The 180492-nt window shown below is 70.8% G+C and carries 150 protein-coding genes, 3 tRNA genes, 1 other RNA gene, 3 pseudogenes and 1 riboswitch (1 of these 158 running past the window's edge); of the genes and pseudogenes, 83 read left to right on the top strand and 74 right to left on the bottom strand.

Features of this window, described 5'->3' with window-relative positions:
• From ACLQ2S_RS15270 to ACLQ2S_RS15295, 6 genes are all read left to right on the top strand, one after another.
• On the top strand, window positions 1-69 hold the 3' end of the coding sequence (locus ACLQ2S_RS15270) for a TatD family hydrolase (RefSeq protein ID WP_425701889.1). The gene continues 783 nt to the left of window position 1, outside the view; 69 of the gene's 852 nt are visible here — the last part of the coding sequence; the start codon falls outside the window, past its left edge; it ends in the stop codon at window positions 67-69.
• Entirely contained in the window at window positions 69-1277 is a 1209-nt protein-coding gene (gene eboE / locus ACLQ2S_RS15275) for a metabolite traffic protein EboE (protein WP_155220676.1), read from the top strand. Before ACLQ2S_RS15270 ends, eboE begins: the two co-directional genes overlap by 1 nt.
• Before the next feature lie 58 nt (window positions 1278-1335).
• Complete coding sequence (locus ACLQ2S_RS15280; protein WP_425701890.1) at window positions 1336-2724, top strand: alkaline phosphatase family protein; 1389 nt, start codon at window positions 1336-1338, stop codon at window positions 2722-2724.
• Window positions 2721-3788, top strand: coding sequence for a polyprenyl synthetase family protein (locus tag ACLQ2S_RS15285; RefSeq protein WP_309223618.1), 1068 nt, complete (start codon window positions 2721-2723; stop codon window positions 3786-3788). Before ACLQ2S_RS15280 ends, ACLQ2S_RS15285 begins: the two co-directional genes overlap by 4 nt.
• Window positions 3789-4079: 291 nt before the next feature.
• On the top strand, window positions 4080-5798 hold the full coding sequence (locus ACLQ2S_RS15290; RefSeq protein ID WP_425701891.1) for a ThuA domain-containing protein: 1719 nt from the start codon (window positions 4080-4082) through the stop codon (window positions 5796-5798).
• Between the two features lie 247 nt (window positions 5799-6045).
• Window positions 6046-7053 (top strand): sugar phosphate isomerase/epimerase family protein, encoded by a 1008-nt coding sequence (locus tag ACLQ2S_RS15295; RefSeq protein WP_155220670.1) that lies wholly within the window; start codon window positions 6046-6048, stop codon window positions 7051-7053.
• Between the two features lie 114 nt (window positions 7054-7167).
• On the opposite strand, the gene ACLQ2S_RS15300 is transcribed toward ACLQ2S_RS15295, so the two are convergent.
• Both ACLQ2S_RS15300 and ACLQ2S_RS15305 read right to left on the bottom strand, forming a co-directional pair.
• Window positions 7168-8346, bottom strand: a complete 1179-nt coding sequence (locus ACLQ2S_RS15300; RefSeq protein ID WP_155220668.1) for an ROK family transcriptional regulator — start codon at window positions 8344-8346, stop codon at window positions 7168-7170.
• Between the two features lie 158 nt (window positions 8347-8504).
• Window positions 8505-8900, bottom strand: a complete 396-nt coding sequence (locus ACLQ2S_RS15305) for a hypothetical protein (protein WP_155220666.1) — start codon at window positions 8898-8900, stop codon at window positions 8505-8507.
• Window positions 8901-9179: 279 nt separating this feature from the next.
• Here ACLQ2S_RS15305 and ACLQ2S_RS15310 point away from each other — a divergent pair.
• The 5 genes from ACLQ2S_RS15310 (at window position 9180) to ACLQ2S_RS15330 (ending at window position 12682) form a co-directional block, all read left to right on the top strand.
• Window positions 9180-9252: transfer RNA gene (locus tag ACLQ2S_RS15310), tRNA-Asn, on the top strand.
• 156 nt (window positions 9253-9408) lie between these two features.
• Complete coding sequence (locus ACLQ2S_RS15315; protein WP_155220664.1) at window positions 9409-10359, top strand: hypothetical protein; 951 nt, start codon at window positions 9409-9411, stop codon at window positions 10357-10359.
• A complete protein-coding gene (locus ACLQ2S_RS15320) occupies window positions 10356-12053 on the top strand; it encodes a M16 family metallopeptidase (RefSeq protein ID WP_425701892.1) in 1698 nt (565 codons plus the stop codon). Before ACLQ2S_RS15315 ends, ACLQ2S_RS15320 begins: the two co-directional genes overlap by 4 nt.
• 35 nt (window positions 12054-12088) lie before the next feature.
• Window positions 12089-12162: transfer RNA gene (locus tag ACLQ2S_RS15325), tRNA-Ile, on the top strand.
• Between the two features lie 37 nt (window positions 12163-12199).
• Window positions 12200-12682 (top strand): hypothetical protein, encoded by a 483-nt coding sequence (locus ACLQ2S_RS15330; protein ID WP_425701893.1) that lies wholly within the window; start codon window positions 12200-12202, stop codon window positions 12680-12682.
• A 9-nt stretch (window positions 12683-12691) separates the two neighbouring features.
• Here ACLQ2S_RS15330 and ACLQ2S_RS15335 read toward each other — a convergent pair.
• From ACLQ2S_RS15335 to ACLQ2S_RS15345, 3 genes and pseudogenes are all read right to left on the bottom strand, one after another.
• A pseudogene (locus tag ACLQ2S_RS15335) lies at window positions 12692-13768 on the bottom strand (recombinase family protein); the annotation flags it as partial.
• A 966-nt stretch (window positions 13769-14734) separates the two neighbouring features.
• Entirely contained in the window at window positions 14735-15679 is a 945-nt protein-coding gene (locus ACLQ2S_RS15340; RefSeq protein ID WP_425701894.1) for a replication-relaxation family protein, read from the bottom strand.
• Window positions 15680-16117: 438 nt separating this feature from the next.
• A complete protein-coding gene (locus ACLQ2S_RS15345) occupies window positions 16118-16915 on the bottom strand; it encodes a DUF2637 domain-containing protein (RefSeq protein ID WP_425701895.1) in 798 nt (265 codons plus the stop codon).
• A 1036-nt stretch (window positions 16916-17951) separates the two neighbouring features.
• Here ACLQ2S_RS15345 and ACLQ2S_RS15350 point away from each other — a divergent pair.
• Window positions 17952-19529, top strand: a complete 1578-nt coding sequence (locus ACLQ2S_RS15350) for a hypothetical protein (protein ID WP_425701896.1) — start codon at window positions 17952-17954, stop codon at window positions 19527-19529.
• Window positions 19530-19531: 2 nt separating this feature from the next.
• On the opposite strand, the gene ACLQ2S_RS15355 is transcribed toward ACLQ2S_RS15350, so the two are convergent.
• Together ACLQ2S_RS15355 and ACLQ2S_RS15360 are read right to left on the bottom strand one after the other, a co-directional pair.
• A complete protein-coding gene (locus tag ACLQ2S_RS15355) occupies window positions 19532-20011 on the bottom strand; it encodes a GNAT family N-acetyltransferase (RefSeq protein WP_425701897.1) in 480 nt (159 codons plus the stop codon).
• Window positions 20008-23118 carry an orotidine 5'-phosphate decarboxylase / HUMPS family protein gene (locus tag ACLQ2S_RS15360; RefSeq protein WP_425701898.1) on the bottom strand — a complete coding sequence of 1037 codons (3111 nt, stop codon included), beginning with the start codon at window positions 23116-23118 and terminating at the stop codon, window positions 20008-20010. The genes ACLQ2S_RS15355 and ACLQ2S_RS15360 overlap by 4 nt, the downstream gene beginning before the upstream one ends.
• A gap of 224 nt (window positions 23119-23342) precedes the next feature.
• Here ACLQ2S_RS15360 and ACLQ2S_RS15365 point away from each other — a divergent pair, with 224 nt between their 5' ends.
• The 9 genes from ACLQ2S_RS15365 to ACLQ2S_RS15405 all read left to right on the top strand — a co-directional run bounded on the left by ACLQ2S_RS15365 (window position 23343) and on the right by ACLQ2S_RS15405 (window position 30865).
• A complete protein-coding gene (locus ACLQ2S_RS15365; RefSeq protein WP_425701899.1) occupies window positions 23343-23747 on the top strand; it encodes a hypothetical protein in 405 nt (134 codons plus the stop codon).
• Window positions 23748-23939: 192 nt separating this feature from the next.
• Entirely contained in the window at window positions 23940-24965 is a 1026-nt protein-coding gene (locus tag ACLQ2S_RS15370; protein WP_425701900.1) for an acetamidase/formamidase family protein, read from the top strand.
• Between the two features lie 4 nt (window positions 24966-24969).
• A complete protein-coding gene (locus tag ACLQ2S_RS15375; RefSeq protein WP_425701960.1) occupies window positions 24970-25815 on the top strand; it encodes an SAM-dependent methyltransferase in 846 nt (281 codons plus the stop codon).
• A complete protein-coding gene (locus tag ACLQ2S_RS15380; protein ID WP_425701901.1) occupies window positions 25812-26495 on the top strand; it encodes a GOLPH3/VPS74 family protein in 684 nt (227 codons plus the stop codon). Before ACLQ2S_RS15375 ends, ACLQ2S_RS15380 begins: the two co-directional genes overlap by 4 nt.
• A gap of 17 nt (window positions 26496-26512) precedes the next feature.
• Window positions 26513-27451, top strand: coding sequence for a class I SAM-dependent methyltransferase (locus tag ACLQ2S_RS15385; protein ID WP_425701902.1), 939 nt, complete (start codon window positions 26513-26515; stop codon window positions 27449-27451).
• A 47-nt stretch (window positions 27452-27498) separates the two neighbouring features.
• On the top strand, window positions 27499-28389 hold the full coding sequence (locus tag ACLQ2S_RS15390) for a hypothetical protein (protein WP_425701903.1): 891 nt from the start codon (window positions 27499-27501) through the stop codon (window positions 28387-28389).
• A complete protein-coding gene (locus tag ACLQ2S_RS15395; protein ID WP_425701904.1) occupies window positions 28386-28958 on the top strand; it encodes a hypothetical protein in 573 nt (190 codons plus the stop codon). The genes ACLQ2S_RS15390 and ACLQ2S_RS15395 overlap by 4 nt, the downstream gene beginning before the upstream one ends.
• Entirely contained in the window at window positions 28955-30175 is a 1221-nt protein-coding gene (locus ACLQ2S_RS15400; RefSeq protein ID WP_425701905.1) for an NUDIX domain-containing protein, read from the top strand. The genes ACLQ2S_RS15395 and ACLQ2S_RS15400 overlap by 4 nt, the downstream gene beginning before the upstream one ends.
• Window positions 30176-30184: 9 nt before the next feature.
• Entirely contained in the window at window positions 30185-30865 is a 681-nt protein-coding gene (locus ACLQ2S_RS15405; protein WP_425701906.1) for an AAA family ATPase, read from the top strand.
• 39 nt (window positions 30866-30904) lie between these two features.
• Here the strand turns inward: ACLQ2S_RS15405 and ACLQ2S_RS15410 are convergent, their stop codons facing one another.
• From ACLQ2S_RS15410 to ACLQ2S_RS15425, 4 genes are all read right to left on the bottom strand, one after another.
• A complete protein-coding gene (locus ACLQ2S_RS15410) occupies window positions 30905-34120 on the bottom strand; it encodes a type I restriction endonuclease subunit R (protein WP_425701907.1) in 3216 nt (1071 codons plus the stop codon).
• Between the two features lie 28 nt (window positions 34121-34148).
• Window positions 34149-35366 (bottom strand): restriction endonuclease subunit S, encoded by a 1218-nt coding sequence (locus tag ACLQ2S_RS15415; protein WP_425701908.1) that lies wholly within the window; start codon window positions 35364-35366, stop codon window positions 34149-34151.
• Window position 35367: 1 nt separating this feature from the next.
• Window positions 35368-36936: an N-6 DNA methylase gene (locus ACLQ2S_RS15420; RefSeq protein WP_425701909.1), complete on the bottom strand. Its 1569-nt coding sequence runs from the start codon at window positions 36934-36936 to the stop codon at window positions 35368-35370.
• A 65-nt stretch (window positions 36937-37001) separates the two neighbouring features.
• A complete protein-coding gene (locus ACLQ2S_RS15425; protein ID WP_425701910.1) occupies window positions 37002-38822 on the bottom strand; it encodes an SAM-dependent DNA methyltransferase in 1821 nt (606 codons plus the stop codon).
• A 364-nt stretch (window positions 38823-39186) separates the two neighbouring features.
• Between ACLQ2S_RS15425 and ACLQ2S_RS15430 the strand changes: the two genes are divergently transcribed.
• The 6 genes from ACLQ2S_RS15430 to ACLQ2S_RS15455 all read left to right on the top strand — a co-directional run bounded on the left by ACLQ2S_RS15430 (window position 39187) and on the right by ACLQ2S_RS15455 (window position 49742).
• Window positions 39187-41595, top strand: coding sequence for an AAA family ATPase (locus ACLQ2S_RS15430; RefSeq protein ID WP_425701911.1), 2409 nt, complete (start codon window positions 39187-39189; stop codon window positions 41593-41595).
• Window positions 41592-41966 (top strand): hypothetical protein, encoded by a 375-nt coding sequence (locus ACLQ2S_RS15435; protein WP_425701912.1) that lies wholly within the window; start codon window positions 41592-41594, stop codon window positions 41964-41966. The genes ACLQ2S_RS15430 and ACLQ2S_RS15435 overlap by 4 nt, the downstream gene beginning before the upstream one ends.
• Before the next feature lie 14 nt (window positions 41967-41980).
• Window positions 41981-42460, top strand: a complete 480-nt coding sequence (locus ACLQ2S_RS15440; RefSeq protein WP_425701913.1) for a hypothetical protein — start codon at window positions 41981-41983, stop codon at window positions 42458-42460.
• A gap of 339 nt (window positions 42461-42799) precedes the next feature.
• Window positions 42800-46858: an AAA domain-containing protein gene (locus ACLQ2S_RS15445; protein WP_425701914.1), complete on the top strand. Its 4059-nt coding sequence runs from the start codon at window positions 42800-42802 to the stop codon at window positions 46856-46858.
• Window positions 46855-47691: a hypothetical protein gene (locus tag ACLQ2S_RS15450; protein WP_425701915.1), complete on the top strand. Its 837-nt coding sequence runs from the start codon at window positions 46855-46857 to the stop codon at window positions 47689-47691. The genes ACLQ2S_RS15445 and ACLQ2S_RS15450 overlap by 4 nt, the downstream gene beginning before the upstream one ends.
• 224 nt (window positions 47692-47915) lie before the next feature.
• Complete coding sequence (locus tag ACLQ2S_RS15455; protein WP_425701916.1) at window positions 47916-49742, top strand: hypothetical protein; 1827 nt, start codon at window positions 47916-47918, stop codon at window positions 49740-49742.
• A 98-nt stretch (window positions 49743-49840) separates the two neighbouring features.
• On the opposite strand, the gene ACLQ2S_RS15460 is transcribed toward ACLQ2S_RS15455, so the two are convergent.
• Together ACLQ2S_RS15460 and ACLQ2S_RS15465 are read right to left on the bottom strand one after the other, a co-directional pair.
• Window positions 49841-50599 carry a hypothetical protein gene (locus tag ACLQ2S_RS15460; RefSeq protein WP_230462772.1) on the bottom strand — a complete coding sequence of 253 codons (759 nt, stop codon included), beginning with the start codon at window positions 50597-50599 and terminating at the stop codon, window positions 49841-49843.
• A gap of 170 nt (window positions 50600-50769) precedes the next feature.
• Window positions 50770-51144, bottom strand: a complete 375-nt coding sequence (locus ACLQ2S_RS15465; RefSeq protein WP_425701917.1) for a hypothetical protein — start codon at window positions 51142-51144, stop codon at window positions 50770-50772.
• 210 nt (window positions 51145-51354) lie between these two features.
• On the opposite strand from ACLQ2S_RS15465, the gene ACLQ2S_RS15470 reads away from it, so the two are divergent.
• On the top strand, window positions 51355-51639 hold the full coding sequence (locus tag ACLQ2S_RS15470; protein WP_155220575.1) for a type II toxin-antitoxin system Phd/YefM family antitoxin: 285 nt from the start codon (window positions 51355-51357) through the stop codon (window positions 51637-51639).
• On the top strand, window positions 51636-51923 hold the full coding sequence (locus ACLQ2S_RS15475) for a type II toxin-antitoxin system RelE family toxin (protein ID WP_405430241.1): 288 nt from the start codon (window positions 51636-51638) through the stop codon (window positions 51921-51923). The genes ACLQ2S_RS15470 and ACLQ2S_RS15475 overlap by 4 nt, the downstream gene beginning before the upstream one ends.
• A 157-nt stretch (window positions 51924-52080) precedes the next feature.
• On the opposite strand, the gene ACLQ2S_RS15480 is transcribed toward ACLQ2S_RS15475, so the two are convergent.
• The 5 genes from ACLQ2S_RS15480 to ACLQ2S_RS15500 all read right to left on the bottom strand — a co-directional run bounded on the left by ACLQ2S_RS15480 (window position 52081) and on the right by ACLQ2S_RS15500 (window position 56609).
• Window positions 52081-52554, bottom strand: a complete 474-nt coding sequence (locus tag ACLQ2S_RS15480) for a hypothetical protein (RefSeq protein WP_155220573.1) — start codon at window positions 52552-52554, stop codon at window positions 52081-52083.
• Between the two features lie 485 nt (window positions 52555-53039).
• Complete coding sequence (locus ACLQ2S_RS15485; protein WP_309223613.1) at window positions 53040-53450, bottom strand: type II toxin-antitoxin system VapC family toxin; 411 nt, start codon at window positions 53448-53450, stop codon at window positions 53040-53042.
• The gene (locus tag ACLQ2S_RS15490) at window positions 53447-53725 is read right to left on the bottom strand and encodes a type II toxin-antitoxin system Phd/YefM family antitoxin (RefSeq protein WP_155220571.1); all 279 of its coding nucleotides are present in this window, start codon (window positions 53723-53725) and stop codon (window positions 53447-53449) included. Before ACLQ2S_RS15490 ends, ACLQ2S_RS15485 begins: the two co-directional genes overlap by 4 nt.
• Before the next feature lie 503 nt (window positions 53726-54228).
• Window positions 54229-54933, bottom strand: coding sequence for a Crp/Fnr family transcriptional regulator (locus ACLQ2S_RS15495; protein ID WP_155220569.1), 705 nt, complete (start codon window positions 54931-54933; stop codon window positions 54229-54231).
• 593 nt (window positions 54934-55526) lie between these two features.
• A complete protein-coding gene (locus tag ACLQ2S_RS15500; protein WP_196222587.1) occupies window positions 55527-56609 on the bottom strand; it encodes a hypothetical protein in 1083 nt (360 codons plus the stop codon).
• Window positions 56610-57220: 611 nt separating this feature from the next.
• Here ACLQ2S_RS15500 and ACLQ2S_RS15505 point away from each other — a divergent pair.
• The 7 genes from ACLQ2S_RS15505 to ACLQ2S_RS15535 all read left to right on the top strand — a co-directional run bounded on the left by ACLQ2S_RS15505 (window position 57221) and on the right by ACLQ2S_RS15535 (window position 64666).
• A complete protein-coding gene (locus tag ACLQ2S_RS15505) occupies window positions 57221-58132 on the top strand; it encodes a hypothetical protein (protein WP_155220568.1) in 912 nt (303 codons plus the stop codon).
• A 223-nt stretch (window positions 58133-58355) separates the two neighbouring features.
• Window positions 58356-59108 carry a vWA domain-containing protein gene (locus ACLQ2S_RS15510; protein WP_425701918.1) on the top strand — a complete coding sequence of 251 codons (753 nt, stop codon included), beginning with the start codon at window positions 58356-58358 and terminating at the stop codon, window positions 59106-59108.
• Window positions 59108-59887: a protein phosphatase 2C domain-containing protein gene (locus tag ACLQ2S_RS15515; RefSeq protein ID WP_155220564.1), complete on the top strand. Its 780-nt coding sequence runs from the start codon at window positions 59108-59110 to the stop codon at window positions 59885-59887. Before ACLQ2S_RS15510 ends, ACLQ2S_RS15515 begins: the two co-directional genes overlap by 1 nt.
• Window positions 59884-60930 (top strand): protein kinase, encoded by a 1047-nt coding sequence (locus ACLQ2S_RS15520; RefSeq protein WP_155220562.1) that lies wholly within the window; start codon window positions 59884-59886, stop codon window positions 60928-60930. Before ACLQ2S_RS15515 ends, ACLQ2S_RS15520 begins: the two co-directional genes overlap by 4 nt.
• The gene (locus tag ACLQ2S_RS15525) at window positions 60927-61577 is read left to right on the top strand and encodes a 4Fe-4S single cluster domain-containing protein (RefSeq protein WP_309223612.1); all 651 of its coding nucleotides are present in this window, start codon (window positions 60927-60929) and stop codon (window positions 61575-61577) included. The genes ACLQ2S_RS15520 and ACLQ2S_RS15525 overlap by 4 nt, the downstream gene beginning before the upstream one ends.
• Window positions 61578-62798, top strand: a complete 1221-nt coding sequence (locus ACLQ2S_RS15530) for a hypothetical protein (RefSeq protein WP_155220560.1) — start codon at window positions 61578-61580, stop codon at window positions 62796-62798.
• Window positions 62795-64666, top strand: coding sequence for an AAA family ATPase (locus ACLQ2S_RS15535; RefSeq protein WP_155220558.1), 1872 nt, complete (start codon window positions 62795-62797; stop codon window positions 64664-64666). The genes ACLQ2S_RS15530 and ACLQ2S_RS15535 overlap by 4 nt, the downstream gene beginning before the upstream one ends.
• 2 nt (window positions 64667-64668) lie before the next feature.
• Here the strand turns inward: ACLQ2S_RS15535 and ACLQ2S_RS15540 are convergent, their stop codons facing one another.
• The 7 genes from ACLQ2S_RS15540 to grpE are packed head-to-tail and all read right to left on the bottom strand — an operon-like array spanning window position 64669 to window position 75159.
• A complete protein-coding gene (locus ACLQ2S_RS15540) occupies window positions 64669-64911 on the bottom strand; it encodes a hypothetical protein (RefSeq protein ID WP_155220556.1) in 243 nt (80 codons plus the stop codon).
• On the bottom strand, window positions 64904-66463 hold the full coding sequence (locus ACLQ2S_RS15545; protein WP_425701919.1) for a TRAFAC clade GTPase domain-containing protein: 1560 nt from the start codon (window positions 66461-66463) through the stop codon (window positions 64904-64906). The genes ACLQ2S_RS15540 and ACLQ2S_RS15545 overlap by 8 nt, the downstream gene beginning before the upstream one ends.
• Before the next feature lie 2 nt (window positions 66464-66465).
• Window positions 66466-68847: a GTPase-associated protein 1-related protein gene (locus ACLQ2S_RS15550; protein WP_155220552.1), complete on the bottom strand. Its 2382-nt coding sequence runs from the start codon at window positions 68845-68847 to the stop codon at window positions 66466-66468.
• A complete protein-coding gene (locus ACLQ2S_RS15555; RefSeq protein ID WP_230462770.1) occupies window positions 68844-70037 on the bottom strand; it encodes a hypothetical protein in 1194 nt (397 codons plus the stop codon). Before ACLQ2S_RS15555 ends, ACLQ2S_RS15550 begins: the two co-directional genes overlap by 4 nt.
• 1 nt (window position 70038) lies before the next feature.
• Window positions 70039-72699 carry a hypothetical protein gene (locus ACLQ2S_RS15560; protein WP_155220550.1) on the bottom strand — a complete coding sequence of 887 codons (2661 nt, stop codon included), beginning with the start codon at window positions 72697-72699 and terminating at the stop codon, window positions 70039-70041.
• 5 nt (window positions 72700-72704) lie between these two features.
• Window positions 72705-74372: an Hsp70 family protein gene (locus ACLQ2S_RS15565; RefSeq protein WP_425701920.1), complete on the bottom strand. Its 1668-nt coding sequence runs from the start codon at window positions 74370-74372 to the stop codon at window positions 72705-72707.
• A 31-nt stretch (window positions 74373-74403) separates the two neighbouring features.
• The gene (grpE, locus tag ACLQ2S_RS15570) at window positions 74404-75159 is read right to left on the bottom strand and encodes a nucleotide exchange factor GrpE (RefSeq protein ID WP_155220546.1); all 756 of its coding nucleotides are present in this window, start codon (window positions 75157-75159) and stop codon (window positions 74404-74406) included.
• Between the two features lie 131 nt (window positions 75160-75290).
• Here grpE and ACLQ2S_RS15575 point away from each other — a divergent pair, with 131 nt between their 5' ends.
• The 3 genes from ACLQ2S_RS15575 to ACLQ2S_RS15585 are packed head-to-tail and all read left to right on the top strand — an operon-like array spanning window position 75291 to window position 80079.
• Window positions 75291-76826 (top strand): vWA domain-containing protein, encoded by a 1536-nt coding sequence (locus tag ACLQ2S_RS15575; RefSeq protein ID WP_155220544.1) that lies wholly within the window; start codon window positions 75291-75293, stop codon window positions 76824-76826.
• Complete coding sequence (locus ACLQ2S_RS15580; RefSeq protein WP_425701921.1) at window positions 76823-78118, top strand: hypothetical protein; 1296 nt, start codon at window positions 76823-76825, stop codon at window positions 78116-78118. Before ACLQ2S_RS15575 ends, ACLQ2S_RS15580 begins: the two co-directional genes overlap by 4 nt.
• Window positions 78115-80079 carry a caspase family protein gene (locus ACLQ2S_RS15585; protein ID WP_155220540.1) on the top strand — a complete coding sequence of 655 codons (1965 nt, stop codon included), beginning with the start codon at window positions 78115-78117 and terminating at the stop codon, window positions 80077-80079. The genes ACLQ2S_RS15580 and ACLQ2S_RS15585 overlap by 4 nt, the downstream gene beginning before the upstream one ends.
• A 10-nt stretch (window positions 80080-80089) precedes the next feature.
• On the opposite strand, the gene ACLQ2S_RS15590 is transcribed toward ACLQ2S_RS15585, so the two are convergent.
• The 5 genes from ACLQ2S_RS15590 to ACLQ2S_RS15610 all read right to left on the bottom strand — a co-directional run bounded on the left by ACLQ2S_RS15590 (window position 80090) and on the right by ACLQ2S_RS15610 (window position 87873).
• Entirely contained in the window at window positions 80090-82150 is a 2061-nt protein-coding gene (locus tag ACLQ2S_RS15590; RefSeq protein ID WP_155220538.1) for a hypothetical protein, read from the bottom strand.
• 41 nt (window positions 82151-82191) lie between these two features.
• A complete protein-coding gene (locus tag ACLQ2S_RS15595; RefSeq protein WP_230462784.1) occupies window positions 82192-84921 on the bottom strand; it encodes a CHAT domain-containing protein in 2730 nt (909 codons plus the stop codon).
• A 98-nt stretch (window positions 84922-85019) separates the two neighbouring features.
• On the bottom strand, window positions 85020-86165 hold the full coding sequence (locus tag ACLQ2S_RS15600) for an RNA polymerase sigma factor (protein WP_425701922.1): 1146 nt from the start codon (window positions 86163-86165) through the stop codon (window positions 85020-85022).
• A 6-nt stretch (window positions 86166-86171) separates the two neighbouring features.
• Window positions 86172-86579, bottom strand: coding sequence for a YciI family protein (locus ACLQ2S_RS15605; RefSeq protein ID WP_425701923.1), 408 nt, complete (start codon window positions 86577-86579; stop codon window positions 86172-86174).
• Window positions 86580-86781: 202 nt separating this feature from the next.
• Window positions 86782-87873, bottom strand: coding sequence for a hypothetical protein (locus ACLQ2S_RS15610; RefSeq protein WP_155220532.1), 1092 nt, complete (start codon window positions 87871-87873; stop codon window positions 86782-86784).
• A 142-nt stretch (window positions 87874-88015) separates the two neighbouring features.
• Here ACLQ2S_RS15610 and ACLQ2S_RS15615 point away from each other — a divergent pair, with 142 nt between their 5' ends.
• Entirely contained in the window at window positions 88016-88429 is a 414-nt protein-coding gene (locus tag ACLQ2S_RS15615; RefSeq protein ID WP_196222586.1) for an acyl-CoA thioester hydrolase/BAAT C-terminal domain-containing protein, read from the top strand.
• Between the two features lie 38 nt (window positions 88430-88467).
• Here ACLQ2S_RS15615 and ACLQ2S_RS15620 read toward each other — a convergent pair whose 3' ends face one another.
• The 4 genes from ACLQ2S_RS15620 to ACLQ2S_RS15635 form a co-directional block, all read right to left on the bottom strand.
• Window positions 88468-90606 (bottom strand): DUF4153 domain-containing protein, encoded by a 2139-nt coding sequence (locus ACLQ2S_RS15620; protein ID WP_425701924.1) that lies wholly within the window; start codon window positions 90604-90606, stop codon window positions 88468-88470.
• 77 nt (window positions 90607-90683) lie between these two features.
• Window positions 90684-91373, bottom strand: coding sequence for a dihydrofolate reductase family protein (locus ACLQ2S_RS15625; RefSeq protein ID WP_155220528.1), 690 nt, complete (start codon window positions 91371-91373; stop codon window positions 90684-90686).
• Window positions 91374-91474: 101 nt separating this feature from the next.
• Entirely contained in the window at window positions 91475-92725 is a 1251-nt protein-coding gene (locus ACLQ2S_RS15630) for an RNA polymerase sigma factor (RefSeq protein ID WP_155220526.1), read from the bottom strand.
• Entirely contained in the window at window positions 92722-93090 is a 369-nt protein-coding gene (locus tag ACLQ2S_RS15635; protein ID WP_196222585.1) for a YciI family protein, read from the bottom strand. Before ACLQ2S_RS15635 ends, ACLQ2S_RS15630 begins: the two co-directional genes overlap by 4 nt.
• Window positions 93091-93364: 274 nt before the next feature.
• Between ACLQ2S_RS15635 and ACLQ2S_RS15640 the strand changes: the two genes are divergently transcribed.
• The 6 genes from ACLQ2S_RS15640 to ACLQ2S_RS15665 all read left to right on the top strand — a co-directional run bounded on the left by ACLQ2S_RS15640 (window position 93365) and on the right by ACLQ2S_RS15665 (window position 97820).
• Window positions 93365-93634 (top strand): hypothetical protein, encoded by a 270-nt coding sequence (locus ACLQ2S_RS15640; protein ID WP_155220522.1) that lies wholly within the window; start codon window positions 93365-93367, stop codon window positions 93632-93634.
• Window positions 93634-94671, top strand: coding sequence for a hypothetical protein (locus tag ACLQ2S_RS15645; RefSeq protein WP_155220520.1), 1038 nt, complete (start codon window positions 93634-93636; stop codon window positions 94669-94671). Before ACLQ2S_RS15640 ends, ACLQ2S_RS15645 begins: the two co-directional genes overlap by 1 nt.
• A 185-nt stretch (window positions 94672-94856) precedes the next feature.
• Complete coding sequence (locus ACLQ2S_RS15650) at window positions 94857-95216, top strand: GntR family transcriptional regulator (protein ID WP_155220652.1); 360 nt, start codon at window positions 94857-94859, stop codon at window positions 95214-95216.
• Window positions 95213-96136 (top strand): ABC transporter ATP-binding protein, encoded by a 924-nt coding sequence (locus tag ACLQ2S_RS15655; protein WP_425701925.1) that lies wholly within the window; start codon window positions 95213-95215, stop codon window positions 96134-96136. Before ACLQ2S_RS15650 ends, ACLQ2S_RS15655 begins: the two co-directional genes overlap by 4 nt.
• Window positions 96133-96828 carry a hypothetical protein gene (locus ACLQ2S_RS15660; RefSeq protein ID WP_155220518.1) on the top strand — a complete coding sequence of 232 codons (696 nt, stop codon included), beginning with the start codon at window positions 96133-96135 and terminating at the stop codon, window positions 96826-96828. Before ACLQ2S_RS15655 ends, ACLQ2S_RS15660 begins: the two co-directional genes overlap by 4 nt.
• 62 nt (window positions 96829-96890) lie before the next feature.
• On the top strand, window positions 96891-97820 hold the full coding sequence (locus ACLQ2S_RS15665) for an LLM class F420-dependent oxidoreductase (protein ID WP_155220516.1): 930 nt from the start codon (window positions 96891-96893) through the stop codon (window positions 97818-97820).
• A gap of 15 nt (window positions 97821-97835) precedes the next feature.
• On the opposite strand, the gene ACLQ2S_RS15670 is transcribed toward ACLQ2S_RS15665, so the two are convergent.
• A complete protein-coding gene (locus ACLQ2S_RS15670; RefSeq protein ID WP_155220514.1) occupies window positions 97836-98252 on the bottom strand; it encodes a hypothetical protein in 417 nt (138 codons plus the stop codon).
• Window positions 98253-98310: 58 nt separating this feature from the next.
• On the opposite strand from ACLQ2S_RS15670, the gene ACLQ2S_RS15675 reads away from it, so the two are divergent.
• A complete protein-coding gene (locus ACLQ2S_RS15675; RefSeq protein WP_425701926.1) occupies window positions 98311-99546 on the top strand; it encodes a D-arabinono-1,4-lactone oxidase in 1236 nt (411 codons plus the stop codon).
• A gap of 89 nt (window positions 99547-99635) precedes the next feature.
• Window positions 99636-100190 (top strand): Uma2 family endonuclease, encoded by a 555-nt coding sequence (locus tag ACLQ2S_RS15680; RefSeq protein WP_425701927.1) that lies wholly within the window; start codon window positions 99636-99638, stop codon window positions 100188-100190.
• Between the two features lie 15 nt (window positions 100191-100205).
• On the opposite strand, the gene ACLQ2S_RS15685 is transcribed toward ACLQ2S_RS15680, so the two are convergent.
• Window positions 100206-101345 carry a site-2 protease family protein gene (locus ACLQ2S_RS15685; RefSeq protein WP_155220509.1) on the bottom strand — a complete coding sequence of 380 codons (1140 nt, stop codon included), beginning with the start codon at window positions 101343-101345 and terminating at the stop codon, window positions 100206-100208.
• Window positions 101346-101424: 79 nt separating this feature from the next.
• On the opposite strand from ACLQ2S_RS15685, the pseudogene ACLQ2S_RS15690 reads away from it, so the two are divergent.
• Window positions 101425-103491: pseudogene (locus tag ACLQ2S_RS15690) on the top strand (prolyl oligopeptidase family serine peptidase); the annotation flags it as partial.
• Between the two features lie 38 nt (window positions 103492-103529).
• Here the strand turns inward: ACLQ2S_RS15690 and ACLQ2S_RS15695 are convergent.
• Both ACLQ2S_RS15695 and ACLQ2S_RS15700 read right to left on the bottom strand, forming a co-directional pair.
• The gene (locus tag ACLQ2S_RS15695) at window positions 103530-104441 is read right to left on the bottom strand and encodes a L,D-transpeptidase family protein (protein WP_425701928.1); all 912 of its coding nucleotides are present in this window, start codon (window positions 104439-104441) and stop codon (window positions 103530-103532) included.
• 148 nt (window positions 104442-104589) lie between these two features.
• Window positions 104590-106035: an alpha-amylase gene (locus tag ACLQ2S_RS15700; protein ID WP_425701929.1), complete on the bottom strand. Its 1446-nt coding sequence runs from the start codon at window positions 106033-106035 to the stop codon at window positions 104590-104592.
• 261 nt (window positions 106036-106296) lie between these two features.
• Here ACLQ2S_RS15700 and ACLQ2S_RS15705 point away from each other — a divergent pair, with 261 nt between their 5' ends.
• The 4 genes from ACLQ2S_RS15705 to ACLQ2S_RS15720 are packed head-to-tail and all read left to right on the top strand — an operon-like array spanning window position 106297 to window position 111163.
• The gene (locus tag ACLQ2S_RS15705; RefSeq protein ID WP_425701930.1) at window positions 106297-108093 is read left to right on the top strand and encodes a hypothetical protein; all 1797 of its coding nucleotides are present in this window, start codon (window positions 106297-106299) and stop codon (window positions 108091-108093) included.
• Window positions 108094-108095: 2 nt separating this feature from the next.
• A complete protein-coding gene (locus ACLQ2S_RS15710; RefSeq protein ID WP_155220644.1) occupies window positions 108096-109556 on the top strand; it encodes an NADH-quinone oxidoreductase subunit NuoF family protein in 1461 nt (486 codons plus the stop codon).
• A gap of 45 nt (window positions 109557-109601) precedes the next feature.
• Window positions 109602-110183, top strand: a complete 582-nt coding sequence (locus ACLQ2S_RS15715; protein ID WP_425701931.1) for a TlpA family protein disulfide reductase — start codon at window positions 109602-109604, stop codon at window positions 110181-110183.
• A complete protein-coding gene (locus tag ACLQ2S_RS15720) occupies window positions 110183-111163 on the top strand; it encodes a cytochrome c biogenesis CcdA family protein (RefSeq protein ID WP_425701932.1) in 981 nt (326 codons plus the stop codon). Before ACLQ2S_RS15715 ends, ACLQ2S_RS15720 begins: the two co-directional genes overlap by 1 nt.
• Here the strand turns inward: ACLQ2S_RS15720 and serS are convergent.
• From serS to ACLQ2S_RS15745, 5 genes are all read right to left on the bottom strand, one after another.
• A complete protein-coding gene (serS, locus tag ACLQ2S_RS15725; RefSeq protein ID WP_155220501.1) occupies window positions 111101-112381 on the bottom strand; it encodes a serine--tRNA ligase in 1281 nt (426 codons plus the stop codon). The genes ACLQ2S_RS15720 and serS overlap by 63 nt on opposite strands.
• A 137-nt stretch (window positions 112382-112518) precedes the next feature.
• Window positions 112519-113595 (bottom strand): MerR family transcriptional regulator, encoded by a 1077-nt coding sequence (locus ACLQ2S_RS15730; protein ID WP_309223605.1) that lies wholly within the window; start codon window positions 113593-113595, stop codon window positions 112519-112521.
• 33 nt (window positions 113596-113628) lie between these two features.
• Window positions 113629-114819 carry a saccharopine dehydrogenase family protein gene (locus ACLQ2S_RS15735; RefSeq protein WP_425701933.1) on the bottom strand — a complete coding sequence of 397 codons (1191 nt, stop codon included), beginning with the start codon at window positions 114817-114819 and terminating at the stop codon, window positions 113629-113631.
• Between the two features lie 91 nt (window positions 114820-114910).
• The gene (locus ACLQ2S_RS15740; protein WP_309223604.1) at window positions 114911-116065 is read right to left on the bottom strand and encodes an alcohol dehydrogenase catalytic domain-containing protein; all 1155 of its coding nucleotides are present in this window, start codon (window positions 116063-116065) and stop codon (window positions 114911-114913) included.
• Window positions 116062-116553, bottom strand: coding sequence for a hypothetical protein (locus ACLQ2S_RS15745; RefSeq protein ID WP_375335359.1), 492 nt, complete (start codon window positions 116551-116553; stop codon window positions 116062-116064). The genes ACLQ2S_RS15740 and ACLQ2S_RS15745 overlap by 4 nt, the downstream gene beginning before the upstream one ends.
• A 247-nt stretch (window positions 116554-116800) precedes the next feature.
• On the opposite strand from ACLQ2S_RS15745, the gene ACLQ2S_RS15750 reads away from it, so the two are divergent.
• Entirely contained in the window at window positions 116801-119584 is a 2784-nt protein-coding gene (locus ACLQ2S_RS15750; protein WP_425701934.1) for a LuxR C-terminal-related transcriptional regulator, read from the top strand.
• 40 nt (window positions 119585-119624) lie between these two features.
• Here the strand turns inward: ACLQ2S_RS15750 and ACLQ2S_RS15755 are convergent, their stop codons facing one another.
• The 3 genes from ACLQ2S_RS15755 to ACLQ2S_RS15765 form a co-directional block, all read right to left on the bottom strand.
• On the bottom strand, window positions 119625-120170 hold the full coding sequence (locus tag ACLQ2S_RS15755; protein WP_155220636.1) for a DsbA family protein: 546 nt from the start codon (window positions 120168-120170) through the stop codon (window positions 119625-119627).
• A 77-nt stretch (window positions 120171-120247) separates the two neighbouring features.
• A complete protein-coding gene (locus tag ACLQ2S_RS15760; RefSeq protein WP_155220495.1) occupies window positions 120248-120937 on the bottom strand; it encodes a BON domain-containing protein in 690 nt (229 codons plus the stop codon).
• A 253-nt stretch (window positions 120938-121190) separates the two neighbouring features.
• Window positions 121191-121604 (bottom strand): hypothetical protein, encoded by a 414-nt coding sequence (locus tag ACLQ2S_RS15765; RefSeq protein WP_155220493.1) that lies wholly within the window; start codon window positions 121602-121604, stop codon window positions 121191-121193.
• 508 nt (window positions 121605-122112) lie between these two features.
• On the opposite strand from ACLQ2S_RS15765, the gene ACLQ2S_RS15770 reads away from it, so the two are divergent.
• Entirely contained in the window at window positions 122113-122478 is a 366-nt protein-coding gene (locus ACLQ2S_RS15770; RefSeq protein ID WP_099850669.1) for an STAS domain-containing protein, read from the top strand.
• 102 nt (window positions 122479-122580) lie between these two features.
• Here ACLQ2S_RS15770 and ACLQ2S_RS15775 read toward each other — a convergent pair whose 3' ends face one another.
• The 4 genes from ACLQ2S_RS15775 to ACLQ2S_RS15790 all read right to left on the bottom strand — a co-directional run bounded on the left by ACLQ2S_RS15775 (window position 122581) and on the right by ACLQ2S_RS15790 (window position 128107).
• Window positions 122581-123684 (bottom strand): coiled-coil domain-containing protein, encoded by a 1104-nt coding sequence (locus tag ACLQ2S_RS15775; protein WP_155220491.1) that lies wholly within the window; start codon window positions 123682-123684, stop codon window positions 122581-122583.
• Window positions 123685-123690: 6 nt separating this feature from the next.
• Window positions 123691-123822: riboswitch (cyclic di-AMP (ydaO/yuaA leader) on the bottom strand.
• 150 nt (window positions 123823-123972) lie between these two features.
• Window positions 123973-124890, bottom strand: a complete 918-nt coding sequence (locus ACLQ2S_RS15780) for a cation diffusion facilitator family transporter (RefSeq protein WP_425701935.1) — start codon at window positions 124888-124890, stop codon at window positions 123973-123975.
• Between the two features lie 90 nt (window positions 124891-124980).
• On the bottom strand, window positions 124981-127095 hold the full coding sequence (locus ACLQ2S_RS15785) for a HelD family protein (protein ID WP_425701936.1): 2115 nt from the start codon (window positions 127093-127095) through the stop codon (window positions 124981-124983).
• Window positions 127096-127183: 88 nt separating this feature from the next.
• A complete protein-coding gene (locus ACLQ2S_RS15790; protein ID WP_155220487.1) occupies window positions 127184-128107 on the bottom strand; it encodes an alpha/beta fold hydrolase in 924 nt (307 codons plus the stop codon).
• A gap of 149 nt (window positions 128108-128256) precedes the next feature.
• On the opposite strand from ACLQ2S_RS15790, the gene ACLQ2S_RS15795 reads away from it, so the two are divergent.
• Window positions 128257-128898, top strand: coding sequence for a carbonic anhydrase (locus ACLQ2S_RS15795; RefSeq protein ID WP_155220486.1), 642 nt, complete (start codon window positions 128257-128259; stop codon window positions 128896-128898).
• A 91-nt stretch (window positions 128899-128989) separates the two neighbouring features.
• Here the strand turns inward: ACLQ2S_RS15795 and ACLQ2S_RS15800 are convergent, their stop codons facing one another.
• On the bottom strand, window positions 128990-129319 hold the full coding sequence (locus ACLQ2S_RS15800; protein WP_309223601.1) for a hypothetical protein: 330 nt from the start codon (window positions 129317-129319) through the stop codon (window positions 128990-128992).
• Between the two features lie 302 nt (window positions 129320-129621).
• Between ACLQ2S_RS15800 and ACLQ2S_RS15805 the strand changes: the two genes are divergently transcribed.
• Window positions 129622-130113, top strand: a complete 492-nt coding sequence (locus tag ACLQ2S_RS15805) for a DUF3145 domain-containing protein (RefSeq protein ID WP_309223600.1) — start codon at window positions 129622-129624, stop codon at window positions 130111-130113.
• Between the two features lie 48 nt (window positions 130114-130161).
• Window positions 130162-131892: a glycoside hydrolase family 3 protein gene (locus ACLQ2S_RS15810; RefSeq protein WP_155220484.1), complete on the top strand. Its 1731-nt coding sequence runs from the start codon at window positions 130162-130164 to the stop codon at window positions 131890-131892.
• A gap of 82 nt (window positions 131893-131974) precedes the next feature.
• Here ACLQ2S_RS15810 and fabF read toward each other — a convergent pair whose 3' ends face one another.
• The 5 genes and pseudogenes from fabF to ACLQ2S_RS15835 form a co-directional block, all read right to left on the bottom strand.
• Window positions 131975-133201 (bottom strand): beta-ketoacyl-ACP synthase II, encoded by a 1227-nt coding sequence (gene fabF / locus ACLQ2S_RS15815; RefSeq protein WP_155220481.1) that lies wholly within the window; start codon window positions 133199-133201, stop codon window positions 131975-131977.
• Between the two features lie 2 nt (window positions 133202-133203).
• Window positions 133204-133443 carry an acyl carrier protein gene (locus tag ACLQ2S_RS15820; RefSeq protein WP_053653162.1) on the bottom strand — a complete coding sequence of 80 codons (240 nt, stop codon included), beginning with the start codon at window positions 133441-133443 and terminating at the stop codon, window positions 133204-133206.
• An 83-nt stretch (window positions 133444-133526) separates the two neighbouring features.
• The gene (locus ACLQ2S_RS15825; protein ID WP_155220479.1) at window positions 133527-134471 is read right to left on the bottom strand and encodes a beta-ketoacyl-ACP synthase III; all 945 of its coding nucleotides are present in this window, start codon (window positions 134469-134471) and stop codon (window positions 133527-133529) included.
• Between the two features lie 35 nt (window positions 134472-134506).
• Window positions 134507-135445: pseudogene (locus ACLQ2S_RS15830) on the bottom strand (ACP S-malonyltransferase); the annotation flags it as partial.
• Window positions 135446-135523: 78 nt separating this feature from the next.
• On the bottom strand, window positions 135524-136822 hold the full coding sequence (locus tag ACLQ2S_RS15835) for a PucR family transcriptional regulator (RefSeq protein ID WP_309223615.1): 1299 nt from the start codon (window positions 136820-136822) through the stop codon (window positions 135524-135526).
• A 115-nt stretch (window positions 136823-136937) separates the two neighbouring features.
• On the opposite strand from ACLQ2S_RS15835, the gene ACLQ2S_RS15840 reads away from it, so the two are divergent.
• The gene (locus ACLQ2S_RS15840; RefSeq protein WP_155220625.1) at window positions 136938-137306 is read left to right on the top strand and encodes a hypothetical protein; all 369 of its coding nucleotides are present in this window, start codon (window positions 136938-136940) and stop codon (window positions 137304-137306) included.
• Window positions 137307-137359: 53 nt separating this feature from the next.
• Here the strand turns inward: ACLQ2S_RS15840 and ACLQ2S_RS15845 are convergent, their stop codons facing one another.
• Window positions 137360-138007, bottom strand: a complete 648-nt coding sequence (locus ACLQ2S_RS15845) for a hypothetical protein (RefSeq protein WP_155220477.1) — start codon at window positions 138005-138007, stop codon at window positions 137360-137362.
• A gap of 270 nt (window positions 138008-138277) precedes the next feature.
• On the opposite strand from ACLQ2S_RS15845, the gene ACLQ2S_RS15850 reads away from it, so the two are divergent.
• Window positions 138278-138838, top strand: a complete 561-nt coding sequence (locus ACLQ2S_RS15850) for a copper resistance CopC family protein (protein ID WP_309223598.1) — start codon at window positions 138278-138280, stop codon at window positions 138836-138838.
• A gap of 55 nt (window positions 138839-138893) precedes the next feature.
• Here ACLQ2S_RS15850 and gltX read toward each other — a convergent pair whose 3' ends face one another.
• From gltX to ACLQ2S_RS15865, 3 genes are all read right to left on the bottom strand, one after another.
• Window positions 138894-140303, bottom strand: coding sequence for a glutamate--tRNA ligase (gltX, locus tag ACLQ2S_RS15855; protein ID WP_425701937.1), 1410 nt, complete (start codon window positions 140301-140303; stop codon window positions 138894-138896).
• 96 nt (window positions 140304-140399) lie between these two features.
• Entirely contained in the window at window positions 140400-141671 is a 1272-nt protein-coding gene (locus ACLQ2S_RS15860) for an MFS transporter (protein ID WP_309223596.1), read from the bottom strand.
• Window positions 141668-143017: a GH1 family beta-glucosidase gene (locus ACLQ2S_RS15865; protein WP_425701938.1), complete on the bottom strand. Its 1350-nt coding sequence runs from the start codon at window positions 143015-143017 to the stop codon at window positions 141668-141670. Before ACLQ2S_RS15865 ends, ACLQ2S_RS15860 begins: the two co-directional genes overlap by 4 nt.
• A gap of 235 nt (window positions 143018-143252) precedes the next feature.
• On the opposite strand from ACLQ2S_RS15865, the gene ACLQ2S_RS15870 reads away from it, so the two are divergent.
• Window positions 143253-143699 carry an SRPBCC family protein gene (locus ACLQ2S_RS15870; RefSeq protein ID WP_093401307.1) on the top strand — a complete coding sequence of 149 codons (447 nt, stop codon included), beginning with the start codon at window positions 143253-143255 and terminating at the stop codon, window positions 143697-143699.
• A gap of 92 nt (window positions 143700-143791) precedes the next feature.
• Here the strand turns inward: ACLQ2S_RS15870 and ACLQ2S_RS15875 are convergent, their stop codons facing one another.
• The 3 genes from ACLQ2S_RS15875 to aceE all read right to left on the bottom strand — a co-directional run bounded on the left by ACLQ2S_RS15875 (window position 143792) and on the right by aceE (window position 149047).
• Window positions 143792-144730 (bottom strand): hypothetical protein, encoded by a 939-nt coding sequence (locus ACLQ2S_RS15875; RefSeq protein WP_425701939.1) that lies wholly within the window; start codon window positions 144728-144730, stop codon window positions 143792-143794.
• The gene (locus ACLQ2S_RS15880; RefSeq protein WP_155220471.1) at window positions 144727-146016 is read right to left on the bottom strand and encodes a choice-of-anchor B family protein; all 1290 of its coding nucleotides are present in this window, start codon (window positions 146014-146016) and stop codon (window positions 144727-144729) included. Before ACLQ2S_RS15880 ends, ACLQ2S_RS15875 begins: the two co-directional genes overlap by 4 nt.
• Before the next feature lie 286 nt (window positions 146017-146302).
• Window positions 146303-149047, bottom strand: coding sequence for a pyruvate dehydrogenase (acetyl-transferring), homodimeric type (gene aceE / locus ACLQ2S_RS15885; RefSeq protein WP_425701940.1), 2745 nt, complete (start codon window positions 149045-149047; stop codon window positions 146303-146305).
• A 198-nt stretch (window positions 149048-149245) separates the two neighbouring features.
• Here aceE and ACLQ2S_RS15890 point away from each other — a divergent pair, with 198 nt between their 5' ends.
• The 6 genes from ACLQ2S_RS15890 to ACLQ2S_RS15915 all read left to right on the top strand — a co-directional run bounded on the left by ACLQ2S_RS15890 (window position 149246) and on the right by ACLQ2S_RS15915 (window position 154853).
• Window positions 149246-149650, top strand: a complete 405-nt coding sequence (locus ACLQ2S_RS15890) for a YjbQ family protein (RefSeq protein ID WP_309223594.1) — start codon at window positions 149246-149248, stop codon at window positions 149648-149650.
• Window positions 149651-149773: 123 nt separating this feature from the next.
• Window positions 149774-152680 (top strand): transketolase C-terminal domain-containing protein, encoded by a 2907-nt coding sequence (locus ACLQ2S_RS15895; protein ID WP_425701961.1) that lies wholly within the window; start codon window positions 149774-149776, stop codon window positions 152678-152680.
• Window positions 152681-152789: 109 nt separating this feature from the next.
• Window positions 152790-153227, top strand: a complete 438-nt coding sequence (locus tag ACLQ2S_RS15900) for a DUF3052 domain-containing protein (RefSeq protein ID WP_309223592.1) — start codon at window positions 152790-152792, stop codon at window positions 153225-153227.
• 52 nt (window positions 153228-153279) lie between these two features.
• A complete protein-coding gene (locus ACLQ2S_RS15905) occupies window positions 153280-153744 on the top strand; it encodes a peroxiredoxin (protein WP_425701941.1) in 465 nt (154 codons plus the stop codon).
• Window positions 153745-153830: 86 nt separating this feature from the next.
• Window positions 153831-153902: transfer RNA gene (locus tag ACLQ2S_RS15910), tRNA-Val, on the top strand.
• Window positions 153903-154055: 153 nt separating this feature from the next.
• Window positions 154056-154853 carry an alpha/beta fold hydrolase gene (locus ACLQ2S_RS15915; protein WP_309223591.1) on the top strand — a complete coding sequence of 266 codons (798 nt, stop codon included), beginning with the start codon at window positions 154056-154058 and terminating at the stop codon, window positions 154851-154853.
• A gap of 112 nt (window positions 154854-154965) precedes the next feature.
• Here ACLQ2S_RS15915 and ACLQ2S_RS15920 read toward each other — a convergent pair whose 3' ends face one another.
• Window positions 154966-155934, bottom strand: coding sequence for an aminoglycoside phosphotransferase family protein (locus ACLQ2S_RS15920; RefSeq protein WP_425701942.1), 969 nt, complete (start codon window positions 155932-155934; stop codon window positions 154966-154968).
• 107 nt (window positions 155935-156041) lie between these two features.
• On the opposite strand from ACLQ2S_RS15920, the gene ACLQ2S_RS15925 reads away from it, so the two are divergent.
• Window positions 156042-157187 (top strand): polysaccharide pyruvyl transferase family protein, encoded by a 1146-nt coding sequence (locus ACLQ2S_RS15925; RefSeq protein ID WP_425701943.1) that lies wholly within the window; start codon window positions 156042-156044, stop codon window positions 157185-157187.
• Between the two features lie 19 nt (window positions 157188-157206).
• On the opposite strand, the gene ACLQ2S_RS15930 is transcribed toward ACLQ2S_RS15925, so the two are convergent.
• Together ACLQ2S_RS15930 and ACLQ2S_RS15935 are read right to left on the bottom strand one after the other, a co-directional pair.
• Window positions 157207-157413, bottom strand: a complete 207-nt coding sequence (locus tag ACLQ2S_RS15930; RefSeq protein WP_425701944.1) for a hypothetical protein — start codon at window positions 157411-157413, stop codon at window positions 157207-157209.
• A gap of 55 nt (window positions 157414-157468) precedes the next feature.
• The gene (locus ACLQ2S_RS15935; protein WP_155220457.1) at window positions 157469-158338 is read right to left on the bottom strand and encodes a carbohydrate kinase family protein; all 870 of its coding nucleotides are present in this window, start codon (window positions 158336-158338) and stop codon (window positions 157469-157471) included.
• An 82-nt stretch (window positions 158339-158420) separates the two neighbouring features.
• Between ACLQ2S_RS15935 and ACLQ2S_RS15940 the strand changes: the two genes are divergently transcribed.
• Together ACLQ2S_RS15940 and ACLQ2S_RS15945 are read left to right on the top strand one after the other, a co-directional pair.
• Entirely contained in the window at window positions 158421-161696 is a 3276-nt protein-coding gene (locus tag ACLQ2S_RS15940; RefSeq protein ID WP_425701945.1) for an SNF2-related protein, read from the top strand.
• Window positions 161693-162790: an SWIM zinc finger family protein gene (locus ACLQ2S_RS15945; RefSeq protein ID WP_425701946.1), complete on the top strand. Its 1098-nt coding sequence runs from the start codon at window positions 161693-161695 to the stop codon at window positions 162788-162790. Before ACLQ2S_RS15940 ends, ACLQ2S_RS15945 begins: the two co-directional genes overlap by 4 nt.
• Before the next feature lie 2 nt (window positions 162791-162792).
• Here ACLQ2S_RS15945 and ACLQ2S_RS15950 read toward each other — a convergent pair whose 3' ends face one another.
• Window positions 162793-163050 (bottom strand): DUF3040 domain-containing protein, encoded by a 258-nt coding sequence (locus ACLQ2S_RS15950; protein WP_155220455.1) that lies wholly within the window; start codon window positions 163048-163050, stop codon window positions 162793-162795.
• A 591-nt stretch (window positions 163051-163641) separates the two neighbouring features.
• On the opposite strand from ACLQ2S_RS15950, the gene ACLQ2S_RS15955 reads away from it, so the two are divergent.
• Genes ACLQ2S_RS15955 through ACLQ2S_RS15965 form a run of 3 tightly spaced genes read left to right on the top strand, consistent with a single transcriptional unit; the run spans window position 163642 to window position 166314 of the window.
• On the top strand, window positions 163642-164967 hold the full coding sequence (locus tag ACLQ2S_RS15955; RefSeq protein WP_425701947.1) for a ferredoxin reductase family protein: 1326 nt from the start codon (window positions 163642-163644) through the stop codon (window positions 164965-164967).
• 13 nt (window positions 164968-164980) lie between these two features.
• A complete protein-coding gene (locus ACLQ2S_RS15960) occupies window positions 164981-165544 on the top strand; it encodes an FMN-binding protein (protein WP_155220453.1) in 564 nt (187 codons plus the stop codon).
• Window positions 165545-165591: 47 nt separating this feature from the next.
• Window positions 165592-166314, top strand: coding sequence for an FAD:protein FMN transferase (locus tag ACLQ2S_RS15965; RefSeq protein WP_155220607.1), 723 nt, complete (start codon window positions 165592-165594; stop codon window positions 166312-166314).
• A 371-nt stretch (window positions 166315-166685) separates the two neighbouring features.
• Here ACLQ2S_RS15965 and ACLQ2S_RS15970 read toward each other — a convergent pair whose 3' ends face one another.
• Window positions 166686-167357 (bottom strand): bifunctional DNA primase/polymerase, encoded by a 672-nt coding sequence (locus ACLQ2S_RS15970; RefSeq protein ID WP_155220451.1) that lies wholly within the window; start codon window positions 167355-167357, stop codon window positions 166686-166688.
• A gap of 252 nt (window positions 167358-167609) precedes the next feature.
• On the opposite strand from ACLQ2S_RS15970, the gene ACLQ2S_RS15975 reads away from it, so the two are divergent.
• The 5 genes from ACLQ2S_RS15975 to ACLQ2S_RS15995 all read left to right on the top strand — a co-directional run bounded on the left by ACLQ2S_RS15975 (window position 167610) and on the right by ACLQ2S_RS15995 (window position 172479).
• On the top strand, window positions 167610-168839 hold the full coding sequence (locus tag ACLQ2S_RS15975) for a helix-turn-helix domain-containing protein (protein ID WP_425701948.1): 1230 nt from the start codon (window positions 167610-167612) through the stop codon (window positions 168837-168839).
• A gap of 13 nt (window positions 168840-168852) precedes the next feature.
• Window positions 168853-169425 (top strand): flavoprotein, encoded by a 573-nt coding sequence (locus ACLQ2S_RS15980; protein ID WP_155220446.1) that lies wholly within the window; start codon window positions 168853-168855, stop codon window positions 169423-169425.
• A 212-nt stretch (window positions 169426-169637) separates the two neighbouring features.
• Window positions 169638-170540 (top strand): Nif3-like dinuclear metal center hexameric protein, encoded by a 903-nt coding sequence (locus tag ACLQ2S_RS15985; RefSeq protein ID WP_425701949.1) that lies wholly within the window; start codon window positions 169638-169640, stop codon window positions 170538-170540.
• Complete coding sequence (locus ACLQ2S_RS15990; protein WP_309223586.1) at window positions 170530-171267, top strand: zinc ribbon domain-containing protein; 738 nt, start codon at window positions 170530-170532, stop codon at window positions 171265-171267. The genes ACLQ2S_RS15985 and ACLQ2S_RS15990 overlap by 11 nt, the downstream gene beginning before the upstream one ends.
• Before the next feature lie 3 nt (window positions 171268-171270).
• Complete coding sequence (locus ACLQ2S_RS15995; protein WP_309223585.1) at window positions 171271-172479, top strand: bifunctional RNase H/acid phosphatase; 1209 nt, start codon at window positions 171271-171273, stop codon at window positions 172477-172479.
• A gap of 9 nt (window positions 172480-172488) precedes the next feature.
• Here the strand turns inward: ACLQ2S_RS15995 and ACLQ2S_RS16000 are convergent, their stop codons facing one another.
• On the bottom strand, window positions 172489-173250 hold the full coding sequence (locus ACLQ2S_RS16000) for a sulfite exporter TauE/SafE family protein (protein ID WP_155220442.1): 762 nt from the start codon (window positions 173248-173250) through the stop codon (window positions 172489-172491).
• A gap of 10 nt (window positions 173251-173260) precedes the next feature.
• A complete protein-coding gene (locus ACLQ2S_RS16005; protein ID WP_155220603.1) occupies window positions 173261-173809 on the bottom strand; it encodes a DUF664 domain-containing protein in 549 nt (182 codons plus the stop codon).
• A gap of 224 nt (window positions 173810-174033) precedes the next feature.
• On the opposite strand from ACLQ2S_RS16005, the gene rnpB reads away from it, so the two are divergent.
• Window positions 174034-174445: RNase P RNA component class A (gene rnpB, locus ACLQ2S_RS16010), an RNA gene on the top strand.
• A 111-nt stretch (window positions 174446-174556) separates the two neighbouring features.
• Here rnpB and ACLQ2S_RS16015 read toward each other — a convergent pair.
• On the bottom strand, window positions 174557-175030 hold the full coding sequence (locus tag ACLQ2S_RS16015; protein ID WP_230462924.1) for a hypothetical protein: 474 nt from the start codon (window positions 175028-175030) through the stop codon (window positions 174557-174559).
• Window positions 175031-175203: 173 nt separating this feature from the next.
• Between ACLQ2S_RS16015 and ACLQ2S_RS16020 the strand changes: the two genes are divergently transcribed.
• Entirely contained in the window at window positions 175204-175542 is a 339-nt protein-coding gene (locus tag ACLQ2S_RS16020) for an Imm51 family immunity protein (protein WP_425701950.1), read from the top strand.
• Window positions 175543-175561: 19 nt separating this feature from the next.
• Here the strand turns inward: ACLQ2S_RS16020 and ACLQ2S_RS16025 are convergent, their stop codons facing one another.
• The 3 genes from ACLQ2S_RS16025 to ACLQ2S_RS16035 form a co-directional block, all read right to left on the bottom strand.
• Window positions 175562-175915, bottom strand: coding sequence for a hypothetical protein (locus ACLQ2S_RS16025; RefSeq protein ID WP_155221917.1), 354 nt, complete (start codon window positions 175913-175915; stop codon window positions 175562-175564).
• Window positions 175916-175996: 81 nt separating this feature from the next.
• Window positions 175997-176803, bottom strand: coding sequence for a nucleotidyltransferase domain-containing protein (locus ACLQ2S_RS16030; protein WP_425701951.1), 807 nt, complete (start codon window positions 176801-176803; stop codon window positions 175997-175999).
• Window positions 176784-177293, bottom strand: coding sequence for an NUDIX hydrolase (locus tag ACLQ2S_RS16035; RefSeq protein WP_155221916.1), 510 nt, complete (start codon window positions 177291-177293; stop codon window positions 176784-176786). Before ACLQ2S_RS16035 ends, ACLQ2S_RS16030 begins: the two co-directional genes overlap by 20 nt.
• Before the next feature lie 164 nt (window positions 177294-177457).
• On the opposite strand from ACLQ2S_RS16035, the gene ACLQ2S_RS16040 reads away from it, so the two are divergent.
• From ACLQ2S_RS16040 to ACLQ2S_RS16050, 3 genes are all read left to right on the top strand, one after another.
• Entirely contained in the window at window positions 177458-177658 is a 201-nt protein-coding gene (locus ACLQ2S_RS16040) for a hypothetical protein (protein ID WP_155221915.1), read from the top strand.
• 78 nt (window positions 177659-177736) lie between these two features.
• Window positions 177737-178885, top strand: a complete 1149-nt coding sequence (locus ACLQ2S_RS16045) for a histone H1-like repetitive region-containing protein (protein WP_425701952.1) — start codon at window positions 177737-177739, stop codon at window positions 178883-178885.
• Between the two features lie 80 nt (window positions 178886-178965).
• Window positions 178966-180399, top strand: coding sequence for an RNB domain-containing ribonuclease (locus ACLQ2S_RS16050; protein WP_425701953.1), 1434 nt, complete (start codon window positions 178966-178968; stop codon window positions 180397-180399).
• Window positions 180400-180492: the final 93 nt, after the last annotated feature.

Below are 180492 nucleotides of genomic sequence, written 5' to 3' on the forward strand. Positions count from 1 at the left end.
GACCTGACCGACGACGACCTCGCCGAGCAGACCTTCGCCGGCAACTCGATCCTGCGCGGCGGCAGCTGATGCGCCTGCGGCACGCCGGGGGGAGCACCGTCCACCTGGGGTACTGCACGAACGTGCACCCCGCCGAGGACCTCGCCGGCATCGTCGCCCAACTGGACACCTACGCGGTGCCGGTCCGCGAGACGCTCGGCGTCGACCGACTCGGGCTGGGTCTGTGGTTGGCCGCCCCGGTCGCCGCCGCGTTGGCCGCCGACCCGTCCGCCCGTCGCCGGTTGCGCGCCGAGCTGACCGTACGCGGACTGGAGGTGGTCACCCTCAACGGCTTCCCGTACGCGGCCTTCCAGGCGCCCGTGGTCAAGCAGGCGGTGTACCACCCGGACTGGACCACCGACGACCGTCTCCGTTACACCCTCGACCTGGCCGGGGTCCTGGCCGACCTGCTGCCCGACGACGCGGTCCGTGGCTCGGTCTCCACCCTGCCGCTGGCCTGGCGCGCGCCCTGGGACAGCGCTCGGGCCGACGCCGCCCGACGCCGCCTCGACCAGCTCGCGACCGGGCTCGCCACCGTCGAGCGGGACACCGGACGGCCGGTGCGGGTCGGCTTCGAACCGGAACCCGGGTGCGTGGTGGAGAGCACCCCGCAGGCGGTCGCCGCGTTGTCCGGGATGGACACCGAGCGGCTGGGGATCTGCCTGGACCTGGCCCACCTCGCCTGCGCCTGGGAAGAACCGGCCGTGGCCCTGGACCGGCTGGCCGCCGCCGGGCTACCGGTGGTCAAGGTGCAGGTGTCCGCCGCGCTGGAGGCCGCCGACCCGGCAGGTGACGCCGCCGCGCTGCGTCGCTGGGTCGAGCCGCGTTTCCTGCACCAGACCCGGGCCGCCGGGTGCGCCGCACCGAGTGCCGGGCCGGAGGTGACCGACCCGGCGGACCCGGGCTGGGCGGCCGACGACCTCGACGCCGCCCTCGACGCCGCACTCCCCGGACCGTGGCGGGTGCACTACCACGTGCCGCTGCACGCCCCGCCCGAACCACCGCTGCGCTCGACCGTGCCGGTGTTGCGCACCGCGTTGGCCGCGCTCTTCGCCGGTGCCGACGCCGGCTGCGACCACCTCGACGTCGAGACGTACACCTGGGGGGTGCTGCCGGTGGCGCGACGCCCGCGCACCGACGCGGAGCTGGCTGCCGGGATCGCCGCCGAGCTGGCCTTCGCCCGCGACGAACTGGTCGCCCTCGGGCTGACCCCGACCGTGCCGGCGGCGACCCGGTGAGCGCGAGGAGCGAGTCGGCCCGACGAGCCCCGCAGCCGTGGACCAGGGGAGTGTGAACATGAAGCGACAGCTGGTGGTGCTCGACGTGGTGGGGCTGACCCCCCGGTTGCTGACACACATGCCCCGGCTGCGCGCGGTCGCCGAGGCCGGGTTCCGCGCCGAGCTGGGCACCGTGCTGCCGGCGGTGACCTGCTCGGTGCAGTCGACCTTCCTCACCGGCGCGTTGCCGGCCGAGCACGGCATCGTCGGCAACGGGTGGTACTTCCGGGACCTCGGCGAGGTGCTGCTCTGGCGGCAGCACAACGCGTTGGTCGGCGGGGAGAAGCTCTGGCAGGCGGCCCGGCGGGTGCGGCCGGACTACACGGTGGCCAACGTCTGCTGGTGGTACGCGATGGGCGCGGACGTCGACTGGACCGTCACCCCGCGACCGGTCTACCACGCCGACGGGCGCAAGGAGCCGGACTGCTACACCGACCCGCCGGAGCTGCACGACGCGCTCACCGACCGGCTCGGCACCTTTCCCCTCTTCACCTACTGGGGGCCGGGTGCGGGTCTGCCGTCGTCGCGTTGGATCTGCCGGGCGGCCGAGCAGATCCTCGCCGAGTTCTCACCCGATCTGACCCTGGTCTACGTCCCGCACCTGGACTACGACCTGCAACGTTTCGGCCCGTCCGCATCCCGCTCCGCCGCGGCGGCGGCGGAGTTGGACGGCGTGCTCGCGCCGCTGCTGGACGCCGCGCAGGCCCGCGACGCGACGGTGGTGGTGCTCTCCGAGTACGGCATCACCGAGGTGTCCCGGCCGGTGGACGTCAACCGGATGCTGCGCGCCGAGGGGCTGCTGCGGGTGTACACCCAGGCGGGCATGGAGTATCTCGACCCGTGGACCTCCCGGGCCTTCGCCGTCGCCGACCACCAGGTCGCCCACGTGTACGTGCGTGACCCGGCCGACGTGTCGGCGGTGGCGAAGCTCTGCGCCGGGCTGCCCGGGGTGGCCGAGGTGCTCGACGCCGACGGCCAGGCGGCGCACGGGCTGAACCACCCGCGCGCCGGTGAGCTGGTGCTGGTGGCCGAGCCGGACGCCTGGTTCACCTACTACTACTGGCTCGACGACGCGCGGGCGCCGGACTTCGCCCGGCTGGTGGAGATCCACCGCAAGCCCGGGTACGACCCGGCGGAGCTGTTCTTCGACCCGGCCGCGCCGGGGGCGGCGAAGCGCCGTGCCGCGATGGCGCTGGCCCGCAAGAAACTCGGGATGCGGTATCTGATGAACGTGGTCGGGCTGGATGCCGGCGCGCGGGCGGTCCGCGGTTCACACGGGCGGTTGCCCACCGATCCGGCCGACGGGCCGGTGCTGCTCTGCTCCGACGGGTCGGTGGCCCGGGACCGGATAGCGGCCACGGAGGTGAAGGGGCTGCTGCTGGAGCTGGCCGGGATGGAGGGGCGGTGACGGTAGCCGAGGCGGCTGTCGACTCCGCCGGTTTACGGGCCCGCTTCGACGCCGAGCTGTCCGCGTTCCTCGACCGGCAGGACCCGGACTGGCCGGACGGCGCACCTCGGGGTGTCTTCACCACGCTGCACCGGTTCGTGTTGGCCGGGGGCAAGCGCCTGCGACCGCTCTTCTGCTACTGGGGCTGGCGGGGTGCGGGCGGCCCGGACGGTACCCCGATCGTGACCGCCGCCGCCGCGTTGGAGCTGTTCCACGCCTTCGCGCTGATCCACGACGACATCCTGGACGGCAGCGACCGGCGTCGGGGAGAGCCCTCGGTGCACCGGATCTTCGCCGATCTGCACACGCAGTCGTCCTGGCGGGGTGACCCCGAGGCGTACGGGCGCAACACCGCCCTGCTCTGTGGTGACCTCTGCGCCGCCTGGTCGGACCAGATGTTCCACGAGTGCGGGTTGAGCCCCGAGCAGGTGCACCAGGGGTACGCCGTGTTCGCGCTGATGCGTACCGAGGTGATCGCGGGGGAGTACCTCGACCTGGTGTCGGGGGTGGGCGACGGCTCGGTGGCCAGTGCCCTCACGGTGATCCGGATGAAGGCCGCCCGCTACACGGTCACCCGACCGTTACAGATCGGCGCGGCGTTGGCGGGCGCGTCGGCCGAGCTGCTGGACGCGCTGGCCGAGTTCGGTGATCCGCTCGGGGACGCCTTCCAGCTCCGTGACGACGTGCTGGGGGTCTTCGGTGACCCGGCGGTCACCGGCAAGTCCGTGCTGGACGATCTGCGCGAGGGCAAGCCGACGGTGATGATGGCGTTGGCCCGCGACGCCGCCGACCGGGCGCAGAGCGCTCGGCTGCGCGAGCTGTTCGGCAACCCCGACCTGGACGCCGAGGGCGCGGCCGAGCTACGCGAGATCATCGAGAGTACCGGAGCGCGCCGGAAGATCGAGCAGATGATCCAGGTCCGTGCCGAGGCCGGGCTGGCGGCGCTGGAACACGCCGAGGTGACTCCGGAGAGCCGGTCCGCCCTGATCGAGCTGGCCGCCCAGGCCGTCGACCGGGAGCACTGACGGCCGCCGCCCGGGGGCGTTGGACTGTCGGTGCCCTGTCGTACGGGCTTTTGATCGAACTGACGAAAGTCCACATCCGACCGGCGAAAGATATAGACACATCAACGTATGACGTTTAATGTCTGTGCCAAGTCCTACTTGTTTCGTCGAACCGGTGGCACGGCATCCCCCTCGGCGTTCCCGTCAGGAAGGGACAGCACTCCCGCCCTAGCTGCAAGGAAGGGCACCTTATTAACGCCTAGCGTTGTACAAGGGGCCCCTCCTAACACGACGATCGTTTGGGAGAGCGAGATGCGCAGACTTCTCCGTTCCGTCCTCGGCGTGGCCACCGCCGCCTTCGCCGTCCTCGCCTGCACCACCCCGGCCACCCCCGCCAGCGCCGCCGACACCCCGTACGACGTGCTGGTCTTCTCCAAGACGGCCGGTTTCCGGCACGACTCCATCGCGGTGGGCACCCAGACCATCCGTGACCTGGGCGCGGCGAACAGCTTCACGGTTACCGCCACCGAGGACGCCGCCGCCTTCACCACCGGCAACCTCTCGCAGTACGAGGCAGTGGTCTTCCTCAACACCACCGGAGACGTGCTCAACTCCAGCCAGCAGGCTGCCTTCGAGTCGTACATCGGCTCCGGCGGCGGCTACGTCGGCGTGCACGCCGCCGCCGACACCGAGTACGGCTGGTCCTTCTACGGCAACCTGGTCGGGGCGTACTTCCGCTCCCATCCGGCCGTCCAGCAGGCCACCGTCCGGATGGAGGACCGGGCCCACGCGGCCACCGCCCACCTGCCGCAGAACTGGGTACGCACCGACGAGTGGTACGACTTCCAGAGCAACCCCCGCGCCAGCGCACGGGTGCTGGCGAACCTCAACGAGTCGACGTACTCCGGCGGGGCGATGGGTGGCGACCATCCGATCGCCTGGTGCAAGACGTACAACGGCGGTCGGTCCTTCTACACCGGCGCTGGGCACACCCAGGCGTCGTACGCCGACCCGGCCTTCCGGGCGCACCTGCTCGGCGGCATCCGGTACGCGGCCGGTCGCACCAACGCCGACTGCCGACCGGAGACCGGCTACACCACCCTCTACAACGGATCCACCAACGGCTGGTCCCAGGCCGGGCCGGGCAGCTTCACCAACTCCGACGCCACCCTGACCTCGGTCGGTGGCATGGGACTGTTCTGGTACAGCGCCAAGCAGTTCACCAACTACTCGCTCAAACTGGACTGGCGGCTGGCCGGGGACGACAACTCCGGCGTCTTCGTCGGCTTCCCACCGTCGAACGACCCGAACTCCGCCATGAACAACGGCTACGAGGTGCAGATCGACCCCACCGACGCCGCCGACCGGACCACCGGCGCGATCTACGGCTTCCAGGCCGCGAACCTCGCCGCCCGGGACGCCGCGCTGAACCCGGCGGGGGAGTGGAACACCTACGAGCTGCTGGTGGAGGGGGAGCGTCTCCAGGTCTTCCTGAACGGGGTGAAGATCAACGACTTCACGAACACCGACCCGGTCCGGTCGCTCGCCGGGCACATCGGCATCCAGAATCACGGCACCGGCGACGACGTGTCGTTCCGCAACATCCGGATCAAGGAGTTGGGTGGCACGAACCCGCCGCCGACCGGCGACCGGACCGGGCGGATCACCGGCCTGGGCGGCAAGTGCCTGGACGTGCGTAACGGCTCGTCGGCGGATGGCACGCAGATCCAGATCTGGTCCTGCCACGGCGGCGCGGCGCAGACCTGGACAGTGACGCCGAACTCGACGATCCGGGCGCTGGGCAAGTGCCTGGACGTCAACGGTGCCGGCTCGGCCGATGGCACGAAGATCCAGTTGTGGACCTGTCACGGTGGTGCTGCGCAGGTGTGGTCGGCGCAGTCGAACGGCACGTTGCGTAACCCGAACTCGGGCAAGTGCCTCGACGTGTCGAACAACAGCTCCGCCGACGGGCAGATCGTGCACCTGTGGACCTGCCACACCAACGCCAACCAGCGCTGGGTCCTGCCGTAGCCGACCAGCGGGACCGCCCCGGTGCGACGGTCACCCGTCGCACCGGGGCTCTTTCCTACCGCCGGTCGCCCGCCTAAAGTGAAAGACGGCGACCGCGAGGTGGCCGGTGAGTCGACGGGAGGCGCAACCCGTTGACCCCAGGCGCTACCGCGCCCACCGGCACATCGTCGGGCTGCCCACATCCGGTCATCCCTCGCCCCGGTCCCGCAGGTAACGGAATCCCCCACACGACAGGGGAAAAGGACACATGGCGCGACCGATCACGCTGTTCACCGGCCAATGGGCCGACCTTCCGTTCGACGAGGTGTGCCGGCTCGCCGCCGAGTGGGGCTACGACGGTCTGGAGATCGCCTGTTGGGGCGACCACTTCGAGGTCGACAAGGCCCTGGCCGACGAGTCGTACGTCGAACGCAAGCGGGAGACGCTCGCCAAGCACAACCTGAAGGTCTTCACCATCTCCAACCACCTGGTCGGTCAGGCGGTCTGCGACCACCCGATCGACGAGCGGCACCAGGGCATCCTGCCCGCCCGGATCTGGGGCGACGGCGAGCCGGAAGGGGTACGCCAGCGGGCCGCCGAGGAGATCAAGGACACCGCCCGCGCGGCGGCGAAGCTCGGCGTCGACACCGTCGTCGGTTTCACCGGCTCGTCGATCTGGCACACCCTGGCGATGTTCCCGCCGGTGCCGCCCGAGATGATCGAGCGCGGCTACCAGGACTTCGCCGATCGGTGGAACCCGATCCTCGACGTCTTCGACGAGGTCGGGGTGCGCTTCGCCCACGAGGTGCACCCCAGCGAGATCGCCTACGACTACTGGACGACGAAGCGCACCCTGGAGGCGATCGGGCACCGGCCCGCGTTCGGGCTGAACTGGGACCCGTCGCACTTCGTCTGGCAGGAACTCGACCCGGTGAACTTCATCTTCGACTTCGCCGACCGGATCTACCACGTCGACTGCAAGGACGCCAAGGTCCGTACCGGCGACGGTCGTCGTGGCCGACTGGCCTCCCACCTGCCCTGGGCGGACCTGCGCCGGGGCTGGGACTTCGTCTCGACCGGCCACGGCGACGTGCCCTGGGAGGACTGCTTCCGGGCGCTGAACGCCATCGGCTACTCCGGGCCGATCTCCGTCGAGTGGGAGGACGCCGGGATGGACCGCCTGGTCGGGGCCCCCGAGGCGCTCCAGTTCGTCCGTCGGCTCGCCTTCGACGCACCGTCCGCCGCCTTCGACGCGGCGTTCAGCAGCAAGGACTGAACGCACGGCCTGCCGGGGGTCGGCCGCCAGCCGACCCCCGGCAGCCTGTCACCTCACCCGGCCCCTGCCGCAGCTGCGCCTCGACCGCCGGAATCCGGCCCGCGAACCGCCCGGTCAGCCGGCGGTGAAGACGTGTTCGCTGGCCAGGCGGGCCGCGCCCACCAGAGCGGCCCGGTCCGCCAGATCGGACAGGACGATCGGCATGGTGCCGGTGGCCAGCGGCGCCGACCGCCGGTAGACCACGCCCCGGATCTCCGAGAGCAGGATGTGCCCCAGCCCCTCGGGTGCCCCGCCGATCACCACGATCCCCGGGTTGAAGAAGCTGACCAGGCCGACCAGCACCCGACCGAGGCGGCGGGCGGCCTCCCGGACCAGCACCTGGGTGGCCGGGTCACCCACGGCGGCGGCCGACACCACGTCCGCGACGGTCAGGCTGCCCGCCTCGGCCAGCCGTGCGGCCAGCACGGGGGAGCGGCCCGACCGGGCGACCGCCAGCGCCGCCCGGACCAACCCGGCGTCCCCGCAGTACGCCTCCAGACAGCCGGTCTCCCCGCAGACACAGGGCGGCCCGTCCTCGCCCAGCGGCAGGTGCGCGATGTCACCGGCGCTGCTGGTCGCGCCCCGGTAGAGCGATCCGCCGAGCACCAGCCCGCAGCCGATCGACGTGCCGAGCTTCAGATAGAGGAAGTCCTCGACGGTACGACCGATGCCGGCGTGCCGCTCACCCAGAGCGAGCACGTTCGCGTCGTTGTCGACCAACACCGGACAGCCCAGTTCGGCGGCGAACGCGTCCCGGACCGGGAAACGCTGCCACCGGGGCAGCACGGCCGGTGCGGTCGAGGTGCCGCCGTCGACCGGCCCGGGAAGGGCGACCCCGACCCCGGTGAGCTCGGTGACGCCCAGCTCGGCGCGAAGCTTGCCGACCAGTTCCACGGCACGGCCGATCATCGGCTCCGGTCCGTCGCGTACGTCGGCGGCCTCGGTCATCTCGGCCAGCACGTTCAACTCGCCATCGGTGATCGCGACCGTGAACCGGTCGGGGGCCACCACCACACCCGCGAAACGCACCCCGGCGGAGAGGCGGAGCAACGACGAACGCCGCCCGCCTCGGGAGGCCGCCGGGCCGGCGGTCTCGACCAGCCCTCGGGCGACGAGACGGTTCAGTTCGGTGGTCAGGGCCGTCCGGGACAGACCCAGCAGATCGCCCAGTTCGACCCGGGAACGGGCACCCTCGTCCCGCAGCAGCCGCACCAGCCTTGCCTGCTGCGGATTCTCCGGCCGAACCAGGGCCATCGCCATCACCTCCGTGCGGAGTCTTCCACGGCGGTGTTTCAGACCGGTGGCCGGCCGAAGCCGGAGCTGTCAACACCTGCTGACGGTGCCCGCCCGCCCACCGGCGGACGCACGGACGGGCCCGGCCATCAGTGCGTGGCCGGGCCCGTCCGGGTTGCTCAGACCGTGCTGCCGTTGGCTCCGGAGCCGGACGGCTTGGTGCGGGGGGTGGCCGACGTCGAAGCGGAACTCGACGAACCGGAACCCGACTTGCTGCCAGCGGTGGCCGGCGTGCCGGCGAACGTGTCGTCGGCGGGGGTGAGCTTCTCCTTGCCATTGCCATTGCCGTTGGCGTGCAGCTTCTCGCCCAGCTTGGAGTTGCCGAGCTTGTCCTTGCCCTCGTGGTAGAGACGGTTCGCCTGGGCCTGCGCGACCCCGGCCGCCTCCTGGACGGTCGGGTGATCGAGCACCTTGCGGCCCCGGACCACCAACTCCTCGTACTTCTCCCGGCCGGCACGGGCGCCCAGGACGAACCCTGCAGCCAGCCCGCCAAGGAACATGATCTTTCCGCGCATGGCGGCTCCTCTCGTACCTGACGCGCCGTCGGTCCCGCTCCCCGAAGCCCGGGGCGGCGGGACTGACCGATTCGCGCCTGCGTCCTGTCGTCGGCAGCTAACTACCCATCCTGCTCTCCGCTCATACCTCCTTGTGCCAGGATGACGATTTGTCCGGTCAACCGCCCGCAAAGCGCCCGATGGACGACCCACGAACCCCCTGGACCAACACCCCCCGGAGTCCTGTACTCTTGTGCCCGGCGCGCGGTGCGGAGCGATCCGCTCCGGGCGTTGTTGCAGTCCCCCGTAGCTCAATTGGCAGAGCAGCCGGCTGTTAACCGGCAGGTTTTTGGTTCGAGTCCAAACGGGGGAGCTTCCTCACCACGACGCCCACCGGCACGACCGGTGGGCGTCAGCCGTTTGTCCCCTCGAACGTGCCGACCAGCCCGCACCCGGCAGCCGCGCGCACGCCGCGGACGGGCGGAAATCGGGGCCACCGGGCAAGTGATGATCACTTATGATCCTCGCCATGCCCGCACCCCCCGCGCCGCCGGTCCTCGACGCTGCGGCCGCGTACCCTCAGGTGGCCGCCGCCCGTGGCGCGCTGGCCGCCGGTGACTGGCCGGCGTTGCGCACCCTCGTCGAGGACCAGGACGCCCACGGTCGCACGACCCTCGTCAGCGAGATCGGCGGCGCACCCCACGCCGAGGCGTTCCTGCCCAAGGCGTTCGCCGAGCAACCGGACGACCCGGTGGCCGCCGCCATGCTGGGAGCACACCTGATCATCGCCGGATGGCGGATCCGGACGGGCAGCCGGGCGCAGGACGTCAGCCGGGAGCAGTTCGTCCAGTTCTTCGACCACCTGCGCCGGGCCGAGCAGATCCTCATCGAGGCCACCGCCCGCCACCCGCAGGACGCGGCGGCCTGGACCCAGCGCGTCACCAGCGCCCGCGGCCTGGAACTCGGCCAGTCCGAGGCCCGCCGCCGCTACGATCGGCTCGCCGCCGGGCACCCGCACCACCTGCCGGCGCAGAGCTCCCTGTTGCAGCAGCTCTGCCCGAAGTGGAGCGGCAGCTGGGAGAAGGCGTACGCCTTCGCGTGGGAATGCGCCGACGCGGCACCCGCCGGCGCGCCCAACGCCGTCCTCATCGTCGAAGCGCACCTGGAACAGGCATTCGACCACGACAGCCTGGCCGCCGGGCGGGCATTCCTGCGCACCCCGCAGGTGCGCAGCGCGATCCACGACGCGGCGCAGCGCTCCGTGTGGCACCGCGAGTTCCGCCACGACTGGGGCTGGGTCGAGGTCCGCAGCACCTTCGCCCTCGCCTTCTGCCTCATGCACGAGTGGACGTCGGCGGCACAACAGTTCGCCGCCCTCGGCGACCTCGGCGCCGAGTCGATGTTCGGCTACTTCGGCGACCCGGCGGAGGAGTTCCAGCGGTTCCGCAAGAAGGCGTACGCGAAGGGCGGCCGGCCGTGATCCAACACCTGGAAACCGACGGGGTGCCGACCCTGCTCGCACCCACCGGCGGCCCGATGCGCGCCGGGCTGACCTTCCGGGTCGGCACCGCCGACGAGACGTTGGCCCGCCACGGCATCACCCACCTGCTCGAACACCTCGTCCTCGCCCCGTTGGGCAGCGCCGACTACCACTTCAACGGCGCTACCGGGCCCACCTTCACCACCTTCCACATGCAAGGCTCGGCGCCGGACATCGCCACCTTCCTCACCTCCGTCTGCGCCAACCTCACCGACCTGCCGACCGGCCGGTTGGAGGTGGAGAAGGACATCCTGCGCACCGAGTGGAGCAGCCGGGGAAGCGCCGCCATCGACGACATCCCGTTGTGGCGTCACGGCGCCCGTGACCACGGCCTCAGCAGCTACCCGGAGTGGGGGCTCGCCAGGCTCACCGCCGAGGACCTGCGCCAGTGGGCCGCCCGCTGGTTCACCCGGGAGAACGCGGTGCTCTGGATCGCCGGTGACCGGGTGCCCGAAGGACTGCGGCTGGAGTTGCCCACCGGCACCCGCCAGCCCGTACCCACCGCCTCGTCGGCACTGCCGACCACCCCGGCGTACTTCGTGCACGGCTCCCGTGCGGTGATCCTCGACGCGGTGGTGCGACGACGGACCGCCGCGGGCATCTTCGCCGAGGTGCTGGAACGCGAACTGTTCCGGGCGTTGCGGCAGGACGCCGGCCTCTCGTACACCATCAGCAGCGGGTACGAACCGCGCGGCGACGGGCAGGCACACCTGAGGGCCCTCGCCGACGCGCTGGCCGAGAAGCAGGACGCCGTACTCGGCGGCTTCATCGACGTGCTGGCCAAACTACGGGTGGGCCGGATCGAGCAGAGCGACCTCGACGCCGCGGTGGCCAAGCGGATCGACATCTACTCCACCGCCGAGGCCGACGCCGCCCGGCTGCCCGCGTACGCCCTCAACCTGCTCACCGGCGAACCGAACCACACCATCGACGAGCATCTCGCGCTGCTGAAGGCGGTCACCCTCGCCGACCTGCACGAGGTCGCCCACGAGACGTACGCCTCGGCACTGCTGATGGTGCCGGAGGGGACCCGCGCCGACTGGGCCGGCTTCACGGCCGCGCCGACCTCGTCCCAGTCGTCCGTGTCGGGCACCACCTACCACGCCCGTGACGACAACAGCCGCCTGCTCGTCGGCACCGAAGGCGTCAGCCTCGTCCGTCCCAACAGCATCCTCACCGTCACCTACGCCGACTGTGCGGCGATGCTCGCCTGGCCGGACGGCGCGAGACAGCTCATCGGCCACGACGCGCTCGTGCTGCACATCGAACCGACCCTGTTCGACCTCCGCCCGGCGGCGACGAACGTCATCGACAGTGGGGTACCGGCCGACCGGCAGATCATGCTGCCGCCCCGCAGCCCGGAGGAGATCCCGCAGCCGGGTGCCGTACGCCAGGCCCACGAGCATCTGAACCGGCCGAAGCGGCCCGGGTGGGAGACCCTGCTGATCACGATCAGCGGCCTCGCCGCGCTGGTGGTGGGCGGGTTCACCCTGCTGCTCACCATCGGCCTGTTGATCGAGCCCACCGCCGAGGAGGACGTCGCCGTACTGTGGGGTGCGGTCGTGGTCGGATGGCTGCTCACTGTTATTCTCGCGTTGCCCGTCGTGCTGCTCACGCGAGGGCGACGCCGGTAAGGAGAGGCCGTCGGGATAAGATCCGGCCCGGTGCCGGGGCGGTAGCTCAGCCGGTTAGAGCAGGGGACTCATAATCCCTCGGTCGCGGGTTCGAGTCCCGCCCGCCCCACCGACCGCACCATTGTGCGAACCGGTGGTTGTTCATCGTGAGTGCCCCCGTCCGGGTTGGGCGGGGGCATCGTCGTGCCGGTGGGGATCTTGAAGACGGGTACGACGCCTTGGTCGGTGATCTGGACTTCGGCGATGAGAGTCTCGATGGCGGCCTTGCGTTCGCTGGTCGTGCCGCTGGCCATGATCGTGGTGAGGTGCTCGCGGATCCGGGTGATGGTGGCGGGCGGCGGGGGCGCGGGTGGGGCGGCGAGGTCGACTTCGAGTTCGGCGTGGCGCGTGTGGAGGTGAGCCAGACGCTGGCGGAGTTCGCGGATGCGAGGCCCGGCGGTGGCGTCGTCCATGGTGCCGTTTTCGAAGGCGGTGTGGTAGCGGCTGATGGCTGCCTCGGTGGTGGTGATCTGATGGGCGGTCGCGCCGAGTTCGACGCGTCGGTCGTCGCTGGTGGTGTCGCGTTGGGCGTGAGCGCGTTCGATCATGGCGGCCAGGACGGGTTCGGCGGTGGCGTAGAAGTCGTGTAGGGCTTGAAGGACGAGTTGGTCGAGGTCGTCGGCGGGGAGTCTGGGCGCGGTGCAGGTGGCGTGTTTGCCGTATCGGGTACGGGTGAAGCAGGTGTAGTAGCGGTAGCGGCGGGTGCGGCCGTTGGCGGAGGTGCCGATGTAGCGCTGTCCGCAGTGGGGACAGGTGAGTAGGCCGGTGAGGTAGTAGTCGGAGTCGGACATGGCGCGTTGGGTTTGGGTGTCTCCTCGGGCGTTGGCGATGTCTTGGGCGCGTTGGAAGGTGGCCCGGTCGATGAGGGGGTCGTGGGCGTCGGGGACGTAGACGTCGCGGTAGGCGATGTCGCCGACGTAGGCGGGGTTGTCGAGGATCCGGTTGATGGTGTGTCCGGACCACTTCTTTCCGGTGCGGTTGGGGACGCCGCGTTGGTTGAGGACGGTGGCGATGGCGCGGGTGCCGTGCCGGTCGCGGGTGTAGAGACGGAAGATGTCGCGGAGGATGGGTGCTTCGTCGGGGTGGGGGACGAGGCGGTGGTCGGGGTCGAGTTGGTAGCCGTAGGGGCGGGTGCCGCCGGCCCATTTGCCTTTGCTGGCTTTCGCGGTCATTCCACTCTTCACTCGGTCGATGATGATGTTGCGTTCGAATTCTGCGAAGACGGCGAGGAGTTGGAGCATCATGCGACCGAAGGGTCCGCCGGTGTCGACGGGTTCGGTGGCGGATGAGAATCGGACGTTTGATGCTTCGAGGATGGTGATGAGGTCGAGGAGGTCGGCGACGCTTCGGCTGAATCGGTCGAGTCGGTAGACGAGCAGGACGTCGTAGAGGCCGGCTTTCGCGGCGTGGAGTGCTTTCTTGAGTCCGGGGCGTTCGGTGGTGGCGCCGGAGGCGTCGTCTTCGTATTCGGCGACGATGGTCCAGCCGGGCTGAGAGGCGACGTACTTTTCGAGGGCGGCGCGTTGGGCGTCGAGGGAGAAGGGTTGGTGTTCGTCGTCGGTGGAGCGGCGGATGTAGACGCAGACTCGACGAGGGCCGGTCGGCTGCTCGGCGGTGAGGGTGTGGGCGCGTCGGCCGCGTCGTCTCGGTGGGGTGAGGGGTGACGTGGCAGGCATTGTGGCAGGTTGTCCTTCGAATTCAGAGGGGGCTGGAGTGCTGGCGGCCCGGGGCGAGCCGCCAGCGGCTGTCCGGGCTGGCTGGTCTACGGGGTGAGGTGGGGGTGGTCGTCGAGGAAGTGGTTGAGTAGGACGGCGAGGGCTTCGGCGGCGTTGTCGATTTCGTCGATGGTCATGGGTACGATGTCGATCCGCGCGATAACCATCGGGATCGGCTGCTCCATTTTGCTAGCGCGGTTGGGTATTGCACCACCGTTTGTTGTGGTGGTACCGGGATGCGTTTCGTCAGGATAGCTCCGGACGGCGTTTTCGTGGTGGGGCGTGTTCGCCACTGTCCTCCGAAAAGCATGCGAGTCGTCTGGTGTCGGAGTCCTTCACTCATGGGGTGTCCTTTCCGTGCGAAATCAACAAGCATCAGCGTTTACGGGCTGGGATGACTTGACCTTTCGGTAATGGTGAGGGTCGATTGTGTCCGTGCCGTCGGCCGGGTGGTTGGGCGGCCGACCATGTGCTCCCTTCCGAGGAAAGGTCTGCCGTGCCTCGCGAACGACTCAGCCGCCTGGCTGTCATCCCTGACGACGTGACCGATCCGCTGCTGTGGCGGTTGGCCTTCGACGTTGTGGCCGCTCATCAGCCGGGCTCGCGGGGCGACTGCCGGAACTTGCAGTGCGTCGGGCAGAGGGGCGTGTGCGCTGCCGCCCGCAACGCCCGCCGGGCGATGAGCCTCGCTCGGGCGAGCCGGCCGGCGCCTCCTCGACCGGGATCAGTGGTGAGGGGTTGTGCTCCCGTGCCCGCCCGACAGCGGGGTTCCTCCTTCAGTTGGTTCACCCGGCCGACGTCGATGCCGCTGCGGTTGACGGAGCCGCTGGTAGCCGCCTGACAGATGCGGTGGATACAAGCTGCCCACCGGTGGGGCGTCCGCGCTGTTCGGCGGCGAGTGAGCCACACACCCCGCTTTCTGGGCCGTCAGGGTTCCTGTCCGTACGGGCTGGTCGGCTTGGGGGTTGGGTATTGGGTGTCGTGGTGGGTGTCGGTGTAGGGCAGGTCGACCAGCCGCATCCGGCCGACGGTGCCGACGCCTGCGAGTTGCCAGACCGGTTCGGCGGGGCTGGCGTCGAGGGTGGTGCGCAGTTCGGCGGTGGTGGTGGCGATGACCGTCTCCAGGTCGGGGACGTCGGCGAGGCGGTGGTGCAGGTTCGTCTCGCGGCGGGCGGAGGGTAGGTGGAACAGCACGGGCCACGCCCAGGTGCTCATCCCATACAGCCGCTCGTACTTGACGATCTTCTCGGTGAGGACGTCGAGGCGTTCGCGGCCGGTGTCGTACTCGAGGAAGAAGGGCACGGACCGTCCGTGCTCGGTCCACACCCCGGCCCCGTCGGGGCGGGGAAGTCCTTTCGGTCCGTGGACCATCATCTGCGGGTTGCCGCCCTTGCGGTAGAACACGCCGGGCTCGTGGAAGGCGGAGGCGGGTTGCCAGCGGTCCAGGACCGTGTGCGGGTGGGTGCGGGCGTGGGCGGCGAGGTCGATGAAGATCTGGTTGCCGCCGAGCAGGTGCGGCAGGTCCCGGCGTGAGGTGAGGGACTGTTTGCGGCGGCGGGCCTGGTCCCGGCGTGGTGGTCCGAGTCCGCGTTGGGCGTGGACGTGGTCGTAGCCGAGCTGGTCCAGGACGTAGTGGTACGGGTAGGAGCCGCCGTCTGGTCGGTTGGGTCGGAACCGGTCCACCGCCCCGAGATTGGTGAGGCGCAGGAGCCGGCGTTGGGTGAAGTCCAGGGACGGGAACAGGGCAGCGGCGACCTGATCGGTGGTCAGGACGCCGTGGTCGTAGAGCCAGCCGAGGAGGCGGTCGTCGCGGCCGGTGATGCTGGCCTGCAACCGCAGCAGCGGATCCGGAACTGGTAGGCGTTTACGCATACGCGCCCCCAGGGGGGAGATCCCCAGGATGAGGGTCTGTCTGGAGCAGGACCGCAGCAGTGGAAGCGGGGCTGAACTGGGCTGTGAGGCGGGGTGGGGGGTCGGTTCGGGGGTCGGTGTCAAGACCGACGGTCACACGGCGACCGACACCGACAGCCACACGGCCGGTAACACCGGACCCATGGCCGTGGTGGTGCGAGAAGAAGTGCGACGTGGACCGGCGATCGTGTTGCTGGCCGAGATAGTGAACGCTGAGCTGGGTGAACACGTGCATGCTCCTTGACCGGAAAGTGTTGGATGGTGCACCTCGGTCGTACCGGAGAGACGGACGGCGGGTGCACGCTCGTCGGATCGGGCCAGGTTCTGTCAGACATGGACTTCCTGACAGAACCGCCGACCGAGCCGTGAAGGGCACCGACTGACAGAACTCGCGTTCTGTCACGCGACATCTGCTGGGGACAGATCCGGCGAGAGCTGTCGGGGCGGGCTGGTCTCGGCACGCAGGACACGCACGAGCGCCGAGGCGGTGGCGTTGGACAGTTGGTGCCCGTCAGCGCGTAGCTGTCGCGCGAGGGCCTTACGGGACAACGGTGTCCCTTGGGCCGCGAGGGCACGGGCGGCGGTCCGGGCGACCGGGACCAACGCCGCGATCTCCGGCCCACCGTCCCGGACCCCCGCGTGGCTGTTGCGACTGTCCGGGACCGTCGACTGCCCGTCCAGGGCGGTGGCGGTGACCGCTGGGGTGGAGTCCGGGACCGCGGCCGTGTCGGCGTGGACCGGCGCAGCCGGTCCGGGGACCGTCTCGGTGGCGTCCGGGACCGTGGCACGGGTGCCGGAAACTGGCCCGGACCCGACCCGCCCGGGCCGGCTGTCCGGGGCGGGCGGGGCTGTCCGGTGGAGCGGGGCAGGATCGGCACGGCCGAGAGCGATCTTCACCATCGCCAGGAAGCCGAGCGCCGGCAACGCGGCAGCGATCCTGCCGATCACCGACGGCTCCGCCCCGACCACCTGGGCCGCCAGGGACAGGAACACCGCCACCGTCAACACCGTCGCCGGAAACGCGACGCTCTTGCCCAGCCGTCGGTTACGGCGCAGCTCCAGGCCCGCCGCGATCGACGTCAGCTCCAACACGACCGCGTCCGCCCAAGCCAGCCAGCCCGGCTGGCCGTGCGCGGCGGCGACGTCATGGACGTGACGGAAGGACGCCGCGCCCGCCGCACCACCGATCAACAGCATGATCAGTACCTGGACGCGATCCTCGAGCCGCTCCCGCCTCGACCGCACCTCGACGGACCGGGCATCCGGTTGATGCTCAGGTCTCGCCTACGGCCCACCACCCGTGGACAGACAGCCCGCGCACGGCCCCAGCCAAAACGGCCAGGCCAGCGCGGACCGAAACCGCAGGCCCGACGGACACCGCCCCCAGCCTCGCCACATTGATGTTGAATGAAGTCACTTTGTTTGCTCCATGAATGGTCGTAGGGTTTCGATGTACGGCGAATGAAGGCCGCCCGGGACGACCGCCTGCGATCACGCTTCCGGGCAGGCGTGTTCCTGCCGGATGACGCCCGGCCGGGCGGACCTCATTCGCGCGCAGAGGTCGTGCGATCACTATGGACGATTCAACGAACAAGCCGGACCCCGCAGCGGGGCAGGCGAAGAGGGCAGAATGCGTCGCGTAGCCCGCACGACAGGCCACGCTCAGCAACGAACACAGGACAGGGGCCAGCAGAGCCACAAAGGGGCAGAACTCACCAACAGCGCCCATGTGGAGCGCCAGAGGCGAAGCGGCGGCTCAGCTCGCCGGCAGCCGAACCTTCATGTGGGTCCTCCTATCACTCCACGCCCCCGACAACGTCGACCCGAACGACAGCAGGCACCCCAACTCCGGGAATGCCTGCCTCTCCGTGGCCCACCGCGCCAAGCGGCGGTACGAGAACGCACAACCAGTACGCCCCGGCAACACCCACCGAGTCAACCTCGAATTCAACGGGCAACCCGCGCGCCCTGCGCGGTCAGTCCGGATGAGTCCAGGAAGGTCGCCTCCAATGACCGGCAGTACCTCTGCGTCCACCCGGCCACCGCGAAATATTCTGCTGTTCCGCTCATTCCTTGGGACGTTCTTCTCATCATTCAGGCGATGAGGGCGGAGGTGGTCAGCGAGTAGGTCCGTCTGCACATGGTCACGGCACTGCCGCCCGTCTCCATGCAGTGGTGAGTGTCGTTCCTTGCGGATCAGGTCGTAGCCGTCGAAGGTCGAGAGCATGCAGAGATGGATCCGCTGAAGGAACATCAACTGCTGGTGTTGCGGCGGATCGGCGACGGGGACGACCTCAGCGGCCCCGACGGGGTCGATCAGCGTCACACGGCTCGGGCATTGCAGACCCGTCGCCTCGTCGACATCAGCCGTCGAGGCGGCGTATGGCGGGTTCAGATCACCGACGCCGGCCGCTTCTACCTCGACAACGGCATCCACCCCGACCACCCCGACCGCATCTCGGGCGACACCACGGCACCCCGTCAGCGTGTCCGGACCCCCGCCTCTGCCAAGCAAGGTAAGCCGGCCCCGGCCCTCTCGGGAGCCGGTGACGCCACCAAGGTGGTCGGCTCGACGCCGTCTCCAGCCGCCGCGACGGTCGAGCAGGCCCGACAACTCGTCGAACGCCTCCAAGCCGAGGGCGGAACCGTGCGGGTGGAGAGTCCCGATACTGAGGAACGCGCCCGGTATCGGCGGGTCATCCACGCCGCCAAGCAGCACGGCCTCGTACCCGCCGGATTCCACCTCAAGCACACTGGCCGCGCCGCCGGGGATTTGATCATCCGCCTGTCCAGCGACAACGACCCCGACGAGACGGACTGGAATCGGATCCGACTCAACACCCGTCGCGTCACCACCGATCCTGACCTCGTGTTCGCCGCCCTGGAGAAGAACCCGGCCGGGCTGGAGGTCACCGAGGCATCCGTCCCCAGGGCGCTGGACCTGCTCCGTGGCCTCGCCGCCGAGGCCAGACGACGGGGCCACCGAGTCGGAGTGAACACCAAGACCAAGAACCCCTCCGTCTACCTGCAGGTCGACAAGACCCGCCGAAGGGTCAGGCTGATCGAGGAGTACGACGAAGTCCCCCACGTCCCCACCGCCGAGGAGACCCGTCAGCTACGCCGCAACCGGTGGCTGGTGATCCCCAAGACCGACCGGGTCGCCTCCGGCCGCCTGCGGTTGGAGATCGCCCGCGCCGGCTGGGACAAGAAAGACACCTGGACCGACGACAAGCGCACCACGCTGGAGAAACGCCTCCCTCGGATCATCCGGGACGTCGAGGCCGGCATCGCCGCTGACGAGGAAGCCAAACTGGCCGCCCAGCGAGCCCACGACGAATACGTCGCCGAGATGGAGCGGCAGGAGGCCGAAAAGCGTCGCCGCTGGCAGACCGCCCTCGACGAGGCCCGCCCCCAGGCCACCGAACTCCTGCGCAAGAAGGCATTCCGGCGCGCCTACGACTCCTGGACCTCCGCCAACGAGATCCGCGCCTTCTGCGACGCCCTCCAACAAACCGCGCCCGACGAACCGGCAAACTCGGAAAACCGCGCCCGATGGATCAACTGGGCACGAGCCGCCGCCGACCGCCTCGACCCCACCCGAGGAGACCGCGCCCTCGCCGACATCGACTTCGACATCGAACCCAAGCCCGACGACCTACGCCCCTTCATCGGCGACTGGAGCCCACACCAGCCCCACCGCGAATACCGCTCCGAACGCGACCAACAGGCCATCGACAACGCCCGACACCAAGCCGACACCTGGCACCACGGCATGCGCGGCGGGGCCACCTGGTGGCGCAAACGGCGCTGACGTCAGCGTTCAATTCGCCGTTCGTACACCGCGCGGTGTTTCCCAGGCCCCTTGTAGTCGTGGATCACCGATACTCCGTGCTCGACGGCGTCGCCGGGAACGTTGGTGAAGCCCAGGGCGAGCCACGCCCGGTGCGCGGCCTGGTTGTCGGGTTCCGAGGTAAGGAAGAGGCGCTGGCATTGCCAGAGGGAGCCCTGGCGGTGGACGTCTTCGATCAGCGCTCGTGTGATCCCCGCGCGGCGGTGGTTCGGGTGGGTCATCACGTCCTGGAGGTAGATCTCGGACGGGTCGATCTGGCTTCGGAAGGCGATCACGCTGCCGACGACCTGCCCGTCAACGATGGCAATCGGGCAGGTGTTCGCGAACAGCGTGGCGTACAGCCAGTAGTCCGATGAGCCCCGCAGCCTGATGTACGGCTCTCCGAGCGCCAACAGTTTCTTGAGGTCGGAAATCCGGTCGACCGTAAGCGGGGTGATGATCATCGGTGTTGCCCTTCGGTAAGCTTGATCGATGCGGTGAGGTCACGTGCGGCGGTGGTCGGGTCCAGGGAGTCGGTGACTCCGCGGCCGATGACGAGGATGTCCCATGAGTGTCGTCGGCTGGCTTCGACGTCGGTGGGTTCGAAGCCGCCGGATACCGCGATCGGTAGCTTTGTCCACGACCTGATGAGTTGTGCTTGGTCGAGGGGGTGAAAGCCGGCCACGCCCAGGTCGATGTTCGTGGTGATGGCGAAGCCGTCGATGCCCGTGCGTTCCATGTCCTGGACCCAGCCTTGGGTCAGCCGCCCCTCGGGCACGTCGATGACGACGGGGACCGCGAGGCGTTTGCTCGCTTCGACGGCTGCCGACACACTGGCGATGCTGGCGGGTCCGATGAGGAGTACGACGTCGGCTCCGGCCTCGGCGGCGAGAACGACCTGGTCGCGCCCCCAGTCTGCGGACATCATCTCGGCCACGACCCACGTGCCAGGAGCTTGTTGCTTAATGGCGCTGATGGCCTGGATACCGACGCTCTTGATGAGGGGGTCGCCGATCTCGATGAACTGCACGCCGGCAGTGGCGGCGGCCTGCGCGACGCGGATGGCGTAGTCGACGTCGCGGACATCGAGTGCGACTTGGAGTGCGCGTCCGTCTCGGAGTCGGCGGAAGGCTTCCTTGCTGATGCCTACCGTCGTGTTCGTGCCCGCGCCCTGTCCGTCAAGCAGGCTGGCTTCGGCACGAACGAGCCAGTCGGTCGAGGCGACGCCCTCGCTGACCAAGGCGGTTTGAACGTTCGCGGGTAGCCGTAGGGCGCCGGTGCGGATCTCTCGGAGCAGCCCGAACAGGGCACCGCGAGCGGAGTCGTCGTCTTGAACCGGTCGTCTGCCGGATTTGAGCAGGAGCCGCTGAGCGGCGACTCGGACGTTCCGAGGGCCGCTTCGCCACGCCTCCTGCTTCCTGATCACCAGGTCGGCGGCCGAGTGGTCGTGCCCGGCACGAGCGGCGAGCCCTTGGAGGAGGCGCTCGCGGACGTGCCAGTTCCGGTCTTCGAGGAGAGTGGCGAGCAGGTGCTCCGTGCCGGGCGCGGTGGAGCGGCCGGCGGCGTCGGCGACGGCGGCGCGGACCTTGTAGTCGCGGTCCGTGACCAACGCTTCCAGGATCGTGGTCATCGTTTGTGGTGGGATGGCGCGGCCGGCTTGGATCCCTTCGGCGACGGCTGCGCGGGCTCGCCAGTCGGGGTGGGCGAGGAGCGCCTCCAGCTCTTGTGACCGACCGTCGTCGGTGGCGATGAAGACGTAGAAGTGTCGGGCGAGGAACACCGCGTCTTCTACCGTGTCGAGTTGCGCGAGTCGGACGAAGTCGTGGATGGCCGCGATGGGTAGCTGCGTCTCGACGCACGCCACGATGTCGTCCCAGACCGCCGGGCCGAAGCGGCGCAGTACCCGCAGCATCCATCGCGGGTACTCCGCGCCGAGGGCGGTGGTGGCTGCGCTGGCGTGCAAGAGGGCTCTGGCGAGTGGCAGGCCGTTGTCGTGTAGGCACCGGGAGGCGCACACGCGCAGCACTTCTGCCGTGGCGAAGGTCGGGGTGTCGCCGGTGAGCTCGAGCATCAACGGCAGCGTTTCGGTGATGCTGACCGACGGTGACTGGGCGACGGCGGCCAGCAGCTCCGGCGACGTGGCATCCAAGCCCTGAAGGGCGAATTCCAGGACGCCTCGCAGGTCGGCTGATGTGCTGGTGCGAGCGGCTAGGTCGTTGAGGAGCTCGATGGTGGTGGTCGAGCGGCCGTGGGCCTCGATGAGCTGGGCGAGCCACCGCGCGAAAAGGTACTCACGAATGACGTCGTGATGGAACGCCAGAGCACCGGTCGGTCCGGGTCGTACGAGCCCCGCGACCGAGGACGCGGTGAGGTGATCGTCATCGCCTGGGCCGTCATCGAGCGCCGGGAGTAGGGGGTGGGGCCAGGCCGCGGCGAGTTGCCGGCGCGCGAGAGCCGTCAGGTCTGCGGTCGTGCGTTCGACATCAAGTCCCGCCGCTTTCAAGATCGAGGCGACGCAGAATTCCACGAGCCGGTAGGCATCGGTGTGCCCGAGTGGCTCGGTCGACTTGGCGGCACGGATGAGGCTCATGTACAGCGGCAGGCGGACCAAGTTGCGAATCTTCGCCGGCAGCACGTCGAACGAAGGCTCGCTCTCGGACCGCTGGGCGTTCCATACCTGCCGGGCGCTGCCAGCGTCCCATCGCTCCAGCCGCAGCGATCCGCCGACGCCGTGGTCCTGACCTGGCATGACTGCCGCCGCCAGAACGGGGTAGGGCGCGAGCTCGATCTCCGGCGGCGTGCGCAGTACGAGGAGGAATCTCAGGTTCCCTGACAGCACCTGCCGCAGCGCGCCGTCGAGTTGGCGGCAGACCTTCTCCACCACGGCGCGGGACTGCGGACTATCGATGACGACGAACAGCGGCCTGGACAGGCTCTGGCTCTCACCTTCCAAGGTCAGTAAGGGATCCTCCCCGGCCGGCAGGGAGCCGTAGCGGAGGATCTCGCGCGCCAGGTCGATGTCCTCAGTCCATGAGTCCGCCGTCAGCAGCTGTACATCGACTCCGGAAGCCTGCGCCGCCAGATGGCGGGTGAAGCTGGTCTTGCCACCGCCAGGCGGGCCGGTGAGCAGGTAGACGCGGGCGGTCGAGGCGAGAAAGTCCGCGACCAGACGCTGGACGTCAGCCGGCGGCACGTAGACGAGGTCGTCGGGCTGCTGGCCACCGAGCGCCGCGAGAATGGCGGTGGTCCGTTCACTGGAACGGGCACCGAGGTCCTGTCTTGTCTGCTGAGAGCCATCGGCGGGAGCCCGCGATTGGCTTGGCACGGGAGCGGCTGACGCCTTGAGGACCTGGGTGAATCGCTGCTTGACCTCGGTCGGCGATCGCGCGAGGTCGACGTCGAGCATCTGCTGGGTCTCGTAGCGCATCCGGCTCGTGGCACCACGCTTCTCCCAGTTGGAGACGGCCGCTGGATTGACCCCCAGGTGTTCGGCGAAACCGCGCACGCTCATACGTAGCGCCAGGCGAAATGCCTTGGCCTCGCGGCCGGTCCACCGCCGTACCGTCTCCACTGGTATCCCCCAGGGCCGTGCACTCAGCGTCATTGTCGCAGTCGGCAGCGTAGTAGACGACGGCCGGCGCAGACGAGCTGAAACTAGGACAACACTAGGACGTTCACGCATCGTCAGGGCCGGATCGGACCCGCAGGCTGGTTGCACAGACAACCACGGCGGTGGATCGGCGATTCGGACCCACGCCACCGCTGTGACCAGCCCTCGCATTACGGGCAGCGCTGATGGTGGAGGTGCATGTGGCCATTGACGTGCGCAGCAACAACGTGCACGACCGTGCTCGACGTGCCGGCCCCGACTCCGGAGGTGAACGGACGACGCGGCTCGGCCTGCCCACCTCGGCGACGTACACCCTCGATGGTCTGCTGTGCTGCCGCAGTTGCGGCATCTCCCTGCAGCCCGTCCTGATGCTCGGTCGGCGTGCCTACCGTGGGCCCTGCGGTTGCCGGTTGACGGCCGTGGACGCCGCGAACATCGAGCAGCTTGTTCTGAAGGCGGTGGCCGGGCCGGCACCGGGCCTGGTGGCGGACGCCTCGCCTGAGGAACTCAGGCGAATCTTTCGCCGCTTGTTCGTCGCCGTCCGGGTCGGTGGCTGCGCGCAGGACCTGTCCATCACCTGGCGCCCCTGACGGCGAACCAGTAGCTCTCCACGCGCTGGTCCATCAATCCACAGCAGGCAACCAGAGGAACTCCGATCAACGCCGGAGTCGATGACGGAAGGAACGGAACGGCATGAGCACCAGGCAGACAGCGCCTCCGCCGGGAATTGACGTGGCGCGGGTCCCTTCGCGGTCCGGGCTGATGAAGGGACGGGAGGCAGCATGACCAACGTCGTCACCTACCGGCCGGCCCCCGGAGAGTTGCGCTACACCTTCGGTGGTCACCCGGCGGTACTGGAGATCGAGCCGGGCAGCCTGCTGGTCACCAGCACCGAGGACTGCTATGGCGGTGCCGTACGCACGGTGGATGATCTGCCGTCGCAGGTGTGTCAGGCGTTCAACCCGGTCACCGGCCCCTTCCACGTGGTCGGCGCGGAACCGGGGGACACTCTCGCGCTGCATTTCGCGGCCATCACCCCGGCCCGCGACTGGGGCGTGTCCGCCACCTTCCCGCATTTCGGGGCGCTGACCGGCACCCGGAGCACGGCCATGCTGCACCCGCCGTTGGAGGAGCGGGTGTGGCGCTACACCATCGACACCGCCGCCGACACCGTGACCTTCCACGCCCGCCGCTCCGACCACAGCATCGTCATGCCACTCGAACCGACGCTCGGCACCGTCGGCGTGGCCCCGGCCGGCGGCGAGGCCCGCTCCACCCTGGTGCCCGACGCGCACGGCGGGAACCTCGACACTCCGGAGATCCACCTCGGCACCACCGTCTACCTCGGCGTCAACGTCCCCGGCGCGCTCTTCGCCCTCGGCGACGGCCACGCCCGTCAGGGGCAGGGGGAGGCGTGTGGTGTTGCGGTGGAGACCGCCATGAACGTCAGCGTCGTCGTCGACCTGATCAAGGGCGTGCCGACCCCGTGGCCGCGTATCGAGACCGACTATCGGATCATCTCGATCGGCGCGGCCCGTCCGCTGGAGGATGCCTACCGCATCAGCCAGCACGACCTGGTGGCCTGGACCGCGCAGCTGACCGGCCTGGAGATCCTCGACGCCTACCAGGTCGTCTCGCAGGCCGGTCGAGCCGCGCCCGGCAACGTCTGCGACCCGCTGTACACCATGCACGCCGCCCTCAACAAAGCCGTCCTGGCCGGCGCGAACCCGTACGACGGAGTGCATCAGCGGTTACGTCGCATCGCCGAGGCCCAGATCAAGCAACCAGGAAAAGCGCATGGGAACTGAGGCGATGAGCTGGGCGCCCGCCGAGCTAGACCTGACTCGTCCGAATGCCGCCCGCATGTACGACTACTTCCTCGGCGGCAGCCACAACTTCGCTGCTGACCGCCGGGCTGCGGACGCCGTCCTCGCCGTCGCGCCGCATGTCGCCGACGCGGCCCGCGCCAACCGTGCGTTTCTCCGCCGTGCCGTCCGTTACGCGCTCCAGCAGGGCATTCACCAGTTCCTCGACCTCGGATCGGGGATTCCGACCGTAGGCAACGTGCACGACATCGCCCACCGCATCAACGCCGATGCTCGGGTGCTGTACGTCGATGTCGAGCCGGTAGCCGTCGCGTACGCCAGGGCGCTGCTCGGTGACCACCCGTTCGTTGACGTCATTCAGGCCGATATCTGTTTCCCGGACTTCATCCTCCAAAGTCCCGCCACACAGCGGCTGATCGACCTCACCCGCCCCGTGGCCGTCCTGTTCGTATCGGTCCTGCACTTCATCCCGGGGGACGTCGAAGCCATCGTGAAACCATTCCGCGCCGCGATGAGCCCTGGCAGCGCCCTCGTCATCTCCCACGCGACCTCCGGCACGATCACCGCCGAGACCGAGGAGGTGCAGCGGCTGTACCAGCGCACACCCACCCCACTTCAACTGCGTGCCGCTGCCGAGATCGAGGCACTGTTCGGCGACTTCACCATGCTGCCCGCCAACCGATCTGCCGTACCCGCCACCGGCACAGCACTCTTCCCTGTCGCCCAGTGGCGCCCTGATGCTGACGACCAGGTGGCAGGAAGTCCCGCGTCAGCCAGCCCTTTCCTCGCCGGCTTCCTCGGGGGCGTCGGCATCAAAGGAGCCGGCCGATGACAGTTCCTCGAACGCCGCTGCCCCTGCGCGACGAACTGTTCCTGATCGGCCACGACGACGACAACGGTCAGCCGTACATCGACCGGCAGGCGCTGGCGCTCGGCCTAGCCGGCGCGGTCCTGATCGACCTCTTCCTGGCCGGGCGGATCGTCCTTACCTCGGCGAAGGATGACTCCCACCCGGCTGTCGAGCAGTGGTTACACCTCCGCAGCTACCAGCCGGTAGGCGATCTGATCGCCGACAGCGCCATCGGCTACATCCGTCACGGTCATGCGAACCCACCGGTGAGGGAGTTCCTCCTCGGCTTCGCTGACGACCTGTACGAGCGCGCCCGAGCGGGCCTCGTCGCCGCCGGGATCCTGCGGCAGACCACCCGCCGACGCCTGGGCGGCCTCGTACATACCGACACCTACCTCCTGACGGACAGCAGATGGTCGATCGTGGCCCGGACCCGCCTGCGATACGTGGCGGAGGGCCGTGAGCAGCCCGACAGCCACACCGGCGCCCTCGCCGGTCTAGTCGCCGCCCTGGGCCTGACCACCTACCTCCACCTCGACGAGGACGTCGATGCCCTGACGGCGTACCTCGCTGCCATCGCCCGCGAGCACCACCAATCGGTACAGGCAATCACCGCTGCCGTCGATACCGCCGTCGGTGACCTCACCACCACCTACCGCTAGCCCGTAGGAGATCCCGGATGTCCACACCGCTCCGCAAGGCCGTACCAGACGAACAGACCCGCTCGAACCTTCAAGAGGAAGACTCGCCCGTGTCGAGAGCTGCCACGTTTCCTGATAGCCCCACAGCCGGGAGGAAGCGCGAGCCAAAGGGCAACGATCTTGATTCGCGCTACGACGAGGTCGGCTACGGCGACATGATCCGAGCGCTCAACACGGTGCACTATGCGGGCGAGACGACCTTCTACGGCAAGGCTTCGCTCCGTCCATGCGAGGAAACACTGTTCTCCCGGTACGGACACGGAAGTCGGATCCTCGACGTCGGCTGCGGAGCGGGCAGGGTAACGCGAGCCGTCACCACCTTGGGCGGCAACATCACAGGCGTCGACGTCAACGGGGCGACCCTGAACGCGGCACGCGCATCGACCCCGCTGGCGACGTACGTCCATGCCAGCATGGCGGATCTCCCGTTCCCAGACGGCAACTTCGACCAGGTGTGGTGCCTCAGGTTCTCGTTCAACGCCCTGCCAACCGTCGCCGAGCGGCAGGCGGCTCTCCGCGAGTTCTGGCGCGTGTGCGCACCTGGCGGGACCGTCATCGTCGAGGCGTTCAACTGGTACTTCCCCGGACGGTTCGGCCTGCTGCGGTTGGCCAACCGGCTGGACGCGGCAGCACGACACCTGAAGTGGCTCGGCCAAGGGCGGCACGGCTCGTTGCCGCTGCCGCCGCGCGACATCATCTACCTGGCCAACAAGGCCACCGGCGCGGCACCCGGCTACGCGCACCTCACCACCGTGGAGGAACTGCGCCACCTGACACGCGACGCCGGGCTCGCCAAGCACATGCGGGTGACCGACGAGGCGGGACTCATGGACGGAAGCCTGTCGCCGGTCCGTAACCGTCACCGCGGTTACTCGTCCTGGCTGCTGCTGAGCAAGCCCACAGGGTGTGCGCCATGAGGGTTCTGGAGTTCGGTGACCGGCGCCTTCACCTCGACGCGACAGCGGTGCGCCAACCGCACCTACAGCGATTCATCGACCGGATCAGCATTGATGGCGTACCGACGCCCGTTCGGTATCAGATGCGCATCGTCGAGGGAGAGCAGGCGGAACTACTGGTCGATGAGCAGACAGGCAGGGTGTCGCTCGTTGTCCCCAGCATGACGACGGTGTCCCCAACGGTCCTGGAGATTGCGATCTTGCAGGCTGGGGCGCGGTGCCTGGCCCTGCTGGGCACTGCCGACCGGCGTGTGCTGCTGCACGGCAGCGCCGTGACCGGCACCGACGATGGTCGGGCTGTCGCGGTCCTCGACGGCGGACTCGGGCAGGGCAAGACATCGCTGGCGTTGGGCCTGGCAAAGGCCGGCTGCGCCCTGCTCGTCGATGAGTTCACCTTCGTCACCTGTGACCGCGAGAAGATCGTCGTCGCCCCGGCACCACGGTTGCCCTGGCACGTACGCGGCGACATGGCCCCCTATCTGGCACCCGAACACCCCGACCGCCGTCTCCTCTTCCCAGACCAACTGGCACCCGTCGGTACGGCCAAGACCGCAGTAAGCCTGGCGCTCATCGTCGTGCCGGACAGCGGGATCCCCGCCGGCAAGCTGGAACAGATCGACCCCGCCCAGGCCGGCATCCTGCTGACCAGCGCGGTCACCGATCACGTCGCGAAACTGATCGACCCCAGCCTCGATCACGTCAGTATTTTCAGCGATCCGCACCAGGTCCGGTTCGCCTCCGGACACCCGCTACTGAACCGCCGAACACAACTGTGCACGCCGCCTCGCACTGTGCTCGACAGGTTGTCCCGGGTACCGACCTTCCGGGTCGGCATCGGGTCGCCTGCCGATATCGCCTTCAGCGTCGAGGCGGTCAAACACGCCGTGGAGGCGCTGTGACAGCCCTGACCGCGCGGCGCGGGCTGATTCTGCTGGCCGGCACCAGCGAGAGCGGCAAGTCGACCGCCGGCATCCACCTGACGCAGCGCGGCGCACAACGGATCAAGATCCGTACGATCCTGCTGGCATTGACCTCCGGCACAGAGGTGCGGCACGAGGGAGTCTCCACCCGTGAAGGCTTCGACACGGACGAGTTCCTTTCGGCTCTCCACGAGCACGCCCGCACCGGGGCGGCCGACATGGCCGTGGTGGAGAGCTTCATCGACGCCGAACTCGCTAACGCCACCAAGGCATCCTGGCCCGGTCCCGCCGCCATCGTCTTCATCACAGCAGCCGAGCCTGTACGCGTGAATCGCCTGGCCGTGGCCATCAACATCGACCAAACTGCGGCCCACGCTCTCGTCAAGGCCAAAGATGCTCGGAAGCGAGTGAACGAGCAACTGCCCCGCTGGCAGCAGATTGCCGATCATTGGATCGACAATCGCCACGACCTCGCCCACTTCACGGCGACGCTCGACGACGTCTACGCCGCGACCTGCCCTTCCATCACGAGGACGGAACACTCATGACACGGCTGTACTCCTCCGCTGGCGCGATCGTCGTCTCCGCGGACCTGCACCGTCCGCGAATGCTGCTGTTGGAGCAGATCCGAACCACTGGCGAACGTCAGGTGGTCGCCCCGAAAGGGCGCATCGAGCCGGGCGAGTCGCCGCTGATCGCCGCCGCCCGGGAAGTATCAGAAGAGGCCGGGCTGCACGACATGCGCTACGTCGCCTACCTCGGACAGGAGGCATACCGCTTCACCGACCAGGACGGCACGCCAGCGCGGAAGACCGTCGACTGGTTCCTGTTCGCGGCCATCGACACGACCGCCACCGCCCGGCAGAGCGAAGGGTTCGTCGCCGCCCAATGGCACGACCTGCCCGACGCGCTGACCGCCGCGAGCCACGCCAGCTTCCACGAGTACGTCCGACGGGCCGACGAGATCATCGCCTGGCGCCGCAGCGGCCCGCTCGACTACAGCGACGCCCTCAGCCAAGCGGTGTGGGGCTTCAGCCGCCAGGCCAACGCCCTGCTCGCCAGGCATCCCGGTGCCGGTGCCGCCCTATGCGGCTCCGGCGCACGCGGAGACTTCATCGAAGGCTGGAGCGACCTCGACCTCATCGCCTGGGGACTCGAACCCGCATCCCCGGCCGCCCTCGCCCTGCGCCAACTCGCCGACGAGGTCAGCGACCAAACCGGCATCCGCATCTCACTGCACCTCGCCCGCTCCGACGACGCCAATGCCGACGGGATCAAGCGGCTGCATGCCATGAAGCTGCGCGCCGTCCTGCGTCGAACCCACATCGACCTTCCGATCGTGGCCGGCACCAGCGCGCCGTCGCTGCCGGAACCGCCTCACGTTGCCGACCTGGCTGCCGATATCGGTCATCTGCTCGACTTTGCTCACCAGCGTCAAGCGGCGACACCCGCCACCGCCATCGACCGCACTGATCACGCTCGCCGTAGCTTGGCGGTGCTGTCCAGTGCTGCCCGTCAAACCATTCTCACCCTCGACGCCCAGGCATTGCTCCGCTTGCCCGACGTCGTGGCCACCCTCGACCAGCACTGGCCCGGCACCGAGGCGGCACGGATACTCAACGACTACGACACATACCGCCGTACCGGTGCGGCCGACCTCATTCGAGCCGAGCAGCTCGCCAGTCAGGTGCCCTCAGCGTTGGAGGAACTACACCAGCTCGCAGCCGCCCCTCATGGTCGACGCACCACGATCCAGGCCACCTGAGCAGCGACCATGATCGTCTTCATCGATGGCCCCGACGGCAGCGGCAAGTCCACTCTCATCGACAACCTCGCCCCGGCCCTGGTCGCACACGGGCGTACCGTCACGCACGCACCGCCGCTGTGGACCTACCTGAACGAGCTGTCCGCACCGGAGGACTTCGCTCCCTGGGCACGGACAACACCAGGTATCCAGATCGCCCACGCGCTACTCGAAGCCAAGACACGCCGCATTGAGTGGTTGATCACGACAGCCGGAACCCGCCGCGCTCACGACGTCGTGCTCGTCGACCGTGGCCCCAAGACGGTCATCTGCTCCGCGCTGGCCCACCACAAGACCGGCATACCCTCGCCGGACGACCCTCGGCTGCGACCTCCGTCCAACGGCCAGCACCGAGCGCGAGTCGAACAGCACATACGCCACCTCGTAGCCGTCGAAGCGTGCATGTCGATGGAGCTCCGGCTGCCAGAGCAGTCAGCAGACCTGGATCTGGTCCTCGGTCGGCTGGCGAAGCGTGAGGAGCTGACGTCTACCTACGTCCGCTACCTGACGGCGTTAGTAGCCGAAATGGCGGCCTTCTCCTGCACAGTCCTACCACTGCTACCACTCGACGCCGCGGCGGGCATCGCGGCCAACACCGAGGCGGGCCTCACGCCCGTGCTTGGCCGCTTGGCGGCACCGTCGGATGCATAGCTTGGATATCCAAAGCAGACGCACGTAGCGCCGATTCCGTCACCGCTGGGCTGCCTGTCCTCCCGGGGCCCACTCGTTTGCGAAGGTTTCCATCTGGCGGATGACCAGGTCGACGGCGGCCCGCTCGTGGTCGGGCGGGTAGTCGTAGCGTGCGAGCAGGCGGCGTATGTGGCTGCGGAGCTTGGCGCGTACCGGTTCGCGGGAGAACCAGTCCACCGTGATCGAGGTCTGGATTGACTTGACCAGTTCTCGGGCGATCTCCGCCAGGGTGCCGACGCCCATGAGTTCGGTGGCCGCGCCGTTCTGCGCGACGGCGTCGTAGAAGGCCAACTCGGCGTGGTTGAGCGGAGGGTCGAACTGCTGGCCGCGCCGGGCGTCCGCAGACACCTCCTTCGCCAGCTCGACCAGCTCGACGATCAGCTGCGCGCTGGTCAGCTGCTGGCGCATGTAGCGGTTCATCAGGTCTTCGAGCTGGGCGGAGAAGCGTTCCTGCCGAACCACGTTGTGCTTGGTGACCTCACGCATCTTCCGCTCGATCAGCCGGCGGAGCGCTGAGGCGGCGAGGTGTGGGGTGTCCGAGTTCTGCAGGCGCTGCAAGGCGACTCCGTTGAGCTCGGTGATGTCGAGCTTGCCGAGGCCGGCTTCCTCGTAGATGTCGGTGATGTCGGCGGCGTCGACCACTTCGGCGGCGAGTTGGGAGAGGTAGCGCTCAACTTGTGCCGTGTTGGGCAGTCCCTTGGCCTCCCGGTCGGCGGCTTCCTCCTTGACGATCCAGACCCGGACGTCGCGGAAGAAGTGGATGTCGCGGCGCAGGCGTTGGATGTCGCCGGAACGGTTGACGAAGTCGCGGCTGGTGGCGCAGAGCGTGTAGAACCGTTCCAGCCGGCCCGCCGAGTCGCGGAAGCGTTGGTGCAGCGGCTTCGTGCCGGGATCGACGGCGTTGCCGGGGGTGCGCGGGTCGCGCAGGAAGTTGGCGGCCTTCCGTACCGCCCGAAGCCAGCGAGTCGGGTTCTTCTGGTCGTCGAGGATCGCCCGCCACTTTACCGGGGCCAGCATGGTCTCGATGACGGAGATCTCGTTGTGTACCTCGCTGATCGCCCGGTCGATCTCCCTGCCGAGGGTCTGGTCTTCCTGGTCGCTGGGGGTGTACTCGGTGAGCGCCTTGCGCAGGTTTTCGGTCAGCGGGGCGTAGCCAACCAGCAGCCCGTCCTGCTTCTCTCGGAAACGTCGGTTGACCCGGGCGAGCGCCTGCATGAGGTTGGCGCCCTTCATCGGCCGGTCCATGTAGATGGTGTGGATCGGCGGCGCGTCGTAGCCGGTGAGCAGCATCGAGTGCACGATGAGCAGCTCCAGCTCGTCGTTCGGGTCCTTGGCACGGGCCTGGACGGTCCGCTGCTGCGACGGACGCAGGTGATGCGGCCGCAGTTCCTTCTCGTCGCTCGGCACCCCATGGAAGACGACCTTCATCTTGCCCTTGTCGATGGCCGGGTCCGCCCAGTCGGGCCGCAGCACCTTGATGGCGTCGAAGACGCGGACGCAGATTTCCCGGGTCGCACAGACGAGCATCGCCTTGCCCGGCCCGCCGAGTTGCGGCCGCATCAGCTCGCGCCGCTTCTCCCAGTGGTCGACCAGATCCTTGGCTAGGGTTGCGACCCGGTCGGGGGCGCCGTAGATGGTGTTCATGGTGGCGGCGTACGCCTCGGCCTTACGCCGCTCCGCGTCGTCCAGGCTGGCGGTAAGCGTCTCCACCTGCTCATCGATGCTGTCCGGGTCGATGTCGGGCGGCAGCGACACCGGGATGATCCGCGGCTCGTGGTAGACCCGCACGGTCGCCTCGTCGTCGACGGCGCGCTTGAGGTCGTACACGTCGATGTAGTTACCGAAGACGGCGCGGGTGTTCACTTCGGCGGTGGCGATCGGGGTGCCGGTGAAAGCGATGAACGTGGCATGCGGCAGCGCGTCGCGCAGGTGTCGGGCGTAGCCGTCCAGGCTGTCGTAGTGGCTGCGGTGCGCCTCGTCGACGATCACCAGGATGTTGCGGCGCTCGGAAAGCAGCGGATGCGACCTTCCGGCCACCCGTTCCTCTTTCGTACGCCCGAACTTCTGCAAGGTCGTGAAGATGATGCCGCCGGCGTTCCGGTTCGACAGCTTGTCGCGTAGCTCGGCGCGGGTTTCGGCCTGTTCCGGCTCCTGACCGAGCAGCATCTGGCTGTCCTGGAATGTGCCGTAGAGCTGATCGTCGAGGTCGGTGCGGTCGGTGAGCACGACGATGGTTGGGTTCTTCAGGGCGGGGTGGCGGGCGGTCAGCGCCGCCGTGCACACCATCTCCTCGGACTTGCCGGAGCCCTGGGTGTGCCAGACGACGCCCGCCTTTCCGTCGCTCTGCGACGCCCGCACGATGCACTCGACGGCCCGGATGACCGCGAAGTACTGGTGTGCCTTGGCGATCCGCTTGCTTCGAGACGTGAAGTTGACGAACCCGTCGGTGAGCTCCAGGAAGCGCCGTTGGTTGAACAGACCAAAGAGGGCGACGATCAGCGCCTCCGGACCGTCGTAGTCAGTCGCGGTGGCGTCGACGGGCTTGCCCTCGTCGTCGATGTTCCAGGGGGCGAAGTGTTCGTAGGGGGTGAACGGGGTGCCGTACTTCGCGGTGATCCCGTCGGAGATCAGGCACAGCACGGCGTGCCGGAAGGCGAGCGGGAACTCCGCGAGGTACGTCTGGAGCTGGGCATGCGCGCCGGTGAGGGTGGCGTTCTCGTCGGCAGCGTTCTTCAGCTCGATGATGGCGACCGGCAAGCCGTTGAGGTAAAGCACGATGTCGAGCCGGCGCCGGAAGTCACCGTCGACGATCGTGACCTGGTTGATCGCCCGGTAGACGTTGCGGCCGGGGTCGTGCAGGTCGGCCAGGCGCACGGTGGGGTTGTGCTCAGCGCCGTACGCGTCGGTGTAGACGATCGAGCGGATTCCGTGGACCAGCCGCTTGTGCGCCTCCCGGTTTTCGGCGAACGCCTCCCGGGAGGCCACGTCGGTGGCGACCCGCACCGCGTCGGCGACCGCCGTGGGCGGCAGATCGGGGTTGAGCCGCTCGACCGCAGCCCGCAGGTCCTCGACAAGCACCAGATCGGCCCAGTCCCGCCGCTGCCCCGAGCCTGGCGCGAAGTCCTTCCCGGGCCCGGGCTCCCACCCAAGCTCGCCGAGCTGCTCCAGCGCGAGCGCCTCCCAGCTCGCCTCGTTCATCCGCCCGTTCAACCCCATCCCAACCCCTCCCGCAGACCTTTTTGGCCTAAACCTCTTCCTCGGCAACCTTCTGGGCGTCCTTGACCCGTAACCGCCCCGACATCAACTCCGGCAGCAATGTGTCTCGCAGGCGTTCAAGCACCCGCGATTCCTCCATCAAGGACTTCAAATGACGGAAAGCGACCGCCGCCTCGGCTCCAAAGGCTGATAGTTGACCGAAATCCGGCCGACGTACGAAGAAGTGTGCCGCGTCGGCAGCGCTCACTCGTTGACGTCCAGAGGAACCCACCATCTTTCGGATCGCGTGCTCCCGGAATCGTTCATGTCGCGCAAGAAAGTACGAAAATTCAGGAGGGATGCCCTTCCTGGAGCGCATCACAATGAACTCAGTTGACCCGGTCCCGATCTCATCATCATCCAGGAAGTCTACGTATCCTGTCTTGCCATTCTCCAAGCATGGGGTAATGCGGGCTAGCAGTGTGTCGCCATTCTGGAACCGGCTACCGCCCTTCGGGGGGCGATGGGCCCAGGTTCGGATGGAGGATTGGCGCGTAGGTAGCGCCGCCATGTCGACGTAAACCGCATTGTCCTGAGCAGATCGCGGTGTCCGAGGGTTGAACTCAACCAGCTCGGTGACGGCACAGTCGCCTTCTTCTGCCGTGCCCAGAGCGGCGAACTTAGCCTGGAGAATGTCCTCATAGGTTGCGGCGATGCGGTCGTTGACCGCAATCTTGTCATCCAATGCCCCCACGACCTCCGCGATGGCTCGCTGCTCCTCGATGGGAGGATTGGGCACCACAATGTTTCGCAGCGTTTCAAGCGAGTTCGCCAGACTCGGTACGCCCACAGTGACTGCGTTCGAGAGCAGCGCGTGCTGTCCCTCCGGCGACCGAAACCAGTAGTAGTAGAACTCGGGTAAGGCGCGGGACGGTTCAAGCCTCGCCTTCATCTGGCTCCCAGAGATCACGTATCTCGGGAAGCGTGGCTTTCGGGGAATCATGGATACTTGTCCTATTGTTCCCTTGCGAGTGAAGATCAGGTCGCCGGACTTCGCGTTGGCGGACCTGACATCATCGGCTGTGGACTCGTCAATGAAGACGAAGTCTTCGTCTAGGAAGACCCCGGAAGCGAGGTTCACGCCTCGAATGAACGGGACCCCGTTTAGCCGGTAGTCGGCCGTCGTGACCTTCGAGCCGAAGGGGCCGATGGTGAACGACCATCGATCCTGTGAAGCTAATGCCTGAAACTTGAGTCTCGGCCACATGCTAGGAGAGCCTTTCCAACTGCTCGCGAACTGCCTCACTGAGGCGAGAGGACTCGTCGAAGTGGGCGTATAGCTCTTTGGTGAGGCGTTCGATGCGGTCGGCGAGTGGCTCGGCGTCCGGGTCTTCCTCGGCTTCGGCGGCACCGACGTAGCGGCCGGGAGTCAGCAGGTGTTCGTGGGCCGCTACCTCTTCCAGCCTCGCGGAGTAGCAGAAGCCGGGCACGTTCTCGTACGCCTGGCCTTTGGTTTTGGCGGACTTGGTGCCGCGCCAGGCGTGGTAGGTGTCGGCGATCTTGGCAATGTCGTCGTCGGTGAGGATGCGTTCAGTGCGGTCGACCATGGTGCCGAGGGCGCGGGCGTCGATGAAGAGAATCTCGCCGCGTCGGTCGCTTAGCGCCTTCGCGCCCTGCGGGGTCTTGTCCTTGGTCAGGAACCATAGGCAGGCGGGGATAGCGGTGTTGCGGAACAGGTTCGGCGGGAGGGCGACCATGCACGCCACCACGTCCGCCTCGACCATCGCGCGGCGGATTTCACCCTCGCCGGATTGCTTCGAGGACATTGAGCCGTTGGCGAGGACGACCCCGGCACTGCCGCGATCACCCAGCTTGAACAGGATGTGCTGGAGCCAGGCGTAGTTGGCGTTGCCTTGCGGCGGCACCCCGTAGCGCCAGCGCGGGTCGGTCTCACGGCGCGCCCAGTCGCTCATGTTGAACGGCGGGTTGGCCATGATGAAGTCGGCCCGCATGTCCGGGTGCTTGTCGTCGGCGAACGTGTCGGCCCACCGATCGCCGATGCCGATGGGGTCCATGCCGTGGATGGCAAGATTCATCTTGGCCAGCCGCCAGGTGCGCTCGTTAGCCTCCTGACCGTAGACGGCGATATCGTCGGTGTGGTCGCGTCCGGCGTGCGCCTCGATAAACTCTTTTGACTTCACGAACATGCCGCCGGACCCGCAGCATGGGTCGTAGACGCGGCCTTGGTAAGGCTCCAAGACCTCGACCAGGACACGTACAACGCTGGGTGGCGTGTGGAACTCGCCGGCCCGTTTGCCCTCAGCACGGGCGAACCTCTCCAGGAAGTACTCGTAGACCTCGCCGAGCACGTCCTGCGCCTTCCGGTCGCCGTGGCCGGTGAAGCGAGCGTCGCTGATCAGGTCGACGAGTTCCTTCAACCGCTTCTGGTCGACGTTGTCCCGGTTGAAGATCTTCGGGAGGACGCCGCTCAGCGCAGGGTTCTCTCGCATGATCGCGTCCATGGCGTCATCGAGTAGCTCTCCGACGCCGCGGGGCGCGTTCTCCACCAGGTAGTCCCAACGGGCGGTTTCGGGAACCCAGAAGACGTTGGCGCTGGTGTACTCGTCGCGATCGTCGAGGAACTGGGCGCGGCGGTTTTCCGGGATATCGGAGAGACTGTCTCCGATTTGGGCGCGGCGCTCGGCGAACGCGTCCGAGACGTACTTGAGGAAGACCAGACCGAGGACGAACTCCTTGTACTGGGCGGCGTCCATGGAGCCGCGCAGTTTGTCGGCGGCCTTCCACAGGATGTCCTGGATTTGCTTGGTGCTGGACACGCCGAACAGCTCGGCCTGTTCGTTGGCGCGTTTACGTGGGGGCACTGTGTGTTCCGTTCTCTCGTTCAGGAGTTCGTACCGTACAAAGTCGTGAGGGTGCCGTCGGCGAAGCCGGTCACGATGAGCTCGCGCAACCTCGCCAGGAGGTCGGCTTGCCGATGCAGTAGATGCTCGCGTTCCTCCAGGCGGCGAAGCGCCTCGTCCAGGAGTGCCGCCTCGTCGCGACTCAGGTCGGGAATTGTGGCGTCCTTCAGTCTCGGGCCCCGCACTGCACCAGGGCTGCGTGCCATGTTGCGGGCGGTGCCCAGGAGTGCCGCCAGCACTCGGGGAGTGAGCGGGTCGCCGGGGGAAATGCGAAGGCCGCTGGCCGGAAACTCGATCACCGAGAAGCCCTCGTCGTCGAGGAAGACCCCGAACCGGGGAATGCTGGTGACCACGACGTCACCAGGTTCGGTGAGGGCGACTTGCGGGTACTGCGCCGCGAGGGTGAGCCGGTCCATCCAGCGCTTGGACGACCGCGCGAGAACCTCTGCCGCGCCGATGACCCGATGGTGACCCTGCGGTCCGACATGTTCGGGGTTCAGGCGGTGCCCGGTGAGGATGCGGACCCGGCGAGCCGTTCGTAGCGCCCCGCAAGAAAGCTCCTTCGGCCTGATTCCATCCCGCTGTACCGCTCCGGTGTTCAGGAAGCCGTGCTCCTTGGCGTATCGGATGGCCTGCTGCTCAGCGTCGGTTAGGCGGCGCTCGACCTCGCCGACGAGCGCGGGGCGGTCGGCGGCAAGGCGGGCACGCAGGGTGACTGACGCTGGACCGGGCGGCCGGAGCGCGGCAGCCCGACGCAGGTCGAGGCTCTCCAGCGGGACGATTCGGCCGGTACGCGGGTCGTGGCCGTCGCTGCGGTGACCCTCGGCACGCCAGAGGAGGATGTCCTCGGCCGCGGACTCGACAGTGGATTGGTCAAGCGCGTGACCGCTGAGGTCGGCGAGTAGCACGCGGCCCTTGGTAGTGGGAATCGGGTCCCGGGTCAGCAGCCACAGGGCGGTGGGATGGCCTGGCCTGGCCGGGTAGACGCCGCCGGGCAGTTGCACAATTGCCTCGACGATGCCGCTACTCAGCAGCGCGGATCGGCGCAACGCCGCTGGCCCGTCCCGTAATTGGTCGACGAGACTGCTGGCGGGACCGACGACGATGGCCGTGCGACCCCGACCGAGTAGATCGGCGATCGCTTCGACCCGGTTGAGGTCGGCGAGGGCGTCTCGGCTCTCCGCCGGTTGATAGGGGAGCCGGGTGACGATGAGGTCCGGTTCGCCGAATTCCTCGTTCAGCTCATCGGCGCTTACGTCGAACTGGAACTCGGGCAGCTCGGCGAGGAGTAATTGCCGGCGCACCAGGCGGGCGAGTTCCTCGTCGGCGACGAACGCGTTGACTCGCAGATTGTCGCGGTCCTGGTCGCTTATCAGCGCTGTCAGTAGGTCGCCTGCGCCCGCGTTGCCGTCGGCGATGGTGACGGTACGGTGGGTCCGCAGCCGGGTCGGCACGTCGGCTACCCGACGGATCAGGGCCACCGTCTCCGTGGTGAGTGCATCCGCTGTCAGCTCGGGCCAGCCGAGGCGGTTGGCGGAGCTGAGCAGGAACTGACAGCTGTGCCAGGGGTCGAAGGCTCCCTCGATCAGTTGCTCGACCAGTTGGGCGAGCCCGGTCGGTTCAGGGGCGTCGGCCAGCTCGTGCAGCAGAAACTCGTCTTCGGGATCGAGGCGCCGCGCCAGGGGCAGTGGATCTGCTGGCAGCGCCTTGCCGGTGAGGTGGCGGAGGCAGAGCGCAGCGCCGAGGACGACGATCGTACGTCGGCCGCCGTGCCGCCGGGCGTACGCCGCCAGCGTGTGCATGGACCGCTCGGCGCGCAGGGTATCTGGGCCGGCATGGCCGAGTCCGGTCCGGAGTAGCCAAGCCACGACAGCGTCTGCAGGAAAGAGAGGTTGGCCGTGGTTGCCCGGCACGGGTGCAGGGAAGTCCGAGTGCCGCCGGCGCCAAGTGGTGACCGCAGGCTTTCTGACCCGCGCGAGCTGCGCGATCTCGCGCTGCGACATCAACTCCGCCTCCATGGCTCACCTCCTCGCTCTGGCGGTCACGGTACGAGTCCTGAAGTTCAAAGACGAACACAGATCTGTTATCCCGGGATAACAGTGTGTAGGGCAGTGTAAGCGACCAATCTGCGGTTCCCTCGATGCGCCAACGACATCAGGGGGTCTGATGAACGACACGCTCACGCTCTACCAGGAGCTCGTTGACCGCCTTCAGCGGTCCCAGGTGCCCGGCCCGGTCAGCGACCTGGTTCTTGCCGCCTTCCACGGCGAGCAGGTTCTCGATGACGTACTGCGAGGTGAGGCCCTTCCGCCTCCCCCCGAGCCGGGTGAGACGGGCGGTGCAACACCGCAGGCATTCCTGGAAGAGGTCCGGGTTACCGGCTTCCGCGGGATCGGCCAGCAGGTCACGGTCGGGCGGCTGCCCAAGACCGGGCTGACCGTGTTCGTGGGCCGCAACGGCTCCGGGAAGTCCAGCCTCGCCGAGGCCGTCGAGTACGCGCTGACCGAGGATTCCCTGCGCTGGGCGCAGCGCCCGCCGGCCTTCCGCGAGGGCTGGCGGAACCTGCACCACGACGGCGCATCGGAGATCCGCCTCAGCCTTCGGCTCGACTCCGGCCAGCAGGTGACGACCCACCGCACCTGGCCGGCTGGGGCCACCGATCTGACCTCCGCGACGGTCACCACGACCACGGGCGGCGCCGCGATGCCGCCCGGACAGGTGCCGCAGTGGATCGGTCAGGCCGCCAGGTACCGGCCGTTCCTGTCTGCTCGCGACCTCGAACGGGTCATTACCGCGAAGCCGGCCGAACTGTACGACGCGATCGCGCCGATCCTCGGCCTGGGCCCGCTGCGCGACACCGACGCCCGGCTGCAGCAGCGGCGCAAGGTCTACGACGACCGGGCCAAGGCGCTCAAGGCGGCCTTCACCGAGCTGCGCGAACAGCTCGGCAAGATCGACGACGATCGTGCCCGCGACGCCTTGAGCGCGCTCAGCGCCCGTCCGCTCCGCGCAAACCTGCCCCTGCTGGCCGACCTCGCCTGCGGCGACACCGCCACGTCGGAGGAACCTGCAGCGGCAGCCGCCCGGCGGCTCGCCGAGCAGGACCTGCCCGACCTCGGTGGGGCGCTGGTTGCCCTCGCCGAGTCTGCGGCGGCAATGCGTGAGGCGACCGCGACCGACAGCGGCGCCGCGGATCGGAGCGCTCGGCTGCTGCGGGCCGCGCTCGACGTGCACCACGATCGCGGGAACGGCCCTTGCCCGGTGTGTCGCGTCGGGACCCTGGACCAGGACTGGCGTACGCAGACCGAGGAGGAACTCGCCAGGATGGCCGCGGTCGCTGCGGCGGCACGCGCGGCCCAGCAGGCTCACGCGCACGCCCGGCGTACGGTCGACGGGCTACTCGGTGACATCCGCCGGCTGCTGGAACCGGCCGCCGCCGCGCTGGCACCCCACATCCCCGGGGAGAGCACGGCGATGCGCGAAGCTCTCGCCAGCCTCAGCCCCGATCGGGCCGCTTGGGACAGTGTCGTCGCGGCGCACGCCACCCTCATGAAGGCGGCAGCCGGCTGGCTCGCCCAGCGTCACGACGCCTGGCGCGAGCCCGGCGCCGCGATCCGCCGGTGGGTCGACGCCGCGGCCGTGGTCCGCGCCGAGGCGCCGGCCCTGGCTCTGCTCACCAAGGCTCGTGCGGCTCTCGACACGGCCGAGAAGGCGATCCGGGCCGACCGGCTGGGCAGCTTCGCCGCCCAGTCGGACCGGATCTGGCAGAAGCTGCGGCAGGAGAGCAACGTCGAGCTGCACCGGCTGCAGATGGAAGGAGCGAACAACACCCGCCGGGTCCTGTTCCCCGTGGCCGCCGACGGCGTCGAGACCAACGCGCTCGCGGTGATGAGCCAGGGTGAGCTGCACGCCCTCGGCCTCGCGGTCTTCCTGCCCCGGGCCTGCGCCGAAACCAGCCCGTACCGGTTCGTGATCATCGACGACCCGGTACAGAGCATGGACCCCACCAAGATCGACGGCTTGGCCGAGGTGTTGCGGGAGATCGCCCTGACCCGGCAGGTCATCGTGTTCACTCACGACGACCGGCTGCCGGAAGCGATTCGCCGCCTCGACATCGAGGCCGACGTCCGGGAGGTCACTCGCCGCGAGGGCTCGATCGTCGAGGTCCGGAAGGTCTGTGACCCGGCGGACCGCTACCTCGACGATGCCCGCGCCCTGGTCGCTGCGGAGATCTCGGACGAGGCGAAGTACCTGATGGTCGCCGGGTTCTGCCGGTCCGCGATCGAGTCGGTGAGCATGGATCGCTACCGAGCCGCTGAGCACCGGCGCGGCACGCCCTACCCGCAGATCCAGGAAGGGCTCAGCCGTGCCCATACCGTTAAGGACCGGCTCAGCCTCGGGCTCTTCGGCCGCCTCGTACCCCGCCCGGAGCTCTTCGCCCGTCTCGACCGTGACTACGGTTCGCAGGCCACCCGGACGGTTAAAGCGGTGGCGCAGGCGGTCCACGGACACCGGAGCATGCCGGTCCGGACGATGGTCACCAACACCGCCGGGCTCGTGGGGCGGTTGCGATGACCACGTCGCTGTACCTCGCCACCGCCGACCTGATGCTCGGCAGCGTCATCCGAGGCGCCCGCGGAGCCTGGCCCCGTGCGTGCGCGTGGCTGCTTCGCCACGAACTGGAAGCAGCGATGGACCGGTACTGGGCCCGGGTTTGCCCGGAGATCGGACGAACCAGGGTGCAGCGACCGAAGTTGCTGCTGCTCGCCCACTACGCCGGCCCCGACCTCGGGCGCCGGGCCAGCTACCTGTGGTGGGCGCTGTCCCGCGCCGGTCACCACCACCACTACGAACTCGGCGTCACCGCAGCCGAGCTGACCCGGCTCCGCGCCGAACTCCTCGACATCGTCGCGCTCCTTGACCACTCGGAGGCACCCACATGCTGAAGCGAGATCAGGCCATGCTGATCCTCGGCGTTGAGGCGCTGGCCATCGTCGGCGTCGTCTACTACCTCGTCACGCTCGACCTCATCAGCCTCGCCTGGTCGGCGTCGATCGCGATCGCCATCCCGGCCTGGCTGCTCGCCATGAAGGCGCCGACGACATGCGGCGTGACCACCCAGAACGGCGGCCGGTGCGGACGGAGGGTCAACGGAGTGATCTTCGGCTGCGGCCGATCGAACCACACCTGGGCCAAGTTCTTCGCCCGCTTCGGCTGGCGTCGTCAGCCTGACCCGCGCATTCGGCGGAGCCGGTCCATCCAGGCTTCAGAGGGCACCGAGATGGTGACGGTGAAGATCGCCGAGGACTGGAAGAGCACCGTGGCGTTCTGGCTCGCTCTCACCGCAACGACGTGCGCCCTGGTCAGTGCCACCGTCGATGCCACCAACTTTCTTCGCGCACAGGAGCCGCCGAAGCCGCCGGCCGCCGTCTCCCGCTGACCCTGACTTCCCCCATCGATGCATCGAAGACCAAGTTCCGGCGAGGATCGCCTGCTACGGCCTCTCCCGCACCACGCAGCACCTGTTCGAGTTGGCCTTCAGCTGCGCCAAGCCGCGCCCCGGCACTGCAACATCTCGACCTGCTCGATGTGCCGACAAGGCGCGGCGGCACGTCAGGCAAGGCAGTGGAGGTTACTGAGTGGGGTCGTTCCGATGACGTCGGTGTCGGAAATCTGATGCATAGATGAACGTGTCATGCGCCCTATCCTGGAGGGCTTTGCCTCGGGCCGACGGCCCGGCGGATCAGCACTGGTGTACGTCGACTGACTTGGAGACGAGATGCTGTTGACCCAACCGGATGTGCTCCACCTCGTCCAACAGGCCGCCGGCCGGTGGGCAGACCAACTGATCGACTTCGGTCCGCGCAACACGCTGCTCTACTTCAAGGAGCGACAGACCACCACCCTCGATCTCGCTGACGCCGCTCCCGGCGTGGTCGCCAACCTGCTCCAAGGACAAAAGGTTCGCCTACGGACGCTGTTCCCGGACCAGGACCGGCACAACACCGCCTGCAACACTGCCCGCAGCCTCCGCCGGAAGCTGGTCGAGCTGGAGGAGGAGCAGGGCATCCAGGCAGGTTGGGTGAGCCGCGGCCTGCTCTGCATGGTCGGCCAGTACACCCGGGGGTCCGTGCCGATGCAACCGCTGCGGGCACCGCTGATCCTGCAGCAGCTTGCGCTGGACAGCAGGACGGCGACGGAGAACGACTTCACGCTGGAGCTGTCGGAGTCACCCGAGATCAATCCCGTCCTTCTGTACGCGCTGGAGCGGCAGTACGGCGTGGAGGCGGATATCAGCGCCCTCGGCGAAAAGCTGAGTGCGATGCTGTCCGAAATCGCTGACCCGGACCAGCAGTTGAGTGCTGCATACGAGCTGATCGCCCAGGCAGTCGCTCCCAGCGGCCTGTCTCTCCGGCTCGAGCCCGCGGTGGTTGCCGGCGTCTTCAGCTTCGACAAGCTGCCGATGGTCGAGGACCTGCGCAACTCGGCCGAGCTGCTGGCATCACATCCTGTGATCGGCGCGATGGCAGGCGACCGCGACGCTCGGCAACAGCTGCGGACTGAGCAAGCTCAGGGGTCCAGCTCCAGTGCCGATCGGATCGATCCGGCCAAGGAGTTCCTGGTCCACGACGCGGACTCGTCTCAGCAGTCGGCGATCGACGCGGTGCTGTCCGGCCGGCATGTGGTCATCGAGGGTCCACCCGGCACGGGGAAGAGTCAGACGATCGCGAACATCATCGCGTACATGGCCGCGATGGGCCGCAGCGTGCTGTTCGTCTCGGAAAAGCGGGCTGCCATCGAAGCGGTGATGAACCGCCTTGGCGACGTCGGGCTCGACAACCTGGTGTTCGACCTGCACGACCGCAAGATCAGCAAGCGGCAGGTCGCCCAGCGCATCGCCAATGTCCTCACTCAAGCCGGCGCCGAACCACCCGTCGACACCGGCGAACTGCACCGCCGCCTACACAGCCGCCGGGAGGCGGCGAAACGGCACCCGGCCGAGCTGCACGAGGTACGGCAGCCCTGGGGCGTGAGCGCCTTTCAGGTCATCGAGCAGCTCCTCGCGCTTCCGGCTCTCGATGTCAGCGGCTATAACCTGCGCGCGTCCGAGCTGCGGAACCTCGACCGATCGAGGCTTGAGTCCGCACGGGAGGACCTTCGGACCTTCGTGGATCGTGGCGGCCTGAGGATCTGGCGCGGAGAGTCGCCGTGGGCTAAGGCCGCCATCCGCACCCCAGACGATGTCGGCAAGGTGCTGGTGCATCTCGACGAGCTCGCGGCCGGCGCCCTGCAGGGCGCACAGCGCCAGATCCGGGACCTGGTCGACCGGGCCGGGCTCGACGTGCCGGACGACCTCGCTGCGTGGAAGGGTCTGTTCGACCTGCTCAGCGAGGTCGACCGCACCATCGCCAGCTACGGAGAGCAGGTCTTCGGCCCGGATCTGGACGACTTCGTCTACGCGACAGCACCAGGGCGGTCCCGGCCGCGCCGGTCGGAGCCGCTCGGGATCTTTCGCCGGTTCCAACTGCGCCGCGAGCTGCGACGGACCTGTCCGGCCCCTCCCAAGAGCCGATCCGAGATGTATCAGGGCTTGGTCGCCGCGGCGGACCAGCGTGAGCGGTGGCGGAAGCTCAGCCGTCAGGACAGCGCACCCACTGCTCTGGCGGGCGCCGACCTGTGCATGTCGTCCTTCACAGAGGTGCGTAACCACCTCGCTGCGGTGGCGGCATGTGCCCGGATCGACGGCCTTGAGCGTGGGCCGACCACCACCGCGGCCAACACGCTTGCCGAATTGAACGCCGACCGCGAGACGTTGTTCCTGATGCCCGACCTGAACAAACAGCAGCAGCTGTTCCGCTCGTTGGGGCTGAGCCACATGCTCGATGACTTGGCCACCCGGCAGGTCTCGAGCGACGAGGCAGCCGGCACCCTGTTGCGCTCCTGGTTGCAGGTGGTCCTCGACGAGATGCGTATGCGGGTCCCGTACCTCGGTCAGTTCGTCGGGCAGCAGCATGCCGCGGTGGTCCAGGACTTCCGCGCCGCGGACAGCCGGCACATCGAGATGGCCGCCCGGCACGTACGCCGCAACGTGGCAGTGAACCTCCGGAAAGCCCGAGACGCCTATCCCGACCAGAACGGCCTCGTTCGGCGGGAGGCAGCCAAGAAGAGCCGGCACCTCTCTCTTCGGAAGCTGCTCAGCAGCGCACCGGAGGTGCTCCTCGCCGCGTTCCCGTGCTGGGCCATGTCACCACTCGTGGTCAGCCGCATCCTGCCGCCCGAGCGGTCGTTCGACGTGGTGATCTTTGACGAGGCAAGCCAGATCGAGCCGCACGACGCGGTCGCCTCGATCATGCGTGGCGCCCAACTCGTCGTGGCCGGTGACCCGAAGCAGCTCCCACCCACGCCGTTCTTCCGGCGCCTCGTTCAGCAGAACCCGGCTGGCGAAGACGATGATCTCGGCGACGAGAGCCTTGAGGACTACGAGTCCGTTCTTGACGTCCTCGGCGGCCTGATCTCGGACCGGTACCGCCTGACCTGGCACTACCGCAGTCGAGACGAGCGCCTGATCGCGTTCTCGAACGTCGAGATCTACAACCGGTCCCTCGTCACGTTCCCTGGTGTGCAGGTCGACAGCCCGCTGCGCTTGGAGACGGTGGACGGCCGTGTGGCCCCCGGTCAGAGCGGCTCATCAACCGAGGAGGTCGACCGGGCGGTCGAGCTGATCCTCGAGCACGCCGAGCAGCGACCGAACGAGAGCCTCGGCGTCATCACCATGGGGCAGAAGCACGCCCTGCGGATTGAAGCCACTCTGCGCAGCCGACGACGCGAGCACGAGCATCTCGACGACTTCTTCTCCCAGGACCAGGCCGCGAGCCAGCGGTTCTTCATCAAGAGCCTGGAGAACGTCCAGGGCGACGAGCGGGACGCCATCATCCTGAGCATCGGCTACGCCAAAACCCGAGACGGTCGACTTCCGCTGCGCTTCGGACCGCTCAACCAGGAGGGCGGTGAGCGGCGCCTCAACGTCGCGGTCACCCGAGCGCGGAGTCGGATGACCGTTGTGAGCGCCTTCTCCCACCACGACATGGACCCGAACCAGACCGCGGCGACACGGAACCGCGGACCCGAACTGCTCCGCCGCTACCTGGAGTTCGTCGACCTCGGCGGCGACCTCGGCGCACGACAGCACACCGGGGTCGAGCTCAACGGCCTTGAACGCAGCGTCCTGAAGGCCCTCCAGCAGCAGGGCATCAACGCCGTGCCGCAGTGGGGCGTTTCCGGCTACCGCATCGACCTGGCCCTCGCCCATCCGGATCAGCCCGGCCGCATGGTCCTCGCCGTGGAGACCGACGGTCACTCATACCACCAGGCACACAGCGCCCGGGACCGGGACCGGCTGCGCCAGCAGCACCTAGAGCGCCTCGGGTGGGAGTTCCACCGCATCTGGTCGACCGACTGGTACGTGGATCCGGCAGGCCAGACAGCCCGGCTCGTCGCCCGCTGGAAGCAGGCGGTCGACCGCGCCAACCACGCCGCGAGAAGTCGCCCCGTACCGGCGGCACGCCGGCCCGCTCAGCCACCGTCGCCGCCGGCGACCCACCGTGGCCCGCGCCCCGACGTGCCGATCGGCCTGCGGATCACCGACTACACGCGGGAACAGCTGGTACAGATCTGCACCTGGCTGGTGAGCGACCAGCTCCAGCGTGATCGGGATGAGCGCCTCCAAGAGGCCATGAGCGAACTTGGCTTCCGCAAGCGGGGCTCAATCATCCTCCAGCGCCTGACCGAAGCACTCGACATCGCGCAGCAGCGCGCCGACCGGGAGGTGTCCCGATGATTTCCCTCGACCCACTCACTCTGGAACGCGTCGCTCGCCTGATCTGCGACGTCGATGGCCCCTACGAGCGGACCGGTACGCAGATCGAGCGATTCCTGCACCGAGTCCGGTGGCCCGGCGATCCGCAGTACGACGGCTCTCCGCGGATCCCCTGGCTGACAGAAGTACTCAATTTCCATGCCGACGATGCCGCCGCACTCGACCGGCTGCTCTGTCGCATCGGTGATCCGCTGGAGTACGACGGCGGCGTCGAGGCCGCCGAACCGATCGCGCAAGAGCTGAACCGCATCCTGGCTCCCGAGCAGCTCACCATCACCTACGTCGGCGGGCGCCCCGTGCTCGGTCAGCTCAGCCAGACCAGTGACGTTCCCCTCTACGGGCCGCCGCCGGACCTCCACGAGCGGGTGCGACGACTATCCAGCAACAGCAAGGCGGTCGACATCCTGATGGCGCGCGCCGACGAAGCGTCGATCTGCCAGAACAACGGCGCCTACGCGCTGGCGATCATCGGCATCGGCAGCTTCGTCGAAGGTCTGCTGCACATCGTGGTGACTGACCGCGACGAGACTGTGCGACGGAACGGCCTGGTCGGCCGGGGTGGCCGACGGATTCCCGCCGAACGAGCAGGCCTTCACCTGCTCCTTGAGTACGCGCACCGACAGAAGTGGGTCCAGACCGACGCCAAGGACTTCATGGAGAAGGTCCGGGACTACCGCAACTTCGTCCACCCCCGCCACCAGATCGACTACGGGCTCGTGCCCGACCTGGACACGGTGCGGATGTGCTGGGCGCCTGTACACGCGCTTCTCAACGACCTGGAATCCGCACCATGATCAACAGCTCATCTCGGTGACCAGCAAGCAAGCAGATTGACCTCTCCTTGTCCAGATGCCGACCTCGACACCGCCGCTGCTACTCCAGCCTCCGTACCAAGACCAGGTGCTGGAGTAGCAGGCGGGGGTCAGCGGGGCCGCATCCAGCGAGTGCGGCGACGCGTTCGGCGGAGCCCTCTCGCCTGTAACCCCTCGGGACGGCGCAAATGCTCGGTTTCAGGTCTGTGTTCGCGACCCACCGCGAACGGGACCATCTGCAGCGACTGGTGCGGGAACAACTCGACCGTTGGATCGCGGACCCCAAGGGTTGGGATCCGTCTGCGCTTCATGAGAATCGGTGGGCGACCATCGGTGACAACGTCAGGGCCCTCCTACTGCAGCACGAGGGGCAGGATGGATCGACGTCAACACGCGTACGGATCGTCGAAACGAAGCCGGACGGGCAGTGGATCACCCAGCTGACCGTACACTCGCCCAATGCGAGAGAACGGGCGGCATGGGCCTGGATCGACATCGAATCACCCGACCCCGACAGTGAGGACCCACGCAGCCGCCCCCGACTCGCGGGCACCCCCCGCTTCCTGGCCCCCATGCTCGAAATCATCGATGCCTGGGACGGTGCCGCACGCCTGACGACGCGGCCAGTCGTCATCCGCGGCGACGAAGTCGACGAGGTCCACCGAGCCCTCATCGACACCGAGCGACGAGGTGTCCTCTTCGTCGCCGGCAACGACGACTCGCTGCCTTCAGTCCCATGGACCAACCGGATCGCCGACCTGACCCGGTTCACCATCGGCATGGCCTCGTGCTACGTGCTGGACGGGGCAGCCACACAGATGCTCAACGACCGGCTCGGCCAGGTGCACGCCGTACTGCCGGGCCGACTTCGTACCTTTCGTCCCCAGGTACAGCTGGACTCCGCCGTCGACGGGTTGCGGCACCGGGTGCTGAGCGCCGAGCGGATCGCCGACGACAACGAACAGCCCCGGCTCGCGCGGGTCCTCGCCTCCAATGCCCAACTGCAGGCTCTCGAACAGCCGCTGCCCGCATCGGTGGCGCGGGTGCACCGGATGCTGGAACGTATCGCCGACGACATGTTGGTGCACCGGCTCGGCGACGTCACCTCGAAGCGACCATCGCTCGTTCCGTCGCAACCCCAGGCAGCAGCCGTCGAGACCCGACAGAGTGACGGCCAGCAAGATGGTGCCGGCGCGCAGCAAGGCATGTTGCTGGACTACCTGAAGATCAAGGTAGGAATCGATCACCTGACCGTCGACCGGATAGACGAGATCGTGCGTCTGATCGAAGTCGGCCGGTCATCGCAGGAGGCGCAGAAAGACATCGCATCCCGATTCGCGCAGCTCCAGGCCGAACTCGATGAGATACAGAAGGCGTATCACGACGTCAAACGGCAGCTGGACGATGAGCAGATCGAGAACCGGGACGCGGTTGAACGCCTGACCCGCTCCGCGGAGACGGAACGGACGCTGCGCCACCGGCTCGCCTCTCTCGGGCAAGCAGAGGTGGCCTGGACGGCACAGCCGTCGGAAGCTGACGTCTCCCGCCCGGACAGCTTCGGTGAGATGCTCCGTTGGCTGCCAAGGCTCCAGTACGTCGTGTTCACGGGTGATCCTGACTGCGCTGAGGAACTTGACAACAACGATCCCCTGGGCAACTGGGCTTCGAAGACCTGGGACGCGTTGTTGGTACTCCAGGACTATGCAGCGGCGAAGGCAGACGGACGTTGGGCTAGGGACGTCCATGGCTTCCTGGAGAACACTCCGGATGGCTGTCACGGGTGGCCGACGCGACGCCATGCCCGTGACGAGAGCGAGGAGGTCCGAACCAACCCGGCGTACTGGAAAAAGCGGGTGCTACCCGTTCCGGCTTCCGTCATCGCGGCGGGCGAGATCTTCATGGGTGCGCATTTCAAGATCGCTCAGTTCGCGATGATCAGCCCCCGCATGCACTACTACGACGATACGGCGCAGAGCGGACGGATCTATGTCGGCTACATCGGCCGGCACCTACCAACCGGACAGACGAACTGACGGCCACCGAGGGCGATGGCTGAGCCACAGCATCGAGGGCTGCGGTACCTACGGCTGGCTGAGGTCGTGCACCAGTCAGCCGGTGGCGCGGTAGAGCTTCACCCCGCCGCCGCTGGCGTCCGGTGGGCTGGCGACCGCGGCGTGTTCGTTGACGAGCCGGCGACGGCTCCGAGGGCGAAATCCGGACGGCGCCAGATCTCGCGTCGATCATCGAGATTCACGGCGACGGTGTCGGCGCCGACCTGGGCGACGACCACGGGGCCGGACGCGCCGATGACGACCGGGTGCTTCCGCGTCAACTCGTGCTGATCTTCGTCACTGGGCTCGATCTCGATACGTTGAGCTTCACGCCCGGTGCCGGCGTCAACGGCGAGGATTTCGATAACCGGGCGCGGCGGTGTCGTGCCCTTACCGGGCGCAGTGGCGGCGAAGGCTGTCACCACACGGCGCTGCGCACCGGTTCCGGCCAGGACCGGCGGTTGGGCGGGGTTACCACCGACGAACGGGTTCAGCGTCGACGGCGACAGCGCAGGCTCGTGTGCCGGTCGCAGCGTGCCGGCGACCATGCCGGAGGTGATGTCAACGCGCTCCAGCCGGTCCACCGACGAGATCCAGACGCGCTTCCCGTCGAGTAGCACGGGTAGCGGCTCGACGCGTTGCCCACCCAGATTGATCTTCGACAGTGACGCGCTGTCCGGTAGCGGGATGGGGTCGGACACGTCGAATGTGCGCGGTGGGTCAAAGGTGGGCCGCTCGCTCGGTGCGCTGGCTGTCGCTTGGGCTGGTGGCTGTTGCGCCTCCGGTGCGGTTCCGCAGCCGATGGTGGCGGCAAGTACGCCGAGGCCTACGCCGAACACGCCCAGATTGCTTTGCGCACCGCGTCACGTCTCCCCGTCGCCGTTGGGTACAGCCGGGGAGTGTAGCGAGTTTGGTCCACTCTTCGTGTGCCGACCGTCGCAGCCCGGAGCTGAGCTGTATGTCGTGGAGCGAGATAGGGCAACGGAACTCGGGAGGCCGCCATAGGTCATCAGCGCCATAAAGAGGAATTCTGCTGGCGGTACGTCCTCAGGCTTCTCCGCCACAAGGCGTCGGACATGACGCGGACATCAGCCCATCGCCACCATCGCCTGAGGAAGTCGATCGCGTCGAGACCAATCGCTTTCGCGATGTCCGTCAGGTCCGCGCCCGCCCGCAACGCGGTGTGGATCATTGAGGGTTGCCAGCGAGTCCACCAGGACACCACCGCAGCGGACAACGCCAGCTCCGTCAGGACGTCATCGAGGCCGGTTCCCGGCGTTCGAGCGACGGCCTGGTCATGAAGATCGAGAAGGAGTTGGAACGGGTTGATCTCTGCGGCATCGGCGAACCACACCGGCGGTTCGGTCGGTCGGGCCCGGTTCATCGGGCACCGCCCGATCCGCGTGAGCTGGGCAAACTCAGCGGTAGTGGGTCACCGACGATCGTGGCGGTGTGGTTCGCATGGTGGTACCTCCGGCCCACGCAACTTTCTGACCTGCCGTTTCGTGGCGACGTGTGTTCACCATGCGAACCATCGGCGTGGTGTCTGGAGGAACGGTGGACGCCCCAGCGGATTTTGGTCATACTTGTGACCATGACGACGCTGCCGTTGGGGGAAGTGAAGACTCGGCTCTCTGAGCTGGTGGGGCGGGTGCACGACCACCACGAACGGGTGACCGTGACCGTGCATGGTCGGCCGTCCGCGGTGCTGGTGTCGGTGGAGGACTTGGAGCGTCTGGAGGAAACCGTCGCGGTTCTCGGGGATGCGGACACCCTGCGGCGGCTGGCCGACTCCGACGCGGAACTGGCCCGAGGTGAAGAGGTGTCCGCCGGCCAGCTTGCGGAGACCATTCGCGCCCGTCGCGCCTCGGCCGCGTGAGCCCCCGGCTGCCGGAAGATCCGTATACGTTGCGCACCACGCCGACCGTCCGTCGAGCGCTCGCCGAACGGTTGCCGGAGGCCGTCGCGGTGGCCGCGTACGAGTTCATGACTGGGCCGTTGGTGCGAGAGCCCTACCGGGTCGGGAAGCGTTTGTTGCCACCGTTGTCTGATCGGTTCAGCGCCCGGCGAGGCACCTACCGGATCATCTACCGCATCGACGACGACAATCGCACCGTGACCGTTGTGGACATTGATCATCGAAGGGATGTGTACCGCTCCTGACGCCCCTGGCAATTTGTCGACCCTTGCCATGCGTTCGTCACTGATGGTCATGGAGCTAATGCTTGACGGTTACCTCTCATGGGCCCGTCCCAAGACCTGTCGCCCGCTGAGGCCCGCCGTCGTCCGTAAACGCTGCCGGACCCTGTCTCGGCGATGCCTACATGTACTCTGCCGCCACTCCCTCTGCTTCCGCCACGAACTCGTCCAGCTCGGCCGGGGTCAGCTTCTGCTCTTGCAGCAGCTTTCCGAGGACGAAGATCTCGGCGGCGATCATGGTTTCGGCAGGAATGTTGTCGACTAACTCAGGTTCGCCGAGGGCGGCGCGGATGAGACCCTCCATTTCGAGGGCCGGCAGGGTGTCTCCGTCCTGGTGCTGCGAACGGGTTGTGGACACCCATGCAGCAACATCGGTGGGAGTGGCATCCGGTTCGAAGTGCCGGTTGACAGCAAGGGTGAACGCCGCTCCGATTACCTGGAGGCCGCCGACCCAACCGCCACGACCGATCTCTGCGACGAGGGCATCGGCAGCATCCCAGTCAGCTCGGGCCAGCGCCCGGATAAGCTCGCTGAGCGCTTGAATCTTCACTTCCTCAACCTCGCTATCATCTTGCTGGCCGCGATCATGAACCATCTTGCCCCCATGCCTGCCAGCAGGCTGACCACCACGGCGACCTCGGGACGCTCTCCGAACCTCAACGCCACGGCGACCATGTGACTCCACGACGACCAGGCATCAATCCCGGCCAAGCGCCACCGTGCTCACGTCTCGGGCGAGCAGGGTCGGCGTCATCGGACCACCCCAGTCCGAGCCGCGGCATGGCCATGGAGATCGAGAAGGAGTCGGAACGGGTTGATCTCCTCCGCATCGGCGATCCGCACCGGCGGGTCGGATGGGCGGGCCGGGTTCATCGGGCACCGCCCGATGCCCGTGAGCTGGGCAAACTCAGTGGTAGCGGGTCACCGGCGATCGTGGCGATGTGGTTCGCATGGTGGTACCTCCGGCCCGCTCGAAACGGATACCCAAACGGAGGGTGCAAGATCGCAGGCCACGGCCGGTGTCGTGGCGGCGTTGCCGTACGGCGGCGGGACTCTGCGGCAGGGTGGTGGATTCGTGGGTCAGTTCTGGCCGGGGCTTGCTACGGGTAGTCCTGCTTCCTTGGCGCATTCGAGCAGCCGCCGGTCGTAGGTGACGAAGGCGGTGAGTGCCGCGCCGGACTCGTTGGTCAGCACCTGGGCGGTGGCCAGGTGGATGGCGTCAAGGCTGCGGAGTGTCGGATCGGCGAACGCGGCTGCGGTCGCCCGGATCGTGCTGTCGATCTCCAGTCGGAACAGCCGTCCGACAGCAGCCGGCACTCCGATCAAAGCTTGCGGAGCTGATCGGCGCAGCGCTCTGGGTACTTCCACCTCGACGAGAGCAGAGGAGACCAGCGGCACGTCGTCGTGCTTGTGGAGCCAGGAGACAAGGTCGGCGCTGCACATCTCCTGCCGAACCAGCTTGACGACGGCAGCTGAATCGAGATAGATCACCAGCGCTCCTCGTCACGCATCGCAGCGAGGGAGGCGGCGGCGTCCGCACTCTCGTCACCGAGCTTCGGTGGAAGTGGAACAGAGCCGCCGCCGGTGGGGGCGACGGCTCGCCCTGCCGCTACCAACTTGGCCAACACCGACCTATCGTTGCCTACCGGAACAAGTCGGGCAATCGGGTGTCCACGATCGGTGATCTCGACGGTCTCGCCGCCACTCACCCGAGCCAGCACCTGGCTCGTGTTCTGGTTCAGCTCCCGGACACCGATGCGTTCCATGGGCACAAGTGTAGAACTAAATGTTCTACGGTTCTAGCTCCTGACGTAAACCGGGGCTGCCTGTCCGGCGACCAGAGAGGTCCACGAGGTCTAGACCATGGCGCTGGCCGGCGGCTCGGTGGGTGGTGTCGGAATCATCGCGCACGACCCGAGGTTCGTGAGCCGGGCAAGCTCAGGGTTAGCGGATCGCCTGCGATCGTGGCGGCGCGTTCGCATGGTGGTACCTCCGACCCACCACCCGCCCATCGTGTGGGCTGGATCGGCGAGATCTCCGCGAAGAGCGGACGCTGTTCAGGAAGGTGCTGGTCGCGCTAGCCGTGGCCGTGGCACTGGCGACGATCTACGTGGCTGGCATCGCGGTGCCAACGGCCGGGCCGACGATCGTCGACACACTGTGGCTGTGCTTGTGCGGCGCGGGCGCTGTGCTCGGCCCTACCGCTGCCTATGTCGGCGTCGTACACCTCAAGCGGAGAACAGACGTGATGATCGAGGTGAACGGCGGCTCAACGGCGGTCGGCGTGGGCGGCGAGGGCGCGAAGTCCCGCCAGGTCGAGCACCGTGATCCGGCGGTAGCCGGTGCGGATCAGTCGCTCCGCGCGCAGCGTACGCAAGGCTCGCTGGGTCGTGTCCGTTGCCGCACCGACCAGGGTGGCCAGTTCCGTGTGGCTCAGTGCCACACCGATGACTATCTCGTCGTCGGCGATTCGGCCACAGCTGGCGGCGATCTCGGCGAGCACCCGGGCCAGCCGGACGTGCACTGGATAGGTGAATTCGGCCCGCCGCTCGTTCGCGCTCCGTAACCGTTCGCCGACCACGGCGGTGACCTGGGCGGCGACTGCGGAGCGGCGGTCGAGCAGGCGCAGGAAGTCGACCTGTCGAATCACAGTCGACACCACATCACCGCAGGCTGCCACGGTTGCCGACCGCGCCTGGCCGGTGATCGCGGCAAACTCTCCCACGAGGTCACCCGGTAGGCGGATCGCCAGCAGCCGGTCCGAGCCGTCCACAGTAGCGGTCACCTTGGCGAAACCACGCCGGAGCACCTCGACGTGGGTGTCACGCGCGCCCTCGACGAAAAGCCGCCGGCCGGAGGACACCGTGCGGGTGACCCCGAGCGCGAGCAACTCCTGGCGGTCGGCCGGCGCGATCCGGCCCAGGAATGATCCCTTCGCCCAGGGCGCGTCACCATCCAGCGGTACGGCAGACATGCGGTGCCCTCCTCGACGCGGGACCGGGCGAGATCCCGTCCTTCCCCGGAATACCGGCCACGGGACCGGGGTGCAATACCCCTGGACCGGATGAGCATCCTGACGAGGGGAGGCGACGTGGAGTCTCATTGGGCGAGGGCGTACCGCTGACATCCGTACCCGGTCGCCGACCGACTCGATGCCTCGGCCGCCCACCGGCCAGCGGGGGAGTGGCCGTGCCGATGGCCCGTCCGTCAGGATGATGACAGTGAACCTGTCGGGCGTGCGGTGCGGATCGGAGGCGACATGGCTAGCCGGGACCAGTCGGTCACGGCCATGACCAGCGATGGCGATCCGCCGGCCGTGCCACGCGTGGCACGGCCGGACGGGCCAGGATGTGCGTCACGCGCACGCCGTGCGCCTGTCGGCGGCCACCGTCCGCTGGTGGAGGAGCGGTGACCGACCCAGAACCGCAGCCGGCGGAACTCTCCCCGGTGCAGCAGGCCCGAATCCGGCGGTTGCTCGAACGGGAGTTCACCGAGGCATGGCGTGCGGCCGTGGCAGCCGGAGCGGAGCCGGCTGTGCTGGCGGACACCATCGAGCGGGTGCGGGGGTTACCGCGGGCCGTCGGAGATGATGTGGAGCACGTCGTCGACGATCCGCCGGACGGTGGCGTCGTTGGCGAGCAGGGCTGAGACCCGCTCGTCGGTGGCTGCCGTTTCGCCGGGCACACGATCGATCTCCTCACTGCCGATGTCGGAGCCGAAGACCATTCGGAGTACCTCAACCACCGTCTCGCGCGGGTCGCCCCCGTCGCGCAGACCATGGTTGATCGCTTCGACAGCGGCGGATGCGAGGTCGGCGAGCCTCGCCTCGTCCCGTTCCTGCGGTCCCACCGGCACCAACGGCTGGGGGTCGGTGACCCCGTCACCGGGAACGGCGAGGACGGGAGCGTGTTTGCGGCCGAGTGGCCGTTCCACGTAGTCGGCGTACCACCGGGGCCGTCGTCGCATGGCTGTCAGGACCCTCTCGATCTCCCTCGTGAGGGTGCCACCGTCGCCGCCGGTCGGGTCGCCCGTCACTGCCTCGCGTCGCTGCGCCCACCTGTCCAGCGGCCACAGCTCGGTACCGGCGGTGGTCGGGACGCCGACCCAGGTGAGGATCTGAACCGCCAGGTCGGTGAGCCACGGGTCGTTGTCGAGCTCGCGGGCCAGCCAGGCGGGGACCCGGGGCCGTTGCAACGCGCCCCGACCACCGCGCCGACGGCGGTGACCGTCGACGGTTGCGGCAGTGAGTCGAGTCGAGAGCCAGCGTTCGACATCGATGATCGGTACCCGGGCGTTGGCCAGGAGATCGGTCACCACCGCCTCCACGTCGTCGTGGTGCCGGTCGAGGCAGTCGTCGGCAAGCATTCGAACGGAGGTGGCGCAGGCCCAGTGACCACGTCGTCGTTCCATCGGGCGGGTCACCCTGGTGAAGACGATTGGCCATGCGATCGCGTACGCGGCGCCGGTGAGCCGGGCGCGGACCTCGGGCGTCGCCGATGCCATCGTGGTGGCGAGTTCACCGCGGTGGGCGAGCCCGCGCAGTTCGCCCTGAGCCGGATCGGGGCGGGAATGCGTCTCCCGGTCGAGTGTCGCGTAATTGACAGATCTGGCCGGAAAGGGCTGGCGGATCGAATCATCCGCGTTTGTCATGACGCCCCCTTCCCCATACGGAATGAGCCCTGCCTGACCCTGCGATTGCATCCGAAGGATCGCCCCTGGATGGCCACTAACAATGTCTCCATTGACTCGGCCAGGCGAGCCCCTGCCCGCCGAAGAAGCGGTTCGTGGTCGATCGATGACGGAACGTCGGCCGAGGAGGCCGTTACGGTGAGTGCGGTAGCGGTTTCGCCGAAGTGCCGCGACCCACCTGTCTGCGCGGCCACGTCCGTCAGGGCACCCGAGGTCCGGTCCTGACCCGGCCGATCGGCGGCTCCGCACGCCGGTCTGTGTGTGCTATGACGATTGATTGTTCGTACCCACATGGCGACGAATGGATCCCCGTTTCCTGATTGCGACGAGACTGGTCCATCCTTGTGCTTGCGGGTGCTCGCCGCTGGCCAGGCAATGGCCAATTTTCTGGCCAGATAAAGGTCGCGCGTGGGCGACGACGGGACCAGGGCGGGACAGGGGTCGATAGCCTCCGCACCGTTCTGACGGACCACTACGAAAGGAGGAGGGCCCTGCCTGCTGCGATCGAGGATTACCCCTCGTATGAGGCTGGACTCCGTCAGGAGTTACTGGAACTCCGTCGGGGCGCGGGCGTGCAGAGCAGCCCGTTACGTCGGCGACTCGGCCCGCTACTGGCCGACCTGTGTGGGGTGTCGTGGACGGAGCCAGAGGCGACCACCCGCGCGAAGGTGCGGGCCGCCCTGCTCGCCCGCACCGCCGACATGCCCCGTGAGCTACGTCGGGCAGTCGAGCTGGCGTACGCCCTCGATCCCGATCACTCCTACCTCCGGCTGGACCGCCGCATCGAGCAACTCGCCACGGAACTCTCGGTACAGCACCGCACCGCCCGTCGTCGGATCGACGAGGCGGTCGCCCGGCTGGTCCGCACCATCGCGCTCAGGACTTCCGTCGAGGCATCCGAGTCCGGTCCTGCCTGGCACGTGCAGGCGATGAGCGCACTGCTGCGGCTCGACACGCCGACCCCCGAGCTGTACGAGACGCGGGACATCACGGCGATCCGGGCGATCGACCAGATCACCGTGCAGTTCAGCCTGCCGCGTCGGCCCGGCGACGACGCCCCGGATCACGACGTGCGCGCCGACGTGCTGTTCGGCGCGCGCATCACCGAACTGACCCGGCACAACGCCGGACAGGTCTTCCGCCTCACCCTCGCCCTTCCCCGGACCCTCGCACCGGGGGAGCGGCACCAGATCTGCGTGCACTACCGGGTGCCACCGGGGCAGGCGGTCCGGGAGCACTACGTGTTCCAGCCACTTACGCCGTGCGCGCGCTGCACCGTCCGGCTGCGCTTTCCGTTGGACCGGGGCCCGGTGATCGCGTGGCGGCTCGACGGTGTGCCACCTCGCGCGGTTGACGACCGGGCACCGGGGCCCGACCGGCTGGAACCCGACTCGGTGGGCGAGGTGACTTCGGACTTCGACGGGTTGCAGCAGGGCCATGCGTACGGCATCGCCTGGGCCTTCCCTGACGCCCCGGACGGCTGAGCCCGCATGACGGACGCCGCGCCGGTGGAGACCTTGCGCCGGACGGTCCGTCAGATAGGGACGTGGCGAGTTTTTCCGACCGGCTTCCGGCCGCCGCCTCCCGGTCCGGGCACGCGGCCCGACGGCCTTCGCTGTCCGGGGCGGGACGGACACCCCGGTCCGATGGCGTCGTCGGCCTGACCTCCGCCACGGGCGACCGCTGGCCGGCCAGGGCGATCCGGCCGTGAACCCCTTCGCGCTGTTCCAGGACGAGTCGGAGGAGCCGGACGCGATTCCGTTCGTGACCGACACGCACCGGCGGCGTTTCGTGGCGCTCCTGATCGACACCTCGTGGTCGATGGCGGCCACCCAGAGCAACGGCATGCGCGCGATCGACGTGCTCAACCAGGAGTTGACCCGGTGGCTGCCGACGGTGCGTGCGGAGGGCCGTGGGGCGCTGCGGGACGTCGAGTTCGTGGTCGTCACGTTCGGCGCGGACGGGGTACGGGTGGTCTCCGGTGACGGAACGGCCTCCGCCGCCGACGGTGCCGCTTTCGTACCCGCATCCCGGCTCGACCTGCCGACCCTGACGGCGGGTGGCGCGACCCCGATGGTCGCGGCGGTGGAACTGGCACTCGATCTCGTGGAGCAGCGTCGTCAGCACGTGCAGACGGTGCATGCCCAGCAGACCGGCGGGCCCCGGCTGATCCTGGTCAGCGACGGCACGCCCACCGACGACGAGGGCAATCCCACGGACGACTGGCGGCCGCTCGCCCGCCGGTTGGAGCAGTGGCGATCGACGCGCCGGCTGCAGATGTTCGCATTCGGTGTGCCCGGGGTCGACGACGAGGTGATGCGCGCCCTGGCCACGCCGAGCGGCTACTTTGCCCTCGCCGACCTCGACCTGCGAAAGCTGCTCGACCTGATTCTGGTGGCGACCTCCGACCATGTCGACTTCGACCAGGTACGCAGTCAGGTCTACGGGGACGACCTCTGATGGCGGCGCGGTGGTCGGTGCTGGGTGGCAGCGTGGCGGGCGGGGCGCACGCCCGCGCCGGGCTCAGCGGCCAGGACGCCTACGCGACGCGGGAACTCGACGGGACTCTGCTACTGGTCACCGCCGACGGAGCCGGCAGCCGGCGGTACGCCGCGACCGGTGCGAACCTGGTGGTCACCCTCGCCCTGGAGGTGTTCGGCGCACTCGCCGCTGATCAGCGCCCGGCCACCACCGCCGCCTGGGCCCGGCTGCTCGACGTCGCTCGGCACCGAGTGATCCGCCGGTTCCGCCGCGCGGCGTGGGCGCTGGCGCGGGCCGTCGGGGACCTCGCCCCCGAGGACCTGGCGACGACGCTGACCGTCGTCGTGGCCCGTCCGCCGTGGGTGGCCGTGCTCGCGGTGGGAGACGGTGTCGTCGTGGTCCGAGCGGCTGACGGCAACCTCGATCTGCTGGTCGCCCCCACCGGCGGTGCGGATCAGTCGCTCGGCACGGCCACGCTGCTGCCGGTCGCCCGCGTCCGAGGTCACGCCCGGCGGCGGGTGGCCCGGCTGCCCGACCTCACCGGAATCGCGGTGTTCACCGACGGCCTGGACAGCCTCCTCGTCGAGTACGACGGTGCCCGGCCCCGTCAGCCCGGCGCCGAGGCGTTCGCCCAACTGTTCGCGCTCGTCGAAGGTGCCGAGCCCGACCCGATGGCGGTGACCCGGATACTCGCCGGCCGACGGGTCGGTGCGCTCACCGACGACGACAAGACTCTCCTGCTGGCGGTGCCCCGATGAGTATGCACATATGGCTCGTCGACCGGGACGGGCGTCGGGTGACCGATCGGCTGGACACGCCGATCGGCTCGGTCGGCTCCCAGGGGCGGGTCTTCCGGCTCCGGGGCCGGCCCGACACGGTGGTCAAGGTGCTGCACCGGGTGGACCGGGCGGAGTTGGCCACCCGGATCCGGGCGCTGCTCGCCGAGCCGACCGACTGGACCGGGCAGGCTGGCCATCCGGTCGTGGCCTGGCCGTACGCAGCGGTGCGTCGGCGGGACGACGACCGACTGGTCGGATACGCCGCCCCGTGGCTCGGACCACCGTTGTTCGCTCCGCTGCCGCTGCTGTTCAACCCGGTGGCCCGGGCTCAAATGCTGCCCGGCATCACCTGGGTCTGGTGGCTCACGGTGGCGGAGGAGTTGGCGCGGGTGGTCGAGGCGGTGCACCAGCGTGGACACGTCGTCGGTGATCTCGCCCCGGTCAACGTCTTCGTCACCGCCACCGGCGGGGTCTGCCTCATCGACGTCGACGGCTGGCAGCTGCACGACCCGACCACCGGGGTGGACCTACCGTGCCCGTTCTCCCGTCCCGAGTACACCGCCCCGGAGGTCCTCGGCCCGGCGCCGGGACGGCGGGACCACTCCAGCGACGCGTGGGCGCTGGCCGTGCTCGTCGCCCAACTCGTCTGTCTCGGCTTCCATCCCTACGGGGGAGTGCCGCCCGACGCGACCGGGCCGGTGGAGGAGGTCGACAACGTCCACCTGCGCCGCTGTCGGCTACTCGGCGCCGACCTCCGCGCTCCGGCCGCCGCCGTACCGGCGGACCTGCTGCCCGACGTGCTGCGACGCCGGCTGAGCGAGGCCCTCGACGCCGGCTTCGACGCGCCGGCGGCCCGACCAGGGCCGCGCTCCTGGGCAGCCGCCCTGGCGTACGCCCGCGACCGGCTGGTCGGGTGCCCCATCGCACCCACCCACGTGTACCCGCGCGAGCGACGCCACTGCCCGTGGTGCGCGATGGTCGCCGCCGGGGCACCCGACCCCTTTCCCGGAGGCCGACGGTGACCACGACGCTTGAGATCAGCCGGGTCGTCGAGCGGACCGCTGTGCTCGGCCCGGGCCTGCGCGCGGTGATCTGGGTACGGGGTTGCCCACTGCGCTGCCCCGGATGTGTGGCACCGGAGGACCTGCCGTTCACCGGTGGAACCACCCGTACCGTCGACGACCTCGCCGAATGGCTCGGCGGCCTGCCGCCCGAGATCACCGGGGTCACCTTCTCCGGCGGTGAACCGATGTCTCAGGCGGCCGGACTCAGCGCACTGGTCACCCGCGTACGGGCCGACCGGGACTGGTCGGTGATGGCATACAGCGGGTGGACCATGGAACACCTGCGTCGGCGGGGTGAGCCCGACCACCTCCGCCTGCTGGATCAGCTCGACATCCTGGTGGACGGTCCGTACGTCGCCGCCCGTCATGCCGACCTGCGTTGGCGCGGCTCGGCGAACCAACGCCTGCACTTTCTCACCGACCGGCACGCGCCGCCGCCGGAGGACGGTTCCGCCGGCATCGAGCTGCGGCTCACCGACGACGGGGTGCAGTGGATCGGAGTCCCGCCGGTGCCCGGCTTCCGCACCGGCTTCGAGACCGCCATGCGGACCCGGGGGATCACGATTGCCCCGTCCGCCACCAGCTCCGACGAGAAAGGTCGATGAATGTCTGGCAGCCCCAAGTACACGACAGTCGACTTCGACGCGGCCCGGCGGGCCGAACTGGCGGCCGCTCGGCGACGACGTCAGGAGGAACGCCGTCGACGTCAGGAGGAACAGCGCCAGCAGCGCTTCGACGCCGCCGTACGGGCGGCCGAGACGCGCCGGGACGCGTTGACCGAACGACTCCGCCAGCTCACCGACAGCTCGCGGGGACTGTCCCAGCATGCCCAGGTCACCGCAGAGAGCGGTCGGGTGGCTGGGCTGGGCCGTCCCAGCGACGGGGCCGAACTGAGCCGGCTCGGCCGGGAGTTGCGCAGCGCCGAACGGCGGGTGGACAAGCTCACCGCCGAGGTGTCCCGGGAACTGACCCGCGTGGAGCACGGCCGGGCGGTGGAGCTGGCCGTCGCGCCAGTGCGGAGCCTGACCGACGCGGAGCAGCTCGACCCGGTGGGGCACCGGAACATCGGTGCCCTGCTGGGCGAGGCGCGGCGGCTGGCGGGTGATCCGCGCGGCTTCGCCGACCTGCATCGCCGGCTCGGTGAGGCGGTCGGGGCGCACGTCGAGACGGTCCGTGACCGTCAGGCATCCCTGATGCGTCTGGCCACCGAGTCCGACGAACTGGCGGCCCAGCTCTCGACCGTCCTGGCCGACGCGGCGGCGGCCGGGGTCACGGTCGACGGGGCGGCCGAACTGCGTGCTGCGGTCGCCGGACTGCGGAGAACCGCCACCGGCAACACCGACTACTGGGAGCGGCAGGTCGCCGGTCTGCGGGAGCGGATCAAGCAGGTGGCTGTCGCGACCGATGCCCGACTCGATCAGCTGGACCGGATGGCGCTCATCGTGGAGGCGGCCAGCGCCGCACTGCCTGCCGCCGGACTCCGAGTCGTGCCGGACAGCCTGACGGAGCGGGCCGATGCGGTGGTCTTCCTCGCCGAACGGGCGGACGGCTCGGCCGTCGAACTCACCGTGCACGCCGGGGACGGCAGCGGAAACCGGCTGGAGTACCGCACCGACGGCTCCGACACGGTTGTCGAACGCACGGTCGACGGCCAGAGTTCCCGCTGCGACCTGACCGAGGAACTGCTCGAACGCTTCCACACCGAACTCGCCGGCCAGGGTGTGGAGGCGGACGGACTGCACTGGGAAGGCAAGCCCGCCATCCCCCGTCCGCCGGCCCGGCAGGCACTGACCCGTCCGGCCCAGGACGACCGGAGTCGGTCGTGACCACCGGACCGGCGAGCCGTCCCAGTGCGCCGCCGGCAGCGGCCTGGTTGGAACGGGTCACCGCCGAGATCGCCCGCGGTCGGCACGTCGTCATCCACGGCAACGTCCGTGACCTGGTCCGCTGGGACCGCTCCTTCCACCCGCTGCGGACGGCGGTCGCCGGCCTGCTGTCGATCTTCGGATACCAGTTGACCGGCTACTACGACCCGGTGGACGGGTTGAGCTTCGTCAGCCCGACCGACCAGCACGAGTTCCATCGGCTCGCCGGGGGCGACCCCGGTGGGTCCTCGGGTGGATCGTCCGCCGCGACGGACCGGACCGGAGCGACCCGGGGTCGGTTCGCCGCCGCGCTACGCGACGCGCCTCCGCCAGCACTCACCAACCCGTACGACGCGATGGCCGCCGTCCGGCGGGTGCTGCGGCAGCCCACCGTCTCGTCGGCGTTCCTCGTCGACCAGGCCGACCTGCTGCTGTCGCCTCCCGACCGGGGCGGCGACGCCGAACGGCGTCTGCTGGGTACCGTGGCCAGGGCGATGACCGAGGCGGCCCAGAGTGGTCCCCTCCGCAACCTGCTGCTGTTGGTCGCCGACGACCTGGCGGCGCTGCCCGCGTGGCTCTACCGGGATCGTCCATACGTGCAGGTCGTCGAGGCGGCTCTGCCCACCTTCGACGAGCGGCACGTCTACCTCCATCAGCAGGCCCGCCACTTCCACGAGGCGGCGGCTGCCCGCAAGGCACCCGAGGACCTGCGGGTGCTGGCCAACCTCAGCGAGGGCATGGCGATCTCCGAGCTGGACGGCCTGTGGCGGATGAGCAACCTGCAGAAGATCCCGCTGGACGAGCCACGGCTGCTGATGAAGCGCACGCTGTTCGGCCCACGGCAGGACCCCTGGCGCCGCGTCCGCGACCGACTCGACCGATTCGATAGCGCCGTCGGTGAACGCGTCATCGGTCAACCTGTCGCCGTCGACCGGGTCCGCCGGGCACTGACCTCGGCCACCGTCGGCATCGACTTCGTGGCCGACCCGCACAACGCCGAGTCTCGGCCCAAGGGGATCTTCTTCTTCGTCGGGCCGACCGGTGTCGGAAAGACGGAGCTGGCCCGAGCGCTCAGCGAGTTCGTCTTCGACGACGAGACCGCGCTGGCCCGCTTCGACATGTCCACCTTCGCGGAGGCGCACTCCGCGGAGCGGCTCACCGGTGCCCCACCCGGGTACGTCGGACACGAGCGGGGCGGCGAGTTGACGAACCGGGTGAGTCAACGGCCGTTCAGCGTGCTGCTCTTCGACGAGATAGAGAAGGCCCACGCATCGGTGTTCGACAAGTTCCTCCAGGTCCTCGACGACGGGCGGCTCACCGACGCGCTGGGCAACACGGCGTACTTCTCCGAGACCGTGATCATCTTCACCTCGAACCTGGGTGCCGCCGAGACGTACGGCTGGCTCGACGGCGGCGAACTGCCCGACTACGACAAGGTCACCGCGCACTTCGAACGGGCCGTCCGAGAACACTTCACCGCCACTCTCGGCCGTCCCGAGCTGCTCGGTCGGCTCGGCGGCGGCATCACCGTCTTCGACATCCTGCGACCCGAGTTCGTCGATCGGATCGTCCGCAAGCTGCTGGGGCAGCTGGTCGCCAGCGCCGCCCGGCAGGGGGTGCGGCTCACCGTCGACGAGCGGGCGGTGGTGACCCGGGTGCAGGAGCTGATGCGCCGGCCCGAGGCGTTGCGACTGGGCGTACGCAGCATCCGCGACGCCCTGGACCGGTTGGTGCGGGAACCGCTGGTCGAGCACGTCTTCGCCCACCCTGTCCAGGCAGCCGTGCATCTGTCGGTCAGTCGGCACGGCGCGGTCATCCGCGCCGACTGACCTCAACCGCTCCGGCCGGACGTCGACGGCGTCTCCGGCGCGGGCGGCACCGGCTCGGCTGGGCCGCGCAGCGGCGTCAGGAAGTACGCGACGACCTGCCCGGCCTGCTGCCATGCGCCCCGGGCGAAGCCTGCCACGTGGGGCTCGGCCGGAGCGGCGACCAGGGCGGCCAGCAGCGCGCCGAGGATCACCAGACGAGCCGCACGGTGGCTGGGTGGCAGCTGTGCATTTCCCTGCTCAGTCAAGTTCGCTCCATTCCCTGCCGAGGATCCAGTTCGCCGGGCCGAAACCGCCGTCCGGACCGCTGTCCCGCCCGGAGACGAGGTAGAAGCGCACCTCGCGGAAGTCGCGTTCGGCGGACAGCACGAGGTTGCTGAGCCCGTTGTCCCGCAACCACGCCCGCACCCCGGCAGAATTCTTCGGACCGGCGGACATCTTTTTGAGCAGGTCCGCCTTGGACACCACCAGGGCGAGTCGTTTGCGGTCCGTGCGTACGCCGTACTCCTGCAATCTCTGCGCGGTCGCGTTGTAGGCGTCCTCCGGGTCGTGGCTCGCCGGGTTCGCCGCGGCGAAGATCTCGGGCGCACCACTCGCGAACTCCTCGCGTACCCGGCGCACCGAGAACGGATCGAGAACGTAGATCAGGGAACGTGCGTGATCCAGGTAGGCGAGCCGGGCGTTCTGTTCCCGGTCGACCAGGTTCTCGCCGGCCGCGTCGAAGAGATGCACCAGTGCCACCCGGGGACCACGGGCCAACCGGAGGGTGATGGCCACGGGTTGCCCGGACGCCTCGGTCTTGGCCGGCGACGCACCCTCGCGCATGAGGCGCGAGTACGTCTCGTGCCGCTGCCGGCTGTGCTCGTCGGCCAGGGACACCTCGACTCCCGCCTGCTTCGCGGCGAGTTCCAGCCCGGCCAGCGCCGACATGATGAGCTGCGTCTTGCCCGCCGACGCGGCACCGAACACCGGCAGCCGCACGTCGGTGACCACGCCGGCACCGGGCAGCAGCGGCTCCCCGCAACTCGGGCAGCACGCCTGCAACCGGCGGCTGAACGCGGCGCGCAGGACGGTGGTGGGCAGCAGGACGCCGCAGCCGCATCGTCGCCAGAGCACGCCGAGTCGCCCGGGGCGCAGATCCCGGTGCAGGTCCGTGTCGGCCAACCGGTGGCTCAGCGGATGCGGTCCCTGGCAGCGGTACGCCGGGACGGCGGCGAGCTGGTGGCAGTTGCGGCAGCTGGCGCGGGCGCCCAGCGCGAACTGCCAGCCCGCGTCCATTCCGCGCAGCAGCAGGACCACCAGGATGCCGACGAGCCAGACAACGATCGACACTCCGGCGGTGACCAGCCCGGCGCCCAGCACTCCGGCCACCACGCCCAACGTCGCTCCGACCTGCACGGCGAGAACCGGCAGGTAGAACGGCCACCAGAACCGCACCCGGTGCGCCCGGGCCCACTGACGGGGCCGGGCCCAGAGCTGACGCGTGATCAGCCAGACGCGCCGCGCGAGCGCTTGCGCGTCGAGCAGCACCTGGGCGGCGAAGTACTGTGGCCAGGCCCGGTCCCATCGGACAAAGGCCGGTGCCACCCGGCCCGCCAGGGCGCCGCCGTGCACGTCGTCGGGTGTGCGTACCCGCACCCAGGTGGGACGGCCGACCAGAACGACAGCGGCGACCCCGAGCACCAGCACGATGCCCGCGGCCAGGCCGGTGATCGCGGTGAGGTTGGCCAACGGCAGGGCGACCAGGAACAGCAGGCTGACGCTGACGGTGAAGTGAAGGACGCGTCCGATGAGTCGCATGGTCACCGCCCCCGGAAGGGGTGGGCGAGGCGGTACACGCGACGTCGTTTGCCGCACTTGTCGGAGTACCTCTGCCAACCCTTGCGCCATGCCGGGTCGAGCTTCGCGAAGTGCAGACCGGCGCGTTCGAGCGCGCTGTCCGAGGCCCGGACCAACCAGTGCACGAGAGCCTGCTCGAGGCGCTTGACCTGCCGATCTTCCGGTGTACGCGAACTGGCCGTCAGGTAGTAGGTGAGCACGGCCGGTGCCTCACCCTCCTCGCTCGTCAAGGCGTGCACGAGTCGGTCGACGAAGGGAGCGGCCAGGGCCGAATGCCGGTCGAGCACCCGGTCGAGGTTGGCGAAGGCCACCACCCGGCTCAGCGCCACGACGACCGCGTCCTTCCGCATCTCGACCAGCCGTACGGGACAGTCGCGTAGCCGGCGGAGCAGCTCCGCCTTGCGACGGTCGTTGGGGCCACGGGCCAACTCGTCGATGATGTCGGTCAGCCTGGCGTCCTCGGCCAGTGCGGCGGCCACCCGGTCGCTGGGCGTCATCAGGTCACGGGCGACCAACTGGTGACACAGGTCGAACAGCCGCTGCTCCGCCGGGCCACGCGTCACCTCGTCGGCGACCGCCCGAAAGACCCGGCTGGGTAGGCGCGTGCCGTGTGGTGCCCAGTCGAGCAGCAGCTCCAGCTCCGCAGTCGTGGGCGAGGACTGGCTCCACAGTGCGCCTGCCAGCCAGGCGAAGCCACGCGGGTCGTCCCGGCTGTCGTTGAGGTACCGGCGGATGACCGGTTCACGCTCGTCACCGTGCCGTACCGCTGAGCCCAGCACCGCCTCAGCGAGCGGGGAGGACAGCGTCTTGACCGACGGCAACAGGCGTCGCCACCAGCCGTCGCCCACCTCCGCCCGCTCCTTCGCACCGCGTTGGGCGCGATCATCCAGCACGGTCAGGAGCTGACGTTCCAGCTGGTCGACGCAGGCCAGACCGGCGAGGCGGAAACGTCGGGGGTGGTCCGCCAGATACTCGACGAAGGTCTCGGCAGCCGGCGCGATGTCCGGCCATCGCAGATCCACGTCGAACCGGGTCGCCAGCCGCAGCAACGCCTCGAACCCTTCCGGCGACACGCCCGAGGTGAGCGCTTCGGTGAGCAGCTGGCGAACCTGGTCGTCGTGTTCAGGGTGCCACTCACCGGACGGCAGCGGGGGTAACCGACGGTCGGTCACCAGACCCCGTACGCGAGCCTCCTCCACCTCGCTGATGACGAGCGCGAGACGGACGTCGGCCGCCTTACCCGGCACCAGGCCGTCGCAGCCGACCTCGTCGAGCCGCACCAGCACCCGCTGCTCCCAACGTTCGGGCGTTTCGGCGAAGAGGTCGGCCACGTCGGCGCCGTACGCCTGGCGCATCCCTTCCGACCCGGTGCGTAGCCAGTCCACGATGGCCTCGGCGTGCTGCGGTTCCGGGAGGCGGTGCAGGATCGCGGCCAGTCCGAGCGCGGCAGCCTCCTCCTCGGCCAGCCCGGACGCGGTGGCGACGCCCAACGCGTCGACCACGTCTCGTGGATTCTCGGTGAGGAAGAGGTCGACCCACCGCCGGGCGGCCGTGTTCGGCTCGACCGGGGTGTGCCGGTGGTGGCGCAGGTCGAAAACGGCGTACCCGAGGGCGTTGTCGATCCGGCCGGCCTGACCCGCGAACTCCGGCAGGACCGCGAGGACGGGCAGCGCCGACCGCGCCGGGTCGGTTGAAAAAATCTTGAAGCCGAGCTCCAGCGCCCGCTCACGGGGCAGCAGGAGAGTACCGGCGACCAGCCATGCCACGATCGAGTCCATGTCGTCGCCGACAAAGAGGACCCGTGCTCGCCCGGGGCGGCCGGCCTCGGCGAGCGCCGAGACCAGCGCCAGCAACGTATCCCGGCCGTGCGGCTGGTCGAGGACGAAGGTCTGCGCGCGGAGCGGGGAGTAGCCGGTGCCCGTCCCTTCGCCGAGCCGTATCGGTTCGGATCGGGTGGTGGGTGCCGCCTCGGTCGACCAGAACCCGGCCCGGAACAGCTGCGCCGGTCGCAGGTCGCCGTAGGTGGCCGGATCGGTGGTGACGATGGCGTGGGTGAGCTGGTTGCCCTCCCGGGTGCCGTTCGCCTCTCGGCCGAGGTAGAGCCCGGCGGCGGTGACGAGAAGCCCGTCGGAGCTGATGTGCGCGAACGAGGGGGGGTACTGGTCGACCGGTCGCCGGTCGGCCATCCATCGTGACGGCGGCTCGTAGAGCAGGTGATTGCGGACCAGACCCTCCGCTGCCGCCGCGGATTCCGTCGACCGCGCCTGGAACTGGAGGCCGGCATTGCCCTTGAGCCCCTGACCCGGTCGGCAGTCGGTGTAGATGAGCGTCTCGAAGTGGCTCATCGTGCCGCCTGGCGACGTGGCACCACGTTGAACTCGCTCAGCAGCCAGAGCAGCGGCTCGTCCACCCGGAACGGTCGAACTCCGCGGACGTCCACCCGGTTGTTGTCGTAGTCCGGTTCGGAACCGAGGGCGGAGACGGCGAAGTAGCGGAACTTCCGGTAGTGGTGGGTGAGGTGGGTGTCGATGTCGTCCGCGCCCCAATCGTGCAGCAGTGCTCGGACGTGTTCATGGGTTTCCCGGCCGGCCTGCTCGTCGTAGTACGGCCCCGGCTCCGGACGACGGACCAGGGCATGGTCGGCGCCGAGCACTTCGAAGAACGCGTCGATCTTCGCGAAGGCGACGGCCACCGGAATGGGGATGTTCTTGCGGCCACCGAGACGGTGACTGATCCGCAGGTTCTCGGTCACCCGGTTGACCACGTCGATGGTGTTGGCGTGCTTGTCGATCGCGGACTCCGGCACCCGGATCTGATCCCGCGCCTGCGGGATCATGAAGGGGTCGAGCAGCAGGATGAGCGCGTCGGCCGCGCCGAGATAGCCGAGATTGTCGACGGTCTCCTGGTCGAGCAGATCCTCACCGGCGGTGTCGAAGAAGGACAGGAAAGTGGTGTCGTAGCCGGTGATCCGGCGGTTCTGGCGCCACGCGAACACGATCGGCTCGCGTCGTCCGTTCACCGCCTGGTTGGTCCGCTGGTACAGGCCGCCCTCGGGAAACAGTTCGCCCGCCGGGTCGAGGAAGTCGATGCCACCCCCGGTCTCCTGCTGGAACTGCCGGTCACCGGCGAGCCGCACATCGGCGTTGAACCGCTGGCCCATGCCCCGGCGGAGCTGATGCGCCAACACCTTGAGGTACACGCTCTTGCCGGTGTGCCGGGCGCCGGCCATGGCGATCAGTGGACTGCGCCCCTCACCGAACGCCGCCGGCAACCTGGTGTGGCAGTTCGGGCAGACCTTGACCGCGGACTCGGTCTCGCAGTGGGGGCAGGGCGCGGAGTGCACCGGCCGTAGGGCGCGTCGCGGCCCGGCGAACGACGGCAGCACGAGTTGCTTGTCCTGGAACTCCCGGTCCCGGGCCTCGTCCCACTGGGGCTTGCAGGGCTCCTTTCCCGGCGACCGCCGTCCCGTGCACCGGAACCACGGTCTGCGGGGGTCGATCTTCCCGTAGCAGTACGGGCAGGAGTGGGTCGTCATGTCAGGGCACCTTCATCTCGTCGATCGGGTCGGCAACCCGCGCTCCGGCCGGTCGGATCACGAAACAGCGCAGCCAGTACGGCTTGTCGATGCCGGTGGGCAGGGTGAACGACAGCTGCCACGGCGCGTCCGGGCGCAGCGAGAGCCCGGTGACCCGGCGCACCACGCGGCCCCGTTCCGGTCGAGCCGGCATCGCCAGCCCCGGCGCGGCCACCAGGAGCAGTTCCACACCGTCACACGGCTGGTCGACCTCGACGGTCAGCAACCGTTTGCGACTGAACAGGCCACCCTCCCGTCGGATGCGGTAGCCGAACGCGACGGGCAGCCCGTCCACCGACACCGTCTCCGCGACGGAGTAGGTCTCCCCGCCGGCACCACGTTCCACGGTCCGCACCGACACCCGACCTCCGACCGCGTCCACGCGCAGCCGGCAACCGGATTCGGTGAACTGTCCCCGGGTCACCCGCCGTACGGTCGGCGCGCCGCGCGGTGGCGTGAACGTGACTTCGGCCAGGTTGACCGCGGGCGGCCACACCCAGGCCACGTCCACCTCGTCGCCGGTGCGGCGGGCGACGAGCTGCCGGACCGGCTCGGTCACCCCCAGCAGGAGCGGTTCACCCACCACCGCCATGTCCGTGGACCGTTCGATGGTGAACGGGACGTACACGAATCGGCCGCTGGGCACGGTCACCTCGAGGAGGGTCTCCCCGTCCTGCACGATGCGGTCGCTGATCAGCGTCTCGCCGTAACCTTCCATCTCGTCCAGGCGGATCCGGCTGCCCGTGGCCCACGTCGGCCGCAACTCCGACCGGCGGATCGACACCGTGCCAGTGGCCGGGGTGAGCCAGGCCAGGTGTGCCGTCGCGGTGTTCGCGTCATGGGCGGTGACGTGTGCCCGCAGCCGTTCCACGTACGGCGGTGGCGCGTCGCGCAGGGCTGCGTGGGCCACCACCAGCGGCGCGTGCACCTCGGCACCGTGCTCGTCCCGGTAGATCGCGACGATGCCGTAGTAGCGGTCGGTGCTTCCGTCCCCGGTGTCGTCGGAGAACCCGGTGCGGCTGGCCTTCACCGGATCCCCGTCCGCTTCGGTCACCGGGGGGCGGGCCAGCGTGCGGCGCACCCGGATGTCCACCACGGCGTGGTGCGCCCGCCAGGAGCAGGAGAGCTCGGTCGGCCGGACCGACATCCGCACGGCGGACACCGGGGGCACGATGCGGGTCTCGACCGTGGCGGGACGCGACCAGTCCCCGCCGTAGCTGGCGAAGACGCCGTAGTGCAGCGGTCGAGCCGGTGGCGCGGCCGGGTCGGTCGCCTCCGTCGCCGTACCCTCGACGACAGTTTCGCCGTCGGTGGCCGACCGGGGCGGCCGGTCGGATCGGAGCACCCGGTAGCTCACCTCGGTGCTCTGCCCCGCCGGCGGCGTCCAGGTGAGCCGGACACCGGTCTCCGCCGGCCGCACCGTCACCTCACGCGGGGGCGGCGGTGGAAGCGCGACGAGGCGTCCGGCGAGATCCTCGTCGTCCGCCGCGATCCGGAGGGCGGCACGAAGATGCCGGGCCGCCTCCTCCTCGCGCTCCGCGTGGACCGCCTCGTCGGCGGCCTGCCGCAGCGACTCGGCCTCGGCGAGCAGAGTCTCGATCTGGCCACGCAACTCGTCCCGCTCCGGCGCGTCGGCGGGGAGCAGCGCGAGGGCCTGCCGGGCGGCGTGCAGTTGCCCGTCGGCGACCAGATCACGAATCCGGTCCGCCGGGTCGCTCTCCCGGTCGGTGTCCAGTGGCAGGTTCGCCACCACGGACCGGGCGTCGGACTGGTCCAGCCCGGCGTCGGTGGCGATCCGGACCAGCATTCCGTCGGCGAGACCTCTGGTCCGCCCCGATCGCAGCCGCTCGACAAGCTGGAACAGCGCGACCGTGCCCAGGTCCACGCCCGCGTCGGTGGCACGTTGCAGCAGGCCGAGGGCCTCTTTGCGATGCCGCACGGCGGTCGAGTCCGCGAGGCGGTGCGCCTCCTCCGCCTGGGCCCGTACGGTGGCCGCGTCGAGCGGCACCGCGTCCGGGCCGAACAGCCGGAACGGGGCGCTGTCGGGGTGGACCACCTGGACGAGGGTGGGTACGCCGAGCAGGTCCTGAAGCCGGAGCAGCGACCGGTAGCCGGTGCGTTCCATGCCCGGCTCGGACGGCAGTTCCAGGGGATCGGCCACGGTCAGGCCGGCCCGCCGGACCGCGTCGTCGATCTGGTCGGCGTTCAGCCCCGGCCAGTGTCCGGCGATCTCCTTGAGCTGAGCCTGGCTGATCCGCCCGAGCGCACCGTACGCCTGCGCCAGGTCCCGGGCGAGCCGCTCGGACTCCGCACGGGCACCCCGGCCGTGCTCCTCGATCCGCTGCCGCCACCACGACGGATCGAACATGTCCTCGCCGTGCTCGGCGCGTAGCTGCTCGTCCCGGTTGAACAGCCGCGCGCAGACCCGGGCAGCGGAGTCGACGCCGCTCGACCGCTGGTTCCACAGCCGACGAACCGCCGTCAGATGTTCCCGTAGCTGGGCTGCGGACATCTCCGGCGTGACCGCGTAGTGCCGGGCGAGATCGGTGGCCGACAGGCCGTCCGGCCGGTCGCGCAGCGGACCGATCACGTCGCGAAGGTACGCGCGCTGATCGAATGCCATGATCGTCAGCCCCGGACCGTGATCCCGGCGACAACCTCCCGGGCCTGCTCGACCTCCTCCTCGCTGAGCACGCTGACCCGCACCTCGATGACGAGGTCCTTGCCGCTGCTCGGCTCGACGGCGCGCAGGGTGAGCTCACCGCCGTCGCTGACGTCCATGGTGATGTGGATCGGTGACTGTCGGGGCAGCGGCGGCAGACCGGTGATCAGCCCGTTGCCCTTGTCCACCGGCTTGTTGGCCGACAGCTCCGGGCTCTCCGCGGCCCCGGCCTGCTCGTAGATCTCGATCTCGACGGAGGTCTGTCCCTCCACCACGGTCTGTGCGGTGAACTCACGGTGGATCGCCAACGCCTCGTTCGCATGCACCAGGTGCTCCACGAACAACCGCGGCGGTTGGGTCTCCCAGTCCGGAAACGAGGTGTCCCGCAGCTTCACCCCGAAGGACTTCGGCAGGACGGTGACGATCCGCTTGTTCGCGCTGGCCTGCAACGCCTCCTCGTCCAGCCCGATGGCCAGGGCGATGGCCTCGGCCTGCTCCTGCCGTTGCTCCTGGGTGGGGCCCGCACCCTCGCCGTCCCAGGCCCAGAGGGCACGGTTCAGCGCGTAGCGGGCGGCGCCCTTGGCCACCGCCATGTCGGGATCGTGCAGCCGTGGCGTCCACCCCCACCTCTCGGTCAACCGCCGTGCCACCGCCGGCATCTTGCTGGAACCGCCGACCAGCAGCACCTCGTCGATGGCGGCGGCCGAGTCGTCCGTCCCCAGCCTCTGGCCGAGCGTGTGCAGGGTGCGTCCGGTGTATTCGATGGTCCGGTCGAGCAGGTCCGCGGTGATCTCCTCGAACGTCTCTCGGGTGACCTCCACCGATGCGGCCGCGCCCGCGTACCGCATCGGCACCTTGCGCGAGTTCACCACCGAAAGCTGCTGCTTGACCTCCTCGGCGGTCAGCGCGAGATCCTGCATGAACTCATCGTCGAGCGTCGGATCCTCGGCCGGTTCGGCGCGGGCCACGAATTCGTCGACCAGGTACTGGACGAGCCGGGCGTCCCAGTCGGCACCACCGAGCTTCTGATCGCCGTCGGTGCAGAGCACCTCGACGGTGTCCGGGTCGATCCGGATGACCGTGGTGTCGAAGGTGCCGCCGCCGAGGTCGTAGACGAGCACCGTTCGGCTGGCTTCACCGCCCACCTCGTACTGAAGGGCGGCGGCGACCGGCTCCGGCACCACCTCGACCACGTCCAACCCGGCGATCCGGCCGGCCTTGCGGGTGGCGTCCCGTTCCAACAGGCCGAAGTACGCCGGCACGGTGATCACCACTTTGCTGACCGGGCGTTGGGTGTAGTACTCGGCGTCCTGCGCCAGCTGCTTGAGGATCAGCGCAGAGATCGACTCAGGGGTGTACGGCGTCCCGTCGAACTCCCACTGCGCCTCCTTGCCCATGCTCCGCTTGACCCGCTCCACGACCCGGGACGGGTACAGCCGGGACACGTTCTTGGCCGCCTTGCCGACCACCACCTCACCGGTGTCCTGCTCGAAGTAGACGACCGACGGGGTGATCTCGTCGTTGGTGATGACGTTGCGGACGACAGCGGGCCGTCCGGCCTCGTCGATGTACGACACGACCGAGTACGTGGTACCCAGGTCGATGCCGAAGAAGGTCAGGTTCTCGTCGGACATCGTGCTCCTGTCCCGCCGATCTGGTCGGCTGTCACGGGGTGGGTGTGGGTTGCGGGCCGGTCTCCGGCGGTGATGCGGGTTCGACCGCGGTGGGCTCCGGGTCGGCCGTCCAGCGGTGGACCCGGACTGCGGCGGGCACGACGGTGCGTCCCGCCTCGACGTCGTGGTAGCCGTCCAGGACGACGTCGGCGACGGTGCCGTCCTGGCCCGGGTCGTCCGCGATCACGGTCCCGGTGGCGCGCTGGCGCGACGGGTCGAAGGTCGCCCCGACCGTGGGGGACAGCACGGTGATGCCGCCTCTCTCCAGGGTCAGTTCGAGGTTGGCGGCGTAACTGCGCAACATGTCCGCGGCAGCCGCGACGTCGAAGGTCGGGGGTAGCCCGGCGGCGGTGCGAAGCAGATCGTGGCGCAGCCGTTGCAGGTCGGTCAGGAGGGGGCGCAGCAGCAGCCGCCGCTCACCGGCCCGCAACCGTTGGTTGTCCTCGTGTAGACGGTCGATGACCTGTTCACGGGCCTTCGCCCGATCCTGGCTCCGGGCGAGCTCGACGCGCAGGGCCGCGAGTTCCCCGCCGAGCCGGTCCGCCACGTCGGCCAGCTCGTCGCCGAGTCGTTCGACCAGGCCGGTCAGCCCGTCGTCGTGCCGCTCCACCGAGTCCGGCGGGCCGTCGACCGCCGTCTCCTCCGATCGCGTCGGGTCGCCCGTCGTCTGTTCCGGCGGCGCCTCGGTCGCTCGACCTGCCGGGTCGGCAGGGGTCCCCTCCTCGGGACTGTCCGCTACGTCGTGCACCGTCGCTCCCTCCCCTGATCCCATCCGGCCGCCGCACTGGGCGTCTCGGTCTTCCCCTGACGGACGGCTCCGGTGCGCGGTCAGCCGTCCGTCAGGGACATACGACGGTCGACAGGGGGAGGACGATCAGCATGGATCGGCGTACGGTGGCGGCCGTTGCGGCGGCCCTCACGGCGGTGGTGGCGGCGTGCCTGCCGGGCCTGCCCGCGGCGGGGGCGTCGGCGGACAGGGACGAGGTGTACGCGGCGCTCGGTGTCAACCAGGTGGCAGCCGACTATGTGGTGCTGGTCGACGTGTCCGGGTCGATGCGTAACGGCGGGCGGTACGAGCAGGTGAAGCGGGGACTGCGGACGTTCCTGGCCGCCCTCGCCCCGGATGACCGGGTCGCTCTGGTCACCTTCGCCGACTCGACCCGGGTGGTCCACGACGGTCCTGCCGGTCGCGCTCCGGACCAGTTGGTGGCGAAGCTACCGCGCACCGCGACCGGACGGTACACCGACATCGGTGCGGCCATCGAGACCAGCCTGCGGCTGCTGCGCGCCGACCGGGCGGCACCGATCGCCACCGTTCTGCTGCTCACCGACGGGCGGCACGACCCACCTGCCGGCAGCGCCTATCCATTCGAGCAGGGCTACTCCTGGAACCAGTTGGTCCGGACCGCCCGGTCGTTGCGGAAGACCTCGCTGAACGCGTACGCGGTGCCGCTCTCCGGATCGACGGGAGCGCCGCTGCTCGCCCGCGTCTACCCCGATGCCCGGGTTCTCAAGCGCACGTCCATCGATCGGCTCGGCAGCCAGTTGGAACAGCCGAAGAGCGCGGCTCGGGCAGCGAAGGCGCGCGGTCTCCTCGGCGACGACGTGTCCCGAGGAGTGCGGGTGAGTTGGCCTGCCGAGTTCGGGGGGATCGGGGCCGGCCGGAGTCAGGTGGAGGTCCGGCTCACCTCGACCACGACGACGATCCCACTGGTCGTCGACCGCCTTGTCGTCCGCAGCGATCGGCCGCAGGTACGGACGTCGGTCCCGTCCGGTGCGGTGGAACTGCCCGCCGGAGGCACCGTGACTGTTCCGATCACGGTCGAGTGGGATGCCGGCCCACGGCGGACGGCGCCGCTGGCCCGGGTCACCGAGGACGTGACGTTCACTCTTGAGGGAGAAGTCGGCTCCCCGTGGGCCGGGGTGCTGACCGGTGAACTGGGGTTGGACTTCGTGCCCCGCCTGGAGGACGCGTCGACCCCGGGCACCCTGTCCGCCCAGCGCGGCAGCATCGGCTGGTGGTTGCTGGGGGCGGCTCTGGTGGCTGCGCTGGTCGCCGCCGGGTGGTGGGCGCGGAAGCGGCGGCTGTACCCGCCGCCCACCGGTACGGTGCGCCTGTGCGATGCCGGGGGCGACGAACACGACCTGGTGCTGACCGGCCGGCGGACCGCGATCACCGCGGACTCGACCGGGCTACCCGGCTACGGCGAGGTGACCGCGCGCCGGGCATCGCTGCGCGCGTCGGAGGTTCGTCTGGTCATCGGCTATTCCCGGGACGGCACGGTGGCCGCCCGCGAGGTCGGTGAGTGCGAACTAGGGAAGTCCGTTGAACTGGGTGGCGTCACCTTCACGTGGCGCACCGCGACCCCTGGGCGGGCCGGCCTGGTCGGGGGCTTCTCCAGGTCGTCGCGATGACGGATCCGGTCGGGGCGGGGGTGCGGCCGCTGAACGACGCCGATCTGCTCGCTCACGGTGAACTCGTCGCGGCCAGCGGCCGGTGTCCGGGGGAGGACGGCCCGACCGAGCCGATCCACGTACGCTGCGGGCGGCCCCTGTTCTATCCGGTGCCCGCCCGGGACCTCCCGGTGCACCTGCGTCGCCGCGCCGCCGCCACCGGAAGTCGATATGTCGGTGCGCTGTTCGCCTTCGACCTGGACACCCTGCCCCGGCGGAAGCGGTACGCAGCCGCCCGGTTCGTGGTGACCCTCGCCGACTCGGCGGCGTTGGCGATCCGGCTCGACGGTGACGGCGGCGCCCTGGGGCTGAGCTGGTCGCCGGGGTCCGTCGAGGCGAGCTCCACGACGGCGCTACACGCCGTTGCGGCATCCCGGTCCCGGCCGGGTTGGCTGGGCCGGCTGGCCAGCCGATCGGGCGCGGCCCGCGCCCACGTCTTCGGCATCCAGCGCAACGAGTTCGGCTGGGTGTACGAGGATCCGCGGGGCACGTCGCTGGTGCCTCGGGCGCACGGCACGCACGCGCTGCTGGAGCTGCCGTCCCGCGCGACCAGGGTGGCCGGCACCCTGGATGTGCGGGTACGCGTGGCGGGCGGCCACGATCGGTACAGCGCGGGACTGCGTGAGTCGGTGCGGTTCGACGAACCACTCGGACCTGGCGTGGCGGTGGACGGCGCGGCGGTGCGACTCTGCATGGCCGTCGACGTCGCCGGCTACAGCAGGCGGGGCACCGTCGGCACCGAGCGGATCCAGCGCGACCTGGTCGACCTGCTGTCCCGGGTACGGCGTGGGGCAGGCATCCCGGACTCCGCCGTCGAACCGCAGCCGCAGGGTGATGGACAGTTCACCGTGCTGCCGGCCGGGATCGACGAGTCCTCGGTGATTCCTCGGCTGGTCGGCGGGCTGGGCCGGCAACTGCGCGCGCTCAACGCCGGCCGGTCGGCGGCGGAACGACTTCGGCTGCGGCTGGCGCTGCATCGAGGGCTGGTCAAGCCGGCGGCGAACGGCTGGGTGGGGCCGTCGGCGATCGCGGTGCACCGGATCCTCGACAGCACGCCGCTGCGGGAGGCGCTGGCCGCGCATCCGGCTGCGCACTTCGTCCTCGGCCTTCCCGATGTGCTGTTCCAGGACGTCATCCGGGACGCCGCCGAGCCGCCGCTGCCGGCGGACTTCACCTCCGTCACCGTCGAGTTGCCCGCGAAGGACTTCCTTGAGCACGCCTGGCTGCACATCGGCCCCGAGGAGACGGCATGAGCACCTTGTACGCCCTGCTGGTCGGCATCGACAAGTATCGAGCATCGGCGGTGCCCGACCTGGCCGGGTGCCGGACCGACGTGGTCGAGGCGCGGGCTTTCCTGGAGAGCCGCCTGGCGCCTGGGGTCACCCTCGCGCCGCTGTCGCTGCACGACGGTCAGGCGACCCGAGCGGCGGTGGCGGAGGCATTCCGATCACACCTCGGGCAGGCCGGTCCGGCGGACACCGCGTTGTTCTGGTTCAGCGGCCACGGCTCCGAGGCACCCGCCCCGGACTGGTGGCACGTGGAACCGACTGGCATGCTGCAAACGCTGGTCTGCGTGGACAGCCGGGCCGGTGGGGTGCCTGACCTGCTCGACAAGGAACTGTCCGTCCTGCTCGACGAGGTGGCCCGGCGAGCCGGACACGTGGCGGTGGTCCTTGACTGCTGCCACTCGGCGAGCGGCACGCGGGACCTGCCGGGCACCGGTGCCCGGATGGTGGCTCCGCTGGCCGCCGCACCAGCGCGGGAGTTGCTCCTGCCGGAGCTGGTGACCGCGCTGCCTGGAGCACCGCCGGCCCCGGAGCATGTCGCGCTGGCCGCCTGCCGCTCCGACGAGCTGGCCCAGGAAATGGACCTGGGTGGCCGGCGGCGGGGGCTCTTCAGCTGGGCGTTGCTGCGGGCCCTGGCTCGGCTCGGGCCGGCGGCGACCTACCGGGACCTGCTGATCGCCGCGCAGACCGAGGTGGAGCAGACCATTGTCGGCCAGGTCCCGCAGTTGACTCCGGCTGCCCGGGGCGTCGCCGACCGCCCCTTCCTCGGCGGGTGTCTGGCACCACCCGCCGCCGGCCTGGTGCTGCGGTATGCCCAGCACGGCTGGGAGGTCAACGTCGGCAGCTGCCACGGCCTGGTCGGCGATGCCCCGCCGGGCGAGGTCCGGATGGCGGCGGTGGGTGAGCCGTCGGTACGGGAGGTCGAAGTGATCCAGGTGCTGCCAGAGCGGAGTCTGGTCACACCGCTCGGCTGGCAGCCCGCACTGGACCGCCAGTACCGACTGGTGCTCAGCCGGGTACCGCTGCCGCCCACCACCGTCGCGGTGGGGGAGCAGGACGAGGACCGCGCGACCGTGGAGACGGTGCTCGCCGCGCTACGGACCGCCGGTCCGCGAGGGGCGCCCTCGCCGCACCTGCGCCCGATCGATCCGGCGCCCGGCGGCTCGGTGCCGGAGCTGCGGCTGCACGTTCCGCGTCGCGGGGTGGCCGTCGTGTTGGATCGGCACGGCACCCGGCTGACCGGGGAGCTGACCGACGTCGACCGGGACGGGGCGCGGCAGACGGTCCAGGTCCTGGAGCACATCGCCCGGTGGCGCCAGATCCGCGAGCTGAACAATCCGGTCACCGACCTGGCCGGCGCGGTGACGGTGGAGGTGGTGGCGGCGTGGCCGGGGGAGGACCGCACGCCGTTGGACCGGCCGCCGCTGGACACCGACGCCGATGGCGTGGTGCGGCTGCGCTACGAACGGGCAGCGGGCGGGTGGACACCCCCGACCGTCTTCGTCCGGCTGCACAACCGGGCAAACCGGAGGCTCTTCTGCGTTCTGCTGGATCTGACCGATCGGTTCCGGGTGCACGCCGAGCTGTTTCCGGGGGACTTCGTCGCTCCGGGAGGACGGACCGCCGCCCTGCGGGGACGCCGGATCGTCGCCGCCCTGCCGTCTGGCGCGGTTGTCGCGCCGGGGGCTCGGGCCCGGGACTGGCTCAAACTGGTGGTGGCCGAGGAACAGTTCAGCCCCGAACCCTTCGAGATGCCGGCGCTGGGCACGCCGCGAGGGTTGGACCGCGGGCCGTTGGCGGTGCGCGGATTCCTCAGCCGCATCGGACGTGCCGTGCAGAACCGTGACCTGGTGGCCTCCGCTGAGGACGGCGCGTACGACTGGACGGCGGTCACCATCCCGCTGGAGGTCGAGGTGCCACCGGACTGAGCGGACGGGCTCAGATACCCCGCAGCACCATCGCGGTCCGGTAGGCCGGGTCGGCGAGGTCCGCGGCGGTGAGTGCGGGGGGCAGCTGGGCGGGGGCGATCCGGGCGGGATCCTGGAGCCGGCGGCCCACGGCCCGGACAGCAGCGGCCGGACGCAGTCCACCCCGGACCAACTCGGTGTGCAGCAGGGTCAGCATCAGGGTGGCCACGGTGCGGGGCACCGGCCGAACCCAGTCCACCACCGCGGTGAACCCGACAGTGAGCAGGGCGTCGGCGAGCAGCCCGGATCCCGCCCCGCCGGGCGGCAGCACGGCCAACCCACCCTCGGACCGGGCGTGACCGCCCCGGACCGCGATCATCGCCGGGGTCAGCTCGGCCGGCCCGGCGAGCGCGAGCGACCCGTCGGTGTCGATGGCGCAGTCCAGGTGCAACATCGACGCGTCGAGGTGGGCGAGGACCTCGTCCGGAGTGCCGGTGCCGTCGGTCCCCGAGCCGTCGCCGCCGAGGACGACCGAGCGCGGGTAGAGGCGACGAAGTCGATCCAACTCGGCCGTGACGCGTCCGCCGCGTGGATCCGCGACGATCACCGGTGCCTCGGTGACCCGCATCGGCACCCGCGTGGCAAGTTCGGCCGCCTGCCGGGCCGTGCCGACGTAGGAGACCACCACCGCGTCGCCGGCCGCCAACGGGTCGGTGCCTACCACCACTACCCGGTCCGGCAGATCACGGCCGGTGGGTACGCGGTCGAAGCAACCGGTCTCGGTGCGCAGCAGCAGCGTGTCGTCCGCTCGCGGCCAGGCCAGGGCGGCGACCCGCACGGCGCGCAGCGCCTCCGCCACCGGGGCGAAGCGGGCGTGCACCGTGTCGCGTACCGCTTCGCCGAGAAGCTCTGCCAACTCCACGGCGATCGGATCGACTCCGGACGGCTCGGCCGGTAGGGCGTCGGCGGCGGCGAGCAGGAGTGCGGTGGCAGATCGGAGGTCGTCGCCGCCGTTCCCCCAGCCGTCGTCGGTGTCGTTCGTACCGCGCAGGTACAACGCCACGGCCAGGGCGACCCGGTCGGCCGCAGTGGCCGCCGCGCCTGCGGCGTGTACGGCCGCGGTGGCCAGCCCCACCAGGTCGTCCACCAGCCCGGGCGGCGTCGGGGTGTCGGGGCGCAGCAGGGCCGCGAGGGCGAGGTACGGGTCGCCGTCGTCGGCGACCCGTTCCCGCAGGGCCCGGCGCAGCGCCGCCGGATCGGGTGCCACCGCCGGTCGTGGGGTGGCGGGGAGGACGGCGTCCTCCGCCGGATCGGGCACGGTCACGACGACGACGGGACGGTCCAACGGGTCGACCGTGGCGGGGGGCGAGAAGTCGAAGAGCGGGGGCATCGAGAACTCGGCGAGGAGACCGCCGGTGCGCTGCTGCATCTGTTGCAGCTTGGTCATGAGTTGGATGATGGGGGTGAGGTCGAACGCGGTCGTCGCGCCCTGGTTGCTGCGGGACAGCAGGTCGCGTACGGCTTCGGCCAGCTCCAGCATGACCTTGCTGACCTCGCGCGTTTCGGCGCCCATCTGGTCGGCGGCGATCACCTGCCGGAAGCAGTCCACCGCCCGTTCGGCCTCGGCCACCCCGTCCGGGTCGGGTGCGGCACCCGACAGCAGTCGTCCGACGCCGTGGCCGTCCAGGCCGCGGACCAACCTGTGCAGGTAGAGCTGGCCGAGGGAGAACCGGGCGATGGTCGTGAGGACCGGCGGCAGCCCCACCGCCGCGACGGCCTCCTCGAGCCGGGCGATGGCCGTCTGCCGGTCGGTGTCCGGGCCACCGTGGACGGTGTGTCGGGTGTTCAGCAGCCAGCCCAGGTGAGCGGCGACCTGAGCGCGTAGCGGATCGACGGCCTCGAAAAGGTCGTACGCCTCGGTCAGGCAGTCGATCGCCTCGGTGAGCGCCGGCAACGCGGTCGCCTGCCCGGGGCCGATCCGCCAGTAGCGGTCGGCCAGGATCTGGGAGAGCTCCGTCAGGGGCCGGAGCCGGGCGGGGCCGGTCGATCGGGTCAGCTGCGCTCGCAGCTGTGCCTCCCTGTCCGTGTTCACGACAGCCTCCTTCTGCTCGCCGCGCGCTGCTGCGCAGCTGATCAGTGTCCAAAGTGGACGAAACCGGCCCAGGCGGCGACGTGCGACAGCTCGTCGTGGGCCAGGTGCCGACGCAGCGGTGCCGGCATGCCGTCCGGGATGGACCGCTCCGGGTCGAGCATCCAGCTCTGCGCCCGCCGCAGCGCCTCCCAGGCGGGCAGCCCCTCGGTGATCAGGTGGTGATGGAACATGTACATCAGGGCCGAGGTGGCCCGGTCGGGGATGGCCCACTGGGTGGAGAGCACCGACCGGACGCCGCCGGCCAGGAATGCGGTGCCCAGGCTGTACGCCTCGTCGTAGCCGTTGATCGCCAGGCCCGTCCGGCAGGCGGCGAGCACTATCAGTCCGATGGCCCGCTCCGGGCAGCGCGCCGTCAGCTCGACCAGTTCGTCAGCGGCGAGCCGCCCGCCGTCGGCCAGCAGGAGGTAGGAGGTGGCCACCGCCGGGTCGGTGTTGATGACGCCGTGACACGCGAGGTGCAGCACCGCGCCGGCCCCAGGGCTGTCGCTGGTCAACCAGGCCCGTACCTCCTCGACACTGCCGGTGCCGGACCGGCTCGGCGAGCCGTCGGCCCGGCGGCCGACGTACCGGCCGCCGGGATAGAACGACCGGTGGATCGCGTACGCCTCAAGCCGGGCGGCCGTGAGGTCAGGTGCCTCACCGCCCGGGTCCGGATCCCCGACCACGAGGCCGACCGGGGTCGGCGCGACCGGGGGAAGGGCAGCCGAGTGGCACAACATCCGGGCCGAGGCGGTCTGTGAGATCGCCACCAGCCGCACCGCGTACGTGCCGTCGGACCGGCGGGCCGCCTGCCACGGGATCCGGGCGAGTTCCCCCATCGGCACCAGCACCAGCCGTGGCAGTCGCCCCGAATCCGCCCGGGGCAGGTTGGGCAGGTAGCGCTGCACCAGGGGGCCGATCGCCGCCCGCCACGCCCAGTCGCACACCGTGTCGAGGCTGCCGGCGAAATCCGCCCCGTCATCGAGTGCGACCAGGTCGCGGTGTGGGTCCGCGAGGACGGTGTCGCGCCGGACCAGGGCCGTCAGGTAGCGCTCCACGTCCACGTCGTCGAGAAGGTGCAGATTGGGCAGCGCCATGTAGGCGGGTGGTCCCTGCACCGGTGCGATGACCGCGTACCCGGGGACCGGCGTCGCCCCCGGCATCAGATAGACCAGCGCGTCCGCGTCGAGGGTGTGCAACGCGGCCCTGATCTCGCCGAGCGTCGGTGCGTCGAGCAGGCTGCCCGCGTTGCTCTGCTCGGTCAGCACCGTCAGCACCTCGCGCCGCAGGCCGATCGGGACCTCCGGGGCTTCGTCGGACCCGGTGACCGCCCGCCACCGGGCCGCCAGTTCGGGGTGGCCCGCCGCCTCCAGGCGGCTGGGGATGTGCCGGTTCTCGGTCGCGGCGTAGAGGGTCAGTCCCCGGCCGGAGTCGAGCGCTCGGATGGCGTTTGCCGGGTCGTGGAACATCAGGCACCGCCGCGCCACGTCGATGGCGTCCTGGACGGCCCGACGCGCGGCGGCGGACGCCGCTTTCAGGTCGGTCTGCAGCAGCACCCGCCAGACATGCTCGCGGAGACCCTCCAGGGCGACGGTGTGCGAATTCTCCGCGCCGACGTGCCGCCGCACCTGGCTGAGCAGCTCGTTGATGACCGACCACAAGGCATGGCCCGGTCCACCCGCCAGTTTCTTCGCCCGTTTCAGCACCTCCTCCGCCTCGACGGTGTCCGCGATGGAGCCGGTCACTTCTCCGCGATGGACCAGTCCCAGAGCCAACCCGACCAGATGTGAGGGGAGCCGCGAGTCATCGGGTGGCGCCACGGTCACCGACATCCGGAGATGTTCGACGGCCTCCTCGACGCGAGCCAGGTCGTCGCGCTCCTCGCCGAGTGCGAGCAGCGCGCCGCCGATTCCCGAGTGGAACATCGCGCGCTCTCCCGGGGCGAGGTCGGGTCGCTGCACCAGGGCGCGCATCGCGGCGAGCTGTTCGGGTGTCACGCGGGTCACCGGACCGTCCTGACCCGCACTCCGGATCGACGCCAGCGGTGCCATCAGCGTGTCGATCTCCATCACGGACGTCCGGATCAGATCTCCGGACGGCAACCGCTGCACCGTCTCGCGGAGCGCCTCAAGGGCGGCTGCCGGGTCGTCGCCGCGGTGGTTGGCCATCATGAGGTCCACCAGCTTGGCGAAGGCGTCGGCGATGGGCGCGGCCGCCGCATCGTCGGCCAGCGCGTCACGCAGCTGGTGAGCCTGCCCGGGCAGCCGGTCCAGAGCGGCCTCGTCGCCGTCATACGTCGCCCGCAGCGCGCCGAGCATCGTCCGCATGGCGTTCCACAGCCGCGCCGCCGGTTCGTCGTCACCCGCCGTAGGCGCTACGGCGAGGAAGGACTCGACCTTGGCGAGGGTGGCGAACGGGTCCGACATCTCGCCCTTCATCCCGGCGTGCAGCAGCGCCGTCACCCGGGCCGCCGCCCGCATCTGCGGCCACTCCGGGGTGTCTGGTGGCGACCCCTCGGCGATCTCCAGCAGGTCGTCGAGCTGGCGCAGTCGGTGAGGTTCCGTCGTCGGATCAGCCCGCACCAGCGCGCCGAGCAGATCGGCCGCGAGGACGCCCCGGACGGGCAGGTCGATCGGTAGGCGGTGCAGGTCCTCGATCGCCGCGTCCAGGTCGCCCCGACCGAACGCCGCCCGGCTGATCGCCACGCATCGCCCGGTGATGTCGGCCGCCATCTCCACCCGAGCCCTCCCGCATACTCCGTCCCCATACCAACCTGACGGACGGGAGCAGCTTCGCGGCCGAACACCTCAAGGGGAGAAAGCCCGAGACGTCAGCGGCTTAGCTGCGCGTTGAGTCGGGCGGCCTGGCGGGTGAGGTGGTCGCGTTCGGGGAGGCTGGGTGCGGATCTGGCGGCCTTGGCGTAGAGCTGGGCCGCAGTCGCCAGGGCACCGTCACGTTCGTGCAGGTGGGCGGCGACCGCGTCGTATCGGGGCAGGGCGGGGTCGAGTCCCGCCAGGATGGCCAGACCGGCTCGCGGGCCGTCGGCCTCGCCGACCGCCACGGCCCGGTTGAGGCGGGCCACCGGGCTGTCGGTGAGGCGGACCAGCTCGTCGTACCACCCGACGATCTGCACCCAGTCGGTCTCCTCGGCGGTGCGGGCGTCGGCGTGCAGTGCGGCGATGGCGGCCTGCGCCTGGTATTCGCCCAGGCGGTCGCGGGCCAGGGCGCTCTGGAGCAGGTGTACGCCTTCGGCGATGAGGCGGGTGTCCCACCGGCTGCGGTCCTGCTGGGCCAGCGGCACGAGTCGGCCGTCGGCGTCGGTGCGGGCCGCCCGCCGGGCGTGGTGGAGGAGCATGAGCGCGAGCAGCCCCGCCACCTCCTCGTGCCGGATCCTCGCCGCCAGTTGACGGGTGAGCCGGATCGCCTCGGCGGCGAGGTCGACGTCGCCGGAGTAGCCCTCGTTGAAGACCAGGTAGAGCACGCGCAGCACGGTGGCGACGTCACCCGGCTGGTCGAACCGAACCCCGGAGACGGTCCGTTTGGCCCGGCTGATCCGCTGCGCCATGGTCGGCTCCGGCACCAGGTACGCCTGGGCGATCTGCCGGGTGGTCAGGCCGCCCACCGCGCGTAGCGTCAGCGCGACCGCCGAGGCCGAGGTCAGCGACGGATGCGCGCACAGGAAGTACAACGCGAGGGTGTCGTCGACCTCCCCGCCCGGCCCGGGTGCGGGCTCGACCTGCGCCAGCGCCTCGCGTCGACGTCGGGAGGTGTCGGCGCGGGCGGCGTCGAGGAACTTGCGCCAGGCGACGGCCACCAGCCAGCCCTTGGGGTCGCGCGGTGGGTCGGTCGGCCACACCCGTACCGCTTCGACCAACGCGTCCTGCACGGCATCCTCGGCCGTCGCGAAGTCGACCCCGCGACGGACGAGGATGCCGATCACGGCGGGTGTGAGGGTCCGCAGTACGGCCTCTTCCACCGAGGGTCACTCCTCGATGGTCGGCGGCTCGGTGAGGAACGGCCGGACCTCGAGCCACTCGTGCAGCGGCTTCCCGCCGACGCCCGGTGCCGCGGACAGCTCGGCGGCCAACTCCAGCGCCCGGTCGTAGCTGTCGACGTCGATTACCATCCAGCCGGCGATCAGGTCCTTGGTCTCCGCGAACGGGCCGTCGGTGACCGGCGGTCGGCCCTCGCCGTCGTAGCGGACGAACGTTCCCTCCGGGGAGAGTGCCTGGGCGTCGACGAACTCGCCGGTGCCTTGCAGCCGTTCGGCGAAGTCCTGCATGTATTGCACGTGAGCCGAGATCTCCTCGGGCGTCCACTTCTCCATCGGCACGTCGGTCAGCGGGGTCGGGCCGCCACGGTAGTGCTTGAGCAGTAGGTACTTGGCCATCGGTGCTCCTTGTCGGGTACGGCCATTGTGGCCGGGTGTACAGCGGGGACGGAGCACGATCCCGCTTCTCGACATGCCGCCGGAAAAAATCTTGGCGGTTTCTCGGATGGCCTTTCCGCCCGGCTCCCGTCGGTACCCGCGTCGACCGGGACGGCGCGCGGTTGGTCCCCGCCCAGACATGCTGGGCGGGGACCCCGCGCTCTCAGACGCTCGACGAGAAGGTCGAGCTGTACTGGCTGTCCAGCAGGCGACCGTTGTTGGCGAAGCAGGTGACCGGCAGCACCGCAGTGGTGGCGACCTGCGCCCACAGTTCCTGGATGGTGCAGTACGAGGGGCTGTCACCGATCGCGGTCACGTGCGCGGTGGTGTGCCTCTCGTGCAGCAGCGGGAACCTGACGACGGAGGTGCCGGGGCCGGTGGGAGCGTAGCCGTTGGGTCCGATGCCGAGCGGGTACGAGTAGTTCGTCGGGCCGGCGAACGGTGGGGTGGCGAGGTATCCGAAGTACCTCGGCGGGCCGAACGAGGCGTAGACCGAGCGCTCCCGGTGGAACGACACGGTGAAGTCGCTGTCCATCGGCGCGCCGCTGAACGGATCGTGGCAGGCGACGTAGACCAACACCTCCGGGCCGGACGCGCCCCAGCGGAGGATCTTGCATCGGCGCGGTTCTGCGTTCGGCTGCTGGGCGGTCACCTGCACGTTCCCGGAGAGTATGCCGGACGGTTCGCCGACACCCGAGAAGCGCACGGCGTAGATGCCCACCCCGACGTGGGAGGCGCTGACGGGCGCTCCGGCCGAGTTGTACGCCTGGGCGAGGAGGTTGGACGTCACCTGCGCTGAGGCGTACGCGCCGACGCCCGCCGGCAGGACACCGGAACTGAACGTCCACAACACGGTGAACGGGGTGTCGGCCGGTCTGCCGCCGGGCCGGAAGCACTGCACGTCGACGATCTGGTCGGGACCCGAGCCATACCAGCGTACGAGTTCGCAGAAGCGGCCGTCCCGCGCCACGGCGGTGACGTGCGCGTTGCCTCGGCCCCCCAGGCCGATGTTCGGAAAGCGCACCTGGAACCGGCCGAGTGCCACCTTGCCGCCGGTGGCCGTCAGCCCCGGTGTCCAGCTTCCGTACTGGTAGGCGGCGGGCAGTGGCGTCCAGGGCAGCGCGGTCGGATCGTCGACGTACGCGAACCCGAAGCGGTCGGCGGTTGCGGCTGTGGCCGGGGTGACCGGACTCAACAGCGCCGCGGCCAGGATGGCGGCCACGGCGGCGCAGAGATGGCGCAGGCGGAGAGGCATCGTCGACTCCAATCGGCATGAATCGATGCGTGCTGCCACTCTGCCGGGTAATGACCAAGGTCACAGTCGGATTGCCTACAGTCCGGGGTTAATCGATTACTCGTGGTCCGGGGATGGCGGGGCGGCGCGGCTGCGCCTGGATGTGGCACCGGCCGTCGCGCTCGCAGACCAGCCGGTCCGTACGGCGGGCGAGGTCTCCTTCACCGAGCTGACGCCGACCGCCGACGGCGTACGCGGGATGCTCGTGCTCCCGCCGCCGGAGGTGCCTCGACGGAGCGGGGTGCTGTGGGTCGGCGGCTCGGAGGGCGGCGTCGGCGGGCTGTACGACGCGCCTACCTTCGCCGCCGAACTGCTGCTGGCCCTCGGTGGTCCGCCGCACCGTGCGCTGTTCTACCCGGATGCCGGGCACGGCGTCGGCACCTTTCCGTATCTGCCCTCGAAGACGGTGCACCAGGGACGCACCGGCGAGCAGACACACGGCGGCACCCGGGCGGGCGACGCCGCCGCCCGCCGGGACGGGTGGTCCGAGGTGCTCACCTTCCTCGCCGCGCGCTGACCGCTGGCCGCCGACCCGGGCGGGCCGGCCTTCAGCGGTCAGCGCGGGGTGCGGGTTTTCGGCAGGTCGAACTGGTCGGCGCGGCGGCAGTCGCGCTGATTGCCGATCGCGTCGGGCCCCAGCCGGTCGAGCACCTCTCGGGCCCGCTGGCGCCCCAGGTTCCAGGCGTGCCACGGGTCCGGCTCCGCCAGATCGTCGGCGATCCAGCTGAGCGTGCAGCGGCGAACCGGGTCGGGCAGCGTGGACAGGGCGGGGGTGGCGTCCGCGGACAGCGCCCGCAGATACCACGCGTCGATCCGGCCGGTCTGCTCGTACCGGGCGATGTTGCGGCGGGCCGCGTAGTCCTCCGGGTTCAGCGCCGCCAGGCTCAACAGCATCACCACCGCGAGGGCGGCGGTCAGACGCGGTATCCACCCGCCGCGCCAGCGTACGCCGGCCACCAGGACCATCAGGAACACGGCGCCGAGCAGCAGCTCGAACGCCATCACGAAGATCCGCTCGCCGGTGAAGCTGTAGACCTTCTGGTAGGTGTACATCCGCGACAGGGCCGAGATGACGATGACCACGCTCAGCGCGCTGAGCAGGCCCAGCAGGATCCTCAACAGCAGCCGGTCCAGCGGCCGGTCCCGGCGCGCCCACCTGGTGACGCCGCCGAGCACCGCCAGGGCCAGCACGGTCACCACGACCAGTTGCCAGAACCCGCTGCGGGCGTACTCGGCGTAGCTGAGTCCGGTGGTGTCCAGCACGTGCCGTTGACCGCCGAAGAGCACGGTGAACTGCACGGCGACGAAGCCGCCGAACAGCGTGGTCAGGGTGGCGATCGGCGGAGCCCACTCGATCAGCCCGATACTGCGGGAGGTCTCCCGGTCCACCGAGGACAGGTTCGGCGGTGCGGCGAGCGTGTAGACGGCGGCCACGGCGATCAGGGCACCGACGGCGGCCAGGAACAGCCACCGGAACACCCCGCTCACGCTGATCTCCGGGATGAGGGCGCCGAGCACCCGGGAGAAGGCGGCGTCGGCGGAGGAGAGCAGCGCCCCGAACACGATCAGGAACGCCACGGTGACGACGACCGACCCGACGACCCGCCGGGTGGCCCCGGAGTCGTCGGAGACCCGGACGTGTGCGCGTACCCACGGCACGCCGCGAACCGCCGCGATCGGGGCGGCGACCAGGCTGAACAGGATCGACCGGATGCGCCGCCCACCGATGATCGCCAATGCCGTACAGGCCAGCGCGCCCAACACGCAGAACGTGACCAGCCACCAGGCGTTGCGGAAGCCGAGGACCGCCAGCAGCGCCAGGGCGGCGACGGCCCAACCGGTCCGCAGCCACCGCTCGGGCTGCGGCAGCTCGGCGATGTGGTGTCGTACCGCGACCGCGACGCCGACGGTGAGGACGAGGTAGCCGAGGAGCCAGCCGAGGCCGGTCCGGCCCAACGGGACGAACGTGGCCACGCCGAGCGCACCCGCCACGACGGCCAGCGGGGTGGTCAGCCGCCGGGCCGGTGGCGGTCCCGGCCACACCCGGTCGAAGAACGACGGCTGCGGCGGCACCGGCCGGAACGAGTACGGACCGGACGGTTGGTAGCCGAACGCCGCCGCTGGTGGAACCCGTGGCCCGGCCGGAGCCGCCGGAGCCGCCGGAGCCGCCGGAGCCACCTGAGCCGCCGGAGCCACCTGAGCCGCCGGAGCCGCCTGAGCCGCCGGAGCCGCCCGGTCACCCGTCGCCGGTGCGTCCGCCGGGGCTGGGCCGTCTGCCGTCGCCGGGTCGGCGACTGTCGCGGCGGGCGGTGACGGCGGCTGGCCGTCGTCGGCCGTCTCCTCGACCGGGCGTACGACCTGGGTGGTGGGCCCGGTGGCGGCGAGCGCCGCCGGCCGCGCTGCCGTGCGCTGCGCCGGTGCTGCGGGGCTGGCCGGGTTCGCGCCCTCCGGCACCAGGGGCAGAAAGATGGCGTAGCCCTGGGTGCCGGGTGGCACGGTGACCGGAATCGCCCAGGCGGGCTGGTCGGTCGGTCCCGGCCAGACGATGGGGGTCAGCCCGTCGGTGGCTGGCATGACCAGGAGACGGGGTGCCGTCGCGGCCGACGGCGCGGTGCTCTCGCCCCCGGCCGCGACAGGACGTTCGCCTGGTCCCCCGGTGCCGGGGGAGCCGTCGACGGGTGGCGGCTCGGTCACCGCGCCCTCCTAGGTTCGGTATGTCTGCGTCACTCTAGGACCGGTGACGCGGCCACGGTGCCCCCGCCGTATCCGTCCTACGGGGTGTCGCCACCCCTGCCCCGGTCGTCGAGGACCAGCGGGGCCCGACCGCGCACCGTGTACCGGACGTGGGTGACGTGCGGGCGGGGCACCACCCGGTCGGGGGTGAGCTCGATCGCCTCGAAGTCGTCGAGACCCAGGTCGTCGAAGACACGGAGCCCGGCGCCGAGGATGACCGGCGCGATGTGCAGGTCCAACTCGTCGAGCATCCCCGCCCGCAGCACCTGCCGGACCAGACTGCCGCCGCCGGCCACCGCGACGTTGCGGTCACCGGCCGCGGCGCGGGCCTGCTCCATCGCGCTGGCCAGCCCGTCGGTGACGTAGGTGAAGCTGGTGCCGCCCTTACGGTGCAGCGTCGGGCGCGGCCGGTGCGTGACCACGAAGACCGGAGCACGGAACGGTGGCTCGTCGCCCCACGGCACCTCACCGCCGTCGGCCATCCGGCGACCCATCACGTACGCGCCGGCCGAGGCGAACGACTCGGCGATGATCTCGGAGCTGGCGTCGTGTCGGCCGCCGACGAATCCCTGCCGCTCGCGCCACGCCATCGCTTCGGTGGCCCACCGGGTCACCCGGTAGAACCCGTGGCTCTCCGCCGACCGCACCCAGTCGCCGTTGCCGTCGTGCCGTGGCCCGGCGTAGTAGCCGTCGAGCGACACCGACAGTTGGGCGGTCACCTTCGTCATATCCGTTCCTCCCGGATCTGGCGGCGCCCACCGTGGGCGCCGACCCACAGGTGGATCGGTGCCGGGTCGACCGCTTCTACCGGTCCGGCAGGTGACCTGGGTCACACGGGAGCGGATCCTGACTCGCTCAAGGCGGCGGCCCGACGCAGCAGGTACCGCCGCTCGGGTTCGCTGCCGGCGTGCTGCGCCGCCGCCCGCCACTCCGTCGCGGCGGCCCGGTCGTCGGCGAGTTCCAGCAGGTGGGCGCGGACGGCGTGCAGCCGGTGGTGCCCGGCCAGCAGCCCCGACTCCACCTCGGACAGCAGGGCCAGCCCGGCGGCGGGTCCGTGGACCATGCCCACCGCCACCGCCCGGTTCAGCGTGACCACCGGGTTGGGGGCGAGGCGTTCCAGCAGCTCGTACAGGGCGAGCACCTGGGGCCAGTCGGTGTCCTCGGTGGTCGGTGCCTCGGCGTGCACCGCGGCGATGGCGGCCTGGATCCGGTACGGCCCCGGTGGCGAGGCGGTCAGGCTCTGCTCGACCAGCGCGCGACCCTCGTCGATCAGCGTTCGGTCCCACCGGTCGCGGTCCTGCTCGGCCAGGGGCACCAGGTCACCGTTCGGGCCGACCCGGGCCGCCGCCCGGGCCTCGGTGAGCAGCATCAACGCGAGCAGACCGGCCGTCTCCCCGTCGCCGGGAACTCGCTCGTGCAGTCGGCGGGTCAGCCGCAGCGCCTGCCCGGTCAGTTCGGCGCGCCGCAACCGGGGGCCGCTGCTGGCGCTGTATCCCTCGTTGAACATCAGGTACAGCACCTGGCGTACGACGGCCAGCCGCGTCGCGAACTGTGCTTCCGCCGGTGGCTCGAACCGGGCACCCGCCTGCCGGAGTCGCACCTTGGCGCGGGAGATCCGCTGGCCCATGGTCCGCTCCGACACCAGGAAGGCGGCGGCGACCTCGGCGGTGGTGAGCCCACCCACCGCGCGCAGGGTCAGCGCCAACTGTGCCGGCGCGGACAACGCCGGATGGCAGCAGAGCAGGAACAACTCCAGCAGGTCGTCGCGGGGGGCCGTGACGTCGGGCGGTGGGGTGACCAGCGCGTCGCGCGGCGTGAGTTCCAGTGCCGTGCGCTCGCGGCGGGTACGGGCGGCCTCGGCGCGGACCAGGTCGACGTACCGGCGGGCGGCCACGGTGTGCAGCCAGCCCCCGGGTTGTTCGGGTACGCCGTCGACCGGCCACCTCTCCACGGCCGCGACCAGCGCCTCCTGCACGGCGTCCTCGGCCCGGCCGAAGTCGCCGTACCGGCGGGCGAGCGTGGCCAGCACCTGCGGCGCGAGTCGGCGCAGCAGGTCGGTGGTGGCCGCGTCGAGGTTCAGCGGTCCGCTCCGTCGCCGGTCATCAGCGGCCAGATCTCGATCCCGCCGCCGACGGCCCCGAACCGGATGCCCGGATACGCGCGGGCGATCTCCAACGCGCGCTGCTCGTCGTCGACGTCGACCACGAAGTACGAGCCCACGTACTCCTTGGCCTCCAGGTAGGGCCCGTCCGTGACGACCGGGGTGTCGGCGACGATCCGCACCGAGCGGGGCCGCGACACCAGGCCCTGGACGTCGACCAGCTCACCGGAGGCGCGCAGCGTCTCGTTGAAGGCGTCGACCTGACCGATCAGGGCGGTCAGCTCGTCGTCCGGGAGGCTGTTCCAGATCTCCTCGTTGCCGTAGATCAACATCAGGTACTTCACGCACGCCTCCATAAAGGTCAATATGTCTGGAAATGGACAAGACGGCAGGGTCTTCCCTGACGCACTGTTGTAGCAGGTAGAGAGGCTGCGGATGGCGGGCCACATCCGATCCTCCGGCCGAGCATGGGCCGCGAGTCCCACCGGCCGCCGGTAAGGATCCCCCGCCGGGGCGCGTCGTCGCGCCGTCCGGCTCCGGCCCGCCGTCGTGGACCAGCCGCACCGACGGTGTTGCACCGCTGGGTCGCGACGACGACCAAGCCAGGAAGGAGCCGCCATGGCCGCTCCCACTGTCAACGTCTCGATGAACCCCACCACCTACTCGCCCGGCGAGCAGATGCTGCTCACCGTCAACTACGGCGACCCGGACAACCAGCGGCTGACCCTGACGATCACCGTGGCCGACGCCCAGGGCAACCGCAGCGCTCCGGTCTCGGTGACCGCGGTGATCGACCCGCTCACCCTCACCGTCACCGACGATTCGGGGCGCACCTGGTCCCGGGTCTCCGACAGCGGCTCGGTTGCTGTCTACCGGGCGGTGGCGTGATGCCGAGGGTGACCGTCACCGTGCGGGACGCCACCAGCAAGACCGCCACCGCGAGCGTCGCGTACACCGTGCTCCCGCCGGTGCTCGGCGGTTACTACCTCTCCGGCGGCGCGGACCCGACCGCCGACATGGCCGGTGGCAACTTCCGGTCACTGACCCAGTACCGCAGCTTCGCCGACGCGCACATCTTCCCCGGCTACCAGCGGCAGTGGCTGGTCACCCTCGGCCGGTCCGGGGTGCAGATCAACATGGTGCTCGAACTGAAGCACTACGGCGCGTCCGACACCGGGCCGCAGACCTTCACCGTCGACGGGGTGAAGTACACCGTGCCGGCACCGGCGATGACCATCCAGCAGCGTCCGGGCGCGGTCTGGCCCAAGGCGTACGGGTACGGCCAGGTCCTCGCCGGGCAGTGCGACGGGTTGTTCGCGCGGGCGTTGTCGCAGTACCGGACGATGGGCTTCGGCGTGAACATCCAACTCGCCTCCGAACTGGACACCGACCACGAGTTCGGCACCACCGAGGCGGGCAAGGCGTACACCTGGGCCGAGTCGGACGCTCGGGCGGTGCAGGCGATGACGTACATCGTCAACTGGTTCCGGGCCAAGGGGCTGCCGCAGGGCACCACCTTCTCGGTCGGGCTCGGCGGTTTCGACCGGGCCTGCTTCCGGCGTACCCACCCCGAGGCGCTGATGTCGCGGCTGGACTACCTCCAGTGGAACGTCTACGCGACCAGTGCCGGCCACACCGCGCTGGAGCGCTTCCGGCGTACCAAGGACTGGGCGGTGGCAGACCTCGGCCCGGTCGCGCTGTCCCGCCCGGTGTTGATCGCCGAGTGGGGCGTACGGGTCGTCGAGATCCCCGACCAGGCCGCCTGGATCGCCACCGTGCCGGCGGCCATCGCCCGGCTCAACGCCGAGCGTGGTCCCTTCATCGCCCGGACGAACTACTTCAACTCCGGCTGGGGCACCCTCAGCCCGAAGGCCGCCGGGCTGGCCGCCCTGCGCGCCGCGTACGCCCGGCCGCCGTACGGCTGATCCCGGTCGGTCTGAGTCGGCCCGCCGGGGTACCGGCGGGCCGACCCGTGCGCGGACCGGCCGTCCGCGCGCCTCGTCCGCTGATCGGGCCGGAAGCGCCCGTCTTGACATCGACACCCCACTGGTTACATGGTTAGTTACATGAGTAATGAACCAGCTAACCATGATCGGGATTGGTGGACGTGATGGAGGACGGCCGACCGATCTTTCTCCAGATCGCGGAGCTGCTGGAGAACTCGATCCTGGACGGGACCCTCGCAGAGGAGGGCCAGGTGCCCTCGACCAACGAGCTGGCCGCCTTCCACCGGATCAACCCCGCGACCGCCGCCAAGGGGGTCAACAAGCTGGTCGACGACGGAACTCTCTACAAGAAGCGAGGAATCGGCATGTTCGTCACCCCCGGTGCCCGAGCCAAGCTCCGCGGCCGGCGCCGCGACGAGTTCGCCCGACAGTACGTCCGGCCGCTGCTGACCGAGGCCCGCAAGCTCGGCATCGGACCGACCGAACTCAAGAACATGATCGACACCTGGGAGGAGGACCAGTGAGCGCGGTGGTCACCGTCACCGACCTGACCAAGCGGTACCGGACGGTCACCGCCCTGGACCGGGTCAGCTTCTCGCTCACCGAGAACCGCATCTACGGCCTGCTGGGACGCAACGGGGCGGGCAAGACCACCCTGATGCAACTGCTCACCGCGCAGAACTTCGCCACCAGCGGGGAGATCTCCGTCTTCGGGCAGCACCCCTACGAGAACGAACGGGTGCTGTCGCGCATCTCCTTCATCAAGGAGAGCCAGACCTACCCGTCCGGCCTGCGGGTGATGCACGTCCTCCGCGCGGCCGGTCTGGTCTACCCGGGCTGGGACGAGGAGTACGCCCAGCGGCTGGCCGACGTGTTCCAGCTGCCGCGCGAGCGTCACGTCACGAAGCTCTCCCGGGGCATGCTCTCCGCGCTCGGCATCGTCGTCGGGCTCGCCTCACGGGCCCCGCTGACCTTCTTCGACGAGCCCTACCTGGGGCTGGACGCGGTGTCCCGGCAGCTCTTCTACGACCACCTGCTGGCCGACTACACCGAACACCCGCGCACCATCGTGCTGTCGACCCACCTCATCGACGAGGTCAGCGACCTGATCGAGCACGTGCTGCTGATCGACCGGGGTCGGCTCCTGCTCGACGTCGACGCGGAGGCCCTACGTGGGCAGGTGGTGACCGTCTCCGGCCCGGTCGCCGGGGTGGACGAGTTCGTCCGTACCGGCACCGAACTACACCGGGTGCTCCTCGGCGGGACCGCGCGGGCCACCGTACGCGGTGACTTCGGCGCGGCGGCGCGGGACCGCGCCCGCTCCCTGGGCCTCGACCTCGAAGCCTCCTCGCTCCAGGACATCGTCGTCCGCCTGACCACCTCGACCAACGGGCACGCGGCCGGTGCCGGCAGTGCCACGGCCAACAAGGAGGCCACCCGATGAACCGCGCCCTGACCGTCGCCCGGTTGCAGTTCGTCGCCTGGCGCGTCGTGCTCGGCTGGCCCTGGGGAATCCTCGCGCTCAGCTTCCTGATCAACCTGGCCCTGTTCACCGCCATGGGAGAGAACGACGACTTCGAACCCACCACGGGCGGGCTGCTCAGCATCTACATCGTGATGTTCATCGCCAGCATCAGCGCGATCACCCAGGACTTCCCGTTCGCCATCGGGCTGGGACTCTCACGCCGCAGCTTCTACCTCGGCAACGTGCTCCAGTTCGCGGCGCAGGCGGTCGTCTACGCGGCGGTGCTCTACCTGCTGGCCATCGTCGAGGAGGCCACCGACGGCTGGGGCGTCAACCTGCGCTTCTTCGGCCTGCCCTTCCTTCTCGTGGAGAACCCGGTACTGCGGTTCCTCGGGTTCGCCATCCCGTTCCTGCTGCTCGGCTTCATCGGCATCGCGATCGCGCTGGTCTTCAAGCGTTGGCGGGTCAACGGCCTGCTGACGCTGGGCACCGTCGCGCTGGGCGGCATCGGCGGCCTCGCCGTACTCGCCACCTGGCGGGGCTGGTGGTCGGCGATCGGCGGATGGTTCGTCGACCAGCCCAACTGGGCGCTGCTGGTGGGTTGGCCCGCACTGGTGACCGTGGTGCTCGCCGCCGTCAGCTACCTGGTCATCCGGCGGGCGACGCCCTGAGCGTCGAGACCGCGCGACGGCAGTGGAGGGCAGTCCGCCCGGAGAGTTCCTATGCTCGACGCATGGAACTGCGGATCTTCACCGAACCCCAGCAGGGTGCCAGCTACGACGACCTGCTGGCCGTGGCCCGACGCGCCGAGGAGACCGGCTTCGGCGCCTTCTTCCGCTCGGACCACTATCTCAAGATGGGGTCGGTCAGCGGCGAGCCCGGCCCCACCGATGCCTGGACCACCCTGGCCGGTCTGGCCCGGGACACCCGTAGCATCCGGCTCGGCACGCTGATGAGCGCCGCCACGTTCCGGCTGCCCGGCCCGCTCGCCATCACCGTCGCCCAGGTCGACCAGATGAGCGGCGGACGGGTCGAACTCGGCATCGGCACCGGCTGGTACGACGCCGAGCACCAGGCGTACGGGATCCCGTTCCCGCCGCTGCGGGAGCGGTTCGACCGGCTGGACGAGCAGCTGGCGGTGATCACCGGTCTGTGGCGTACCCCGGCGGGCGAGACGTTCGACTTCACCGGCCGGCACTACCAGGTCAGCGACTCACCCGCGCTGCCGAAGCCGGTGCAGCGCCCGCACCCGCCGATCCTGCTCGGCGGCAAGGGCGCGAAGCGTACGCCGCAGCTCGCCGCCCGCTACGCCGACGAGTTCAACCTGCCGTTCGTCTCGATCGACGAGACGGTCGCCCAGTTCGAGCGGGTCCGCAACGCCTGCGCCGACATCGGTCGCGACCCGGCCGAGCTGACCTGGTCCAACGCGCTGGTGCTCTGCTGCGGCCGGGACGAGGCCGAGGTGCGGCGGCGGGCCGCCGCCATCGGCCGGGAACCGGACGAGCTGCGCGTCAACGGGTTGGCCGGTACCCCCGACGAGGTGGTCGACCGGATCGGACAGTTCGCGGCGGTCGGCAGTCAGCGCATCTACCTCCAGGTGCTCGACCTGGCCGACCTGGACCACCTCGACCTGGTCGCCGCCGAGGTGATGCGGCAGCTCTGACCACCTCGCCACGCCTCAGACCCGGTGCTCCTCACGCAGCACCGTGTCCAGTCGGCCGTCGCGATCACGGTCGAGGTAGGTGACGTCGGGCAGCCCGTCACCGTCGAGGTCGAACTGCACCACGTCGGCCACGCCGTCGCCGTCGAAGTCGGTGACCACCTGGACCGAACCGTCCATGTGCCGGGCCACGATCGACCGGGCGCCGCCCTCGACCCGGGGCGGCGGCCCGGGGGTGGGGGGCGGCGTCGGCACCGGCTCCGGAGTGGGGGCGGGCTGCGGATCCGGCTGGCTCGCCGACGGCCCGGCCTCGGCCCAGGTGACCGAGGAGCCGACCGGACCGGTGGCGGGTTCCACCCCGCTGCCGGCCGGGTCGATCTCCTCCTCGGAGGGGTACACGTCGCCGCGAGGGGCGGGATCACGGTAGCTGCTCATCGGCGTAGGGTTCCCCGACGAAGCCGGCGGTAACCGCCGGCGGGGAGAGGGGGACGAAGTGTCGACGCAGCGCAACTGGGCCGGCAACGTCGCGTACGCAGCACGGGCACACCACCGGCCGTCATCGGTCGACGAGCTGCGGGAGCTGGTCATCGGCAGCGACCGGATCCGGGCGGTGGGCAGCGGGCACTCGTTCAACCGAATCGGCGACACCACCGGGGACCTGGTCACGCTGGCCGGGCTGCCGGCCACGGTGCGGCTCGACGAGGCGCGGCGGGTGGTGCAGGTACCGGCCGCGATGCGCTACGGCGACCTGGCCACCTGGTTGCACGAGCGGGGGTACGCGCTGGCCAACCTCGCCTCGCTGCCGCACATCTCGGTGGCCGGCGCGGTCGCCACCGGCACCCACGGCTCCGGGGTGGCCGTCGGCAACCTGGCCACCGCCGTCGCCGGCCTGGAACTGGTCACCGCCGCCGGTGAGCTGATCACCGTGGACCGCACCGCCACCGAGTACGCCGGCATGGTGGTCTCCCTCGGCGCGTTGGGCATCGTCACCCGGGTCACCCTGGACGTGGTGCCCACCTTCGAGGTACGCCAGTACGTCCACCTGGACCTGCCGCGCGAGGCGCTGGACGCGGCGCTCAGCTCGGCGTACAGCGTCAGTGTCTTCACCGACTGGCGCTCCACCCGCGGCACCCAGGTCTGGCGCAAGCAGCTCGCGGACCAGCCCGCGCCCCCGGCGGACTGGCTCGGCACCACGGCGGCCGACCGCCCCTGGCATCCGGTGCCCGGCATGCCGGTGGTCAACTGCACCGAGCAGCTCGGCGTGCCCGGCCCCTGGCACGAGCGGCTGCCGCACTTCCGGCTCGGCTTCACCCCGAGCAACGGCGACGAACTCCAGTCCGAGTACCACCTGCCCCGGGCGGCGGCCGGTGCCGCGCTCGCCGCGTTGGACGAGGTGGCGCACCTGATCGCCCCGGTCCTGCTGACCAGCGAGTTGCGTACCGTCGCCGCCGACCAGCTGTGGCTCAGCCCGCAGTACGACCGGGACAGCCTCGCGGTGCACTTCACCTGGATCGCCGACACGAGTGCGGTACTCCCGGTCGTCGCCGAGGTCGAGCGGGCCCTGGCCCCCTTCGCGCCCCGCCCGCACTGGGGCAAGGTCTTCACCATGCCGACCGAGACCATCGCCGCCACCTACCCCCGCTGGGCCGACTTCGCCGCGCTGGTGACCCGGCTCGACCCCGGGGGCAAGTTCCGCACCGAGGAGTTCGACCGCCTGTTTCCCCGCTGAGGAGACCCTGTTCTCCGCCGGGGACGACCCGGCGGACCGACGCGGCGCGGCCCGGTCGACGGGCCCGGACACCGCACTAGGATGGGCCCATGAGCGCTGAGGCCGTCGGCATGCACATGCCCGCCGTCGTGACGCTCGACGACGTGGCGGCGATGAACGCCGCCGACGTGAACGGTCATCGGTACGAGACCAGCCCCGAGGGGGTCCTGTCGGTCATGCCGCCACCGGACTCGGAGCACGCGACGATCGCGAGCCGCATCTTCGCCTGGTTGATCATGGCGGGTTGGCCGGCGGAACAGGTGCTCCAGGCCGTTGGCGTACGCATTCCCGGCCCGGAGGGGCACGGCGGCAGGATTCCGGACCTCAGCGTCTGGCGCAAACCTCCCCGGCGCGGCGTGTGGTCGGCGGTCGCGGACGTCGTACTCGTGATCGAGATCGTGTCACCCGGTTCCGAGGCGATGGACTCGGTGACGAAGGTCCGCGAGTACGCCTCGGCGGGCATCCCCCGGTACTGGGTGGTGGACCGGGACGGCGCGCAGACGGTCACGTTGCACGAACTCGGCGGCGAAGGGCGCTACGTCGAGCAGGCGCGGATGCCGTTGGCGTGGTTGTTGCAGACCGCGCCGGTCGACCACCTCGACTGAGGCGGGGTCGACGGGTCAGCGACCGGCGCCGAGCTGGTCACGCATACTGCTGCGCTGCACGGCACGGCTGATGTCGCTGGGGGAGACGATGCCGATCAGGCGGCCCTCGGTGACCACCAGTGCGCGGCCGTCGGCACATTCGCTGAGTCTCGGCAGCAGGTCGGTCAGCGGCTCGTCGGGGGAGGCGAGGACCAGGTCGTCGGCGCGGCAGGCCACCGCCGCCAACGTGGTGCTGCCCCGCTCGTCGGCCGGCACGCCGCGTACCCGGTCGAGGGTGACCAGCCCGACGGGGCGGCCGTCCTCGGTCAATGGCAGCGCCGTGTGCCGGTACGCGAAAAGGTAGTTGTTCACGAAGTCGGCGACCGTCAGCTCACCGGAGGCGGTCTGCGGCTGCGGGGTCATCACGTCGCCGACCCGGACACCGCGCAGCGCGTCGCCCACCCGGGCCTGCCGCTCCTCCATGGTGGCCGCGCCGATCAGGAACCAGCCGATCAGCGCCAACCACAGCCCGCCGACGCCGGTACCGCTGAGGAACCGCCACAGCCCGAACCCGATCAGCGCCAGGCCGAGCACCCAGCCGGCGCGGGCCGCCACCACCGTGGCGCGGGTCCGGTCGCCGGTGGCCTTCCACACCGCCGCCCGCAGCAGCCGCCCACCGTCCAACGGTGCGGCGGGCAGGATGTTGAACACGGCCAACAGCAGGTTGATGCCGGCGAGCCAGGCCATCACGCCCAGCACCAGGCCCTCGACCCCGGCGAGGGCGAGCAGCATCGCGATCGCGCCGAAGAAGACGCCGATGATCAGACTGACCAGTGGCCCGACCCCGGAGATGCGCAGCTCGGCACCGGGGGAGCGGGCCTCGCCGCGCAGCTCGGCGACCCCGCCGAAAAGCCACAGGGTGATGCCCTGCACGCCGAGTCCGTTGCGCTTGGCCACCACCGCGTGCGACACCTCGTGGGCGAGCAGGCCGAGGAAGAAGACCACCGCCGCGGTCAGCCCGGCCAGCAGGTACGCCAGCACGGACCGGTCCGGGTACGACTGCGGGAACAGGTTGGCCGACAGCCCCCACCAGATCAGCGCGAAGATGACCAGGACACTCCAGTTGACCCCGACCGGTACGCCCACGATCCGACCGAGCCGGAAATTCGCCCTCATGTTCCGGTGATACCCCGGCAGCCCCTTCCCATGCCAGGGCCGAACGTCACCCCGACCGCAAGCGTGAGCGTCAGTCGCGATGTCGACAGCCACCGGGCCGGGTGCGGCGTCGAGGTTCGGCGATAGTTCGAAGGTGGCGACCTCGACCGATGACAGCGATGACCCGTACCTCTGGCTGGAGGACCTGGACGGCCCGGAGGCCGTGACCTGGGTCCGCGAGCGCAACGCCGAGACCGTCGCGGCGTTGACCGGCAGTCCGACGTTCGTCGCCCGCCAGACCGAGATCAGGCAGGTGCTCGACGCGGACGACCGCATCCCGTACCCGGGATGGCGCGGCGACGGCTTCTACTACGACTTCTGGCGCGACGCCGCCCATCCGCGCGGGCTGTGGCGACGCACGACCCTCGACCAGTACCGCCGACCCGAGCCGGAGTGGGACGTCCTGCTCGACCTGGACGCGCTGGCCCGCGCCGAGGGCGAGAACTGGGTCTGGGCGGGCGTGGCGACGTTGCCGCCTGAACACCGGCACTGCCTGGTCAGCCTGTCCCGGGGCGGTGCCGACGCGGTGGTGGTACGCGAGTACGACCTGGTCGACCGGTGCTTCGTCGACGGCGGCTTCACCGTCGCCGAGGCCAAGACCGACGTCTGCTGGATCGACGTCGACCACATCTGGATCGGCACCGACCTCGGCCCGGGTTCGCTGACCGACGCCGGTTATCCGCGCGTGGTGCTGCGCTGGCGGCGCGGCACCCCGTTGACCGACGCCGAAGTCGCCTTCGAGGCGTCCACGCTGGACGTCGGCGCGTACGGGTGGCGCGACTCGACGCCGGGCTTCGAGCGCGACTTCGTCGGCCGCAGCATCGACTTCTACCGCTCGGAGAACTTCCTGTTGACCGGGGCGGGACAGCGGGTCCGCATCCCGGTGCCCGAGGACGCGGAGTGGGGGGTACGCCGGGAGTGGTTGCTGATCCAGCCGCGTACGCCCTGGCCGGTCGGTGAGCTGACCCATCCGGCGGGGGCGCTGTTGGCGATCCGGTTCGACGACTTCCTCGCCGGCTCCCGCGACTTCGACGTGCTGTTCCGCCCCGACGAGCACACCTCGCTCGGTGGCTCCGCCTGGACCCGCAACCACCTGATCCTGACCACCCTCACCGACGTCCGTAGCCGACTGGAGGTGCTCACCCCGACCGGGCGCGGCTGGCGGCGGGAGCCCCTGCCGGGGGTGCCGGCGGACGAGGAGGGCTGCCTCGTGGAGACCGACCCCGACCGGGACGACTCCTACCTGGTCGCCTCGGAGGGCTTCCTCCAGCCGGCCACGCTGCGCCTCGGTGCGGTCGGCGGCAGTGTGGAGACGCTCAAGCGGGCGCCCGCGTTCTTCGACCCGGACCGCCTCGCGGTACGTCAGTTCTTCGCCACCTCCGCCGACGGCACCCGGGTGCCGTACTTCGTGGTCGGGGATCCGGCCGCGCCTGCCGGACCGACGCTGCTGCACGGGTACGGCGGTTTCGAGGTCTCCCTGACGCCCGGCTACGACGGGATCGTCGGCCGGGGTTGGCTGGCCCGTGGCGGCACCTACGTGGTGGCGAACATCAGGGGCGGCGGCGAGTACGGCCCGCGCTGGCACCGGGCCGCGTTGCGCGAGCACCGACCGAGGGCGTACGCGGACTTCGCGGCCGTGGCGACCGACCTGGTGACCCGGGGCATCACCACCCCGGCGATGCTGGGCATCGAGGGCGGCAGCAACGGCGGCCTGCTGATGGGTGCGATGCTGACCCGCTACCCGTCGCTCGTCGGGGCGGTCGTGGTGAACGTCCCGTTGCTGGACATGCGGCGCTACCACCGGCTCTTGGCCGGTGCCTCCTGGATGGCCGAGTACGGCGACCCGGACGTGCCGGAGGACTGGGCCTACCTGCGGAAGTACTCGCCGTACCACAACGTGCGAGCAGACGTGCGGTACCCGCCGGTCCTGTTCGTCACCTCCACGCGTGACGACCGGGTGCATCCCGGGCACGCCCGGAAGATGGCCGCCCGGCTGCGCGAGTACGGCCACGACGTGGCGTACTACGAGAACGTCGAGGGTGGGCACGGGGCGGCGGCCAACAACGAGCAGCGGGCCTTCATCGAGGCGATGTCGCTGGAGTTCCTCTGGCGGAAGTTGGCCCCGTCGGGGAGTTCCGTGCCCGCTCAGGCGGTCGGCGGCGGGGCGGGTAGCTCGTCGACGACCACCACCGGGGTGCCGGGGCCGACCTTCTCCAACAGCAGGCGCTGGCCGCTGGCGGTCAGCCGGATGCATCCGTTGGTGGTCTGCTGGCCCAGCTCACCGTCGTGATACCAGGTGTGGATGCCGATGTGGGCGCCGCGCAGCCCGGCGGGCACCGAATCCGGGTCGTCGGGGATCGAGCCGAGGGCGTAGATGTCGACCCCGCCGTAGACCGACTCCGGCGGTGGGGTGCGGCCCAGGACGAAGGTGCGGCCGAGCGGGGTTTCCTGACCCCGTTGCCCCAGGCTGACCTGCCAGGAGCGCTGGGCGGTGCCGTCGCGGTACCAGGTGAGCCGGAAGGGTTTGCGCTCCACCACGATCTGGTCGCGCAGCGCGACGGTGCGGAAGTCGCCGGGGGGTAGCCAGGCCAGTTTGCGGTTGGCCGAGGGGAGCAGCACCGCCGTCCAGCCGGACTCGCGGCGGGCGATCGGCACGGTGAGGTCCACCTCGCTGATCGTCGGCATCAGGAACGCCAGTGGTCGACCACCGGGTGCGTCGTACGCGGCCAGCCTGCGGGTCGGCTGTAGGCCCTGGGTCAGCGGTGTGGTGTCGAGGGTGTCCGGGTCGTCGGGGAAACCGGCGGGGGCCGGGTCGTAGTCGATCACCGGGAGCCCGTCCGGTGCCGGCGCGGCGGGCAGCACCCGCTCGGCGACCGCCGACGGCGACGCCGGAGTGGTCGGCACCACCCCGCCCGTGGACCCGACGACCGGCGCAGGTGCGGTAGCCGGAGTCAACGCCCACCCGGTGTACGCCGCGCCACTCATCAGCACCGCCACGCCCACCCCGACGGCGACCCTCCGCCGCCCCCGCGACCCCAGAACCCCCCAAAACCCCACCCACCCACCCTACCCCCCAACCCCTCCCCAACCCCCCCAAAAACCCCACCCCCTCCGCGTTGATCAAGAAGTTTTGGTCACGTTCGGGCCTGTATTCCGACGCAAACTTCTTGATCAACACGGCGGGGGTGGGGGTGGGGGTGGGGGGTTAGGGGAGGCGGGCGTTTTGGTGGATGGCTATGGCGTCGTGGGCGGGGATGTTGGCGGAGAACCAGCCGTTGGCGTCGACGGTGATGACCGGGCCGGAGCAGGTGCCGTTGGTGAAGGTGCCGTGGATGACGTCGCAGTAGCGGCCAGCCGGGAGACCGGTGTAGTAGGAGCGGCCGTTGATCGCCGAGCCCTCGTGGTTGATGGTGATGTAACCGCGGCCCGTACGGCTGAAGGCGATGTGGTTGTTGCCGTTGTCGTACCAGTTGCTGACCCCGGCGCCCTCGGTGGCGTTGCGGAAGCCGACCATGTTCGCGATCACCTGCCAGCGGTGCTCGCACTCCCAGCCGGAGTAGCAGACCGTGTTGTGCGTCTTGTTGTTGCCGTCCGAGGGTGGTCCGGCGTCCCGGTTGTTGAAGGTGTAGCTCGACATCACCGTCGGGGAGCCGTACGGCCAGGCCAGCATGAACGCGTTCGCCAGTGCGTAGATGCCCCGGTCCCGGTAGGTGAGCACCCCGCCGTCGTCGCGCTGGGTGTCGTGGTTGTCAACGAAGACCGAGGCGACGCCGCTGGGCAGGTGGCCCCAGCCCTCACCGAAGTTGCGCAGGTACGCGAGCCGCTCGGAGCGGAACACCCGGGCCAGGTCCTTGCCGTAGCGGAACTCGTGCACGTCGCCGTTGCCGGTGTACTCGTTCGGCGTGATCGGCTCGCCCGCGCCGTAGATGACCTCCTGCACGATGTACGCCGGTCGGCTGAGTCGGCTGAGGATGTTGCCGATGTCGGCCGCCGGCATGTGCTTGCTGGCGTCCAACCGGAACCCGTCCACGCCGAGCGACAGCAGGTCGTTGAGGTATGCGGCCAGCCGGGAGCGGACGTAGTCCGACTCCGTCTTCAGGTCGGAGAGGTTGACCAGCTCGCAGTTCTGCACCTCGTACCGGTCGTGGTAGTTGACGATGTCGTTGTTGCCGTTGCGACCGCAGTAGTGGAAGTCCTGCGCCTGGTAGATGCCGGGGTAGACGTGGTGCTGGTAGGACGAGCCGGCCCAGCCGACGCCGCCGTTGTCCTGGCCGGACATGTGGTTGATGACCGCGTCGACGATCACTTTCACGCCGGCCGCGTGGCAGGCGTCGACCATGGACTTGAACTGTGCGCGGGTGCCCTTGCGGGACTCGATCCGGTAGCTGACCGGCTGGTAGGCCACCCACCACTGGTTGCCGCGTACGTGCTCCTGTGGTGGTGACACCTGGACGAAGCCGTAGCCCTTCGGGCCGAGCGTGCTGCCGCACTCGCTGGCGACCGAGGGCCAGTTCCACTCGAAGAGGTTGGCGATGACCTTCTTGCCGCCGGTCGGGGCGGCGACCGCCGGGGGTGCGGTCACCACGCCGGGGGCGAGGAGGCCGGCGATCACGGCGAGGGCGATCGCCGGGCGGAGTCGACGTTTGCGCATCGGGGGCTCCAAGGGGGACGGGGGACGGGGGACGGGGGAGATGGCACGGGTTGCCCAGATCTTGCAATCAAGGCTGAAAAATTGCGGAAAGATTACAAGCGGGTTTCAACGCCTGTCAATGAGTGGCGCTGGCGGCGGCGGAACGCGCGTTACACGCGCCAGCGGGCGGGGCGGTTCGACAACTCGTCGAGATTTTTTTCGTGAACACTGATCCGACCGGGGCCGCGCTGCGTACTGGAGTGGGGAACAGGTCGGCCGGCGGTGCGCCGCCGCGAGACGATCGAGGAGCAGATGGCCCGGGCTACGCAGAACGAGAAGGCGGCTGCCGTCCGTACCAGCAGCAGCAGTCGAGGGATCCGCGTCTGGTCCCGCAGCCAGATCCTGGCGCTCTCCGCGTCCGGGCTGGCCGCGTTGTGGGCGTTGACGATGCTCACCGGCGCGGGCCAGACGATGTACGCGATGGGCTTCTTCTTCACCGAGTTCTTCGCCGGCGTGATCGCGTTGGTCGCGCTGAGCCTCACGGTGATGATGGGCCTGCTCGCCACCGACCGGCTGGTGCTGCTCATCCGGCACCGGGTGCTGTTACAGTCCGCGCACCGGGCCACCGGCATCCTCGGCGTGGCGGGGCTGCTCTTCCACGTCATCACGAAGATCGCCAGCGGTCGGGCGGGAGTGACCGACGCCGCCGTGCCGTTCGTCGGTGGTCGGGGCCTCTACGTCGGACTCGGCACCATCGCCGCGCTGCTCATGGTGGGTGTGCTCTGGACCGGCGTCATCCGCGCCCGCTTCGCCGACGTCGGCCCGAAGTGGGTGTGGCGCGCGCTGCACTCCATGGCGTACGTCTCCTGGCCGTTCGCCATCTTCCACGGTCTTCTCGCCGGCCGCCCGCCCGCCACCTGGGTGAGCCTGAGCTACTTCGCCTGCGTGGTGCTGGTGGTGCTCGCCCTGATGGTCCGCCTCTCGGTCACCCTGCAACGGCGCAGCCGCGAGCAGCAGCAGGCCGCCGTCCTGAACGAGGTGATGAGCGGCAGCAAGTCCACCGAGGAGACCCGGGGCAAGACGCTGCTCGGCACCATCACCGGCCGACGTGGCGACGCCGACGACGGTCGCGAGAAGCGCGTCCGTCGGGACACCAGTTGGGCCGACAGCACCTCCGGCACCTGGGCCAGCCCCACCATCCGGCGCAACGATCCGGAGCGGTTCGCCGTGCCGATGGTCCCCGAGCCGGGCACCCTGCGTGAGCGGGACCTTCGCGACGAGGAGTTCGAGCCGGTCGTCCGGCGTGCCTCGCGCCGCGAGGAGGAGGAACTGGAGCGGGTCGTGCGCCGCGAGACCGAGGCGTTGGAGCCGGTCGTACGCCGTCGACGCGACGCGGAGCCGACCAGCCGGCGCTCCCGTCGGGACGAGGACATCGAGAGCACCGGGCGGCGTTCGCGGGTCGAGGACGACCTGGAGCCGGTGGGCCGCCGGTCACGGCGCGACGAGGAACCGACCCGCCGCCGGTCGCGGCGCGAGGAGGAGCGCGAGCCGGTGGACCGCCGCGCGTCCCGCCGCGACGAGGACCTGATGGAGTACGAGGCACCGGTGCGTCGCCGCCGTGACGACGACGAGGAGGAGTACGGCCGTTCCCGCCGGTCCCGGACCGAGGTCGGTAGCCGGTACTCGGCCCCGCCGCGCGTCCAGGACGAGCCGGAGGAGCCCTGGGACAGCCCGCGTCGGTGGGAGTCCACCGCCCCCATCTCGGCCGACCCCATCTCCGGCGCGCCCATCTCCGGTTCGCTCATCTCCGGTTCGCCGATCTCGGCCGCGCCGCGCAGCGGCGGTGGACGGCACAGCGCCGAGGACGACCTGCCGGAGGCGGAGACCGACTACTGGCGTCCGCCGGCCCGGTACACCCCGGAGGACGTCGTGGACGACGACGACACCCCCACCCTGGTCGACCTCGCCTCCCGGCGGGCCCGCCGCGCCTCGTCGGGGGAGAGCCGCCGTCGCCGCCGAGCCGATCCGGATTCGGTGGACGGCGCGTACTGGGCCGGGCTGCGAGGTGAGGCCAAGTGAGCATGCGGACCACCGTCCCCCCGGTGGCCGCCGTCGGTGAGCCCCGGCTCACTGCGGGGTTCGCCGAGTTCGGTCGCCTCGACCTGCGCGCCCACGAGATGGTGCACGGCCCGATCAGCCCGATGGAACCGTCCAACCTGCTGCGTCTGGCCGAGGGGATCCAACTCAAGGGCAAGGGCGGAGCCGGTTTCCCGTTCGCCAGGAAGCTGCGGGCGGTGCTGGAATCCTGCGAACGCCAGGACCTGCCGCCCGTGGTGGTGGTCAACGCCACCGAGGGGGAACCGGCCAGCTGGAAGGACAAGGTCCTGCTCACCCGGGCGCCGCACCTGATCCTCGACGGTGCCGCGCTGGCCGCGTTCGCACTGGACGCCGAGGAGATCGTGCTCTGCGTGGCCGACGACCTGGTGGGCCGGGACTCCCTGATGGAGGCTCTGGACGAGCGCCGGATGCCCGCGCCGACCAGCGTCGTGACGGTGCCGCACCGCTTCATCAGCGGTGAGGGTGGCGCGTTGGTGAACGGGATCAACGGGCTGCCGCACATCCCGCCCGGCACCAAGAAGCGTTCCAGCGACTCGGGTGTCGGCGGGCTGCCGACCCTGCTGTCGAACGCCGAGACGTACTCCCAGATGGCGATCGCCGCCCGCCTCGGCCCGTACGAGTACGCCGCGCTCGGCACCGACGACGAACCCGGCACGGTGCTGCTCAGCGTCACCGGCGCGGCGAAGCGGCACGCGGTGGTGGAGTGCGCGGCCGGCACCCCGTTGGCCGAGATCCTCGAACTGTGCGAGGTGCCGGACGGCCCCGGCATCCTGATGGGCGGCTACCACGGCAAGTGGATCACCCGGGAGGCGGCGGAGAAGGCCGAGGTCTCCCGCAAGGGACTCGCCGCGGTCGGTGGCACGCTCGGCGCGGGCATCATCGTCCCGCTCGCCAACGACACCTGCCCGCTCGGTGAGGCGGCGCAGGTGGTGCGCTACCTGGCCGGTGAGTCCGCCGGGCAGTGCGGCCCGTGCAAGCGGGGACTGCCCGACCTGGCCCGCGCCGTCGACCTGGCGGTCTCCGGCAGTGCGCCGGTGGAGGTCGTGCGCGCCGCCGCCGGAGACGTCAAGGGTCGTGGCGCGTGCAGCCACCCCGACGGTACGTCCCGGTTCGCGCTCTCGGCGATGGAGGTCTTCGCCGAGGACCTGAAGAAGCACACCACCGGCGAGGGCTGCGGTCGACGGGTCAAGGGCATGATGGGCCTGCCCGGTGCCCCCGACCCGGACCCGCAGAAGCTGGTCCTGGACTGGTCCCGCTGCGACGGGCACGGTCTCTGCGCCCACGTGGTGCCGGACTTCATCCGGCTCGACCAGAACGGATACCCCGCCTTCCCGCCCACCCCGGTGCCGACCTGGTTGCGGGAGGGCGCGGTGAAGGCGGTCAAGGTCTGCCCGGAGCTGGCGCTGCGGCTGACCAAGGCCTGAGCGCGTGGGTGAAGGGCGCGGGCGAGCGGACCGAAGGAGACGCCGATGGGGTCGGTCACATCGTTGGTACGGCGAACCGGCACGGTCACTGCCGCCCTGCTCGCCGTGGTGCTGGCCACCGCCGGATGCGGCGGACCGGACGTAGCGGCGGCCCCACCGGCCGACAGCGCGGCGTCCGCCCCGGCTGACCCGGCGTCCTCGCCGGCCGGGCCCGCTGCTCCGGTGCCGGAGACTCTGCGGTTCACCGGCACGACCCTGACCGGCGCGGCCTTCGACGCGGCCACCCTGGCCGGACGCCCGGTGGTGCTCTGGTTCTGGGCGCCCTGGTGCGCCAGCTGCGCCAGTCAGGCGTGGACGATCGCCGAGATCGAGCCGGGCTTCCGGACGACCGTGCCGATCATCGGCGTGGCGGGGCTCGGCGAACGCAAGGCGATGACCGACTTCGTCACCGAGTTCGAACTGGGCCCGATGCCGCAGATCGAGGACCGGGCGGGGGTGCTCTGGCGGCGCTTCGGGGTCGTCGAGCAGAGCACCTTCGTGATCATCGACCGGGACGGACGGGTGATCCACAAGGGTTGGCTGGACGGCGAGGACCTCACCCGCCGGGTGACCGCGCTGGCGGCCTGATGGAAGCGCCGCTGCTGCTCGCCCTGACGGCGGGCATGCTCGGCGCGGTCAACCCGTGCGGCTTCGCGATGCTGCCCGCGTACCTGTCGCTGCTGGTCGCCGGCACCACCGACACCCGGGGAGCCGTCGGTCGGGCGCTGACCGCCGCGGGCGCGCTCACTCTCGGGTACGTCCTGGTGTTCGGTGCCTTCGGGTTGGCGCTGGCCCCCGTCGCCGGCTGGCTGCGGCCCCGGCTGCCCTGGTTCACCGTGGGCCTGGGCGTGCTGCTGGTGCTGCTCGGGTGCTGGCTGCTCGCCGGTCGGCGACTGCCGACGCCCCGCCCGCTGGCCCGGGCACCCCGGTTGACCCGTTCGCTGCCGTCCATGGTGCTGTTCGGGATGGCCTACGCGACGGCCTCGCTGGGCTGCGCCATCGCGCCGTTCCTGGCGACCGTGGTGACCAGCCTCCAGGCTGGCTCGACGGCACGCGGGCTGGTGCTGTTCGGCGCGTACGCCCTCGGGATGGGGCTGGTGGTGGCGGTGGCCGCGCTCGGCGTGGCGCTGCTGCGCGGCGAGGTGGTGGCCCGGCTGCGCGGGGCCGGCGCCTGGGCTCCCCGGCTCAGCGGACTGGTGCTGCTGCTCGCCGGTGGCTACGTCGCCTGGTACGGCTGGTACGAGGTGCGGCTGGCCGCCGGCAACCGTGAGGCCCTGACCGACCCGCTGGTGACCACCGCCGCCAGCCTCCAGCGCTGGCTGGCCGACACCATCACGGCCGCCGGCCCCACCACCCTCACCACCCTGCTCGCCGCCCTCCTCCTCACCGCCCTGCTGAGAAGGAAGGGCACCTTGTTAACGCCTGCGGTAGAGAAAGGGCCCCTTATTAACACCGAACCGGCGCGCACCGAGCGTGCGCGCCGGCCGGGAACGCCAGCGGTCCGGTCAGCGGGGGGTGAGACGGTCGGTGCCCAGCCGGTCGCGGAGGACCTCCGGCACCAGGACTGAGCCGTCCGGCTGCTGGAACTGCTCCAGGATGGCCGGGTAGAGGCGGCTGGTGGCCAGCGCGGAACCGTTGAGCGTGTGCACGAAACGGGTCTGCTTGCCGCCCGGCTCGCGGTAGCGGACAGCCGCCCGGCGGGCCTGGTAGTCACCGCCCCAGGAGACCGACGAGACCTCCTTGTACTTGCCGGTGCTGGGCATCCACACCTCGATGTCGAGGGTCTTGCGCATCGACGCGCTGGAGTCACCGGCGGCGAGCAGGCTGCGCTGGTAGTGCAGGCCCAACGCCTCGACCAGGCTCTCCGCGTGGGTGACCATCTGCTCCAGCGCGGCGTCGGCCTGCTCGGGCAGGGTGAACTGGAAGATCTCCACCTTGTTGAACTGGTGGCCCCGGACGGTGCCCCGCTCGTCAGAGTGCGAACCGGCCGCCTCGCGCCGATAGCACGGGGTGTACGCGAACACCTTCAACGGCAGCTTCGAGGTCTCCAGGATCTCGTCCTGGTACGCCCCGAGGATCGCCGTCTCCGCCGTCGGCAGCAGGAACTGGCCACGCGGCGCGGACTGCTTGTCCAGGTGGTAGACGTCGTCGTAGAACTTGGGGAACTGACCGGCGGCGAAACCGGCGCTGTCCAGCAGCAGGTGCGGGGGGAGGAGGAACTCGTAACCGGCCTCGATGTTCCGCTCGACCAGCCAGTTGATCAGCGCCCACTCCAGCCGGGCACCCAGCCCGGTGTACATCCAGAAGCCGGAGCCGCCCAGCTTGACGCCGCGTTCGTGGTCGACCAGACCCAGCATCCGGCTCAGCTCGACGTGGTCGCGGACCTTCTCGATGGCCGGTGGCGCACCGAAGGTCTTCACCACCCGGTTGGCCTCCTTGCCGCCGGCCACCACGTCGTCGGCGGGCAGATTGGGCAGCTCACTCATGGTGCTACGCAGCCGCGCCTGCACCTCGTCGAGTTCCGCCTCCAACTCGGCGACCTGCCGACGACCGGCTTCCGAGGTCACCTGCGGCTCGACACCGGCCCGCTTCGCCTGCGCGTACGCCCGAGCCTCGGCCTTGCGGCGCTGACGTTCCCCGTCGATCTCACTGATCAGCCGGCGACGCTCCCGGTCGAGCTGCTGGATCTCCTCCAGCGCCCGGTCGACCTCGGCGGCGTCCAGCCGCTTCGCCAGCGCGGCCGCCACCGCGTCGCGATCCTTCCGGATCAACTCCATGTCGAGCATGCTGCTCCGTACGCCTCCGTCCGGGCTCAGGTGGACCTCCAGATGCTACCGTCGCGCCCGAATCGCCCCGCCTCCCGCACCCGACCCACCCCACCGACCGGCGGTCGCACCGCCCTCGGCCCGCGCCGCCACCCCGGTCAGAGCCGGATCGGCATCAGGATGGAGAAGGCGGCCGGATCGTCTGGCCGGCGGATGGCCAGCGGGGTGACCGGGCCGTCCAGCTCCAACACCAGGCGTGGCCGAGCGGCCGCGTGCAGCGCGTCGAGCAGATACCCGCCGTTGACGCCGATCCGCAGCTCGGCGTCGCTCCGGTCGTCGGCCAGTTCGTCCGGGCCGAGCAGGCGTGGCGCGTCCGGGCCGCCCAGCCCCAACACGGTCACCGGCAGGTGGCTGCCCGCGTGTTCCCGGGTCACCGTCGGCGCGCCCGAACGCAGCGCGGCGACCAGCCGAGGCGCGTCGACGGGCACCCGGCGAGCCGGTCCGCCGACGGCCGGCGGCAGCAGGGGGCGATAGTCGGGGAAGTCGTACGCCAAGGTCGTCGCCCGCAACCGGCCGCCGGTGACGTCGGCGACCACCTGCCGTCCGACCAGGGTCAGCCGCACCTCACCGGCAGCGTCGGACAACCGGCGCAACCGGTCCACGGCAGCCACCGGCAGCAGTGCCCGTACCGCCGGTCCGCATACCGCCGCACCGGCCGTCGCCACCGCCAACCGGTGTCGGTCGGTCGCCACCAGCCGTAGTCCGTCGTCGGTCACGTCGAGCAGGACGCCGGCCAGCCCCGGCAACGTCGGGTCGGTGCCGACGGCGAAGCGGACGGCGTCCACGGCGGCGCACAGCTCGCTTCCGCTCAGGACGAGCCGGGTGGCCGTTGCGGGCCGGTCGGTGGCGAGCAGGCGGCGGATCCGGGCGGCCTCCCGGCGTGCCTCGGTCAGCCCGTCGGCCAGCCGTCCCAGGTGCGCGTCGAGCAACTTGTGCACCACCGAGGGCTCGGCGCGTACCGCGTGGGCGATCTCGGCCACCGGCAGGCCGACCCGGCGCAGCCCGGCCACCAGCCGGGCCGGTGCCACCTGGTCGTCGGCGTACCAGCGGTACCCGGTGGTCGGGTCGACCCGGGCCGGGACCAGCACCCCGGCGGCGTCGTAGAACCGCAGGGCGCTCACCGTCAGCCCACTGGCTCGGGCCAACTCGCCGATGCTGCGCAGGTCACCATCCACGAGGAGATCCTGCCCCCTCGACCTGGTCGAGGGTCAAGCAGCCACCGACTGCTGACTCAGCACGCGGAAGGTGATGCCGGCGGCGGTGAGCCGGTGCAGCAGCGCGTCGCCCATCGCGGTGACCGGTGTGACCTGACCGGCGGTGGCCGGCAGGTCGTCGCAGGCCAGGCAGAGGGCCGACTCGGCGAGCATCTTCGCGGTCTCGTCGTAGCCGGGGTCGCCGCCGGCCACCTCGGTCACCACCCGTCGTTGGCCGCCGACGCCGACGAAACGCACCGAGAACCACGACTTCGCCCGCTGCTCGGCGCTCGGTCCCTGCCCGGAGGCGAGCCGGCCGAGCAGCCAGCGCCGGGTCGGTGGCAGCTTCACCAGCCCGAGCACGGCGCCGAGGCCCGCCCCGGCGGCCAGCACCGTGGGCAGCCGTCGTACCGCCGCGAAGTGCCGGTAGCGGAAGTCCGGACCGTACTCGGGGCGGGCCGCCGCCGAGCGGCGGACCACCTGCGGGTCGATGGTGGGCAGCGGCACCGCCCAGACGGGCAGGTCCCGCGAGCGGGCCAGCCGCCCCGGCACGGCCCGGACCCGGCGGTCGGTCGGGCGGGGTTCGGTGGCGCGGCGCTCGCGGGCCGCCCGCGCCGCCTCGCCGGTACGCGCGAACGCGGTCAGCGCCGAGTGGTACGTACCGGCGGAGAACCGCCCACCCGCCCGCACGTACCCGTCCACGGTGATCGCGGTGTCGGCCGGTAGCTGTTTGACCGTGAACCAGACACCGAGGTCGTGGGGGATCGAGTCGAAGCCGCAGGCGTGCACCAGCCGGGCGCCGGTGCGCACCGCCTCGGCGTGGTGGCGCAGGTACATCCGGTCGACGAACTCCGGTTCGCCGGTGATGTCGAGGTAGTCGGTCCCGGCGGCGGCGCAGGCGGCCACCAGCGGCTCACCGTGGTGGACGTACGGGCCGACCGTGCTGGCCACCACCCGGGCGTCGTCGGCCACCGCCCGCAGGGTGGCCGGGTCGGTGACGTCGGCGGTGAGCAGCGGCATCCCGGCCAGTGCCGGGTCGATCGCGGTCAACCGTTGGCGTACCGCGGCCAGCTTCTCCGGGTTGCGCCCGGCGAGCGCCCAGCGCAGCCCCGGCGGCGCGTGCTCGGCCAGGTAGCGTGCGGTGAGCCCACCGGTGAACCCGGTCGCCCCGAACAACACCACGTCGTACGAGCGTTGGGCAGCCATTCCGCGATCATGCCACCGTCGTCGGCGATCCGCCCGGTGCCGCTCAGCGCGGGGTGAACACGGCGCGCAGCGCGGGGTGAACCGGTGCCGCTCAGTGCGGGGTGAACACGGCGCGCAGGCACTCGTCGGGCCGGTCCCGGAACAACGCGTACCCCTCGGCGGCCCGCTCCAGCGGGAAGTGGTGCGTGGCCAGGTGCTCGGTACGCAACTCGTCGCGGGCCATCCGGTCCAACAGCATGGGGATGTGGCGTTGGCCGTGCTGGCGTCCCCCGCGTACGGTCAGCGCCTTGTGCACGACGGTGCCGACCGGGAACGCGTCGACGTGGCCGGCAGCGCCGTTGAGGACGAAGACGCTGCCGCCCTTGCGGCACGCGTACACCGCCTCCCGGACCGCCTCCGGCACCCGTGTCCGGCCGGTGAACCGGTCGGCGAGCGTCCGGTGCTCACCCGCGGGCCCACCGACCGCCTCGACACACACGTCCGGTCCCCGCCCACCGCTGAACTCCCGCAGCTGCGCGCTGACGTCGCTGTCCCGCTGGTCGATGGTCTCCACGCCGATGTGCTGGCGTGCCATCAGCAGCCGCGCCGGGTGCCGGTCGACCACGATCACCCGTTCGGCACCGAGCAGCCAGGCTGCCCGCGCGGCGAGTTGACCCACCGCGCCCGCGCCCCACACCGCCACCACGTCACCGGGACGCACCTCGGCTCCCTCGGCGCCCAGCCAACCGGTCGGCGCGGCGTCCGAGGCGAAGACGGCCCGGTCGTCGCCCACCGACTCCGGCACCGGGAACGCCCCGACGTCGGCGTACGGCACCCGGACGTACTCGGCGTGGCTACCGGCGAAGCCGCCTGCGGCGCGCGGCTGGCCGAAGCAGCCCGCCACCGGGTGACCCCACTGCGCCTCGTTGGCGATCGGATCGGTGCTGCCGTTGTCGCAGCACGACGGCAGTCCTCGACGGCAGTACCAGCAGGCGCCGCAGGCCACCGACGCGCAGACCACCACCCGGTCGCCGACCCGGTGGCGGCGTACCTGCGGGCCCACCTCGATCACGTCGCCGAGGAACTCGTGGCCGAGCACGTCACCGGCGGCCAGACCCGGCGTCTGCCCGGCGAGCAGCGACAGGTCGGCCCCGCAGGTGGCGCTGCGCCGCACCCGCACGATCACGTCGTGGTCGTTGCGCAGCTCCGGGTCGGGCACCTGACCGACGGTCAACTCACCGCCGGAGGTCCAGCACAGCGCTCTCACCGCTGTGGCCCGTCCGATGACGGCCGCACGTCGGGCACCACCGGCCCGCGCTCGTCGGGCATCCGGTCGGCGCGCAGCACCTCGCCGGTCTCGGCGAGCTGTTTGACCTGCCACAACGTGCGTCGGACCAGCAGGCTGGGGTCGTCGCCCAGCAGGTGTGCGGAGAGTCCGGGCCAGTCCGCGTGGGGCCGTACCCGGGCCGCCAGTTCGGTGCCCCGGCCGCCCGGCGCGCGGGCCACCTCGACCTCGACGGCGTCGCCGAGGCGGCGCAGTGGCTCCGGCCAGACAGCCGAGGGGAGCACCTGCTCCGGTGGCCGGTCGACGGTGACCACCTGCCAACGTCGCGGGTGTCCGGTTCGTCGGGCCTCGGTCGGCCCCGGCACGGAGGTCAGGCGCGCCCGCTGCCGACCGACGGCGGTACGCGCGGCCCTGGCGGCGGCCACACCGAGGGCACCGGCCACCGCGACGACTGTCCCGACCCGTCCCACTCGTACCTCCGAGATCGGCTTTGCGGCTGTGCTGCCCCGTCACGCCGGACCGTGGCGGCCCACAGCGCCCGTCCACCCGGCCACAGCCCGGCATCCGGTCCACCGTCAACCCGGCCATCCGGTCCACCGTCATGGTCGTCGCGGTCCGGGTGAACCCGGCTCCTCCCGAAGGGGTGAACCGTCGCGGGCCGGGTAACCGCCCGCCGCAGGACCGGGGAGGAACGACGCGTCCGTGGGGGTGGGCCGGATGCCGGATGACCGCAGCACCGTCCGGGTCGGCGCGGGGATCCGCGCGTCGGGCGGCCCGCCCCTGCTGGCGTCGCGGCTGACGCCCGCCGTGCCGGCCGAACCGGTGGTGCTGCGACCCCGGCTGGCCCGGCTGCTCGACGAGGCGGTGGACCGTCCGGCCACCCTGCTCCGGGCACCCGCCGGTTGGGGCAAGACCACCCTGCTCGCCAGCTGGCTACGGTCCCGGCAGGACGCTGACCCGCAGCAGCCCGCACCGGCCTGGGTGTCGGTGGAGGCGGGTGACGATCCGGACCGGCTCTGGTGCTACCTCGGTGCCGCGCTGCGCTCCGTGCTGGACGGCGCGGCAGTGCTGCCTGACCGGGCGCCGCGGCCGGACGAGTTGGAACTCCTCGCCGCCGCGCTGGCGGATCGGGAGCGGCCGGTGGTGCTGGTCGTGGACGACCTGCACCAGATCACCGACCCGGCGGCGCTGACCGGGCTGGAGTTCCTGCTGCGCCACAGCGAGCAGCGGTTTCGCCTGGTGGCGGCGGGGCGGTCCGAAGTGCCGTTGGCGGTGCACCGGCTGCGGCTGGCCGGGGAACTGGCCGAGATCGGCCCGGACGACCTGGCGTTCACCGACGACGAGGTCGCCGACCTGCTCACCGCGCACGGGGTGGCGGTACCGGCTGCCGCAGTGGCCCGGCTGCGACAGCGGACCGGGGGCTGGGCCGCGGTGCTGCGGATCGTCGCGCTCGCCCTGCGCGACCAGGCGGACCCGGAGCGCTGGATCGCCGAACTCGGTGCCGACCAGCCGGAGATCGCCGGCTATCTGCGGGCGGAGCCGCTGGCCGGGCTGGAACCGACCGACCGTGAGCTGCTGCGCCGGGCGGCCGTCGTCGACACCGTCTGCGCTGGTCTGGCCGCCGCGCTCAGCGGCGACGCGGACGCCGGTGAGCGGCTGAGCACGCTGGCCGACGGCGGTGGTCTGCTGCACCACGACGGCAGCCGACCGGTCTGGTACCGGTGCCACCCGCTGCTGGCCGACCTGCTGCACCGGGAGCTGGCCCGGCTGCCCGAGGACGAACTTCGCGACCTGCACCTGCGGGCGGCGGGGTGGTACGCCGACAACGGCCGACCGGCCGACGCGCTGCGCCACGCCCTCGCCGCCGGTGACTGGACCGCCGCCACCGACCTGTTCGTGGTCCGCTGGCCGGAGCTGGCACCGTACGAGCCGTCGGCGGGCACCGGGTCGGCACCCGCGCCGCCCCCGCCGGAGGCGGTCGACCGCGATCCCGAACTCGCGCTGGCCTGCGCCGCCGAGCGTGCCCTCGACGGTGACACCGGGGCGGCCGTGGCGTACCTGCGGCTGGCCGCCGGGCACTCCCGCCGGTTGCCGCAACCGCGCCGGTCCCGCTTCGGACGACTGGCCGCCGCGGTCGACCTCACCCTGGCCCGGCTGGCCGCCGACCCGCCCACCGTGCGCGCCGCCGCCGCTCGGCTGCTCGCCACCGACGGTCAGCCGGGCGTCCCCACCGGCGCCGAGCCGGGCGGCGAGTCGTCGGCCGCAGGCGGCGGCACGGGGGAGGTCACCGGCCCACGCGGCCACGCCGGTGAGGACGCCGACGTGCGGGCCGTGGCGGGTACCGCGCTGGCCCTGCTCGCCCTGGACGAGGGTGATCTGACCAGGGCGGCGACCGGCTTCGGGTCCGCGCTGACGGCCGCCCGGAAGGCGGCACGTCCGCGTACCGAACTGGTCTGTGCCAGCCGGTGGTCCCTGGTGACGGCGCTACGCGGGGAGCTGCGCGCCGCCGAGGAGGCGGCGCGGGCGGCGCTGGCCCTGCCGCCCTGCCAGGGCTGGGCCGCATTGCTCGACTGCGGGTACGCGCACCTGGCGCTGGCGGTCGTGGCGCTGCACCGGGACCAACCGGCGGAGGCCGACGCGCACCTGGGGTTGGCCGCGCCGGCCGGCGGTGAACCGGTGGCGGATGCGGTCGCCGGGTGGTGTCGCGCGTACCTGCGCCACGACGAAGGGGATCTCAGCGTCGGCCACCGGCTGCTGGTGGAGGCCCGCACCGGGTGGGGTGCGCGCGGTGGTGAGCTGGGCTCGTGGCTGCGCGCCGCCGAACTGGACCTGCACAGTGCCCGGGGCGACGTGCAGACCGCCCGGGAACTGGCCGGTGAGCGGTCCACCGAGCCGGTGTCGGGTGCCGCTGCCCCGGTGGCCGTCGCGGCGGCCCGCACCGAACTGCGGGCCGGTGACCCGCGTGGTGCCGACCGGCTGTTGCCGGACTGGACCGCCGCGTCGACGGCGGACTGGCCGCTGCCGGTACGCCTGGACGCCGCGCTGCTGGCCACGGTGCTGGCCGTCCGGGCCGGTGACGACCGGCGGGCAAGCCGGATCTTGGAGCAGGCGCTCGACCTGGCCGCACCCGAGGGGTACCGTCGCCCGTTCCTGCGGGCCGAACCGGGCCTTCGGGAACTGCTCGCCGCCCACCTCGACTCCGGCACCGCACACTGGTCGCTGGTGAGTGACCTGGTCCGCGCGGCAGACGCCTCGGTCGGGCAGGCGGGTGGCCCGGGTGCGGCGGACTCGGCCGTCGCGCCGCTGGACGAGCCGCTCACCGAACGGGAGTTGACGATCCTGCGTTACCTCCAGAGCATCCTGTCCAACGTGGAGATCGCCGCCGAGCTGTCGGTCTCGGTGAACACGGTCAAGACCCACGTGCGGAACATCTACCGCAAACTCGACGCCACCCGTCGCCGCGACGCCGTCCGTCGTGCCCGTCAACTGCACCTCATCTGACCACCTGTGTGGCCCACCGTCGGACGGGGCGAGATGTCCGTCAGCCGGTGGCGGCGTCGACGGCGGCGCGGAGGGCGTCCGGGGTGAAGTCGCCGTCGTGGCGGACGTCGTTGACGAAGAGAGTGGGGGTGGCGTCGACCCCGCTGCGGATGGCACCGACGAAGTCGTGCCGGATGCGGTCGCCGTGGGTGTGCCGCTCGATCTCCGCCTCCACCTCGTCGACCGGCAGGCCGAGCTGCTCCACTCCGAGGGTCAGGTGCACCGGATCCAACTGGTCCTGGTGCTCGAAGAGCCAGTCGTGCATCTCCCAGAAGCGGCCCCGCCGACCGGCGGCCTCGGCGGCCTCGGCGGCCCGCTCGGCGTACGGGTGCAGGTTGGTGATCGGGAAGTGGCGGTAGACGTGACGGACCTGGCCGCCGCGCTGTCGCAGCACCTCCGTCAGGTTGGCGTGGGCGAGGCCGCAGTGGGGGCACTGGAAGTCGCCGTACTCGACGATCGTCACCGGTGCGTCCAGCGGACCACGGACGTGGTCGTGCTCCGTGACGGGTGTGCGAAGTCGCGCAGTGACCTGTAGGGGCGTGGTCAGCTGATCGGTCATACCGCCCAGCCTCGGACCGGGTCGGGTGAGCGCGGCTCACCCGACCCGGGTGGTTCCGCGCCGACTCAGCGCAGCACCGGGGCGACCGCGATGTGGTTCTGCACCTCACGGATCCCCGGTGCGGACCAGACGACCCGCTCCACCTCGGCGCGTTCGGGCACCGAGTGCACCAACCCGCCGAGCAGCACCGTGTCGCCGTGCACGCGTATCGTCACCTGCTCGGCGTCGGTGGCGCGGTTGCGGGCCAGCGCGTCGACGATGCGCCGGGCCAGGAGGGCGGCGTCCGGGCGTACCGGCGGTCGGACGGTGAGTCCGTTGCTGACCCCGCGTACGCCGTTCAACTGGCTCACCGCCTGCTCGGCGGCGCGGCGCTGGTACTCCCACTCGACCTCGCCGTGCAGGGTGACCCACCCCTGGGAGACCGTCACGTCGAGCGCCTCGACCGGCACGAACGCCTGCCACTGGAGCGCGTGCTGGACCGCGGCGGCGATCTCCGGGTCGGTGTGTTCGGCACCCGTGACCAGGCGTACCGCGATGTCGTTGGCCACCGCCCGGACCTGCGTGACCCGGTGCGCGGCGCGCTCAGCCGCCCACTTCTTGGCGTAGCTGTCCACCCGCCCGGTCAGCGTCACCACGCCCTCGGTGACGATGACCCCGATCTCGTGCGGTCCGACCCGGGGTTCCCAGTCGAGTTCGTCGAGCACCGCGGACCGGATGTCCTCGTCGGTGCGGTTGATCGTCGAAATGCTGGCCATCGGTCGCTCCCTTCTCGCCAGGGTGGCGCGACCGGTGCGTCCGCACGCCCGCACCGGCACGGTATGGCCCGCACCGGCACGGCGTCGTTGCGTCGGGCATCGTCTGCGTGCCGGCTTGGGCCGTCCGCGTCGGGCTTCGCCCGGCCGGCGTGGCGCGGGCGCGCGTCGGCGACCAGGTCCGCCGTGACCGAGCCTGGTTACCGTCCGGGTGAATCGGCCTCATCCGGATCGGACGAGGACTCGCCGGGGAGCGTCAGTTGGCGGGGCTGGTCGGGTCGGCGGGGGAGTCGGGCCGGTCCACGTCGACGAACTCGATGTCCTCCAGGGCACGGTCACGGCCTCCGGCGGCGCGTGCGGCGGTACCGGCCGCCCAGCCGACCGCGGCACCGACCAGGGCGGCGCCGATCAGCAGCGTCCAGGGCAGCGCCGGTCGGCGTCCGGCGAGTGCGTCGAAGGCGCGGCTGGCGCGGTGGCGCGCCTCCTCGGCGGCCGACTCGACCAGGTCACCGGCGTCGCCCGCGAAACCGGCGGAGTTGTGCCGGGCGGTGCGGGCGGTGTCGCGGATGCTGTCACCGGCGTTGTTCACCGCCGAGACGAGGTGGTGCCACGCCTGGTCGGCGATCCGCTCCGGCTTGCTGCGGCGCTCCAGCAGATGAGTCCCGAACATGTTGTTCCCTCCATCGACGATGCCGGCCCCGGTGCACGCGTCAGCCGTCGGGCGTCGTCCGGCCCGGCGGCGGTTCGCATTCGAGGCTGTGCCCGCCCCGCCGTGGCCGCAAACCACCGACTCACGCCGCGATCGGCACTTCTCGGGCGGTCCGGCCCCGGTCGTGCGGACATGAGTCGTCCGCCACGTCATGGGGGTCACACGTGATGGTACGCACGCAACGGCGACCATCACTCTTCGCGCGCAGGTCAGGTTGGGTCCGTGGGGCCACGCCGGAAACTCCGGGATGCGGCGGGGGTGGCCACTCCCCGCTACCCTGGTTCGACGGCGTCGGCGGTGTCGAACGCCGAGGAAAGGTCAATAAAGTTCGGATATGGGCGATTTGACGTGCCCTCATCCGTGAATTGCTCATCCCGAGGGGTGGCGACCGAGGCCGTCGAAGGAATACTGTCGGTCGCGGCCCGCGTACTGATGAGGCGCCCGTCGTCGGGCGAGTGGAGGTGCTCGCGTGAGCCTGTCGATCCTGCAGACGGTTCGGCCCGGTGGTGTCATCGAGATCGCCCCTCGGGGCGAGATCGACGTCGACACCGCGTACGAGGTTAAAGAGGCCATCGCCGAGGTGCTGGCCAAGGGACGTCCAGCCCGGATCGAGCTCAACATGCGGCTGGTCACCTTCATCGACTCCGTGGGCATCAGCGCCATGGTCGCCGGCTTCCAGACCGCCGAGGTCAGCGGGGTGAAGCTGGTCGTCACCGAGCCGAGCCGGTTCGTGCACCGGCAGCTCTGGGTGACCGGCCTGCTCGGCCTCTTCGGCGCGCCCGAGCCCTACTACGCCGGAGCCGCCACGGCCCCCGAGGTGCTACCCGGGGCCTGACGACCCGTCGGCCCGGTCAGGCCGCGTCGAGGCGGTCAGCGAAACGTCGAACGCCTCGGTGACCGCCAGGCGGTCACCGAGGCGTAGCCGTCGGCGAGGAACTCAGTACACCGACAGGTGGACGTGGTTGGTGTGGTCGCTGGACGGGTCACCCCGACCGCCGCTGTACGACTTCCAGCCGCTGCTGGGCAGCCAGATCTGCTTGTACCAGATCACGTAGAGCACGGCGAGCCGGTCGGCGTTGTTCACGAAGTACGCCGCCAGGTTGTTGCCGTAGGTCCGGTCGCCGCCGGTCGCGACCCCGCCGAAGCCGTTCTTCTGGGCCGCGAAGTCACAGGCCCGGCCCTTCGGGTGCTCGCCGGAGCCGCCGGAGCGGTAGCAGGAGACGTACCGGGTGAAGCCGGCCGCCTTGGCCTGCTTCAGCGCGTGCAGGGTGCGCGGGGTGATGCAGCCGTTGGCCGGGGTGGGGTCGTTGACGCTGCACGACTCGGCCGGCCACGACCCGTCGGAGTTGCGTGGAGCGGGCTTGGCGGTGGGGCTCGACCCGCCGCTGCGTGAGGGTGAGCGGGCGGCCCGTTCGGCGGCCTCGGCCCGCTCGGCGGCCTTGTCGCGTTCGATGGCCACGGTCAGCGCCCGCTCGGCCTGCTCCTTGCGCTTGGCCATCACGGCCACCTGCTTGCGTTGCTCCTGGATCTCCGCGTCCAGGGCCCGCTTGGTGGCGCTGACCTCGTCCCGGGCGTTCTGGAGTTCACGCAGCGCGCGGTCGGAGTTGGCGGCCACCGCGTCCAGCGCCGCCGCCCGATCCATGAAGCCGGCCGGCGACCCGCTGTTGAGCAGTGCCGACGCGGCTCCCAGTCGCCCGGTGCGGTACGCCTGCGCGGCGATCTCGGCGACCTTGGTGCCCCGCTCGGCGACCTGGACCTCGGTCGTCTTGAGCTGCTCGGCGAGTTGCTTCTGGCGCTTGACCGACCGGTCGAGCGCGGTCTTGGCGTCGAGGTAGCCCTTGCTGGCGGCCTCCAACTGGGCCCGCAGCGCCGGGGTGCCACCCTCGTCGTCCACGTCACCCGGTGCCGCCGCCCGCACTGGCTGCGGGGCCGCGGTGGCTGGGGCGAAGGGGGCCAGCGCCACGCCGAGGGTGACGGCGAGCGCGGCGGCGATCAGGGCCGCCGTACGGGCGGCCGGTCTTACCGTTGCCACTGCTGGCATGTGCACATGTCCTTCCGTCAGCCGCCGACCGGGTTAGCTGACGGGTTCGGGACGGAAGATCCCTACCGCTGACGCGGATACACCCCAGGAACATGGTTCCCCGGTTCGCCCTGGTGGGCGATTAGGCGGCGGCCGCCGCCGGCGCCGGTGGGCGCCGCCTGGCGGAGGCCGGGTCCGAGCCTACCGGTGCCTCTGTGACCGGTGCAGCTGCTGTTACTCCTGGTGTTCAGTTGTTGACTAGTAGAACAGACAAAAACGGACAATAATCCCTTTTCGGGAATGCGCTCGTCACCAGCGGGCGGCACCGCAGTCTCCAGGATCCGAGCGCGGCTCGATCTGGAGGGTCGCGTGCTCGATCTGGAAGTCCTCGTGCAGTGCCGCGCGAGCCGCCGCGAGCACGGCCCCGACGTCGGTGCCCGGCGTGATGGTCAAATGTGCCGAGGCGACCTCCATGCCGGAGGTCAGCGTCCAGACGTGCAGGTCGTGCACCCCGGCCACCCCGGGCACCGCGGCCAGCCGGTCGTGTACCGCGGTGACCTGAAGGTGCTCCGGTGCGGCCTGGACCAGGATGCGCACCGCCGCCCGTCCCAGCCGCCACGTCCGGGGCAGGATGAACCCGGCGATCGCGACCGCCACCAGCGGATCGGCCCACCACCAGTCGGTCGCGGCGATCAGCAGGGCGGACGCGATCACGCCCAGGGAGCCGAGCAGATCGCCCAGCACCTCCAGGTAGGCCCCGCGCAGGTTGATGCTCTCCCGTGCCCCCGGGCGCAGGAGGGCGAAGGCGGCGACGTTGGCGAGCAGGCCGAGGGTCGCCACCACCAGTACCGGGCCGGTGAGCACCTCGGGGGGATCGCCGAACCGGCGGGCCGCCTCGATCACCACGTACACCGCGACGCCGGAGAGCAGCACGGCGTTGGCCAGGGCCGCGAGCACCTCCAGCCGGTACAGCCCGAAGGTGCGTTGCGGATCGGTGTTGGCCCGGCGTGTGGCGGCGACGGCCGCGAGGGCCATTCCGATGCCCAGCACGTCGGTGAACATGTGCCCGGCGTCGGAGAGCAGGGCCAGCGAACCGGTTCGCAGTGCGGTGCCGGCCTCGATCACCATCAGCGTGCTGAGTAGGGCAAACGCTGCCCACAGTCGGCCAGAGTGGCGGTGTGCGGCGTTCGACACCGCAGCGTGGTGGTGGTCATGGCCGGTGCCCACCCAGACACCTTGCGCCGTCCGTCGGGCGGCGGGCAGATCTATGCCAACATCGCTATGTGTGCAATCGTCGGGTGGGTTCGACGCGTGGTCTCACCCGGTCGGGTCGACGGTGGTCAGCCGCTGGGTGGCCCGGGACAGCGCGACGTAGAGCGTCCGGACACCGGAGCCCGGCTCCGCCCGGATCTCACTCGGCGCGACCAGCACCACCCCGTCGTACTCCATGCCCTTGGCCTCCAGGCTGGTCACCACCTGCAACCGCTCCCCGCCGAGCGCGCCCAGCCAGGCCGCGACCTGATCCCGCCGGGGCACCGGGGTGATCACGCCGACGGTGCCCTCGACCTCGCCGAGCAGGGCACTGGCCGCCGTGACGACGGTGGTCGCCAACTCCGGCGCGGGCACCTCGAGCTGGACCGGGTCGATGCCGGTGGAACGGACCGCGGTGGGCAACGCGAGATCCGGGTACGCCCGGCGGATCTCGCGCGCCGCCACCGCGAAGATCTCCGCCGAGTTGCGGTAGTTCGTGGTGAGCGTGAACCGGTGCCGCCGACGGCGACCGAGCGCCTGGTCACGGGCGCGGGTCAACTCCTGCGGATCCCCCGTCCACGCGGTCTGCGCCGGGTCACCCACCACCGTCCAGGACGCCAGTCGCCCGCGCCGACCCACCATCCGCCACTGCATCGGCGAGACGTCCTGGGACTCGTCGACCACCACGTGGGCGTAGTCGCGGTAGTCCTCGGGACGTTCCCGGGCGGCCTGCCGGGCGGCCCGCTGCCGGTCGGCGAAGGTGCTCAGCTCACGGACCCCGCCGGCCAGTTGGAACGGATCCCGCTTCCGTCGGGCGGGGCGCATCGGCTTGCCCAGCAGCGCGTCCAACTCGTCCAGCAGCGCGACGTCGGCGACGGTCAGACCCTCCGTCGCCGACGTCTGGTACGCCTCGGCGAGCAGCCGGATCTCGGCACCGGACAGCACGCCACCGCCGTAGCGACGCAGCCGCTGTGGATCGGCCAACCAGGCGAGCACATGGCGCGGATGCAGCCGTGGCCACCACGCCTTCAGGAAGTCACGGAAGTCCGTCCGCTCGATCAGCTCGTCCTCGAAGGCACGCTGCTCGGGTAGCCCGCCGATGCCGAGTCGGCGGGCCTGCGACCAGAGGGCGGCCAGCACGCCGTCGAAACCGGCGCGACGCACCTCGTTGCGGCGGGCACCCCGGGGCAGCGCCCGGTTCCGGATGGCCTCCAATTCGGCCCGCTCCAGCCGCAGCAGCGTGCCCCGGTACAGCAGACGCAGCTCGGTGGGGGAGTCCGGCACCGTGTCCCGGGCGGCCCGCTCCAGCACCCGACGCATCCGCAGCGAACCCTTGACCGCCGCCACCTCGGGCGGGTCGGTGCGACTGGCCACCACCGAGGGAAACAGACTGCCCAGCGAGTGCAGGGTGGCGGTGTCCTCGCCCAGCGACGGCAGCACCGAGGCGATGTACTCGACGAAGACCGAGGAGGGGCCGATCACCAGGATGCCGCCTCCGGCGTACCGACTCCGGTCGGCGTAGAGCAGGTACGCGGCGCGGTGCAGCGCCACCGCCGTCTTACCGGTGCCCGGGCCTCCGGAGACGATGGTCACCCCGGAGCCGGGGGAGCGGATCGCCTCGTCCTGTTCGCGCTGGATGGTGGCCACGATGTCGCGCATGCCGCGACCGGTGGTGCGGGACAGGGTGGCCAGCAGCGCGCCGTCGCCGACCACCGGCATGTCCGGCGGCGCGGCCTCCGGGTCCAGCAGGTCGTCCTCGATCCGGGTGACCCGCTCACCGCTCGACTGGATCGTCCGGCGTCGGACGACGCCGAGCGGCTCGGCCGGGGTCGCCTGGTAGAACGCGGCGGCGGCCGGGGCCCGCCAGTCCACCACCAGCGTGGTGGCGTCCTCGTCCCGGATGCCCAGTCGCCCGACGTACAAGGTCTGCCCGTCACGCAGGTCGAGCCGGCCGAAGACCAGCCCCTCGTACTCGGCGTCGAGCACGTGGCGTCGCTGGGCGGCGTGGAAGACCATCGCGTCGCGCTCGACCAGCGCCCCGAAGTTGCCGACCCGGGCGAGCCGGTAGCCCTCCCGTTCGGCGCGGACCGCGGATCGGCGCAGCTCGGCCAGTCGCGCGTACACCCGGTCGAGATGCCGTTGCTCGGCGGCGATCTCCTGATCCAGGGTGCTCTGATCCACCGCTCGTTCTCCTCGTGACGCCGCCCGGCCAACCGCACGAGATTACGCCCCACCTCCGAGGAGGCGTCTGCCGGATCTTCGCGGGGCGTCAGCCGGGGACGCGCTGCCGGGCCGGGAGAGCGTCCAGAACCCGGCGCAACACACCGACTATCGCGGCGTTGACCCTCTCGGGCCGCTCCATCATCAGCATGTGCCCGGCGCCGGGGCAGACGGTCAGTTCGGTGGCCGGGAGCGCGGCGGCGATCGACTCCGCGCAGGGCGGCGGGGTGAGCCGGTCCCGGTCGCCGACCAGCGCCGCCGTCGGCAGGTGGGCCAGCGCGGCGAGGGTGGCCAGCCGGTGCTGGGCGCCGATGGAGGCCCGGAACCCGCCGATCGACCGCAGCGAGGCGCGGGCCACCGCCGAGGTGACCATTCGGATGTCCGTGGGGTCGCAACGGTCCCCGAACAGCATCCAGCGAATGCTCGGACGCAGCGCCCGCAGCACCGCCAGGGGCGGTCGCCAGGAGCCGCAGCGGGCCAGTACCCCGGCTCCGGTGGTCTCGGCCAGCCGGATGATCCGGGTGATCCGAGGGGAGAGACCGTAGACGGTGTGGGTGTGCCCCTCGGCGGTGGTGGAGACGAAGACCAGACCGGCGACGCGGCGCGAGAAGTGCTCCGGGTGGCGGTGCGCGTACTCCATGATCGTCATGCCGCCCAGTGAGTGGCCGACCAGCACCACCGGCCCGGTGGGAACGATCGTGTCCAGCACCGCGACCAGGTCGTCGCCCAACTGGGCCAGGGTGGCCGTGGGCAGCGCCATGCAGCTGGACCGGCCGTGCCCACGTGCGTCGTAGGTGACGACCCGGACCGAGCCGAAGGTTTCCCGGAGGGCGGTCAGCTGCCGGTGCCAGACGCGCCCGTCCAGGGTCCAGCCGTGCAGCAGCACGACCGTGACCTCGGCGGATGTGCCACCGGCGGTTTCCACGTGCAGGCGTACGTCGTCGCCCAGCCGTACCTCGGTCGGCTCCGGCATCGCCACCTCCCCAGGGCACACGGGTGCGAAACACCGGGGATACCCGGCGGTAACACCGGCTACCCGTCATGACAACACGCCAACCGGGGGGTTGAGAAGATCTCGTCGATCGGCTCCGCGAGGGCGGCTGATCCGGCGAGGCTGGGGACATGGCATCCACGGGTGGAGTCCCGCTCGCCGGGCAGGCGCGCGGGGGCACGCCGCGCGCGGCCCTGGCCGAGTTGCTCGCCGGCAACCGGCGCTTCGTCAGTGGGCAGCCGGTGCACGGCCACGACGTGAGCGCGGCAGCCGCGACCGCCTCCGGTGACCAGCAGCCGTACGCCGTGGTGCTGGGCTGCATCGACTCGCGGGTGCCGCTGGAGGCGATCTTCGACCAGACCTTCGGCGCGATCTGTGTGATCCGTACCGGCGGACACGTGCTGGACCAGGCGGTCCTGGGCTCGATCGAGTACGTCGTCGAGGTGCTGGGCGTACCGCTGGTGATGGTGCTGGGCCACGAGCGGTGCGGCGCGGTGCGGGCGACGGTCGACGCGCTGCGGGCCGACCGGCGTCCGCCGGGCACGCTGGCCCACCTGGTCGACCGGATCGCACCGGCGGTCGTCGAGGCGGGGGTGGACGACCCGCAGGTGGTGCCGGTCGCGGTCCGCCGGCACGTGGCCCGCACCGTGACGGAGTTGCGTAACCATCCCCGGCTGGCCCCGCCGGTCGCCGCCGGTCGGGTCGCCGTCGCCGGAGCCCTCTACGACCTCGCCACCGGGGAGGTGGCGCTGCTCGACCCACCGCAGCGGTGAGTCGCGGGCGGCGGGAACGGCGAACGCCCGCCGGGTGCGACCCGACGGGCGTTCACAGGTGGTACGCGCAGGGCGAGTCGCCCTGGGCCGATCAGGCCTCGAAGACGCCGGCCTCGACCAGGCGCTTCTCGGTGGCGTCCCAGCCGTCGCCCGGGTGGGCGGCGTTGAGGCCGTTGATCTCGGCACGGATCTTGGCGGCGTGACCGGCGGCGGCCAGCACCCGGATCTCCTCGATGAAGGCCTCGGAGTCGGTACGCAGGTGCGCGGTCTTGCCGTTGGTGAGGTTCCGCACGTAGGCGTGCTTGCCGCCGTTGAGCGGAATCAGGTACTTGAACTCGCCCAGCACGCTGAGGGCGCCACCCTGGCCAGCCTGGCCGGCCCGGACTGACGCGCGCGCGGTCTTAGAGGTGTTGCTCGCCACGGAGGTACTCCTTGCAAGACGTACGGAGGACGGAACGTCCGGGGGCTGTTGCGGGTGCCGTCACGGCGAGACCCGCGGAGGCTTACGCGGCACAGGCCGCCGATGGAACTGTACACGAACCACGATGCCGGCTGGTCATCGCGGCGTCACGAGGTGGAACCGCGATCAGCTGTCCGGGTATTCCGGCGGCGAATTTTCCGATTCCCTGGCGAACCATCCGTCACAGCAGTCATCATGTGTTCCACAAGCCCGGTCGGGCGAGGTCGTAGGGGAAGACGCACCTCGCACTCCGGGAGGTCACCGTGCCAACGCGTGGCGTCGTATACGTCCACTCGACCCCGCTCGCCGTGTGTTCACACGTCGAGTGGGCGATCGCGCGCGTCCTCGCCGCGCCGGTCAACCTGCAGTGGACTGCCCAGCCCGTCGACCCCGCCGCCCGCCGGGCCGAGTGTGGGTGGACCGGTAGCCCGGGAACGGGTGCCGAACTGGCCGCTGCCCTCCGGCAGTGGCCCATGATCCGTTTCGAGGTCACCGAGGAGCCCAGTCCGGGCGTCGACGGTGAGCGCTTCATGCACGTGCCGGGCCGGGGCCTGTTCCGGGCGACCGTCGGCGCCGCCGGGGACATCCAGATCGGCGAGGATCGGCTACGCAGCATCATGGCTGCCGCGCGGGCACCGGAGGCCCTCGCGCACGCCCTCGACAAAGCGCTCGGCACCGCCTGGGACGCCGAACTGGAGCCGTACCGGCACGCCGGGGACGGTGCGCCGGTGACCCTGCTCACCCGGGTCGGGTAGGCCGGGCGGGCGAAGGTCGAGTTGCCCGGTACGCGGTGAACTGGTGGGATGGTCCGCGTGTCGACTACCCCTCGGCGCGTCGCCGCGCTCGTCCTGGTGACCGCGCTGCTCGTCGCCGGCTGCTCCGGAGCCGGCCAGCGCCCCGAGGCCGGGCCCAGCTCGACCCCGGCGACGGAATCCGCACCGCCGCCCAGCGCCCCGCCTGAGGACCCGGCCACCCGGGCCGCCGCCCTCGTCGCCGAACTCACCGACGAGGACCTGGTCGGCCAGGTGCTGATGCCGTACGCCTACGGCGACCAGGCGACCCGGGTGTCGGCCGGTTCGGCGGCCGGCAACCGGGCCCTCGCCGGGGTGGACACCCCCGCCGAGATGATCGAGAAGTACCGGCTCGGTGGGCTGATCCTGGTGGGCTTCAGCGCGGACGACCCCACCCAGTCGAACCAGGAGACCACCAACGTCGACAACCCGAAGCAGGTCCGCCAGCTGACCACCGGGCTGCGGGAGGCCGCCGGACGGCTGCCCGCGGGCGCGGCGCCCTTCCTGATCGGCACCGACCAGGAGTACGGCGTGGTCACCCGGATCACCGAGGGCGTCACCATGCTGCCCAGCGCGCTCGGTGCCGGAGCCGCCGGAAAACCCGACCTGACCGAGGCCGCCTGGCGCGCCGCCGGCACCGAACTGGCCGCCATGGGCATCAACGTCGACTTCGCGCCGGTGGCCGACGTGTTGGTGACCCGCAGCACGGTGATCGGATCCCGCTCGTTCGGTGCCCATCCGCAGCGCGCCGCCGACCAGGTCGGCGGCGCGGTACGCGGACTACAGTCCGCCGGGGTGGCGGCCACGCTCAAACACTTCCCCGGTCACGGCCACAGCGCCGTCGACTCGCACAAGGACCTGCCGAGGCTCGGCCAGACCCGGGGCAAGCTCGCCGCCGAGGCATGGCCCCCGTTCACCGCCGGTATCGAGGCGGGTGCGCTGGCCGTGATGTCCGCCCACCTCGACGTACGCGCGATCGACCCGGGCGTGGCCGCCACCTTCTCGTACAAGCTGCTCACCGAGGTGCTGCGCGGAGAACTCGGCTTCCAGGGCGTGGTGATCACCGACGGGATGAACATGCCGCCGGCCCGTCGGTTCGAGCCGGGCGAGGCGGCGGTGCGGGCACTGAAGGCCGGCAACGACCTGATCCTCATGCCCCCGCACGTCGGGCAGGCGTACGACGGGCTGCTGACCGCGTTGCGCGACGGCACACTGCCCCGGACCCGGCTGGTCGAGGCGGTCACCCGGGTACTGACCATGAAGTTCACGCTGGGCGACGCACCCGCGCCGGAGCTGTCCACGCTGGGCGCCCCCGCGCACCGCGAGGCGGCACAGGCGCTGGCCGCCGGCGCGGTGACCGTGCTGCGTGGCCGGTGCGACACCACCGGTGTGCGTGGCCCGGTCACCGTCACCTCGTCGGGTGGGCGCGCGCACACCCGGGCGCTGCTGACCGAGGCGTTGACCTCGGCAGGTGTGCAGGTGGTGCCCCGCGGAGGCACGATCGTCCACCTGGTCGGCTACGGCGACGGCGCGAAGGACCTGCGGGCTGACGCGGCCGTCACCGTCGCCATGGACACCCCGTACGTGTTGGCGTCGGCCCGGTCGGCGACCCTGCTGGCCACCTACTCGTCCAGCCGTGCCTCGATGGCCGCGCTCGCCGACGTGCTCGCCGGCAAGACCCGCCCGACCGGTCGCTCCCCGGTCAAGGTGACCGGGCTGCCCGCCACCACCTGCGCGGACTGACCCAACCAGCACCGCCCCCGGTTGACTGGGTGGTCACCGGGGGCGGTTTGCGGTGGGTCGGGTTTAGCCAGACCCGTCCGGCTCAGTGACGGGTGAAGACCAGCGCCACGTTGTGACCACCGAAGCCGAACGAGTTGTTCAGCGCGGCGGGCACCTCCATGTGGCGGGGCTTGTTGATCGCCACGTCCAGGGTGAGGTTGTCGTCCGGGTCGTCCAGGTTGATCGTCGGCGGCACCACGCTGTCGCGGATCGTCAGCACGGTGGCGATCGATTCCAGGGCGCCTGCCGCGCCGAGCAGGTGACCGGACATGGACTTGGTGGCGGTGATCACCGGGTGGTCACCCAGGGCGGTCCGCAGTGCGGTGATCTCCGCGATGTCGCCCACCGGGGTCGAGGTGGCGTGCGCGTTGACGTGGACGATATCCGACTTCGCCACGTCCGCGTCGGTGATCGCCTTCTCGATCGCCCGGATCGCCCCGGCACCCTCCGGGTGAGGCTGGACGATGTCGAAGCCGTCGGAGGTGATACCCGCGCCGGCGAGCCGGGCGTACACCCGGGCACCCCGGGCGGCGGCGTGGTCGGCGCGCTCCAGTACGACGATGCCGGCGCCCTCACCGAGGACGAAGCCGTCCCGGCCCTTGTCCCACGGGCGCGAGGCCAGCTCGGGCTCGTCGTTGCGGGTCGACATCGCCCGCATCGAGGAGAAACCGGCGATGGGCAGCGGGTGGATGACCGCCTCGGTGCCGCCGGCCACCACCACGTCGGCGCGACCGGCACGGATCATGTCCAGACCCAGCGCGATCGCCTCCGCGCCGGTGGCGCAGGCACTGGCCACCGAGTGCACGCCCGCGCGGGCGGCCAACTCCAGTCCGATCCACGCGGCCGGACCGTTCGGCATCAGCATCGGAATGGTGTGCGGCGAGACCCGCCGAGGACCGGACTCCTCCAGGATGTCGTCCTGGGCGAGCAGGGTCATGGCCCCGCCGATGCCCGTGCCGACGCTGACGCCGAGCCGCTCCGGGTCGAGCTCGGAGTCGGCCAGCCCGGAGTCGGCCCAGGCCTCGTGGGCGGCGACCAGGGCGATCGCCTCGGAGCGGTCCAACCGGCGCAGTTTCACCCGGTTCAGCAGTTCGGACGGCTCGACCGCGAGCTGGGCGGCGATCCGAACCGGAAGTTGCGCGGCCCACTCCTGGGTGAGCGGACTCACCCCGGAGCGGCCGGCGAGCATGGCGTCCCAGGTCGACGCGACGTCCCCGCCCAGCGGGGTGGTCGCGCCGAGCCCGGTGACGACGACGTCGATGCGACTCATGATCAGGACTGCGCCTCGATGTAGCTCACAGCGTCCCCGACGGTCTTGAGGTTCTGCACCTCGTTGTCAGGGATCTTGACGCCGAACTTCTCCTCGGCGGCGACCACGACCTCCACCATCGAGAGCGAGTCGACGTCCAGGTCGTCGGTGAAGGACTTCCCCTCGGCCACGTCGTCCGGGTTCACCCCGGCAACCTCTTCGAGGATCTCGGCGAGGCCGGTGGTGATCTCGTCACGGGTCATTGCGGTGGGTTCCTCTCATCGGGTTCTCTCGACAGGGTGGCGACGCCACCCGTCGTTCCTCGGCGCTGTGCGCCGTGGGGGTATCAGGGGCAGCGGACGACCTGACCGGCGTAGGTCAGGCCGCCACCGAAACCGAACAGCAGCACCGGAGCGCCGGAGGGCACCTCGCGGCGCTCCACCAGCTTGGACAGGGCCAGCGGGATGCTGGCCGCAGAGGTGTTGCCGGATTCGACGATGTCCTTGGCGATGATCGCCTGCGGGATGTTCAGCCGCTTCGCGATGCCGTCGATGATCCGCGCGTTGGCCTGGTGCGGAACGAAGGCGGCCAGCTCCGACGGGTCGACACCGGCCCGCTCGCACGCCTGCCGGGCCAGCGGCGCGAGCTCCGTGGTGGCCCAACGGAACACGGTCTGGCCCTCCTGGGCCACGTACGGACGCCACCCCTCGATGCGTACCGCGTCACCGCGCTCCGGCACCGAGCCCCAGACCACCGGCCCGACGCCGGGCGGCTCGTCACCGGCCGCGGCGGTGACCACCGCCGCGCCCGCGCCGTCACCGAAGATGATGCAGGTGGAGCGGTCGGTCCAGTCGGTGAAGTCGGACAGCTTCTCCGCACCGATCACCAGCGCGTTGCGTGACGCACCGGCGCGGATCGCGTGGTCCACCGTGCCCAGCGCGTACGCGAAACCGGAGCAGGCGGTGTTCACGTCGTACGCCCCGGGGGCGTTGATCCCCAGCTTGGCGGCCACCCGGCAGGCCACGTTCGGGCTGCGGTCGATCGAGGTGCAGGTGGCGACCACGACCAGGTCGATGTCGGCGGCGGTCAGGCCGGAGTTGGCCAGGGCCTTGTCGGCTGCGGCGGCGGCCATGTCGGCGACCGTCTCGTCCCCGGCGATCCGGCGGGTAGCGATGCCGACCCGGTCGCGGATCCACTCGTCACTGGTCTCCACCAGTTGGGCGATCTCGTCGTTGGTCACCACCCGCGACGGCTGGTAGTGCCCGAGGGACAGGATCCGGCTGCCCGTCATGACGAGACCTCCCCGGCGTCGGTGTTGTCGCGGGACGTGTGCGCGCTGCCCACGGTCGTGCCGTGCTCGGCGATGAGGTCCCGGGCGGCGGGCAGGTCGTTCGGGGTCTTCAAGGTGACGATCTTCGGCGCACGGTCACCGGCGAGTTCGCGCTTGACCAGCCCGGAGAGGGTGCCGGCGGGCGGCAGCTCGATCACGCCGGTCACGCCGAGTTCGGCGAGCGTGGCCATGCAGAGGTCCCAGCGGACCGGGGCGGTGACCTGACGGACCAGCCGGCCGAGCAGCTCGTGGCCGTTGTCGACCACCGTCCCGTCGAGGTTGGACAGCAGCAGGCGCTCCGGGTCCTTCGGCGTGATCCCGGCGGCGACGGTGGCCAGCGCCGCCTCTGCCGGAGCCATGTACGGCGTGTGGAACGCGCCGGCCACCTGCAACCGGATGACCCGGACCCCCTGCGGGGGCTCGGCGGCCAGCTTGTCCAACCCGGCGAGCGCACCGGCGGCGACGACCTGACCCGCGCCGTTGCGGTTGGCGGCGTGCAGCCCGTGCCGGTCGAGCGTGGCGGTCACCTCGTCGGGGTCGCCGCCGAGCACCGCGGCCATACCGGTCGGCTCCAGCGCGCAGGCGGCGGCCATCTCCCGGCCGCGTACACCGGCGAGGGTGATGGCGGCCTCCGCGGACAGCGACCCGGCCAGCGCCGCCGCGCCCAACTCGCCGACGCTGTGCCCCGCGGTCAGGGCGACCTCACCCATCGGCAGGTGCTCGGCGGCGAGCAGCGCCGCGGCGACCAGCAGCGGCTGGGTGCGCGCGGTGTCGCGGATCTCGTCGGCGTCGGCGGTGGTGCCCAGGTGCACCAGGTCGACGCCGGCCAGCTCGGACCACGAGCGTAGGCGGGCCTCGGCGTCGGGCAGGTCGAGCCAGGGGGTCAGAAAGCCAGGCTTCTGTGAGCCCTGGCCGGGGCAGAGTACGGCGAGCACGTCTATGACTCTCCTGGATACCCATGGGTTGCGCTGTGCCGACTGGCACCAAACCGCACTAGGACAGTTGGAGGGATCCTACAAAGACTGGCGCTGGTCATCACCATGCTGTGATCTTTTACTTGCTGGTGGGGTCAATGTCTGGGTCGGGACGACCGGGTCGAGTCGGCCCACGGTCAGCGCGACCCGCAGCGCGAAGGCGTCCCGGGGCGCCAGCGGACTGAATCCGGTCACGTCGGAGATCCGGCGCAGCCGGTAGCGCACGGTGTTCGGGTGCACGTACAGCGCCCGCGCGGCGCTCTCCAGCGTGCCGCCTGCGGCGAAGAAGGCGTCCAGCGTCTCCAACAGCTCGCCGCCGGCGCGGACCAGCACCGCGTACACGTCATGGCGCAGTCGTCGGCGGGCCTCGGCGTCGCCCGCGAGGGACCGCTCGGGCAGCAGGTCGCCCGCGTGCACCGGACGCGGTGCCGCCGGCCACGCCGGTGCCGCCCGGTACCCGGCCAGCGCCGCCCGGGCCGACTCGGTCGCCTCGTCCAGGCTCGGCACCGCCGGACCGACCACCACCGGCCCCTCGCCGAAGGCGGTCAGCAGCTTGCCGGTGGCCGCGACCGGGTCCGATGCCCCACCGAGCACGATCACCAGGCGGTCGCCGTGCACGCCGCCGATCACCTCGACGCCGATCCGTCGGGCCAGCCGGTAGACGGTGTGCAGGACGGCGGCGACCTCACCGCCGGGGGAGGGGCCGACCGCCACCGCCACCGGCGGCGCGTCCGTCCAGCCGAGCGCGGCGGCGCGACTGGCCAGCACGTCCGGCGAGTCGCCGCGCAACAGCGCGTCCACCAGCAGCGCCTGAAGTCGGGCGTCCCAGGAGCCCCGCGACTCGGCGGCTCGGGCGTAGACCCGGGCGGCGGCGAAGGCGATCTCGCGGGAGTACCGGAGCACCGCCTCGCGCAGTTGCGGCTCCTCACCCGGAGCGGCCAACTCGTCGACCTGCTCCTCGACCACGTCGATGGTCACCTTGATCAGCGCGACGGTCTGCTGGAGGGTGATCGAGCGGGCCAGCGCCTGGGGTGCGGTGGCGAACACCTCGTCGGAGACCTCCTGGGTGCCCTCGCCGGCTCCGCCCCCGGCGCGTAGCCACTGGACCAGGGAACGGGCACCGGCCTGGGCGACGAGCATCACCCAGGAGCGCTGGTCGGCCGGCAGTTCCCGGAACCAGGGCAGGGTCTCGTCCATCCGGACCACGCTCGCGGTGGCCAGCGCACCAGCGGCTCGCTCGATGCGGCGCAGCGTGGCTGACAGGTCCGTCCCGCCCGACTCGCTCACCCGCCTAGCCTGACATGCGCTGACCTGGAACTCGACGGCAGGCGTCGGCACGGTGCCGCCGACGGGCGAACCGGTACGCCCTGCGCGGCCGGTCAGAACCGGCCAGTACGGTGTCATGGCACGTCGGGTGGGCGCCGGCGGTGAGGGCGAGCGTGAGGAGACGCCGATGGCGTACGGGGAGGCCGACCACGGCTGTGCCCAGGGGGAGCCGTGCCGACCGGGCCCGCACGAGCAACCGGCGCTCGCCAAGCACCACCGTCGGCCGCCCGGCCTGGCGCATCCGGCCGAACCGACCGTCAATCGGGTGCCGGAGCGCCCGGAGGAGGACCCCACCTGCGTGCGGTCGCGCGGCGGCGAGTCACCGGTGCCCCGGCAGCGCGCCGTCGAACCGGCGCCGGAGGGGCGGCCCGAGCCGGTGGTGGGCGGTGGCTGCCGCAACGACCTGCCCGGGTGGGCCGGGGCGCATCGACACGGTCCGGTTCGCCCGTCCCCGCGTAGCCCGCGGCGCGACCGCCCACCGCGTCGCTGGTGCTGACCGGACCGGCACACCGCGCCCGATGACCGGCGGATGCCCGGTCCGGCCGTGGGTCAGCGGGTGCGACGGCGGATCAGCAGCGCGATCCCGGCGAGCCCGATGGTGATCACCGTCACCACCGCGACGTTCAGCAGGAGCAGGCGGCGCAGGTCGCTGAACGCCTCGTTGATGTCCTGGGCGGGGTTGAGCGCCTCCTCGGGGATGATGCGTTCGCCCCCGCCGACACCCCCGCTGACCGCCTCGTAGGTCCGTTCCAGCGGCACACCGGCGGTCCGCAGCGTCTCGGACATGCTGATCCGACCGAGGTACCAGGCGGCGGTGACCTTCCGATCGGGCTGCTTGGCGGGGCGGTAGACGCGCGGCCCACCGACCGCCTTCGGGTACAGGTCGTAGGTCTGCTTCGGAGTGTCACCGGCCAGCACCACGACCGTGTACTTCGGACCGAGGTCTTCCTTCTTCGGGCCGCCGGACTGGCGCACCAGCCCCCGGTGGTCGACCTGCTCGATGACGGCGACGACGTGCGCGGGATGGGTCTCGGCGCGGAGCCGCAACGGCTCGCTCAGCCCGTGACCGGTGATGTCCACCCCGGCCGGCGGCGTCTTCGGGGCCGCGCGGGCCACCTCGACCGAGGTGAGTGACAACAGCACCGCCGCCACCGCACCCGCCGTCACTGCGGCCAGTCGCCTCATCCGTCGGACCATGCCGCCTCCTCGCCCCGTTCGATGGGTGGCTGTGCTGCAGGGGTCACACGTTGGCGCCGACGGTGGTGACCGTGCCCACAGGACAGGTACCACTCAAAGACTCCGCGAAACGCAGATCGGTTGCAGCTGATGGAACACTAATTGGAACTATCTGCGACCGCGACTCGACTAACGACGAGCCGTGACACAGCGGGCGGATCTTACCTTGTGGAGGTCATGATGGGGGGCAGGATAGCGCGCCTGGCGTGTTCCTGGGCAGCGGTGTTCGGCGTGGCGCTTGGCGTGTCGTTGCTGGTACCGGCCGCACCGGCCGCCGCGCACAACCAGTTGACCGGCAGCACGCCGCGTGACGGTGCCCGCGTGGCCGAGCCGCCGGAACACGTTGAGCTGCGCTTCCTGTCTCGGGTCGACGAGGACAAGACGAAGATCACAATTACCGGGCCGGACGACGTCGACGCGACCGGTGGGCAGCCGAGCTTCGACGGCAAGAAGGTCAGCGTGCCGTTCACCCCGGGCGCGGCCGGGCTGTACATCGTCGGCTACCGGGTGGTGTCCGCCGACGGTCACCCGATCTCCGGCGAGGTGCGGTTCACGCTGACCACCGGCACCCCTGCCGACCCGAGCCCGGAACCCACCGTCGCCGCCGACCCGACGACCCCCGGCGCGGTCGAGACCACCCCGGCGCCGACCACGGCCGAGGCCGCCACCCCGGTGCCCCGGTCGAACGAGTCGTCCGGCGGCTGGTGGTGGGCGGCCATCGCGGCGGTGGTGTTGCTGGCGGTCCTGGCCACGGCCCGGCTACTGCGTCGCCGCGCCGCACGCCGGGGCTGAGCGGTTCCGGCCCGGACGCGTCCGCTGACCCGGACGCGTCCGGACCAGCGGGGAGTCAGACCAGCCGGACCCGAGCCGCGCGCATCCGGGTCAGGGTACGTTCCCGTCCGAGCACCTCCAGCGACTCGAACAGCGGCAGACCGACGGTACGCCCGGTGACCGCGACGCGTACCGGGGCCTGAGCCTTGCCGAGCTTGAGGTTGCGCTCCGCGCCGACCGCCTCCAGGGTGGCCTTGAGCGTCTCCGCGTCCCACGAGTCGAGCGCCTCGAAGGCGGCGATGGCGGCGTCGAGCAGCTGGGCCGACCCCTCCTTCATCGCCTTGTTCCAGGCCGCCTCGTCGATCAGCGGGGAGTCGACGAAGAGGAAGTCGACGTTCGGCACGATCTCGCTGAGCACCGCGATCCGGGTCTGCGCCAGCGGGGCCACCGCGGCGAACACGGCCGGGTCGAACTCGTCCGGCTGCCAGGGCGGCGGCGCGATGGTGTCGGTGCCGGTCAGCCAGGGCTGACACACCTCGACGAACTCGGCCACGGGCAGCGCCCGGATGTACTCGCCGTTGAACGCGCGCAGCTTCTTCTCGTCGAAGAACGCCGGTGAGGGGTTGACCTCCGCCAGCCGGAACTCGTCCTCGATGACCGACCAGGGCACGATCTCCCGGTCACCGGAGGGCGCCCAGCCGAGCAGCATCAGATAGTTGCGCATCGCCTCGGCGAGGTAACCCTCGTCCCGGTACGCCTCCAGGGCGACCTTGTCCCGACGCTTGGAGAGCTTCTGCCGCTTCTCGTTGACCACCACCGGCACGTGGGCCCAGATCGGCGGCTTCACCCCGAGGGCGTCCCAGAGCAGCTGCTGCTTCGGCGTGTTGGGCAGGTGCTCCTCGGCCCGGATCACGTGGGTGATCCCCATCGTCATGTCGTCCACGACGTTGGCCAGCAGGAAGACCGGCGAGCCGTCGCCCCGGGCGATGACGAAGTCCTCGATGAGCTTGTTGTCGAAGGTGGGCTCGCCCCGGATCAGGTCGGTCACCACCGTGGTGCCCTCGTCGGGGGTGCGGAAGCGCAGCGCCCGCCCCTCGCCCGCCGGTAGCCCCCGGTCGCGGCAGAAGCCGTCGTAGCCGGTGTACTGGTTGCCGGTGCGGGCCTGCACCGCCTCGCGGGTGCAGTCGCAGTAGTACGCCCGGCCCGCCTCGAACAGCCGACGTGCGGCGGCCCGATGCTCACCGGCGTACGAGGACTGGAAGTGGGGGCCCTCGTAGCTGCCCCGCTTGATGCCGATCCAGTCCAGCGCCGAGAGGATGCCCTCGGTCCACTCCGGCTTGTTGCGGGCCGCGTCGGTGTCCTCGATGCGCAGCACGAACACGCCGCCGTGCTGCTTGGCGAAGATCCAGTTCTGCAGTGCCGAGCGGGCACCGCCGACGTGGAACATACCGGTCGGAGAGGGGGCGAAGCGCACACGTACCGTCACGGCCTCCAGCCTACGACCGCCCACCTGCCGGTAAGGAAGGGCCCCTTCCTATCGCCTGGAGTGGTACAGGGGGCCCTTCCTAACATCACGGTCGGCTCAGGGCACCGAGCGAATCTTCAGTACCAGCACGCTGCCGAGCGCGGTCACCGCCGCGGTGGCCGCGTACAGCGCCGGGTAGCCGCCGAGGTGGACCACGATCGGCGCGGAGATGGCCGGTCCGAGCACCTGCGGGGCGGAGTTGGCGATGTTGATCACGCCGAGGTCCTTGGCCCGGTCGGTGGCCCTGGGCAACACCTGGGTGATCAGGGCGGCGTCCACCGACAGGTACACCCCGTAACCGGCGCCGAGCAGCAGCGCGGCGAACATCGCCGTCGGCCAGCTGGGTGCCACGGCCAGCAGCAGCGCCGCCACCGCCATCACCATCCCGGAGGTGATGACGTAGATCTTCCGTCGGCCGGAGCGGTCCGACAGCCGACCGGCGATCACCGTGGTGCCCATCAGCCCGGCGGTGTAGAGCAGGATCAGCAGCAGCAGGCCGCTCTCGGGGTCGGCCACCTGGACCTTGTCGGTGAGGAAGTAGAGCAGGTAGAGGGTGCCCAGGGCGTTGCCGAGCTGGACCAGGAACCGGGTGATCCAGGCCCAGCCGAAGTCGGGGTGCCGGCGGGGCGACACCCACATCGAGCGGAACAGGCCGCGCAGCGCCGGTCGGTGGGCGCGGGGCAGCGGGTCGTCCCTGGTACGCAGGGCGAACGGCACCGCCAGTAGCAGGAGGGCTCCGGCGACGGCCAGGTAGCCGGCGGTGATCCCGGTGAACACGGCGGTGACCAGCACGACGCCGAGCACCAGCCCCAACGCCTGCGGGATGCCGACCCAACCGGAGACGCCGCCCCGCTGCACGACCGGTACCCGGTCCGGTACGGCGGCGGTGAGGCTGGCCAGCATCGCGTTGAGGCAGACCTGCGCGGTCACCCAACCCACCGCCACCCCGAGCACGGTCTGTGCCTGGGCGAGCAGCACCAGGGCCAACACGGCGAGCACCGCGCCACCGAGGGTCCAGACGTGCCGTCGGCCGAACTCCCGTCGGCCGATCCGCAGGCAGGTCCGGTCGGACAGCGCCCCGGCCAGCGGGTTGGCGACCACCGCGGCCAGCGCGCCGATGCCGGTGACCACCGCCAGCATGGTCTCCTTGTCCGCCGGCGCGATCTGCCCGAGCTGCTGCGGGAGGAGGACCTGGATCGGGGTGAAGAAGGCCATCCAGACGCCGAGGTTGGCGGCGAACAGCAGCGCGATCCACCCTCGGCGTACCGGCACGTTCGGCTCGGCGAGAGCGGCCGGCAGCGAGGCCGGGGTGGGGTCGGCGGTGGTCACCGAGGTGGTTCCCGCCGGCTGGTCGCGATCACCTCACGCAGCCAGGCGTACGACGACTTGGGCGTGCGCCGCCCGGTGTCGAAGTCGACGTGCACCAGGCCGAAGCGTTTGGTGAAGCCCTCGGCCCACTCCCAGTTGTCCAGCAACGACCAGACGAAGTACCCGGTCACCGCCACCCCGTCGTCGATCGCGGCGCGTACCGACCGCAGGTGACCGTCCAGGTAGGCGATCCGGTCCGGGTCGGGCACCTGCCCGTCGGCGTCGGGCGCGTCGTCGTAGGCGCAGCCGCTCTCGGTGACCTGGATCGGCGGCAGCCCGGCGCCGTAGCGGTCCCGTAGCCAGCCGAGCAGCTCACGCAGCCCGTCCGGGGCCACCGGCCAGTCGAAGGCGGTACGCGGGTAGCCGGTGAGCGGCACCAGCTCGAAGGGGAGCGGCGAACCCTGCTCGGCGGCGCGTACCGCCGTGGGGTTGTAGTAGTTGACGCCGAGCACGTCCAGCGGCGCGGCGATCACGTCCAGGTCGCCGTCGCGGAGAGCCGTGGTGTCGAAACCCAGCTCCGCCGGGTACCCGTGGCCGAGCAGCGGGTCGGTGAAGAGCCGGTTGTGCAGCGCCTCGTAGGTCGCCGCTGCGGCGGCGTCGGCCGGGCTGTCACCGGCGACCCGCGCCGGGGAGTAGTTGTTGGCGATGGCCACCGGTGCGGTGCTGCGCCCGCGCAGCGCGGCGACCGCGAGACCGTGGCCGAGCAGCTGGTGGTGGGCGACCGGGAAGGCGTCGAAGAGCAGCGTCCGGCCGGGGGCGTGTACGCCGGTGGCGTGCCCGAGGCTCATGTGGATGAACGGCTCGTTGAGGGTGATCCAGAGTCGGACCCGGTCGCCGAGGCGGGCGGCCACCAGGTCGGCGTACTCGGCGAAGCGGTGCGCGGTGTCCCGGTTCAGCCAGCCTCCGGCGTCCTCCAGCGGCTGGGGCAGGTCCCAGTGGAACAGGGTGGCGACCGGGTCGATGCCGTGCGTGAGCAGTTGGTCGACCAGCCGTTCGTAGAAGTCCAGCCCGGCGGGGTTGGCCTTGCCGGTGCCGCTGGGCAGCACCCGGGGCCAGGCGATCGAGAAGCGGTACGCGTCGACACCCAGCCCGGCCATCAGGGCGACGTCCTCGGCGTACCGGTGGTAGTGGTCGCAGGCCACGTCGCCGCTGCTGCCGTCGACGATCCGACCGGGGGTGTGGGCGAAGGTGTCCCAGATGGACGGGCCGCGTCCGTCGACGGCGGCGGCGCCCTCGATCTGGTACGCGGAGGTGGAGACGCCCCAGCGGAAGCCGGTGGGGAACTCGGGCATCGGAGCGTTCGGCATCTGCCCTCCCGGTTGTGCGCGAGCGGCGACACGACTGCGGCACGCCCTGCTGCCGATCGCGCCGACGTGAAACGTGCTCGGAACTCTAGGGGGCGGCGCGACCGGACGCCATAGGCTCCCGAACTGCGAAGAGCAATACCTTTCGGCGTGTCTTTTACGAACCCGTCCATATACGTCCGTTTTTGCGCATAGAGTGCCGAATATCGTGGGATGTCCTCACTGGAGGAAGACGGAAATGATCCTCGTGGAACGCAGCGCGCACGTGGCGGCGCCGGTGGAAGCGGTCTGGGACGTGGTGCAGCGGGCCGAGCAGTTGCCGGCCTGGCTGGCCGGGGTCCGTGCGGCCGAGGTCCTCTCGGGGGAGGGCTTCGGTCGGCGGCAGTTGGTCCAGGCTGGACGCGGTGCCGCGCATGAGGCTGAGGTGATCGCCTATCAGGAGCCGACCCTGATCGGCTGGCGTGAACGCGCCAAGGGCGCCGGTGCTCGAGCGGAGGCGCGCACCGAGATATACGTCCAGCTCACACCCGACGAACAGGAGGGTGGCACGGTGGTGCGGCTGATCGTCGTACGCTGGCCGGCCGGCCCGGTCAAGGCCGCCCTGCTCCGGCTCGGCCTGCGTCGGGTCGGCGCCGACCTGGAGGACTCGCTGGCCCGGCTGACCGACCTGGCCGCCGTCGGCTGACGGGCCACGTCCCGGCGTCACCCGCGAAGGTGGCGGCCCGGTGTCCCCGCCAGGGGCGTCCGGGCCGCCATCACTCGTCGCGGCCCGCTGCCTCAGACGATCACGGTGAACGCGGCGACGCGTACCTCGTCGAGGTGCCGGAACTCGAAGAACAGCCGGTAGGTGCCGGCGGACGGCACCGTCACGCCGAACGCCACCACCGAGCTGGGCTGGCTGGCCGCGGCCGGGTGCACGTGCAGGTACGCCAGGTCGCCCTGGCGCAACGCCACCAGGTGCCCGTACGCGCCGAGGTGCCGTTGCAGGTCGTTCACCGGCTGCCCGTCCCGGCCCAGCCAGACGAGCACCTGGTTGGACTCGCCCGCGCGCAGCCCCCCGTCGAGGGTGACCGTGTAGCCGTCCGCCAGGGTCGTCTCCTCGGGTGGGGCCAGCGGCTCGGCGGCGTACCGGCCGGGAACCGGCACGTCGACCCCGAGCGTGACGCCGGCCGACGCGCCCTGCGGCCAGAAGTCCGCGATGGCCCGGAGCGGGCCGGGCCTGGCCGGGGTGACCGTGACCCGCCAGGTGCCGTCGGCCGACATCTCCGGGTGCACGTGCTGGTAGCCGGAGAGGTCACGGCCGACCAGGATCAGGTGCATCCGGCGTTCGTGGTTCTCCTGGAACGCGGTGAGCGCGACGCCCTCCGCATCGGTGATCCGGAAGGCCAGCTCGCCGGGTTTCCCGGCGGTCAGCTCCGGGGTGTCCAGGGCCAGCGTCCAGCCGTCGCGGGACACCTCCAGCCCGCCGGGTCCGTGGCCGAGATGCGCGTCCGACGTCGCCACCGGCCGTGGTGGCGCGGGGGTCGGGTTGCCGGCGCGCCCGGCGAAGAACCCGACGGTCAGGGTCAGCCCGAGCACCAGCGCGGCGGCGGCGTAGCGCCACACCGTGTCACCGGTCGGCGGCGGCAAGTCGGGGGCGGGGCGGGGGCGCCCCGACTGGGACGCCCCCTCGATCTGGTCGGCGGCCGTCACCGGCCGGTGATCGGTGGCGGTCATGACAAGCGGGGCTGGAGTACGAACAGACCCTGCTCGATGCCGCTGACCACCACGATGCCGCTCGGGTAGTACGGGTAGGTGCTCCACGCCCCGTTCATCGAGGCGCTGTTGCTCGACGGGTAGATGTCGAAGTACCCGACCTCGCTGGCCTGGCCGCTGGCCACGTTGCGCAGGTCCAGGATGCGCAACCCGGCCCGGTAGTTGGCCTGGTAGGTGTAGTTGCCCTTGACGTACTGGTTGTGATCGGTGGCCTGGACCCCGGACGGGGCGGTGTAGGTGCCGATGTGCCGGGGCGCGTCCAGGTCGGCCAGGTCCCAGATGTAGGTCTGCGTCCGCACCCCGCGCCGGCTCTCGTCCAGCTCGTCGTCGAGCAGGAAGTACCGCTGGTTCTCGGTGAACCAGCCCTGGTGGGTGTACGCCCGCCCGGTGTAGCCGATGCGGGACAGCTGCCGAGGCGCCGACTTGTTGGTCACGTCGACCACGGTCACCGTGTCCTCGTTGGAGCTGACGCAGATCTCCCGCCCGGTGTAGGCGGTGTCCGGACCCCGGTAGACCACGCACTGGGTGTCGTGGGTGTAGCCGTCGTTGCTGACGCAGCCGGCGTACACCGGGGACTTCGGGGTGCGGATGTCGATCATGTGCAGGCCGCCGCTGCACGTGTTCGTGCCGACCGCGTACGCGTACCCGGTCTGCTCGTTGATGGCGATGTTGTGCGAGTTGCCGAACCGGCTGTAGTGCGCGTTGGCCGTCCAGGTCTGCGGTGTGGTGACACCGCGCAGCCGGGTCAGGTCGAACACCTGCATGCCGTGTCCGGAGACGTCCGCGACCACGTACGCGTGGTCCCGGTAGACCTTGATGTCACGCCAGACCGCGGTGCGGTTCTGGTACGCGGGCAGGTTGCCCAGGTAGACCGGGGCGGTCGGGTTGGACACGTCCACGAAGGAGGTGCCGTTGCGCCGTCCGACCAGCGCGTACTCCTTGCCGGTCTGGGGGTCGGTCCAGCCCCAGATGTCGTTGGCCTGGCTGCCGCCGATGCTGGACAGCGGCATGAACGACAGCAGGTCCACGTTGCGGCAGGGGTAGCCCGCCGCCTGGCCGTTGGTGCAGGTCGCGGCGGCGGCCGCGACGAGCTGCTGGGTGGGTTCGCGTTGGGCCATGAACTCCTGTGCCGACGCGCGCCCGGCCGGGGTGGCCGGGTCGTGCGCCACCGAGGGCGAGCCCGCCGGGACCATCGACACCACCAGGGCGCCGACGGCCAGGGCGAGACCGATCCGGACGATTCGCATGAAGGCTCCCTCCCGTCGCGCGCTGCTGCGGCGGTGACGTCCCGGCCGGCGGTGGACGGGCGCGACGGGGGTGGGTCCACCGGCCAACCTGGTGTCCCTGGGGTCCAACTGAAACACCTATCGACAATTGTGGATGCGTCGTGTTACACGAAAAAGACATGCGTCGATACCGGAAGGGTCATACCTGCGTGCCCGTCGCCGGTGGGGCAGACGACAGGCGTACGCGAAGGGGCCCGGCGCGGTGTCGTACCGCGCCGGGCCCCTCGACCGGGCTCTCGCCCGAGCCTCAGCTGTCGCCGCCGGTCTCGCCCACCGGGGCGGCGTTGACGTCGTCGATGGCGTACTTCTTGGCCGCCTCGGCCGGCACGTGGGCCGGCATCGCCCCGCGCAGCGCGAGCTGCCGCAGCGCCGCGACCGCGACCGACTCGGCGTCGACGTGGAAGTGCCGCCGCAGCGCGTGCCGGGTGTCGGACAACCCGAAACCGTCCGTGCCCAGCGACGTCCAGTCACCCGGTACCCACCGGGAGATCAGGTCCGGTACCGCGCGCATCCAGTCGCTGACCGCGACCTTCGGGCCGTCGGCGTCGGCCAGCTTGCGTTGGATGTACGGCACCCGCTGCTCGCTGCCGGGGTGCAGGAGGTTGTACTCCTCGCACTCCACCGCGTCCCGACGCAGCTCCGTCCACGAGGTCACCGACCAGACGTCGGCGGCCACGCCCCAGTCCTGGGCCAGCAACTGCTGCGCCTTCAGGGCCCACTGCATGCCGGTGCCGGAGGCCAACAGGTTCGCCCGGGGAGCGTCCCCCTCCAGCGAGGGGGCCGGAGAATAGCGGTAGATCCCCTTGACGATGCCCTCGACGTCCACGCCCTCCGGCTCCGCCGGCTGGTGGATCGGCTCGTTGTAGACGGTGAGGTAGTAGAAGACGTTCTCCTGCTTCTCGCCGTACATCCGGTGCAGGCCGCTCTCCATGATGTGCGCGATCTCGAACGCGAACGCCGGATCGTACGCGACGACCGCCGGGTTGGTGGCGGCCAACAGCATGGAGTGTCCGTCCTCGTGCTGGAGTCCCTCGCCGTTGAGCGTGGTGCGCCCGGCGGTGGCGCCGAGCACGAAGCCCCGGGCCATCTGGTCCGCGGCGGCCCAGAACCCGTCGCCGGTGCGCTGGAACCCGAACATCGAGTAGAAGATGTACATCGGGATCATCGGCTCGTCGTGGGTGGCGTACGACGTGCCGGCCGCGGTGAACGAGGCCACCGAACCGGCCTCGTTGATCCCCTCGTGCAGGATCTGCCCGGCGGTCGCCTCCTTGTACGACAGGAACAGATCCCGGTCGACCGAGGTGTACCGCTGGCCGTGCGGCGAGTAGATCTTGGCGGTCGGGAAGATGGAGTCCAGGCCGAAGGTGCGCGCCTCGTCGGGGATGATCGGCACCCAGCGCTTGCCGAACTGCTTGTCCTTCATCAGGTCCTTGAGTAGCCGGACGAAGGCCATCGTGGTGGCCACCTTCTGCTTGCCCGACCCGCGCTTGATGTCGGCGAACCGCTCCTTGCCGGGGATGGCCAGGGACTTCGCGGTGGTCCGCCGGGTCGGCAGGTAGCCGCCGAGCTGTCGGCGCCGCTCGTGCAGGTACTGCATCTCGTCGGACTTCTCGTCCGGCCGCAGGTACGGCGGCAGGTAGGGGTTCTCCTCCAGCGCCGAGTCCGGGATGTCGAGGTAGAGCCGGTCGCGGAAGGTCTTCAGATCCTCCAGCGTCAGCTTCTTCATCTGGTGCGTGGCGTTGCGGCCCTCGAAGTGCGAGCCGAGCGTCCAGCCCTTGATCGTCTTGGCCAGGATCACGGTCGGCTGGCCGGTGTGCTCGGTCGCCGCCTTGTAGGCCGCGTACAGCTTGCGGTAGTCGTGCCCGCCCCGCTTGAGGTTCCAGATCTCGTCGTCGGTGAGCCCCTCGACCATCTTGCGGGTGCGCGGGTCACGGCCGAAGAAGTGCTCCCGCACGTACGCCCCGGACTCCGCCTTGTAGGTCTGGTAGTCGCCGTCGGGCGTGGTGTTCATCAGGTTGACCAGCGCGCCGTCGGTGTCGGCGGCGAGCAGCGGGTCCCACTCCCGGCCCCAGACGACCTTGATGACGTTCCAACCGGCACCCCGGAAGAACGCCTCCAACTCCTGCATGACCTTGCCGTTGCCGCGTACCGGCCCGTCCAGTCGTTGCAGATTGCAGTTGATCACGAAGGTGAGGTTGTCCAGCTCCTCGCGAGCCGCCACCCCGATCGCGCCGAGGGTCTCCGGCTCGTCCATCTCGCCGTCGCCCAGGAAGGCCCAGACGTGCTGGTCGGAGGTGTCCTTGATGCCCCGGTGGTGCAGGTAACGGTTGAACCGGGCCTGGTAGATGGCGTTCAGGCCGCCCAGACCCATGGAAACCGTGGGGAACTCCCAGAAGTCCGGCATCAGCCGGGGGTGCGGGTACGAGGGCAGGCCGCCGCCGGGGTGGGACAACTCCTGCCGGAAACCGTCGAGCTGGTTCTCGCTGAGCCGACCCTCCAGGAACGCCCGCGCGTACATGCCGGGGGAGGCGTGCCCCTGGTAGAAGATGTGGTCGCCACCACCCGGGTGGTCCTTGCCCCGGAAGAAGTGGTTGAAGCCGACCTCGTAGAGCGAGGCCGAGCTGGCGAAGGTCGAGATGTGGCCGCCCACACCGATCTCCGGACGCTGCGCGCGGTGCACCAACATCGCCGCGTTCCACCGCACGTACGCCCGGATCCGGCGCTCGACGTGCTCGTCGCCGGGGAACCACGGTTCGCGCTCCGGCGGGATCGTGTTGATGTAGTCGGTGGTGGTCAGCGACGGCACGCCGACCTGACGCTCCCGGGCGCGTTCCAGCAGCCGCAGCATGACGTAGCGGGCTCGCTTGGTGCCACGGTCGTCAATGACACCGTCGAGCGACTCGACCCACTCGCTGGTCTCTTCGGGGTCGATGTCCGGAAGCTGGCTCGGCAGGCCGGCCGTGATCACCGGGCGCTTGCGTTCCGTGGCCACAGGCGTTCCCTCGGTTGTGTGTGGGATAGGTCTCTGGCACCATCCTGCCCCGTCGCGACGCCCGGCGTCACGTCCACCCGGCCGAAGGGCGATGCGCGACACAGGTACCCACCAGTAACTTTGTGTTTTCACGTCGGTAACGGCGATCGCGCCGACGGGGACCGGCGGTGCGTGGCCGGGTGGGGAACAATGCGGGTTGTGCGTAGTGAGCTGATCACCGTCCGGACCGGTTCCCGGCCCACCGTCCGGGACATCACGGCCGAGGCCGAGCAGTTCGTCACCGGCTCCGGCGACGGCCTGCTCCACGTCTTCGTGCCGCACGCCACCGCCGGGGTGGCCATCATCGAGACCGGAGCCGGTTCGGACGACGACCTGCTCACCGCACTGGACGCGGTGCTGCCGACCGACGATCGCTGGCGACACCGGCACGGCTCACCGGGGCACGGCCGCGACCACGTGCTGCCCGCCTTCGTCGCCCCGTACGCGACGCTGCCCGTGCTCGGTGGCCGACTGGCCCTGGGCACCTGGCAGTCGATCTGTCTGGTCGACACCAACGGCGACAACCCCACCCGGCAGGTCCGCTTCTCCTTCCTGCCCGGCTGAACCCATCCCCGCCGATCGGCGGGAGCGGCGCAGGTCGGCGGCGGCTCGCCACGCGGCGGCCGGGCGGGACACGCGCGACGGCGTGAGACACGCTCGACTGTGCGAGGCGTGCGTCAGTCGGTAATGCTGTCGGACGTGACCACCCCGCAGGATCTCGACGACCGGTTCCGAGAGTCCCTGGCCGCCCTCGCCGCACCGGCGCACCGTGCCGACCCGGCGGAACCGGTGACCGAGGGCAGCGCGCTGACCGGTGCCCAACTGCTCGACCTCTTCGATGCCCAGGTCACCAGCCGACAACTCGACCTGGCCGGTCGCTGGTTGCGCAGCTTCGGCGAGGGCTACTACACCATCGGCTCCGCCGGCCACGAGGGCAACGCGGCGGTGGCGGCGGCCCTGCGGCCCACCGACCCGGCCCTGCTGCACTACCGTTCCGGCGCCTTCTACTGCGTCCGGGCCGCCCAAGCGAGTTCGCCCCCGCAGCCCGAGCCGACTACGCGGTCCGACCCGGCTGAGCGGTCTGAGCCGGTTGAGGGGTCTGAGCCGGTCGAGCGGTCGGCGCCGGTCGGGCGGTCCGCGCCGACGTCACCCGTCACCGGCCCGACCCCGGCAGATGCCGACCCGACCAGCGGTGCTGGCTCGACCGCCGCTCCCGGTTCGTCCGGTGGTGCCGGGCCGACCGGCGTGACGACCGTCGACCGGTCGGACGACGCCGCCGTCGACCCGGACCGGGCGACCGACGACCCCGGCCGCGCCGCCGCCGAGCCCGACCGGGCTGCTGCCGACTCCGACCGCGCTGCTGCCGACGCCGAGGGAGCCGATTCCGAGCGCGCCGCTGCCGCCGCCGATTCCGAGCGCGTCGCTGCTGCCGCCGCCGACTCCGAGGGTGCCGGTGTCGACCCCGACCGGGCCGCTGCCGCTGGCGGGCCGGTGGGGGAGGTGCCCGCCGCCAACCAACCGGCGGCCGTACCGCTGGCCGAGTCCCGGCCGGTGACCGTGACCGCGCCGGTCAGCGCGACCGGCGACCGGCGCGGCGGCAGCCGGATGACGGCGATCAAGCGGCCGGTGCCCCGGGCCTACGCCGACGCGGCCCGGGACGTCCTGCGCGGCATGGTGGCCTCCAGCCGGGAACCGATCGCCGGTGGCCGGCACAAGGTGTTCGGCCGCGCCGACCTCGCGGTGATTCCGACGACCTCCACGATCGCCTCGCACCTTCCCCGGGCGGTCGGTATGGGCCTCGCCGTGGAGCGGCTGCGTCGGCTGGACGCCAGACGGGCGGTGCGCCGGGGCGGTACGACGCAGCCCGAACCGGCGCCCTGGCCGACCGACGCCATCGTGGTCTGCTCGTTCGGGGACGCCTCGATCAACCATGCCAGCGCCACGGCCGCGTTCAACACCGCCGGCTGGTACGGCCACACCGGCCTGCGCATCCCGGTGCTCTTCGTCTGCGAGGACAACGGGCTGGGCATCAGTGTCCGGTCCCCGCAGGGGTGGGTGGCGACGGCCCTGCGCTCCAAGCCCGGCATCCGGTACTTCGCCGCCGACGGGTCCGACCTGGTCGGCACGTACGAGGTGGCGGCCGAGGCGGCGGCCTGGGTGCGTCGGCACCGACGTCCGGCGGTGCTGCACCTGACCACGGTCCGGCTGATGGGTCACGCCGGTGCGGACGCCGAGAGTGCGTACCGCCCCGCCTCGGAGATCGCCGCCGACGTGGACCGCGATCCGGTGGTCGCCACCGCGCGGCGGCTGGTCGACGCGGGCCTGGCCAGCGGCGCGGAGCTGCTGGACCGCTACGACGAGATCGGATGGCAGGTCCGCCGGATCGCCGAGGAGGTGCTCGACGAGCCGAAACTGGTCGACGCCGCCGAGGTGATCGCCCCGCTGGCGCCGCGTCGGCCGGTCCGGGCCGCCCTGGCGGTCTCCGACGCGGGTGCCCGTGCCGCCGGGCCGGACGCCGAGGCGCGGGCCGAGGCGTTCGGCGGTAAACCGCCGGAACTGGCCGGGCCGCTCACCCTCGCGCAGAGCATCAACGCGGCGCTCACCGACGGGCTGCTCTACTACCCGCAGATGGCGGTCTTCGGCGAGGACGTCGCCGTCAAGGGCGGGATCTACGGGGTGACCAAGGGGCTGCGTGACCGGTTCGGCGCGGCCCGGGTGTTCGACACGCTGCTCGACGAGACCTCGATCCTCGGCCTCGGTCTCGGCGCGGGCCTGGCCGGGATGCTGTCGGTGCCGGAGATCCAGTACCTCGCGTACCTGCACAGTGCCGAGGACCAGCTGCGGGGCGAGGCGGCGACCATGCGGTTCTTCTCGCAGGGGGCGTGGCGCAACCCGATGGTGGTGCGGGTGGCCGGTCTGGCGTACCAGGAGGGGTTCGGGGGTCACTTCCACAACGACAACTCGGTCGCCGTGCTGCGGGACGTACCGGGTCTGGTGATCGCGGTACCGGCCCGGCCGGACGACGCGGCGGCGATGCTGCGGACCTGCCTGGCGAGCGCGGCGGTGGACGGCAGTGTCTGCGTGTTCCTGGAGCCCATCGCGCTCTACCACACCCGCGACCTCTACACCGACGGTGACGGCGAGTGGCTGGCCGGTTACGCCGAACCCGCCGCCTGGGCCGGCAGCCACGTGCCGGTGGGGCGGGCCCGCGTGTACGGGGTCGGTTCGGCCGACGACGTCACCATCGTCACCTTCGGCAACGGCGTACGAATGTCGCTGCGGGCCGCCTCGGCCCTGGCCGACGAGGGGATCGGCACCCGGGTCGTGGACCTGCGCTGGCTCGCGCCGCTGCCGGTGGCCGATCTCATCCGGGAGGCCACCGTGACCGGTCGGGTGCTGGTGGTGGACGAGACCCGCCGCTCCGGTGGGGTGGGCGAGGGGGTGATCGCCGCGCTGGTGGATGCCGGATATGTCGGGGCGGCACGCCGGGTGGCCGCTGTTGACTCTTTCGTGCCACTGGGACCGGCTGCCCGGCAGGTCCTGGTGTCGGAGGAGGCCATCACCCAGGGTGCCCGTACGCTGCTGGCACGGTAAATTTCGTTCCACCCGGTGCGCCACTTGCGCAGGACGGCACAACTGTGTGGACTTTGCCTGACGGCGTCGAGCAGACGCCGGTTCGGACGAGATGAGGAGGCACGCGACAGTGAGCGCGACCGCTGGTCAGGCTGCTGATGGGGTACGCAGCCTGGCGGACCGGTTCGGCATCGAGCCGGGGATGGTCGTCATGGAGATGGGCTACGACGACGACGTCGACTCCGATCTCCGGGACGCCCTGACCGACCGCTGTGGAGATCTGGTCGACGAGGACACCGACGAGGTCGTCGACGCGGTGCTGGTCTGGTACCGGGACGGCGACGGTGATCTCTTCGAGTTGCTCGTCGACGCCCTCGGCCCGCTGGCCGACAACGGGGTCGTGTGGCTGCTGACGCCGAAGGCCGGGCGCGACGGCCACGTCGAGCCGAGCGAGATCGCCGAGTCGGCACCTACCGCTGGCCTCCAACAGACGTCCACGGTCAATGCCGGCAAGGACTGGAGCGGTGCCCGACTCGTGCTGCGTCGCGGGGCCAAGAGCAAGAAGTAGCCCCGTCCACGGCGAGAGACCGAGGCCGTTCCGAACGATTCGAGGAGTTCGCATGCCCATCGAGGTTGGCGCCGAGGCACCTGACTTCGTGTTGAAGGACCAGAACAACCAGCAGGTACGACTCTCCGACTTCCGGGGTCGGCGTACCGTCCTGCTGGTCTTCTACCCGCTGGCGTTCACCGGCACGTGCCAGGGCGAACTCACCGAGGCGCGGGACAACCTCGACGAGTACGTCAACGACGAGGTCCAACTACTGACCGTCAGTGTCGACTCGGTCTTCGCCCACAAGGTCTGGGCCGAACGGGAGGACTACCAGTTCCCGCTGCTGTCCGACTTCTGGCCGCACGGCGCTGTCGCGCAGGCGTACGGCGTCTTCAACGAGGATGCCGGCATCGCCAACCGGGGCACCTTCGTCATCGACCGGGCGGGCGTGGTCCGCTTCGCCGAGATGAAGCCGCCCGGTGAGGCCCGCGACCAGCAGAGCTGGCGCAAGGCACTGGCGGAGGCCGTGGCCTGACCTCGTCCCACCTGGTGCGAGGCGTCCGTCCGGGCCGGCGGGTGGCAGGGTAAGCTGCCAACCGCCGGCCCGCCGTACGGCGTTCCGGGCGCGTAGCTCAGTGGGAGAGCACTCGCCTTACAAGCGAGGGGTCGCAGGTTCGAAACCTGCCGCGCCCACAAACCCCTCTCACCTGCGAAAACACCGCAGGTGACCCATCGGCCGGTGACGGTTGGCCGCACCTGCAGCACTCGCCTACCAGTTCGGCGAGACACCCACCGGCACCGGCCGAGACGGGCCCCTGCCCACCGGCGGCTTGATGGGAGGTGCGGGTGGCTTTCGCCGAGGTCAACGGCGTTCGGTTCTGGTACGAGACGCAGGGTTCCGGGCGACCGTTGGTGTTGCTGCACGGCGGGTTCGGTGCGGTGGAGACCTTCGCCGCGATCCGACCCGCGTTGGCGCGGCGTCGCATGGTGGTCAGCGTCGACCTGCCCGGTCACGGACGTACCGCCGATGCCGGTCGCCCCCTGCGGTACGAGTCGATGGCCGACGACGTGGCGGCGCTGATCGGTCACCTCGAACTGGCCGAGGTCGAGGTGCTCGGTTTCTCCCTCGGCGGTGGCGTCGCCCTGCGGTTGGCGATTCAGCACCGGCAGTTGCTCCGTCGGCTGGTGGTGGTCTCCGCCCCGTTCCGACGGCAGGGTTGGTTTCCCGAGGTGCTCGCCGGGATGCCCGAGCCCGACGAGGCCGCCGCCGAGCGGATGCGTGGCACCCCTCCCGAGCAGTTGTACCGGCGAGTGGCTCCCCGCCCGCAGGACTGGCCACTGCTCTGGGTCAGGACCGGTGAGCTGCTACGCCGCGACTACGACTGGTCACCGGAGGTCGCCGCGATCACCACGCCGACGATGCTGGTCTTCGCCGACGCCGATTCGATCCGCCCGACCCACATGGTGGAGTTCTTCGGTCTGCTCGGCGGCGGTCACCGGGACGCCGGCTGGGACGGCACCGATCGCCCGGCTGCCCGGTTGGCCGTCCTGCCCGGTCTCACCCACTACGACATCGTCGACTCGCCCGCCCTCCCCGCCGCGGTCCTCCCCTTCCTCACCCACCCCGCAACCCCGCCCACCTGACCCGACGGCGGTCACGAGGAGGCAGCAACTTCAGGGTTGTTGCGGTGTCACGGTCCGGCGGAGGCAGCAACTTCGGGGATATTGCTGCCTCCGGGCCTCGGCCCCCGGGGGTCTAGGGGGTTAGGCGTTGGGGGAGCCAGGTGAGCAGGGCGTCGGCTTGGGCCTGCTGGAACGCCCGGAGGGTCGGGATGCCGGGCGGCGGGGGCAGGCGCGCCCGGTCGGTGAAGAAACCGGCCAGGCCGACGTAGAGGCCGGTCACCGCATCGGGGTCGGCTGCGGCGGTGAGCGGTAGCCGGCGCAGCAGCGCCTCGGTGTCGTGCCCGCCGTTCATGCGTACGTCGACCATCAGCATCGCGGTGTCCAGCCAGGCCGGGCCACGGGCCGCCCACGGCCAGTCGATCACGGTGACCCGGCCGGCCTGGTCGATGAGCAGGTTGTCCGCGCGGACGTCGACGTGGCAGAGGGAGTCACCGGTCAGCGATGCCAGGCCCCGCTCCGACCAGGCGCAGAGTTCGTCGAGGTGGGCCCGGACCCAGGAGGTCAGCGTCGACGGCGGGTCGTCGGCGACCCGTTGCCAGCCGGTGAACTCACCGGCCAGCCGCTCGGCGATGGGCGGGACCTCTGCCACCGGGCTGGGCGTGAGCGCCGCCGACATCCGTTCCAGCGCGTCGAACACGGCATCGAGTTCGTCGGCGCGCCACGGAGCGACCGGGTGTCGCCCGTCGACGTCGGTGAGCACCAACGCCACCCAGTGGCCGTCGTCGTGACAGCCGAGCAGGCGGGGCGTCGGGGCGTACGCGGGCAGCGCGGCGGTGATCCGCGCCTCGGCCCGGTGCAGGGTCGGGGTGTCCGGGTTCTGGTCGGGGCTGGCCGCCTTGACGAAGACGCGCCGGCCGCCTGCGGTGCGTACCCGGTCGGCGGTGCCGGGCGAGTAGCCACCCGGCTGCGACACCGCTTCGACGACCCGGTCGCCGATGATCGACTCCACGGCGGATCGGACATCTGCGGGCAACTGGTGCCACCGCAGGCGATTCCTCGTACGCGCCCCCATGGCGTACACGCTGCCCGCCGGTGATCTCACCGGCAAGCTGTTTACCGCCCGCCCGTGGGTACCGGGTGACCTGCGAGGACTGTTCACCACCGCAGCGGGGAAACGATCGAGCAGACGCACCTGGGGAGGAGCGACGGATGACGCGTTCCGGACTGACCATCGGCGTGCTCGGCTCGTACGGCGGGCGAAACCTGGGCGACGAGGCGATCCTCACCGGACTGCTGGCCGATCTGCGACAGCAGGAGCCGCACGCCCGGATCATCGTGTTCTCGCGGAACCCCGCGCACACCGCGGTCGCGCACCCGGACGTGGAGGCGGTGCCGTGGGAGGGAGTCAGCCGAACCGACTCCGCCCTCGTCCTGTCCCAGCTCGACCTGCTCATTCTGGGCGGCGGCGGCATCCTCTACGACAAGGAGGCACGCCGCTACCTGCGGGTCGTACGGGTGGCGCAGGAGCGGGGGCTGCCACTGCTGACGTACGCGGTCGGTGTCGGGCCGCTCAACGAGATGGTGGACACCGGCATGGTCCGGGAGACGTTGGCCGGCGCGGTCCAGGTGACCGTACGCGACCAGGAGTCGCGGATGGTGCTGGAGGAGGCGGGCCTGCTCAACCCGATCACCGTCACCGGTGATCCGGCGTTCCTGCTGGAACCCGAGGACTTTCCCGCCGAGTTCCTCCGTGAGGAGGGCGTGCCGTCCGGAAAACGGCTGGTGGGGATGAGCGTGCGGGAACCGGGCCGGGCGGCGGAGCGGCTCGACGTGGACGGATATCACCGGCTGTTGGCGCAGATCGGTGACTTCCTGGTGCACCGGATCGACGCGCACGTGCTGTTCGTCCCGATGGAGCGTGACGACATCCGGCACTCGCACGGGGTGCTGTCACACATGATCGCCGCCGATCGGGGGCGGATCCTGCACGGCACCTACTCACCGCAGCAGATCCTCGGTTTGATGCGTCACTTCGACCTGGCGGTCGGGATGCGCCTGCACTTCCTGATCTTCGCCGCGATGATGGGTACGCCGTTCCTGCCCCTGCCGTACGCCGGTAAGGTCTTCGACCTCGCGCAGCGGCTCGGGGTGCCCGCGTTGCGGGGCGTGGAGCGCGAGGTGGAGGGTCCGCTGCTGGCCGAGGTGGACCAGTTGTGGGATGAACGCGAGCAGCGGGCCGAGGTCACCGCCGAGCGGGTGGCCCGGGTGTGCGACGAGGCCCGGGGCACCTCCCAGGTGACCCGGGCGGTGCTGGAGAGCCTGCGGAACAAATCCCTGGTGGAGGTCGGTGCCTGAGCGGTGGCGGGGGCCGGGTTCAGACCGCCGGGCCCCGCCAGCAGTAGCGCCATTGCTGCGGGTCGGTTTCGACGGACTCCAACTCGTAGATCTCCGCTGCCGCCAGCCCTTCCGGGCCCAGGTGGTGATGGGTGAGCGGGGGTCGGCCGTTCGGGTCCAACTCGACGGTGACGCGCTCACCGTCGGCGGTGCCGCCCACCAGCGGGATCTCAACCGTGGATGCCATGCGCCCATCCTGCCCCGGCCGCCGGTCACCCGCAGGGCGAAGCGTGATGATTCCGTCAGTCGCGGGGGAGTAGCCCCGGCGGGTACTCCATGCCGTCGTGGGTGCAGGCCGCAGCGGCGACCCGGGTCCCGTACCCGGCCGCCTCCGCCCAGGTCGCGCCGCGTGACCGGGCCGCGATGATCCCCGCCGCGAAGGCGTCCCCGGCGCCGTTGGTGTCGATCACCGGGCCGGGCGGCACGGCCGCCGGAATCCGCTGCACGCCGCCGCCCAGATGCAGGTCGGCACCGTCCGCGCCCCGGGTCACCAGCACCGGGCGCGGTGCCAGGGTGTCGGCCACAACCGTCGCCCGATCGCCGAGCGCCGCGCCGCTGACCAGCACCAACTCGGCGATGTCGGCGAAGGGGCGGTGGTACGCGTTGCGCCCGTCCCAGTCGTGCAGATCGGTCGAGGTACCCACCCCCTCGCCGAGCACGTCACCGAGGGCGGGCAGCAGCTCCCGCACCCACCCCATGATCGACAGATGGACGTGGGTGGCGTCCCGGACCAGTTCCGCGATCCGGGCCGCCGCGAACGGTGGCGGACCGGCCGAGGGCCGAGGGTCGTACAGCGACATCCGCCGTCCGTCGGGGTCGACCAGGTTCACCGACCGTCGGGTGCCCGCCGGGTCGTCGGCCAGGACCGCCGGCACGCCGGTACGGGCCAGCGCGGCCCGCACGACGGCACCGGCCGGGTCCACGCCCACCGAGTCGACCACCGCCACCCGCAGCCCGAGCGCGTGCGCGGCGAGCACCACACCGGCTCCGGTGTTGCCGACCCGCAACTCGATCGGGTCGACGGTGACCGAGTCGACCACCGGCAGCGGCAGCCGGGGCACCCGCACCCGCACATCGACGCCGAGGCCACCGATCACCAGGAGGTCGCACATGGCACCGACGCTAGCCGGTCGGCGCCGCCTATCCTGGGTCACCGTCGGGTAGCGCGGGCCCGTCCGGTCCGAGGGGGAGTGCGTGCAGGTCGTCCAGGGGATGTGGCTGCCCGGCCGGGGGCTTGCGGTCTGGGCCGAGGACAGCACCCTGCCACCCCACGCTCCGCGCCGTCCTGGCCGGGCACCACGGGCCCGCCCACACCCGTTCGCCGCCGGACACGCCACGCTGGTCGCGCTGTTGGCCGACGCCGCCGAACCGGACGACCTCGGCACCGCGCTGCTGCGCCTGCCCACCCGGGCCGGTTCGCCGTTGGACTCGCCGGAGCTGGTCCGCACCGCCGTCGTGGCACCGGTCCGTGGCCCGGTCACCCTCGCCGGATGGCAGGTGCCGGTGCTGGCGTACGCCCCGGACGCCGCGCTGGCCGTGCTGCGTACCGTTGAGAAGCTGGCCGCCACACCCGGCGCGAGCCTGCGACACCTGGCCGAACTGGCCGACTTCGCCACCGACCTGGCCGCCCGTGGCCGGGTACTGCCCAGCCTCGCCGACCCGCCGACCGAGCCGGTTCCCGCCACCACGCGGACTGCGTCCGGCCAGCGCCGTGGTGGTCGTGCCACCCGGCGAGCCGACCCGACCGAGGCGTCGTCGGCCTGGGCGGTGTGGCGACCCCTGCTGACCGGCACAGACGCCGCCTGGGCCCGGTCGCTGGCGCTCGCCCTGCCCCCAGCCGCCCGCGCGGTCGTCGAGGTGGAACTGCCGACGATGCCAGCCGGGCGCCGACCGGGCACCCGTAGCCGTCGGACGGCGTCGACCGGTGAGCCTGCGGACGGTCCCGGCCGCCGGTCCACGACCCGGGCGTCGGGCCTGTCCGACGGGTCGGCCGAGGTGCCCGGGCTGCTGGTCGCCGACGCCCTCGACGCGCTGACCGATGCGGCGGTACGCGCCGCGCTGCCGCCGATGACGCTGGCCCGGGGTGCACGGCCGAACGGTGCCGTGTCGGCCTGGCTGGGCGCGTTGACCGGCCCATCTCGCGGGTTCACCGCCGAACCGGCGGCGCTGCGTACGCTCCGCGCCGAGCTGGACCAGTGGCAGCGCGACGCCGCCGGGGGCACCGTGCGGGCCAGCTTCCGGCTGGTCGAGCCGTCGGCCGAGGAGCTGTCGGAACCGGTGACGGTGGTACCGGCCGACCGGGACACGGTGGTGGCCACCGCCGACCGGTGGCGGGTCGAGTTCGGGCTGCGCGCCGACGACGAGCCGGGCCTGCACGTCGACGCCGGACAGGTGTGGCGCGGCGACGCCACCATCGCCGCCGGTGACCATCCGCAGGAGATCCTGCTGGCCGAACTCGGCCGGGCCAGCCGACTCTGGCCGGAGTTGGACGCGGCGCTGCGTACCGCCCGACCGGAGGGGCTGGAACTGGACACCGAGGGCGCGCACCGGTTCCTGCGGGAGGGCGCGCCCACGTTGCACGCGGCGGGTTTCACGGTGCTGTTGCCGTCGTGGTGGCAGCGGCCCGCGTCACGGCTCGGCGCCCGGCTGCGGGCACGTTCCCGCAGCGCACCCGGCGCGGTCACCGGCCCGGCTGACCGGGTGGGGCTGGATGCCCTGGTCGACTACCGCTGGGAACTGGCCCTCGGCGACGAACCGTTGACCGAGGAGGAGTTGACCCGGCTGGCCGAGCTGAAGACCCCGCTGGTGCGGCTGCGGGGGCGCTGGGTCGAACTGGACCCGAAACGGCTCGCCGCCGGTCTGCGCCTGCTGCGTTCCACCGGCGAGTTGACCGTGGCCGATTTGCTGCGCCTCGGCCTGTCCGACGCCGACCAACCGGACGCGTTGCCGGTGGTCGAGGTGAGCGCCGACGGCGCGCTCGGCGACCTGCTCGCCGGTGCCGTCGAGCGGCGGCTCGCCCCGCTGGACGAGCCGTCCTCCTTCCACGGCACGCTGCGGCCGTACCAGCGGCGGGGACTGGCCTGGCTGGCGTTCCTCCAGTCGCTGGGGCTCGGCGGGATCCTCGCCGACGACATGGGGCTGGGCAAGACGGTGCAACTGCTGGCCCTGCTGGCCGCCGACCCGCCGCAGGCCGGTCCGACCCTGCTGATCTGTCCGATGTCGCTGGTCGGCAACTGGCAGCGGGAGGCGGCCCGGTTCACGCCGGACAAACGCGTACACGTGCACCATGGCGCGCAGCGGGCCCGGGGCGACGAGTTCACCGCCGCCGTGCACGCCGCGGACCTGGTCCTCACCACGTATTCGGTGGCCGCCCGGGACGCGGCGGACCTGGCCGGCGTCGACTGGCACCGGGTGGTGGTGGACGAGGCGCAGGCCATCAAGAACGCCGCCACCCGGCAGGCTGCGGCGGTACGGGCACTGCCGGCGCGACACCGCATCGCGGTCACCGGTACGCCGGTGGAGAACCGGCTGGCGGACCTGTGGTCCATCATGCAGTTCGCCAACCCGGGGCTGCTCGGTCCGGCGGCGACGTTCCGCAAGCGGTTCGCCGAACCGATCGAGCGGCACGGGGACACCGAGACCGCCGAACGGCTTCGCCGGATCACCGGCCCGTTCGTGCTGCGCCGGCTCAAGACCGACTCGTCGATCATCTCGGACCTGCCGGAGAAACTGGAGATGGAGGTCGTCTGCAACCTCACCGCCGAGCAGGCGGCGCTCTACCGGGCGGTGGTCGACGACATGATGACCCGGATCGAGTCCAGCGACGGCATCGAGCGGCGGGGGCTGGTGCTGGCCACCATGACCCGGCTCAAGCAGGTCTGTAACCATCCCGCGCAGCTGCTGCGGGACGGTTCGCCGTTGGCGGGCCGCTCGGGCAAACTGGCCCGGCTGGAGGAGATCCTCGACGAGGTCCTCGCGGCGGGCGAGAAGGCGCTGCTGTTCACCCAGTACGCGGAGTTCGGCGGGATGCTGCGTGGGCACCTGTCGGCCCGGTTCGGCCGGGAGGTGCTGTTCCTGCACGGCGGGGTCGGCAAGGCCGACCGTGACGCGATGGTGGCCCGCTTCCAGTCCGACGGCGGACCGGCGCTGTTCGTCCTCTCGCTCAAGGCCGGCGGCACCGGGCTGACGCTGACCGCCGCCAACCACGTGGTGCACGTCGACCGGTGGTGGAACCCGGCGGTGGAGGACCAGGCCACCGACCGGGCGTTCCGGATCGGACAGCGCCGCCGGGTGCAGGTCCGCAAGTTCGTCTGCGCCGGCACGGTCGAGGAGAAGGTCGCCGCGCTGATCGCCGACAAGCGTGGCCTGGCCGCCTCCGTGGTGGGCACCGGCGAACAGTGGGTCACCGAGCTGTCCACCGCGCAGCTGCGCGAGTTGTTCGCCCTGGAGGCGGGAGCGGTGGTCGAGTGAGCGTCGACAGTGGCGGCAGGTTCGCCGACTACGGTCCACCGCGTCGGGTCGACGGCGGTCTGCGGGCCCGCAGCACCCGGGGCGCGATCGGGGTGTCCTGGTGGTCGCGTCGGTTCCTGGAGGTGCTGGAGTCCTTCGCGCTCGGCACCCGGCTGACCCGGGGCCGGTCGTACGCCCGTGCCGGTCAGGTGCTCCGCCTCGACGTCGCCGCGGGTGTGGTGACCGCGGTGGTGCAGGGATCCCGGCCGAAGCCGTACCAGGTCAGCGTCACCCTGCCACCCTTCCCGCCCGGGCTGTGGGCACGGATCGAGGAGCAGCTGGCCGCCCAGGCGTTCTTCAGCGCCCGGCTGCTCGCCGGTGACCTGCCGGCCGAGTTGGAGGAGCTGTTCGTCGCGGCCGAGGCGCCGCTGTTCCCGGCGGCGGTCACCGACCTGGACCAGCGGTGCTCGTGCCCGGATGTCGCGGTGCCGTGCAAACACCTCGCGGCGACCTTCTATCTGCTCGCCGAGGCGTTCGACGCGGACCCGTTCACACTGCTGCACTGGCGTGGTCGCAGCCGGACGGAACTGCTCGCCCGACTGCGACAGCTGCGCGCCGGGGCCGACCCGGCGACGACACCCCCGGACGGCGAGCCGACCGCCGGGGTCGACGTCCCGGCGGCGCGGGACGGGGCGGCGCTGCCGGAACGAACCGGTCGAGGTAGCCGCGTCCGGGCCACCGCCGACACCGGGCGGGACGCCGCCGACGGCTCACCCGGTGACCGCGAGGTGGACCTGCCCGCCGCCGGTGCCGCCCGGGCGTTGGCTGACCTGCCCGTGACGCCACTGGCCGAGACAATGGACCGGTTCTGGCTGCCGCCCGTGCCACTGCCGGACCGCCCGCCGAGCCTGACCGCCCGGCCGGACCTGTTGTTGCGACAACTCGGCGCGCCCGCGCCGGCCATCGGCGGCCCGGGACTCGTCGAACGTTTGCGCCACGCCTACCGCCAGCTCGGCGACGAAGCCGAGACGGCGTCAGGGTCACGTTCGATCCCGGATCGAGTGGCTTCCGACTCGCCACGAGGTCACTCGGCCCTGGACGGAACGCGACCCTGACGTCATAGCCAACGTTGGCGGAACCGCCACATCAGCGCCGCGTTGGTCACCAGCACCACCGCGAAGATCGCCCCGGCGATCCGGCCGGCGAGCACGGTGGTCGCCGGCAGCGCCGCCCAGAGTACGACGGTCAACAGCAGCAGCCAGCGGCCACGACGGCCCCGGGCCCGGTTGTCGAGCCGGGCGAAGAACGCTGGGTCGCTCTCCCGCAGGTTGCGGGTGATCTGTTCGAATCTGCGTTGATCCTCTTTGCTGAGCATGTGCCTTCCCCTCACGCGTTCAGCAACGGTGCGACGGAATACCCGCTGCGGAGAGGGCTCACGCGCTCTTGCTCTTCCTACTTTGCCGGATCGGCGGCCTCTTCCTACTTTGCGGACCGGCGGCGGAGGAGAGCGGTCGTCGACAGCTGAGCGACTGCTTATCCGAACCTTAAATCTTCGCCGGACGCGGCGAACCGGCGTGGCGGTGCCGCCGGGGTGCGAATGTCGCCGGTGAGCACACCTGAGCGACGAACGCCCTGCTTGTGACGTGCGTGCCCGATCCACCCGGTAGTCGCGCGCCTTGATGTGCGTGCCTTAAGCACGTCGGTTGGGGCGCTCGACCCGCCTTGTCGGTATGCCGATCGGTGATTACCTTCCCGGGGCAAACCCTCTTCAGGCATCAGTCGTCGCCCGGAGCAACGGTCACGTCCTGGGGCGACGCCCGACAGGAATCGGAAAACGGTGCATGGCCGATCAGCTCGACGAGTGCGGCGGCGGGACGTGACGACCCGCCCTCGCCCGTACGCCAGCCCTCGGTCGGACCGCCGCTCCGGACCGTGGTCGCGGCAGCCACCGGCCCCACCACCGGCCGTGCCGAGGCGCGGTGCCTTCGGGCGCCGGCTGCTGGTGGTGCTGTTCCTGGGCGGCCTCGTCGCGAGCGTCCTGCCGTGGTGGCGGGACACCCCGACCGGCTCGTTGACCGGTGCCACCGCGATGACCACCGCCGCCGGGCAGATCACCGGTCTGGTCGCCGGCTACCTGCTGCTGGTCCAGGTGCTGATGATGAGCCGCCTGCCGGTGTTGGAACGCTGGGCCGGAGGGGAGCGGATCGCCCGCTGGCACCGCGACGTCGCCGCCACCCTGCTGGTCGCGGTGCTCGCCCACGTGGCCCTGATCCTGGTCGGCTACGCCGGGTTGGAGGGTCGGTCGCCGTTCGGCCAGGCCGGGGTGATGCTGCGCGAGTACCAGGACATGGTTTCCGCGTTCGTCGCTGCCGGTCTGTTGGTCCTGGTGGGGCTGGTCAGCGTACGCGCGGTGCGGCGGGTGCTGCCGTACGAGCTGTGGCACGCCATCCACCTGGCCGCGTACGCCGTCCTGCTGCTCGGCTACGCCCACCAGTTCAGCAACGGCAGCCAGCTGTTCCGACCCGGCCCGGTACGCACCGGCTGGATCGCCCTGTACGTGTTGGTGGTCGCCGCGTGGTTGTGGGGTCGGGTGGTCGTGCCCCTGTGGTTCAACCTGCGGCACCGGCTGCGGGTCAGCGACGTGGTCGTCGAGGGCCCCGACGTCGTCTCGCTCTACCTGACCGGGGAACGCCTCGACCGGCTGGACCTGTTGGGTGGGCAGTTCTTCCGCTGGCGTTTCCTGACCCGGGGTTGCTGGTGGCAGTCGCACCCGTTCTCCGTCTCCGCCGCCGCCAACGACCGCTGGCTGCGGCTGACCGTCAAGGTGGTCGGTCGGCACACCCAGGATCTGCGCAACCTCGACCCCGGCGTACGGGTCTGGGCGATCGGCCCGTCGGGCACCTGCACGGCGGCCCACCGCACCCGGGAGCGGGCACTGCTGATCGCTGCGGGCAGCGGCATCACCCCGCTGCGGGCGATGCTGGAGGAACTACCTCCGGGTGCCGCCCTGATCTACCGGGCCCGTACCCCCGCCGACGTGCTGTTGCAGGAGGAACTGGACTGGCTGTCGCGCAATCGCGGCCTGCGGGTCTGGTACGTCTTCGGCTCCCGCGACGACCCCGGCCCCCGGCAGGTGACGACCCCCGACGGACTGCGTCAGCTGGTGCCCGACGTGGCCCGGCGCGACGTCTACCTGTGCGGGCCACCGGGCCTGGTCGAGCAGTACCGACAGGTGCTCCGCCAGGCCGGTGTGCGTCGCCGCCAGATCCACCTCGCCACCTTCGCACTCTGAGAGGGCACACCGCATGCGTCGCGCGTTCTTCGCGATCACCGGCCTGGCCGCCGGCACCACCGCGTTGGTGGTGTTGAAGGCGGCACCGGGGACCGGTCACCTCGACCAGGCGGTGCCCATCGCGGCGCCTTCCGCAGCCGACGAGCCGGCACCGACGACCAGCCCGGAGGCGACGCCGTCGAAGGCCCGCTCACCGAAGCCGACGCGCAGCGCCACCGGGGCGAGCCGGTCCGGCGCGGGTGCCGCCTCGAAGTCCCCGGCCGCCGCCCGCAGCGGCGCGGCCGACCCGCAACCCACCAGCACGATCCTCGGGCCGGTGGTGACGAACGAGTTCGGCGACGTGCAGGTGCGGATCAACCTGGTCGGTGACCGGATCGTCAACGCGGCGGCGCTGCGACTGCCACGCCGGACGGCACAGTCCGACCAGCGCAGCGACCAGGTCGACAGCCGGTACAGCGGGACGGTGGGGATGGTGGTGGAACGGCAGAGCGCCGACCTGGACACCGTTTCCGGCGCGACCGCGACCAGTGACGCCTACCGGCGGTCCTTGCAGGCCGCCATCGACCAGGCACGGTGAGTGTGGACACGTTGACCCGGCCCGGACTGCGTCGTGTCGAGCAGGTGATGGGTACGGCGGTCAGCCTCGACATCGCCGAGGACCGCCCCCCGTCGACGTTGTCCGCGTTGGCCGACGAGGTGTTCGCCTGGCTGCGGGAGGTCGACGCGCGGTTCAGCACCTACCTGCCGGACAGCGAGGTGTGCCGCTTCGACCGGGGCGAGCTGCTGCTCTCCGAGGCGTCGGCCGACCTGCGCCGGGTGCTGGAACGCTGCGCCGACCTGTGGGGCGACACCGACGGCTTCTTCGACGCGTACGCTACCGGTGGGCTGGACCCGTCCGGGTACGTCAAGGGCTGGGCGGTCCAGGTGGCCTCGGATCGGTTGCGGGCCGCGGGTGTCGCCAACCACTGCCTGAACGCCGGTGGTGACGTGCGGGTACGGGGCCGTTCGTCCACCGGGTCGCCGTGGCGGGTCGGTGTGCGGCACCCCTGGAACCCGTCGGCGGTCTGCCTGGTGCTCACCGGGACAGACCTGGCGATCGCCACGTCGGGCGTCTACGAGCGCGGCCCACACGTGCGGGATCCGCGTCGTGGAGCCCCGGCGCGGGGACTGCGGTCGGTGACCGTGGTCGGGCATGACCTCGGGCTGGCCGACGCGTACGCGACTGCGGCGGTGGCGATGGGGGTGGCCGGCATCGGCTGGTTGGACCGGCTGCCCGCGCACCGGCACGCGGTGGTCACCGACGACGGGCGGTGCCTGCACTCCGCCGACCTGCCGTTGGCCGACTGACGATGGCGTCCGATCCGGTGGGTAGTCCCGTGTCGGGGTGGTTCAGGGCCAGCGAGGCAGCCGGTAGGTGTTCGCCGGGCGGGATCCGGTCGGCCGGGGACGGCCGGGTCGGGAGCCCGGAGGACGGGTGGCCGCCCAGCGGTGACCGAGTCGGTGGCGTCGCGGCGGCTCTGCTCCGCCCGGGTGGTGTCTGGTGTCGTCGGTGGACATGGCCATCCCCGCTCCCGGCGCGGACGCGCCGTCGAAGGGTCCAACGAGCACCGGTGCTCCCGGGTCTCGCGCCCTGCCGCACCCACCGGTCGGGCACCCGGGGCGGCGGACCGGCTACTCGCTGGTCAGCGCCCCGGGACAGCGGAGCGGTCGGGCGTCGGTCAGCGGCCTCGCCGGGGCAGCGGCAGATGGCCGGGGACCAATGCCGACGTCAGTGTCACCCCGGTCGCCCGCAGCGCCTCGACCACCGTGTTCTGCACGAGATAGGCGTCCGGCAGTTGCCACCGGGCCTGCTCCGGTGCGACCGCCCAGCGGACCTGTCCCTCGGGCAGCCGGGTCGGTGGGGCCGGGATCCACGATCCGCGACCGTGCAGGACCACGTCGAAGCAGTGCTCCAGCTCGGGTCGCAACGGGTCACCGGGGCGGACCAGGAACATCCACCGCCCGGTCGGGGTGACCAGCACCGGTCCGCGTACCCCCGGACCGACCGGGTGGGCGCGCACCGCGTCCAGGACCATCCGGCCCAGGTGGGCGGGAATCTCCAGCACGTCGAAGGAACGGCCGGTGGGCAGCAGTACGCCGTGCGGCCGGGACCGCCACCAGGTGGCCACCCGGGCCGGGTCGACGCTGGCGGCGTGCTCCCAGTCCTCCAGGGCGGGATGACAGCCGACCGTCGGACAGCCGGCCCGGCCGCAGACGAAGCGGCTGCGGGCCAGGCAGGCGCCCGGGGTCACCGCCCAGCCGTGCAGGGCGTAGCGCACCGCGACCCGGCGCAGGCGTACCCGTTCCAACGGCGACAGACGCGCCACGTGCGGTGCCACATTCCCCCACATTGGTGCCAGCTCCTCCCGCCGCGCCCGACCGGCGTCAGCTCGTACGTCGAGACCCGTCACTGCCGTAGCCCGTCATCGTTTGCTTTGACAAAGTGGCCGATTGCAACTTGCACGAAAAGTACGAGGTTCGGCCAGACAGCTGACGCACTGCCTGTGCGACCAGCGGAAACCTGAAGTACAGACGGACCGCCGCGCCGACGCTACGGCCCCCGGCCCCCTGGCCAGGGCTCCAGCAAGGGGAGGACTGGGGAGATGGACGAACTGCCCATTGGACGGCGAGTGGCCTACTGGCGCGGCCGACGGAAGATGTCGCAGCAGGTCTTCGCCGACCGGTTGGGCAAGTCGAAGAGCTGGGTCGACAAGATCGAGCGGGGCGTACGGCGACTGGACAAGTTCTCCGTGCTCTACGAGATCGCCGACATCCTCCAGATGGATGTGCAGCTGCTGCTCGGCAAGGATCCGGAGCGGCGTACCGACGCGCTCAACTGCATCGACCAGTTCGAGGTCGAGGAGATCCGCGCCGCCCTGGAGCGCTACGACTCGATCAGCGCGTACTTCGACGCCGCACCGAGTCCACCACCGCTGTCCGACATGAGCAAGGCGGTCACCCACGCCTGGCTGACCTACCAGTACGGCCGCTACGGGATGCTCATCCGGGCGCTGCCGAAGCTGCTGCGCGACGCCCAGGCGGCCGATGCCGCGTACGGCGGCGACCAGGCCCAGCGCGCCGCCCACCTGCTCGGGCAGGTCTACCAGCTGGCCTCCTCGGTGCTGCGCAAACTGGGCGAGTGCGAACTCGCCTGGCTCGCCGCCGACCGGTCCATCGCCGTCGCGCAACGCGCCGACGACCAGTTGCTCGCCGGTGTCGCCACCACCCGGGTCTGCAACGCCCTGGTGGCGATGGGGCGGCCCCGGCCGGCGATGGAGCTGAACGTGCGGATCGCCAACCAGCTCGCCCCGGGCAGCGTCAACGACAGCCGTCCCGAGCGCCTCTCCGTCTACGGGATGCTGCTGCTCCAGGGCGCGATGGCCGCCTCCCGCATCGGTGACACCGCCACCGTGCACGATCTGCTGGACGAGGCCGAGGCGGCGGCTGGCGCACTCGGCGGCGACCAGAACCACTACTGGACGTCGTTCGGACCGACCAATGTGTCGTTGCACCGGGCGGCGGCCGCCGTCGAACTGGGCGACGGCGGGCGGGCCGTCGAGGTGCACCACCAGAAGATCGAAACCGCGCCGTTCGACGCGATGCTGCCCGAACGCCGGGCGCACCACCTGCTCGACCTGGCCCGGGGCTACGCGCAGATCGGTGACGTGGCCAACGCCGGCGAGATGCTGCTGCGCGGTGATCGTCTGGCGCCGTCGGAGATCCGCTGCCGTCCGATCGCCCACGAGGTGATGTCGGACGTCCTACGTCGCACACGTGGTGCGCCGCCTTCTCCGATCGCGGAGTTGGCTGAGCACATGGGAGTAGGAGTATGACCTCGGAGCCGGCATGACCGGTTCGCATCGCCACGACGGGCACCACGAGGTGCTCTACATCATCGCCTGTGGTTCGCCACTGGCCCGAGACGTGGGCCGGCTCGTCGAGCTGGCCCAACAGGACGGCTGGGACGTCTGCGTGATCACCACGCCCGACGGCGCCAAGTTCGTCGACCGCACCGCACTGGCCCGCCAGACCGGTCACCCGGTACGCACGCACTACAAGAACCCCGGCGACCCCGATGTGCTGCCCACCGCCGATGCCATGATCGTGTGCCCGGCCACGGTCAACACCGTCAACAAGTGGGTGGCCGGTATCGCCGACACCCTCGCCCTGGGGTTGCTGGTGGAGGCGCAGGGCCGAGGAATACCACTGGTGGCCGTGCCGTACACCAACGCGGCGATGGCCGCCCACCCCGCCTTCCGGGCGAGCCTCACCCGGCTCTCCGAATGGGGAGTGGGGGTGCTCTTCGGTGACGACGTCTACCCGCTGCACCCCCCGGGAACCGGGGAGCGGCACCAGCACGCCTTCCCGTGGGCGCTGCCCCTGACCGCGGTGCGTGACCGCCTCTGCCGGACCGGCTGAGCGGCGGTCCCAGCGCCGACGACCACCGGTCCGGCCCTGGCCCCGCCCGATAACGCAGTTCCCGACCCACCGAATAACCCACGACCCGGCCACGGGCACCCGCCCGTGGCCGGGTCCGCCGTGTCGACCCCGGTGCGTACGCGCCGAACCGAGGGCACCGGCTGACCGGGTGACGTCCGGTACACCCGCTGACGCCGGTAAGCTCACCGGCCGTGAGCACAACCGCAGCCGTGCCGACCGTCGCCGACGTGGTGGCCGAGGTGGCGCGGCACTACCCACCGGCCTGGGCCGAGGAGTGGGACCGGGTGGGCCTGGTGCTCGGTGAGCCGTCCGCCCCCGTACGCCGGATCCTCTGCGTGGTGGACGTGGTGCCCGAGACGGTCGCGGAGGCGCTCGACGCGGGCGTCGACATGATCATCGCCCATCACCCGCTGCTGCTGCGCGGCGTGTCGTCGGTCGCGCCGACGACCTACAAGGGCCGCATCGTCCACCAACTGATCAAGGCCGATGTCGCCCTGTACGTCGCGCACACCAACGCCGACGTGGCCGTGCCAGGGGTGTCCGACGCCCTCGCCGCCCGATTCGGCCTGCTCGACCTACGCCCGCTGCAACCGGCCCGCCCCGGCACCCCCGCCGCCGGGCAGGGACGCGGTGCCGGCCGGATCGGCCGACTGCCGCAGCCACTCACCCTCGCCGAGCTGACCCGCCGCGCCGCCGCCGTGCTACCGGCCACCGCCGCCGGAGTACGCGCCGCAGGCGACCCGGACCGGATGGTGCGTACCCTGGCAGTCTGCGGTGGCGCCGGAGACGGATTCCTGGCCGACGCGACCGCGGCCGGGGTGGACGCCTACCTCACCGCGGACCTGCGCCACCATCCGGCCGGCGAACACCTCGCCAACGGGGGACCGGCGCTGCTCGACGCCACCCACTGGGCCACCGAACGGCCGTGGCTGGACGACCTCGCGGCACTGTTGTCAGCCGCGCCCGGCGTCGAGACCCTGGTGTCCGACCTGGACACCGATCCGTGGACCGTGCACGCCGCCGCACCGCAACCCGACGAACCCGCGCCGGTCGAACCCGCAGCGGACGACAAGGAGCCCGACCGTGAAGGCTGACCCCCAGGTCCAGCGCCGCCTGCTCGATCTCCAGGCGATCGACACCGCCCTCGCCCAGCTCGCCCACCGGCGTCGGACGCTGCCCGAGCTGGCCGAGTTGGAGGCCCTCGCCCGGGAACTGTCCGCCCTGGAAGACGAGCGGGTCCGCGCCCAGGTGGCGGTCGACGACCTGGACCGGGACATCGCCCGGCTGGAGAAGGACGTCGAGCAGGTCCGCGCCCGCAAGACCAGGAACGAGGACCGGCTGGCCGCCGGCAGCGGCCCGGCCCGCGAACTGGAAGCGCTACAACACGAACTGGCCTCCCTCAACCGGCGGCAGAGCGACCTCGAGGACGCCGAACTGGAGCTGATGGAACAGCGGGAAACCGCCCAGTCGGTGCTGGACGGGGTGGAACAGCGCCTCACCGAGGTGCGGGAACGGCGCGCCACCACCGAGCAGCGGCGCGACGACAGCCTCGCCGAGATCGCCCGCGAGGAGGAGTTCAAACGCTCCGCCCGGCAACCCCTCGTCAACGACCTGCCCGGCGACCTGGTGCAGCTCTACGAGCGGATCCGCACCGACACCGGGCTCGGCGCGGCACTGCTGACCGCTGGCCGCTGCGGTGGATGCCGGTTGGAACTCTCCGGCGCCGACCTGGCCCGGATCCGCAAAGCCGACCCCGACGACGTCGTCCGCTGCGAGGAATGTCGCCGGATCATGGTCCGCACCAACGAGTCCGGGCTGTAGCCGGTGGCGACGCGTACGGTCCTCGTCGAGGCCGACGGTGGCTCCCGGGGCAACCCCGGGCCAGCCGGGTACGGCGCGGTGCTCCGCGACCCGTCAACCGGCGAGGTGCTGGCCGAGCGGAGCGAGGCGATCGGCACCGCCACCAACAACGTCGCCGAGTACCGGGGACTGATCGCCGGTCTGGCCGCCGCCGCCGAACTCGGCGCCGACGAGGTCGAGGTCCGGATGGACTCCAAACTGGTCGTCGAGCAGATGAGCGGCCGATGGCAGATCAAGCACCCCGGACTGCGCCCACTCGCCGCCGAGGCCGCCCAACTGGTCGGCAGGTTCGCCGCCGTACGCTTCAACTGGATCCCCCGCGACCGCAACACCCACGCCGACGCCCTCGCCAACGCCGCCATGGACGCCGCAGCCGCGTCGAGCGTCACCACGCCCACCGTCGAACCGCCCCGCATGGTCGAGCCGCCCCGCCACCTCGGCGGCCCACAACCGGCTGGCGGCGGTGCCGCCGAGATCGCCGCCCGGGCCGAGTCACCCGGCGCGGACCTGACCAGCGCGCCGGTCTCCTGGGAACCGCGACCCAGCTTCACCGCCACCCGGCTCATCCTGGTCCGGCACGGCGAGACCGAATACACCGAGCAGGGCCGCTACTCCGGTCGCGGTGACATCCCCCTCAGCGACAAGGGCCAGGCCCAGGTGCGAGCCACCGCCGCGCGGGTGGCCGCGCTCGCCCCGGACACCGCGGCCGTGGTCAGCTCACCGCTGACCCGCTGCACGGCGACCGCCGAGGCGATCGCCGCCGCCATCGGCGGTGTGCCGGTACGCCGCGACGACGAACTCATCGAATGCGACTTCGGCGTCTGGGAGGGACGCACCTTCGCCGAGGTACGCGAAAACTGGGCAGGTGAACTCGACGCCTGGCTCGCCTCCACCCGGATCGCCCCACCGGACGGCGAGTCCTTCCAGGCGGTCGCCGAACGGTGCGCCCGGGTGGTCCGGCGACTGCTCGACGCGTACCCCGGTCAGACCGTCGTGGTGGTCTCGCACGTCTCGCCGATCAAGCTGATGCTGCGCGACGCGCTCGCCGCCCCCGACGCCTTCCTGCACCGCCTCTACCTCGACGCGGCGGGCGTCTCGGTGCTGGACCGCTGGCCCGACGGCGGCGTCGCCGTGCGTTCGGTCAACGAGACCGCCCACCTCGCCGCACTCTGACCGGCACGGTCAGGTGAGGGCGCGCCAGAGCAGGTAGAAACCGATGACGGTGCCGAAGCTGACGATGATCGCCTTCAGCACCGCCGAGGGGAGCCGGCGGACCACGCGGGCACCGACATACCCGCCGACCAGCGTGGCCGGGGCGACCACCGCGACACCGGCCCAGTTCACCGGGCCGGCGAGGGTGAAGACGACCACCGTGGTCAGACCGATCACGGCGGAGAGCAGGTTCTTGATCGCACTCACCCGGGCCAGCGTCGCGTCCAGCACCAGCGCCAGACCCGCGACCAGCATCACCCCGACAGCGGCACCGAAATAGCCGCCGTACACGGCCGCCAGCGCCACCACCACCTGCACCGTCACGGCCCGGCGGCGCGGCGTCAGATCACGTGGGTGGCCGACCAGGCGGCGCAGCGGATCCTGGAACGCCAGCAGCGCCGTCGCCCCCAACACCAGGAACGGTACGACCAACTCGAACGCCCGAGCGGGAGTGACCAGCAGCAGCCCGGCACCGGCCAACGCGCCGACCATCGTGGTGGGCACCAGCGCGGCCAGCAGCCGCGAGCGGGGCAGATCCACCCGACTGCCCGCCACGGCGGCCAGATACCCGGGAGCGACCGACAACGAGTTGGTGACGTTCGCCGGCACCGGAGGCAACCCGATCGCGAGCAACGCCGGAAACGTGATCAGCGAACCACCACCGGCCACCGCGTTGACCGTACCCGCGGCGAGGCCGGCGGCGAGCAGTAACGCCGCATCGGCGAAATCCATGATCCGCAGGCTAGCCGTCCGGAGCGCGGCCCGTTGCCCGCCCCCTGGCCGACCTATTCCCGACCGGTCCACCAGCCAGTTCAGCCACGATGTCGAGGTGCCCGAGGTGCCGGGCATACTCCTGCACCAGGTGGAACAACACCCGCTCCAACGACGCCGGATCGGCACCGTCCCACCGTGGCCCCGGCGCACCGACCGTGGCCAGGTCGGTGCCCTCGACAACCGCCCGGGTGTGCGCGCCCTGAGCGCGCAGCGCCGTGGTCAACTCCGCGAGACTCTCCTCCGGCGCGACGTACCACCGGCCGTCACGCCAGTCGCCCCACGGATCCGCGACGGTACGCCCCTGAAACCCCCACTCGATCCAGCGAAGCTCCACGTGACGCAGGTGCTTGAGCAACTCCAGCGGAGACCACCCGGACGGCAGCCGGCTACCCTGCTGATCCGACTCGGCCAACCCGGCCACCTTCGCCAGAATGCTCTCCCGAAAATAATCGAGGTAGCGCAGAAACACCTCAGCCCGCCCGTCGGCGGACGCTGTCGGCTCAGGAAACGGCGGCATCGTCACCCCGCCAGTATCCGCACCCCGTCTCCCTGTGCGGCGGCCCCCGTCTCGGCCCCTCGGCCCGGCTGAGGCAGCAACTTCAGGGTTGTTGCGGTGTCGCGGTCCGCCGGAGGCAGCAACTTCAGGGTTATTGCTGCCTCCTTCTACCGGCGAGCCGCCGTCCTGGTCCGTGCAGCGGCATAGGCGGCGATGCGGTGTCGTTAGGATGGGTACGCGACGGACGAGTCGACCGGGCGGTCGCGTCGGCGGGCTGCGGCCCGTCGCCGAGGAACGTCCGGACTCCACAGGGCAGGGTGGTTGCTAACGGCAACCCGGGGTGACCCGCGGGACAGTGCCACAGAAAACAGACCGCCGACCCCATCGGGGACGGTAAGGGTGAAACGGTGGGGTAAGAGCCCACCAGCATCCCGGGTGACCGGGATGGCTCGGTAAACCCCACCCGGAGCAAGGCCAAGAAAGAGTTGTCACCGCTAGATGACAACTCGCGCAGACGCTTGAGGGTTGCCCGCCCGATGTCTGCGGGTAGGCCGCAGGAGCCTGTCGGCAACGGCAGGCCGAGATGGATGGCCGCCGCCGGCGCGCACCTGAGGTGCACGCCGCGCACAGAATCCGGCGTACAGGTCGACTCGTCCGTCGCCCACCAGCTCAGAGCCGTGATCAAGGCTCTGAGCTGGCGCTTAAAATGGGCAGCTATGGTCATTTCGGTCAACTTTAGCCGCGTTTGATTCCCTGATGCCCCTGCGTTCAGCGCAGGTAGGACCGTTCATCGATGCTCCGGTGTGGTTCGGTCAGGAAGACGTCGACAGGCACGGGGCCGTGGGCGATGTTCAGCGTGTCCAGGCGATAGAACCAGTTTCCGGTGCAGTGATCGGTGAAGCGGTAGTTGATCCGCCAGCGGAGCCACTGGCCCTGGGCGAGGCGTACGGCTGGCGGGCGGCGATGTCGGCGGGGCATGCCCCACGCCGTCGGGATCAGCTCGACGCGGATCTGGTCCTGGGTGTGGCGGAGCTGGACTGCATCGCGGGAAGGTGTGCCGTTGTGCACGGAGATGATTGGTTGGAAGCCGTCGTGTTCGCGCATCGTGACTTCGTGGGTGAAGGGCGCACGGTGCTGCGGCAGCGCGAATGCTGTGGGCAGGGCGTTGCGGCGGGCAGCGTCGTTGCCTGCGCGTGACTGCTTGGTCCAGAGGACGCGAACCCACTGAGCGACGATGTCCACCCGGTGGACGCTCCAGACTTCCTGATTACCTGGCAATCCGATGCTGCCCCCGAAGGTGCGGCATCACGAGGCTATGGACAGCCTGGTCGATCCTGCGGCTGGCGTCCAGGGCTGCGGGCGTGACGACGACTTCGGCTCTTGTCCCGACCGTCGGGCGGTGCCAGCATCTCCGGATGACCTTGCTTAGGCTGATCGAGACGACTTCAGGGAAGTATTCGTTGCTGCTGGAGGCGGGTACCACGCCGGTTGAGGACCTGATTAGAGAGCTTGGTCATGAGCCCAACGGGTATTTCTGGGAAGGCGTCGCGCAGCTTCTCGTGAGCACCGAGGCCCAGGCGCTCGAAGGTCGGTTCGCCTATGACCCCGAAGCTGGCATGTTCTGCGCGTACGGAACCGACCGGAGCGCGCTGGAGGATCTGGCCGCCCGGATGAGCGTGGTCGCGACCGACGGCGAACGCTTGCGGCGGCTGGTCTCGGGGGCCAACGCGAGCGGGTTTGAGTTCGACGACTGACGGCCAGCTCAGCCGCCGGCTAGCGGAACTCGTGGACGACCTCGATCTCACCGACGATGTGGGTGTTGAACTCGTCCAGTTCCTCGGCGGGTACCCACAGCTCGAGGATGGTGTCGCCGCCGACCTGGCGGACGGGGTAGTGGCTGAGGAAGTCCGTCTCGACGTGGAAGCGGGTCACGTATCCGACGCCGGAGGCGGGCACGTTCCAGTCCCGGGCGATTTTGATCGCGTAGTCCTCGTTGAGCACCGGGTAGAAGATCGGCTGGTCGGGTAGGCGCGGTGGCCACGCGCGCCACCCCGAGGCGCGGACAAGCTCAAGCTCCTTCGGCCCGGTCGGGCGCCACAACACCGTCGTACCCACGCCGTCGCTCATCTCGACCCCGCTCTCCCGTCGACGGTGAGCCCGGACATTAGCGATCCCTCCGCAACCGTCACCACCGCATTCCGGAGGGCCTCAGATCGGCGTGTCGGAAAGGTCGGCGAGGACGCGTCGCTGGAAGGCGCGGGCTGCCGCCCCGATGGGCGGAACACCGCCGTCGCGGGCGGCGATCGACTGTTCGACCAGCTCGACGGTGCCGGGGTCGACCAGTGGTCCGGCTTCGTTCACCAGCCGCCGGCCGGCGGCCACCTTGGGCAGCCACACCCCGGTGCGCAGGCGTACCCAGGAGCGGCAGGCACCGAGCACCGCGTCGTCGGCACCGGGTGCGGGCACCTCGCCGTCGGGTGCCGGCCGCGCCAACCACCAGCGCAGCGCTTCCAGGATGAGCCGGTGCAGGTCGTCGGGGGCCAGGTCGGCGAAGGCGTCCGCGGCGGGCGGGCCGAGCAGGGCCTGGCCGCTCTGGTGCAGGATGCTGCGGTCCAGGCCGTACCAGAACAGACCGTCCGCGAGCGGGCGCTGCGCCGGGCCGTACGACGCTCGGAAGTCCATCCGCGCGCCGGTGTTCAGCTCGACCTCGAAGCCTGGGTCGGGGGTGCCGGAACGGGCCACCTCCCGCCGGTACACGACCAACTCCAGGCCCCGTGCCGGGCAGGGCAGCGCCTCGTGCCGCAGCCCGGCCACCAACTCCGAGGCGACGCGGTGGTCCAGCGGGTCGGCGTAGACCAGCGCCACGTCCACGTCGCTGCGTCCGGGCTGGTACGCGGACAGACCCACCGAGCCCGCCGCGTACGCCCCGCACAGGTCGTCACCGAGCACCTCGCCGGCGACCGTGACCAGTTCGGTCAGGTACTGCCGCAGTGGTTCAGGCGTACTCCAGCTCACCGGGCTCGCCCCACACCGTTCCGGCGGGCAGGAAGAACGTCGCGGACTCCCCGCCGAGGGCGTGCCGGATGACCAGCCGGGCGTGCTCGTCGAGGTCGGGCAGCCGTCCCGGCGGGAACCACCGTACGTCCAGCGACTCGTCGTCGTTGACGTGCGCCTCGCCACCCAGCAGGCGGCAGTGGAAACCGAGGTTGAGGTACTCGCAACGGTCGCCGTTCGGGTATGTGTGCGGGTGCGACACGGCGCTGCTGAGCCGCAGCGGTTCGACGACCAGGCCGGTCTCCTCCAGCACCTCACGGACGACTGCCGTGGCTGGTTGTTCGCCTGGCTCGACGCAGCCACTCACCACCGACCAGCGGCGGTCGTCGGCCCGCTGGACGAGCAGTAGCTCACCCGAGTCGTTGCGGACGATCGCACTTACGCTGGGTAGCCAGAGAAGGTCATGGCCGACGTGCTTGCGCATCCGCAGGATGTAGTCCGGTACGCCCATTCGGTGACCCTAGCCAATCCGGTGAGGCGCTTTCGCACCCGGGCCGGTCGCGTCGATTTTCGCAGTTCAGGCCCGCAGACCTGGAAGCACGTCTACTGTGGAAGGGCCTGGTGACTTGCGGTGTTCCGGTGGCGGTCGGTCGTTTCCGGGTGCACAGTGATGCCATGAGCGACAGCGGACGTGGACGTTACTACTGGTGTACGCGACACCATCGGGTCGAGACCGGTGCCGACGTGTGCCCTGCGCGGCACGTTCTCGGACCGTACGGCTCGGCCGCCGATGCGGAGAACGCCCTGCAACAGGTGCGGGAACGCAACGAGGCGTGGGAGGCCGAGGACGCCCGCTGGACCGGGGAGGACAGGTAGACGGCGCGGGATGCCTCTCGCGCCGAGGCTTTGCGTGCGCCGCGAGTGCGGCAGCACGTCCCCATGAAGGGAACCGAGATGGCCGAAGCGCAACAGGCCACCCGCCCGGTCGCGAAGCGTACGCCCGCGAGGAAGACCGCCGCGACGGAACGCACCGCGGGCATCGCGCGTACCCCGTCCACGCGCCGCGCGCCCGGCACCGCGCCGGCTACCCGTAAGGCGACCGGCGGCACCGGGCGGACCTCGTCGGCGAAGAGCACCGCCGCCGCGTCCGGGTCCAAGGCCGTGTTGGCGCGGAAGACCGCTGCGGCCAGGAAGGCCGCGCCCGCGAAGAAGACGGTGTCGGCGAAGACCGCGCCGACGAAGGCGCCCGCCCCGGGGATCACCTCGGCACCGACACGCCCGAGGATCGCCGCGAAGCGGACCGCCGCGAAGGCCGCGTCCGGGCGGGGTACGGCGGCGAAGGCCCCCGCCAAGAAGGCGGCCCCCGCGAAGAAGGCGACGGCGAAGAAGACGGCCCCCGCCAAGAAGGCCGTGGCGAAGAAGACGGCCCCCGCGAAGAAGACGACGGCGAAGAAGACGGCCCCCGCCAAGAAGGCCGTGGCGAAGAAGACGGCCCCCGCGAAGAAGACGACGGTGAAGAAGACCGTCTCCGCGAAGAAGACGGCAACGCCCGCGAAGAAGGCGGCACCGGCGAAGAAGACGACGGCGGCGGCGAGGAAGGCCGCTCCGGCCCGTAAGACGGCTCCGGCGAAGAAGGCCACGGGTACCCGGAGCACCTCGGCGGCGCGTACCGCCCCCGCGCGGACCGCGACCTCGGCGGCGAAGAAGGCGGCGGCGCGCAAGACGGTGGCGAAGAAGTCACCCGCGAAGACGGTGGCGGCCCGGAAGGCCCCGGCCCGGAAGAGCACGACGGCGTCGACCCGCACGTCGGCGGCGAAGAAGGCCACCGCAACAAAGACTGCGGCGCGGACGGCCTCCGCGACCAAGACTGCGGCGCGGACGGCCTCCGCGACCAAGGCGACGGCGAAGAAGGCCCCGGCGACCAAGGCGGCGGCGCGGAAGGCCCCGGCGACGAAGACCGCCGCGAAGAAGGCCCCGGCGACCAAGACCGCCACCAAGAAGGCCGCGGCGAAGAAGGCACCCGCGACGAAGACGGCGGCGCGTAAGACGACGGCGAAGAAGGCGCCCGCCAGGAGCGCCGGGCGGGGCGGCAGCACGCGGTAGACGCCCGCCGACCCGGCGTACGCCGACCACCCGTCACTCGGAGGAGGGCGCGGGGTGCCCGGCACTGTCAGGATTGGCCCATGGTCATCCGACGTGTCGTGGCACCGCGCATCGACTTCGGGGCGCTGCGCCGAGAACTGGGGCTGCCCGAGCTCTACCCGGCGGCGGCGCAGCGGGAGGCCGACGAGGCCGCCGCCACCCCACCCCGCCCCGCTCTCGACCACACCGACATCCCGCTGGTCACGGTGGACCCGCCCGGCTCGCGGGACCTGGACCAGGCGATGCATCTCAGCCGCCGATCCGGCGGCGGCTACCGGGTGCGGTACGCGATAGCCGACGTCGCCGCCCACGTACGTCCCGGCGGTGCCCTGGAGGACGAGACCTGGCGTCGCGGGCAGACGATCTACCTCCCCGACGGCAACCTGCCGTTGCACCCGCACTCGCTCGGCGAGGGCGCGGCGAGCCTGCTGCCCGACGTGGACCGGGCTGCCGTGCTGTGGACCATCGACCTCGACGCCGACGGTGGCACCAGCGCGGTGGTGGTGCAGCGCGCCCTGGTCCGCAGCCGGGCCCAACTGGCCTACCCGCAGGTGCAGGCGGACGCCGACGCGGGTCGGCTACCCGAGCCGATCGCCCTGCTGCCCGAGATCGGTGAGTTGCTCACCGCCCGAGGGCTGCGTCGGGGAGCGATCAACCTGCCCATCCCCGAGCAGGACGTGGAAGCCGACGGCGACGGTTGGCGGCTCGTGTTGCGGGCACCGGTGCCGATGGAGGAGCACAACGCGCAGATCTCCCTGCTCACCGGGATGGCCGCCGCCGACCTGATGCTGGCCGGCGGGATCGGCCTGCTGCGGACCATGCCCGCGCCGAAGCCCGAGGCGGTGCAGCGGCTACGGGCCGCCGCCGCCCCGCTGGGCGTGCACTGGCCCGACGACGTGGGCGTCGGCGAACTGCTGCTCCGGCTCGACCCGGCGCAGCCCCGGTCCGCCGCGTTCATCGACCAGGCGGCCGAGCTGATGCGGTCGGCCGCGTACACCCCGTTCGACGGCGAGTCGCCGGAGCAGCCGACACACGGCGGGGTCGCGGCCGCGTACGCCCATGTCACGGCGCCGCTGCGACGACTGGCCGACCGGTACGCCACGGAGGTCTGCCTGGCCCTGCACGACGGCCGTGAGGTGCCCGACTGGGCCCGCGCGGCGCTGCCTCGGCTGCCCGCGGTGATGGCGGCCACCGACCGCACCGCGTCCGCTGCGGTCCGGGGCGCGATCGACCTGACCGAGGCGGTGCTGCTGGCCGACCGGGTGGGGGAGACCTTCGACGCGGCGGTGCTCGACGTCGACGCGCCGACGAACGGCAAGGCCCGTCCGGGCCGTCCGCCCGGCGGCACGGTGGCCCTGGACGACCCGCCGGTACGCGCCCGCTGCCTCGGTGAACTGCCCCTCGGCACCCGGGTCCGGGTACGCCTGGTCGCCGCCGACCCCGCCACCCGCTCCGTCACCTTCGAACGAGCCTGACCCCACCCCCACCCCACGTTACCTTTTTGATCGTCCCCAGCCGGGGACGGCTCGGTCGCCCGGCTCGGTATGACTGACTGCCCCTGTCGTTTG

It is taken from the genome of Micromonospora sp. DT48 (genome assembly GCF_049844495.1).
In the GTDB taxonomy this organism is placed as follows: Bacteria; Actinomycetota; Actinomycetes; order Mycobacteriales; family Micromonosporaceae; genus Micromonospora.

Excerpts from the sequence above, each read along its gene's own strand:
- ACLQ2S_RS15735 (WP_425701933.1), bottom strand. The coding sequence starts at position 114,819 with ATGGCTGCCCAACGCTCGTACGACGTGGTGTTGTTCGGGGCGACCGGG.
- ACLQ2S_RS15760 (WP_155220495.1), bottom strand. The coding sequence starts at position 120,937 with ATGGCCAGCATTTCGACGATCAACCGCACCGACGAGGACATCCGGTCC.
- fabF (WP_155220481.1), bottom strand. The coding sequence starts at position 133,201 with ATGAGTCGCATCGACGTCGTCGTCACCGGGCTCGGCGCGACCACCCCG.
- ACLQ2S_RS15700 (WP_425701929.1), bottom strand. The coding sequence starts at position 106,035 with ATGCGCAAACGTCGACTCCGCCCGGCGATCGCCCTCGCCGTGATCGCC.
- ACLQ2S_RS15315 (WP_155220664.1), top strand. The coding sequence starts at position 9,409 with ATGCCCGCACCCCCCGCGCCGCCGGTCCTCGACGCTGCGGCCGCGTAC.
- ACLQ2S_RS15375 (WP_425701960.1), top strand. The coding sequence starts at position 24,970 with ATGAGCTGGGCGCCCGCCGAGCTAGACCTGACTCGTCCGAATGCCGCC.
- ACLQ2S_RS15625 (WP_155220528.1), bottom strand. The coding sequence starts at position 91,373 with ATGACGAAGGTGACCGCCCAACTGTCGGTGTCGCTCGACGGCTACTAC.
- ACLQ2S_RS15380 (WP_425701901.1), top strand. The coding sequence starts at position 25,812 with ATGACAGTTCCTCGAACGCCGCTGCCCCTGCGCGACGAACTGTTCCTG.
- ACLQ2S_RS15865 (WP_425701938.1), bottom strand. The coding sequence starts at position 143,017 with ATGCCGAACGCTCCGATGCCCGAGTTCCCCACCGGCTTCCGCTGGGGC.
- ACLQ2S_RS15490 (WP_155220571.1), bottom strand. The coding sequence starts at position 53,725 with ATGGAACGCATCGGTGTCCGGGAGCTGAACCAGAACACGAGCCAGGTG.
- ACLQ2S_RS16050 (WP_425701953.1), top strand. The coding sequence starts at position 178,966 with ATGGTCATCCGACGTGTCGTGGCACCGCGCATCGACTTCGGGGCGCTG.
- ACLQ2S_RS15370 (WP_425701900.1), top strand. The coding sequence starts at position 23,940 with ATGACCAACGTCGTCACCTACCGGCCGGCCCCCGGAGAGTTGCGCTAC.
- ACLQ2S_RS15430 (WP_425701911.1), top strand. The coding sequence starts at position 39,187 with ATGAACGACACGCTCACGCTCTACCAGGAGCTCGTTGACCGCCTTCAG.
- ACLQ2S_RS15895 (WP_425701961.1), top strand. The coding sequence starts at position 149,774 with ATGCTGTCGGACGTGACCACCCCGCAGGATCTCGACGACCGGTTCCGA.
- ACLQ2S_RS15715 (WP_425701931.1), top strand. The coding sequence starts at position 109,602 with ATGGGGTCGGTCACATCGTTGGTACGGCGAACCGGCACGGTCACTGCC.
- ACLQ2S_RS15295 (WP_155220670.1), top strand. The coding sequence starts at position 6,046 with ATGGCGCGACCGATCACGCTGTTCACCGGCCAATGGGCCGACCTTCCG.
- ACLQ2S_RS15980 (WP_155220446.1), top strand. The coding sequence starts at position 168,853 with ATGACCGGTTCGCATCGCCACGACGGGCACCACGAGGTGCTCTACATC.
- ACLQ2S_RS15500 (WP_196222587.1), bottom strand. The coding sequence starts at position 56,609 with ATGACAAACGCGGATGATTCGATCCGCCAGCCCTTTCCGGCCAGATCT.
- ACLQ2S_RS16020 (WP_425701950.1), top strand. The coding sequence starts at position 175,204 with ATGACCTTGCTTAGGCTGATCGAGACGACTTCAGGGAAGTATTCGTTG.
- ACLQ2S_RS15435 (WP_425701912.1), top strand. The coding sequence starts at position 41,592 with ATGACCACGTCGCTGTACCTCGCCACCGCCGACCTGATGCTCGGCAGC.
- ACLQ2S_RS15795 (WP_155220486.1), top strand. The coding sequence starts at position 128,257 with ATGGCATCCACGGGTGGAGTCCCGCTCGCCGGGCAGGCGCGCGGGGGC.
- ACLQ2S_RS15935 (WP_155220457.1), bottom strand. The coding sequence starts at position 158,338 with ATGTGCGACCTCCTGGTGATCGGTGGCCTCGGCGTCGATGTGCGGGTG.
- ACLQ2S_RS16005 (WP_155220603.1), bottom strand. The coding sequence starts at position 173,809 with ATGCCGCCGTTTCCTGAGCCGACAGCGTCCGCCGACGGGCGGGCTGAG.
- ACLQ2S_RS15440 (WP_425701913.1), top strand. The coding sequence starts at position 41,981 with ATGCTGATCCTCGGCGTTGAGGCGCTGGCCATCGTCGGCGTCGTCTAC.
- ACLQ2S_RS15840 (WP_155220625.1), top strand. The coding sequence starts at position 136,938 with ATGGCGTACGGGGAGGCCGACCACGGCTGTGCCCAGGGGGAGCCGTGC.
- ACLQ2S_RS15750 (WP_425701934.1), top strand. The coding sequence starts at position 116,801 with ATGCCGGATGACCGCAGCACCGTCCGGGTCGGCGCGGGGATCCGCGCG.
- ACLQ2S_RS15300 (WP_155220668.1), bottom strand. The coding sequence starts at position 8,346 with ATGGCCCTGGTTCGGCCGGAGAATCCGCAGCAGGCAAGGCTGGTGCGG.
- ACLQ2S_RS16040 (WP_155221915.1), top strand. The coding sequence starts at position 177,458 with ATGAGCGACAGCGGACGTGGACGTTACTACTGGTGTACGCGACACCAT.
- ACLQ2S_RS15605 (WP_425701923.1), bottom strand. The coding sequence starts at position 86,579 with ATGGCCAAGTACCTACTGCTCAAGCACTACCGTGGCGGCCCGACCCCG.
- ACLQ2S_RS15645 (WP_155220520.1), top strand. The coding sequence starts at position 93,634 with ATGCCGAGGGTGACCGTCACCGTGCGGGACGCCACCAGCAAGACCGCC.
- ACLQ2S_RS15470 (WP_155220575.1), top strand. The coding sequence starts at position 51,355 with ATGACGACGCTGCCGTTGGGGGAAGTGAAGACTCGGCTCTCTGAGCTG.
- serS (WP_155220501.1), bottom strand. The coding sequence starts at position 112,381 with ATGCTCGACATGGAGTTGATCCGGAAGGATCGCGACGCGGTGGCGGCC.
- ACLQ2S_RS15610 (WP_155220532.1), bottom strand. The coding sequence starts at position 87,873 with ATGCCTCTCCGCCTGCGCCATCTCTGCGCCGCCGTGGCCGCCATCCTG.
- ACLQ2S_RS15365 (WP_425701899.1), top strand. The coding sequence starts at position 23,343 with ATGGTGGAGGTGCATGTGGCCATTGACGTGCGCAGCAACAACGTGCAC.
- ACLQ2S_RS15350 (WP_425701896.1), top strand. The coding sequence starts at position 17,952 with ATGGATCCGCTGAAGGAACATCAACTGCTGGTGTTGCGGCGGATCGGC.
- ACLQ2S_RS15720 (WP_425701932.1), top strand. The coding sequence starts at position 110,183 with ATGGAAGCGCCGCTGCTGCTCGCCCTGACGGCGGGCATGCTCGGCGCG.
- ACLQ2S_RS15790 (WP_155220487.1), bottom strand. The coding sequence starts at position 128,107 with ATGCCGGAGCCGACCGAGGTACGGCTGGGCGACGACGTACGCCTGCAC.
- ACLQ2S_RS16045 (WP_425701952.1), top strand. The coding sequence starts at position 177,737 with ATGGCCGAAGCGCAACAGGCCACCCGCCCGGTCGCGAAGCGTACGCCC.
- ACLQ2S_RS15520 (WP_155220562.1), top strand. The coding sequence starts at position 59,884 with ATGAGTATGCACATATGGCTCGTCGACCGGGACGGGCGTCGGGTGACC.
- ACLQ2S_RS15385 (WP_425701902.1), top strand. The coding sequence starts at position 26,513 with ATGTCCACACCGCTCCGCAAGGCCGTACCAGACGAACAGACCCGCTCG.
- ACLQ2S_RS15280 (WP_425701890.1), top strand. The coding sequence starts at position 1,336 with ATGAAGCGACAGCTGGTGGTGCTCGACGTGGTGGGGCTGACCCCCCGG.
- ACLQ2S_RS15680 (WP_425701927.1), top strand. The coding sequence starts at position 99,636 with ATGAGCGCTGAGGCCGTCGGCATGCACATGCCCGCCGTCGTGACGCTC.
- ACLQ2S_RS15425 (WP_425701910.1), bottom strand. The coding sequence starts at position 38,822 with ATGCACACGCTGGCGGCGTACGCCCGGCGGCACGGCGGCCGACGTACG.
- ACLQ2S_RS15670 (WP_155220514.1), bottom strand. The coding sequence starts at position 98,252 with ATGAGCAGCTACCGTGATCCCGCCCCTCGCGGCGACGTGTACCCCTCC.
- ACLQ2S_RS15415 (WP_425701908.1), bottom strand. The coding sequence starts at position 35,366 with ATGTGGCCGAGACTCAAGTTTCAGGCATTAGCTTCACAGGATCGATGG.
- ACLQ2S_RS15640 (WP_155220522.1), top strand. The coding sequence starts at position 93,365 with ATGGCCGCTCCCACTGTCAACGTCTCGATGAACCCCACCACCTACTCG.
- ACLQ2S_RS15345 (WP_425701895.1), bottom strand. The coding sequence starts at position 16,915 with ATGCTGTTGATCGGTGGTGCGGCGGGCGCGGCGTCCTTCCGTCACGTC.
- ACLQ2S_RS15870 (WP_093401307.1), top strand. The coding sequence starts at position 143,253 with ATGATCCTCGTGGAACGCAGCGCGCACGTGGCGGCGCCGGTGGAAGCG.
- ACLQ2S_RS16000 (WP_155220442.1), bottom strand. The coding sequence starts at position 173,250 with ATGGATTTCGCCGATGCGGCGTTACTGCTCGCCGCCGGCCTCGCCGCG.
- ACLQ2S_RS15290 (WP_425701891.1), top strand. The coding sequence starts at position 4,080 with ATGCGCAGACTTCTCCGTTCCGTCCTCGGCGTGGCCACCGCCGCCTTC.
- ACLQ2S_RS15845 (WP_155220477.1), bottom strand. The coding sequence starts at position 138,007 with ATGGTCCGACGGATGAGGCGACTGGCCGCAGTGACGGCGGGTGCGGTG.
- ACLQ2S_RS15465 (WP_425701917.1), bottom strand. The coding sequence starts at position 51,144 with ATGAACCGGGCCCGACCGACCGAACCGCCGGTGTGGTTCGCCGATGCC.
- ACLQ2S_RS15775 (WP_155220491.1), bottom strand. The coding sequence starts at position 123,684 with ATGCCAGCAGTGGCAACGGTAAGACCGGCCGCCCGTACGGCGGCCCTG.
- ACLQ2S_RS15665 (WP_155220516.1), top strand. The coding sequence starts at position 96,891 with ATGGAACTGCGGATCTTCACCGAACCCCAGCAGGGTGCCAGCTACGAC.
- ACLQ2S_RS15960 (WP_155220453.1), top strand. The coding sequence starts at position 164,981 with ATGCGTCGCGCGTTCTTCGCGATCACCGGCCTGGCCGCCGGCACCACC.
- ACLQ2S_RS15305 (WP_155220666.1), bottom strand. The coding sequence starts at position 8,900 with ATGCGCGGAAAGATCATGTTCCTTGGCGGGCTGGCTGCAGGGTTCGTC.
- ACLQ2S_RS15925 (WP_425701943.1), top strand. The coding sequence starts at position 156,042 with ATGACGCGTTCCGGACTGACCATCGGCGTGCTCGGCTCGTACGGCGGG.
- ACLQ2S_RS15565 (WP_425701920.1), bottom strand. The coding sequence starts at position 74,372 with ATGTCCGACGAGAACCTGACCTTCTTCGGCATCGACCTGGGTACCACG.
- ACLQ2S_RS15930 (WP_425701944.1), bottom strand. The coding sequence starts at position 157,413 with ATGGCATCCACGGTTGAGATCCCGCTGGTGGGCGGCACCGCCGACGGT.
- ACLQ2S_RS15660 (WP_155220518.1), top strand. The coding sequence starts at position 96,133 with ATGAACCGCGCCCTGACCGTCGCCCGGTTGCAGTTCGTCGCCTGGCGC.
- ACLQ2S_RS15445 (WP_425701914.1), top strand. The coding sequence starts at position 42,800 with ATGCTGTTGACCCAACCGGATGTGCTCCACCTCGTCCAACAGGCCGCC.
- ACLQ2S_RS15555 (WP_230462770.1), bottom strand. The coding sequence starts at position 70,037 with ATGACGACCCACTCCTGCCCGTACTGCTACGGGAAGATCGACCCCCGC.
- ACLQ2S_RS15765 (WP_155220493.1), bottom strand. The coding sequence starts at position 121,604 with ATGTTCGGGACTCATCTGCTGGAGCGCCGCAGCAAGCCGGAGCGGATC.
- ACLQ2S_RS15685 (WP_155220509.1), bottom strand. The coding sequence starts at position 101,345 with ATGAGGGCGAATTTCCGGCTCGGTCGGATCGTGGGCGTACCGGTCGGG.
- ACLQ2S_RS15480 (WP_155220573.1), bottom strand. The coding sequence starts at position 52,554 with ATGGTTCATGATCGCGGCCAGCAAGATGATAGCGAGGTTGAGGAAGTG.
- ACLQ2S_RS15810 (WP_155220484.1), top strand. The coding sequence starts at position 130,162 with ATGGTCCGCGTGTCGACTACCCCTCGGCGCGTCGCCGCGCTCGTCCTG.
- ACLQ2S_RS15550 (WP_155220552.1), bottom strand. The coding sequence starts at position 68,847 with ATGAGCCACTTCGAGACGCTCATCTACACCGACTGCCGACCGGGTCAG.
- ACLQ2S_RS15965 (WP_155220607.1), top strand. The coding sequence starts at position 165,592 with ATGGGTACGGCGGTCAGCCTCGACATCGCCGAGGACCGCCCCCCGTCG.
- ACLQ2S_RS15650 (WP_155220652.1), top strand. The coding sequence starts at position 94,857 with ATGGAGGACGGCCGACCGATCTTTCTCCAGATCGCGGAGCTGCTGGAG.
- ACLQ2S_RS15450 (WP_425701915.1), top strand. The coding sequence starts at position 46,855 with ATGATTTCCCTCGACCCACTCACTCTGGAACGCGTCGCTCGCCTGATC.
- ACLQ2S_RS15950 (WP_155220455.1), bottom strand. The coding sequence starts at position 163,050 with ATGCTCAGCAAAGAGGATCAACGCAGATTCGAACAGATCACCCGCAAC.
- eboE (WP_155220676.1), top strand. The coding sequence starts at position 69 with ATGCGCCTGCGGCACGCCGGGGGGAGCACCGTCCACCTGGGGTACTGC.
- ACLQ2S_RS15710 (WP_155220644.1), top strand. The coding sequence starts at position 108,096 with ATGCGGACCACCGTCCCCCCGGTGGCCGCCGTCGGTGAGCCCCGGCTC.
- ACLQ2S_RS15970 (WP_155220451.1), bottom strand. The coding sequence starts at position 167,357 with ATGTGGGGGAATGTGGCACCGCACGTGGCGCGTCTGTCGCCGTTGGAA.
- ACLQ2S_RS15575 (WP_155220544.1), top strand. The coding sequence starts at position 75,291 with ATGGATCGGCGTACGGTGGCGGCCGTTGCGGCGGCCCTCACGGCGGTG.
- ACLQ2S_RS15340 (WP_425701894.1), bottom strand. The coding sequence starts at position 15,679 with ATGCGTAAACGCCTACCAGTTCCGGATCCGCTGCTGCGGTTGCAGGCC.
- ACLQ2S_RS15545 (WP_425701919.1), bottom strand. The coding sequence starts at position 66,463 with ATGCGACTCATCGGACGCGTCCTTCACTTCACCGTCAGCGTCAGCCTG.
- ACLQ2S_RS15820 (WP_053653162.1), bottom strand. The coding sequence starts at position 133,443 with ATGACCCGTGACGAGATCACCACCGGCCTCGCCGAGATCCTCGAAGAG.
- ACLQ2S_RS15880 (WP_155220471.1), bottom strand. The coding sequence starts at position 146,016 with ATGCGAATCGTCCGGATCGGTCTCGCCCTGGCCGTCGGCGCCCTGGTG.
- ACLQ2S_RS15975 (WP_425701948.1), top strand. The coding sequence starts at position 167,610 with ATGGACGAACTGCCCATTGGACGGCGAGTGGCCTACTGGCGCGGCCGA.
- ACLQ2S_RS15595 (WP_230462784.1), bottom strand. The coding sequence starts at position 84,921 with ATGGCGGCCGACATCACCGGGCGATGCGTGGCGATCAGCCGGGCGGCG.
- ACLQ2S_RS15515 (WP_155220564.1), top strand. The coding sequence starts at position 59,108 with ATGGCGGCGCGGTGGTCGGTGCTGGGTGGCAGCGTGGCGGGCGGGGCG.
- ACLQ2S_RS15410 (WP_425701907.1), bottom strand. The coding sequence starts at position 34,120 with ATGGGGTTGAACGGGCGGATGAACGAGGCGAGCTGGGAGGCGCTCGCG.
- ACLQ2S_RS15530 (WP_155220560.1), top strand. The coding sequence starts at position 61,578 with ATGTCTGGCAGCCCCAAGTACACGACAGTCGACTTCGACGCGGCCCGG.
- ACLQ2S_RS15905 (WP_425701941.1), top strand. The coding sequence starts at position 153,280 with ATGCCCATCGAGGTTGGCGCCGAGGCACCTGACTTCGTGTTGAAGGAC.
- ACLQ2S_RS15825 (WP_155220479.1), bottom strand. The coding sequence starts at position 134,471 with ATGACGGGCAGCCGGATCCTGTCCCTCGGGCACTACCAGCCGTCGCGG.
- ACLQ2S_RS15585 (WP_155220540.1), top strand. The coding sequence starts at position 78,115 with ATGAGCACCTTGTACGCCCTGCTGGTCGGCATCGACAAGTATCGAGCA.
- ACLQ2S_RS15355 (WP_425701897.1), bottom strand. The coding sequence starts at position 20,011 with ATGATCATCACCCCGCTTACGGTCGACCGGATTTCCGACCTCAAGAAA.
- ACLQ2S_RS15495 (WP_155220569.1), bottom strand. The coding sequence starts at position 54,933 with ATGTCTGCCGTACCGCTGGATGGTGACGCGCCCTGGGCGAAGGGATCA.
- ACLQ2S_RS15875 (WP_425701939.1), bottom strand. The coding sequence starts at position 144,730 with ATGACCGCCACCGATCACCGGCCGGTGACGGCCGCCGACCAGATCGAG.
- ACLQ2S_RS16035 (WP_155221916.1), bottom strand. The coding sequence starts at position 177,293 with ATGGGCGTACCGGACTACATCCTGCGGATGCGCAAGCACGTCGGCCAT.
- ACLQ2S_RS15580 (WP_425701921.1), top strand. The coding sequence starts at position 76,823 with ATGACGGATCCGGTCGGGGCGGGGGTGCGGCCGCTGAACGACGCCGAT.
- ACLQ2S_RS16025 (WP_155221917.1), bottom strand. The coding sequence starts at position 175,915 with ATGAGCGACGGCGTGGGTACGACGGTGTTGTGGCGCCCGACCGGGCCG.
- ACLQ2S_RS15560 (WP_155220550.1), bottom strand. The coding sequence starts at position 72,699 with ATGGCATTCGATCAGCGCGCGTACCTTCGCGACGTGATCGGTCCGCTG.
- ACLQ2S_RS15405 (WP_425701906.1), top strand. The coding sequence starts at position 30,185 with ATGATCGTCTTCATCGATGGCCCCGACGGCAGCGGCAAGTCCACTCTC.
- ACLQ2S_RS15400 (WP_425701905.1), top strand. The coding sequence starts at position 28,955 with ATGACACGGCTGTACTCCTCCGCTGGCGCGATCGTCGTCTCCGCGGAC.